The organism is Vibrio cincinnatiensis DSM 19608 (assembly GCF_900167345.1).
Classification (GTDB): Bacteria; Pseudomonadota; Gammaproteobacteria; order Enterobacterales; family Vibrionaceae; genus Vibrio; species Vibrio cincinnatiensis.
Map to the genome: position 1 here is coordinate 1 of NZ_FUXB01000002.1, position 230,686 is coordinate 230,686.

The window sequence follows — 230,686 nt, forward strand, 5'->3', positions numbered from 1 at the left end:
ACCCATTTCAGTTCGGATGGTGGCCCAGTTTTCATCGCCTTCTTGGTTCATCAGCGCGTTAAGACGGGCTTCTACCGCTTTCACTTGTTCTGCGATAGCTTGGTCATTCCAACCTTTGAACGCTTCAGCACGTTGTACGGCATGCTCACCCGCCACCCGGCCAAAGACCACAAATTCTGCCAATGAGTTTGACCCTAAACGGTTGGCTCCGTGCAAGCCCACAGACGCACACTCACCCACAGCAAAAAGACCCTGAATGCGAGTTTCACATTGACCATTGGTTTCAATACCGCCCATGGTGTAATGCACGGTTGGGCGAATTGGGATCGGCTCTTTGGCAGGATCAACGTTGACATAAGCTTTCGCCAGTTCACAGATGAACGGCAGACGCTCTTGCAGATACTCTTCGCCGAGATGGCGTAGATCAAGGTGTACCACATCACCCAGTGGGTGTTTGATGGTGTTGCCTTTTTGCTGTTCATGCCAGAAAGCTTGTGACACTTTGTCTCGTGGGCCAAGTTCCATGTATTTGTTTTTGGGCTGGCCAACCGGAGTTTCTGGCCCCATGCCATAATCTTGTAGGTAGCGGTAACCGTTTTTGTTAACGATGATGCCGCCTTCCCCCCGACAACCTTCAGTCATCAAGATGCCAGTACCGGGTAGACCGGTGGGGTGATATTGGACAAATTCCATATCACGCAGTGGTACACCATGACGATAAGCCATTGCCATACCATCGCCTGTTACGATACCACCGTTGGTATTACAGTGATAAACACGCCCCGCACCACCAGTTGCAAGCACCACTGATTTAGCTTTGATCGTGACCAGTTCACCTTCTGCCATATGAATAGCGATAAGGCCTTGAACTTCACCTTCTACCACCAATAAGTCCACCACAAAGTACTCATCAAAACGGTTGATTTGTGGGTACTTCATTGAAGTTTGGAATAGAGTATGCAGCATATGGAAGCCGGTTTTATCGGCAGCAAACCAAGTCCGCTCGACTTTCATGCCACCAAACCGGCGCACGTTGACTTCCCCGTTGTCTTTACGACTCCAAGGGCAGCCCCATTGCTCCATTTGGATCATTTCACGTGTTGAATTCGCAACGAAATATTCTACGACATCCTGTTCACACAACCAGTCACCACCACCAACGGTATCGTTGAAGTGGTTATCTAAGCTGTCTTCTTCCTTGATAACTGCTGCGGAGCCACCTTCGGCAGCGACCGTATGAGAACGCATTGGGTAAACTTTGGAAATAAGCGCGACTTCCAAGTTTGGGTTTGCTTCAGCCGCTGCAATAGCAGTACGAAGACCAGCGCCACCAGCGCCGATGACTGCGATATCTGTGGTAATAACTTTCACAATTACCCTCCAGTAGTAATGAAAAATAAAAATGGTGTACTCCACAAAAGAAGCACACACGAATAGTAGATTTTATTATTGAACACTATTTTTAGAATGTAGAAACACCAGTGTTGGTCGGAAAACTTAAGCCAATCACAGACTCAATATCCGGATTCCAAAAAGCCTGTTCTACCACCGCCGCAAGCTCCGAACGATTCAATGGTAAAAAGCTTTCTGCCAATCCTTCTTCTATCGCCTGTGTTGCCACAGCAATAGCAATCGCTTTAGAAACCGCTAATGTTGACTCAATAGCAGGTAATACCTCATCTTCTGAACATTGATCACAATGAAAATTCGTTAATGCCTCTACGGCCTTTAATAGCATAGCGTCAGAAACCGCTTTAGCATTCACCACTTTTGCCCCTAAACCAATACCTGGGAAAACGTATACATTGTTGCATTGCGAAATAATCTTGCTCCGCTCTCCTGTCTGAATAGGGCTAAATGGACTACCCGTCGCAACAATGGCGTCATGACCAATCCAATCAACCACCTGTTGTGGTGTTACTTCACACGCAGTTACAGGGTTAGATAAAGGCATAATGATAGGCGTGGCCGTAAACTTGGCCATACTCTTAATTATCAACTCATTAAACAACCCAGCCACCCCTGTTACCCCAACCAATACATCCGGTTGATAATGAGCAATCGCCTCCTGAAGAGTTAAGCATGTCACTTCATTTGGACGCTCTGACGCAGGACGCGCTAAACCTTGGTGAACGTCACTTAGATGAGGGAAATCATCAAAAATGACACCGTCTCGATCAACAAGAAAGACGCCATTTCCATCCGTAAAATCAAAGCAACCATTGATCAAGTTAGCGATTCCACATCCAGCCGATCCCCCTCCGACAATAAAAACACGTGAAGTCGCTGGATTTTTCCCCGCTTTCAATAACGCTCGTTTGATTGTCGCGGCACACACTGTCGCAGTGCCTTGAATATCATCATTAAAACAGCGATAAGTATGACGATATTTTGTCAATAATGGGTATGCATGGTTATTACTGAAATCTTCAAATTGAATAATCGCTTGTGGCCAACGAGCCGATAATGCTTGCATAATCTCATCAAGATAAGCATAGAAGGCTTCATCATGAACGCGATCTTGTTTATCGCCTAAATATTGAGGATCTTGTTTCAGCTCTGGGTTATTCGTGCCCACGTCAATGCAGACAGGAAGAGTTCGTTCTGGTGGAATGCCTCCAACAGCGGTATAAAGGGAAAGCTTACCGATAGAAATCCCCATACCGCCAATACCCAAATCCCCCAATCCCAACACACGAGAACCATCCGTCACCACTATGACATCAATATCATCGGGCATGGTATTCACTACTGCGCTGACCGACTCCCCAGATCGATAAGAGAAATAAAGACCACGCGGCGCAAAATTTAAGTAGCTGTACTTCATACAGGCGTCCCCTACCGAAGGGGTGTAAATATAAGGTAGGCTATCTTTGATATTGTGACGAATATAATGATAGAACAAACTCTCATTTTGATCTTGAGCGTGACGCAACATCAAATACTTCGATAAATTACTGCTCGCCAACTCTAAGGAGAAACGAATTTGTGTTGTTAAATTCGCCAGTTTATTCATCGGTAAATCCATAGAAGCATAATGAGGTTGGAGCAACTGTGCATGTGTCATAACAAACCTCTATTTCAATAACTCAATAATGAAAGTAGCAAGAATCAGCATAAAAGCACCGCCAATACGGGAGGAGATTTGAGCAAAAGGCATCAATTCCATACGTTTACTGGCCGCCAATACTGCCACATCACCCGTTCCTCCCATATTTGCCATGCACAACCCAGCGGTAATAGAAGCCTCAATCGGATAAAATCCCATCAATCGACCAACAATCGCCGTCCCTACAATCGCACCCACTACCGTGGCTAAAACCATCAAGAAATAAATAAGATCTAAAGAGGCAATTATCTGATCAAGGTCAGTATAAGCAACACCGATCCCGACAAGGAGTGCAGGGGTTAGATTATCGACAACAAATTTGTACCAGCCATGAGCCGCTTTCTCTAACTCTCGAGGGATCAATCCCATCACTTTGACAAAGGCAACAAACAAGATCATAAGAGCGTAGGTATGCATGTTGATAATGTCGCTAAGCATACTCCCCACGAAATACATGGTGATCGCTAATAGAGCCCCAATACCTAATACATTAATTGAGATCGGTTGCTCTTTCTCTGCCACTTCTGGTTTAGCTTTTGCTCTTCCCGCTCGCATCAGTTGGCCATTGCCCGATAAAGAAGGATAGAGATTTCCGAGTTTGTTCAGTAACCCTGCCATCACGATCGCTATCGCATTACCAATCGCAAGTGCGGGAACCATTTTTGAGAGTAAAGTTTCTGCTGACATGCCGGAGTTTCCAGACATAATTTCAACTAGAGGAACAGCCCCTGCCCCCATACCACCGCCCATAATGGGCAATGCGATCAACATCACCGATTCGACAAAACCGCTACCTAATAAAGATCCAATAATTCCGGCGAATAAAAAGGCACACAGTACACCACCTAAAATGACGGGAATGTATTTTAATGCTGCACGTTTCAGTATCTCTGTATCCATCCCTAGTATGGAGCCTGTCACTAAGCTCGCAATGAAGAAGGAAAGAAACCCCCCTCCTTTAACAAAGGTAATGATAGAGTCGGTTGTTTCATGAGGGATGAGGCTACTGTGGAAAAGATAAGAAGAACCAAAAATGATCACAATAGCTCCACCACCAAAGAACTGATTAATGATGGGCGTTTTATCACCGATGATATTGAGGATGTAGCCGATGACCACCATCACACCAATAGCTCCGATAATACCAGTCGGTATTTTATTTTGAATTGTCGAAAAAATGATAACAATGGCAGACAACGCAAATATGATGTTTATCATGCGTCGATCTTTTTCTGAAGTCACGTTATTGGTCAACATATTCCACCTTTTTTGTAGGGTTATTAAAATTATGCCTACACTCTATCAATTATCAAAAAGGGGAATGTTGAGTGCTTGTTTAATGTAACTATCTTTATCTTTTGTAACTTTTGTTCATCTGTTTTTTTGCAAAGAACATCAAAGAAAACAAGCGTTGAAGATAACAAGCTCAAAGAATCGGTCATGCCTCTATAAAGGCTGAAAGCACAAAGCCCGCACTTGTGCGGGCTTTGTATTGGTTCAATTTGAACAAATTTGGTGCGTCTGAGTGGACTCGAACCACCGACCCCCGCCATGTCAAGGCGATACTCTAACCAGCTGAGCTACAGACGCAAATTTTATGATTCTCATTGGTGCGTCCGAGTGGACTCGAACCACCGACCCCCGCCATGTCAAGGCGATACTCTAACCAGCTGAGCTACGGACGCATCACTTGAGAACGAGGAGGATATTAGCGATTGATTTTCCCCAGTGCAAGTCTATTTTCTATGTTTTTGAACTGATTGGCTTTTACATCAGCAAATTGGTGTTTTTTTACCCGCCCACTTTGTTAAACTACATAAAAAAAACAAAATAGAAACATTGATAAAACATACAGAAAAAGAGAGGTATCGAGGCTTGTCACACTACGTGCAACATAACTAATTAGAACTACCTCTCCTTTTGTGACTTAGATTCAAAAATAATATTGATTGCTGAAATCAAATAAGTACTATAGCGCATATGGATTAGGAAATATGCAATCGAGCCGTTAGAACATGGATGCAAAGTTGTTTGACAATTCGCATACGTTAAGAACGTCAGTTTTAACAGGATTAAGCCTGTTTTTGACGGCTATTGCACTTTTTTTTGCCACACTCAATATCACCTACCATCAGGCCTACCTACTCGCAGCTTTAGAGCTTATCTTTGCTTTCCACTCTGCTTATATATATCGACTCACCAAAAAAGACCGGCATTCTTTTCGCCATATTCAAGGTTATGTCTATTTTTTAGTGGGTATTATCATTGTGAGCACGTATCTACAGCCTATTGGTAATGGCGTTTTTTTATGGTGTTTATTTTGCCCTATCTTGCTATATGTCTTACTGGGCTTAAAACAAGGCCAATTAATGACGGGGGTCGTACTCATTATCCAAGTTATCAGCATTTTTCATCAATCATCGCCTCAGGCAGGTTATAATGTTTGGACAACATTGACGAATCTCATTGCCTGCTACAGCGGGATATGGATTATTGCTCATACCTATGAGTTTAATCGCAACAAAATTGAGAATGCCCTAACGTATTTGGCATCAAGAGACTCACTCACTGGTGCTCATAATCGCTTATCTCTGAACTCGGCTTTCCAGCACTTTACACATAACAAGGATGCCAGTTCTTCACTGTGCCTATTAATTTTGGATTTAGACTATTTTAAACAAATTAACGATGAATTCGGTCATGATGCTGGTGATAAGGTATTAATGGAGACCAGTCACTTATTGGCCAATATCGTAGGTGACAACAATGTCTACCGTATTGGTGGAGAAGAATTCTGTATCACTTTGTTCGATCACTCATTGAGTCAAGCAGAACATATTGGTGAACGATTACGTAATATTATGGCTAACCACCTATTTTCACATCATAACAAACGAATACAACTCACCCTGAGCGTTGGGATCTGTGAATATCGAGATGGTGATAAGCTGAATGAATTAATAAAACTCGCCGATTTAGAACTCTATCGAGCGAAGAAGAATGGTCGAAACCAAGTTCGAATTTGCCAAACATCAGAAACGACCGAATATCGCTCCTCTCAGGTAGACACCTTTTAATTCGTCATATCCTGAGGTGGCTCTTCAGCCTCATACACGACATTGTAATTCTCAGTATAAGTACAGTGAGGTTGGCGACTACAGGTAAAAAAACGTCGTCCTTTAAATTCACCTTGGCTTGCTACTTTTATCACCATTGGGCTACCACAGCGTTTGCAAAAACGAATTTCCTTATCCGTTTCAATCAAATCAATATGGGCAGCAAGTAGCCGACGCAATTTCCCAACTTGATAGCTGTATTTCATATTTGCCCCAATTAAGGGGATGTTGGCAGATTGGCAAACATGCAGTAAGAGCTTCTGTCTCTCCACTTTATTTTTTGCTAGTGGCTTCCCATCATCAAGTTCGATAATGACTCTAGGCTCCAAAGTTCGAGCATCACAAACGATAAAGTTAAAATAATTTTTGGCAATTCGCTGATAAGCGGCAAACTGGTTTTTCTTTTTTAGCCTTCCTGGAGCAATAACATTCGACATATTGACCTTGGCTAACACGACACCATGCTCACCCACTGCCGATTTTAACGCATGATAAAATGTGCTTTCAGAGGCACTCAATAATGCCCCTTTTTTTTTATAAGAATACTCTTTGCTACTCTCTTGACGGATAACGTATTTCTGAATAACAACAAAGAAAATAACCAATAGTGCAACAATAATAAATATGTTTGTCATAGTACCTATTTGAGGCTTGAGGCTAAATTTGATTAAAAAATATAGCTATCCATCATACTGACTAACTTGCCAATTTCAGGTTTTGTAATCGTATCATTAGCACCGAGTGATAATGCTTTAGCACGGTTGTCATCACTCATCAAAGAAGAAAACATTACAATAGGCGTTTCATTGTATGCTTCGTTTTCACGAAGACGTTTAACCAAATGCATCCCATCCATTCGAGGCATTTCAACATCCGTAACGAGAGCATTGACTAACTCACTGACAGGCAACTTCTCTTCATTGGCTATACGTTGAATGTCCATTAATTTTTCATAGGCTTCACCACCGTCTTTACAAGCAATGACATTATACCCAGCAGAACTCAAGGTATCTTGAATAAGGCTTCGTATAAAAGCGGAGTCATCCACAACCATCACCGTTTTCGCGTTCCGCTTGGCAAGCATTTTCTGATTCAAGTCAATCGAGCGATCGACTTTAACATCATACTTTTCCATACTTAATTCAGGATTAATGTCTGCAATGATCTTTTCAAAATCCAAAATCATGATCAATTTTTTTTCTTTTCTCACCACAGCAACAACGCAGTCCTGCTCCCCAGACTCAAGAAACTGACTCGGTGACTCAACATCATTCCATGAAATACGGTGAATACGACTGATGCTATCAATCAAGAAACCATTCGTCATACGGTTAAAGTCCGTCACAATCACATATTTATTATCAACACCGTTACGAGTCGGCACACCTAGCCATCCGGCAAGATCCACCAAAGGAGTCAAAATGTCGCGTGAAGAGAAAACACCGATCATATGAGGCTGCGCATTGGGGTAATCGGTAGTATCTGGAACCCGGATCACTTCTCGAACTTTGGCCACATTAATACCGTAGTAGCAAGTTTTAGTCTCACCATTTGGCAATAATTTCTCCAAATGAAACTCAATAATTTCGAGTTCGTTAGTGCCGCTTTCTAATAAAATAGTACTGCTTGGGTTACTCATAATGCTCACATCTTTAAGGCAAGTCGACGATATTGTTCAATTTTCCTAGTATACACCTAAGTTCCGGTAAAGATAATCAACTCAGCAAGACATACTCTCGATTTTGTTAGGCATCACTGATATTTCAGCATTCAAATGACCAAGCAGGCTTATTCATACAAAAAAGAAAAAAGCAAGGTTAACATTCGCATCAACACTCAACTCCTCCTAACTTTTCACGGGTGAAAAAGTGAAAAACCATTATAAATCATCATTTTTAACGCAATGATTTAAAAAGATAAAATGGATAAAAACAAGAAAAATATAATGATAAATTTATCAACTAAGACTCTCACATTCTTACACTTAAAACCTTGAACTTGATCACATTAAGATCCGCTTATTTTTTGCTCAATCATGCAGTTGCCTATATACTGTATGGAGCAGTGAGGAGTAAACCGTTATTGCCATTCTACCATCGACTACAATAACTAACTTGGTAGGGCATCCACTCTCTACATCGTCAGGAGGAAAGTAGCAATGGAAAAAGATGCTTTAGGTATATGCCTTTCACGAGACATGCTAAACGAGCATCTCCTTTCAACGTTTACTCATGTCCGGGCCTATGAAATAGAAACTGAAGATGACGAACACTTGCGGGTCTTACTGGCATTCCCACAAATGTCAGGTAAAGATGTATTAACTACGATGCAAGGAACAAAAAAACTCATATGGCGTGCAGATTTTTTATGCCCCCACTATTCTCATAATATCCATATATAAACAATTGCTGATTCGTATTGTCGAATCAGCAATTGTGCTTTTGTTACAACAAAAAACTACTCAGTTCAATCAAAACTCTATAATATAGAGCATTAACTCTAAACCAGATTCTGAACGGAAACATGAAGCCAAAATCACTGACTCTTTTGATGTGCTCATTGCTGGGTACTTCATCGGTATCCGCTGCGCCCATTTCGTTCCAGCAAGCTTGGGATATTTTGCAGCACAGTAACCATTCATTAGCGGCTGAACGCGCTAATGTTGAACACTATCAATACATGCAAGATTCAACCTTTAACTTGAATTTACCTTCCGTTACGATCAGTGCAAACTACATGCGCTTAGATCAAGATGTCACACTGTCCTTAAAACAAATTGCTGAGAGTAGTGGTACCAATCTAGCCGCTCTGACACAAACACCACTCGGTTCTCTAACGTCCACCATGACCGAGCGCGATATCTTTAGTTCTTCCATTCGAGCCGTCTGGCCCATTTTTACGGGTGGCCGTATTACCGCTGCGCAAACCGCTGCTGAAGGAAAAAAAGAAGAAGCACAGAGCCAACTTGCAATGGTAACTCAAGCTCGGTATGAAGATTTGGCTAAGTATTACTACAGTGTGGTATTAGCGAAAGAGGTTCTTAATACCCGAATTGCGGTTGAACAAGGCCTAACCCAGCACCGAAATAATGCGCTAAAACTTGAGCAGCAAGGTCAAATTGCTCTCGTCGAGCGCTTACAGGCCGAAGCATCACTAGACAAAGCCACGATAGAGCGCAAAAAAGCAGAAAAAGATCTCGATATTGCCCAAAGTGCATTAACTCAGATACTCAGCCAAGATCAATCCGTTGAACCCAGTGGTCAGCTTTTTATCAACCAAAGCTTACCGCCACTGTCTGCCTTTGTTGAACAGACATTATCCACCTATCCAGGCTTAGATTTACTCTCGGCTAAAGAGAAGCAAGCCAATAGTTTAATCAAAGCAGAAAAAGGGAAATATTACCCAGAAGTCTATGCATTTGGTAACTACAGCCTATACGATGATGATTCTCTGGTTAGTCAAATGAAACCAGATTGGATGGTCGGTGTTGGCGTCAGCATTCCCCTAATCGAAAATACAGGGCGAAGTCATCAAGTAAAAGCGGCAAACAGTACGGTTTCACAAGTGCGTTTTTTACGCGCTCAAGCAAAGCAAGATCTCACCGTTTTAGTTGAAAAAACCTATAAAGAAGCTGAACAAGCTCTCGAAGAAGTTCAAGGCTTAGATTCCAGCTTAACACTGGCACAAGAAAACCTTCTTCTGCGCCAAAAAGCGTTTAACCAGGGCCTAGCCACCTCTTTAGATGTGGTTGACGCGGAACTCTATTTAGCCAGTATTCGCACTCAACAAGCGGTCGCTGGGTTTAACTACCTTATTTCTCTGAGTAAACTTTTAGCGCTCTCTAGCGAGATGAACACATTCTCCCAATATAAACAGATGGCTATCCCTCTGACTATGCACTTTACTCAAGACCTTACTTCACAAAAGGAACCATCATGAAAGCGGTAAAATCGTCTCTTCTTACTGTCACTGCCATTGCGGCCGTCACTTGGGTCGGCTACAGCTTTTATCAGGCTTATCAACCAAAACCTGTTCGTCTTCAAGGGCAAATAGAGTCTCAGCAATACAGTATTTCATCAAAAGTACCGGGACGTATTGATCAGGTATTTGTACGTAAAGGTGACGAGATAGCAAAAGGACAACTTATCTTTACTCTACATAGCCCAGAAATTGAAGCTAAACTTGATCAAGCTTTAGCAAGCCAAAAAGCGGCTGGCGCTTTAGCGCAAGAAGCAGAAAAGGGGTCTCGTAATCAACAAATTCATGCCGCCCGAGATCAATGGCTGACGGCGAAAGCGGCTGCCGACCTTGCACAAAAAACCTACTTACGGGTGAATAACTTATATAAAGAAGGGGTGGTTTCTGAGCAAAAACGTGATGAAGCAAGCACCCAATGGCAAGCCGCAAAACATAGTGAGAGTGCGGCTTTTCAAATGTATGAGATGGCGAAAGAAGGCGCTCGAGAAGAAACCATTCTGGCGGCTTTAGAAAAAGAAAGAATGGCGGCTGGGGCAGTTGCGGAAGTGGAAGCTTATGCCGCTGATACGCGTATCGAAAGCTGGTTTAATGGCGAAGTTTCACAAGTGCTCATGCATGGAGGGGAATTAGCACCACAAGGTTTCCCCGTTGTCACCGTAATTGATCGCAACGACTCTTGGGCGGTCTTCAATGTTCGAGAAGATCTATTACAACATTTTGAAAAAGGACGGACATTTAACGCTTTTCTTCCGGCATTAAATCAGTCTATTGAGTTCACAGTCACCCACATTGCTGCAATGGGAGATTTTGCAACTTGGCGCTCAACCGATGCATCACAAGGGTTTGACTTGAGAACCTTTGAAGTCGAGGCTCGCCCAACACAACCAGTAGAAGGGCTGAGAATGGGAATGACTGTTGCCGTTGAGCTATAACTATGCGTAATTCCTTACCATCACAATGGCAACTATTACGCCATGACCACTGGTTATTATCTTGCTTAACTTGGGTTCCTATCCTACTCGGAGCCTTGTTATGGTGGATTTTCTCTCAAGGTGTATTACAAAATTTACCCATCGGAGTTGTTGACCTATCACACAGTCAACTCTCTCGGCAATTAACCCGTGATTTAGAGGCAACCTCGACTCTTTCTGTCACTCGTCAATACCAAAGTATTGAAGAAGCAAAAAAAGATTTAGTGACTAGTCAGATTTATGCCTACGTGATTATTCCCTCTCAATTCGATAAGGAGATATATCGGGGAGAGAAGCCCAAAGTGACCACTTTTTATAACAGCCAGTACATTTTGGTTGGCCGTTTGATTAATTCCGCAATTTTGCAAGCACAAGGGACACTGAATGCCCAGCTAGAAGGGATAAAGACTTTAGCTCATGGAAATCAAACGTCACTCAGTGCCATGGGGCAAGCGGTTCCCGTTCGAACTCAGATGACACCGCTATTTAATAAAAATAATCACTACACTCAGTTTTTAGTTTCCGCCGCGGTACCTGCAGTTTGGCAAATTTTAATCGTGGTGACGACCATTATGATTTTAAGTGCAAATTATCGAGAATATGGATTAACCCATTGGCTTGGTGAACGACCACTTCGACATTTAGCCTCAACCCTTACTCCATATTCGGTTATTTTCCTACTCCAAGGGGTCATTTTTCTTGTCTGTTTTTATCGACTCATGCAATGGCCTATGCATGGCAGTCTATTCGTGATCATTTTTGCTCAAATTATCACTGTAGTGGCATGTATCATTATGGGTGCCCTATTCTATTTTCTTACCCTAGATCCGGCTCGAGCAATGAGTTTTGCTGGGGCCTTTACCGCTCCCAGTTTTGCCTTTATGGGCGTTACCTTTCCGGCCTCAGATATGAATAATCTCGCGTTGATCTGGCGCAGTCTACTGCCAATTAGCCACTATATCGAAGTGCAACTGACCCAGGTTAACTATGGGCTGTACGCCAGTGAATCTTTGCAGCACTTAATTCCCATGATGGGCTACAGTATTCCGCTATTACTCACCCTTGCCTTGATCCGTAAACATCAAACTAAAGAAGTACAATCAAGGGGGAATCATGACCTTGTTTGAATTATTTAAAACTGAGCTGAAAGCTTTACTGACAAACCCTGTAGTCATGCTTACCATGGTCGGTGGGGTGGTCTTCTACTCTTTTCTTTATCCGCTACCGTATAGCCAGCAAACTCCACGAGAGTTACCCATTACCGTTGTGAACCTGGATAAAAGCCAAACCAGTTATCAATTAGAACGTATGGTGGATGCGACACCACAAGTTCAGGTAGTTCAACGTGATCACTCGATTGAAGAAGCTAAACAAGCCTTTCTTCAAGGTAAAGTCAGCGGAATTTTAGTCATTCCTGAACACTTCTACAAAGATTTGCTACTCGGGAAAAGTCCGACACTCGCTTATGCTGGTTACGCCGCTTATTTTCTGGTTTATGGCACAATTGTAGAAGGATTGGCTCAAGCGGGAGGGACTCTGGCCGCCAAAGCAAAAATCTCTCGCTTAATTGTAGAAGGAGAACCACTGAATATTGCTCTTGAGCACTCTTCTTCGCTACAGTCTAACCAAAAGCCCACCTTTAATCCACGCATGGGCTATATAGACTATGTTGTCCCAGCCGTATTTGTTCTTATCTTACAACAAACACTGGCAATGGCTTCTGGCTTGATGGTGGGAACACAAAAGCAAGGAAATGGTTACTGGAGCCGAGTCTCTCCTCTGCGTTTAATTTTAATTCGAAGCTTTATCTTTACGGCTTGTTACTATTTGTTAAGTATGTATTACTTTGGCGCTAGCTTTAGCCGCTTGGGGATCAATACATTAGCCAACCCAATTGATCTTCTTTTGTTACTGCTGCCTTTTTTACTCAGTGCCTGTTTTGTGGGCATTTGGCTTGGGGCGTTAACCCCAAGGCGAGAATTGGTTACAATGCTTGTGCTGCTAAGTTCTTTACCCCTTGCGTTTTCTGCTGGTTTTATCTGGCCACTTGAAGCACTTCCTACCCCCATCGCTTGGTTTGCCAACCTATTTCCAAGCACTCCCGGCATTCAAGGTTTTCTCGCTCTTAACCAAATGGGAGCAGAATGGCAACAAATTACGCCTCAATGGACACTACTCTGGCTTCAAAGCTTGGGATGGGGATTGTTAGCTTGGTGGCAGTTTAAACGAACAGGCAAAGGAGCACTCGCCCACCGAGACTAATTTAAACGATGAAGATATTTTGTTGTCGACTTTCTTAAACAGTTAGGCTATAAGTCTAGAAGTATAGACGTCCAAGTATAAAGCTTAGGGAGAAAGCTGTGCCAATTAAGATTCCCGATCAATTACCAGCCACCGATGTATTGCGTAAAGAGAATATCTTTATCATGGCTGAGTCTCGCGCTTCAACACAAGAAATTCGACCATTAAAAGTCCTGCTCTTGAATCTTATGCCCAAGAAGATCGAGACGGAAACACAATTTTTGCGCCTATTGTCTAACTCTCCACTCCAAGTGGATATTGAACTGCTTCGTATTGATGATCGCCCAAGTAAAAATACGCCCGAGGAGCACCTCAATGCCTTCTATCGCCAATTTGATATGGTTCAGCACCGTAACTTTGATGGATTGATCATTACAGGGGCTCCTTTGGGGCTTGTACAGTTTAAAGATGTTGCTTATTGGGAGCATTTACAACACATCATGACGTGGGCAAAAGATCATGTCACCTCTACCCTCTATGTCTGTTGGGCCGCTCAAGCTGCCCTGAAATTGCTTTATAACCTGCCAAAACAGACACGGGATGAAAAACTGTCTGGTGTTTATCATCACGATATCCATCAACCGTTTCATCCACTACTACGTGGGTTTGATGATACATTTCTTGCTCCACATTCTCGCTATGCGGATTTTGAGGCAGACTACTTAGCGCAACATACTAATTTAGATCTTCTTGCAACCTCTGAAGTTGCGGGTGTCTACCTCGCCTCAACCAAAGATAAGCGCCATGTCTTTGTGACAGGGCACCCAGAATACGATGCTCACACACTTCATCAAGAATACATTCGAGATTTAGCCGAAGGGCAACAACCTCCCATTCCTGTTAATTATTATCCTAACGATAATCCAGATAATAAACCAAGAGCAAGTTGGCGTAGCCATGGGCATTTGCTGTTCTCTAACTGGCTCAACTACTGCGTTTACCAGCAAACCCCTTATGATCTTGAACACTTTAGTGAAGATAGATTCACTAAAGACGATTAGCCCTGTCTCTCGTATCCAAAGGGGCAATATCCCCTTTGGATACACTAAGATTGCCAACTCACTCGCATTGTTTTTCCCCCATCATTCTCGGCTGGCCTGATTTATCTATCATGCTGCCTATACCAAGATTCGGCTTGAGTACCGTTCGGGAGGAACATAATGAAATATGTGTTGGCACTGGGTCTATCATTAGGCTTAACAGGCTGCATTACCATCACTGAAAATGAGCAAGCGGAATCGATAAGCAACCCTATAGAGATAGCAGAGTCACGAATTGAGCTTGGGCTGGGTTACTTAGAAAATGGAAATAGAGTAAAAGCCCGTCAGAATTTACAAATCGCTATACAACATGCGCCGCGCTACTATCGAGCTCAACTGTCCATGGCCCATTACCTAGAAACGGTGGGTGAACATAAAGCAGCAAACGAATTCTATCAAAACGCTCTACGTGATAATCCACGGAATGGAAATGTACTTAATAATTATGGGACTTTTTTATGTAAACAAGGAGAGTACGCAAAGGCCGACCAATTTTTTATGCGTGCAGTAAAGCAGCCTTATTATTACTTGATCCCCGCTAGCTACGAAAATGCTGCATTTTGTGCTTTAAAAGCAAATGATCACACAAAAGCTAAAGATTATTTTAAACGGGTACTGGATCATGATCCCACTCGAGTTAACTCACTTCTTCAACTTGCCAAGCTGCAAATGGATGATAATGAGCTCACACAAGCACGTATTCATTTAATGAAACTGCATCAGCAATATGGATATCAAAGAGCTTCATTGCAGCTCTTAATGGAATTAGAACAACGTGCAGGCAATCGTGCCTTAGAGAAAAAATATCAGTCGTTATTAGACAATTTCTCTTGAGGTTATTTTTTGATATTGGTGGGCCGGCCATCTTTACCGCCTTTACGATCACGGTAATGAGTACGACGGCGACGTTTAATGTTTTTGGAACGTTGGATTCTCATATACTCTCGGTAGGCAATCCGAATAAACAGAACTAATCCAACCAACACTAATAAACTAAACACAGACATAAAAGGCTTACAAAGCCACTCAGGCTGGCATGGTAGATAAAAATCAAAGTCCATATCCCCCCCTTATCTCATGTTGACTATGCATCTCCTCTAATAACTGTATCGGCTAAAGCCTCTTGACCTTTAGATTAGAAACTGCCACATGACCCAATCGCATAGAAAGATAACATGGCTGTTATGCCAACTTCACACCAACAAAATAAGATTAAAGTTGCATATCAAGCCTTGTTGTAATTTAGCGCTAGTATATATGAAAACACCGTTAAAATCTGCAATTACTGGAGTGAAGTGATAACTATTTCAACTCAAGGACCATCATGTACAAACGAGCATCCAATTCTAACTGGTGATAATTCGGTTCCATGTGGCAGCACAATTGATAAAAAGCCTTGTTATGATCTTTTTCACGTAGATGAGCCAGTTCATGGACAACCAACATTCGTAGTAAGGGTTCCGGAGCCTCTTTAAAAACAGTGGCAATTCGAATCTCATTTTTTGTCTTAATTTTACTTCCATGCACACGGGAAACATAGCTGTGTAGACCTAACGCATTATTAATGAGATGAATTTTTCCGTCATACACGACTTTACTGATCGGGGGTGTTTTCTTCATATAGTGGTTTTTAATCGACATGGTATAAGCAAACAACGCTTTTTCACTTTGAATATCATGCCGTTGGGGATAGCGCTGCTCAAACCACGTAACTAACTGGTCTTTCGCAATTAGTTGCTCAACCTGTTTAATAATAGATTCAGGATACCCTTGAATATATTTCAATAGAGACTGCATAACCCCACCTCATGCCCACGCCCTTTTGGATTGATGCGTTTGGCTAAGTTGAATAAAGCGCTTAGTCTAGCGGAAAGCGAAAAACGATTCACCGCAGATTGCATCCCTAGGGTTCAAACGCTAAACTTTGCTCTTTTCTATCATCGAGTTTGACTATGAAACGTGTTGTTCTTTACGTAAAAGATAAATGCCCCCACTGCAAAAATGCCCAACAATACTTAGATGCGAAGGGAATAAAATACCGCTTATGTAACGCAAAAATGGAGCGAGGCCGAAAAGAACTGGATGCTTTAGGGGCTCGCAGTGTTCCGGTGCTGAAAATTGCCGATCGGTTGATGATAGGGTGGAACGCCAGTAACTTTGAACGTATCTACCACAGCAAAGGCTAAGTTAAACATACTGTTTCACAAACTCGATAAACGTTCTGTCAGCATTAGAAAGGTAAGCATCTTTACGCCATGCCAGCGCAAGATCGAGCCACACCGGAGGATGAAAAGGAATCGCCCTGACTTCAGGTTCATTATCTGTCACTAATTCAAGCAAGGCGGTAATCGCATATTCATGCTTAACAATGCTGAGAATCATAGGTAATAGATTGGTTTCAAAAGAAATATTCGCTGTATGCTGATATTTTTTACAGACATGATCAATAAATTCACGATGGAAATATCCCGGTTTAAACATCACTAATTCATGCGAAAAAAATTGCTGAAAATCAATCACACTCTGTTCTGCCAACTCATGCTTAGGGCCCACCACCGCGACCATTTGGGAAGAAAGTAACGGATCAACCTCTAAATCATCCGGCACATCCTGATTTAAAATCACCCCAATATCCAACTCACCAGACAATAACATTTTTCGAATCGATTGAGTTCCCGCATCAATCACCGTCATCTTCAGTTGTGGAAAATGGCTTTTAAACGCCATCACAATTTGAGGGAAAAAATAGCTTCCCATCATACTCGGAGCACCGAGACGAACTTCCCCTTTGACCAAACCTTTTAATTCATCTATTGCTAATTGTGCATCTTCTATTTGCTGATAAATTCGCTTGGCATGTTCTAGTAATACTTGACCTTCATGGGTCAAGGTGACTTTGCGATCATCTCGCTTAAAAAGCGTTACACCTAGCTGTTGCTCAAACTTCTTAATGGAAATGCTAAGTGCTGGTTGTGCAATATGCAGTTGCTGTGCTGCATGAGTAAAATTTTGCCACTCTGCGACAGCCAAAAAATGTTTTAAATGACGCGTTTCCATCCAGTATAAGCCATATATATCACAACCATATTTTTAATATATTTCATTAATTAGAAGAAGGCTGTTACTTTGATCACATCAACCGCTACGCTCAACTTGGGTGAATCTCTATGATTGAATTACACAGCCCACAATATCGCCAAGTCACCTTCGCTTTAGCGTTTGGCTCCTTTCTGGTTTTCTGTAATTTATACCTTTTTCAGCCGATGCTGCCCTATCTAGCACAACATTTCGTGGTGTCCGAAACGCACATTAACTGGTTATTCGCCGCATCAACCCTTGCCCTCTCGGTCAGCTTAGTGCCTTGGGCAATCAGTTCTGAATCTATCGGTCGCCGCCAAGTCATGCTATTGGGGTTATTTGCTATGCCATTGATTGGGCTACTGATGCTGATCAGCGCTCACTTATGGGTTCTGGTCTTAACCCGAGCACTAATGGGGATTGCATTAGCGGCATTTGCTTCAGTTGCGGTGGCTTATATGGTAGAAGAACTCTCCCCCCAAGCGTTTAACAAAGCCATTGGTGGTTATATTGCGGCAAACTCTCTTGGTGGAATCAGTGGACGAATTGCAGGAGGGCTGCTTACCGATGCATTAGGCTGGCAATCGGCCGTTATCGCTATGGCGCTATTTACTTTATGTGGCGCGGTGCTTGTTTTCATCCTCCTCCCAAAACAGCAGCATTTTACACCTCAAAGAGGGAGATTTTTTCATCATAACAAAGCCATGATTCGGCATTTAACCAATCGAACCCTTTGGCTAGCCATGCTCATTGGGGCCACCAATTTCGCGCTATTTGTGAACCTTTATTCAGTCATGGGGTTTCGCTTAGTTGCAAAACCGTACTCTCTTCCTATTGGTTTAGCCTCTTTCATTTTCCTCTGTTACTTAGCGGGAACGCTCAGCTCTAAACTAACCAGTCATTGGACACAGCGGTTTGATCCCGTGCTCGGCATGGCGGTGGGAGGCATATTCAGCATGCTTGGAATGTGGGTGGCTAACGTTGAATCTATTCTATTTATGTTACTAGGGTTAAGCTTGATAAGCTTTGGGGCTTTCTTCACTCATACACTGGCCTACGCGTGGGTAAGCCAGAAGGCAACACAGGCAAAAGCGACGGCAACAGCACTGTATCTCGTTCACTACTATGTGGGTGGCAGTTTAGGTGGGTTCTATCTGCTCTATTGCTGGCAGCATGGTGGCTGGAAAATGGTGACGCTTGGCGGCTCAATTATCTATGGTGTACTCTTTAGCTTATGTTGGACGCTCAGCCATCAGCATATCCGCTCACAAGAAACACCGTCTTCTTCAACTTATAAATCCGTCCATTAACATGCTAGAATCACACTCTAGACAAATAATAAACGCAGCCCCAATGAACTCAACGACCAACCAACAAACCATCACTCAAAAAGTTAATCAATGGCTGAACGATGTCGTGATTGGGCTAAACCTTTGCCCTTTCGCAGCCAAAGCACAACGCAATAAGCAAATCAAAATTCACGTCAGCCAAGCGCAAAGCGAAGAGGCTCTTTTGCAAGATATTTTGGATCAACTCCTTGAGCTCGATACCAAAGAACCCGAAGAGTTAGAAACGACGTTGGTCGTTGTTCCTCACTTACTGGCCGATTTTACTGACTACAACTTTTACATTGATTGGGTTGAAGCTCTGATCCGCCAACAAGATTGGGAAGGTATTTTCCAAGTAGCCACCTTTCACCCAGACTACTGTTTTGCTGGTACACAACCTGACGATGATGAGAACCTCACCAACCGTTCGCCTTATCCTATTTTTCACCTTATCCGCGAAGAAAGTATGGAAAAAGTGCTCAAGCATTATCCAAACCCGGAGTTGATTCCGGACATCAACATTAAGCGGGTTTGTCAGCTCACCGATGAGCAACGCAAAGCACTATTCCCCTTTTTATTTCGCTAAAATCTCAGGGGCAAACCGTAGATAGCGTCATAAATCTTAATGGGATTTACCCCCTGAAAATGCTACCCTACCCGCGTCATTCTTAGTGAGAGAATAAAATGAGCAAATTAACGGCAGATGTGCAAGCTAACCTAGACCTTTTTATCAACGAGTCGAAAGAAAACCAATTAGTTTGGGGACTACGTAACGAAGAAGGGTGGCTCTCTTGTGAATCAACAGAATTTGAAGACAGCGAAGTAATGCCTTTCTGGTCCAGCAAAGAAGATGCCCAACTGCATAATGTAGAAGAGTGGGCCGATTTCGAAGTGTTAGAAATTCCACTCGATATTTTTGTTGAAGACTGGCTGATCACCTTAGCTGAAGATGGTGTTTTAGTGGGTACCAACTGGAATGCTAACCTTGAAGGTAAAGAAATGGAGCCAGCGGAACTGGCTAAACTCTACCTATAGCTCAAAATGCCATCGGCAGAACTTCTGAACCTTTATGTCGTCATTCTCATTCACAGTACACATGCCGATTAGGAATGACGTCTCTCAGCTTTCTTCTTCCATGGCTGCTTTCTAAATGTAACCATAACAATGCTTGCTTATCCTCCTCATCCATAACGGCAAGCTTGTTCGAGTATTTTTTTATTTTACGATATGGATTAGAACATGCACTTATCTAAGCTGACTCAAGAGATTTATCACCACCTTTATCACGACATTAGTGAGTTTCGCAGTACCTTTGATCTTCCTGTGGCCGACCCCGCCAGCTTAGATGCACAGGCAGATACGTTACATACTTCTTTAGCGATTGAAGAGCTGACTGAACTGGCTGAAGCTGGTGATAAAGTCGAACAAGCCGATGCGATTGTAGACAGTGTATACGTTTTGATGGGACGCCTCGTTCACCTTGGTCATAAGCAGGTGAATGATAATATTGCCATCAGTTATCTTATTGATTTACTTCTTAATGTCGCCACTAATCGTAGTATCGATTTTCTTCCATGTTGGGATGAAGTACACCGTTCAAACATGAGCAAGGTGTGCCGTAGTGAACAAGAATTTGCTGACACGGTCGAATTCTATGCCAAACAAGGCATTAAGCTGATAGGAGTTCCAAAAGGCGATTATATTATCGCCAAATGTGCTGAAGATGTGGTAATGGAAGGGAAAACCATTCGCCAAGGTAAAGTACTGAAATCCGTTTACTACCGCCCTGCTGATTTAGTCTCACTCATACAATAATCCGCGGATATATCCTCGGGTTTTCGCTAAAAAAATATCCCAAGACGGTAGATTACTGCTTGGGATATAAACCTCAAGACGGGCTAAGTTAGGCAGCGATAACACCGCCGTCTTCACGGGTGATCATCATAATCGTTGACCGTGGTTTGCTATTCGCACCAGCCGGAAAGTGAGAAGGAGCCCCCTCTTCCCCCGGGTGTTGAACACCCACAAACATCGTTTTGTGATCCGGAGAAAAGGCTAATCCTGTGATTTCACAGGCAACGGGGCCAGTTAAGAAACGTTTTATCTCACCCGTAATTGGGTCACCACACAGCATCTGGTTGTTCCCTTGCCCAGCAAAATCTCCTTGATTGGAGTAGTTGCCATCGGTTTGAATCCATAACCTTCCCGCTTGATCAAAACCAATGCCATCTGGGCTATTAAACATGTTTTCAGCGGATATGTTTTCGCTTCCCGCATACAAAGTACCTTTATGAACCGTTGGGTTACCCGCTAACAGATAGAGATCCCAAGCAAAGTATTCGCCACGATGATCGCCATGTGCTGGCATCCAGCGAACAATCTGACCATAATGGTTTTTTGCTCGTGGGTTAGGCCCTCCGACCGGCTGGCCTTCTGTGCCTCGATTTCGATTATTAGTTAATGTACAAAATACGTGTTTATCATCTGGATGAATGGCCACCCATTCCGGTCTATCCATGGTTGTAGCACCAACCTGTGTTGCTGCGCGCCGAGCAAAAATCAATACTTCCGCTTGATCGTTAAAACCATTTTCGGGAGTTAACCCATTTTTTCCCCAAGTCAGTTCAATCCAACGCCCGATACCTTTAAGTGCATCCTCTTCCATTTCAAATTGAGCCACATACAAGGTGCCTTGCTCAAGAAGTTGGCGGTTGGTGGCATCATTGCCCGGCTGATAACGATCTTTAGAGACGAACTTATAGAGATGCTCCCCTCGCTCATCATCCCCTAAATACACAACCACATGCCCATCTTTATTGATCGTTAATGCTGCATTCTCATGTTTAAAACGCCCCAGTGCCGTTCGTTTCAGTGGCGTTGATTGTGGATTATGTGGATCAATTTCAACGACCCATCCAAAACGATTTGCCTCGTTGGGGTGTTGGTTGATATCAAAACGTTCATCATGTTTATGCCATTGATAGCGGCCGGAAGAAGCAGAAAGGCCATAACGTTTTTGGTCTGCATTCAGTTCTGCTTTTTTATCACTGCCAAAGAAATCATTAAAATTTTCTTCACAAGTGAGATAGGTTCCCCATGGTGTCTGACCATTAGCACAGTTATTAAACGTGCCCAACACGTTGGTTCCAGAAGCATCGGCAGCCGTTTTTAATAACGAATGTCCAGCGGCAGGGCCCGTCATTAACATCGATGTATAAGCCGTAATTCGTCGGTTTCGAGTACCTTGGCGATCCACCGCCCACTGCCCTTTATTTTTAACAATCTCAAATAACGTCACCCCAACTGCGGCTTGTGCTTTGCGCACATCATCAGCCGTCATCGATTTTCCTTGATGAGCAAACAAATATTCATAATTGGTGTATTCATTATTGACCGCTAACACCGCACGTTCATCACTGATAGGGAAAAAGCTCATTCCATCGGTATTATCACCAAATTGCTGAGCTTGCGCCTGAGAGGCCTGCTTGCCACTAGCATCAAACTCTGGCGCATGAGCAAAAATAGGGTCCCCCCAGGAAATCAAAGGGGTCGCCATATAGCCTTTAGGTACAATGACACGGTCTTCAGTAGACGCGGGAATCGCTTCAAACTTAAGGAGCGATGAAGATGAGGAGGCGGCGACGGCACTCGCCACCGGATTCATCGCCAAAAAAGCACCAGCGCTCGTTGCCGCACTACCGGCTAAAAAATGACGTCTCGATAGACGCGCCTCGATCATTTCACTAAATTGCGATGCTTGTTCTTCACATTTGTACATGAGCGGCTTCCTTTACTTTATGGTTATAAATTTAATGTATGACGACTATAAATATCGCCAAAACCATAACCGCTAAAAATGACGAAGCAATGAACCTTATGCTGCCATTTTATGACGCTCTCGTCTATTTAGGGAATAAAGAACCGCCTATAAAAATGGCCGCATCAAGAGGAGGCGGCCATCGTATTGACTCAAGCGAGTCGTTAGTCTTGTACGGCTAAACTCTCGCCGTGTTGATTCATCTCTTTTGCCAATAATAAATACATTGCAGGAACGACAAATAAAGTAAATAAAGTACCGATTGTCATACCACTGGCAATCACCAGCCCCATTGCATATCGAGAGCCTGCACCAGCACCGGTTGCAATAAGAAGCGGAATCATAGCGAGTACCGTTGCTGCCGTGGTCATTAAAATGGGTCGCAAGCGAATAGCCGTTGCTTGTTCAACGGCATCTCGTTTACTTCTGCCTTCCATTTGTAGTTGGTTAGCAAACTCAACGATTAAGATACCGTGCTTAGCAATCAACCCGACCAAGGTTAACAATCCAACTTGCGTATAGATATTGATACTAGTGAACCCTAAACTGGTAAAGATCAAAGCCCCACACACACTCATCGGCACGGTGACCATGATAATAATGGCATTTTTGAATGACTCAAACTGCGCAGCAAGAATCAAGAAAATCACAATCAGAGCAAAGAAGAAGGTCACCACTAACTGCTGCCCTTCACTTTTATACTGACGAGACTGCCCTGCATAGTCGACACTAAACCCAGCAGGCAATGTCTCTGCTGCAATCGTATCTAAAATCCCTAACGCCTCACCTAAAGGAACGCCAGGGCGAGGAACACCGGAAATTTTTACTGCATTCAACTGCTGGAAACCACGTAAAGCTTGAGGTTGCACCGATTCAGTTAAGGTAACGAGTGCAGAAAGTGGCACCAGTTCACCTTGGTTATTTCTGGTGTAATAGTTAGTCAGTTGATCTGGGTTTAAACGCTCTTTACGCTCAACTTGAGGGATCACTCGGTAAGAGCGGTTATCGAGTGAAAAGCGTCCAGTATCAGCACCTGATAATAAGCTCCCTAAATCTGCCGCAATTTGCTGCATGGAAACACCCATTAATGCCGCTTTCTCACGATCAACCTCTACCGTTTGACGCGGACGATTAATTTTTAAATCACTGTCGACAAAAATAAACCGTCCACTGGCCATCGCTCGTCCCAAGATCTCCTGCACCACTTCTTGTAATGCTTCAAAAGGTTGAGTTGAACCAATAATAAATTCAACGGGTGTACCGCCCCCCGGAGAAGGTAGCGAAGGTGGAACTAAAGCAAAGCTATTCAATGCAGGCTGCTGCGCGAGGAAAGGTTGAATATTATTTTCCAACACAGCCTGAGTATCCCTATCTCTTCGCTCCCATGGTGCGAGTACAATCCCTGCGATAGCAGAGTTAGTTCCACCCATCCCATTAATAATAAAGACATTCTCCACTTCTTCGACATCATCGACTAAACGGTTCAGCTCACCCGTAGCCTGACTTAAAGCATCTAATGTATGGTAACTGTCACTTTCAAGAATAGAGAAAACGAATCCTTGGTCTTCGGCAGGTTCTAACTCCGATGGGCTAGTCACAAACAAGAAATAGCAAGAGACAAGAACAATCGCTCCAAACGTCAATACCACGCTTTTACTATCTAATAAGCTATGTAACGTTCTTTGGTAAGCGTGATGAAGGCGATCAAACTGTTTATCCAGCCACTGCTCCAAAGATTTCTCTTTTTGTTTGCCACTATTATGAGGTTTTAGAATATAGGCACACATCACAGGTGAAAGCGTTAAAGCAACCACACCAGAAAGAATAACTGAAGCGGCTAATGTAAAGGCAAACTCCACAAATAGAACACCTGTTAGCCCTCCCACGAACCCAATCGGTAAGAATACGGCGACCAAAGTCGTTGACATAGTAATGATTGGCCAAGCAAGTTCACGAGCGCCTTGAATAGCGGCTTCAGTACGACTCTTCCCCTCTTCAATATGCCGGTGAATGTTTTCCAACATAATAATGGCATCATCCACCACCACTCCGATGGCCAATACCATAGCAAGCAGCGTTAGTAGGTTGATAGAAAAACCCAACAGCCACATTAAGAAAAAGGTTCCAACTAAAGAAACCGGAATCGCCACCGCAGGAATAATGACGGAACGAATAGAGCCAAGAAAGGCATAAATGACCAGTACCACAATCGCCAGAGCCAAAACGATAGAGATCACGACTTCATCAATCGCATTCTCAATGTATTCGGTAGAGTCATAAGCAATATAGGCAGACAAACCTTGTGGAAGCTGAGGAATAATATCTCGATCCCACACTTGACGAACCAATTCGATAACATCGAGAGCATTCGCGTCAGGAGAAACTTCTACCCCAATAAACGTAGCCGCTAATCCATTGAAACTAACCGAACTTTCATAACTTTCAGCACCAAGCTCAACATCCGCCACATCTTCCAAACGGATAACGCTACGGCCATCACTGCCAATGACTAACTGTTTGAACCCATCAACATCTCGCAGATCGGTCGCGGCAGTTAAGTCTATGGCAACCATTTGACCTTTCGTTCTGCCCAAGGCTGCCAACACATTATTATTGTTTAGCGCTGCCGCAACATCACTACCAGTAATACCATAGGCTGCCATTTTGACGGAATCGAGCCAAATACGCATCGCAAAGGTGCGAGCCCCTAGAATTTCAGCCCGCTGAACCCCGGGCAATGTCGATAATTGCGGTTCGACCACACGGACTAAGTAATCGGTGATCTGGTTATCTCCCAGTACCTCCGAGTAGAAAGCCAAATACATTGCGGCCACACTCTCACCCACTTGTAAGGTCACCACGGGTTCACGTGCATTTTCAGGCAACTCAGAGCGAACCTTATTGACCTGCGCGGCAATCTGCGTCAAGGCTTCATTTGGATCATAATCCAGCCGCAAATACGCTTCAATCGTACTATTGCCCGCAACAGAAGTGGAGACAAGGTAGTCTATCCCCTCGGCAGCGGCAATTTCTCGCTCTAACGGGGTGGTAATAAACCCCTGAATCAAATCCGCATCAGCGCCAACGTACGTTGTGCTGACATTGATCACCGCATTCTTTATCTCGGGGAATTGACGAACATTCATATCCATAATGGCTCGCAAGCCCAGTAAGATAATGAACAAACTCACCACCGAAGAGAGAATCGGTTTTTGAATAAACTTATCAGTAAAACGCATGAAAACTCCTACTGATTATTGGGTAACGGAGCAATATCCGAACTTGGCTGAACTTGATCATTATCGCTAATGATAATCTGTGATCCGTTACGTAATTTAAGCAAACCCGAGGTCACAACACGCTCACCCACTTCCAACCCTTTTTCGATCACAATGAGATCACCACGACGCTCACCTGTTTGCACAAAGCGTTGCTGAACCTGCAAACGATCATCTTGCTGTTCAATGACAAAAACCGAATTACCATAAGGGTTAAATTGAATAGCCGTTTGTGGCACTAAGCTCACTGTCTTAGGTTCCCCTGTATTCAGTTGTACTCTGGCAAACATTCCAGGACGTAAGGCTAAATCCTGATTCTCTAACGTGGCTTGAACTTCAATACTTCGGCTCGCTTCCCGTATCGAAGGTGCGATTGCTGTAATCGGTCCGACAAATGTGTGGTTAGGCACAGAATCCACCCTAACTTGAATTTCCTCTCCTAACTGAACATTCGGTAATTGCTGTTCTGGTAAAGTAAAGTTGAGGTAAATTGGCGCAAAAGATTGCAATGATACCACCGTCGTTCCCGGCGATAGCAGTTGGCCTAAGCTGACTTGTCGAATGCCTGCTACCCCATCAAAAGGAGCACGAATTGTTTTTTGGGCAATACGAGCTTTCTGACTTTCTACCGCTGCGGCGGCTTGCTTTGCTTCACTTTCACGTAGGCGTAGCTCAGACTCCGATACATTCTTTTCTCGATATAGACGTTGATAGCGAGTCAGTTCTAGCTTAGCCAGATCTTCCACCGCTTGTAGGCGTTTGAGCTCTGCTTTATCGACCGTATCATCTAATGTAACCAGTAATGTACCTTTTTGGATACGGGTACCATTTTCAAAATAGATACCATTAATAATCCCACTGGCTTCGGTGGTGAGGTCGGTACTATGAATCGCAGCAAAACTACCAATCGCACTGACAAACGGTTGCCATTGATCAGTGGTCACTTCACTTGCCGTCACAGTCACCGGAGGAATCGGCATATTATCGAAAAATTGATTCATAAAATGGTTGCCGATGGCTTTGTAGGCAAAAATACCTCCAAAAATCAGCGTACTGACGATTAACATCAGGATCATGCGTTTTAACATGAAAACTCCTTGCTGGTTGATCCTAAAAGAGAAAAATAAAAACTAACGAAAAGCGGTGATCTTCTCTAACTCCGCTTTTAACTCAGTCACTTTGTTTAAAATTATCTTATCTTCCACTGGCAACAATGGTTGCCACTCCATCCCATTCAATAGCATAGTAATATTTCGATAAAGCAGCATGGGATCAGGAACAACAGCGAACGCTTCTAAAAGCCCATGAGCATTCACTAAAGCATGATATCCCTGACACTGAGCCCAAGGCGCAAGCGAAAGATCCATTGGGGAATAACCATGATTGGGTAAATCACCACGGATTAACGCCTCTTGAGTTATTTGGCTCACAAGATCCCCAATGGGTTTACAGCAGTCAAAAATTTTCTGCTTCTGATGCTGTGATACATTCTCCCAGACCGCTTCGGTAAACACATACTGCTCTAACTTAGCATGCTGAGGGTTATGCTGCTGCAATAACCGATCAGCAATGACAATCGTGAGCATTTTATCTCTTCCGTTAATGGGTATTGAGGCTATCTTTTCAAAAACTTCCATTCGCCAAGCCGCCTGCTCTCCGACAATACCCGCCAGCAAGTCTTCTCTTGAACTAAAGTGTTGATATAAGGTGCCTGTTGCATATTGGCATTGCTTTGCTAGCTTTGCCATATGCAAATTTAAAAACCCGTGCCGCTCTATCATTTCACTCGCAGCTTGTAAAAAGAGATGCTCTCTCTCTTGTCGCTCTCGGCGCTTTCTCTCAGAAGTCGTCATAATGATTACGGTTGTGAATGTGAGATAAATTATGAACACGATTCAAAAAATGATCAATCGTCATAATTCACAATTAACCAACAAAATGTTGCAAGATGTGTATTAAGAAGAAAAAAGAGAGGAGAATGGAAACTAAAGAACATGGGATAAAAAAAAGCCACCTCAAGAGCAAGGTGGCAAATGAGACTATAAAAGCCTAACAAGAACGAGAATGTATCAATAGAAGTAATGCGATTGCTGTGCCAATATATTTGAAAATAAATAACTCATTGATTTTTAATTAAATACTACATATTTATTTTCAAACAATTCATCAAACTGCCCAACAAACGGGCTTAATGCACCAAAATCAGTCAAACAGAAGGTAGAGACGACCATGCCAGTCTACCCGCTTCACTGAAGTTTGAAAAACGTCCGCAAGATTATCTTCGGTCAAAACATGGAGAGCGGGACCAAAGGTATGCATGATACCTTTATCAAGCAATAACACTTGATCGGCATGATGAAGAGAACGGTTTAAATCGTGGTTAGCCATCATCACTGTAATACCTTGATTCGCTATCTGCTGAATCAGAGCATAGAGTAATTGTTCCTGAGCAATATCGAGCGGAGCTGCCGGTTCATCGAGAATCAACAACTGACCATCAGGATTAAGCGTTGGCCAAATCTGTAAACAACTACCCGCAAGGCGTACACGCTGCCATTCTCCACCAGATAAAGAATGGATGGTGCGATGAAGTTTGTCACTTAAATTGAGCAAGCTACAGATGTCATTCAGCGCAACCGCCACCGCTGGGTCTTGATAATGTTTACCTTGGGGAAGAGATAGAGCGAGGTATTGAAACACATCTAAATTAAAAGCGGGTCTATCACTTTGTGACAGATAAGCTCGTCGTTGTGTCAGCTCTGAGAGAGAAAGCTGCGAGATAGCGGTGTGGTTAAGCATGACCTCCCCTTGGCTTTCAAGCACTCCAGCCACGGCAGCCAATAACGTACTTTTTCCACTGCCGTTAGGGCCAACCACATGCAAAATTTCGCCTTTTTTGCATTGAAAAGAGAGAGGAAGTAAGCGTGTCCCAACCTGTAAACTATTAATTTGAATCATGGTTTTTTATCAGCATCCAGATAAAAATCGGTGCGCCTAACGTGGTAGTGACAACGCCGAGTGGCAATTCGGCTCCCTCTAAGATCAGACGAGCCACAATATCAGAAAAAACCAGTAATAAAGCTCCACCAATCGCTGCAAGGGGAAGCAGCATTCGATTTTCACTGCCTAAAAGTAACCGTAAAAAATGCGGAACCACTAGGCCAACAAAACCTATCACCCCACCAAGCGCTACACTCACTCCCACTAAAATAGCCACAGCAAGAATCAGCTTCCAGCGTAAATTTAAGACATCAACACCTAGCTGCTTGGCATGCCCCTCTCCTAACATCAGCTTATCTAGCTTAGCCCCTTGAAACATTAGCCACACCATCACTGGTAATGCGAAAAGCGATAAACTGTGCTGATACCAACTAACACCGCTGACGCTGCCCATAAGCCAATACATTAACTGCCTTAAATTTAAGTTGTTACTAAAATAAAAGGCCCAAGTCACCACAGCACTAGACAAAATACCAAGCGCGACACCAACCAGTAATAGACGGGTCGTACTTAAACGCATGGTTTTTGCAAATAGAACGAGTAATAAAGTAAACAACAAGCAACCCGTGACGGCGGCAATCATAAATATTGGTGGCGTTGCCAAGATAGGGAAAAAGAAAAGTACCACAACCATGGCGACACTGGCGCCGCCAGAAATGCCCAAAATACCCGGTTCTGCTAACACATTACCCAGTAAGACTTGTAAAGTCGCTCCGGATAGCGCTAATGCACTACCTATCAAGATAACAGCCAATAGACGCGGCAATCTTAATTCAAAAACGATCTGTTGCTCTAAAGGGGAATGGGAAGCCCATGGCCAAATCCAAACCTCACCCACAATGGTATAAACAGCACTACTGAGTAATAAGGCGCAAAGCATCAGCCATAAAGCATGATGCCAGCGACGCTGTTTCTGTTGGATGAGCTGACTAAATTGCATTGGAAGATCAAAGGCTTTGATGAGAATGGGTTAACCTTACCGTCATCACCGGTCAAGCTCAAGAGATTTACTTAGTCGTAAACTAATTGATCCTCTTCATAGCGAGTATCTACTTTACACACCATCAAGGCGGCCCGCTGACCAATGGCAACATGGCGATTAGGAAAGACAACGGCTTCCCCTTCATTCTTCGCCATTAACGGCTTATCTCCATCGTGTCCAAACACTTCCCCATGCATAAAGGCCGTAAAATTCTCAACGTCTTCGCCAAAACGAAAATCAAAATCATCATGCATACGCACAATGGTTCGACTCACTCGATAAATAACGGGATTTTTTGGTAAATGTTCAGGCGTTTCCCTTGAAACAAGGTCTCGCAGGGCAAGATCAAAAGCAACCAGCCGAGAAAGATCGTTCTCCCCCAACCGAGCCGTTTGTCCCAACTCGATAGTCATGGCTTGCGCAGCAAAATGCTCTGCACTGAACCAACTAAACGTACTCGATGGGGCATTAGCAAGCATCACTGCATCAATATGTGCTTGTTCAATAAATTGCATCAATGCTCGGCTACGCACTGGGTGGCGAGTTTTAGGACTGACGGCAAAAGAATAGTGTTTAGATTGACGAATCGCGCAGTGTAAGTCTAAATGCCAGCGTAGCGTTGGAGCCGTTCCCGCATAGAAATCCGTCACGGTTTTCTTTAAGTGTTTAGCGATAACGTATTCTTGCGTATGAGAATGCGGCTTATCATCGAACAGGCGGTTAAGGTTATCTTCAATAAAGCGGGTATGTTTTTGCATCGCTTCTGGGTGAGCAAAAATAAATAAACAACGTTCTTTAACCGTTTGAAAACCGCTTAGAATATCTTCTAGCAACTTATCCACCAGTTCCATCGGAGCCGTTTCATCGCCATGGATCCCACAGGAAATAATAATGTGTTTTGTTTGTGTATTGCTCTGTGCGGGCACAACTTCAACCAAACCACGTTCATGTAGCTTAACGGTTACTCCTAAATCTGTGGTGACCTCACCACATAGCACTGGCTGCTCAAGATCAAGACTGTCGAAAAGAAAAGATTGGCGAAATAGTGACTTCGTCATGCGCTACTCCTTTATTGCACAGCGGTATGGTAAAGAATTGTTCAGCCAAATTATGTTGGGAGGATCGCACTTATCAAGACAAACGCTCTTTATTCATGGATTTATGAACAATAAACACGGTCGGTTCAACAGCGCGAATTCTACCATTAACTTCCACTAATACTCTATAACTACCTTTTAGCCATTATGAATGCTCAATGGTAATGGAACACCAATATTGTTAACCATTACCTGCGGAGGCTCCGTCGGGTAAATCGTTAACTGAGTCATTGATTGATTGGCAATCGAGAGCGAGGAATACCAAAGTGGATTTTGCCAATCGAGCTGTAAAATATCAGCCAACAATAGGCGAATGGTTCCACCATGCAAGATCATCAAACAATCTTTATCACACTGATGCAACCAACGGTGCCAAGCGTTACTCACTCGCTGATAGGCCTCGAATAGCGGCTCTGCTCCGGGCAAAGGATGATTGACTGGATCTTGCCAAAACGCCTCTAATCGAGGCCATTGAAGAGATAATTCATCAAAGGTTTGTCCATCAAACTCTCCAAAGTCAAGCTCTTGAAATGCTGGCTCAACGATCACCTCCAACTCTGGCCGCAACGCTTTCAGCCGCACCGATAAATCAGCGCAGCGGCGCAGCGGCGAAGTCACGACCGTCGAGAATGAGAAGGCGTTGAGTTGCTCTGCAATAACTTGCTGCGTTTTATCCGCTACAGCGACGTCCGTTCGCCCATTCAAAGCAGCGGGCCCTATCGTTTTTCCGTGGCGAAGCAGGTAGAGAGAAATCATCCGTTATTATCCTTCAATATGAGAGGCAATCCTGCACAAATAAAAACCACTCGCTGAGCAACTTTCGCCATGGCTTGATTCATCCAACCGGCGTAGTCCACAAATAAACGTGAGACTTCCCCTAGTGGTACAATGCCCATTCCCACTTCATTAGAGACGAGTACAATTCGTGCTTTACTGCACTTGAGCACCGCCAGTAATTGATCTAACTGCTGCTCTATCTGTTTCTTGTTGAGTACCTGCCCATCATTATAAATCACATTGTTAAGCCATAAGGTCAGGCAATCAACCAGCACAATATCATGCTCACTAAACTGGGTGAATAATTGCGCCAAAGCGAGAGGTTCTTCATGTTCTAGCCAACCTTGACCACGTTGCTGCTGATGATGCGCGATACGTGCTTGCATCTCCAAATCACAGGCGGTTGCCGTTGCCACATAATGAAGTTGAGAGGATGGATACTCTGCAAGCCACAACTGAGCTTGCTGCTCTGCATAATGGGATTTGCCACTTCTTGCTCCACCTAAGATCAATTGAATAGCCACGGTACACTTCCTAACACTTGAATACCTTGCTGCCAATAAGCGATCAACAATAGATAAATCGCCAACTCCATAATCTGCTGCGCCGCGCCTAAGCAATCGCCAGTAAATCCACCCAACCGATTGATTAACCAAGCCTTAAAGCTCACTCGGAACAGCCCAGTAAGCAAAAGTAACCCAACCATCACTTCCACGCTAAACCAGAATAGAGGAAGCACTCCAGTAATCAATAAAATAGCTAATTCATGTCGACTTTGCTGACGAGCAAGCGGTTTACTTTTACTACTATCAGGATCACTGACATAAGGTAGATCATAAATAAAACTCGCCGCAACGGCTCGGCTTAAGGTGTAACCCAGTAACCAAACAGGCACTAACGACATCCAAGAGTCCAAGGAAGAGAGAAACAAATATTTCCCCAACAATGCCATGATTAATGCTGTCGCACCATAAGTCCCAATGCGGCTATCTTTCATGATGAGTAGCCGGCGCTCAATGGTCATTCCACCACCAATGCCATCCGTCATATCAGTTAACCCATCTTCATGAAAAGCGCCCGTCAATAATAAGCTCAATATCATGGTTAAGAACAGGCTAATATGGCTTGGCAATAGCCAACTTAATACTGTAAAACTCAAAGCACATAGGCTGCCGAGTAATAGCCCCACCAAAGCAAAATATCGCCCCGCTTGATTCATTCGATCAGCACTGTAAGGCAAAGATTTCGGCACAGGCAAACGGGAAAAGAAGCTGAGCGCTAATAAAAAGAGCTGCCACTGATATTGCACACGGGACAACATTACACGGTCACTCCGGCTTGTTCAAAGCTAGCCATCGTATTGTAAAACTCTGCAGCGGCGCGAATAAGTGGCACCGCCAATACCGCCCCCGTTCCTTCCCCTAATCGCAACCCTAAATCCAGCAAGGGTTTCGCCTCAAGCAGTTGTAGCACCGCTTGATGTCCAGACTCATGAGAGCGATGAGCAAAAATCATGTAATCTCGGCAATCAGGGTTAAGTAAGGTAGCGACATACGCGGCCACCGTTGCAATAAACCCGTCGACAATCACTGGGGTATTGTGCTGAGCAGCAGCCAAAAAGCCACCGACCATTTGCACAATCTCAAATCCCCCCAGTTCGGCTAACACTTGCTTAGGATCGGATTTAGGATCGGATTTAGGATCGCAAATTGTTTCTTGGCAACGTAACACGGCTTGATGAATAAGCATTTGTTTTTTCTGAAACTGCTCCGGTGATATTCCCGTTCCCATCCCTACACAGGTTTCACTCGGAAGGCCTGATAACGCGGCCAGCAGTGCCGCTGCACTGCTGGTATTGGCAATGCCCATTTCGCCAAACATAACCAAGTTGGAGCCAGAATGAATCACCTTCATCACTAACTGCTGACCATATTCTAGCCCTTGCTCAACTTGTTGACGCGTCATTGCGGCTTGTTGAACAAAATTGTGGGTTCTTTCGCCTAAGCGCTGTACCACCAAGTGAGAATGAGCGGTTTCAATGGGTAGCAAAATGCCACAATCCACCACCATTATCTGCACATCATTCGCTCGACAAAAACAGTTAATTGCTGCACCACCCGAGAGAAAATTCATCACCATTTGGTGAGTGACAACACTCGGCGCAATACTGACCCCTTCATCCGCAATTCCATGGTCACCAGCAAAAACAACCACGCTCGGACAATTTAACGTGATGGATTCTGCCACTTGGGTTTGTCCTTGGCTCTGAATTAACGCTAACTGATACGCAAGGGATTCCAGCTCACCCAATGCCCCTAAGGGCTTGGTTTTTTGATCAATACGCTGAGTGATCTGATGATGAAATGAAAGATCTAACTGTTTGAAAAGGTAAGACATTGCTAATCCATTGGCTGATAAAAACCCGTGAGAGCAGTCTACTCGTTATCCTCTAATGATGCCACGCTTTGTCCATCACAATCTTCATTGAACAAATACGCGTGGACTTGCATTCATGCTATGCTCTTACTTTCATCGGTTCAGTGGCTTGGAAAAGAAGATGCCTTCATCAATTCACAACCCCATCGTTATCGTGGCTGGAGCTTCCGGTTTGGTGGGTTCCTGCGTTATGCAACACTTACTGGCCCAACCATCGATCCAGAGCGTCTATTCACTCACTCGACGAGCTTCTGGCTTTCCTCACCCCAAATTAACCGAATGGATTGACGCGCAACTGAACATTACACAGTGGGACGATAGCCAACCTCGCCCAACTTATGGGGTGATCGCTTTAGGTACTACCCTCAAACAAGCCGGTTCAAAACAAGCATTAGAAAAAATCGATTTTGATTTAGTCTGCCAAGTCGCTAAAACCATGAAGATGCTCGGTGTGATCCGACTAGCCGTCGTGTCCAGTTATGGCGCCAATCCCACATCTCGCTCACACTATCTGCGTTGTAAAGGTCGAATGGAAGAAGCGATCCGTCGGCAAGGGTTTGAACATGTCACCTTTGTACGCCCAGGGCCTCTGAAAGGTCAGCGAAAAACACTAAGGCTGAACGAAATTTGGCTACAACGCGTCATGGCTATCGGACGTTTTTTCTTATGGGGTCGGCTCAAAAACCTAATTCCAATCGACGCGGATAGCGTTGCTCAAGCTATGTTGTATCAATTGTTTGACTATTCCGATCAACGTGTCTCCATTTTACACTCACAAGACATTCATCAAATGTTGAAGAAATATCAATAAATCGAATAATCCACCAGCAGAATGTCGCATAGATAAACAAATCGTTTAGTTAGATAACCATTTGTTCTAAATCATACTGTTTTTTTCTTTTTCATATAAATCTTGAAGCGGTATCCTGCCTTCGTTTTCCATTCTTTACTCTTATCCCATTTTAAGGATGTTTATTATGTCAGTTACAGCTATCGCTATGCTTGCGGTATTTGCCGGCATTTTGCTGTTCCTGTTCAGCCAGCAGAAAAAAGCGTATTCCCTTTCTCGTATTGTATTGTTGGGCCTTGTGCTTGGTAGTGTATTCGGATTGGCTCTACAGCTTATCTTTGGTGAGAACAGCCCAGTCATCAGTCAAGTCCTCTCTTGGATTGCTATCGTCGGTAGCGGCTATGTGGGGCTACTAAAAATGGTCATTATGCCATTAGTCCTTGTTTCCATGATTTCTGCTGTCGTAAAACTAGAGAACAGCGGTTCACTGGGCAAAATCTCAGGGCTGACCATCTCGATTCTATTGATCACTACCGCGATTGCCGCTTTGATTGGTATTTTAGTCACTCAAGCCTTTGGCTTAAGTGCAGCAGGCCTGACGGAAGGAAGCCGAGAAGTCGCTCGTATGACTCAATTAGAGTCTCGTGCCGCGACAGTGGCTGATTTAACGATCCCACAGATGCTGTTGAGCTTTATTCCAACCAACCCGTTTGCAGACCTAACGGGAGCACGCTCATCATCCATTATTGCGGTCGTGATTTTCGGTGTACTCATGGGTATCGCAGCTCGTAAAGTGATGATCGAAAAAGAACAATTTGAAGCGCCGATTCGTCAATTTGTTGATGCGCTGCAATCGATTGTGATGCGTTTAGTAAAAATGATCATCGCTCTGACGCCTTACGGCATTGCCGCACTGATGGCTAAAGTCGTTGCTACCTCCAGCGCAAGCGATATTTTGAATCTGCTCGGTTTCATCGTCGCCTCTTACATTGCGATTGGCCTAATGTTTGTTGTGCATGGAATATTGGTTTCTTTTGTGGGCGTTAACCCTAAAACCTACTTCCAAAAAATTTGGCCCGTATTAACTTTCGCATTCACGTCACGTAGCTCTGCGGCCACGATCCCATTGAATGTTGAAGCACAGATTACGAAATTGAATGTACCACCCGCCATCGCCAACCTTTCGGCCTCGTTTGGGGCAACCATTGGTCAAAATGGGTGTGCGGGAATTTATCCGGCTATGCTTGCTGTGATGGTTGCGCCAACGATGGGAATTAACCCACTCGATATTCATTTTGTGCTCTCCTTAATTGCGATGATCACAATCAGCTCATTTGGTATTGCCGGTATTGGTGGTGGCGCTACATTTGCCGCGCTGATTGTGCTGCCTGCAATGGGATTACCCGTTACTATTGCAGCCCTGTTAATTTCGATAGAACCTTTGATTGACATGGCACGCACCGCATTGAACGTTTCGGGTTCTATGACGGCAGGAACCATAACTAGCCGTCTAATGAAACAAGTTCATGAGCCAGAAGCCGAACAACAACAAGCTTAAGCTCGTTTAATGGTTTATCCTCTGTTAGCCGACCTTAATTGGGTCGGCTTTTTCTTTCTCTAAACTTATGCTTTATCACCCAGTCCAATCATTGCCATGTCTTGAGTGGAATGTTCTAATACTCGTCACTTCCTCTTTGTTACTGGGTTAATCACACATGCAACAGCACCAGCCAACTTTCTTCTTTTTCGATTATGAGACGTGGGGAACGAATCCAGCGAAAGATCGACCCAGCCAGTTTGCCGGTGTCCGTACTGATATGGATTTCAATATTATCGGTGAGCCGTTAGTGATTTACTGTCAATTACCTTGTGATTATCTACCGGGGCCGGAGGCTGCGTTAATCACCAAAATTACACCACAAAAGGTAATGGAGGAAGGGCTACCTGAGCCTGAATTTATTGCTCGAATTCACGCAGAACTCGCCACCCCCAATACAACTAGCCTAGGTTATAACAGCATTCGTTTTGATGATGAGGTGACGCGCTATACCTGTTATCGCAACTTTCTTGACCCTTATGCGTGGAGTTGGCAAAACGGTAACTCTCGCTGGGATCTATTAGATGTAATGCGGGCCTGCCACGCACTACGTCCGGAAGGGATCCACTGGCCAGAAAATAACGATGGGTTTACCAGCTTTAAATTAGAAGACCTATCAAAAAGAAACGGCATTGAACATGAAAATGCCCACGATGCAATGGCCGATGTCATCGCTACTATTGAACTTGCAAAAAAAATCAAAGCCGCCCAACCTAAGCTTTTCGATTATTTTTTATCAATGCGCCATAAACGCAAGCTGATCGACCTGGTCGATATTGTCAATATGACACCGTTAATGCATGTTTCTGGCATGTTGGGTCGAGAATGCCAATACACCAGTTGGGTTGTTCCAGTGGCGTGGCATCCTACCAACCAGAATGCTGTTATTGTGGTCGATTTAGCCAAAGATCCTGAGCCGTTGTTAACGCTCTCTGCCGAGCAGTTGCATCAACGTCTTTACACCAAACGTGAGGAATTGGCTGAAGATGAATTACCAGTGCCCATCAAATTGGTACATCTCAATAAGTGTCCGATTTTAGCGCCTGCAAAAACCTTAACCGCAGACAATGCCGCCGTGATCGGGATTGACCGTGAACAATGCTTAGCGAATCTCGCCTTACTTCGTCAGCATCCAGAAATTCGAGAAAAATTAGTTGCCCTATTTGCGATTGAACGAGAGTTTCCCGCCACAGCTGATGTCGATAGCCAACTGTATGATGGATTCTTTTCCCCGTCCGACAAAGCCGGTATGGAAATTATACGCTCAAGCCATCCTGAATTACTCGGCAGCTTAGATATTCAATTTAGTGACCCAAGAATAGCTCCACTGCTCTTTCGATATCGCGCTCGTCATTATCCTTGGACACTGAATGACACAGAGCAACGTCGCTGGGCTAATCACTGTCGAGATTATTTTGAAACATGCCTACCCAGCTATATGCTTAATTTAGAAAACTTAGTGCAAGAGCACCAAAGTGATGAGAAAAAAATGGCCATACTCAAATCTGTTTATCGCTATGTAGAATCTTTAGCTTGCTAGCACGCTTTTATTACTTGTGAAAAATTAACCATGAATACGCTTACTCTTCGCCTCAAAACCGCGGCTCAATATTTGGTTTCTATGGGGTTAATCTTTCTCTGCCTTTGGGCTGGGATCACCATACAGCATTGGCTGGGAATCGCTATTCCCGGCAGTATTATCGGCTTATTACTCCTCTTCGCCTTATTAGTGAGTGGGCTCGTACCCGTTGAATGGGTAAGACCCAGTGCCCATCTTTTCATCCGCTACATGATCTTACTGTTTGTCCCCATCAGCGTTGGACTCATGGTTCACTTCGATATGTTGCTCAATAATCTGTGGCCAATCCTCGCCAGTGCCATTGGTGGCACCGTTCTGGTTTTGGTTTCACTCGGCTTCGTATTGGATCGACTACTTAAAAAAGGAGAAAAATAATGTGGTTACTCGTCACATTAGTGGTCTTTTTCTTTGCTCGCTGGGTTGCACAAAAAGGTCGAACCCCTTTGGTTAACCCACTGTTGATCTGTATCGCTATTTTAATCCCTACCTTAATCTACCTTCAGGTACCGTTTGATACCTACTACGCCGATAATCATTGGATAAGCGATCTCCTACAGCCTGCTGTCGTCGCACTTGCCTACCCACTGTATGAACAGCTCCCCCAAATTCGCTCTAACTGGCGCATCATCATGTTAGCCTGTGGTATAGGCAGTATTATGTCCATGCTTACAGCCAGTTTTATCGCATTATCGATGCAGGCAGACACATCATTAGTCGCCGCCTTGATGGGAAAGTCAGTCACCACTCCCATTGCGATGGAAGTTGCCAATAACCTAGGGGGGGAACCTGCGATTGCAGCCATTCTTGTTCTGCTGGTCGGCCTCTTTGGTGCCATCATGGCCTACCCTATTTACAACTTACTCAACATTACCCACCCTATCGCAAGAGGCCTAACGACAGGAACAGTTTCTCACGCACTGGGAACAGCAACTTGTGCTGAAAAAGATGCACGAGATGCGGCGTTTAGCTCACTCGCTCTTGTCGTTTGCGGCATTATTACCTCTATTCTGGCTCCTACCCTGTTTGCATTAAGTGTGTGGCTTATTTATGGATAAGCCACACCTGCTCACCTAAGGATACCGATTGCGCTAGGTGTGACATCACTCTAATTATGAAACATTTGAATTCATTACATACTCAGTCGTGATATAGATCTCAGTAAGTGCCGTTTAATTCACTAAAATGAAGTTCAATAAACGGATAAGGATAAATTATGAATCGCCGTATTGAACAAGCCTTAACACAGTTACCAGTGGCGGTGAGTGAATACCTTTCACCCATCGTGCTCACTGACGAATATGATGCAACCTTGTCAGTTGAACAGTTTAACCAATTACTTTCTCTTTCGAAGTTAGCTGATGCTGAATTAAGAGTCGCTTTGTTGCCACTTGCTGCGGCCTATGCTTATGTCCCTATTTCTCAGTTTTATGTCGGTGCTATTGCGCGAGGTGTTAGTGGCCGACTCTACTTTGGGGCGAATATGGAATTCTCTGGCGTGCAGCTCGGTCAAACGATTCACGCAGAACAAGCCGCCATTAGTCATGCCTGGATGAAAGGTGAACAAGGCATTACGGACATTACCGTTAACTACAGCCCATGTGGACACTGCCGTCAGTTTATGAATGAATTGACAACCTCACAAACGTTGACCATTCAACTTCCCAAGCGCGAAGGGAAATCACTGCAGTATTATCTCCCTGAATCGTTTGGCCCGAGAGATCTCGGTATTACCACTGGCCTCATGTCAAAGACCGATCATGGATTATTTACCGACGTCCAAGAGCCGTTATTGCAAACTGCTATGCAAGCCCTTAATCGTAGCCATGCGCCTTACACGAATAACTTAAGTGGGGTAGCACTGCGCACGGCTTCAGGTCGAGAGTTTCGTGGGGCTTATGCTGAAAATGCGGCATTTAACCCAAGCCTTCCACCACTACAAGTGGCGCTGATCCAACTGCGAATGGCAAAAGAATCGTTTGAATTGATTCGTGATGCGGCTTTAATTGAAATGTCACAAGGCACCATCAGTCACTTAGCTGATACTCAAGCCACACTAGAAGCGATCAATCCAGATATACCTCTATCGTATTTATCGCTTTAATCTTCACAATCTTAACATTCAAGAGCCTTGCTAAATAGCGATATTTCAAGGCTCATTGGTTACTGGGCAAAGCCATCAAGCAACTTAGTAGAGCGTAAATTTTTCAAAGGCTTGCTCTTCAGTCATCGGTTTATAAAAATAATAGCCTTGAATTTCATCAATATTCCATACCGTTAATTTTCTAAGCTGTGATGCGGTTTCAACCCCTTCTGCCACCGTGGTCATTCCTAGTTCTTTCGACATATGGATAATATTTCGGATAAGGCTTTTGGCTTTAGGATTGCTTTCTAAACCATCAATATAGGATTTATCCAGTTTCACAATATCCAATGGAAAGTTACAGAGTGAACTAAACGAAGAATACCCCGTACCAAAATCATCCAAAGCGAGTTGAACCCCTAATGCTTTAATGGTTTCCATTCGGTGAATAATATCTTCTTCCGCCCCTAGTAAAATACTTTCCGTCAACTCAAGGACCAACTGCCCAGGGAGTAATTGATAAGTCTCGATCGCTTTGTGTAACGTTTCCACCAAACTATTATGGTGAAAATGAGGGCTAGAAATATTGACATGAATACTTAAGTGAGAAGAGAGCGTTTTATCCGCGTGTTGAATTTGCTGAATAAAGTGGCAAGCTTTCTCCAATATTTGCTCGCCTAATTCCACAATCAGTTTTCTCTGTTCGGCAAGAGGAATAAAAACCGCCGGAGAGATCATCCCTAATGTTGGATGAGTCCAACGAGCTAAGGCTTCAAAACCAACCAGTTGACCAGATTCAGCTTTCACTATCGGTTGATAATGCGCCGTAAATTCCCCATTTTTTAAAGCCGCAACAATATCTCGGTTTAACACTAATAGCTCTTGAGTTCGCTCAAGATGCTGAGCATGAACCAGAGTCACGGACGAGCTCGTTCCGCTTTCATGTGTCACAGCATATAACCCCGTATGGGATAAATTTTCGAAATTCTCAAAATCAATGGAGGAAGGTAATAATGCCGATTTTAAACCAATATCACATTCGATATCTTCTAACACGATTTTCTGACGATACTCCATTAATATCCGATTACCTTCACGCTCTAAATGAGAAGCAGCAGCCTCCCCCCAAATCATAAACTCCTGTTCACTGATTCGGCCTATCTCCATAGCGGGAAAATGGCGTTTCAAGGTTGCCGCTACATGCTGGACAACTCGGTCATAATAATCGTGCCCATACACGTCATCGATTTCTTTTAAACGTGATGCATATAAATACAGCACATTAAATGAAGCCTCTACCTGCTGAATGCGTTGATTAACTCGTTGCATCAAGGTCTGCCGATTCAATAAACCAGAAACGGGATCACAGTGTTTTAAAGTTTCAATTAATTCAGCCTGTTGCTTTTGCTCACTGATATCTTTCACAGAAAGCATAATGGATGAATTTTCACCATCATTTAGCAACGCGGCTTCAACAGAGCAGGCAATCTCTGAACCATCATGTCGCTTCATTGTGGTTTCAAAATGATATTGCCCTTGGTTAATCGAATGATACAGTTGCTCTGTACCACACTGAGTATGTTTACAGCCGCAAATCATGCTCAGTGGCTGACCGATAAGTTGATCGCGTTGAAAACCCAGTAACATCAACACCGTTGGGCTCACATCCACAATGATACGGTCGGTCAATAAAATCATCCCAACGGTACGGCTATGATACAAAACATCAAATTTTTGTAAGGTTTCCTGCAGCTTTTCCTCTGTTTGGGAAGAAGAATGCGCTAGGCTTCGAACCCATTGGGTGATTCGATCAAACTCATCTGTGTGTCTATTTTTTTCTGGTGCCTTTACCGACCCTAATAAATTTTGCATTCCTTGTTCAAAGTAGCTAAAGCGTCGGCTTACCGTGACCCAAAAAATACCATACATGATAATCGTAATGACACTCGTCACCACAAGCATCGATATAATGAGTAAAACAAAAACGCTTTTCGCTCGTTGATAATAGGTTCTAGACTCTATGGTTTTCAAAACCGCAATGGTTTTATTATGGGCATCCGTAAGAAGTGTATGGTGAATCATATATTGATCCGATCGCTCAATGGATGAGTGATCATGCCCAGCTTGCTCTGATAATGACCAGAAGGAAAGGTTTTGATCGTCGGTTAACAGTTGATTATCCGCAATTAAAATACCTTCATAACGAGACGGGAAACGGTCGGTTAGATTTTGCCCCCATAACATCCACCCTACAGCTTCACTCGTCCCATCGCTATCTCTCACAGCCGTCAGGCTAACCGCCCACAGTTGCTGCTCACTACGCACTAAGCTCGCCGTACTGGTTTTTTGAGTATCGACCTGCTTATCCATTTGTTGCAAATAATCAGCGATCACCTCGGTTTGTAGTAACCTCTCCGCTTGTTGCTGGGCGGTATCATTATTGCGAGCAAAGCTCAGCATAACCTCGTGGTTTGGACGAATATAAGCAACAAGATCGACATCCAGAGTGTCTAGGCTTCCTTCTGTTAAGTTTCGCTCAGCATAACCAGGATCTCTATCGGTCAACAACATGTAACTTTCGTCCCAATACCCCCAATCATAAGAGGCCTCTTCCTGCCTTTGGACAATCGCATCAATGACGGATAGCGCCTGGTGGCTGGCTCTGTGCACCTCAATGTTCTCTAATTCATAAAGGCTATAGAGAAAAAAATACCGGGTAAGAAATAAGCAGCTTAGTACAACACTGATTAGCCCAACCACAAAAAGTAACGCTGTTTTCATTTCTAAGTTAATGGTTCTCAGCATCGCTATGGACTCATTTATTTTATTGTTCTAACTAAAATACTAGTTGTTAACTTCAAGAAATAAAATGATTTTGTTCATATATGGATCAAGCAAATAAAGTATTGTTCACTTTATTGTTCACTTTATAGTCACATTGAGGAAAAGAAGGAGAGAGTAAGCGAGTGATGCTCTCTTAGCACCGATGCTCTACACAAGGAATCTTGTCGCCTGCAAATTTTCATTCTAAACATGTGATGAAGCGTTAGTGTAGGTTCAACCCTAAAAGCAAACGTTTTCTTTTTTTTACCTTTCCAGTATCATTGCGGCTGTTTTCGCTCTCGGTACAGTGAAGTCTTTGTGCTATTAACCCTCATCGTAGAGACTTCACGCTATATACACGACTAATAAGGATTCTTTATGTTGGGGACCGCAACTCTCAATAGTTCAACTCGCGTTCTTTTACTAGGCTCTGGAGAGCTAGGAAAAGAAGTCGCTATTGAATGCCAACGCTTAGGTTTAGAAGTGATTGCTTGCGATCGCTATGCCAATGCCCCTGCAATGCAGGTTGCTCATCGTAGCCATGTATTCGATATGCTCAACCCCCAAGCATTGCAACAAATTGTTGAGTTAGAAAAACCGCATTATATTGTCCCTGAGGTAGAAGCGATTGCCACAGCGAAGTTACTTGAATTGGAAGCTCAAGGTGTAACCGTTGTTCCTACGGCGAACGCAACATGTTTAACGATGAATCGAGAAGGGATTCGCCGCCTTGCTGCTGAACAACTTTCTCTGCCAACCTCGCCTTATCAATTTGCAGACAACTACGCGGAATTTGTCTCTGCAGTAGAACAAGTCGGGCTTCCTTGCGTGTGTAAACCCGTGATGAGTTCATCCGGTAAAGGGCAAAGCATCCTTAAACAGGCTGAAGATATTGAATCTGCATGGCAGTATGCACAAGAAGGTGGACGCAGTGGTGCAGGTCGCGTCATTGTGGAAGGGTTTGTTGATTTTGATTACGAAATCACACTCCTGACTGTTCGAGCGGTTGATGGGGTACATTTCTGCGCGCCTATCGGGCACCGTCAAGAAGAAGGTGATTACCGTGAATCTTGGCAGCCTCAAGTTATGTCGGAAAACGCCTTAAAAGCTGCTGAATATGTCGCAGAAGAGATAGTGAATGCTCTTGGTGGTTACGGTATTTTTGGTGTTGAACTGTTTATCAAAGGCGATCAGGTTATCTTTAATGAAGTCTCCCCTCGCCCACATGATACCGGAATGGTGACACTCGTTTCACAAGATCTTTCTGAATTTGCACTGCATGTACGTGCCTTTCTAGGCTTGCCTGTCGGGAAAATTACTCAATATGGCCCATCCGCGTCTGCCGCGCTGCTGGGTCAAGGAACCTCAACTGATGTGAAGTTTTCAGGACTCGATGATGCATTGAGTATTCCCACCGCTCAACTTCGCTTGTTTGCTAAACCAGATATTGATGGTCGCCGCCGCTTAGGTGTTGCTCTGACTCGTGGTAAAGATACAACACAAGCGACCAAACGCGCCATAGAAAGCGTAAAATCAGTCAAGATCCATTATTAATAAACGATTTTTATACCCAAGTCTTTATATTGACTTGGGTATTTTTTAAACCTTAGAGTTCATCCATTCGTTCAATCAACCAGACCTCTTCTGCAAAGCGGCTGAGCCCTTTCTTGGCACGTTTCGGATGCTGTGCACCCACCTCGTCTCGATGCAGTTTTTTAATAGAAAGCCCAGCAAATAATCGACAAACCACTTCTTCAGAAAGGCTAAACGGTGGCCCATTCAGCTCAGTTTGCTCATAATCAAGGGTCACTAATAAAATTCGCCCACCAGGGTTTAGTAAAGCAAGTAGCCGTTTGACATAGTCATGCCACCTAGTTTCCGGTAACGCAACCAGTGCAGCACGATCATAAATAATATCCACAGGTTGAAGAGGCGCGGTAAAAATGTCTCCCGTATACAAGCAGAGTTCATCAAACTGATAAGAGGTATGGTGAGTCGATAACTCCGTCACCAGTGGTGTATAAAAATGTTCAGCAAAGAAAGCACGAACGGCTATCGAGCTGAGTTCAACACCTTGAACATCATCATGACGCTCAGCCAGCCAAACTAAATCTTCACTTTTACCACATAAAGGCAGTAACACTTTATCATGCCGCTGAGGTTTTGTGGCTGACCAATACTCCATCAGTAATGGATTCACCTCCATTAAGTGAAACCCAATTTGATTCGCCGCCCATTTATTATGCCAAAATTCGAAATCGTCCATCACAACGCTTTAGCTAGGAAAAGGGCTTAGCATACTCAATTGTGGCCAATTACGATAGCAACGTGTGCCCTCACATTTTGTTACATTCATTAAGGGAACGGATTTCATTTTTACGCTTCTAATTGTTGTGACCCATCACTCACTCTAAAGAAATGGAGGAAAGATAGCGTTGAGTTTTCTTTCTTTGACCCAATACTCTAAGTAACTGCTTTTGTTGGATTAGGATTCTTCTAGGTTCTACTTTTGATCTAAACCACATCAGTTAAGGAGAGTGAATGAGTCTATTGCTGAGAACCACGGCACTCATGCTACTAACGCTAAGCCGAGCGCCAGCCTTTGCCGCAGCCATTCCGGTCATCAATTCATCCTCACAAGAACCACAAGGAGAGTATCAAAACCAGATTAACGCCCAGCGGTTTAAACACAGCTTAAGTGGTTTGTATGGTATTCAAACGACTCACCATACTATGATCCAACCTTACAGTGATTTTGATGTGCTCTATAGTAAGGCACACCAAGCTCAGCATGAACTCGAAACCTTGTGCAAAAGTACCGCAATGTTGACTTCAACTCAGGCGCACTTTTCTGGTGTAAAATCGCACCAAAGAGCCAAAGAGAAAGTGGCATTGGAACTTGACGGACAAGCAGAGCGTATTACCGACCTTGCCCGGGCAACCATGATTGCGGATGATGTTCCAAGTTTAGTTGAAGCGTATGAAGCATTGGGCCGTGAAGCGACCATTGTGAAAGTAAAAAACCGCTTTAAATCGCCTGCACCATCGGGTTACCGAGATCTCAACGTGTTAGTCGAATTACCTAAGACCAAAATCATTGCGGAAGTACAATTTCATTTAAAAGCAATAGCGAATGTAAAAAGCGGCCCTGAACATACCCTATATGAGCAGATCCAACAAATTGAGCGTCAAGCAAGCCAAGAGCAACGCTCTCTCAATATTTGGGAAACCGCACAAATTAAACGGTTACGAACAGAGTCGTTCAGTCTATATCAGCAAGCTTGGTTACCATATATCACAACCAATATCCAAGCCGCATAACGCATATCTCTATGGGAAAATCGCTATCCTAGCGATAGCGCTTTAAGCCGATAGATGCAAACAAAAAGGCCACGTTAATTCGTGGCCTTATCAATCTTAGTTTTCGACTCTAAGGTTCTCAACTCGGGCTTTTAGTTTTTGCCCTGGGCGGAACGTGACGACACGACGAGCAGAAATGGGAATATCCTCTCCCGTTTTTGGGTTTCGACCTGGTCGTTCATTCTTTTCACGTAGGTCAAAATTACCAAAACCGGATAGTTTAACCTGTTCACCGCTTTCTAATGCTTTACGAATTTCTTCAAAAAACACTTCAACCGTATCCTTGGCATCCCGTTTACTAAATCCTAGATTCTCGAACAGGTTTTCAGCCAAATCGGCTTTTGTAAGCGCCATAAAACTTCCCTCAAAGCTAGGTTTAACCTTGCTACTTCAAGCAGCACCAAAGCAATTTTTGCTTAGCCAATCAAAGACATATCGGCTTTAAACAAAAGTGTATGTCAAGCTTATGATTTTCGCCAACTTTTTTATTTCTCTAAATAATTAAAGCATATTCAACAAGTTGGGGGTTTATTATTAATATAATTAAAAAAACAAAATAAAAAAACAAAAAACAACAATTTTCAGAATTTTAATATGAATATGAACGTTTACTGTTATTTTTATCTAAATGTAAAAGTTTTGCTTTCCTTTTCTTTATCACAAGAAAATCTACAAATAAGCAGAAAAATCATAAAGTTGCTGAAAATGATTGTATACCTAAAGTTAGAGGAAGTCACTGAAAGCACGAATATGAATAAAAAAAAGAGCAAGGAAAAAACCTTGCTCTTTTCATCATGAATCAACCACTCTCTGTCTCTGTAAGTGATTAATCTCGCAGTGTTGCAGAGAATTGTTCCACAACGGCTTTAACAATGTTTTCTACTGCAGCAGCAATATCGGCCTCTTCCAAAGTACGCTCGGAAGATTGAAGTGTTAATGCAATAGCCAAGCTCTTCTTCCCTTCTGCAACCCCTTTGCCAACATAAACGTCAAAAAGTTTTGCTTCTTTCAGTAATTCTCCACCCGCCACTCGGCATGCATCAACAATATCACCAGAAGCGATCGTTTGATCAACAACCACAGCAATATCACGACGATTTGATGGGAATTTAGAAAGAGCCACGGCTTCTGGAATGACTTTACTGTTGATCGCTGACCATTCGATTTCAAACACGATGGTGCGGCCATTCAGACCAAATTTACGCTCAAGCTCTGGGTGAACCGTACCGATCACACCGATTTCTTTGCCATCTAACATGATCGCGGCAGACTGGCCTGGGTGCAGCGCTGGGTGTTTTGCCGCAGCGAAGCGGTATGCTTTGCCGTTTGCAGTCAGTTCCAGAATCGCTTCCACGTCGCCTTTCAGGTCAAAGAAATCAACGGTTGCTGTCTCGATATTCCAATGTTCTTCACTACGAGTACCCGAAATAACACCCGCTAACATTGACTCTTGACGCATGCCGTTTTCAGCTGCTTGATCCGGAATGAAACGCAGACCTTGTTCGAACAGGCGAACGCGTGGTTGCTGACGTTTTTGGTTATGAACCACAGTGTTCAACAGACCTTGAATCAAGCTTAAACGCATGGCAGACATGTCTGCTGAGATTGGGTTTGGCAGAATCAAAGGCTCAACATCTGGCACGATCAGTTTTTGCTGCTCTGGCTCAACGAAGCTGTATGTGATGGCTTCGTGGTAACCACGATCCACCAGCAGATCACGAACGCGTTTCAGAGGCAGGTTCGCTTCTTTGTGCAAGTTCATGTTCAGCGCCGCCGCTGGAGCTTGGTTGGGAATGTTGTCATAACCGTAGATGCGACCCACCTCTTCCACCAAATCCTGCTCGATTGCGATGTCAAAACGCCAAGTTGGCGCTGTCGCCATCCAGCCTTCTGTTGTGGTTTCAACACTCATACCCAAACGTTGCAAAATTTCAACCACGTCCGCATCCGCAATATGGTGGCCTAGTAGGTTGTCCAGTTTAGTGCGGCGCAGTGCCACCGTATTTGGTTTTGGTAGATCCGCGTCAGATTCAGCCGCAACCACTGGCGCAACTTCGCCACCACAGATATCAATCAGAAGCTGAGTTGCACGTTCCATCGCCGTAAATTGCAGTGCATAGTCCACACCACGCTCATAGCGCATTGAAGAATCCGTGTGCAGACCATAGCTGCGTGCGCGGCCACGGATATGATCCGGAGCGAAGAAGGCACATTCTAGCAGCACATCTTTGGTTTCACTGTTCACACCTGAGTGTTCACCACCAAAGATACCCGCAATCGCCAGCGCTTTGTTGTGATCGGCAATGATTAGCGTATCGGCATTCAGTTCTGCTTCACTGCCATCCAGCAGCGTCAATTTCTCGCCTTGCTCAGCCAGACGCACCACGATACCACCTTCGATCTTCGCTAGATCAAATGCGTGCATTGGCTGACCTTGCTCAAGCATCACGTAGTTAGTGATGTCGACGATTGGGTCGATGGAACGAATGCCACAACGGCGCAGTTTTTCTTGCATCCACAATGGCGTTTGCGCTTGAACGTTCACGTTCTTCACAATGCGACCAAGGTAGCGAGGACACGCCGCTGGCGCTTTCACTTCAATCGAAATGTTCGCATCAATCGTGGGTGCAACGGGTGAAACGGCAGGCTCCACCACATCTGCGCGGTTCAACACGCCGACTTCACGAGCCATACCACGAAGGCTGAAACAGTCTGCGCGGTTTGATGTCAGGTCGACATCGATAGTGACATCATCCAAAGTCAGGAACTCACGGAAATCCGTACCGATAACGGCGTCATCCGCCAGTTCCATGATACCGTTGGATTCAACATCAATCCCCAGTTCAGAGAAAGAACAGAGCATGCCGTGTGAAGGCTGGCCACGTAGCTTCGCTTTCTTGATTTTAAAATCGCCTGGCAGAACCGCGCCAACCGTCGCAACCGCGACTTTTAGGCCCTGACGGCAGTTTGGTGCGCCGCACACGATGTCGAGCAGTTCTTCTTCGCCCACATCTACTTTCGTCACGCGCAGTTTGTCGGCATCTGGGTGCTGACCACATTCCACAACATGGCCCACTTTCACGCCAGTAAACGTACCCGCGACAGGAAGAACGTCGTCAACTTCCAGACCAGCCATTGTAATTTGGTGAGTAAGCTCGTCCGTGGTAACCGCTGGGTTAACCCACTCACGAAGCCAAGATTCGCTGAATTTCATTGTGATTAAACCTCTGGATTACTTGAACTGTTTTAGGAAGCGAAGATCGTTTTCGAAGAATGCACGCAGGTCGTTCACACCGTAACGAAGCATAGTCAGACGCTCTACGCCCATACCGAATGCGAAACCAGAGTATTTTTCAGGATCAATACCCACACTGCGCAGTACATTTGGATGCACCATACCGCAGCCCAGTACTTCCAACCATTTGCCGTTTTTACCTTTTACGTCCACTTCGGCTGAAGGCTCTGTGAATGGGAAGTAAGATGGACGGAAACGCACTTCCAGATCTTCTTCGAAGAAGTTGCATAGGAAGTCGTGCAGAATGCCTTTCAGCTGCGCAAAGTTGACGTTTTCGTCTACCAACATGCCTTCCACTTGGTGGAACATTGGCGTGTGTGTCTGGTCGTAATCGTTACGGTAAACTCGGCCTGGTGCAATGAAACGTAGTGGTGGCTGTTTTTCTTCCATAGTACGAATCTGTACGCCTGACGTGTGAGTACGCAACATTAACTTTGGATTGAAGAAGAAGGTATCGTGATCAGTACGTGCTGGGTGATCATCTGCGATATTTAAAGCATCGAAGTTATGGAAATCGTCTTCGATCTCAGGACCAGACTCAACGGTAAAGCCCAGTTCACCAAAGAAGCTTTCAATACGCTCGATAGTGCGGGTTACAGGGTGTAAACCTCCGTTTTCGATACGACGTCCAGGCAAAGTGACATCCATCGTTTCTGCCGCCAACTTCGCTTCAAGCTCTGCACGTTGTAGGTTGTCTTTACGTGCAGCAATGGCTTTTTGTACCGTCTCTTTCGCAACGTTAATTTCTTGGCCCGCCGTGCGGCGCTCTTCGGGGGGTAATTTACCTAGACTTTGCAGTTGAGCGGTTAACTCACCTTTTTTGCCCAGATACTGAACACGCACTTCGTCCAGTGCAACCAACGACTCGGCAGCGTCAATCGCTACAGTCGCGTTAGCAATAATCTGTTGTAGATGTTGCATTGTTTCCTCGTCTGCTGATGAGCAGTGTCCTTAAGGAGCCCGTAAAGGGAATAAGGGATTCTTAGTTTTTAAGTAGCTGTACATAGTAACGAAAGCCGCTGTCAAAGCCAAATTGAAATCGCGCTCAAAGGGACTTTTACGCAAATGAAAAACAGTTTGTTTTCACCTTAATAACAATTTTATCCATCCCTTTCTTACTCACACTCTTTTGAATTTCGCTTTAGCTTCACGTTATTTGAAATGAGTGAAGTTGGGCTTGTGCATGTTCACCATAACGAGGACTAACGACTTACCTGCAACGCTAAGCTGTTTGGGTATATACTGGCAAACACTTTCAATACTCCCCATTTTTCAAACACGGTAGAGGTGGTAAATGAAAATAGAGATTTTCCCTATCAGCAGCGAATTTGATCAGCCGCTGGCTAATATTATAAAAACGGTCGGTGCCGAGTTTGGTGCCATTGGTGAGGGATTCGGTCCTTCCGATGCGGAAGTGAATAATATGAGCCGATACTACCAGCCAGAAAATAAAAGTGGCTACTGGATTGCAACATTGAATGGTCAGCTAATGGGTGGTGGTGGCATTGCTCCTTTCAACGGTAGCCATTCACTGTGTGAGTTGAAAAAGCTGTTCTTACTACCCGAGAGTCGTGGGTACGGTATTGGCAAAGCGATCGTGGAACAATGCCTTTCTTTTGCACAACAACAAGGTTTCACACAATGCTACTTAGACACACTCTCAACGATGGAAAGTGCCATCCATCTTTATCAAACCCTCGGCTTTACCCTTCTTTCTGAGCCGATGCTCGGCACAGAACATAATGGCTGTGATGTATGGATGATCAAAACATTCTAATTTAACCGTGCTGGTCTGAGCCTTGCTGATCTAAAAGTTCTGGTGCGAAATGGAAAAAGCCTCGATATTCATCGAGGCTTTTAGTGTTGGAGCGACACACGAGGTTCGAACTCGTGACCTCAACCTTGGCAAGGTTGCGCTCTACCAACTGAGCTAGTGTCGCATTCAAGATGATTGTTCATCTCTACTTTAATGAATGGTGCCCCGGGCCGGACTTGAACCGGCACGACTCGAAAGTCGAGGGATTTTAAATCCCTTGTGTCTACCAATTTCACCACCAGGGCACACAAATTTATTTTGATGCTTCTTACATCTCAGTACCGCTTTCGCCATACTGTTTATTCTGGAGCGACACACGAGGTTCGAACTCGTGACCTCAACCTTGGCAAGGTTGCGCTCTACCAACTGAGCTAGTGTCGCAATGGAGGCGCGTCCCGGAGTCGAACCGAGGTCCACGGATTTGCAATCCGCTGCATGGCCACTCTGCCAACGCGCCGTCAAAACTCAAACCGCTTGCTTATCTATCGCGTTGCTCTTGAGTACGGGATGCATTCTACGGATTCGATGCAATGAGTCAACAGAATTTTTTTGCTTTTTAAATCGTTTGACTACTTTACATTCAAAAATGATCTCTTTGCTCAAATTTCTAGCAAAAACTGTCTATTTTTCCTCAAGATAACAAACTGAAGTTAGCATTTATAAAAAATCCGCTACTCATTTCTCAGTAGCGGATTGGACATTTATTCATGAAAATCGGCTAAGTGACACTTTTCAGTCTGACTTAGCCTGACTTTTATGCTCGCTCAATAATATTATTGAGCGTCTGACTTGGGCGCATTAACGCTGAGACTTTCTCAAAAACAGGTGCGTAGTAACCACCCAGATCACCCGGTTTGCCCTGTGCTTCGTTGAGTTCTTGAATGATCTGCGCTTCTTGCTCGCTCAGTTGTTTGGCAATCGGTGCAAACTCAGCCGCCAATTCTGCATCTTGGGTTTGCTCTGCCAATGCTTCAGCCCAATAAGTGGCAAGGTAATAATGACTACCACGGTTATCGAGTTCACCAACTTTACGTGACGGTGACTTGTTGTTATCTAAAAATTTCCCGGTCGCTTTATCCAGCGCATCGGCTAAGACTTGAGCTTTGGAATTTCCCGAAACCGCACTTAGGTGCTCTAATGAAGCCGCCAATGCTAAAAACTCCCCTAACGAATCCCAACGTAAGTGATTCTCTTTTTGGACTTGCTGAACATGTTTCGGCGCTGAACCACCCGCCCCTGTTTCAAACAAGCCACCCCCATTCATTAATGGAACGATAGAAAGCATTTTCGCCGACGTGCCCAATTCAAGGATGGGAAAGAGATCTGTCAGGTAATCACGTAATACGTTCCCGGTGACAGAAATCGTATCTTTGCCTTCTTTCATGCGAGCCAAGGTGTACAACGTAGCCTCAACAGGAGAGAGGATCTGTATTTCTAATCCCGTTGTATCGTATTCGGGTAAATACTGATTCACTTTTTTAATCAATTCAGCATCGTGAGCACGATCGCTATCTAGCCAGAAAATAGCAGGGACACCCGTTGCACGAGCTCGGTTAACCGCCAATTTCACCCAATCTTGGATCGGTGCATCTTTCACCTGGCACATACGGAAGATATCCCCCGCTTCTACCGATTGTTCTAAGAGTATATTTCCGGCGCTATCAATAATGCGTACCACACCATCGGCATCCATAATGAAGGTTTTATCATGTGAACCGTATTCTTCTGCTTTTTGTGCCATTAACCCGACGTTTGGCACACTGCCCATCGTGGTTGGGTCAAAGGCACCATTTTCTCGGCAGAAATCAATAACGGCTTGATAAACCCCTGAGTAGCAACGGTCTGGAATCATCGCCTTGGTATCTTTTTGTTTACCATCTGGCCCCCACATCTGACCCGATGAGCGGATCATCGCCGGCATTGAAGCATCCACAATGATGTCACTAGGTACATGAAGGTTAGTAATTCCGCGATCAGAATCTACCATCGCTAACGCAGGCTGTGTCGCATAGACTGCTTGAATGGCAGACTCGATCTCTTCACGTTGAGCTTCCGGTAGTGTTTGAATTTTCGCATACACATCACCAAGGCCATTATTAACATCTACCCCTAACTGCTCAAACAGCGCTCCATATTTTTCAAATACGTCTTGGTAATACACCTTAACCGCATAACCAAAAATCACCGGGTCAGAAACTTTCATCATGGTAGCTTTCATGTGTAAAGAAAGCAGTACATCTTGTTTTTTGGCTTCCGCAATTTCTTTTTCAAAGAATTCAATCAGTGCTTTTTTACTCATTACACTACTGTCGATGATTTCTTTATCTAACAAAGCAAATGGTTTTTTCAGTACTTTATTTGCACCGTCGAGCCCCAAAAATTCAATCGAAATTTCTGTTGCCCCCTTCATGGTTAAAGACTGTTCGGTTCCAAAGAAATCTTTCTCTTCCATGCTGGCGACATGTGATTTGGACGCTTTTGACCACGCTCCCATAGAATGCGGATTTTTCTTCGCATAATTTTTAACCGACGTAGGTGCTCGACGGTCAGAGTTTCCTTCGCGTAAAACGGGGTTAACCGCGCTGCCCTTAATCTTATCGTAAGTAGCTTTTATCGCTTCTTGTTCATAAGTGCTTGGTTCGGCAGGGTAATCAGGAATCGCAAATCCTTTCTCTTGTAACTCTTTAATCGCCGCTTTGAGCTGAGGAATCGAGGCAGAAATGTTTGGTAATTTGATGATGTTTGCTTCAGGAGCTTGAGCTAATTCCCCTAATTCTGTCAGTGCATCTCCGACTTTTTGTTCTTCTTTCAGATGTTCAGGGAAGTTGGCAAGAATACGTCCAGCTAACGAAATATCACGCGTTTCCACGTTGATGCCTGACGAAGCCGTAAATGATTGAATAATTGGCAGTAGTGAATAAGTGGCCAATGCCGGTGCTTCATCAGTAATAGTATAAATAATGGTAGGTTTATCTGTAGGCATGAACTTTCCCTATTGTTCTAGCAGCACTATGGGATGATATAGCACTGTGTGAATGTCCGTATACAAGTCGGTACAACATCCCCAATACTTGTATACGATTGTCTCACTCTTTCTAATCCCGGTTCTTACCAGCCAGTGGTGTTCGACTTAGTCCGTGAGTGAAGATCGTTATAATTAAACAAAACCAAGATAATAGTCTATCATCTTATCCAACAATCCTGTTTTCGGGCGCGCAAATGATAGCTCAAATAGGAAAATTATAAAACAATCAAACACAAACCATTCACATTTTTGCAAGGTGGTTAACATGTCTTCCCGCTCACGCAGCGCGTTCCGCTCCGCTTCATCCTCACAAAGCCCTTCTCATTTAAAACAACAAAAACACTCTGGTTCTGTACGCTCAGGGGCTTCTCACCGCTCAAAATCTCATCAAAGAAAAACCTCATCGGTCAAAAAAACACCCACTTCCCCCGAGCATCGTAAGGTCATTATTTTCAATAAACCGTATGATACGTTGAGCCAATTTACTGATGGACAAGGTCGGAAAACGCTCGCAGATTTTATCCCGATTAAAGAGATATATGCGGCTGGAAGGCTGGATAGAGACAGTGAAGGATTAATGATTCTTACCAATGATGGTATTTTGCAAGCAAGGCTCACTCAACCTACCTCTAAATCACCCAAAACCTATTGGGTTCAAGTCGAAGGTAACCCAACCGAAGATGATCTCGATAAATTAAGGCTAGGAGTGGAATTGAAAGATGGCCCAACACTCCCAGCACAAGTTGAACGAATCGAGGAGCCAAACGTCTGGCAACGAACTCCACCCGTTCGTTTTCGTGCCAATATACCCACCACTTGGCTAGCCATCACTATTATTGAAGGACGAAACCGTCAAGTAAGGCGAATGACGGCGCATATTGGTTATCCCACTTTACGCCTCATTCGCTATTCCATGGGAAACACAACCCTTGGTGAGCTACAACCAGGACAGTGGAAAGAAATTACCATGTAACCATATAACGATAATGCCCCATCGCTGGGGCATTATCGTTATTGATGGCGCTCTTTGAGTTTGTCTATCACATCACTCATCGATAGCCCTTGATCTTGTAATAAGACCAGTAAGTGATAGATAAGATCCGCTGACTCACAAATCAATTCCGCCTTATCGCCCGACGTCGCCGCAAGCGCGACTTCAACCCCTTCTTCACCCACTTTCTGCGAAATGCGCTTGGTGCCACGCGCATAAAGGCTAGCGGTATAAGAGGACTCTGGATCGGCACTCTTGCGGGCAGCCAATAACTGTTCAAGTTGATGAAGCCAGACCCATTGTGATTCCTCTTGTTCATCGCCATCCCAGCAGGTGGTTGTCCCGGTATGACAAGTGGGACCAATCGGGTTAACTTTGACTAATAAGGTGTCTTGATCACAATCCAAGGCGATATTTTTCAGTTGTAAAATATGTCCAGACGTTTCGCCTTTGGTCCATAACCGCTGTTTTGAGCGTGAATAAAAGGTCACTTGTTCCGTTTCCAACGTCTTTGCCAACGCTTGCTGATTCATATACCCCATCATCAATACTTGGCTTGAGGTGAAGTCTTGAATAATCGCCGGGATAAGACCGTCAACCTTTTCCCAATTGATTCGGTCTGAGATCGCCATTGGGCTTTGCGTAGTTCGGCTCATCGTCTTACCTCGATTTGTTGTTGTTTTAAATACTGCTTCAGTTCACCGATATTAATAATCTGTTTATGGAAGACAGAGGCTGCCAGCGCACCATCCACATGGGTTAACTTAAAAGCGTCAGCAAAGTGTTCCATCGCCCCCGCGCCACCAGAAGCGATCAATGGAACTTGGCATACGGCTCGAATCATCTTCAATTGTTCAAGGTCATATCCATTACGGACCCCGTCTTGGTTCATCATGTTAAGGACAATTTCACCCGCTCCCCGTTTTTGTACCTCTTGAACCCAATCTTGAGTTTGCCACTGTGTCGCTTTTGTCCGCGTTTCATCCCCGGTAAATTGATAAACTTGGTATTTACCCGTTTCTTTATCAAAATAGGAATCGATCCCTACGACAATACATTGCACACCAAATTTATCCGCGAGATCGGTGATCAATTGAGGGTTGGCTAATGCTGGCGAATTAATGGACACTTTATCTGCACCAAACTCTAAAATACGCGCAGCATCGTCTGCCGATTTGATCCCACCCGCGACACAGAAAGGAATGTCGATCACTTCGGCTACCCGTGATACCCAGCTTTTATCGACGACTCGACCATCACTGGATGCGGTAATATCGTAAAAAACCAGCTCATCTGCGCCTTCTTCTGCATAGCGTTTAGCCAACGGTACGATATCACCTATGATTTCATGATTACGAAACTGAACACCTTTAACGACTTGACCATCACGAACGTCTAGACAAGGAATTATTCGCTTTGCCAGCATGAGAACGCCTCCTGTGCGGTAAACTTACCCTCTAATAGTGCTCGACCAACAATAACACCGGCGACTCCACTACCTTTCAACGCTTCAATATCTGCTAAACTGCCGATACCACCAGAAGACTGGAATTGAATTTGTGGATACTGCTGGCATAAATCAACATACAACGCCACATTAGAGCCTGTCAGCGTTCCATCACGAGAAATGTCGGTACACAAAACATGCTGTAGACCCACCGTGAGGTAATCATCCAATAACGCTTCGATGGTTACCCCAGAGTCTTCTTGCCAACCAGAAATAGCGACTTTACGTGAGCCATCACGATCAATATTGATATCCAATGCAAGAACAATTTTCTCCGCTCCGTATTTTGCCATCCAACCTTTGACTAATTCAGGTTGTTTGACCGCAGTTGAACCAACCACGACACGCTGAGCACCGGCGTTGAGTAAATCAATCACATCTTGTTCACTACGCACGCCACCGCCAATTTGAATATTTGCTGGCGTGCTGGCCAATAGGGTTGCAATCAACGTTAACTGACGAGCTGAGGTGTCTTTTGCACCCGTGAGATCCACTAAATGAAGCCAGTTGGCACCAGCTTGGTGATAAAGGTTGAATTGTTCAGCGGGATCAACTTTATATTCGGTCACTTGCCCATAATCCCCCTGATAAAGGCGAACAACCTGACCATCGATTAAATCTAATGCGGGAATAATCATCATTTATCCTTAATGGCCGTTTGGCCTTCTCGGCCCAACGGCTGTCCTTAAAGTTTCAAAAAATTGTCAATTAACTTTGAGCCAGCTTTTGATGAGCGCTCTGGATGAAATTGAACACCATAGTAGTTGCCATGTTGAATTGCCGCACTAAAAGGCTGACCATATTGACACTCTGCAATGGTGTAGTCGCCAACCGGCATCGCAAAACTGTGCACAAAATAGAAGTATGCGTCTTCTTCAATACCTGCAAATAACGGGTGACCAGACGTTGCAGACACCGTATTCCAACCCATATGGGGTAAAGGCAGGCCTTGTGTTTGCATTCGACGGACTTCACCACCAACGAGCCCCAAGCACTCAACCGTTTCTTGGGCTTTTTGTCCCTTCTCTTCTGATAGCTTGCCCATCAGTTGCATGCCAAGGCAAATGCCTAGCAGCGGCTTTTCTACCTGTTTGACTAACTCAATTAAATGGCGCTGCGCCAAGTTATGCATCGCCTCACTGGCGGTTCCTACTCCGGGCAAGAATAGTTTATCTGCGGCTAATACGACCGCTGGATCTTTCGATATCGTGACGGGGTAACCTAAACGCTCGACCGCAAATTTGACAGAAGAGATATTGGCACACCCAGTATCAATAATGACGATCTGTTGAGTCATCACAGCACTCCTTTACTGCTTGGCAATTCATTCCCTTGTACCTGAAGAGCTTGGCGAAGTGTGCGGCCAAAAGCTTTAAATAAACTTTCAATCATGTGGTGATCGTTATCACCCGCCGTAGAAAGATGTAAGGTGCACGCTAAGGTATCCGTCAGAGAACGGAAGAAGTGATAAACCATCTCCGTTGAAAAATCGCCGACTTGTGGACGACTAAACTCGGCTGAAAATTTTAAATAGGGGCGGCCGGATAAATCTAATGCACACTGTGCTAAACATTCATCCATCGGCAGTGTAAAGCCAAAACGGCCAATGCCTCGTTTATCCCCAAGCGCTTCTCTCAATGCCTGTCCAAGAGCCAATGCAGTATCTTCTACGGTGTGGTGATCATCAATATGCAGGTCACCTTTGACCGTTAATCTCAATTGAAAACCGCCATGGGTAGCAATTTGATCTAACATGTGGTCAAAAAAGCCCAGCCCCGTTTCAATGTGATTACCACCACTTTGATCAAGATTTACCGCAACCTGAATATCGGTTTCTTTCGTTTTTCTTACCACTTCAGCTTTGCGCTCTTGGATGGTCAAAGTTCTGACAATTTCAGGCCAACCCATGGTTTTAGGATCGTATTGGATACCTCGAATCGCCATATTTTCAGCCAATTGTAAATCGGTAATACGGTCACCAATCACCGCAGAGTGTTTAAAATCCACTTTGCCACTGTGCAGATATTCTTTGACGAGCCCAAGCTTAGGTTTTCGACATGAGCAATTTTCTTTTTCAAAATGCGGACAAATTAATACATCATCAAACATAACGCCCTGAGATTGGAAAATTTCCATCATCATGGTGTGGGGCGCATCAAAATCTTCTTGAGGGTAGCTTTTTGTTCCTAACCCGTCTTGGTTAGTCACCATAACCAAACGATAACCCGCCTCTTGTAAGGTCAAAAGGCTCGGAATCACATAGGGCTCTAGCTTCAGCTTATCTAAACGATCCACCTGAAAATCAATCGGTGGCTCAACAATTAACGTACCGTCACGGTCAATAAAGAGAATTTTTTGTTGCATGCTCACGAGAATATCCTTTTCTTTTTGATGCAAGCGTATACGCTTGCATCCTATTTATTGATAATAATTGCGAATAAAAGCGACGGTCTTTTCACACTCTTCACGGTTGCCAACCGAAATACGAACACAATGCTCAATCGGTGAATTACGTAAAATAATTCCGTGTTCCCAAGCGGCTTTAAACAAGGCATCACCATCAGGAAATTGGACGAGTAGATAATTTCCCCACCCTTCAAAAACCGTGATTCCCTCGATCATCTGTAAACCCACTTGTAAGTAAGCGCGATTCGCATTGAGATCCAAGACTTGAAATTTAGCACGTGCTAGCCCAGCTTCTGAAAGTGCTTGCGTTGCGATTTCAGCCACAGGGACAGGAACGGGATAAGGGGCAATAACCTTGAGTAATACATCGATAATCGAAGCATTAGCTAACGTGAAACCGCAACGTAAACCTGCCAAAGCAAACGCTTTTGACAAGGTACGTAAAATGGCTAAATTAGGGTAATCTTCCAGCAGATCCACCGTTGATGCTTCAGGACAAAAATCGATGTAGGCTTCATCCATCACGACAATGGCGCAATCTTTGGTCATCTCGAGTAGAGCAATAATATCTTCACGTTTAACTAGGTTGCCCGTTGGGTTATTTGGACTACAAACAAACACTAGCTTAACGTTATCAAGGCTGGCTTCAATGGTTGCTAAGTCTAACTGCCAATCCGTCGTCAGGGGAACCGTTTTACGCTCAACCCCAAATGTTTCCGCACTAATCGCATACATTCCATAAGTCGGTGGACAATATAGAATGGCATCTTCGTTAGGCTCACAAAAAGCACGAATCAGTAATTCAATCCCTTCATCCGCCCCACGAGAGGTTAATACTTGCTGTGGGCTTACCCCTGCGTAATCTGCATAGGCTTGAATCAAAGCTTTAGGCTGACAATCGCTATAGCGGTTAAGACGAGCAAAATCGGTTTTATATTCATTATCGAACGGTGACTCATTGGCATTAAGCCATACATCACCACAGCCCCCAATACGACGAGCTGAAAGATAAGGCGTTAATGCCTGTACCTGTTTACGAGCCAATTTTTCCATGATGATTACGCCTTTTGTAACTTATCAATACGAATAGTGACTGCACGTCTGTGTGCATCTAAACCTTCTGCATTCGCCATCGCCACCACGGTGGGAGCTAAAGCTTTCAAACCGTCAGCACTAAGTTCTTGAACTGTCATGCGCTTGCTGAAATCAGCCAACCCTAAACTTGAATAAGTGCGGGTATAGCCGTAGGTTGGCAACACGTGGTTAGTACCTGAAGCATAGTCACCGACTGATTCAGGAGACCAAGCACCGAGGAAAATAGACCCGGCATTATCTAATAGTGGCACGAGCTCACGAGGGTTTTTCGTCTGTACAATCAGGTGCTCTGGCCCATAATAATTCGATATCGCAACGGCTTGAGTGATCGATTCAGCAATAATAATCAAGCTTGATGCTAACGCTTTTTGAGCAATATCCGCTCGAGATAGGGTTTTCAATTGGCGCTGAACCGCATCAGTGACTCGATCCGCGATGATCGGTGATGGCGTTACTAACACCACTTGAGAATCTGGACCATGTTCTGCTTGGCTGAGCAGATCGGCAGCAATAAATTCTGCATCAGCCGTTTCATCTGCAATGACCAACACTTCAGACGGGCCAGCCGGCATATCAATAGCAGCACCTTGGAAATCATTACTGACTTGGCGTTTTGCTTCGGTGACATACGCATTACCCGGACCAAAGATTTTATCTACTTTAGCCACTGTTTCTGTACCATAAGCCATCGCAGCAATCGCTTGACCGCCACCCACATTGTAAACTTCATCAATATTACATAGCTTCGCCACATACAGAATTTCATCAGCAATAGGTGGAGGTGAACAAAGTACCACTTTGCGACAACCGGCTATTTGGGCTGGGACACCGAGCATCAAGACTGTTGAAGGTAGTGGTGCGCTTCCACCAGGAATATACAACCCTACCTTATTGATAGCCCGAGTGACTTGCTCACAAACCACGCCTGGCATGGTTTCCACTTTTATAGGCTGAGGCTTTTGCGCTTTATGGAACTTAACAATATTACTATACGCTTGCTCAAGCGCTTGTTTCATCTCTTGTGAAAGCCGCCCACACGCGGCATCAATTTCAGCCTGTGGTACACGGATTGACTCAGGCTTTACACGGTCAAATTTCTCGGTCAACGCCATCAAAGCGGCATCACCTTCCGCTCGAACCTGAGCAATTACTGCTTTGACTGCAGCGGTAATATTTGCACCTTCAGTAATCGCAGGACGCTCTAACACCGATTCTTGTTGAGTTTCACTCAACGATTGCCAAACTACGGTTCTCATGATGACTACTCCATCATTTTTTCAATAGGAAGAACAAGAATGGAGCTCGCTCCGAGTGCTTTCAGCTGTTCCATGGTTTCCCAGAATAGATTTTCTGAGCTGACTAAATGTACCGCTACTTTACTTTTGTCTGCGGAAAGAGGTAACACCGTCGGGTCTTCTGCTCCCGGCAACAACGCTGTAATTTGTGGTAATTGTTCAACTGGAGCATGCAGCATGATGTATTTTGATTCTTTGGCTTGTTGAACGCCGTGCATACGGGTAAGCAGTTTATCGATCAGTGCTGACTTATCTGCTGTAAAATCACCCGAACGTTGAATTAGCATGGCTTTGGACTGGAAAATGACTTCCACTTCTTTTAAACCATTCGCTTCTAACGTCGCTCCTGTGGAAACTAAATCCGCAATCGCGTCAGCAAGCCCAGCACGTGGGGCTACTTCAACAGAACCGGTCAGCATACAGGTACTAAAATCAATGCCTTGTTCATCCATATAAGCTTTAAGCAATTGAGGATAAGTCGTTGCAATGCGCTTACCTTTAAGATCTTGAGGCCCGCTATAGGCTTCATCTTTATCCATCGCAATCGAAAGGCGGCATCCACCAAAATCCATACGACGCAACCCAACAAACTGGCTAGGTTGGTTGAGCGCTCGGCGATCCAATCGAGTCTCTTCGAGTACGTTTTCTCCCACAAAGCCTAAATCAACGACGCCGTCCATAATCAAGCCAGGAATATCATCATCACGAACGAGTAATAGATCAATTGGCATATTGAGTGAATGAACAACCAAGCTTTCACCCATAATATTGAATTTTACTCCACACTTTTTCAGCAGTTCCTGACATTCTTGGCTCAGGCGACCTTTTTTCTGAATGGCGATTCTTAGGCGTTGTGTTTGCATGACATGATTCCTTTGCAATTTATTGAATTTTATAAAATCAAATAGTAAAAAACCCTCGAGAGTTTGGTCTCCCGAGGGTTTAAAATCTAAATACACTTTTGATTTAACCGCCGGGAGAATCCTGCCTCCCGGGTATGCGTACATCTCCCGAAAGACTGACTAGGGATGATGGTGATGATGAATATTCATTACAAAACTACGCATACTTAATTTCTTTACACTGGTTAGCTCGACTGTTTTCAACACTAACTAAGCTTGAACTTTTTTGCAACTGCAATTTGAGGGTTTTTCAACTTAATAGCGAAAATAGTTAACCCAACCTTGAGTAAGGTTGGGTTAAAAGACAATTATTGCGCGGATTCTACAACCATTTTCGCCTTGGAAAGCCAAGATAAAACTACGCACACGAGTACAAACGCAACGCTAGCCGCAGCGAATGCAGCAAAGAGTGATGCTGTCATACCCAGTACGATAAAGCCAACCGTTGATACCCCCGCCACAGAAAGTGAATAAGGCAATTGAGTCGCAACATGGTCAATATGGTTACAACGAGCCCCAGTTGAAGATAAAATGGTGGTATCAGAAATGGGTGAACAATGATCGCCAAAAACAGAACCCGCTAATACCGCACTTAGCATTGGTAACATCAATGCTAGATCTGTCGCCCCAGCCATGTCACCGGCAATCGGTAACATGATACCAAATGTTCCCCATGATGTTCCTGTTGAAAATGCCATAATACCTGACAACAGAAACAAAATAACCGGTAACCAATGTGGGTTGATATTACCTTGCACCAGTGAAGACAAATACGCACCCGTTTTCATGTCTCCAATCACAGAGCCAATGGTCCACGCAAAAATCAAAATTAGGATAGCGCCGAACATAGAACGGGCACCAATCCACATGGTGCTAAGAATATCTCCAACGGGTAAGGCTTGCCTAATCACAGTGAAAAGAGCCGCCAATAAACCCACGAATCCACCATAGATTAATGAGGTTCCAACATCTGTATTTTCAAATGCGCCCAAAACATTAAAGGCCACACCATCGGAGGCTAGAGCCTGACCTCCGGTATACAACATGGCACCAATAGTCGCCACAATCAGCAAAACAATAGGCAAAACTAAATCTAACACTTTGCCATGTGCACTTTCAGGAATATCTAACTCTTCATTAAGCTCATGAGCTTCTTGACTATCATTTTCAGTATCTTGATCGAAGCCACGACCTTGTGATGCCTGAATTTCATGGCGGCGCATTGGGCCGACATCCATTTGAAACCACACCACGGCAAACACCATTAAGAGTGCAAAAATGGCATAGAAATTCATCGGCACTAACCGTAAGTAAGCACCTAGAGGCGAATAGTCACCAATACCATGAGTCACCAAAATACCACCAATAATAGTCATGATATAAGCACCCCAACTAGAGGCAGGCATCACAACGCACATTGGTGCAGCGGTCGAATCTAAAATATACGCTAACTTAGCTCGAGAGACATAAAATCGGTCCGTCACCGGGCGAGAAATAGAACCTACGGCTAAACTGTTGAAGTAATCATCCACAAAGATAAACACGCCAAGAAATGCCGCTAAAAGTTTAGAGCCTCGTTTACTTTTGACTCGAACTTGTGCCCATTCAGCAAAAGCACGCGTACCGCCGGAAAGCGTCAAAATTGCCGTCATCATTCCCAGTAACAGGAGAAAGCCAACGATACTCATATTCCAAGTATTTAAGCTCCCCTCTTTAACAAATACACTTGCGACTTGAGAACCTACATAGCGAACCGCTCCTGAGAGGGAAAAATCGACTAATAAAAGTGCACCAAGAACAATCCCCACCCCCAGCGAAAGTAAAACTCGACGAGTCACAATAGCTAAAGTCAGCGCTATCAGTGGAGGAAGTACAGACAAAGGAGAGGAAGCAAAATCAATTACATTCATGATCTTCAAAAACCAGTAATAAATGGCGAGAGATCTACTGCAGATAAACGGTATTTTCATGAACACCGCTTATTGTTGAATTAGCGAAAGGGAAGTGAGCACTTCACCCAACCCTACAGTAGCGCTCCATAGTTTAACAACGGTATACCAAGCAATCGTACCTGCGTTGGTATGCAGACTATGGCAGTGTTGCCCCTATTCGCTGACAACCCCAGCGAGCCGTTTTGATCGACGACCCACTTCGGCGATAAAGCCTTTCACCATGATTCATTGGTATCACCCCAATCATGATTACTTTTCAATACCGCACCTCTACATCGAGACTCTATTGTGAGCGACTAAATAAGTAAACTCGACATTATTTATAAATCTCGCATTAGGTGCCGGTCATTGTACTTATCAGAACTATCAATGCAACCTATCCTACCGGTTAATTGTCGAGTATTTATTCTTCAATAACATAAACGAATGCAGGCAACATGACCGTTGTTAGAGTTATCTCATCAGAAACGGGGATAAAACAATAACCAGAAACCATCAACCAGAAAGACTCCCTTATCATATCGCTATGCAATGGATCTCATTGAAGTAAATATATTACGTAAAATAAAGGTACTTACTCGATTATTTATACCACACCGTCACAATGGGGGCGTTTTCACAAAATATTATTATTAACCTCACTTACACTTGATTATATTTTGACTTAATATTTTACTATTAATGTAAAATCAATATTGCCAGAATAAATTACTGGGTTTAATATTGGAGTTGTAAATAAATTCACCTCACAGGAAACCGAAATGTCGGAAATTACTAAAACGTTATTAAATATTCGTAGCCTACGTGCCTATGCTCGTGATCTCACTCTAGAGCAACTTGAAGAAGCACTCGATAAATTAACAATCGTAGTGCAAGAACGTAAAGAAATTGAAGAGCAAGAAAAAGCAGCGCTAGCAGAGCAAGAAGCGAAACTGGCTGCCATTGCAGAACAAATTGCCAAAGATGGCATTGATGTTGAAGCTCTTATTTCCGCTCTTGCCGGTGAAACAAAAACCAAAGCAAAAAAAGGCAAAGCTAAACGCGCCCCTCGTCCAGCAAAATACAAATATATGGACAATGGTGTAGAGAAAACGTGGACAGGCCAAGGCCGTACTCCTTCAGCGATCCAACAAGCTTTAGATGAAGGTAAATCTCTCGAAGATTTCGCTCTTTAATTTCATCGAAAATGATAAATATAAAAAGGCTCATTTTGAGCCTTTTTCATTTATTACTTCACCGTTTTGTTATCGTTCCCAATATGCCTCTTCTAAGCTATCTTCCCGTTCCGGCAAACCACGTGATAAACGCGGTGAATGTTGAACCAGCACTTCATAACTTGCACGATTGGAATATTTGCATACTTGAGAAAAGGAAGAATAAGTCAAGAACTGGTGCTGATGTTTACTTGAATTAGGCACGTTTTCCTTATGGTATTTATTCGCTGCCATGTCATGCAGTAATGCTGATAGCGCCGCATCACCCGCCCCATTGGTATTTTTAATTTTTTCAGGGCCGCCCATATAAGGGGCAATATGAGAATAAACACGAATGGGATGTTCACACCCTTGACGGCTAGCAGGGCGACTAAATTCATAACGATTAAACTCAGCAATAGAACCCGGTAATAGGGGTAATGTCGTTTCCCGCTTTGCTGAGTCTTCAGTATACCCTGCCATAAACAATCCAACCGGGCCTGCGGTACATAGCACTAAATCAACCCAATCAAGAGCTTTATCAGAGGCGGCTAAAGGGTCTTGCTCCCCAGTTAATGCCCATGCTTCATCTTCATTCATGGCCACAACGGAAACATGGTCACGTAAAAAGGTTTGCCAGAATACAGGATCATCTTGAATTACAAATTTCGTCCCTAACGTTAATACGACCGGGACATGGTACTGCTTAGCGTATTCAATCGCCCGCATCGTGGCTTCAGGCATCGGATCCCCTGGCTTGCAACGCACAAGATAGGCGGTAATCACTAGCGCTGAAGCATTTTGAAAAATCTTTTCTGGAATACTTTCCGGACTTAATTGATTCATTTGCCCTTCACTGATGGCAAATGTTCGCTCCCCATCTTCCGTAATAAGCGCAAAACAGCGACCAATAGCACCATTGACACCTTGTAAATAATTAAGATCCACTCGGCTAGAGGTGTTACATAAATAACGATAACCATAACTGCCAATTTTAATATCTTGGCTCATCACCCCTAATAAGGTTGAACGATCATCAGCCAAGACTGAGTAGTTATGGAGGGTATTACCTACGGTTCCGCCTGCATACTCACTACAAATTAATCGGTTATTTTTCAGTTCCTGATAAAGCGCTTCTGCTGCTTCATCGTCAATCACTAATGAATGTCCCTTACTTAGCCCATAGCGTTCTATCAACTCAGACTCTACTTTCGCTTCAATATCGACTAAGGTTTGGTCAATACCAATAATATGAGTACGGGACATCTTCTTATTTTCTTGAGCCTGAATGACTAGAGGATCACGGGCATGAACAGGAAAATAATGTTTTGATTTACGTTGACCAGGAAATTTCATAACGATGGTTCGGCATAGGAATAAAAGATGCGCGATTCTAACTCGCCCCACTATAAAACAGCAACTGACGTAAAAAACGCAAACGATTTCGGCAAAGAGTTTTTTATTTATTATTCATCTTTTAAATGGCTCATGCGTTCCACAGTGCTTATTGCCACCATAAAAGCCCGGATCATATGCATCAACACCTCTATCCTCACCACACAAATAAGTGTGATTGCGGTCTCGGATCTGTCCTCAAAAAAATCTTTCTGTTAGAATCCACCCCCAAGTTCATTAAGTGGTATTGAGTTATGTCAGAAGCTCACCGTACAAATAGTCAAAAGAAAGTTATTGTCGGCATGTCAGGTGGTGTCGATTCCTCCGTTTCCGCGTATCTATTACAGCAGCAAGGCTATCAAGTTGAAGGCCTGTTCATGAAAAACTGGGAAGAGGATGATAACGAAGAATATTGTACCGCAGCAGAAGATTTAGCCGATGCGCAAGCCGTTTGTGACAAATTAGGCATTCATTTACACACCATTAATTTTGCTGCTGAATATTGGGACAATGTGTTTGAATATTTCCTGGCTGAATATAAAGCCGGACGAACCCCCAACCCCGATATTCTGTGTAATAAAGAGATCAAGTTTAAAGCATTTCTGGAATTTGCAGACGAAGTGCTTGATGCCGACTACATTGCTATGGGCCACTATGTTCGCCGCACCTTTCCAGAGGCAGGTGAAAAGCCACAAATGCTGCGAGGCCTTGATAGCAATAAAGATCAAAGCTACTTCTTGTATACGCTTAGCCATGAACAGGTTGCCCGCAGTTTATTTCCGGTAGGAGAGCTGGAAAAACCTGAGGTTCGCCGAATTGCAGAAGAACAAGGCCTAGTCACGGCGAAGAAAAAGGATTCAACCGGTATCTGTTTTATTGGTGAGCGTAAATTTACGGACTTCTTATCTCGCTATTTACCTGCACAACCCGGCAAAATTGAAACGCCAGATGGAAAAGTCATCGGTGAACATCAAGGGTTGATGTACCATACTCTCGGCCAACGCAAAGGATTACATATTGGCGGCTTAAAAGAGGGAACCGAACAACCTTGGTATGTCGCAGAGAAAGATCTGAAGCGAAATGTACTGATTGCGGTTCAAGGCGCTGATCATCCATTGCTAAAATCTCACGGATTATTCGCATCCCAATTACATTGGGTTGATCGCAAGCCAATTACAGAAGCGATCCGTTGCACAGTGAAAACGCGTTACCGCCAATCGGATATTGCTTGTACGCTTATCCCTATCGATGACAACAACATCAAAGTAATGTTCGATGAGCCACAAATTGCCGTAACTCCGGGACAGTCTGCGGTGTTTTATCAGGGTGAGGTTTGCCTTGGCGGTGGTATTATTGAACAGCGAATCTCATAATCAATTTTAGGAGTATTTACGTGGCTGACAATCATTATGATCGCACTATCGCCTTTGCGGGTATCTGCCAAGCGGTGACGTTGGTTCAACAAGTGGCAAAAAATGGTCACTGTGATTCCAACGCGTTTGCCACTTCACTTCAAGCTATATTAAAAACCAATCCAAACAGTACGTTGGATGTGTTTGGAAATGAGGCCAATTTAAAAATTGGCCTTGAAAGTTTAGTCAATGGCATTGATAGCACTCCAGCTGGAAATGAAATGACCCGCTATATTATTAGTTTGATGGCCTTAGAACGTAAACTAAGTAGCCGTCGGGATGCCATGGCTCAGCTTGGTGATCGCCTACAAACCTTAGAGCGCCAACTGGCTCATTTTGATCTCCTTGATGACACGATGATCAGTAACCTTGCCAGCGTCTATCTGGATGTGATTAGCCCTATTGGACCTCGTATTCAAGTTGCAGGTACTCCAGCCGTATTACAACAAACGACCAATCAGCATAAAGTGAGAGCATTATTACTTTCAGGTATTCGCTGTGCGGTGCTCTGGCGTCAGGTTGGTGGCCGACGCCGACATTTGATTTTTGGTCGTAAAAACATGATCGAGCAAGCTCAATTGCTGCTAGCACGACTCTAAATGATCGACTTCACTCACTTTCACCTTTAACTCAAACTCCAGGAGAAGAACATGGAACTGTCAGCATTGACTGCTGTTTCACCGGTAGATGGCCGATACGGAAGTAAAACGATTGCGTTACGTAGTATCTTCAGTGAATATGGTCTCCTAAAGTACCGAACTATCGTTGAAATTCGTTGGCTACAGAAGCTGGCTGCTACTGCCGCAATTACTGAGGTCCCACAACTCAGTGCACAAGCGAATCAATTTCTTGATCAGTTGGCAGAAAATTTTAACGAACAAGACGCACAACGTATCAAAGAGATCGAACGCACCACAAACCATGATGTTAAAGCCGTTGAGTATTTCTTAAAAGAGAAAGTGGCTGAAGTTCCTGAACTTCATTCCATTAATGAGTTCATTCATTTTGCTTGCACATCAGAAGACATCAACAACACCTCTCATGCCCTAATGCTTAGAGAAGCGCGTGATACGGTTATCCTCCCAGAAATCCGCAATATCATTGATGCGATTCGAGCATTGGCCGAAGAATATCGTGATATTCCACTACTTTCTCGCACCCATGGTCAACCCGCTTCACCCTCTACCATGGGTAAAGAAATGGCGAACGTGGCTTACCGTATGGAACGTCAATATAAGCAAATCGCCAACATTGAAATTTTAGCGAAAATCAATGGTGCGGTGGGTAACTACAACGCTCACCTTTCTGCTTACCCTGAGGTAGATTGGCACAAATTCAGTGAAGAGTTTATTTGTGAGTCATTAGGGGTAACATGGAACCCTTATACGACTCAGATTGAGCCTCATGACTATATTGCTGAGTTATTTGATGCAATTGCTCGTTTTAATACCATTCTTATCGACTTTGACCGTGATATTTGGGGTTACATCGCACTAGGCCACTTTAAACAAAGAACCATCGAGGGAGAGATCGGATCTTCCACCATGCCACATAAAGTTAACCCGATTGATTTTGAAAACTCAGAAGGTAACTTAGGTTTAGCAAATGCCATTTTCACTCACCTTGCGCAAAAACTGCCGATTTCTCGCTGGCAACGTGACCTGACTGACTCAACCGTTCTACGCAATTTAGGAGTCGGTGTGGGTTATGCTGTGATTGCCTATTCTTCGACCTTAAAAGGGATCAGCAAGTTAGAAGTCAATCGTGATGCACTATTAGCTGAATTAGATAAAAACTGGGAAGTTCTTGCCGAACCAGTTCAAACGGTGATGCGCCGCTATGGCATTGAAAAACCCTATGAAAAACTCAAAGAGTTGACTCGTGGAAAACGCGTAGACGGTGAAGCTATGCGTCAATTCATTGATGGGCTCGCATTACCACAAGAAGAGAAAGATCGACTGAAAAAAATGACGCCAGCCAGCTATATTGGCTATGCTATCGAGCTTACCGATCAACTCTAACTGATTGCAGTGATAGAATTAAAGGGCCGAATGGCCCTTTTTTATGTGTCAAATTACAGGATTTACTGCGTTGAAACCAAACTAGAACAAAGCTGGCCCGATTTAAAATTATGCCTGACGCAGAGCTTCGATACGCTTATCCAAGGGTGGATGACTCATTAGCAATTCGGTAATGGTACGTTTTCCATTGATACCAAATGCCATCATGGAGCCTTCTAGTTGAGGTTCATGGCTCATTTTTAACCGTTCTAATGCCGCAATCATTTTATGCTTTCCTACCAATTGAGCAGCACCGGCATCCGCGTGGTATTCTCGATGACGGCTGTACCACATAGTAATAAAGCTAGCCAGAAAACCAAACACTAATTCAAGCACCATAGAAACCGCAAAATAAACCATCATATTATTGCCTTGTCCTTCATCTGAATTACGCGAAGAAATGATATTAGCAATAAAACGAGAAAGGAAAATCACAAAGGTATTCACCACCCCTTGCATTAACGTCATGGTAACCATATCACCATTAGCAATGTGGCTGACTTCATGAGCTAATACTGCTTCCGCTTCATCTCGGGTCATATTATGTAAAAGCCCAGTAGAAACCGCGACTAACGAATCATCACGTTTTGCTCCTGTCGCAAACGCATTCATATCAGGAGCATCATAGATAGCCACTGTTGGCATACCGATACCCGCTTGATCAGCTTGACGACGAACGGTTTGTAGTAACCAATGCTCCAATTCGTTGCGAGGGCTTTCTATAACTCTACCTCCGACCGAACGTAACGCCATACTCTTTGACATCAGAAGTGAGATGAATGCACCACCAAAACCAAATATGGCAGCCATCACTAATAGACCAGACAAACTACCCGGTTGCATACCTGTTACGGCATAAACAATATTCAAAACAACACTAAGAACCAGCACAACGGCTAAGTTGGTTGCCAAGAATAATAATACTCGCTTCATTACTTCTCTCCGAATAGACTTTTTATTTAATGGGTACTGAATCAACACACCTTCAGATAAAGGTATTTTAATACATAATGTCATCCATTGAATATTCAAGGCTAACGGATAAATTGCAACATTTAATGTCTACTAACACTCACTGCTCCGAGCAGTGGCTCTTTATACTTTAGTCTTATTGAGGCTTGAGATGAAAGAGACTACATTGCTAGAAGTTAAAAGAACGTTAATTCTCAGCAAAGGAAACGATCATGGCTGAAGCAAGTAACTACCAAATGGCAATTGACTTACTGCGTTGTCATCTGGGTTTAAGTGAAGAAGAAGCAAAGCAACAGTTAGGATTAAGCACAGAGCAGACAATTCCTTCTCAAATCGTGAATACTCCACACGCTTTAGTCGGCTTATCTCAAGAAAAGTAGCAAAAGAAAGAAAGAAAGAAAGAAAGAAAGAAAGAAAGAAAGGCTGCACCCCGTGCAGCCTTTCTCTTTTCAACTCAAAAAACAACCTATGATGTCTTCTCAAGTAAAGGAGAGAGATCAATATACTTTCCTAATTCACGGTGCTTCACACTTGGCATATAAGGAATTTCACCCAATTTAGGGGCTTCAATACGTGCTTCAAGTAATGAAATAATATCGGCATAATGTTCTGTACCTGGGTTGATACGATTAGCGACCCACCCCACTAGATTCAGCCCATCCGCTTTGATGGATTCCGCCGTTAATAGCGCATGACTTAAACAGCCTAATTTGATCCCAACGACTAAAACCACGGGTAGTTGTTCTTGTTGAACCCAACTTGAAAGGCTCTCAGTATCAGAAATGGGTACCCGCCAACCACCTGCTCCTTCCACTAATACCACATCTGCTTGCGTTTTTAATTTCGTCAATTTTTCACTCAATACAGAATAATCAATCACTTGATGTTCATGTTTTGCCGCGATATGTGGTGAAGTCGGCAATGCTAGCGCATAAGGATTAATATCCTCATAAGGCATTTTTTCTGTTGCAGCCTGCAATAAGTGCAGTGCATCATCATTGCGTAAACCCTGCTCTGTTTTTTCACATCCTGCTGAAACTGGCTTATAGCCAATGGTCGACAATCCTTTTTCCGCACAAGCCTGAAGAATGGCCTTTGAAACCACTGTTTTGCCCACATCGGTATCCGTACCTGCAATAAATAATGCCTTTATCATCGATGTAAAACCCCTAAACAAACCTGATATGTTGCAGGTAGAAGACCTTGATGGTTACGAAACAATTGATATGCCTGCTCTACCTGAGCGAGCGTATGGCGGCGCGTTAACCCTTGTGCTCGACCTGGAACATGATTCGCACCAATCCCTTTCAAGTCTCTCATTAAAGAAAAAGCAGTCTCATACCATACGGTTATTGAAGGTAAGTCTAAGTGAATTTTTTGATAACCAGCTTGCGCTAACGCAATTTTTACCTGATTGATCGTCATGAAGCGATTGACGTGTTGATATGAATCAACTTTTAGCCACGACTGTTGCAGCTCAATCAGTGAGCCCTCTAATAAGGTGGATAGGTAAGCTTGCCCACCGGGCTTTAGCACTCGATAAATCTCTGTCAATGGGCTCGCTAAGTTGTCACACCACTGTAAAGCGAGGCTCGAAAATACCGCATCAAATTCAGCAGAAGAGAAAGGCAGCGCTTCGCCATCGGCTTGTAAATAACGCATACGTTCATGACCACAGCGTTGGTGCGCTTGCTGCAACATGGCTAAAGAGAGATCCACACACACCACGTTCGCCCCTCTGGCTTGCAAGACTTGAGAGCAATAACCGGTTCCACACCCCAGATCAAGAATGCGCCATCCATCCAATTTCTGAGGGAGTTTATCCAGTAATTGCAGCCCCACATCCCGTTGAAACGCCGCATGCTGATCATAACGAGCCGCCGCTTTACTAAACGCTTGCGCAATGGCCGTTTTATCATTTTGCTCAGAAAGCACGGTAGTTATCGCAGGTATCATTCGTGTCTCTCCAAGGTATCGATTAAGGCTTGGGTCATCTTTTTTACTTGTTGAACGGAATGGTTGGCCGTCAAGGTTATACGCAATCTTGCATAGCCTTGAGCCACCGTAGGCGGGCGAATAGCACTCAACCAAATGCCACTTTTGCGCAATTGATGTGCCACAGTCATGGCACGCTGACTCTCCCCCAATATAAAAGGCTTAATCGGAGTTTGACTAGCTACAAATCCAGCGACTTGATGCAACGCCTCCTCATAAGTGGCGGAAAGCTCGGCCAATTTATCACGTCGCCAAGCTTGTTGTTGAATCATACTGACTGCATGAGTAATCGCATGAGCTTGTGCTGGTGGCATGGCGGTTGAATACACATGGTGTCGAGCAAATTGGGTTAAGTAATCCCCGACTTCATCACGACAAAGAATCGCCGCACCGGATAAACCAAAGGCTTTACCAAACGTCACCACTAAAATATCAGGCCAGATACCAGCGTACTCACAACTGCCTCGCCCATGCTGCCCCAAGACACCGACACCATGCGCATCATCAACCATCAACCAAGCACGCTGGTTTATCTGCTGATAAATCTCAGCCAGTGGCGCGCAATCCCCATCCATACTGAAAACGCCCTCTGTCACCACTAAGCATGCCGCCGATTTCGGTAATAACTGACTTAGATGCTGCACATCATTGTGTTTAAAGCGTTTCATTGTTGCCGGAGACAGCAGCCCCGCTTCCATCAGCGATGCGTGGTTAAGTTTGTCTTGCAGGAGTAAGTCACCTTTGGCTAACAAGGTGAACAGTAACGCTTGATTGGCACTAAAACCCGAACCAAATAAAATGGCTCGGGAATAGCCAAGCCAATCACACAGCGTTTTCTCAAGCCGCTCATGTGCGACAGAAAACCCGGTAACCAAAGGAGAAGCGCCACTCCCTGCACCATATAAACTCAAACCTTGCTGCCAAGCTTGGATCAAGTTTTTATCCGTTGCCAATCCTAAATAATCGTTACTGGAAAAGTTAAGGAACGCTTGCTCATTAAACTGGAGGTGAGGTTGGTTGCCACCTTGTAGCGGTTGCAATTGACGCGTACCATTTTGCTGTTTTCGATCCAACAACGCCTGCTGAATACGAGAGTTAAACGGTGGCATCATAAAAAAGATCATCGGCAGTAGGACGAGCAGCCACACGTTCAACAACTTGATCGAGCAACTCGTTCTCGGTTACTTCATCGGGTTTTTGTGCGATGTGCTGACGATTGATCCCCAATTTGTTAAACAGCAGCCTATCACTATCTTCCGCTGGATTTGGCGTAGTCAATAGCTTACAGCCATAGAAAATAGAGTTAGCTCCAGCCATAAAACAGAGCGCTTGCATCTGCTCGTTCATTTTCTCTCGCCCAGCCGATAACCGTACTGCGGATTTCGGCATCATGATGCGTGCTACGGCAATTAAGCGCACAAAGTCAAACGGTTCTACCTCCTCAGCCGTTTCCAATGGTGTACCTTGCACTTTCACTAACATATTAATTGGCACACTTTCCGGTTGAGTGGGTAAATTAGCTAATTCCACCAATAATCCAGCACGATCATGGGTACTTTCGCCCATACCTATAATGCCGCCAGAGCAGATCTTCATTCCTGCCTCTCGCACGTGGGACAAGGTGTCTAACCGATCTTGATAGGTCCGCGTGGTAATAATATTGCCGTAAAATTCTGGTGACGTGTCTAAGTTATGGTTGTAATAATCTAGCCCTGCACTCGCCAACTCGTTGGCTTGCTCAGGCGTTAACATGCCAAGAGTCATACAGGTTTCTAACCCCATCTCTTTCACGCCTGCTATCATCTCTTTCAATAACGGCATATCACGCGCTTTCGGATTCTTCCATGCAGCCCCCATACAAAAACGGGTTGAACCAGCCTGCTTCGCTTTTTGTGCCGCATCTAAGACACGTTCCACTTCCATCAAGCGTTCTTTATCTACATCAGTACGATAATGCGCACTTTGCGGGCAATATTTGCAATCTTCTGGGCAAGCGCCCGTTTTGATTGAAAGCAAGGTACTAACTTGTACATGGTTATGCGGGTGGTAATGACGGTGAATGTGCTGCGCTTCAAACAGCAAATCCATAAATGGTTTTTCCAGCAGTGATCTCACTTCAGTCACTGTCCAGTTATGACGTACTTCCACGGGTAATCCTTAACAGATGATCAGATTTTGTTGGTTTTATGCTTGGCTAGTCTACTGAGCCGCGCTAGACTGTCAACACAAAGAAACACAACCAGTTTACATCTGGTTATAAAACAAACAAATCAAGCTTGGCATTTTTATGGATCTCACGTTCGACCGCCAGCATATCTGGCATCCTTACACTTCAACACTGACACCTCTGACCTGTTATCCCGTTAGCCATGCACAAGGGGTTCATCTCTATTTAGACGATGACACACCATTGATTGATGGCATGTCTTCATGGTGGGCAGCGATTCATGGCTATAACCACCCCGAACTCACTCAAGCCGCCCACCGACAATTGGATAAAATGGCACATGTGATGTTTGGTGGGATCACGCATCAACCTGCAATTGAGGTCTGCCAACGTTTACTAAAACTATCCCCTCCAAATTTACAGCACATTTTTCTCGCAGATTCCGGCTCTGTTGCCGTCGAAGTAAGCCTTAAAATGGCGCTGCAATATTGGCAAGCGAAAGGGGAACCTCGCGCAAAATTTCTCACGCTACGCCACGGTTATCATGGCGATACTTTTGCCGCCATGTCGGTCACCGATCCAGAGAATTCAATGCACCGCCTATATAAAGGATTTCTCCCCGAACATCTTTTTGCTGATTCACCACAAATCGGTTTTTGGCAAAACTGGCAAGAGCATGATATCGACGATTTTCGCAGCAAACTGATCGAACATCACAAGCAGATTGCGGCCGTGATCTTAGAGCCAATTGTGCAAGGGGCGGGCGGGATGCGAATTTATCATCCTGAGTTTTTACGCCAAGTTCGAGCGCTATGTGATGAATATGGCGTACTGCTGATCCTCGATGAAATCGCCACTGGGTTTGGCCGCACAGGAAAACTGTTTGCCTGCCAACATGCAGATGTTGAACCCGATATTATGTGTGTGGGAAAAGCCCTGACGGGTGGCTATATGACGCTGGCCGCAACCTTAACCAGTAAGCAAGTCGCGGATACGGTCTGCAGTGGTGAAGCGCAGTGTTTTATGCATGGCCCAACCTTTATGGGCAATCCTCTGGCTTGCGCTGTTGCAGCTGCCAGCTTAGCGCTGATTGAACAAGGCAGTTGGCAAACCCAAGTTGCGCAGATCGAAGCGCAATTTGCAGCCCGATTACCCACCTTTCATGCTTACCCTAACGTCAAAGACACCCGCTGGCTCGGCGCTATCGGAGTTATCGAGACCCAACGCCCCGTCAATATGGAAGTCATTCAAGCCCTATTCGTTAAATTAGGGGTATGGATTCGCCCCTTCGGGCGCTTAATTTATTTGATGCCACCCTACATCAGTGCGCCTGAACATATTGCGGCATTACTAGACGCGGTAGCCGTTGCATTACAAACCCCAGACTGTTTTCAATCCATAGATCAATAAATATCCCCCCGCCATTCCCTTGTGATATGGCGGGGGGCTTTCTCCTCTCGTGTTCCGTACTGAATATCTCTTATGCCGATAAGGCATTGACCACTTCATTCGTCACCAAATAAACTCTCCCCTGCTCGATGACCACTGTCCAGCGGCAGATCTCAATATCCGGCTCTTCTAAGCACTGCCCCGTTAACAGGTTAAAATGCTGTTTATACATGGGAGAAGCGACACAAGGGACTCCTTGTACATCCCCCACAATACCGCGGCTTAATACATAAGCTTTACTGATTGGGTCCCAATTTTGTACCGCATACACTTGTGGCTGACACTCGGGCAGATAAAAGAGCGCCACTTGCTGATCGCCAATCAATGCTGCACAGCCTTGGTATGGGATAAGTTCGTCCAGATAACAAATCGGTTCCATTATGATATCTCCCCTTGCTCGGCCGGAATTCGTTGCTCTCGCAACCGTTGATAATTGAGCGCCATACTGCCTTGCTGATGATTGATAAATGGGCGGAATTTCCGCAGTTTCTGCTCAGATTCCAATGTACTTTTCCATTCACATTGGTAGGTATCAACAACATGCTGCATCTGAGCTTCTAACTGTTCACACACCCCTAATGAATCCTCAATAATGACTTGCTTAAGGTAACGGACGCCCCCTTCCAAATTGTCTAGCCAAACTGAAGTCCGCTGTAGCCTATCAGCAGTGCGAACGTAAAACATCAAGACTCGATCAATCAGGACCACCAATTCATCTTTGCTCAAATCCACAGCAAATAAATCACCATGCCGTGGTCGCATCCCCCCGTTGCCACATACATACAAATTCCAGCCTTTTTCTGTGGCAATAACGCCAATATCTTTGCTCTGCGCTTCCGCGCATTCTCGCGTACAACCAGATACGGCAAATTTTAATTTATGAGGGGCACGCAAACCTTTGTAGCGATGTTCAAGTTCAATCGCTAAACCAACCGAGTCATCCACACCATAGCGACACCAAGTTGAACCTACACATGATTTCACGGTGCGCAGGGACTTTCCGTAAGCATGTCCGGTTTCAAACCCAGCATTAATCAAGGTTTGCCAAATCTCGGGTAACTGTTCCATTTGCGCACCAAACAGATCCACACGTTGCCCTCCGGTGATCTTGGTGTATAGGTCATAACGCTTAGCAACCTCTCCCAGCACGATCAGTTTATCTGGCGTAATTTCACCCCCAGCGACGCGTGGAACGACTGAATAAGAACCATCTTTTTGTAGATTCGCCATAAAAGCATCGTTCGAATCTTGCAACGCGCTAAGATCAGGCTGCATGATATGTTCATTCCATAATGAAGCGAATACAGAAGCAGCGGTCGGTTTACAAATGTCACACCCTAGCCCTTGCCCGTGTTTATCCAGCAGTGTTGCAAAGTCTTTAATCTGCTCAACCTGACAAAGATGGAACAGCTCTTGGCGTGAATAAGCAAAGTGTTCACATAGATGGTGGTTGACCTCCATGCCCATCGTGACCAATTCTGCATCCAATACCGACTTCACCATGCCGCTGCAACCGCCGCATCCTGTTCCCGCCTTGGTGACTGCTTTGAGCTCAGCTAACTCGGTCGCTCCCGCATGAATCGCCGCCACTAACGCTCCTTTAGTGACATTGTGACAGGAACAAATCACACTGCTGTCTGCCATCTCACCACGAAGTAATGAACTATCAAACAAGAGATGAGCCGGATGCTCGGGTAACCGTGTTTGATTTAAATAGGCTTGTAAAAGAGCATCGTAATCACTGCTATCACCGACTAAAATCGCGCCCAGTAGCCGAGTAGCGCTTTCATCGACCACCAATTTTTTATACGTCCCTTGATTGGTATCTTGCAACACCAGTTCTTTCGCTCCTTCACTCTGCATCTGAGCATCACCAATCGAGGCGACGTCCACCCCTAACAGTTTGAGCTTGGTACTCATGTCAGCACCACTAAAGGCATGGCTTTTGCCTAACAGATGGTCAGCCACCACTCGCGCCATCGCATAACCGGGAGCCACTAAGCCAAAGATCTTTTGCTGCCATAAAGCGCATTCACCAATGGCATAAATATGCTTATCACTGGTTAAACATTGGTCAGAAATAACAATCCCACCACGCTCACCAATCTCTAACCCTGCTTGACGCGCCAATGTATCTTGCGGGCGAATCCCCGCAGAAAAAACAATCACATCAACTTCCAGAGCAGGAGCATCTTTAAAGACCATCCGGTGTTTGGCACTTTCCCCGTCAATAATCTTTTCGGTTACGGTGGAGGTATGCACCTTAAGACCTAAGTGTTCAATCTTACTTTTTAATAACGCACCACCGCCATCATCTAGCTGAACAGGCATTAAACGCGGGGCAAATTCCACCACATGTGTCTCTAAACCCAGCAAACGTAGAGCATTCGCGGCTTCAAGTCCCAGTAATCCCCCTCCGATCACCGCACCACTTTTTGCGCCCTGACAAGCCAACCGAATTGCAGATAAATCTTCTAATGTGCGATAGACAAAGATGTTGTCTCGCTCACGACCAGGCACTGGTGGAACAAAAGGATAAGAACCGGTTGCCAGTATTAAACGGTCATAGCCTAGAACTTCATCTTCATCCAAAATCAGTTTTTTTTGCGCTCGGTTAATCTCAGTGACCTGGCAGCCCAAGATCAGGTTAATACCCTGTTTTCGATACCACTCTTCACTGCTCAGCATTAAGTCGTCATGTGACTTTCCGCTGAATAGGGAGGAAAGCTGAACTCGGTCATAAGCAATAAAGCGCTCTTCGCCAATCACCGTAATCCGCTTTTCCAAATGGGCTTGTTTTTCCACTAATTGAGCAACCAAGTGGTGCCCGACCATGCCGTTTCCGACAATGACAATCTGTTCCATCATCTTATGATTCCTTATGCTCTTTTGGCGATGGTATTCACCGGAAGACGGTGCGGCTCTGAATGGCTCTGTTTTTCATACAAAAAACGCAGCACAGACTGACGATATTTTTGATAGGTCATATCATCGGCTAATTGCACTCGATCACGCGGACGTGGCAAATCAATGCTGAGCACTTCACCAATGGTGGCCGCTGGGCCATTCGTCATCATGACTATCTTGTCTGAAAGCAGCACCGCTTCATCCACATCGTGGGTGATCATAATGACGGTATTGTTCAGATCGGCTTGGATTGCCATCAACGCATCTTGCAAACGGGCCCGCGTCAATGCATCCAATGCACCAAACGGCTCATCCATCAGCAAGACTTTGGGGCGCAAAGCTAAGGCTCGGGCAATTCCCACCCGTTGTTTCATTCCTCCCGATATTTCATCGGGTTTCTTATCGGCAGCATGGGAAAGTTGAATCAAGGCTAAATAGTGATCGACTTGCTCTCTGACCCAATGTTTACTTTGCCCTTGAGCAACTTGTTTTACCGCCAGCTCCACATTTTGATACACGGTTAACCACGGTAGCAACGAGTGGTTTTGAAATACCACGGCCCGCTCAGGTCCGGGGCCTGAAACTTCTCGTCCTTCTAAGATCACTCCGCCATCGGTTGGGGTATGTAACCCCGCCACTAAATTGAGTACCGTCGATTTCCCACAGCCAGAGTGGCCAATCAGCGAAATAAACTCCCCTTTTTGGATCGGTAAATTGACATTTTTGAGCGCCACAAACTCACCTTGTGGAGTGGGGAAACGCATCCCTAATTGGGTGAGATCTAATATTGGTTTTGACATTCTGTCCTCCTTAACGCAACGCTTGTTGTTTGTTCCACGACAAGCGTTTTTGCAACGCCAACATGCCACGGTCGAGTAATAGCCCAATGAAACCAATCGTGATCACCGCGACCATAATGCGGCCTAGCGAAGCTGAACTGCCATTTTGAAACTCATCCCAGACAAACTTGCCTAACCCCGGATTTTGCGCCAGCATCTCAGCCGCAATAAGCACCATCCAAGCAATTCCGAGCGATAAACGTAACCCTGTAAAAATCATAGGAACGGCCGAAGGTAAAACGATGGTACGAATATGTTTCCACCACGATAAACGCAACACTTTACTGACATTGATTAAATCCTTGTCGACACTGGTAACCCCAACCGCCGTGTTAATCAATGTTGGCCAAAGGCTACACAGAGCAACCGTGATCAATGAATTGACAAAAGATTTGGCAAAGAGCGGATCATCACTGACATAAGTGGCACTGACCACCATAGTGACAATGGGTAACCAAGCGAGAGGCGAAACGGGTTTAAGTAATTGAATAATGGGATTAACAGCTTGATATAACCCTTGATTCAACCCTAAGACAATGCCCATTGGAATGGCAATAAAAGAGGCCAAAGCAAACCCCGCACCCACAGTGAACAAGCTTGTCCCTATTTGATCAAAAAAAGTGGCTTTGCCAATGTAGGGACGAATTCTCACTTCAGCACTAGGATCTTCTGCTAACCTAGCGGCATTGCGCACTTCTTGACGTTCAATAAACGCTTGTGCACGCTCCCTTTGCTGAGTGTGTTCTTGTACAAGATAAGTAAACTGGGTAAAAGTTTCGGCTGGCCCTGGCAATGTACCCAATGAGGTTTGGACTTGTTTAGCCGCTAAATGCCACCCCATGAGAAAGACACACAGACCAATGAATGGCAATAATACCATTTTACTTCGATTAACCACTTGAGCCCGGCTCGGGATCAGTGAAATGACATTACTCGACATAGCAAACTCCTTGAGCTATTTCTTAACTTTCCTTAACAAGATGGCTGGGTGTTCTTGATATACGCCCTAAGCGATCATTTATACCTTGTCATTACCTTTAAGCCCGATCACGAGCTTTTCTAGATATTGATTAGGCTGGCGACCGTCATATTCAATTTGGTCAATAAAATCAGAGTGTGGGGCACGAAAACCCTCTTCTTGGCTAAAATCAGGAAAGGCTTCTGGCCCCAAATGCCCCTCTGCAATTAAGGCTTGAGCCGCTTGTTGATAGATATCTGGCCGATACACTTGCTTGGCCACTTGTCGATACCATTCATCAGACTGAGCTTGTGGGATCTGCCCCCAACGGCGCATTTGAGTCAGTGTCCATATCGCGTCACTGTAATAGGGGTACGTGGCGTGATGACGGAAGAAAACGTTGAAATCAGGAACTTCCCGAACCTCACCACGCTCATACTCAAAGGTTCCCAGCATAGAATTGGCGATGACCTCTTCATCTGCACCAACATAGTGACTTCTGGCTAATATTTTTACGGCTTCTTGGCGGTTAGCATTCTGATTGTCATCCAACCAGTGAGCGGCTCGGATTAACGCTTTCACTAACCGAAGATGTGTATTGGGATTTTGCTCTGCCCACGACTTAGAGACCCCAAAGACCTTCTCTGGATTATTTTTCCAAATCTCATAGTCGGTGATAACGGGTACACCAATGCCTTTAAATACGGCTTGCTGATTCCAGGGTTCCCCCACGCTGTAGCCTTTGATGGTTCCCGCTTCCATCGTAGCCGTCATCTGTGGTGGTGGAGTCACACTTAAAATAACATCAGCGTTAATGCGGCCACTGTTATCACCCGCAAGAGGCGCATAAAATCCCGGATGAATCCCCCCTGCGGCGAGCCAATAACGCAGTTCATAGTTGTGCGTTGAAACAGGGAATACCATCCCCATATTGAATGCCTTCCCCTCATGGTGATACTGATCAACCACCGGTTTTAATGCACTGGCACTAACTGGGCGAAGCGTCTGCCCGTGTTCATCTGTCTTCAAGTAAGGCTTCATCTGTTGCCAAACATCATTGACAACCGTAATGGCATTACCATTTAAATCCATACTAAAGGCGGTAATAATATCGGCTTGAGTCCCGATACCTATGGTCGCACCTAGCGGTTGTCCGGCCAGCATATGTGCTCCATCCAATTCACCATCAATCACTCTATCGAGTAGAACTTTCCAATTGGCTTGCGCTTCTAGCGTGACATATAGGCCTTCATCTTCAAAAAAGCCCTTTTCATACGCAATCGCTAGCGGAGCCATATCCGTTAATTTAATGAACCCTAATCTCAAATCCTCCTTCTCTGGTTTCCCAACACTGGCGGTCACTGCCGTTGTCACCCAACATGCACTTAATGCAAAAATCCCTATCCATTGCTTTACAAATTGCATCGCAATACTCCCTTGCTGTCCTGAAAAATAATCAATAAAAAAGGTGCTACCGCTTTAATAAGCGATGGCACCTTTGCCAACCGTTCACCACCACCGTCGATGATGTCCCGCTGTATTTCCATTGTATTCTCGTTAATATAATTCAATTAACATGCCATTATTTATTAACCTTAAAAATCATAAAGTTAAAAACAAAAACCTCACAATCTATTCATTTGGTGCTATATAGGTGTGCAAGCTGCACCAATCATAAGAAAACCACATACCCACAAAGTATTAGTTTGCATCAAGAAGATGAATGACATTCTTCGCTACTTGGCTTATCGATAAACTAGACTGCATTGCACTGCTGCGTAAAAGACGATACGCTTTTTCTTCATCAAGACCATGAAAACGCATGAGTAACCCCTTGGCTTTCTCTACCCATTTTCTCTCTTGCAACTGCTCAGTTAATTGTTCTAGCTCTTTATCTACCTTGCTCTGCTTCTCTCGTATTCTCCGAGCATAATCCAACCAAGGTTTTAGCTCTAATACGGAGTCAAAAGGGAGAAGAACGAAGTCATAGCTTTCAGGTAATCGTTGAATATCAGCCTCTTGCATTTTTTGTAATAGAATTAACAGCGACCGCTGCTGTATGCGACATAAGTCAACCACCGCTCTTAACTCTGCACAAAATTGACGCCAAGAAACAAGCACTTGAGCCGTTGGTTCTTTTTCTAACAACGTAGGTAGCTGACCTAATTGGCAAACAAGAATTTGATCGTAATGCGGTGCCAGTTTGGTACTTAACACCGCTTGATCGTGGACATTGTCACAACACACAATAATGGAGAGAGAAGTAGAAAGAAGCGCCATAAACATTCCTTGTTTTATTCATATACGATCAATGAATTAGCAAGGAATAAGCCATAGTAAAATAAAACAAAAAACACCTTAAATAACATTGTGTTAAATATAAAAACTTTTACTTTTATACCTCTTTATGGTTAGTGAAAACAATGCAGCTAAAGATAGCAATCTAGGCAGATAATGAACCTTGCCAATATCGATAGGCCGTGGCTATGGCTAACTCACGATCACGGGTTTGGGTAAACAACACCGCAGCCATGGTCGCAACAATCGTATTCGCCATCAAAATCCAATCCGCTTGCGGCGTACCAAGTGGGCAATGCGTGGGCAATGGGATATCTGAAATAAATTGCTCTGGCCAGTAGTAGGACTCAACCCCATCAGGATGGCTAAGCCAGACTGTCTGGCTAACTTTAGGGTTATATTCTGACTCCCCCGACTGACCTTTAAAAGAGATCACTGCATGAGCTGTTTTACCGATATGATGCTCAACTTCTGCGTGTAATTGCTGAAATCCGGGATGGAAGCTGCCCCGGAGTCCCACCTTGCCACCACCGGGGTTGAGTGCTCGAACAACGGTATTGATCGGTGTTCTTAATCCATAACGTTTTTTCCAGTTCAACATCACTTCGGCTTGAGGGGCAAAAGCACGCAAAGGTAAGTAAGCAATACTATCGGTTTGTAAAAGCCTTTGTGCATGCTCAGCGTGGGTAGCAAGTGGGATCTGACAGGCAGTAAGATACTGCTCAGCATGTTCACGCTCACTCATAGGTTCGTGATAGCCGTGTAATAAGACTTTATGGCCATTATCGGCCAGTATTTTGGCCGCCCGAATATGCCAAGGTTTGCCCGCAGATGCACGTTTCCCTGCGTAGCAAGGCCAATCAATATCCGCACCAATCTCTGGCATACGCGATTGGAAAGCTTTCACAAAACCTGCAATTTCAGCATTCGTTTCATTTTGTACTCGTATCAGCATCAGCAGCATTGCCATCTGATCATCACCGACCTCTCCTGAAAGATAGGCCTCCATTACCTGTTCGGCTTGTTCAAAGGTCAGTGGTTTGCGTCCTCGCTCACCCCGTCCGACAGTGCGTATACACTCCAAAATAATACTCATGCTATCCTCTTCAATCAGCGAAAACGGTCTGTAACTCAGCCACTCGCGCAGTTTGCAACAGTTGGGACCGAAGTTTTACCACGTCTCCCATAATGATTAAAGCAGGGCTTAGTCCTTGCTGCTGATGTGCCATGTCCGCCAACTCCACTAATTCAAAGGTAATCACGGTTTGCTTGGTAGAACAACCATGACCAATGATCGCCACAGGCGTGGCGGGGCTTAATCCCGCCTGTATCAATCCTTGCTCTATTGATGCCGCCTTTTCAAGCCCCATATAAAACACCAGCGTTTGCCCGCTTGCCACTAACCCAGCCCAAGCGGGTAACGCCCCGGTCACGACTTGTCCTGTTATAAAGGTTACACTCCGGGAAACTTGGCGATGTGTCAGAGGAATGAAGCTACTTGCCGCACAGCCAATCGCCGCTGTGATACCGGGGATCACTTGATAGGGGATATGATGCTTGACCAATTCCAGCGCTTCTTCCCCCCCTCGGCCAAAAATAAATGGGTCGCCTCCTTTCAGACGTACCACATTTTTTCCAGCCTGAGCATACTTGACTAACAGTGCACAAATAGTTTCCTGCTTCATACTCGGCTGGCCACAACGTTTTCCCACATACACTTGCTCAGCCTTAGGGTTAGCAAGCGCCAAAATCTCTTTCCCCACGAGTCGGTCATACACTAATACCTGCGCCTTTTGCAGAGCTTTCAATGCTTTTAGCGTTAACAGATCTGGATCATTTGGCCCCGCGCCCACCAACGAAACATAACCTTGAGGCTTTGCTTCTGCCTTTTTTATCTCCTGAGGATTTCCCACCCATTCGCAAGACTTACTGATAACCGTAGGTGATGATTCCAAAAAAAGGGATTGATTCATGATTTCACTCCTACGTTTTTATCCATGGTTAGGTTTTCATGTTCATTGAGTAGTTGACGAATTTCGGGCACACATGATCCACAATTGGTGCCACATTTTAAGCGCTGTTGCAGATGATTAAGAGACACACATCCCTCTTGTTCTATCGCTTGATGGATTTGTTGATCCGTAATTCGAAAACAGCTACAGATTAAACGACTGGTTTGCTGGCCTTGCGCTAAAGTGAGTACTGAGCTTAATTGAAGTGGCTGCCCAATCAGTGCCACCATCATCGTGTAATCTTGTGTAATGGGCTGGGGTGATACCAGCACGATTCCCGTCACTTTCATCGCGCTTTCGTTAGCCGATGAACGACCAATAATCATCATCCATCCTTGGGGTAGATCCCAACGCAGTACTTGTTCCCCAGCATTCACCACAAACTGTGCTTTACTCAGTTCAGTTAAGGAGGCAAAACGCGAAACACCACAATCTTGTTCTTGTTGATAGCTTTGGTAATCACACTCTGGTAACGTTCGCCGATCCCCGACATAAAGCCCATAGCTGTACATCTGCGCAGCAGCAAGATGGACTAGTGCAGACTTAAAGGCGGGCTGCCCAGAAATGGGATCGCACTGCTGGCCAATGGCTCGATTCACTTGTGACTGCTCGCTGTAGCGACCTGCCCAATGCATCGACATAAACAGTTGCTTACCTTTTAATCCCTCATCGAGCGCCACTTTCGCAAATAAACATGATGCTTGATCCTCGCCCCGCAACGCTGCGATTTCACCCGCTTGCAGACCCAACGATTCGGCCGCAATCGGATTCATATAGAGAGTTGGCTCAATTTCCCCTGCCGCTAACTTTGCCACATGGCCGGTGCGAGTCATGGTATGCCACTGATCCCGTTGGCGTCCGCTGTTTAACCACCAGTGACCTTGCATTAACAAAGGAGCGGGAGTCGATACAAAGTGTGCCCGACCAGAAGGCGTGGAAAACTGACCATGTTGAAAAGGTCTCGCCACATCAATAGGCCATTGAGTGGGCTGCCAGTTGGCGTATTCTTCATCACTTATGTCAGTAAACATGGATAAATCCAATAAATAAGGAGAAGACTGATTAATTGCTGTTAAACCTGCATAGTCACGAAACAGATCCGCCTCATTGCGGTAATCAAACCCATTTTTGATATGAAGACGCTGGCACAATTTTTCCCCCACTTGGCTGATGGCCCACCAATCCGGTTTCGCTTCTCCAGGAGCGGGTAAAAAAGCTCGTTGACGTGATAATCGCCGTTCTGAGTTCGTCACCATCCCCTGTTTCTCTCCCCACCCCGCCGCAGGCAGTAATACATCCGCATAAGCCGCAACATCACTGTCAGCACTGATATCAGAGACGATCACACAGTCGCACTTCGTTAACGCTCGACGAATATGATCGCTCTCCGGCATCGAAATGACGGGATTGGTAGCCATGATCCACAGCACTTTCACCTCGCCTCTTTCAACGGCTTGAAATAATTCGACGGCTTTCAGGCCGGGTTTGGCTGCAATGGTCGGTGATTGCCAGTACTCTTGAACTAAGGTCAGTGACTCGGCATCAAAACCTCGGTGTACCGCGAGTTGATTCGCTAGCCCACCGACTTCTCTTCCCCCCATCGCATTGGGCTGACCCGTTAATGAAAATGGTCCACTGCCCGCTTTGCCTATTTTCCCACTCGCCAAGTGTACGTTGATAATGGCATTGCCTTTATCCACCCCAGACTCCGACTGATTCACCCCTTGGCAGAAAAGAGTTAATGCTGAAGGGCTACGACAGAACCAATGGTAAAAGGTCTCTAAAGCGGCTTGGTCAATGTCTAGCTCTTGTGCAATTTGCTTAACTTGATAGCGCTCTAAACCTAGTTCAGCCTCTACTTGTTCAAAGCCTTGAGTATGCGCCGAAATATAGGCGTCATCTAAAGCATGGTTATCCATGAGATAACGCAATAAGCCATTAAATAACAGCACATCTCCATCATTATTAATGGCGAGATGCAAGTCAGCTTGTTCTGCCGTAATGGTTTTACGGGGATCAATCACCACTAATTTAAGATGGGGGTTATCCTCACGTGCTTGCTGAATACGGCGGAATAAAACCGGATGAGTCCACGCGCTATTGGCTCCCACTAGCACTAATAGATCGGTATAAGCAATATCGTCATAGTTAACTGGCACGACATCTTCACCAAAAGCCCGAATGTGCGCCGCCACCGCAGAAGACATGCATAACCGCGAGTTGGTATCAATATTGGCGCTGCCTACATAGCCTTTCATAAACTTGTTGGCAGCGTAATAATCTTCCGTAAGAATTTGACCAGAGACATACATTGCCACAGAATCAGGGCCATACTGCTGAATGGCTTGGTAGAATTGCTCTGCAACATAATCCGTTGCTTGCAACCAACTCACTTCATCACCCGCAATTCTGGGATACAGTAAGCGTGACGGCATCTGTAAACTTTCCCCTAATGCTGCCCCTTTGACACATAATGCACCGTAGTTCGCGGGATGCTGACTATCGCCAACTATCTGGTTATGGTGAATAGCCACGCCGCATCCAACACCGCAATAGGGACACGTGGTATTAATTTTCGTTTGAGTCATCATCACTTCCTTGTGCTCGGGCAAATAAAAAAGCGCCTTACTTCTAAGAAGTAAGGCGCCTTTGCCTAGGGTATAACTTGGACGAGTTATTGTTACCGCTTAATTAGAGCAAGTGGCATACCAACTTATTCAACATTATAAATCAATATGTTATAGACACCCAGCAAGAGAACTTGCACCATACAGGTGCAATTCGCCCCAAAATAGCAATGCGGCACACATAAAAAACCGACCCATAAAGCGTCGGTTTCAAGCCAGTTTGAAAAGATTAACCGATGTGGGTTAAACCATTCATATATTTCTGTAGTACCACAGGGATCTCAATACGACCATCCGCTTGTTGGTAGTTTTCCAAAATCGCCACCATGGTACGGCCTACCGCCAAACCAGAACCGTTTAATGTATGCACCAATTCGGGTTTCTTTTCCCCTTTACGGCGAAAACGAGCTTGCATACGACGGGCTTGGAAATCCCACATGTTGGAACATGATGAAATTTCACGGTAGGTTTTTTGCGCCGGAACCCACACTTCTAAGTCATAGGTTTTACGTGCACCAAAGCCCATATCACCCGTACACAGCACCACTTTACGATAAGGCAGTTCAAGCAGTTGTAATACTTTCTCAGCATGACCGGTTAACTCTTCTAACGCCGCCATTGACTCTTCTGGTTTAGTGATCTGTACCAATTCTACTTTGTCAAACTGGTGCATACGGATCAAACCACGCGTGTCACGGCCATAAGAGCCCGCTTCAGAACGGAAACAAGGCGTATGTGCGGTCATTTTCAAAGGAAGCTCTGCTTCGTCAAGGATCACATCGCGCACCAAGTTCGTGACGGGCACTTCTGCGGTTGGAATCAATGACAAACGCCGTGGCTCTTCATCACTCACCTTTTCTGCCAATGGTTCAGTATGAAACAGATCTTGACCAAACTTTGGTAGCTGCCCCGTTCCAAACAAGGTATCCGCGTTAACGAGATAAGGCACATACAACTCTGTATAACCGTGTTGCTCGGTGTGCAAATCCAGCATAAATTGAGCAATAGCACGGTGTAGGCGAGCAAACTGACCTTTCATCACAACAAAGCGAGCACCGGTGATTTTCGTTGCACTTGCAAAATCTAAACCATCACCCATCTCACCCAAATCAACATGATCTTTAACCGTAAAGTCATACTCTTTCGGTGTCCCCCAACGTGAAACTTCCACGTTATCGTCTTCATCTTTCCCTTCAGGAACCGATTCGTCAGGAAGGTTAGGTACACTTTGAGTGATCGCATCTAACTGCGCTTGAACTTTGTCTAATTCAACTTTTTTGGCATCCAAATCATCGCCTAGCGAACCAATCTGTTGCTTGATTGCGTCTGCGCCCTCTTTATCGCCTTTCGACATCAGTTGGCCAATTTGCTTGGAGATGGAATTACGCGTGGACTGTAAATTTTCAACTTCTACTTGAATCGATTTACGTTGCTCTTCAAGTGTGCGGATAGTTTCGACGTCCAGCTTAAAGCCACGACGTGCTAATTGTGCAGCTGTCTCATCCAGCTCAGTGCGAAGTAATTTAGAATCCAGCATTGCTAATCCTATGCTTTTAATGTTGTGAAGAAACGTATGTGCTTGCTTTTTAAGCAAAGCCAGACGTATTGAAAGTTAGTGTGTCAAAGATAACGAAAAGCCACTACTTTTCATAGCGCTTTTGTGGGCTTTTTGCGTCTAACGCCGCCAGATACTCGAGTTTTTCAGAAATTTTGGTTTCTAAGCCTCGATTGGTCGGCTGATAATAACGCTTACCAACCATTTCCGGCGGAAGATAACACTCCCCAGCAGCATAGGCACCCACTTCATCATGGGCGTAACGATATTCGGCTCCATAGCCTAACTCTTTCATCAAACGGGTAGGTGCATTACGCAGATGCACAGGCACTTCATATTCAGGCAGGTTTTGTACATCATTCAGTGCTTGTTTCCACGCCGTATACACGGCATTACTTTTCGGCGCACAAGCAAGATAGACAGCGGCCTGAGCGATAGCTCGCTCACCTTCGGCGGGCCCAACCCGCATAAAACAGTCCCACGCGGAAAGTGCAACTTGCATGGCTCGTGGATCCGCATTACCGACATCTTCTGAGGCAATGGCTAATAACCGACGAGCAATATACAAAGGATCGCAACCAGCGGAAATCATCCTCGCCATCCAGTACAACGCTGCATCAGGGTTAGAACCTCGTATCGATTTATGAAAAGCGGAGATTAAGTCGTACCAGAGATCGCCTTTATTATCAAAACGGGCCACCTTTTCACCCGCCACTTCTGCCAGTAAGCTTAAGGTGATCTGCTTATAACCTTGCGCATCACTTTCAGCCATGTCATACAAAAGTTCTAAGTAGTTTAGAGACATCCGAGCATCACCGTTCACCAGCTCTGCCAACCGCTCTAATACTTGGTCATGAAACGTCGCGGGCGTTTTTCCAAGACCTCGCTCTGCATCATGAACCGCTTGATTCAGCGCCTGAAGAATTTCTTGCTCACTGAGCGAGGTCAATTTGTAGACTCGCGCCCGTGATAATAAGGCGTTATTAAGCTCAAATGATGGGTTTTCAGTTGTCGCACCAATAAAGGTCACGGTTCCGTCTTCAATGTGCGGTAAAAAGGCATCTTGCTGGGATTTATTGAAGCGATGCACTTCGTCCACAAATAAAATGGTTCTCCGCCCTGCACGTTGATTTTCTCTCGCTTTATCAATGGCCGCTCGGATCTCTTTCACCCCAGAAGTGACAGCAGAAACCCGTTCAACTTCTGCATTAGCATAATTAGCGGCCACCTCAGCTAAAGTTGTTTTCCCTGTTCCTGGCGGCCCCCATAAAATCATGGAATGGATATGACCCGCTTGCAAGGCTCGGCGCAGCGGTTTATCAGGCCCAAGAATATGCTGTTGACCAATATATTGCTCAACCGTTTGAGGCCTCATACGTGCAGCAAGGGGACGAAAATCCTCGTCCCCTGAAAAATCTAAACTGTAATTACTCACAATCACTCATTGTTCATGACATTAACGTTGGTCATCAACCTCAACCCCATCTGGGATGGTAAATTGAAACTGACGGCTTGGCGGTGTTTGTAGCTTCACATTGTGAAAGGTAAATCGGCTTTGTTGCCCATCTTGCTCAATCACGTTGAACCCTTTTACCATACCTTGATTATTAATCGTAATTTGAAAATAGCCTTGGTTGGATTCAAAAGAAATCGGCGTTAAGGTAAATACATCGCCTTCTTGTTCAACCTGATAAGCATCCCAATCACTGGCCTGATTCCGAGTCAGTAGCACAAAAGGCGTTTGCTCTGTTGCCTGTTGTTGATCATAAATGGTCACTTGTTCAATAAACGGGCTGTAGTACCAGAGCGATAGCCCATCAGAAACCAACAAGTTTTCATCCGGTGCGGTGGTTTCCCAACGAAACAAGCCGGGACGAGCGATATCCACCACCCCTTCACCATCCATCACAATTTCCCCATCAGGGCTAACCACTTGTTGGTTAAATTGCCCACTAAACCCATCGGTTAACGCTAGACGCTCACTTAACGTCTCTTTCGGGGTAGCGAAGACGGAAAAACTACAAAAAAACAATGCAACCCATTTTTTCATTCTAATGTGACTCCTGAAACCTTAATTAGCAAGGTTATAACGGTTTTCTATCCCTACTATGTCAACCTTCGGTAGAAAAAGTTCTACTGCCCACAGCACTGTTTGAACTTTTTACCACTCTCACAAGGACAAGGGTCATTGCGTCCAACCGATTTATAAGGATTCACATGCTGCGCTTTAGCTCCGACCATCTGTTCATCTGCGGCCAGCGCAACTTCATGTACCATGAGGTCGAGCTGATCAATCATATGACTCAAGGTGGGTAATGAATCATACCCAGCGGCTTTCATTGCTTCATGTGTTTGCTCTTCGTCAATAGCAAGCATTAAAGTGGTTAACAGCGCCTGTAACATGCGGTATGACCCATCAGAAACGGGAGCCGATGCCCATTGCGCTTCAATTTGTGGCCATAAGGTCATGAACCCTTCTGCAAAATCGGCCAGCCCTTCTTCTCTACTCTGCGCCTGCGTTTGTAATAAGTGCAATAAACCGTATTCATTACTTTTCAGCTTTTGGTATTGTGCATGGATCTGTTGCGTAATAATGGGTTCTAGTTCATCAGCCTGATCGGGAAAAAGCTCTGAAAGCCAAGATTTTGGATCCAGAGGCTGAACTGTAAAATTGGCGGCCAACACCATACCTTCAATAAAAAGAGGAGACTCACTCACCTCTAGCTGTGACAAGTTTACTAAGGGATAGATCATACGATTTTCTGTGTTGCACTAAGAATGGCGACAGTATAAACGTAAAGCCGATAAAGTTGCAGCCCATGATTACCTGTCATTGAAGAGAGAGGGAGAAAAGAGGATGACTCAAATAGCAACTCCCTCTACAATCTCGCCTCTTTATTGTTAGCGACCACACTTTTTATTATGCGCGTTATTTTAGGCCCGATGGAGGGCGTCCTTGATCACTTGATGCGGCAGATGCTCACTGAAATCAACGATTATGATTTTTGTGTCACTGAATTTGTTCGAGTGATTAATCAAGTGTTACCGGATCATCTGTTCTATCGTCTGTGCCCAGAGCTAAAACAGGCTTCTTGTACTCCATCTGGCACACCGGTCAAAGTCCAATTATTAGGTCAAGAGCCCGTATGGATGGCTGAAAATGCGCTGCGGGCAGCAGAACTGGGAGCAAGTGGCATTGATCTCAACTTTGGTTGTCCTGCCAAAACGGTCAATAGAAGTAAGGGTGGTGCGGCCTTATTAGAGCACCCAGAACTCATTTATCAAGTCGTTAAAGCTTGCCGAGATGCCGTTCCTCGCCACTTAGCTGTCAGTGCTAAAATCCGACTAGGTTGGGAAAACCCAAATGATTGCTTTGAGATTGTGGATGCGATTACTCAGGCAGGAGCCGATGAATTAACCGTTCATGCGCGCACCAAAGCGGGTGGCTACAAAGCGAGTGAAATTCAGTGGGAATATATTGATAAAATTCGTCAGACCAGCCCCATTCCACTGATTGCTAATGGTGAGATCTGGAACCACGCAGATGGACAAGCTTGTATAGCCACCACTGGGATTGATTCTTTGATGGTCTGTCGCGGAGCGCTGAATATTCCTAATTTAGGGAATATGCTGAAATACGACCACCCGCCCATGCCATGGCACCAAGTGCTTGATCTCTTACTCAAGTATTCCGCTTATGAAGTTCGGGGAGATAAACGGAAATATTACCCGAATCGAGTCAAGCAGTGGTTTGCTTATTTACGCCATGCCTATCCGCAAGCAGCGGATCTCTTCCGTGAAATTCGCACTTTCACAGAAGTAGATCCCATTGTCTCTCATTTTCAGCACTATCGTGAAAAATTAGCTGACTAAAAAACCAACTTGTCTTTGCCAGAGGTTTTGGCTACGTAGAGTTTTTCATCCGCCGCCTTGAAGAGTTTATTAAAATCATCGCCCTCTTCACGGCGGACAATGTGGACACCGCCGGAGACAGTAAACCCTTGGTCGATTAGCCGTGTTGAATCTTGAACAATCGCATCTTTGACTCGATACATCACATTCTCAATGATCGGTTCTTCAGAAGCGGTAACATACAGCACAAATTCTTCCCCACCAAAACGGGCAACAGCATCCGTATCCCGTAAATGTGATTCGATCTGCTCACCGATGTAGCGAATCACCTGATCACCAACATCATGGCCAAAGCTATCGTTAATAGATTTGAAATTATCAATATCCAACACGGCAATGGCTAAATATTGATTGTGCTGTTTACCTTGTAAAAATTCTTCCATTCCACGACGGTTAAGTAGACCTGTCATCGGATCTCGAGCCGCTAAATCCGCATAGTAGGTTTTTTCAACGCGGATATTGAGGAAAAACATACCAATTACCGACATAAAATAAGCCAGCAAAACAGCGTATAAACTCGTTTGCCTATCATAAAAAAAATGTCGAGCCTCAGCTATCCAATCCCAGTGGTAATAAACTCGGTGGTTAAATTGAGCATACCCAACATTTAAGACTTTAGGCCGATACTGATAAGACGCTAACGGTTTATCTTTGTCTATTTTCTCGACACTAATTTTTCCGACCAAGCGTGTAGTTTTCTCCGTCAGCTTATCTACCCCAACATCAATGGCAACCACTCCCTGAAATTGCTTTTGATGGAAAATGGGAGCCGCTAATGTAAAAGTATTACTTTTTGAGAGTAATCCCATTTGATTACTGGGACCTGTAACCGTCACCAAATCGGGCTGTTCCAGCGCTAGATGCCAAAATGGTCTTAATTTTAAGGTTACCAGATTACTTTTCGTTAATTCTTTCACCATCACATCTGGCGAGGAAATAACATACCCACCATCAGCGATATAGTGTACGCCGACAATATATTCATCGAGATCATTGAGAAAAGAGACAATCGGGGCAAGAGACATTTTACGAGTCATCCGTAAATACGCAGGATGAGATTCGTCACATAGCTCCGCTTCCCCCACCATCATGTAACTCACTTCGATTGGGAATGTGGCATGGCTCTTAATATCGGTAGGGGCTAATGATATTTTTGGCCACATTTTACATAAACCATCGAACACCTCATGCTGAAACCCCAACAAAGAGGCTGGTGTCGACTCAAAATAATTTGTAAAGCTGTAGTCCAGCGCTACCATCATCTTAACAGCATGGCCAAGCTGTCGTTCTATCCTAGTATATTCTTCGTCAATATCCGTGTTGACGACTTTTAAATAGGAATACGCTACAGAAGCTAACAGCATTAAAGCAATAGCTAATGGCAGCAAAATGATTTTTGCGTGCTCACGCTTTTTCATTGGATTCTTTATGTCCTAAAACAGACCAATAACCTAATCCATACAGATATATTCAAAACTTAACAAAACTGAAGGTGGTTATAGGCTGAGGTGATTAGATTCATCTACAGAGTGATTAGAACCATCTGTAGAATCAATTAATTATGCCAAATCACAAGCCATTATCTCTAACGAAATTGACTTACATTAGACAAGTTTAACCAAATCCTGACAGAAAGCACGGACAAAAAACCCTTTATGGATAAACCTAAAGGGTTTTTCTCTATTAATGAGGGGAAGAGGGTGACTAGTTAAGCAATAAACTGTCGTCGCTTAGCTCTTCTCCACGGACTTTCGAAAACATCTCTAACAAGTCTGGAACTTGCATGGTTGCACGTGACTCACCCGCGACATCCAGAACGATTTCGCCTTGGTGGAGCATCACGGTTCGATCGCCACACGCCAGTGCATCTTTCATTGAATGCGTCACCATCATTACGGTTAAATTAAACTCTGCAACAATTTTTTTGGTGAGATCGATAATGAACGCCGCCATTCTCGGGTCTAACGCCGCAGTATGTTCATCCAGCAACAGTAACTTACTATCAGACAACGTTGCCATCACTAAGCTAACCGCTTGGCGCTGCCCACCCGACAGCAAACCAATGCTATCACTCAAACGGTCTTCCAACCCTAAACCTAAAATGCTGATCCGCTCTTGAAATAATTTGCGTCTCTGGCTCGATAACGCGTATTTCCACCCTCTTCGTTTGCCACGCATATAAGCCAGTGCCATATTTTCTTCAATCGTCAAAGCACCACAAGTACCGGCTAATGGATCTTGAAAAACACGAGCGCACAGTGACGCTCGCTTATCAACACGCTGCCGAGTCACATCTCGATCATCAATCAAAACCCGACCACCAATCATCGGTGTTTCTCCTGTCACCGCCCCAAGCAATGTCGATTTTCCGGCACCATTGGATCCAATGACCGTAAGAAACTGATGCTCTGGTACTGTGAGGGAGATCCCCTTCAGAGCCTGATTTTCTAAAATCGTACCAGGATTAAATGTAACTTGAATATCTTCCAAATGGATCATAATGATTCTCCTGACCGATTTTTCACCTCTTTCGTTTTCAAAATGGATAGTCGAGTTTTTTTCGAATTTCGTTTCAAACGAGGCATCACTAATGCCACCGCAACCAAAACGGCCGTCACTAAGTTAAGGTCTGAAGCTTGCAAGCCAAACATTCCCGAGCTAAGTGCAAAGGCAACCGCAAGCCGATAAAGAACCGAACCGATAATCACTGCAACCACAGCAACCCAGATTTTTTTCCCCGGAATTAACGTTTGCCCAAGAATCACAGCAGCCAGACCCACCACAATGGTTCCCACCCCTGACGTAACATCAGCAAAGCTGTTGGTTTGAGCAAACAAAGCCCCCGCAAACCCCACAAATCCATTCGATAAAGCCAAGCAGAAATAAGTATAAAATGCCGTACTGGCACCTTGAGCGGCAACCATACGTGCATTCACTCCCGTCGCTCGCAGCCCAAGACCGAAATCACTATTAAGTAAACGGATCACCAAAATAGCCGCAATCAAAACTAATACGGCTACAACCAACGGGCGGACTAACATAGGATCACCCAAGGTTTCGAATGGCGTTAGAATCGTTTCTTCTCCCAACAAAGCCATATTGGGTCGCCCCATGATTCGGATATTGATGGAAAAAGCAGCGATCATCGTCAGGATTGAAGCAAGCAGGTTCATGATACCGCAACGGATCGTTAAAAAAGCAGTCACCCACCCTGTTGCTGCGCCTGCAATGATCGCTAACCCTGTTGCCAACCACGGATTAATTCCAGCAACAATCGCGGTTGCCGCTACTGCCGCTCCCATCGGAAAACTGCCATCGACCGTTAAATCAGGAAAATCAAGAACCCGGAAAGTCAAGTAAATACCCAGTGCGACTAATCCGTAAATTAGGCCAATTTCTAATGCCCCAAAAAATGCAAAAGCAGACATAACCACTCCCTTTCTGCTTAAATGCTGGGCATACTTGCCCAGCGTAGAAATATTTTTATTTGATACTCGTTGCTCGATCTAAAACGGTATGAGGAATCGCTATCCCTAATTTTTCAGCTGCCGTTTTATTAATCACCAAATCGGATCCTTGAGCAATTTTAACATCTAAAGAACCCGGCTTCGCTCCTTCAAGGATACTGACCACATACTCAGCCGTTTGTAGCCCAATCTGGTAATAATCAAAACCTAAGCTTGCAATAGCACCACGATCTACGTATGAAGTTGCAGCACCGAATACCGGTGTTTTAGCCTGATTTGCTGCCACAATCATTCCTTCAATAGCACTGGCTACCGTATTGTCAATCAAAGCGTAAATAATATCTGACTTTGCGGAAATGGCTTGTGTGGCAGATTGAACATCTGCACTTCGTAACGCTGTTGCTTCAACCAATTGCAAACCATGTTCTTTAACAGACGATTTTAGTAATGTCATCAAGCTCATTGAGTTTGCTTCACCAGGGTTGTAAACCACGCCAATAGTTTTTACATCCGGCAATAATTCTTTGATTAGCTCTACATGTTGATTTATAGGGGAAAGATCAGAAAGCCCGGTCACATTTCGCCCAGGTTGCTCCATTTGATTGACTAATTTTGCCCCAACCGGATCCGTCACCGCAGTAAAGACCACTGGAATAGAGCGCGTCGCTGAGACTAAGGCTTGAGCGGAAGGGGTCGCAATACCAACTAAAACATCTGGATTTTGTCCAACAAACTGGCGGGCAATTTGTACCGCAATGGCTGGATTACCTTGTGCCGTTTTAAAATCAAATGTCAGATTTTTTCCTTCTTCATACCCTTTTGCCGCTAATCCATCGAACAACCCTTGGCGAGTCGCATCTAGTGCTGGATGTTCAACAATTTGGGAGACCGCGACTTTAACTGTCTTGGCCATGAGTGAATGAGAAGAGAATAGTGCAGCTCCGGCTAGAACGGCGGTAGCTATAACTTTGCCTGCTTTCATCTTAACTCCTTGATTCAAAGCATTTTATTATTAATGTTGTGTTTATATTTGTTTTTATTGTGCACAGAGCGTGCAACTAACAACATTATTACCAGCAAGTTAACGCAAAGGGAAGCTTGGCTTAACACAGAAATAACAAAAAGAAGATGAAAATGTGGTAGGAAAAATAAAATCAGCGAACATTCTCTCTTTTATAAGAAAAGAAAGAAGAGCAGGAAAACATAAAAACAAGCCGTGAAAGTTTACAGCACGACTCATGACAGATATTAGAACCAACGTTCTAATACGGTTTTATCGAGCTGGCGAAAAGCTCGATTCAAAACCAGTGCTAACTCTTTATAGCGAGGTTTAGACTTCATCGGTTCAAGAGCAAATCCAGTTTCAAGGATCTTCTGATGCAACTCTCGATACCATCCCGCCAATGAAGGGGGCAATTGAGTATTGGCCCGATTACCTAACCACCAAATCCCCTGCAAGGGTAAGCTAATGGCAAATATGGCCATCACCACCGTTTGTGGCATGGCTTGCATATTCTGAAAGCTCATTTGTGTTAACACACTGATCGCCGCAATCGCAGGCATCACTTTAATGCCAAAACGGGTCGCCTTAATGATGCGGCCTTCAGGAAACAATAAGTTAAGCTCTTTTCGCATCGGCCAAGTGTCCATATACTTTTGGCCATCCTTTAAACTATGAATAATACCGGCTCGATTGCTCATACTCGTTCCCCTCTCCGTTTCACGACACGGCTTTGCCAACGTTTACTAAAAAATAGTTGAACAATTCAACAAATGAAGTAAAAAATTGACGAAAACTAATATCGCTTCAAATTTTTTTTGTTATATTGAGCCATTATCGCTATCCTTTGCGCACGCTCAATCTTATTGTTGCTGTTATTTACAATTTAGGCAACCGTGAGACCCAGAAAAGCATACAAAGGAACATTGATGAGGCCGTTCTTGTCTCAGCTTTTTAATAGGGATATTCGCTGTTTTGTTGACCAAGATTAGTTCTCACTTTTACCGAGTTCGGCTATTCTTGTGATTAAATTTTATCCTAACCGATCATTACAGGTAGTTATACATGTCTAAGCTAGTTTTAGTTTTAAACTGCGGTAGTTCTTCTTTAAAGTTCGCGGTTGTTGATGCAGAAAATGGTACAGAGCATCTCTCCGGTCTTGCAGAATGCCTGCACCTTCCTGAAGCACGCATCAAGTGGAAACTTGATGGTAAACACGAAGCACAACTTGGAAACGGTGCCGCTCACGAAGAAGCGCTTGCATTTATGGTTGAAACCATTCTTGCCTCTAAGCCAGAACTAGCTGAAAACCTTGCAGCTATTGGTCACCGTGTTGTGCATGGAGGCGAACAGTTCACTCAATCTGTGCTTATTGATGATGCGGTTGTTAAAGGAATTGAAGACGCAGCGACCTTTGCACCACTGCATAACCCAGCACACATCATTGGTATTCAGGCAGCGAAAAAAGCGTTCCCTAACTTAAAAAATGTGGCCGTATTTGATACTGCATTCCACCAAACGATGCCAGAGCAAGCTTATCTGTATGCCCTGCCATACCATCTCTATAAAGAACATGGTATTCGTCGTTATGGTATGCACGGGACTTCTCACCTATTTATCGCTCGTGAAGCCGCTGAACGTTTAGGTAAGCCCGTTAATGAATTGAATATCATCAACTGTCACTTAGGTAATGGCGCATCTGTATGTGCGATTAAAAATGGTCAGTCGGTTGATACCTCTATGGGTTTAACCCCACTAGAAGGTTTAGTAATGGGAACTCGTTGTGGCGAGATAGACCCAGCGATTATTTTCCACCTACATGATGCACTCGGCTATTCTGTTGACCAAATCAACACCATGTTAACGAAAGAATCTGGCCTACTTGGTTTAACCCAAGTCACTTCTGACTGCCGTTTTGTTGAAGACAACTACGGCCAAAAAGAAGAAGCTACACGTGCGATGGATGTTTTCTGTCACCGTCTAGCAAAATACGTGGCAGGCTACACAGCAAGCCTTGATGGCCGTTTAGACGCCATCGTCTTTACTGGTGGTATCGGTGAAAACTCAGCTCCCATTCGTGAAATGGTGCTAAACCGTCTTGCTATTTTTGGTATTGAAGTTGATAGCGAAGCCAACCTTAAAGCTCGTTTTGGTGGTGAAGGTGTCATCACTACAGCTAACAGCCGCATTCCTGCAATGGTAATTTCAACGAATGAAGAGTTGGTTATTGCAGAAGATACTGCTCGTTTGGCCAATATCTAATTCATTATCTGGCTGACTTTACGGTCAGCCGGATTTTTTTAGGGGCTCAAGACCTATTCTTCATGGAATACGGCGTTGGGCTTTGTTCCTTTCAATCTAAAACCCCTTTAGATTGCAATCAATAGTGTTGAGGTACTTTACGAATGTCCCGTACTATTATGCTTGTTCCCATCAGTGCTGGTGTTGGTTTAACCAGCGTCAGCATGGGACTCCTTCGTGCCATGGAGCGCAAAGGTGTAAGTGTTTCTTTTTATAAACCCATTTCACAACCACGTAGCGGTGGCGATCAGCCTGATCTCACCTCCAGCATCATCAGTCATAATAGTGATATGAAAATTGGCGAACCAATGCCAATGTCTACCGCTGAAGCCTTGATCGGTGGCGAAAAAATGGATGTTCTACTGGAAACGGTCGTAGAACGTTACAACCAAATCATTGTTGATTCTGATGTCACCTTGGTTGAAGGTTTGGTGCCTACCCGTAAGCACCCATTTGCAAACCAAGTTAACGCAGAGATTGCAAAAACATTGGGTGCAGAAATCGTCTTTGTCGCTACGCCAGGAACCAATAATCCAACTCAGCTCAAAGAGCGTATTGAAGTTGCCTGCTCAAACTTTGGCGGAACAAAAAATAAAAACATCTCTGGTGTGGTGATCAATAAATTGAACGCCCCTGTTGATGATGCGGGCCGTACTCGCCCTGATTTGTCTGAAATCTTTGATGATGCTGATAGCGCAAAACAAGCAAACCTCGAAGTGATGCAGATCTTCAACAGCAGCCCAATTCGCGTATTAGGTTGTGTGCCTTGGAATGTTGACCTGATAGCAACCCGCGCTATCGATATGGCAAAACACCTAAAAGCAGAAGTGATTAATGAAGGCGATATCAATACTCGTCGCATTAAAAGCATTACTTTCTGCGCCCGCTCTATCCCACACATGATTGAGCATTTTAAACCCGGTTCACTGCTCGTCACTTCCGCTGACCGCCCTGACGTTATCGTCGCTGCGGCTCTTGCTGCCATGAATGGTGTAGAAATTGGCGCAGTCCTGCTAACTGGCGGTTACGATATGCCCAATGAAATCGTTAACCTGTGCAAACCTGCGTTTGATACTGGTTTGCCGATTTTTAAAGCACAAGGTAACACTTGGCAGACATCTCTAAACTTACAAAGCTTTAGCCTTGAAGTTCCCGCAGATGATAAAGAACGTATCGAATTTGTCAGTGAACATGTGGCAAGCCACATCGATGGTCCTTGGATTGACAGTTTGACTGAGGGTACTCAAGCCACTCGTCGCCTAAGCCCACCAGCATTTCGTTACCAACTGACTGAATTTGCTCGTCGTGCTAATAAGCGAATCGTACTGCCTGAAGGTGATGAGCCTCGTACCGTGAAAGCGGCGGCTATCTGTGCGGAACGTGGCATTGCTCGTTGTGTGTTGCTAGGTAACCCAGACGAAATCAAACGTGTTGCAGCGTTACAAGGTGTAGAATTAGGTGCTGGTGTTGAAATCATTGATGCCGATGCCGTACGTGAAAACTATGTCGCACGTTTAGTTGAGCTTCGTGGTGCCAAAGGCATGACCGAAGTTGTGGCGCGTGAAAAATTAGAAGACTCCGTTTTCTTAGGCACTATGATGTTGGAAGCAGATGAAGTCGATGGTCTGGTTTCTGGTGCGGTTCATACCACAGCCAACACCATTGTACCCCCTTTCCAAATCATCAAAACTGCGCCTAATGCGTCTATCGTTTCTTCTGTATTCTTTATGCTTCTGCCGGATCAAGTACTGGTATATGGTGACTGTGCCATCAACCCAGATCCCACCGCAGAGCAGTTGGCGGAAATTGCGATTCAATCCGCTGATTCAGCAGCAGCCTTTGGTATTGAACCTCGTGTTGCGATGATCTCCTACTCTACTGGGACTTCCGGTAAAGGGGCTGATGTTGATAAAGTGCGTGAAGCAACACGTATTGCACAAGAAAAGCGCCCAGATCTGATCATTGATGGCCCACTGCAATACGATGCGGCTATCATGGAAAATGTTGCTGCGTCTAAAGCACCTGATTCGCCTGTTGCGGGTAAAGCCACCGTGTTTGTTTTCCCAGACTTAAATACAGGTAACACCACTTACAAAGCGGTACAACGTTCAGCCGATCTAGTTTCTATCGGCCCAATGCTGCAAGGTATGCGCAAACCCGTCAACGATTTGTCTCGCGGCGCGTTAGTGGATGACATTGTCTACACCATCGCTCTGACTGCGATTCAAGCCGATCAAGATCAGAAATAAAACGTTCGCTTTTTTAAAAGCGAACCCAAAAGTAAAAGCCCTCGATTAAAATCGAGGGCTTTTTTATCCTTTCTCAACTAAGAGAATCACGCCCATGTTCCGATTCTAAATCCAAATCAGGCCCAACAGGCACCACTTGGGTTGGGTTAATCGTGGTATGGCTAAAATAGTAATGGCGTTTGATATGATAAAAATCCGTCGTTTCTTTAATTCCCGGTGTTTGATAAAGCTCTTTCAGATAACCATTTAAATTCGGGTAATCCGCAATTCGCTTCTTATTACACTTAAAGTGACCCACATATACCGCATCAAAACGAATCAAGGTAGTAAAGAGTCGCCAATCCGCTTCGGTCAAAATCTGTCCAGCCAAATAACGGTGCGTCGCTAAATGTTGGTCGACTTTATCCAGTGCTGCGAACAAAGATTCATACGCCTCTTCATAAGCTTCTTGCGTGGTTGCAAACCCACAGCGATAAACCCCATTGTTAATATTTGGGTAAATAAAATCGTTCCATTCATCCACCACTCTGCGCAATTCTTCTGGGTAATAGTCCACATGATTGCCCGTCAACTCATTAAATGCTGAGTTAAACATACGAATAATTTCTGAAGATTCATTACTCACAATGGTTTGTGTTTTTTTATCCCATAGAACGGGAACAGTCACACGCCCAGTATAATCGGGTTTGGCCTGAGTATAGACTTGATGCAGTTTACTGTGGCCAAATAACGGCTCAGGAATACCAAATTGCCACCCTTGACTTAACATATCAGGGCACACCACCGTCACATCAATATGCTCTTTAAGCTGCTTCAATTCGCGGAAAATCAAGGTTCGATGTGCCCAAGGGCAAGCTAAAGAGACATACAAGTGGTAACGCCCAGACTCAGGGCTAAACGTCGCATCCGGTTTATTGACGATCCAATCACGAAATCCCGCATCTTCACGCACAAATTCTCCACCCGTACTTTTCGTGTCATACCACACATCGTGCCACACACCCTCAACTAACTTCCCCATGATTCACCTCACGTTCATTGTTCTACTGTATTGGTTACCATTATAGGCATGGCCCCATACGATAGAACCGGAGGAAATTGGCTTAGTTGTTCGAAATTTTTGAAGCATGTGAATAAAAAGAGCCACGCTTCACCAGAGAGAGTCGGTGTGCGTGGCTAAATAAAGAAAACATCATTCTTATTAGTTTTTAGTAGATATCGACTCGACGGTTTTGAGCACGACCTTGCACCGTCTCATTACTCATGAGCGGTTTTCTTTCTCCATAAGAAATCACTTCTGCAGAAATAGAATGGCTCGCCTGCTGCTGCAAATACGCCATCACTGATTGAGCACGACGTAGGCCTAACGAAAAGTTGTACTCATCACTGCCAATATTATCCGTATGCCCTTCTACTTTTAGGTTTTGATCATGCTGTAAACGTTCAACAATTCTCGATAAAAGATAGCGTGAAGCATCTGTCAACTCTGAACGGTCAAAAGAGAAATAAACTCTCGCCAAAAGATCGTCATCTTGAGTGGCTGAAGTCTTAGCGTGACTCAGTAAATATTCCACACATGTCCCTTGAACACCAGCGCGCCGCATCTGCTGTTCCACGAAGGCCAAACTCGCAGGATAACGATCTTGCTCTTCAATTTGAGAAAAAGCGCCTTGATTAAGATGAACTCGGCGTCCTTCTGCAACTTGGACTTGCTGTTCAAAAGCCAAATCAGGGTGATTGCAGTAATAGTACAAAGCATTTTGCTTTGGTTGCTCCGTGGAAGCCACCCAAGGGCTGACCGCCAATAACAATGCCAGACATAAAGTGTTTACAGTTATTTTCATTATGGGAATTCCTTTACTGAACAAGGCAAGTAAGCCGATAAAAAACCACTTAAAGAATAACGTGGTGTGACTCGCTCTAAGCCAAACATAATCTCATCGTGCTAAATGCCCTATTTCTTCAGTGATCAGTTCTAAAATTTTGTTGATGATGTCATTTTGATTTTCTGCTTTAAAAACATTTTCTTGTCCAACACAGCTCCCCATTTCTGGATACTTTTCTAATTCATAATCAAAACCCACCGCGGCTAATCTTGCATTAACTACGTTTCCATCTGCAGATGTTTTTGAATTTAATGCGGTATGAATCGTTGAGCATAAATTGGCGTTAATTAATTTATTGGTGGTAGAGCGATAGGAATCTTGCCCATCCGATAAAATGATAATCAGTTGCCTTGGATTCTCACCTTGATGATAAGCTATTTGTGCACCACGGATTAACCCAGCATACGAAGAGGTTCCACTTCCTGAGTTTCTTGGAATTGAAAAATTGGATGAAAAAATACGATCTGTAATTGACTCCATATCTTCAGTTAAAAGAATATCTTCAAAATAGGAAACATTAGTCACTCTATTTGAACTTATTGCTTGGTGTGCAATAGAATCCAGAGTAAAGATGTCTCTTACCGTAGCCGTTTCATTAATGAGACCACTATTTTTTCCTGGATAATAAGAATCACACTTCACTTCTTTTAGATAAGAGGAGTGGGATGAATTCGCACTTCCTCTACAAATTAAATGATCTCGAAAAGCCCGAGTATTACCAGACCTTTGTATCGTATAGAAGTCAAAGCCAACAATCGCTAGTCTATTTTTATTCGACTCATCTTTTGTATAGCCATTAAACAGTTCTAATTCATGCGCTATAACTTTTATAATATCTTTTAAATCAAGAAACTTTCTTTTCGAACCCCCATCCCAAAAATCATACATAGATGCTGAAAAATCTGCCACCAATATAACATCCACAGTCTCAGAGTGATATTTCCGAGTGATAGATCCATCAGAAACCTGATAACTTTCACCAAAACCAATAATGGACTCATTACCGGGAAACCAAGTGGGTTGAGTAATACTTGCGGTGACACGATATTCAAAAAATCGCCGTTCTTGATTTCGACAATTTGAATTATCCTCACAATTTAACTTCGTGATAGAAATATCTTTATCTTTCACCGTCGCTAATGGGAAATAATATTGAACATAGCTTTTGGCTAACGTTTTATCATCAGAGCCTTGCCCAGCAACCGCAAGGCTCGCCACCTCTACGGCTTCAAGTAAACGGGCTTTATCTTGTATTGCTCTCGCACCATCAGTCCCTAACGCAAAGACACCAAACAAAATGGGAATAAAAAGAGCAAATAAAATTGCTGCATGGCCAGACTGCTTTTGAATACGGTGAATCATGACTACCTCCCCATTGTTATCGAACGGCTAGAAACTCGGGAAAAATCGCGGCCGATTAACTCTCCAAACCAGCTATCCGTGTCATAACAAAGCGTCACTTGATATAGCGTTGCATGCCGACCAAAAGTGGTGACAAAATCGAGTGAGGCATCAGGGCTTTGGCTTTCACAGTCAATTCCCCGGCGATAAGGCAAAACAACATTAACGCCATTACGCACAATATCTAATTGAAAACCAAATTTCTTATCATCAAAGTTCCCCGTCGTTCGGTGTAATGAGCGGCGTACAATGTCATAAATAGTATTAACTTCTGTTTCCTCAACCGAAAAATTATCGGCTCCGGCTAATTCGGTTCTTTCTTTAATAATGCTCACCGCAGAATAGGACATACGATCTAACTTTCCTTTATAAGCTAGCTTTACCACAATATCTGCACTGAATACTAATAATAGAGCAAAAAATACCCCAACGATGGAAAATTCCACGGTAAAATTACCCCATTGATTAATGAGTGAACGTTTCACGTTGATACTCCTGAATCACAATAACTTCACGGGCAAATAGCGTTTCACGGCTTAAAAAGAAACTAAAAATAGGCTGATAATCATAACTAATATGGTAAACCGCTATCGCCATGTCTTTAGGGTCATTACAGTTAAAAGCCTCTTCCCCTTCTCCTAAACAGCGAGTTTCATAGTTATGTAAATCATCTAAGTGTTTAACAAATTGGACTCTCGCTTTGAATTTATTCGCATCCACAACATAATGCCATAGGCTATTTTCTTCATTAAGCAACTGATTAAATTCCGTGACATAATTAATGCCATCGGTTTTTTTAGCTTCTCTTGCTGCTTTTGCAATAGCGAGATCCCCCAAGCTGGAAACGTAAGAAATAAAACTCATCTCAACCCAAGCCATACACATCAACCAAAAAGCAAAAAATCCGCCCACAAACTCTATGGTTGCGATCCCTTTCTTGGGCAAGAGTGCGTAGTTTTTCATTCTTTATCTCCCCATTGCTGGGAGTGAACCGCATCAATCGGCTCATTAAGTGCCACATTTGACTTATTTTCTAATAAGATCGGAGAATCATTTTTTGCTGAAATTTGAAAGTTAGTGGCTAAATTTAAGCTACGTAATGATTGATATAATAGGATAATGTCTTCTTCACTATATTGACCCGCATAAAAAGCCAGTAAATGGTTTAAACTCCCCACTTTAGCCATGATAATAGCCAAATTTGCTTTAACCTGATCATCCGCTTCTCCATTTAAATATATGGGCAATAAACGTGCAGCCGCGCTAGTATAATCTTCTTCTAACATATCGATTAATGCCAAATTGTTTTTAATCGTCATATCATCAAACATTAATACCCTTGCTTGCGTAAATAAGTCTCTGGATTGAATAAAATCCCCTTGCTGAGCACGAATGATTCCAAGTAGATTAATGACTTTAGCATCGGTTGGATTCTTTTCTCGCGCCATCGCTAAGGAATGTTCAGCCGCTTCAATTTTCCCTAAACGAAAGAGCGCAACACCTTGTAGATAAAAGGCTTGATCGGTTGTTTGATCACGATTCATTAATGGGGTCAAGGTAAATAAAGCCGATTCGGCGTCTTGATAATTTAAGTAGGCTTCCGTGAGCTTTAACCGAGTTTCACTTTCTTCACGCTTTTGTAACTGACTTTTATAAAAATCAATCAACGCGGGATAATTTGAAGTTTTTTTATAAACTTGCTCTTGATCAACCAAACTTAATTCTATCTCTCTACTCGCAGATTTTGTTTGATTTCCGGAGGTGGAAACACAACCAGAAACCGTGATGACGAAGAGAAAAAGTAATATTATTTTATGCATTGACCATCATCCTCATTATCCCCGGTGCCGCAATTAAAATCACAATCGGCACCATGATAAAAATAATCAATGGGATCGACATCTTCGCCGCCAATTTCCCAATTTTTTCTTCAATTTGTAACATTTGTACTTCACGAATGTCTGCTGATAATGTTGTTAATACACTGTATATAGAACTACCGTATTGCAAACTTTGCTTTAATGTCATGACGAAACTACGCATCTCATTAGAGGGAACCCGTTGGTAAAGTTCGTCAAGCGCTTGCTCTAAGCCCACTAAGCGTGCTCTGTCATCGGTTTTTACCAGCAAATAACTAATATCTTTATCAAACCCTTTCATCTCTTTTGCTAAGTAGCTAATGGATGATTCTATCGTCATCCCGGTTTGAACACATACCGCCATCAAATCTAATAAATAAGGTAATTTGGCAGAAATTTTGTAACTCAGTTGCTTTGAACGTATGGCTAAATAACTGTCTGGCAGAATTAAGCTGATCACCAACCAAATCGCCACAGCAATAAACAGACTGTTACCAGACCAATGAAAACGTAGCGACAAGGCGTAACAAACAAAGCATCCCAATAGCAATACCGTATATTTTATCGGCATAAAATAGGTCGCCAGTTTCGGGTTGTAAAACCCTGCAGCTAAAAACTTTTGTTGTACTTGCTGTTTATCAGAAGAAAAAAAACTATTGAGCAAGCGAGACAGTTGCTCAAGCCATGTTGACCTGACTTTTTCCTGTTCATGATGGTGAAAGTCTTGCCATAGTTGTTTCTTTCGTTCACGACGCAACGAAGCAATCAGTAATAAGGCACCAATGGCAATGGCGATAATCGAAAATAGACTACCGAGTGAGGCTTCCAACCAAGGGAATATTTTATCGAACACTCTTCATCAACCCCCATACAATGGCAATACCGATCGCCTCACTGATCAACACATAGTAGAGAATGGGGCGTCCACCGGGATCAAACATGACAAACTCATAGTTTTCCGGGCTGAGGTATTGCAAAATAAACAAGAAGAAGAAAGGTATGGCTGCCACAATTTTGGCTGAAGTTCGCGCTTCTGAAGTGAGTGCATATTTTTTCTTCTCAATAGCACGAGCATTAAAAAGTAGCCGGTTTAAGCGTAAAATAATTTCTTTAAGTTGCCCTCCTCGCTGCATATTGGCGCGTAGCGTAATAACGAAGAAGTGGAAAGAAGGATAAGGAAACCGCAAGCAGGCTTTTCGAAAAACATCATCGGGTGACTCACCTAACTGCAAGCGCTTGCCCATAATTTTAAATTCTTTACCCACTTCATTATTGAGCGTATTACCGACATACATGATGGCATGAGTAATACTCTCTCCTGCGGAAACGGCGCTACTGAGCATGTTGAGCGCATCAGGAAAATTTTCTTCAAACTGGTTTTGTTCACGCTTTCTTAGCCAAAGGTAAGCAAATAAAAGCCCAGCGAGAACAGTGATCACCACGACCAACCAGACGGAACCACGGACAAAACGCTGGTTAAATTCTATTCCTAAAAAAATCAGCACACAGAGGTAACTCACGACTTTAACAATGGCAAGATGACCGAGTTGCTTATTGAGGTTACTCCAAGCCTGCGTGGCTCTATCTTTCCAAGACCTATCAGAAAGTGATTTAATATCAATCGCTTGTTGCTCAGATGTCATGGAGTCAACATACACAGTTCGAGAGAACTGATCCAAGTAATCATAACGTTCGCTCTTACGTTTACGTTGAGCAAGCAGAAGTAAAATTACGCCAACGAAGATAAGCAGTATGGCTATCATGCTCGCTTCTCCCCGACTTCACGAAAGGCTTTAGTCAAGTTCTCTTCTAACCCGAAAAAACGCGCCTTTTCGTACAGAACCGATCGTTGCATTAAGCCTGAAGTAATAAAGCTGCCGTTCACTTTACCGTTTTCGCTTTGTCTAAGATTCGGTTGAAAACGGAAAATTTCTTCCAGTACTACGTTCGAACCTTCTAGCCCTACCACCTCTGTAATGCTCATGACTTTACGGCTACCATCATGAAGGCGATTAATTTGGATGATGAGGTCGACCGCACTCACTATGGTGCGGCGAATGGCTTCCAACGGTAAACTGCTGGTTGCCATCATTACCATAGACTCCACTCGAGCCAAAGCATCTCGTGGCGTATTCGCGTGAAGTGTCGACATGGAACCATCATGCCCCGTATTCATGGCTTGTAGCATTTCAAACGCTTCTGCGCCTCGACACTCACCCACAATGATTCTATCCGGCCGCATCCGCAGCGAGTTGATCACTAAGTCTCGCTGGTTGACGAGCCCTGTGTTTTCTATGCCCGCGGTACGCGTTTCCAAACGCACGACATGTGGCTGCTGTAAACGTAATTCCGCCGCATCTTCAATGGTAATAATGCGTTCATTCTCGGAAATAAACTGGGATAACGCATTCAGCATGGTGGTTTTTCCCGACCCTGTTCCTCCTGAAATTAAAATATTTAACCGGCATCGAGCGGCAACCATGAGCACTTGCGCCATTTCTGGGCTCATGGCTCCAAATTCACAGAGTTTGGTTAAGTCGATGCTCTGTTTTTTAAACTTACGAATCGAGATAGCCGTTCCATCAATGGCTATCGGTGGAATGACGATGTTAACCCGGCTTCCGTCTTGTAAACGAGCATCACAGGTTGGGGATGATTCGTCCACTCGTCGACCAACACGGGCTGCAATCCGTTTGGCAATATCTAATAATTGCCTTTCATCAATAAAATCTATGTGGGCTTTTTCAACCAGACCGCCTCGCTCAATAAAGATGTTTTCATGACCGTTGATCATGATATCGCTAATGGATTCATCATCCATCAAGGTTTGCAAAGGGCCTAACCCGACCAACTCATCCACCAAGTTTTTCACAAACTCTTGGCGAATGACTTTAGGCACGGTTAACCGTTCACGCTCAATCAACAACTCAATCGCTCCATTGAGTTGTTTGGCCAGTTGATCTTTGGTCATCTGTGCGATAGCTTCGGGCTCCAACGCATCAAAAATTTGCTTGCGCAGTCCCACATAAATCGCTTTTGCGCCTATCATGATTTTTTCAACCATTGCTGGATGTGTTGCAAGAAGCTTCCCTTCGCTTGAACAAGCGTTTCACCTAGTAATAGTGAGGTCAGTTGTTTCAGTGGCTCAGCCGCTTTCAACTTGGACGCGACCACGCGTTTGTCTTCCAAAATCGTGGCATTAATCGCGTCACAATAGGGGATCTCAATATCGATCGGTTGCTTAAGAATTGTTTCCGCTTCCTGCTTCCCAGCCGTTGCTAACTTGTTGGCAACGGTATGGTTAAGTACGGTAATTAAGCGCAATGCAGGGTTACTATTAAGTTTATGCACTCGCTCTTTCAACCGAGCGGCTTCACGGACAGAAGAAACGGTTGGGTCAATCACCAGCACAACCATATCAGCATGAGCAAGAAATTTATCTGCCTCCAAGCTAAAGCCTACCGAAGAAGAAAGGTCTTCTAAAATAAAATTAACCTCCTCTGAAAGCTGATCGACAACCACATTGGAATAGTCCAACAAAGATAAGGTATCGAGCTGTTCTGAAGCGAGGGCCAGCATGGACAACATCGGATTTTGTTTATGCAATAGGCTTTGCGCAGATGCGCTGTCCAATGATGAGGCCAGTGAACCTTTTTGGATTTTCCGTTTTTCTAATTTACGAATGCCCATCAAGATATCTAAGTTGCCGCCATGGTAGTTTTGCTCGACCACTAGACAAGAGGTTTTACGAGCTGAACTGAGCTGATGCGCGACTTCAGCGGTAATAAAACTGGTGCCTACGCCACCTTTACTGCCAAGAATACTGATGTATTTGGCCCGACGTTTTTTACCAGGTCCTCGGTGGCTACTGCGCTGCCGATTATCATAAACACTACGCACAAAATCGATGAATTCTTGTTTACTGACGGGCCAAAACACATAGTAGAAACCCATCGCTTTTAAGTTACGAATGGTAGAGATAGCGTCTTCACTACCCACCACTATCACGGAGGCATGGTTAGGGAGCAAGTGGCTAATTCGCTCTGCATCCGTGCTCACATCTTTACTGTTATTTAGCTCAACAATCACGATCTCGATGTCAGATTGACGAACATGATCAGCGATTTGGTCATCTTGGTTTCTCGCCATTGCAGGAGGAACAATGCCTTCAAATCGAAAGGCTTCCTGCACGAGCTCTTGGCACTCAGCCGTCTGATAAAACAGTACCGAAGTGATTTTTTGCTGCTCTATGCTTTCGGTTTGCTGTTTTTTACTAAGTAGATCCACTAAATCAAACATACTTTAGCTACTCCCCACGCTGAATTTGGTTTGCTGGCTGTAACATGTTGTGGGGATTCACCATTGACTGCCAACGCAGACTTTCTGTAAAACACCCGCTGCCTTCTTGACCAAAACGGCTCACTTGAGCATATGGACAGATGGGAACAACCACGTGATGAGATAAAATCTCCATCTGAAAATCAAAATGTTGACCAAACCCTGCGGGGAGTTTTTCCATTCGTACATGTTCAGGAGCCACACCTAATGTCCGTAGTTTCTGCATCGTATTTTCTGCAAAACGTTCACCATGTGAGGTACTCCAATACAAAACAATTTGCTGTGTCACGAGCACGGAATGCTGTTCACGTAGAAATTCCTCTAATCGAGTTTGTGCTTTCGCTTGCTGCTGGCGGTCGGTTTGTAAAGCCAACGTGGCATACACAGGGTACACATCGATGGCTGGACCCGGTTGATCAGCTCGACCAGAACTACACCCCATCAGTGCGACTAAAATCCCAAGCATCACGATTGTTTTTTTCATTGCTTAAACCCTCCCGTAGCGAGAATTTGCTGGCTCAATTGCTGTTCTACTCGGCTTTTTTCCGGATCTAGAGCAAAGAAACGCTCTAACGTTGAGGTTCGTTGCATACTCGGTAGCTGAATGCTTGATGGTTGAATGGGTTGAACTAAATTCACCGTCGCAATGATCACCAGCTCGGTTCGGTTACGGCTCGTTTCAGTATGACGAAATAAAGCCCCTAAGATTGGAATATCACCAATGAAAGGAATTTTCCTGAGTAGTTCACTCTCTTCTTTATTAAGCAGCCCCCCAAGAACAAAGCTCTGTCCATCACCTAATTCCACCGTAGTTCTTGCTCGACGAGTTTTTAAGGCGGGTAAGTTATAAGTATCATTCGAATATTGAGTATCCAATGAACTGACTTCTGGCATTAATGAAAGGCGGATCTTGTCGTCACGTAGCACTTTCGCCATCATCTCTAATCGAACACCAAACTCTTTATAAAGAACGTTAGTACCGCCGTCCACGATAGTCACAACTGGCAACTCTCCCCCCACCAGAAAGCTGGCGGTTTCTCCGGAAATAACCGATAAATTCGGTTCGGCTAACACTTGTCCAACGGTATCATCTCCAATAGCGCTGATCAGCGTCAGGATGTCGCTGCTGCTAAATTGCCTTAGCGGATTGACAAAAATTCCACTATTTTGCCCACTACTCCCAAGCTGAATACCAAATTTTTCCATGAAAGATTGAGAGACTTCAGCAATCGATAACTTCACATTCACCTGTTTGGTGCTCGCTACTTCAATATTATTCACCACCCCTTCAAAGCGACGACGTTGCATGAATTCCATCTTATAAGTGTTGTTATCTCCCAGCTTCCATTCCACATCCGTATCTAAGGAGTTTTTCCCTAACAATTCTCCCACTAATAAATTAATCTCATCTCGTTCTTTTTCCGTCGCCACCGTGCCGCTTAACACCACTTGTTCCCCCAAGTTGTAGACCGTGACTTCCGAATGAGGGTACTTCATTTGAATTTGCTGCTGAATGTGCACCATACTTTTATTCACAATCAAACGTCGGCTGGCTAACGTTCGACTGTTTTCTCCAAAAACGATGAGATTGGCATTACCCATTTGTTTGCCAAAGACCACAACCGTACGTCTGTCAATGACTTGATAGTCCGCAACATTAGGGTCAGAAATAAAAACCGATTGGATTTCACTCTCCACTCTTAAGGTCTGCGCATCCCCTTCCGCTAAATTCATCATGCGCTGTGCATTTGCGGGTAAGCTCAATATCCCAAGTAGGAATAAAAGTAATAAAGAAAAATTGCGATGAATCATAATCGGTTCCTTAGCGTACCGTAGCCTTATTGGCTCGATATTCATGTATGGCTTTGTAATCGGTCAGCACATCACCTGCATTGGCAGACAGTTCACTTGCTTTCTGGTTACCCGTAGAAAGATGAATTTCTAATTGCGCAATATGTCGAGCAATGGTCAAGGTTGCGACCTGTTTACGATTCAACTCTAAAATAACACTCGCCTGAGAGTGAGAGAGTTCATTGCGTCCTTTTCCTTCACTGCTCTGCGATTGATTCACTTGCAACACCTTGACTCCCATTAATACAGGGGTGAGTGAAACCGTTTCAAAACTGCGCACCGTTTCATCGTTAGCCAAATTTTGTTTCAAAGAAGCGAGCGCTAAAATATCGACCAAAGAACCGGGTTGAATCACACCACCGATGATTGACTCTTCTTTGACTTGAATAGGAAAAGGCACATGATCTGGCGTTAATATCAAGTCGATATAACCGGATTGGTTGGGAACTAGCAGCAATTCAGGCCAAACAACGGCCCCTTTCTCTAATCGCTGAGTTATTCGCATCTCTGGTGTAAAGTTAATCGTGATATTTTGGTTTACCCCCAAAGCAAGCGCTTGTGACTCATCGATAGCGTGTAACTCTAAATCCAATCGAGTAATGGGTTGACCTTTTTCTAATGGATGACGAGCAAGCCATACTTGCCACTGCTTAGCAGGCAAAGGTTTTGGCTCTACGACTGGCATAGATTGAGCAGGAGGAGAGCTGGCTGGGGCAAATAATCCATAGCCACCAGCGGCTATCGCAAGGAGAGCCAGTGCGATTAAAAGCTTGGAATTCATTTCACCGTCCCAAGTGAGAGAAATTATAAAGAGGAGAGATAAATGGCAAAACCGCCAACTAAACTAATGGGAACTCCGTAAGGAATGCCTTTCTGGCGTACTGCCCTTAAATCGGTACAAAGACCATAAAGCAAGTAACCGATTGCCATTATTCCACCCACCACAGTAATACCAACTAAGGTTAGCGGCAGATAATCCGGATGAATACCTAAACTGAGGACTGCCAAAAGTTTGGTATCTCCCGCAGCCAATAGTTGAAAATAAAACAACACTAAACCAATTAATAAAATAACCAAGGTATAGGGTAGAACGGACCAATTAGGCTGGATAAACCAGCCTAATAAAATAACTACAGCTAATATTATCAACAGGTAATTATTGATTACTCGTTTGGAAATATCACTAACGACAACCAAAACTATCAAAAGCCATATTATCACTATTAATGAGCTCAAATTATTACCTATATAAGTAATCAGCCTCAGTCTACGGTGTTTCTAACGAGTTCAAGTTCTTATCAATAATTCCGAAGGCGTTTTCTAAAGTATCCTTAAAAGCACCATCCTTAAATACTGCAATGACAATAGCCGAGATAGCTACACCAATAATCGCATATTCAATCGCGGTAACACCGCGTTGATCTTGAGCGAAAGAGTCCAACAGTAAGCGAGATTTAACATATAGTTTTGTCAACATGGAATTTTCCTTTTTTTATCATATAAACGAAATTTTGGAGCAATATCACCAAATTTCATTCCACTGCAGTTACTTTAGCATTCACGATTTATATGTCCATTGAAGACATGATCAAAATTGTGGATTTAAATATACAATCTCAACCATGAGACGAAACCGAGTATTAACTCTAATTTAACTTACAATTAGCTCTATATGACCAATACATAATGAGACTAAAATCACATTTATAATAATGCCATTACACTCGTTACATTAGGTAACGATGAGAAAAATTTACCGATAACCGACTAAAAAATAAGAAGGATTTTAGAAAAGAAGTGAAATTAATACGAATAACAAGGGAGAACATGACGATTCATGTTGCCCCTACCCTATATGGCTAGGGGCACAAAAGGTGACTTATCTATCACAAATTAACGTGTAAACAAGAAACCGAGTGTTGATCGCTGCCTTGGATACTTGGCCGAGTTTGCGCACAAGCGTCACTCGCTTGCGGGCAACGGGTACGAAAAACACAACCTGAAGGCGGGTTAATCGGCGAGGGTAAATCCCCTTCCAACATTTGAATGGTTTTACTGCGTTCAATTTTAGGATCAGGGATGGGCACGGCTGACATTAATGCTTTGGTATAAGGGTGCAGAGGGTTAGCAAATAGCTCTTTTGCAACCCCTAATTCCACCGCATTGCCTAAGTACATCACCAAGACACGATCAGAAATATGCTTAACCACGGAGAGATCGTGAGCAATAAAGACCAAAGATAACCCTAACTCTTTTTGCAGTTCTTTTAATAAATTCACCACCTGAGCTTGAATGGACACATCCAATGCAGAGACGGGTTCATCACAAATGATCATTTTAGGGTTTAAAATCAACGCTCGGGCTATTCCAATCCGTTGACACTGCCCGCCTGAGAATTCGTGCGGATAGCGATTGATCACATTAGGCAATAAGCCGACTTTGGCCATCATTTCCTTCACACGATCTTTAACGTCTTGCTTAGATAATTCAGGATAAAAGGTCTGCAATGGCTCTGCAATAATATCCCCGACCGTCATCCGTGGGTTAAGTGAAGCGAGCGGGTCTTGAAAGATCATCTGAATATCTTTGCGGGTATTACGACGCTTCACCGCATTCAAACGCGTCAGATCTTGTCCCAGCCAAACGACCTGCCCCTCTGTGGCTTCCACCAAACCGATGATCGCTCGAGCAAACGTCGATTTACCACAGCCTGACTCGCCCACCACGCCTAAGGTTTCCCCTTCATATAAACGAACGTTCACCCCATCAACGGCTTTTAAGGTCGCCGGCTTGCTCCAAGGCCAAGCAGACTTAGCGGCGATAGAAAAATGAACTTTTAACTCTTTAACTTCTAACAAAAGCGATTTTTCATTATTCATTTGGTCCAAGCCTCCCAATCAGAAAAACAGGCACGCTGACGCCCATCTGCAAATGGCGTTAGGATCGGCGCTTCACGCAGACACCGATCCATCACTCGATGACAACGTTCTTGATACGGGCAGCCCGGAGGTAGACGAAGTAAATTGGGTGGGTTACCCGGAATGGTGGGTAACACCTCCCCTTCGGTATCTAAACGAGGAATAGCCTTGAGCAATCCTTCGGCATAAGGGTGGCTGGGTCGATAAAAAATATCCTCAACAGAGCCATACTCCATCGTTCTTCCTGCATACATCACTAGCACTTTGTCACAAGAACCTGCCACCACCCCCAAATCATGGGTAATCATAATAATGGCAGTGTTGAACTCTTTTTTCAGCTCATTGAGCAAGTCCATAATCTGTGCCTGAACGGTCACATCCAAAGCCGTGGTTGGCTCATCGGCAATCAATAATTTCGGGCGACAAAGCAGTGCCATCGCAATCATCACTCGCTGGCGCATACCACCAGAAAATTCATGTGGGTACATGGTAATCCGTTTACGTGCTTCGGGTATTTTCACCGCCTCCAGCATACGAACGGATTCTTCAAATGCTTGCGCTTTACTCATTCCCTTATGCAGCATCAAAACTTCCATCAATTGGTCACTCACCTTCATATAAGGGTTCAGTGAGGTCATTGGGTCTTGAAATATCATGGCAATTTGCTCAGCGCGGACTTTGTTCAGCTCTCGCTCAGGCAAGTTAAGAATCTCTTTCCCTTCAAATTTAGCACTGCCTGAGATTCGACCATTCTTTGCAAGCAGTCCCATAATGGCAAAAACGGTCTGCGATTTGCCAGAACCGGATTCGCCCACAATACCCAACGTTTCTCCTTGCTTCAGAGAAAAGTTCAAATCATTAACTGCGGTGACGGTGCCATCTTGAGTGGCAAACTCAACCCGCAGATCTTTGACATCTAATAAACTCATTATTCTTTCCTTACCCTTTGATTCCTTTGGGGTTATCTGTCTTTCGGGTCCAGCGCGTCACGTAAACCATCACCCACATAGTTAAAGCAAAAAAGGGTGACAATCATAAACGCCGCAGGAAAAGCCAGTTGCCAAATAGCGATTTCCATGGTTTGTGCACCTTCTTGTAATAACGCGCCCCAACTGGTCATCGGCTCTTGCACCCCAAGCCCAAGGAAAGAGAGGAAAGATTCGGTCAAAATCATACTGGGGATCAGCAAGGTTGAATAAACCGCTACAATCCCTAATACGTTCGGCACAATGTGACGAGTGATGATCCGCCATTGACTCACCCCACACACATGCGCCGCTTCGATGAATTCTTTGCTACGCAAGCTCAATGTCTGACCACGAACAATACGCGCCATATCCAGCCACGCAATGGCACCAATCGCCACAAAAATCAAAATAATGTTACGACCAAAGAAGGTCACCAATACGATGACTAAAAACATAAAGGGGACGGCATAAAGAATTTCCAAGATACGCATCATCACCCGATCAACTTTGCCACCAATAAAGCCCGACGTAGCACCATACAAAGTACCAATCAACACCGCGACAAATGCTCCCATCACACCGACCATCAATGATATTCTCCCCCCCACTAAGGTTCGAACGTAGATGTCGCGCCCAAGGCTGTCAGTACCAAACCAGTGTTCAGCATTAGGGGCCACATGCATGGCATACCAATCGGTGTCATCAAAAGCATAAGGGGCCATCATAGGTAAAATAATCACCGCCAAAATCATCAATGATAAAATAACCAAACTCACCATTGCGGCTTTGTTGCGCATAAACCGATAACGCGCATCCTGCCATAAGCTGCGGCCTTCTATTTCTAAATTCTCAGAAAATTTTTCAATCGCCGCGACATTGTCTCTTTTTGTTAACATAGCTCTACTTCCCTGTCGTTTAATAGCGAATTTTGGGGTCAATCATGGCGAGTAAAATGTCCACAATGGCGTTGAACAAAATAAACAGGAAGCCAATTAAAATCGTCACGCCCATCACCAATGAATAATCTCGGTTAAATGCCGCATTAACGAAAAGTTTACCGATACCCGGTAAGCCAAAAATGGTTTCGATCACCACCGACCCCGTAATAATGCCGACAAATGCGGGCCCCATATAAGAAACCACTGGCAATAGAGCTGGCTTCAAGGCGTGTTTGATCACGATGTAACGGTAGCTCAACCCTTTGGCTCGCGCAGTACGAATGAAATTACTGTTGAGTGTCTCAATCATTGAACCGCGAGTGATCCGCGCAAAGGTGGCAACATACAAAAGTGACATCCCTATAACGGGAAGCACTAAGTATTTCGCGCTACCATCCATCCAGCCACCCGCAGGAAATAAATTCCAGTGAAGGGAGAAAAGATAAATCAAGGCTGGTGCTAGGACAAACGAAGGCATAACCACCCCTAACATGGCGGTGGACATAATGGTGTAGTCAACCCAAGTATTATGCTTTAAGGCGGCGATGGTGCCGACACTCACTCCCATAATGAGGGTAAAAATAAACGCAACCACCCCTACTTTTGCCGAAACAGGCAAAGCCACCGCAATCAACTCATTCACTGAATAGTCTAGGTATTTAAAAGAAGGGCCAAAATCTCCTTGTAAAACATTCATCAGGTAAGTGGTGTATTGTTCAAACACCGGTTTATCTAAGCCATATTTGGCCTCAATGTTGGCCATCACTTCCGGTGGAAGTGAACGCTCACTTGAAAACGGATTTCCCGGAGCAAAGCGCATAAGAAAGAAAGATATCGTGATCAATACCAACATGGTTGGAATCGCTTCAAATATCCTTTTTGCGATGAATTTAAACATAAACTCACTCTTTCAGTCTGTGACAATTGAAAACAAGAAGACGCTGTATGCGCAAGCACATACAGTGTCTAAATCGTTATTTCGAGGTAAACACCCGAACCTACTGAGCTTTAATATAAAGATCTTTCGTGTAGATTTTTTCTTCTGGGTTATTGGACGGGAAGCCGCCGACTTTAGGAGAAAGTAACCGCGATTTTACGTATTGATAAATAGGCGCGATTGGCATTTCTTTGGCTATTAATGCTTCTGCCTGAGCATAATACGCTTGCCGTTCAGACTCAGAAGTCGAGGTTAAAGCTTTCATAATAATGGCGTCATAATCGGTATTGCCCCAATGCTGACCACCCGTGGTATTATTGCTCATCATCAGAGTTAAGAATGAAGAAGCTTCATTATAGTCACCACACCAACCCGCACGAGCCACTTCAAAATTACCTTGATCTTTTGATGACAGGTAGGTTTTCCACTCTTGGTTTTCAAGCGTCACATCAAGCCCAAGTGTTTTCTTCCACATAGAACCAAGCGCCACCGCAATTTTCTTATGGTTTTCAGATGTGTTGTACAATAGGCTGAATTTTAAAGGGTTACCCTTTCCATACCCCGCCTCTTTGAGCAGGCGCGCCGCTTCGGCGTCCCGTTCTTTCTGGCTCATTTTGCCATAAGCAGGGAATTCTGGATGAAAACCAGCGGTAATTTCAGGGGTTAAGAAATATGCAGGTTTCTCACCCTGTGCCATGATGGCATCGGTCACAATGTTACGGTCGATAGCATAAGAAATGGCTTTACGAACACGCACATCATCAAACGGCTTTTTCTTGGTATTGAATGAATAATAGTAAGTACACAAGTTACCCACAACGGAAACAGATTCAGGATACTCTTTTTTCAAACGTCGGAAGTGCTCAATCGGCAACTCATAGGTAATATCAATTTCACCCGCTAAGAAGCGGTTCATCTCTGCCACTTGGTTTTCAATCGGAAGGAAAGTAACTTTGTTGATGACGGTATGCGCATTATCCCAATACTGCTCATTACGCGTCAAAACTAAACGTTCGTTGACCACCCAGCGATCGACCACATACGCACCGTTTCCAACAAAGTGTTCGGGTTTGGTCCAGTTATCACCGTATGCTTCAATGGTTTTCTGGTGAACTGGCTTCATGGTGGTGTGCCCAGTCATCATCACGAAATAGGGAACCGCGGTTTCCAGTTCCACCACTAAGGTATGGTCATCCAGCGCTTTCACGGCGAGTTCACTTTTCTCTTTTTTACCCTCGACAATCTCTTTGGCATTTTTAATCTTGGTGTATTCCATATACCAAGCATAAGGAGAAGCGGTCGCAGGATCGAGAGCCCGTTGCCAGCTATACACAAAATCTTGCGCAGTGACCGGATCGCCATTGGACCATCTGGCATCTGCTCGCAAATGGAAGGTATAGGTTTGGTTATCGGTGGTTTCCCAAGATTCAGCAACACCAGGAATGGTATTACCGTCCGCATCTTGATTCACAAGCCCTTCCAACAAATCACGAATAACATGTGATTCAGGAACACCCTGAGATTTGTGCGGGTCAATGGTAGCCACTTCGGTCCCATTGCCTCTCACTATTTCTTGTTTCTCTGCTAATTTTATTCCGGCGGGAACATTCGCCGCGAAAGAGGTAAAAGAAGTGGTCGCCACTGCTAAGCTTGCACCCAGCAGCAAGGTTTTTGTGATGTTATTCTTATTCATCGTAGAAAACTCCAAGTTTTTATCTTGCATCCATGACTTCCTTATTGGGTTTCCAGAACGGCTAGAATAAGGTCATAGACCACGCCCAATAAAGAACCTGGCACATTAGCAATCATTGAAGTAAGTTACCAATAAAATGTAGCTTCAGCAGATGATATACTTAATCTACATCAATAATCAGCGCATCACTTCAGTCGAAATTGAGTTAACCATGATCATCAAAATCTGCTCAATCTCGTGATAGCCTCAATGCCATAATGTCTAGCAACGCCTAAAGTTATAGAATCTTATGCTAGAAATTGATCGAAAAATTAACATTTAAAATAGAGCGAGTCGAACTAAATGTAATAATCGACTCTTTAATAGAGTCAATTTGTGAAGGCAATCGCTACCTTGCACCAAAGCGAGACGGATGCCCCACTTTGCTTCATACAAAAATCGAATTAAAAATTAATCGGACATAACCAAAGCGCCTATATCAATACATAACTTCTCAAACAATATTGAAGCGCGGCGGTACTTTGGTTCCAATCACAGGCACTACAGATTGGAACCATTTCAGAGGAAGAGAGAAAAAGGAGCCGCGTTTTACGCGATAGCACGAGTCAGAACTTCCAAAATTTGTGGTCGAAAAATAAAAAAGACCGCGCCTAATAAACAAAGCCCTGCCCAGACAAAATCCATTCGGAACGGTTCTTTCATATAGATCAACGCAAAGGGCACAAAAACCGACAAAGTAATCACTTCTTGTAAAATTTTAAGCTGGCCTAAATTCAGCACCGTATAGCCAATTCGGTTAGCAGGCACCTGAAATAGATATTCAAACAGGGCGATCCCCCAACTGAGCAATGCAGCGATAAGCCACGGTTTATGCCCAAGTTCACGTAAATGCGCATACCAAGCAAACGTCATAAAGACATTACTGATCAAAAGAAGCCCTATGGTAACCAACATAGGAGGAAGAGCGAACATAATGAAAACTCCAGTCAAAGAGAAATAAGTGAAGCACAAAACGCGTGCAGTGTGCGCTGAAGCCTCACATTCGTCAATCGACTGTCGTAATTTTTACCAAACTGGGAACGATACCGAAAAATAGTGTAAAAGGCTCTCAATTTTATTAATTTATCTTTCGCCGATCACAATTTAGCAAGCCAAAGAATAGACCCGTTATCGAAAGACTTCCCAAGATTTTTCCAACCACTACACTAAAGAAAATTATTGTGGGAGACAGTCAATGAGTAAAGTATGGGTCACAGGCGACGCGGTTGTCGATCTTATTCCTGATGGTGAGCAACACTATTTAAAATGCCCCGGCGGCGCACCCGCTAACGTTGCCGTTGCGATTGCTCGGTTAGGCGGACAGAGTGCTTTCTTTGGTCGAGTTGGGAACGATCCTCTTGGTCGATTTATGCAGCAGACACTAACCAATGAAGGTGTGGATAGCGCATATTTGCTGTTGGATGATCAACAGCGCACCTCTACCGTGGTGGTAGATTTAGATGACACCGGTGAACGCAGTTTTACGTTTATGGTAAAACCCAGTGCCGATCAGTTCTTACAGCCCGATGATATTCCTGAATTTCATCCCGGTGAATGGCTACACGTTTGCTCAATTGCACTCGCCAATGAACCCAGCCGTAGCTCAACCTTTGCAGCGATGGATCGCATCAAACAAGCAGGGGGATACGTCAGTTTTGACCCTAATTTACGTGAAGAGGTCTGGCAAAATCCGTCAGAACTCATTGATGTGGTCATGCTGGCCGTGACCAAAGCAGATGTGGTGAAATTTTCAGAAGAAGAGCTCACGCTTCTCACCCAGACAGAGACGATTGATGAAGGTCTCAATGCGCTAAAAGCGCTGAACATTCCTCTTGTCGTGATTACTCAAGGGGCAAAAGGCGCATTAGTTGTCACGGGTGAACACCCGCAATTAGTCACAGGAAAAGTGGTTAAGCCTGTCGATACCACTGGTGCTGGTGATGCTTTTGTTGGAGGATTATTGTATCAACTTTCCTCCAGCAATCCGTGGCACCAAAATTTGGAAGAGGCGATTTTATGGGCGCACGGCTGCGGCGCATTAGCCACGACACAAAAAGGGGCGATGACCGCTTTGCCAACCCAGCAAGCCCTGCTTGATTTCATTCGTTAACTGTCTATTCCTCCTCTTTCTTGTTAGCGAACTTTCTTGTCAATAGAAGGTTCGCTTTTTGACGTTGAAATAGTGTGATCAAACACAATGCATCCGATCACAAAATGATATTTTTGTGTGATTACGCTTAAATTTCCCACAACTTTCAGGGATCGTTCCCTAAATATCCGATACAGTAACATCGAACTAAAGATCACGTAGTTCTCATTTTCCATCGCTGCACTAGGCATGAAATGAGCAAATTTGGTCTCGTTTTCTACGCTAATTCAATGATTAAATTGGGAACGTTTGCAAACTCTTGATTTATCATCCAACTCATGTGGAGAAAAAGCACAATGAAAGCGAAAACACTAGCACTAGCGATTGCCTCAACCCTACTCCCAACGTCTGCTGTATGGGCAAACAGTGATATTTCTGCGTTGGAAGCTCGAATTAATGAGCTAGAATCACGCCTCACCGTCACAGAGCAAACCGCTGAACAAGCCGTCAATACCGCCTCTCAATTCGAGTTTCATGGCTATGCGCGAGCAGGACTGTTAACCAATGATGACCTTAACGGCGCAACAGGAACAGGGCCTTATATGACCGCAGCGGGCAGTTTAGGAGCCCCCATTGGCCGTTTAGGTCTGGAAGCCGATAAATATTTAGAAGCCAACCTTATCCATAATCGCGTATTGGATGATGGCTCTAAAGCACGCTTTCATATCATGTTGGCCGATAGTGTAGAAACCAATAATGAGTGGACGGCGGATGACAGCCAGTTAAACGTACGCCAAGTCTATGCGGAGCTGTCTAATTTAACCTCTTTTAGTGGTGCATTTGAAAATGCTACGGTTTGGGCTGGTAAGCGTTTTGACCGTGATAACTTTGATATTCATTTCTTTGATTCCGATATTGTCTTCCTTTCGGGTACCGGAGCTGGGGTCTATGATGTTCAACTTGCCGATAACTGGAAAGCCAACTTCTCTCTCTATGGGCGAGATTTTGGAGAGATTGATAGCTCCAACACCAACATCGAAAACTACATAGCGACCATGAATAACCGATTCGGTCCTTTCCAAGTGATGATCAGCGGTATGGTTGCCGCAGATAATGAAGATCAAGCGGTAGCCGCCGAGTCAGCCACAAAACGGGCAGAAAACGGGGTACATGCGTTATTTGCTTATCATGGCGGTGATTTCTTTGGCTTTAATGAGGGTTCATCTTCAACGGGGTTACTGGCTGGTCAAGGACTTGGAGCCGAATTAAAAGGCATTGGCTCTAATGGGAATTTAAACGATGATGCTAAAGCACTTCGTCTCTTTAGTTATGGGGTTACCCGCTTTGCTGAGAATTGGCGCTTTGCTCCTGCGTTCATGGCGGAATATAGCCGAGATCGCATTAAGAAGGATGATAAATTCAAGTGGGCTTCACTTAACGTACGCTTAGCTCAAGAATTGACAGAAAACTTTGAGATGGTGTACGAAGGGTCATATCAATATATGGACTTAGATAATAGTGTTGAACAAGCCAGTGGCAGCTTTTACAAAGCAACCTTAGCGCCAACCTTAAAGTTATCGACCGCATCAGGCTTCTTTGACCGTCCAGAGCTACGCTTTGCTGTCAGCTACGTGGATTGGAGCCGTGATTTAGATAACTACGCCGTTAGCCTTGCCAATGATGCCAGCACAATGGGTAAAGGTGGTGAAACGGTGTTTGCTCTACAGATGGAAACGTGGTTTTAATAGCTCAAGACTTTGAGCATGACAAAAGCCCCTCACAGAATGTGAGGGGCTTTTATATTAGAAAGGTTATTTTAGGTTCACATTAGCAAGGGGCAAACCCACCATTCATTGCACTTAATTGTGCAAATTCTGCGGTAACTTCAGCGCCAATCAACGAAATACGGGTAGCATCCGTCGCCGTGAAAACACGCCCTGTCATCACCTGTTCACCTTGGTTAATAAAGATTTCTAATGAGGAGTGATCAGCTAAAATCTGTAAATGGACTTCTTCTGACTCTAAAGCGAGTTCACGGACTGTATCTCCTTGGCGAATCTCGGTTTGGCTACGGTCAAAACGAAGCACCTTGCTGTCAGCATCAAAGGACAACACCACTTTATGCTGCGCATTTTCCATTAAATGTAACTCACCGCCCAACGGTAGGTTCAGTATCAATTCGAAGCTTTTCGTCGCCACATCAACCCCTAGTTCATTTAATGTCAGGGTTTGAACGTTTCTCCGTAACAGCTCAAGCTCAGCAACAGGGCGTTGAATGACTTTTCCTTGCTGCCAGCTCAGCTCGCGCAATGCTGTAAATTGGTGTATCCAGCCATTGTCACAGCTTGGGTGATCTATCTCATCAGGGAGCCCCATCCAGCCGCAGAGCACACGTCGTCCATCAGGAGTTTGAGCCGTTTGTGGGGCGTAAAAATCAAACCCTGCATCCAACTGCCAACCTTGTAGAAAATGAAAGTGCCCTTGTTCATCCTGCTCTACAGTAAAAATTCGGTTTTGGTGCTCAATGGTATGATGGGGATTTTCAGAGCGAATCCCTTGAGGTCCAAAAACAATGAAGGCTTGCCCTTCGAGTTCAAACCAATCCGGACATTCCCACATATACCCATAAGGGGCTAATTCTTCACCGTATAATCGGTCAAATTGCCAATCTTGTAAGTTGGAAGAATGGTAAACCGCCAAGCGCCCCTGTAACGTCTCGGTCTGCGCACCAAGTAACATATGCCAACGCCCTTGTTGATACACCACTTTAGGATCACGTATATGCTCTGTCACACCGGGCGGTAAAGTACGGATCACTGGGCCTAATTTTTCAAAAGTCCCCTCTTTAGTTGCTCTGGCAACACATTGCATGGTTTGTCGCTGACGATCATGACCTAAGCGTGTATTCCCCGTGTAAAACAGCCAAAGATCCTCGCCATCACTGACAGCATGGCCAGAAAAAACGCCATGGCTATCAAACCAATCCGATGGCGTCAGAGCAATCGACTGCCATTGCCAGTGAATCAAATCTTGGCTTTTAAGCAGTACCCAGTATTTATCTTTATGTTCACAAGCAAAGGGATGCCATTGATAAAACAGGTAATATTCCCCTTGGTGGCAAATAAACCCATTCGGGTCATTCAATAAACCTTGTGGTGGAGAAATATGCCATTGAGGGCGATAGGGACAGGCAATAGGCTGAAGATGAGCCGACGCCTGTTCACGTTGCTGCTCTGCTATCTGGCGGCCAGTCGCCGCTAAATGCTCATCCGTGATGGTTTCATCACGTACCATCGAAAGTTGCCATTCACCTAGAACCGACTCAGTAACAATGTGATCGGGCAAGGTTTTCACTCGCTGAGCATCATGCACAGCAACAGTGATCCGCCCTTTTGGAGCGAGAATACGTAGAATATTGGTGATACCACCGGCGAGGTCAATCAACAAATCAAGAGACATATGCTTACCTAACTATTAAATTCGGGAACGTTCCAAAAGTATAAAACATCACTTGCGTAGGCAAGTTTTTCCGTCGTATAACCAAGTATAGGATAGTTGAATGTGAAGCAGAGCACAGAAACCCCTCTTTGATTGTCAGGATATTTCGCTATCCTGACAACAATGCGAGTGGATGCGACTCATCAACAAGTTTGGCGATCAATGTTTTGGAAAGTTAGCACCACTTTGCTCATCTCTAACCCTTGCCCAGCAATACGCTCCAACAGCATTTTCGCTGCATTTTCTCCTGCTTTATCAAAGGCATAATTAAAGGTAGATAAGCTTGGTGTGCTCACATAGGCCAACTCATCGTTCCCAACCCCTAACACTTTCACTTGCTGACCCACGGCAATCCCCTGCTCTTGTAGTGCTTTAATCGCCCCTACCGCTAGCCGATCCGTCGCACAAAATAGCCCATCCAAGTGTGGATAAGCGGCGATCTGCTGCTTAGCTAAGCGATAACCCGACTCAATCGAAAAGTCGCCCCGCACATGAAACAGTAACTCTTGTTGATGCTGAATCAGTGATTGTTCAAGGCCCTGAGAACGTAAAACATCCACCGCCACATCATCACTTTGTACCCCAATAAAACCGATATTTTGACAACCAGCAGCCACTAAACGGTTACCCGCCTCAAAACCGACGCGTTGATCATCATGAACGACACTAGGAATATTATAGAGCGAACCATCTTGACCAATTAAGACAACGGGCACCGGAGACTGTTGAATCGCTTTGATCAAAGCCGTATCAAGGTGGGTTGCATAAAACACAATACCCTCGACACGTTTTTGATTAAAGATTTGAATATATTCGAGTTCCTTGGCATGCACTTGATGAGTATTGGCCAGTAAAACATGCTTACCTGCTTGTTCAAAAATCGCGGTTAATCCATCCACCCCCTGCGCAGTGGCGTGGGAAGAAACACGAGGCACAATCACTCCGATTAAATTGGTTTTTTGTGATTTCAGATCTTTCGCCACCTGATTGACAACATAACCACAATCAGCAACTGCCTTTAATACTTTGATTTTTGTGGATTCTTTGACGCCATACTCATCATTGATAACCCGAGAGACCGTGGATTTAGACACCCCGGCTAAACGGGCAACATCATATAAACTTGCCATTACGACTCTTTTCCATCATCAGTTTGGGATTGATTGCAAAATTACTCGATACGCATTTTGCTGATAGCGTGATTCTACCCTTGTTTTATGTATTTTCACTTAAGCTTTTGGCGATCATCTTCACATATTCTTGGATTTCATTTTGACCATTGCGGATTTATTGACAAGAATTAATCTTGCAAACGTTCCCAGAAATACAATTAGCAAAACGAAAGACTATCATACAGACAAGTAACAAGAACCGGGGTGAGTTATGGACTATCCAGTCATAGCAAAACAACTTATGGAGCACTTGGGTGGTAAAGAAAACATCCAAGCGCTAGCACACTGTGCAACTCGATTACGTCTCGCGGTCAAAGATGAATCACTGATTAATGAACAGATGATTGAAGAACTTGATGGCGTAAAAGGTCAATTTAAAGTCGCAGGTCAATACCAAATTATTTTTGGTTCAGGCATTGTTAACCAAGTCTATGCTGAAATGGCTAAGCTAACAGGCCTTGCTGAAATGTCCACCAATGATGTGGCTTCAGCGGGAGCGCAAAAACAAAATATAGTCCAACGTGCAGTCAAAGGGTTATCGGATATTTTCGTTCCCATTATTCCTGCGATTGTCGCCGGTGGTTTACTGATGGGGCTATATAACGTCCTGACGGCTACGGGGTTATTTATCGATGGCAAATCATTAATCGATGCCAATCCTGGCTTGGCTGATCTAGCCAGCATGATCAACACCTTTGCTAACGCCCCCTTTGTTTATTTGCCCGTTCTGTTGGCTTTCTCTGCTTCACGAAAATTTGGGGGTAACCCATTCCTTGGTGCAGCTCTCGGGATGCTGATGGTACACCCCGACTTACTCAATGGTTGGGGATTCGGTAGTGCTTCCGTTTCTGGTGACATTCCAGTTTGGAACATCCTTGGCTTAGAAATTCAAAAGGTTGGCTATCAAGGCTCCGTCTTACCTGTTCTGGTTGCGACTTTTATTCTTGCTAAAGTTGAAAATGGCTTACGCCGGATTGTTCCTTCCGTGTTAGATAACCTATTAACACCGATGCTAGCGATTTTTATCACCGGCTTCCTGACCTTTACCATTGTTGGGCCAGTAACACGTGATGTCGGCTTCCTACTGGGTGATGGCCTAAACTGGTTATATGAATCGGCTGGCTTCATCGGTGGTGCGCTCTTCGGCTTTATCTATGCTCCCTTTGTTATCACGGGTATGCACCACAGCTTTATCGCTATTGAAACGCAGTTGTTGGCAGACATCGCCATCACGGGTGGAACATTCATTTTCCCGATAGCGGCTATGTCCAACGTCGCTCAAGGTGCCGCCGCTCTTGCCGTCGGTTTAACGACCAAAGAAGTGAAAATGAAAGGGATTGCCATTCCTTCCGGTGTTACCGCTCTATTAGGAATTACTGAACCTGCGATGTTTGGGGTCAACTTAAAACTTCGTTATCCTTTTATTGCTGCGATTTGTGGTGCCGCGATTGCCAGTGCCTTTATCACCCTATTCACCGTTAAAGCACACGCACTAGGCGCCGCCGGATTACCAGGTATTATCTCTATCAGCCCAGATAAAATTGGTTACTACGTAGTGGGTATGATCATCGCGTTTATCGCTTCTTTTGGTCTTACTCTACTGCTTGGTATGCGAGCCAAAGCCAAACTGGGTGCTCAAGCCAACGCGTAATACGTCCCCCTATAGCGTTTACGCCTTACCCGCTCAAAAGAGCGGGTATTTTTATGGCTTCAAAAAATGAATAGTGACATCTCGCCCATGTAAATATTTCACCGTTTCACACCGCCAGTGATACTGCTTAATAATTCGGTTAGTGAGTTCTAATCCGAGGCCAAACCCTAAATCTTCTGTTTTCTTGGGGCGGCTATCTTCTCGATTTGAAATCAAAACCTGAGCGCCCTCTTGGCGAATCACCACCTTTCCACATTGGGTATGCTGATATGCATTTCTAATTAAATTACTCAGTACAATTCGGTATAACGTTGCAGGAAGCCGATAGGATTGATGATGTATATTCACCTCTAGCTGCACTTTTTTATTATCAAGCAAATAGCTAAGTTCTTGGCAGATCTGTTCAATTGAGCTTCCTAAGTCAACCTCCACCAGAGGGAGTTCTGTTTCTTTTCCTCGGTTGAGCCACAATAAAGTTTCACACAGATCGCTCATTGTTACGCCAGCGCGTAAAATACGTTCCAATACTTGTTGACGCTTTTCTGGTGAACTTTGTTTTTCAAGCAGTTTCATCAATAATTCGCTATTACTACGAACAACGGCTATCGGTGTTCGTAATTCATGACTTGCATGAGCGAGGAATTTTTGTTCTCGACGAAGCGCACTATCAACTGAAACGAGACTGTTTTTGACCACCTCAGCTAAGCGATTCAGTTCGTTATAATGAAAATCAGGCGCAGGGATCACTAACTGTTCAGGCGTTAATTGTTTTGCCCAAAGTGCTAGCCGCTCGACAGGTTTTGCCACTCGTTGTACTAAAAAATACATACACAAACCAAATAAACCAATACCAAGCACGGCATAACTAACCAGTTTAACAAAATGGGGAATTTCTCCCCGAGGCCGATTTTGTATCAGTTCAGGACGTTGAACATCATCCAACACACGATAAATGTAGAGGGGATCGCCAGCCGTTTGATCATAACGCATTAAAAACACAGCACGCTCAGGTGCTGAAAACCAATGCTGATTTTCGATATATTTCGTAAATTGCATGGGTTGTTCTAATGGTTCAAATAACGCGGCAATGTCTGATGGAATGGCTTGCCAATGATGAGCAACGTGAAACCCCATCATCATTTCTGGTTTTTGTCCCGTTAATGCGACCTCTCGACCAATATCCATCATCATCATCCGCATTCCACCATCCAATCCCTGCTCAAAATAGTTTGCCGCTAAATGGGAGAAGCTGACAACCGTGATGCTGGCCATTGCCATCATCACACAGATAAGGAAAATCTTCAGGCTACGGCGTAGTTTCATCGTTATCCTGCTGTTGGATACTGAACCCAAACCCTGGCACCGTCTGAACCATCGCAGGCCATCCCTCTTGGTCTATCTGCTTACGTAGATTAAACATATGCACTTTTAGGCTGTTACTGTCTGGCTGTGCTTCTCCCCAGATCATCTGAATGATTTTTTCCCGAGTGACGACAGACGGATATTCTCGCATCAATAATTCCAAAATTTTTATCGAGATAGGTGAGAGCTTCAACTCTTGCCCATAACGGCGAGCTTTACGCAGCGATAAATCGAGTTCGAGTTCACCAATCCGCAGTTTTGTAGCCTGTCCACTCCGCCGTTTAGACAACACCAACATGCGCACCATGAGCTCTTGCATAGCAAACGGTTTTACTAAGTAATCATCGGCTCCGTGGTGAAAACCTTGCAGCTTATCATCCAAAGTATCACGCGCTGTCAGCATCAAAACTGGTGTTTCAATGCCTTGTTCACGAATACGTCGACACACGTCTAAACCTGCAATTTTCGGTAAGTTGAGATCCAGAATAATCACGTCGTATTGATAAGACGTGATCAGGTTATAACCCACTAGACCATCGGCAGCAAAATCGCACTCTATCCCTTCCAATTGCATATAGTCGATCAGCGCCGTCGCAAGATCGAGGTCATCTTCAACCAATAAAACCTTTAGCATGATGCTTTACCTATCACTTTGCACGTAACGTTTTTTACTATACCCACGACTCCCTTCTGTATTTCATACTGAATATAGAGTAACACGGGTATTAACAGTAAAGTAATCATCGTAGCGAACATAATGCCATACCCTAGTGAAGCCGCCGCAGGTTTTAAAAACTGTGCTTGCATTGATGTTTCGCTCAGCAGAGGAATCAAACCTGCAAATGTGGTAATGGATGTCAAAAGAATTGCACGTAGCCGGCTATTACACGCTTCAATAATGGTATCCAATATGGGTTTCCCTTCTTCTTGTAAACCGTTATAACGGCTGACCAACAACAAGCTATCATTCACCACCACACCGCTTAAAGCTAAAATACCAAACATAGACAAAATGCTTAAGGTCAACCCATTCACCCAATGGCCTAAAATCGCGCCGACAATACCAAAGGGAATGGCCATCATAATCAGTAGGGGCTGAATGTAAGAGCGCAACGGTATCGCTAGTAAGGCATAAATGGCGATCATCGCAGCCACAAACATCAATTCCATCGATTGCATGGTTTCCGCTTGTTGCTCAGCTTCTCCGGCAAAATCAACCCGCAAATGAGGGTACTCTTTCTGCCACTGTGCCAAAAATTGTTGCTTAACTTGATTGACAACTTGGCTGGGTGACAACATGGCTTTATCCACAACGGCACTCACATACACCGCTCGTTGATTGTTAATTCGAGTAATGGCTGACGCTTGGTAATCAGAATCAATCATTGCAACCGAACTGAGGGGGATAACCGTGCCGTCACTGCTACGAATATTCGCATTCATGATATCTGCTAAGGTTTGACGTTCTTGTTCTGGATAACGAACACTCACCGTGACTTCATCTTGTTTACGCTGAAATTTTTGGACTTCTCCCCCCCCAAAAGAATGCAGGACTTGATCAGCCAGCTGTGCCGTCGTTAACCCCAAAGCTCGTCCTTGTTCGGTTAATGTAAAGCGATACTGTGGTACTCCGGGGCTTAAGTTGTCATCAATACCGCTGATTCCCGGTAAAGCTTGCAGATAAGCTTTCACCGCCTTTCCCGCAGCCGTCACCTGTTCAGCATCGCTGGCTTTTAACTCAATTTTAAAGTTATCAACCATATCCATGCTGGCCAATACTTTGAGTTTTTTAGTGCCTTCCAGCAGGCCTATCTGCTCATTCCATATTTTTGTAAACTGATTGGTGTCGTACCCCGGAGAGTCAATGAAGGCGACCGTAACACTGCCTTCGGTATCGGATGAAGCCAATACCTGTAGGCTGGAAATACTGCTTTGTTCAGTAGGTAATCCCAGCTGAGCACGAAGATGGGTATCAGCCCTTTTCGCTGCCTGTTCAATCACTAATAAATTTCGATGAGTTTGTCCAAAGCTGGCATCGTCTAACATCGTGATATCTGCCGAAGCGATATCACGAGGAATATCGGGAAAGAAAGCCATTTTAACCGTTCCAGACATAGGCAATGTCGCAATCACGATCAGTAGGCTAAGAAATAGCAATAATGTTGCGTAACGAAATCGTAAACACAGTTTAATAACGGGCGTGTACACCTGATAATTCAAAAAATTCAATATTGAATCTGCGCTACGCTGAACTCGACTCCAACCACCTTTTGTTGCATTGCGATGAGTATTTAGGTGAGCAAGATGAGACGGTAAAATCAGTTTTGATTCCACCATGGAAAGCAATAAACAGACCGTCACAACCGCAGCAAACTGAGCAAAAATTTGCCCAAGCCCACCTGTCACATTGGATAACGCCATAAATGCAGCAACGGTAGTCAGCACACCAAACACGGTAGGTATTGCGACTTTCATGGCCCCTTTAATCGAGTTATCTAGGCTGTCACCCTCGTTACGCCGAGTGTCATAAATGCTTTCGCCTACCACCACCGCATCATCAACAACAATCCCGAGTGCCATAATAAAACCAAAAGTCGTCATCTCATTGATGGTGAGGTTGGCAAACGAACCTGTCATGAAAAATAGTGAGCCAAAAAAGACAAACGGTAAGCCCGCAGCAACCCAAAAAGCCACTCGAACGTTTAAAAACAGCGCCAGAACAAAAAAGACAAGAATGATGCCTGATATAGCATTTTTCACCAGTAAACTGAGGCGATCATTAATCATCTGGCTTTGATCGTACCAAGTCTCTAAGAAAACCTCTTCTGGCAATAAGTGTTGATCTCGCCATTGCTGGACGACTGATTTTGCTTGCTCAGCAATCAGAGTGACATCACCATACTCGTCCATCACGATTTCAATCGACATGCCATTTTGTTGGTTATAACGAGATAATGTGAAGGTGTCTTCATCAAATGTTTCTCGAACAACGGCTATCTCACCCAGTTTAAGTGTTGTACCTTGTGAAGTATTAATAAGAGGTATTTGAGCAAATTCTTCCGCCTCATACCTCTGGTTTGCCACTTTCAGGCGAACCGCTTTATCAGGATGACGCAAACTGGTCGTAAGAGGTGTCGATGACTCCGCATTCACCTTATCTTCAACGTCAGACAAACTTAGGTTATAACTTTGTAAAGTGGCTTCATCAATATCGATAGAAATAACCGGATCAGCGCTCGCTTTGATTTCTAAATCTCGAATGGCAGGTTGTTGCAAAAGATCGGTTTTTAACTCTTGTGCTAACGACTGCAAAGTCGCTCTATCCACGCTACCATAGAGCTGAACCCAAATGGCGTGATCTTGCATACGATCTTTTTCAATGATCGGTTTTTCTGCATCAGTGGGGAAATTATTGATCCCATCCACTTTTGTTTTAATGTCTGAGAGTAACGTGTTGAGATTGTAATCACTGGTTTTCTCAATAGTGACCGTACTGCCGCCAGCGTTAGAGGTAGAGGTAATCCGTTTTATTCCCGGAACGCTTTCCAATGCCTCTTCAATTTTAATCGCAACCCCCTCTTCCGCTTGCTTGGGGTCGCCGCTGTTATAGGTGACTGAAACCGTCACTCGATCTGGTTCCATACTCGGGAAGGCTTCTCGACGTAACTGGCTGAGTGACAAAACGCCCATCACGATCACCGATAGAAGTAATAAATTGGCCGCCACTGAATTTCGAGCAAACCAAGCAATAATACCCGATGGAGGAGGTGTCATACTCATAATGCTACCTCACTGATCACTTGCACCAAAGTACCGACTTGGTAACTGCTCAATGGGCGCTGAACAATTTGTACGCTTTCATGGGTAAAGGCTTTAACATACACAAAACCACCCGATTCAAACTGTTTCTCTGCTAGGATACTGGCCAATTTGCCTTGGCTATCGATGTACCAGATTTCCCCTTGCTGAGAAATGGCTGACTGAGGCAATTTCCAACTCTGTTCGAGGGGAGTTCCATCCACAATGGCGGTCACAAAGGTTCCTGGATATAACGGAGGTTCGATATCCAAAGGTTGAGCAACGGTTACAACCAATGCACGTTGGCGAGTATTACTGTCAAGGTGTTGCTCAACACGAGTTACATAACCGTTCCATGCCATTTGTCGATAACGCAACTCTACAGACCAGCTCTGTGGGTGACGAGCCAGCTCGGTATTGCTTCGTATCGGTAAATTCAACCATTGCGCTTCTGAAAGTGGAATAACGACTTCGACCACATCGGTACTGTATAAAGTGGCGACTTGTCCACCTTCTTGCAGATAACTACCAAGTTGAATGTCTCGGCTCACAACTAATCCGTCAAAGGGTGCATAGATCACGGTGTTTTTCAGATCATACTGAGCTTTTGCTAACACTTTCTGTGCATTCGTTAAAGCGGCTTTTGCTTGATCCCGCTGCGGTTGACGAAGGACCAATGGTGAATCAGGCTCCCCAGATAACCCCGACCGCTGCCACTCAAGTTTTGCTTGTTCCCCTTGACGCTCTTCTTCCAATAAGTTTAAGGTGGCCGTTGCTAATTCAGACTGAGCTTCACTCACCGCTTGCTGATATTTTGTTTGATCTAAAGTGGCCAGTACCTCACCTTTTTTTACCCGCTGACCACTTTCAAGGCCCGGCCCTAATGTCAACACTCGTCCAGAGACCTCAGCGGTAATATTAAGTGCATAACGAGGTTTTGCTTCACCATACCCTTGAACTTGTGCTGAATAGTGCCCTATGTTTACGTCGATAACGGAAACGGCAACGACGGGATCATGCTCAGGTTGAACCGTATCATGAAGCAACCCGCTCTCTTTGGGCTCATTCATTTGGGACAGTTGACTATGAGTGTAAGCCATCACTCCCAAAAAAATGGCACATGCCAGTAAAGTGGTTCCGAAAGTGACCTTATTGATCCTCATTTTTAACTCCTAATCCCAATGCTAATCCCAAATCAATCCGGTTACTTAATCGGTTATAAGTGACTTGAGCGAGTTTGATTTCGATATCGTAGGTTTGTTGCTGTATGGTGAGTAGTTCAAGAATGTCTACTAACCCTTTGCGATATTTATCCAGATAATTAGCGCTGCTGCGTTGTGCGCTGTCTAGGGCTAACCTCAAATGCTGTTGCTGACGCTCCAACGCCTGTTCCTGACCAAGAGCGCTTTCTACTTCATTCACTGCCGTCAATAAGGTTTCCTGATAAGCCCAAAAGACCTGTTCTGTCGTTAAGGCTTCCATCTCTGCTTCCGCTTTAAGTTTTCCACCTTGAAACAGCGGTGCTGTTAACTGGCCTAAAATGCTCCATAAAGGGCTAGTCAGTAAGCTATCGCTTAAGTGGTGATCGCTGTCACTCAATGCCGCACTAAAACTCAGGCTGGGCAACATGGCTTTATATGCCACTTGAGTGGTGTATTGTTGTGCTTCAATGTTGGCATAAGCGGCAATAAGATCAGGCCGACGAGCCAGATCTTGCTCTGGCAAATGAGCCAACGAAAGCAATACCGTGGGAAATTGAGCAGGAATAATAAGAGGGTCTTGGCTTCCTAACTGCCCTAATAGGGTAGTTAAATCTCGGCGAGCTGACGCTAATGTTTCTTGATATTCAGCTAATGTCGCTCGAGTAGACTCCATATTGGTTAGTGCGCTATCTCGGTCTTCTAGCCCACCTAAACCTTGACGATAGCGTTCTGTCACCACCTTTTCATTACGTTGCAAAAGTTCTAACCGCTGCGTTTCGATATGAACTTGCTGCTGGTAAAGGTTAATCATGAGCCATTGCCGCATAATGCTTGCCGCTAAGGTGTCTTTTGTGGCTTGGTAGTCCGCAGCACGGCTACGCAAGTTGGCGCTAGCCGCTGCTTTACCGTCTGCGATTTTTTGCCAAATATCCAATTCCCAGCTTACACTCAACTCCGTGTTGTATTGAGAATGGCTGTGCTCTTCTTTCTCTCCACTTAAGGTCAACTCTGCACTGGGTAGTTGATCTGCGGCGATCTGTTGTTTTTGTGCATAAGCAATTTTAAGCGCTAATGCCGTTTGCTGTAGGCTAGGGTTATGTTCCAAAGCACGATCAATCCATTGCTTTAATTCAGGAATATCAATTAATTCCGTAATCGAAACCATATCAATAGCAGGCTCAGTATCAATAACAGACCAAGCCGTAAGTTGCTCAAGGGATTCAGAAACTCGCGCTTGATACGTTTGCTGAGAATGGGTGGCGCAGCCGATTAACCCCGTAATCAATAAACTCACGGCGGATAACCTTAGCCAATGCGATGACATCATAGTGGTGTACTCCTGTTGATGAACCTTAGCGTAAATAAACAGGGGTTAAGAGAGGGTTAACTTAAGAAAAATAACGCCCAGAAATTCTGGGCGTTCATATTCGAGAAAATCAGAAAACTGACGGTGAGATTAGAATTGATAACCCACTTTTAGCTCAATACTCCGCTCTGCGCCATACCAGCAATTTACGTTGTTGTAACAGCTGTAATACTCTTTATTGAACAAGTTGTTAGCCATTACATCCACGCTGGCACCTTGTAAATTATCGCTCAATTGGCCCAGATCGTACCCTAAAGAGAGGTCAACCACCGTGTAGCTAGGCACTTTACCTTGCGTGTTGGTGGCATCCATAAACATCTCCCCGACATAACGAGTCCCCGCGCTGATGCGGCTACCACTCAGCACACCTTGCTCTTGATGATAAGTGCTCCATAAAGTGGCGCTATGTTTCGGCACATAAATGGGGGTTGTCCCTTCTAGCCCATTCGCGCTATCTTTGCTGACTTCAACATCCGCATACGTATAACCTGCGGCGATATCCCAATTGGGTAAAATCCACCAACGCGCTTGTAATTCTACCCCTTGAGAACGCACTTTCCCCACTTGGATATCATCTTGATAATTCGCAGAAGCGGGGTCAGTCACGACCACGTTTTTCTTCTCGATCCGATACAGTGAAGCGGTGGCCTGCTGACTCATATCGGCGGATTGGTATTTCACCCCAACTTCTGTCTGCTCTCCCACTTCGGGTTTAAATGGCTGGTCAAACTTACTATCTTTGCCTGCAACCGGTGAAAAACTGGTCGCAAAATTGATAAAAGGGGCAAACCCAGAATCAAATTGATATAAAGCACCGACTCGATACGACACCTCATGATGATTCGCTTTGGTGGTGGTCAAGGCATCCACATACTGGCTACGGCTTTCATAGTGGTCATAACGAGCCCCAGCAATCCATACCCATCGGTTCCAGCGGGCTTGATCCTGAAAGTAAGCCCCTAACTGTTTAATAGAAATGTTATTTTTAGCTAAATAAACTTGGCTCAGGCTACTGGAGTCCAGCAGGTTATTATTGGGATTGAAAAGATTAAATTGATAAAAACCGGCATTGGTCGTGGCATATTCTTTATATTCTGAATCTCCTTTTAACCGCTGGTAGTCAAGGCCAAACAAGAGGTTATGCTCAACACTTCCCCACGGGATCACCCCTGATAGTTGGTTATCGATCACAAGGCCGGTGTAGTCTTCATCGGTGCTATAGATATGACGAGATAACTCACCGCTGGTTTCATTAAAACCACTGGCGAGGTGATAGGTATTTTTCTGCGTTAAAGAAGCATCGGTATAACGCAAGTTTTGCAGAACACGCCATTGTTCGGTCAACTGATGCTGTACTTTATAGCCTAACATCAGCACTTCTCGCTCAAATTGACTCCAATTGACATCCCCCGCATGAGTCGAGGGGGAGGTAGAACCATTAGCATTGCTCGTAACCATTCCTGAGGCGGGCAGCGCTGAGTTCATTCCCATCGCTGGATCGTTTTGGTAATAGAGGTTGAGGTTTAACAAGGTGTTATCATTAATCTGCCAATCCAACGACGGGGCAATAAGGTAACGCTCCTCTTCTGTGCCATCAACCTGACCGTCCTGCTTACGGGCTTTAGCAATGATGCGATAAGCCGCTTGCCCCTCTTTGATTGCCCCCGTGGTATCCAACGTGACTTGTTTTAAGTGACGAGATCCGGTTGAAGCCGTCACTTCCGTATGACGCGTTTTTTGTGGCGATTTGGCGATCACATTGACCATGCCACCCGGCGGCATTGAGCCATACAGTACCGAAGTCGGCCCCTTAAATATTTCTACCTGTTGCATGGCAATCGGGTCAATCTGAGGCTGTAAGTTCCAACCTTTCAAATACTGCAACAGCAACCCATCGTAATAACTCTGGTCAACTTGAAAGCCTCGGATATAGTAATTATCGTACATGGTAACCGCACCGCCTTTGGTTTCAGTCACCACTCCCGGAGCATAACGCAGCGCTTGCCCTAAAGAAGTTACTCCACGCTGTTCTAATTCAATACCATCAAGCACGGTAATGCCTTGCGGTGTTTCCTCCGGCTCAAGGACGGTTTTGGTCGCGGTATTACGATAGGTTTGACCTAAAATGGTGACGGTTTCTAATTCTGCCGAGACCGCTTCTTGAGCAAAAGCGGCTGGCGTAATAAAACAGGCCAGCATGGCCAACGCGATCGGCGAATAAGAGATTGGTTTGTTAAATTCCATGATATTTCAACTACCCTGCTTTTCTTATATGAGAATAACTATCATTTTTATTCTATGGTAATAAACATGGAGAAAGTTAACAATTTGGAGCATCTTCCTATCGCTAAACTACTTCTATCGGTAGCCAATATTCCATTTCTGCCCCAGCATGATCAGCACGATATCCAATGGGGTAGCGTTCTAACTCAATCCCATCAACACCGCGGTACGACGAATGGGGTAACCAATGAAAAATAAACCATTCCAGCGTATTAGCGAGGTGAATCACTGGGCCTTTGTGTTTCACGACCGCATAAGTTTGGGCAGGAATAATAAGCTGTTCAGCCCCCTCCAAAGGGTGCAACGTGCCCGCTAAATAAGGTAAAACATGCCCACTCAATTTGGTTCCAGTCACATCAATCACGCCCACTAAGGCTTGCTGGTGAACGCTTGAGAATGACTGATAGAACTGCTGCCATAATTGAGGCACTCGATAGGAAAAATCGGGCGTTTCAGAAAAGAGCCCTTGTATTGTCCCACTCACCCCATAAACGGCGAATGAATCGGCTGACTCGACTTTGACTTCAATGAGCTGTGATCTGTTTTCATTCACGGATGAGCCATCGCTTCGATGAAAAGGCTTACGCAGCCCGATACGACGCCCTTGCTTTCGGTAATCTCTCGGACTCACGCCAAAATGCTGTTTAAATGCTCGGCTAAAGCTGATTTCGGAATTAAATCCTAAACTCACCGCAATATCGATCACGCGGCTTGAGTCTGCCAGTAAGGTTTCCGCTGCGGTACTGAGTTTGAGTTCTCGAACGTAGTTCGCCACCGTTAACCCTGTTTTACTTTGGAACACACGTTGCAGTTGCCAGCGAGACCAACAGCTCTGCTGGGCTAACTCATCTAATGTCAGCGGTTGATCTAAATGATTATGGATGTAATCCAATAACTTACAGATACGTTCAAAAGAAATTGAAGGAATATTCATTGAGCCACCACCTCATCATAAGGCTATAGTCTCGCATAACTGCTATTGTAATGAGAAGTGTTATCAATATTGTTATCAAAAAAGACGGTGATCAATAAGGGTCTATTAAGCACTGACCACCGCCAAAAAAATGATGAATGTAGGGTTGAATGACTAATGTACAGCGGAAGTATCCACCGCGTACTTCGGTTTAGGAGCAAACCAGATCATGCATGCAGCGACGGCAAAAATAACCGCAATCATCAAAAACAACTGGTTGGTCGCCACCATGACACTCTGGTTTTGTAAGGTCCAATCCATCGCTGATCGCGCTTGCTCGGTACTCATTCCTGCATTTTGCATCGCTTGGCTCGCCACGCCCACTTTATCGGTTAAGCCAGATAATTCAGCGTGAACATAGCGAGATTCTCGCTCCCAAAAAGTATTGATCATAGAGGTAGCAAAAGCGCCAGATAAAGTACGAATAAAGTTCATCAACCCCGCTGCCGATTCCATTTCATGCATTCTGACGCTGCCTAGCGCAATCGCAGTCAATGGAACAAAAAATAGCGGCATCCCGATACCTTGGAAAAACATCGGCCAGCTAATTTGCGAAAACGTCATGTCTACGGTGCCAAAACTACGCATAAAGGTCCAAAAGCCCAGCCACATTACCCCAGCAAAAACAAAAGGCCGAGGATCGTATTTCGATGATAAGTTAGCAATAATGGGGGCGAGGAAGACGGCCAATATTCCCATGGTCGCCGTGGCATACCCAGAAATCGTCGCGGTGTAACCCATATAGATTTGCAACCACAATGGCGTTAACACAGAAATACTAAAGAAAGCACCAAAGGCCAGTGACAACGTCACCATGCTCATACTATAACCGCGATGCCGAAAGACCTTGAGATCCACCACAGGGTTACGTTCTGTCAACTCCCAAATCAGAAATGCCACAAAACCAATCGCCGCAATCACAGCTAATGTGACAATCCGTGATGATTCAAACCAGTCGTGATCTTTACCTTCGTCCAGCATCAGTTGCAAAGCTGCCACCCACACCACTAATAATAAAAGTCCGACTTTATCAATTTTAGAACGAACGGTTTTGGTCTCAAATTTTTGTAACAACGTCCAGCAGATCAAGGCAGCCCCTATCGCAAGCGGCATTTTTACAATAAAGATGTATGGCCAACTGAACTGATCACACAATATCCCACCTAAAATGGGCCCCATTATCGGTGCAATCAACGTGGTCATACTCCAAATACCGATGGCAACATGCCCCTTATTTTTCGGGAAAATTCGCATCATTAAAGTTTGTGACAGCGGCATTAATGGCCCACCAGAAAACCCCAGAAAGATCCGAAACATGACTAATGTACTCATGCTGTTTGCCATTCCACATAACAGTGAAAAAACACCAAACAACAGAAAACAAGTCACAAACACTCGAATAGACCCAAAACGTGAAGCTAGCCACCCCGTCAATGGTACGGATATCGCCTCGGCAACCGCATAAGAAGTGATGACATAGGTTCCTTGACTCGTTGATGTACCTAAGCTTCCGGCAATGGTAGAAACGGAAACATTGGCAATGGTGGTATCTAAAATAGCCAGAAAGTTCGCCATTGCCAGACACAAGGCCCCCACAAACAGTGCCCCACCTGACAAAGGTTTGATCTCATGGTCAGCAGCGTGACTCATCCTCTCACCTTAACCTTGTTCTGCTAATTGGGTTGCCCGATATTGCACTAACGTTTGTGCGTTAATTTCAGCGGCGGTATCAATAGTGACAATCATTGAAAGCCCCACCTGCAAGGGATGGCTCTGTAACTCTTTCGGATCCAATTCAATTCGTACGGGCAAACGCTGCACTACCTTAATCCAGTTACCGGTCGCATTTTGTGCCGGAATCATAGAAAATGCCGAACCTGTCCCGCCCGAAAAACCCGCAACCACCCCGTGGTAAGTCACGTCATCGCCATACAAATCTGCGGTTAATGTGACTGGCTGACCTATTTTCACCTCACGCAGTTCCACCTCTTTGAAATTGGCATCAACATAAATCTGGTTAATAGGCACTATGGTCATTAATGGCATTCCCACTTGAACCCGACGCCCAACCTGAACCTGACGCTTAGCCACCACCCCGCTGATTGGGGCTCGGATAATAGTACGCTCAAGATCAATTTCCGCTTGTTCAAAACGAGCTTTCGCTAGCAAGACTTCAGGGTTATTTTCTACTGTAGTGTTATCGGTTAACGCGGCATTGGCTTTTTGCGAACCGATACTCGACAGCCTCGTTGCTTTTGCTTGCGCCATTGCCGCTTGAGCGGCTTGCAGATTCGCTAGCGCTTGATTATACCCAGTTTGTGCATTGCTCAGCTCTTCCCCCGATACCGACCCCGAGCGCACAAGCTCTTCACGACGAGTTAAGTCTATTTTCGCTCGTTCGAAGTCTGCTTGTGCTGCGCTTAGCAGAGCTTTTGCCCGTTGTTCATTGGCGTTTTGCGCTTCCACCAAAGCGGTGAGTCCTTCATCATTGGCTAAGTAGCTGCGAACACGACGCTTCGCCAGCGCTAAATCGGCTTCAGCTTGACTCAGAGCCAAACGAGCATCGGTATCATCAATGTGTACCAATACGTCACCTTGATTCACATATTGAGTATCAACCACATTAACACGAGCAATAATGCCACTAACCGCAGGTGTCACTTCAGCGATTTCAGCCGCGGTATACGCATTATCGGTTGAAACAAAACGTGAACCAATGAAGTACCAATAAACACCATAACCGCCACCTGCAATAATGATCGCTAATGAAAGCAGCAGGAATCCTTTTTTACGAGCTTGTGAAGCCCGGTGAGTATCAAAATGTTCTGTTGTTTGTTCAGACGAATTCATAAGAAAAACCTTTTAAAACCAAATCAAGAATGAGAGGGCGAAAACCCACCGCCTAAAGCATGAATAAGTGCAAGATCTAAGCTAAACGCACGAGACTGAAGGTTAACCAACGCCCGCTGGTTATTGAGTAACGTCTCCTCGGCGACCAAAACATCAAGGTAAGTCGCTAGCCCCCCTTGGTAACGATTGTTGGCAATATGGTGAGCGCGCTCAGCTTGTATGACGGCTTGTTGCGTTTTTGCAATCCGCTCATCCAACGCCTGAGTACTGGTCAACACATCCGCAACGTCATGCAAAGCTTGATTTAACGTAGCGTTATATAAGCTGACCGACTCTTGATAACGGGCTTGAGCAGAAGTGAGTTGCCCTTCCAATCGACCGCCCGTAAAGAGGGGTAAATAGATGGCCGGACCAATGCCGCCTGCATCATTACCACTGTTAAACACATTATCGAGACCAAAAGCTTGATAACCGATGAATGCGGAAAAGCTCACATCGGGATAAAACATGGCTTGTGCGATCCCCACCCGCTCAGCCGCCGCCTCAGCCCGCCAGCGCGCAGCAACAATATCGGCTCTATGCCCTAACAGGCCAATACTGGCGTCTGCTGGCAAACCAAAACGAGCGTCGAGCGTAACGGTTGGAGCATAAATCGTTCGTGCGCGATCCGGCCCTTGCCCAACTAAAGCGGCCAGCGCATTTTTTTGTAATTCAATCGACTCATTTAATGCCAAAAGTTCAGCATCAACACTGGCAGCAATCGATTTGGCTTGGCTAACCGCCCCCAGAGTTTCAAGCCCGTTGTCGTAGCGTTTTTGCAATAACTCAACCGTTTTCTCTCTCACCCCTAAAGCCGCTGCTACCGTGGTTTGGTTAGCATAGAGACGAGCCAGTTCTGCATAGGCATTAGCAATGGATGTCGCTAACATCAAACGAGCAGAAACGCTTTCAACCTCTGCGGCAGCCAACTCTGAGGTTGCCGCCGCAATCGACGCTCGGTTCTTACCCCAAAAGTCAAAGTCATATTGAAAATTAAGCGTGAGTGAACCGTAATCATTCCAACCATGAGGTGGTGAATACGATTGGTACTGATAACTGACTTTACTTTCGCTTGCAGAAGCCGCCAACCCAACATCCAACGAACGAGCTGCCCCTGCTTGCTCGGCAATGCCTCGGGCATTGTCTAACCGTGCCTTCGCCATTTGCAACGTGGGGGAATACTCAAAGGCTTCCCTTATTAATTGATTAAGCTGTGTATCTTGATAGCGTTCCCACCAAGCATCCGTCGGCCATTCTATGCTGGCATGATCAGTAAACGTTTGTTCGGTATTCCACTCTTGTGCGGACTTCATCTTGGCCAAGTCTTGATCACGATCTGGACTTGCGCAGCCAAAAAGCAGTGCCGTACTGAGAAGACTCATCGAAAAATAAGGAACAGATTGGCTCTGCATCGGCTTTATTGGAGTATTGAGTTTCACATTTGATAACCTTATAACTGAACTGTACGGTACAGTTATACTCTTGACAGAAATGGATCGTCAAGAGAAAATTATGGAAATTTTTCAGTTGGGATTGAGGCGCGAATGCGAGTAAAAAGTGAAGAAAAAAGGCAAGCTATTTTAGAGGTTGCAAAAGATTCTTTTACACAACAAGGCTTTGAACAGACATCTATGTCACACATTGCCAAAATGCTAGGCGGTTCAAAAGCGACGCTCTATAACTACTTTAGCTCTAAGGAAGAGATTTTTTCTGCGGTCATGGCCTCTTCAGCCACCGAACAGATCGCTAATGCCTTCTTATCTCTAGATAAAAATCGTGATATTGCCACTTCTTTGGAAGAATTTGGCGCAAATTTTCTCAACTCGATTCTCGGTGTTGAAGCCATGGCAATTTATCGCATGGCGATCCATGAAGCAGAACGCTCTTCTGTTGGACGACATTTTTATGAGCAAGGGCCAAAGAAAGGCTGGACGCACGTCAGCGAGTATATTGCTGCACAAATTGATAAAGGAATGCTAAAGCCCTGCGACCCTTGGGTTGCCGCCATGCAATTTAAAGCTCTTCTGTCTGCGGAATACATTGAACCGTTTGCCTTAGGGGCCATAGACAAACCCACTCAAGCACAAATTAATACCACCGTTCACCGAGCCGTCACTATCTTTCTTACCCTTTATTCTCCACAATAACCCCTCTTTTATTGATACAAAAACAGGTTGGTGAATACGGGCCACCCCGTACTCTATGAGATAATAAAGCTGGAGCCAGCACTTTGACCCTGTGCCTCCAGCGCCGAACACGCCCTATTGCCAACCTTACTTTCTCATTCACACATGAAATAGTTCACAAGCGATTCAATAACAAAAAATACTGGACATGATAACGATTCTCATGTTGAAATAATGTTATGTTATAACATCTAGAGTTTTACTAATGAAAAAAACGTTATTCTTGCTTGCTGTTATCGCCATTGCCGTGGTGTTTTTTTGGAAACCCAGCGCATCGGACAAACCCTCTCTTTTATCCGTTTCTGGTCCGTTTGAGTTCAGTAGCCAAGATCTGTCAAAAGATGGTTTTCTTTTTTCTCGCTTACAGGTCGTTGAAGCATTAATCGGTATTAATGACCAAGCACAACCTTACCCGCTTTTAGCACAAAGCTGGCAACAGAGTGAAGATGGATTACGCTGGGTTTTCGAAATTCGCCCCAATGTCGTGTTTCATGATGGTCAGCCGCTCACGGCCCAAGCTGTCGTTCGCTCACTCAGCCGAGCCGTCAATAAACCGGGAGTAATTCGTCAAGTCCCGATTGAGTCGATTACCGCAGAAAATGAGGCACTGGTGATCACCCTACAGCGCCCTTATCGGCCATTGCTTTCCGTTCTCGCTCACTATTCCACCGCGATCATTTCGCCATCGTCTTATCATGAAAATGGGCACGTCAATCGCTTACAAGGCACCGGACCTTACAAAATTGATCAATTACAAGCACCACATAAGGCGCAAGTCATGCGTTTTGACCGTTACTGGGGAACACCAGCGGCCATTGAGAAAGTGGAGTACTTAACGGGGCATCGTTCCGAAAGCCGAGCGCTGCTCGCGCAAACGGGGCAAGCGGATATCGTCTATACATTAGATCCTATCAGCATCCCAGCCCTTCAGCAGGCCAAAAATGTCCAGTTACACATTGAGTCAATGCCACGAACAGTGCTGATTAAAGTCAATAATGCTCACCCATTTCTCAGTCATAAATCAGTACGTCAAGCCCTTAGCTTCGCTTTGGATCGTCAAGGTATGGCAGAATCCGTACTCCGTTTGCCACAATCCCATGCTTACCAACTTTTTTCTCCCGCTTTAGGCTCTTGGCATCTGCCCACTTTATCGGGAGAACAACGCCAGTTAGAAAAAGCGCAACAATTATTAACCGACCAAGGCTGGCAAAAAAACGCGCAAGGCTTTCTGGAAAAATCGGGGGAAGTTTTCCGCGTTCAGTTACTGACTTATGCCGATAGACCAGAGCTTCCTCTCCTCGCAACGGCAATCCAAGCACAATGGCGAGAGTTGGGTATTGATGTTCAAATTTCGATTGATAATTCCAGTGCCATTCCTGCCAAGCATCATGATAATTCATTAGAACTGGCACTTATTGCCCGCAATTTCGGTACACTTGCTGACCCCCTACCTTTACTAATGGAAGATTTTGCTACCGAAAAAGGATCCGATTGGGGGCCCATGCACTGGTCATCCGATCTCTTCTCACAACAGCTTGATCAGCTAGTCACTGAATCCGACCCAGAGAAATATGAACAATTGGCTCAGCAAGCCGCTCATATCCTTGCTGATGAAATGCCTCTTATTCCTGTGACTTATTACCAACAAATTATCGCGGTAAATCGTCAAATTCATGGCTTCTCTTTTGACCCTTTTGAGATTAACTACCGTCTGTCGGAGATGAAGTTCCATGACTAAACTCTTGCTCTCTCGGTTGTACCAAGCACTTTTTGTCGCTTGGTCAGTGGGCACCTTGACGTTTATTTTGATGAGAATGATCCCCGGCGATATCGCCTACCGCATTGCAGCAGGTCGCTATGGTTATGACTATGTCAATGAACAAGCCGCCTTAGCGGTGCGAGCGGAACTTGGGCTTGATCGTTCAGGTGTTGAGCTTTATCTCAGTTGGCTATGGGATTTGTTGCATTTTAATTTGGGGCATTCTCTCGTCAGTGGCGAACCGATTGTTGATGCCCTATCTCATCAGCTTGGCCATTCATTGCTTCTTGCGGGTGCAGCAACGTTACTTTCTCTATGCCTTGCTATTCCACTTGGGATCTACTGTGGAAGAAGAGTTAACCAGTGGAGCGATCACCTTGCGCTCTTTGGTTCCATCATTGTTAGGGCTCAGCCAGTCTTTCTGATTGGGTTGGTACTGATCTTGATTTTCTCTTTACACCTGAACTTACTGCCCGTAGCGGGGTTTGGCCGACTAGAACACGTGATTCTTCCTGCATGCGCATTGGCATGTAGCCTTGCCGCTATGTCTAATCGAATGATCCGTAATGCCACCCACCAAGTGATTCATTCCTCCTATTTTCAGTTTGCACGTCTTAAGGGGCTAACCGAATCGCAGGCATTTCAGCGACATGCACATAAAAATATTGCTTTGCCCGTCATTGCTTTCGTTGGCATTCAAGCAGCCGGCTTGGTAGAAGGAATCGTCATGATTGAATCCTTATTTTCCTGGCCCGGTATTGGTCATGCCCTTTCTCACGCTATCTTCCAACGTGATATTCCGATGATCCAAGGTGCGGCATTGATCATGGGGTTACTGTTTGTGTTCATCAATACCTTGGTTGATGTGGCCCAGTATTACCTAGATCCAAGACAACGATTTGCAAAACAGGAGTCACACGCATGAGTGGCCTTATTCATTTATCTCGAACCCAATGGGTGGGATTGAGTATTTTATTCGTTCTCGTCACGCTCACCGCTATCGAGTGGCTTTTTTATCAGGGTGATCCGGCCCAACAATCATTATCTCAAGCGTTTGCATTACCGTCTTGGCAAGAACCGTTCGGGCGAGATCACTATGGCCGCAGTAACTACGCTCGGCTCAGTAGTGCAATTATGACCTCGCTCAGTATGGCGCTGTTCAGTGTTCTCACCTCTGCCTCATTAGGGCTACTCGCAGGGGTGGTGGCAGCATGGAAAGGGGGCTGGTGGGATAAAAGCTTGTCGTGGTTGGTCAACCTACTTTTGGCTATGCCGGGGCTCATTTTGGTTCTTCTTTTTGGTGCCATGCTACCGGGCTCATTTATGATCCTCTATTTTGCTATCTCTTTAATTTTATGGGTAGAGTATTTTCGAGTGGTGCGTAGCCGAACCCTAACCTTGCTGCGCTCTCCCGAAATCGAAGCCGCCCGACTTTACGGATTCAGTTCGTGGTATCAATTTAAACGCCACTTGTGGCCAACACTGCGTACCGATCTCTTTACCTTAGGTTGCTTTGGGGCTGGAAATGCCATCTTGGCGCTTGCCTCCATTGGTTTTTTATATGTAGGCCTTAAGCCACCCGCCGCAGAACTAGGGCTCATGATGGTTGAGTTATTTCGTTATTATCATCAAGCCCCATGGGTACTGCTTCAGCCTATCGCGGTCGTCTTTCTGTTAGTCATGAGTTTTCATCTATTAGCTCGAGGTAAACACGCATGAACACTTTATTACGCGTAGAGCAGTTAGCGATCTATAGCCAAGAACAGTGTTTGGTTGACCCCGTTTCCTTCCATCTGGCTTCTGGTGAAGCGGTCACCATTTTAGGAGAAACGGGCTCAGGGAAAAGCCTTCTTGCCAATGCGATAATTGGAACGTTACCCAATGAGTTAACCTTGCAAGGAAATATCACGCTATTTGGAAAAAATCAGAACTCCCGCTCTCAGGCAGAGCGTCAAGCACTCTGGGGAAAGAAAATCTCGATTCTCCCTCAAGAACCTTGGTACGCCTTAAGCCCATTAATGAACATAGGTGAGCAAGTCCGTGAAGTTCATACGTTAGTTAATCACAATGCCGCTCAGGCGAATGAAAAAACGCAGGCAGCCTTTAATCAGGTTGAACTTAGCCAAGACCAAGGGAAATACCCCCATCAGATCTCTGGAGGCATGGCACAGCGGGTAGCCTATCTTTGCGCCACTCAAGCAGGAGGCGAACTGTTGATCGCTGATGAACCAACCAAAGGGCTAGACAGCAGTCGAAGAGATCAGATTATTGAACAGCTCCTCACCCATAAGCAGCGAGGGGCCGTACTCACCATTACTCATGATGTTGAAGTCGCTGACCGCTTAGGAGGAGAGATCATTGTCATGAGAAAAGGGGTTATCCAAGAGCGAGGGCCAGCAGAACAAGTGCTTAAACACCCTCAATCAGACTACACCAAAGCCCTTATTGCTGCTGATCCCCATTTTTGGGAAAAACGTTCTAAACCTCAAATAGGTGAACCACTACTGACGGTTCATCAGTTAACCAAAGGGTTTGCAAAGAGAACACTATTTCGAGATCTTAATTTCACATTAGCCAGTGGTGAAGTTCTTGGCATCAGCGGTGACAGCGGTTGTGGCAAATCAACCTTGGCCGATCTCTTGCTTGGGTTACAATCCCCTTGCTCTGGCGGCATCACGTTTCACCAGAAAATCAAGGTCGCTGAGGCGCTGAAGCTGTATCAAGACCCTCCCAGTGCGTTGGCGAAACATTGCACATTGCAAACGCTATTGAACGATCTTGAACAACGACATGCGATTGATAAGCAGGCGATCCCTATCTTAATGGCAAAACTCAACTTATCACCGGATTTATTGCTGCGTCAGACAACCCAAATCTCGGGAGGGGAATTACAGCGCTTTGCTATTTTACGGGCTTTATTAATGAAGCCTAAGCTACTGATTGCCGATGAACCCACCTCTCGTCTTGACCCCGTTACCGCAGCAAACACATTGGAATTGATGCTGGATTTAACACAACAGATAGGCTGCGCGTTAGTCCTCATTAGCCATGATAAAGCAGCATTAGAGAAGCGCTGTCATAAGGTGGTTCAACTCTAGTTGTTTCACTTAAATTATTTGTTAGTATAGGCCGTTATAGTCGGGGAGCCTTTGAGCTGAGATCGCACAGCGAGACCCGTTGAACCTGATTCAGTTAACACTGACGTAGGGAACTATCGCGGACCATTTACGCCGCCAACGCAATCACGGCACAGTACAATGCCAGTAGCGAGTTCCTCTTCGTCACATTTGGAGCCCGTTATGCCAACCACCTCTCTTTCTTCCCCTCCGATTGTATTAACCATTGCTGGCTCAGACAGCGGCGGCGGCGCGGGAATTCAAGCGGATATCAAAACCATCTCAGCGACTGGCAGTTATGCTTGCAGTGCCATTACGGCGATAACCTCGCAAAATACGCTCGGTGTTTCGGCCATTTTGCCCATTCCGATTAAGCATATTGAAAGTCAATTAGATGCGATATTTTGTGATTTAAATGTGGCGGCGGTGAAAATCGGCATGTTAGCCGATAGCCAGATTATTCACGCAGTGGCGGATAAACTGCGTCAATATCACCCCCCATTCGTTGTCTTAGATCCCGTTATGGTCGCAACCAGTGGTGATGTATTACTGCAAAATGAAGCGATTAACCACCTTAAACAGTATCTTTTCCCTCTTGCTACTGTCATCACCCCAAACTTACCGGAAGCGGCGGTGTTAACGGGCGTTCCTTTACCAAAGCATGAATCTGAATTGAGTCAGTTAGTGGATGCACTCCAGCAATTAGCCTGTCAGGCGGCACTGCTTAAAGGTGGCCATTTTACTCAATCCCCTCACAGTAATGACTGGCTTATCACCAAACAGCAGGTTCACTGTTTTTCTGCCGATAGAATTCAAACAAGCAACACCCATGGCACAGGTTGTACCCTCTCCTCTGCCATTACCTCTTACCTTGCGCAAGGTCAGCCACTTGAACAAGCCATCCACAGCGCGAAACACTATATTTCCCAAGCGCTATTTTATGCTGATCAATTACATGTGGGTCAGGGGCATGGGCCCGTTCACCACTTTTATGAAGCGAATCCAACCCCTCTATCTTCTATTCCATCTATACTAGAGAAGAAGAAGCGTTAACCTCTCTAGTCATTCAATTTTTTTGAACAAGCACGACAAGTTCCTCCGCTTTTTCAATCACACACAAAGCCGTAAAGTAACAACCAAGCAATGAGGAACACCTTCTCAAATTTCAAATAGTTTAAAGCACTTGGGTTGACCAAGTTAAAGGAGCAAAAAATGATTGAAGTAAGAAAAGCAGAACAACGTGGTCGTGCGAACTTTGGCTGGTTAGATAGCAAACACACCTTTTCCTTTGGTAGTTACTACGACCCACAACATATGGGCTTTTCAGAATTACGGGTGATCAACGATGATATCGTGACCCCCAGCGCAGGTTTTGAAACACACGGTCACCGTGATATGGAGATCATCAGCTATGTTTTAGAAGGCACCATCGCCCATAAAGACAGTGCGGGTAACATCAAAACGCTACCGGCGGGTGAGTTTCAATTAATGTCAGCAGGGCGCGGTATTTACCACAGTGAGTTTAACGCTTCAGACAGTGAACCCCTGCGCTTTTTGCAGATTTGGATTCAACCGAATGTTCAAGGCGGCGAACCGGGGTATCAACAAAAAGATTTTGGGAAACACGTGGGCTTAACCCCCATTGTGAGCCCTACTGGTGAACAAGGCACACTACACATTAAACAAGATGCCTCACTACATCAGTTGATTTTAGAGCCCAATACGTCGCTGACTTATGAAGTGACCTCTGGCCGACGGGTGTACATCCACCAAGTCCACAGCCAGTTAAATGTAAATGGAACTCTGCTCTCCCCCGGAGATGGCGCAAAAATCAGCGCAGAATCCAGTCTAGAACTGCGCAACGATTCAGATCTCCCCGTCACCGCGTTGGTCTTTGACCTACCCTAGTCAACCTTGAGATAAAGCGCCCCAGAAATGGGGCGTTACCACATTAATTCAGATATTGCACAATCCCCGTTTCACCTCCACAAACACTTCGTTTAAACGTATGCATAAACGGAACTTAGCTTTGGCAAAAAGGCAATTTTTTGCGTTTTGATCACATCCTTGTTATTAAATGGTATAACAGGCTAACGCTTTTCAGCCATTCTTGATATATCGCAAGACATGACGGCCTTAAGCCCGTTAATTATGACCTTCTCGTACCGAGCGCCTTTCCTACTCGTTCGGTTTTCTCCAGTAATTTTTAGCAAGGAATTTTTATGTCTGACATTGCAACCAGTATTGATGCGATTCAACCTATGGCTGACGCCACTTCTGGCTCCATTTGGGGTTATGTTGTAGGAGGAATCGTTTTGGTTCTTGCTGCGGGTTATTTTGGATTCAAAAAAATCAATCAACCCGCCTTTGTGATTAAACAGATGCGTAAACGCAATCGAAAAGAGATGCAAAAACAAGGGATGGAAAGCACCGAAGCCTTAGCGGATTTGGATCACCTTCTCGATGCGGTTCAACAATACGCCACTGATAACGGTATGACTGGAACCGCAATGGTTCAACTGCTCGCCCCTCTCAATGATAAAGCCAAAGTAAATTCTGCCGCAGGTTTCTACCATGCGATGGCTTATATTGCGAAAAGCATTAATCAACCCCAGTTGGTCAAAAGCTTACAAAGTAAGTCAAAACAAGTAAAATCCAGCTCTCCACTGATGGCTGGGTTACTAAAACGCGCCGGCGTATGATCAAATAACCTGTCTCAATCAAAAAAATTTGACCTTCCCCCAAGGGGAAGCTTTATACTTGGGACAGGTTTTTAGGATGGTTTACTATGCACTCAACGTTTTTTCGCATCACATGGATATGGGTAATGCTGTCGGCGTTGCTTATTTCTAGTTTTGCTTCGAGTGCCCCATCCCATTCTACTCTGCATGACCACCATGCACCGCCCATGGCGCAAACTCACTGTGCAGAAAGTAGTCACCTTACCCACTCACAAACTCCAATGCACCATGCGCCGTCAGATACCGAAGATTGCCGATCGTTAGCAAACGATAATTGCTGTCCCTCCATGTGCATAAATGTGCCGATTCTTCTTAATCAACGGGTTCTTTCCGCAACCGACGTCCCTTTGACACATTATCAAATTACCCTAGTCTCTGGTGAGGTTATTCACCATACTCAAACCTTGTTTCGCCCTCCAATAGCGTAATCCATCACGATTTCACCTTTGTTATCGCGTTCTGTCTCTTAACAACAGAACTCTATTTTGCTGCGCTTTACGCGCTCAATTATGGATTACATCATGAAGCTAAAACCCTGCATGCTTGCACTGCTTATTAGTGCATCGGCTTGGAATTCGCTACCTGCCTATGCTCAATCAACCGAGCAGGTAAATACAGCGTCTTCAGCCCATTTCATCACCTTATCGCAACTGATAGAGGTCGCCTTAAATCACGATGCTCAGCGCCAACAGTTCTATGCTCAGGCACAAGCCACTCGAGAAATGGGCATCGCCAGTGCGACCCTCATGGATCCAAAACTAAGAATGGGCGTCACCGGTTTACCCGTTGATAACTTTGCCTTAGACCAAGATCCCATGACCAACCTTTCCATCGGCCTAATGCAGCAATTTGAGCGAGGAAATACCCTCAACTTACAGCAGGAAAAAGCCAGCCAACAAGCCGATGGCATTGAACTGCAAATTGCGGCTCGTGAACGAGAAGTCATCAATCGCCTCACCCAACTCTGGCTTGAACTGGGCTACCAGCAACATGCGGAGCGGCTTTTATTAGCAAACCAAAAGCTGATGAAAGAATTAGAAGGTGTGATTCGCACCAACTATTCTATCGGAAAAAACGAAGCTCAAGACTTACTCAATGCCCAACTGCTTGTCAGCCAATTAGATGAGAAACAGCAAGCAAACCAACAGATACAGCAACGTATTGTGTCACAAATGTCTGAATGGCTGGGTAGTGAATGGTTACTCAAGTCAGCCGCTTTTCAAGCGACCAATCAACTGGATTGGCAAGTATTGGATCAGCAGCTCAGCACAGTTTCATCTCATCAATATTTCTCGTTACTCGCACAGCATCCAATGGTGAGAATCGCAGAAGCGAACATCGCTGTTAGCCAAACTCAGGTTAAGTTAGCAGAGCAATCTTATGCGCCTCAATTTGGTATCGAAGTGATGTATGCCTACCGACAAGCGAACAATATGAAAGGAGAACCCGCGTCCGATCTCATTAGTGCCTATCTCACGATGGATATTCCACTCTTTACGGGTAACCGTCAGGACCGAAGCCATGCAGCAGCTCAATATCAAGTGGGGGCAGCTCAGTCACAAAAAGATTTATTGCTTATGCAGATGAATGCCCAAGTCAATGCCTTGCTGGTAGACAAAACCTCGCTAGAACAGCGCCTAACACATTATCAAACCATGCTTAAACAGGCACGTTCTCGAACTCGTGCCGTTGAACGAGGCTACCAGAATAGTACCGCTCAATTTAATGATGTGATTAGTGCAACGCGAGATGAACTCGCCCTTGAACTAGAGCAGCAGCGCTTACTAACAGACTTAAATCAGACCAAGAGTCAGCTTGCCATGCTACTAGGCGGTTTCCGCTATACGGTGGGTAAACCAACTCTCCCCACTATTCATACTCACCGCTTTTGAGTAAAGGAGTACAATGATGAAAACATTACCCATTGCCGCCATCACTTTATTGATTGGAACCCTACTAGGTTTTAGTGCCAGTCACTATCTCATCGGTAACGAGAGGATGATGACTCATGATCATTCATCCTCCCAAAACAGCAAAGAACCGCTTTATTGGGTTGCTCCTATGGATCCAAACTATAGACGAGACAGACCGGGTAAATCCCCAATGGGGATGGATCTCATTCCTGTGTATGCCGAAGAGGCTTCTCCAACACGTGACCAACCGGGCACCGTCCACATCGATCCTGCGGTTGAAAATAATCTGGGGGTCAAAACCGCCAACGTCGAATTCTCCAAACTCTCTCCTCGTATCGAAACCGTCGGCTACATTGCCTTCGACGAAAGCCAGTTGTGGCAAACAAACGTGCGCGTGTCTGGCTGGGTCGAAAAACTCTATATCAATGCGGTCGGAGAAAAAGTCAATAAAGGTGACGTGCTGTTTACGCTCTACTCTCCTGAATTGATTAAAGCGCAAGAAGAACTGCTCAATGCAAAACGTACCGGCCGAGATGGGTTGATTCAAGGAGCAACAGAACGGCTGATTTCGCTGGGTGTCGATCGAGACCAAATTCGACAGTTAATTCGCCGAGGCAAAGCCTCTCAAACTATTGAAATAAAAGCGCTGGCTAATGGGGTGATCGCCAGCCTGAATATACGTGAAGGCGGCTTTCTCTCTCCCGCTCAAGCGGTGATCAGCGCTGGACCTTTAGAAGAAGTTTGGGTGGAGGCGGAAGTGTTTGAACGACAAGCCCATTGGATAAGCAAAGGCAGCCAAGCGACGATGACCTTAGATTCTCTACCGGGTAGGGAGTGGCAAGGGGAAGTGGATTATGTCTACCCGATTCTCGATCCGAAAACACGTACCCTACGTATGCGGCTCAAATTCACCAACCCCAATGGTGAGTTGAAACCCAATATGTTCGCTAACCTAACGCTGCAACCCATCAGTGATTCCAAGGTCCTGACGGTTCCGAAATCGGCCGTCATTCGCTCAGGTGGCATGACACGCGTGGTGCTTGCACAAGGGCAAGGAAAATATCGTTCGGTACGCATTAAAACCGGCCAAGAAGCGGGCGATAAAATTGAAATTTTACAAGGGTTAACCCTGCAAGATCGCATCGTCACGTCGGCGCATTTTATGCTCGATTCAGAATCGAGCCAACGTGCTGACCTCTCTCGTATTCACGGCATTGAGGCACCAGCACAAACGGTTTGGGCTAAAGGTGAAATCACCGACATCATGCTCAGCCACCAAATGTTAACGCTCGTCCATCAACCGATCCCTGAGTGGAACTGGCCGGGAATGACGATGAATTTCACCGTGGCACAAGGGGTCGATCTACACGGATTAAGTCAAGGGCAAGCGATTGAGTTTGAGATGGAAAAAACGCCCTCCGACCAATATCAAATCATTGCCATCAAAGCCGATGACCGTGTTGTCGCGGGTGAAGTGTGGATTAAAGGCGATATCTCTATGCTGATGGCCGATTTTGGCATGGTCACCTTGTCACACCTAGCTGTTCCTGAATGGAATTGGGAAGCTGGTGAGCTCAATTTTTCCGTGGGCGACGAGATCAACCTTTCCGATTTTAAACAAGGAGAGAAGGTACAATTTCTCGTTGCCAGAAACGGTTCTGACTACGTTCTGAAACAGCTCAAAGAACAAGGAGAACAGCTATGATTAGCGCCATTATCCGCTGGTCGATCAACAACCGCTTTTTGGTGTTAATCGCCACGTTATTTCTTGTTTTAGGGGGCTTATATAGCGTTAAAAATACGCCCGTGGATGCCCTCCCCGATCTCTCAGATGTGCAAGTCATCATCAAAACCAGTTACCCCGGGCAAGCACCGCAAGTGGTGGAAGATCAAGTCACCTATCCATTAACCACCGCCATGCTGGCCGTTCCGGGTGCAGAAACGGTTCGCGGTTATTCGTTTTTTGGTGATTCTTACGTCTACATTATTTTTAATGATCACACTGATATGTATTGGGCACGTTCGCGGGTGTTGGAATACCTCAGCCAAGTCGCCCCAAAACTGCCACCCAGTGCAAAACCAACGCTTGGCCCTGATGCTACAGGGGTCGGTTGGATTTACAGTTATGTGCTGCAAGATAAAACAGGCCAGCACGATCTGGCTCAGTTAAGAAGCCTGCAAGACTGGTTCTTAAAATATGAGCTACAAACCGTCGCAGGAGTCTCCGAAGTCGCCACCGTCGGCGGTATGGTTAAGCAATATCAGGTCCAGATTGATCCCGCCAAATTACGGGCCTATAACTTGACCCTACAACAGGTCAACATGGCGATTCAAAATGGTAACCAAGAAAGCGGAGCTTCGGTGATAGAAGTGGCCGAAGCGGAACATATGGTACGCACAACCGGTTACCTTACCAGCATTGAAGATATCCAATCACTGCCATTAAAAGTTACGGAGCGAGGCACACCTTTACTTCTCGGAGAGATTGCCGACATCAATATCGGGCCACAAATGCGGCGCGGCATTTCGGAACTGAACGGTGAAGGCGAAGCGGTAGGTGGTGTTATCGTGATGCGCTTTGGTGAAAATGCCAGTCAGGTCATTGATAATGTCAAAGCTAAACTCGCCACATTACAAAACAGCTTACCCGAAGGGGTTGAGATTGTGACCACTTACGATCGTTCGACTCTCATTAATGCAGCGGTAGATAATTTATGGCAGAAGCTGACTGAAGAGTTTATCGTGGTAGCGATAGTCTGTGCCTTATTTCTTTTCCATATCCGCTCCTCCTTAGTGATTGTCCTCAGTTTACCCGTTGGTATCTTGAGCGCTTTCATCGTAATGCATTGGCAAGGTATTAACGCCAACATCATGTCACTTGGCGGAATTGCCATTGCGATTGGCGCGATGGTAGATGGCGCTATTGTGATGATAGAAAATGTTCATAAACATATTGAGCGGACACCTTTAACCGATAAAAATCGCTGGCAGGTAATAGGTAAAGCCGCAGAAGAAGTCGGGGCTCCCCTCTTTTTCTCGCTGCTTATCATCACGTTAAGCTTTGTCCCTGTTTTTGCGCTCCAAGGGCAAGAGGGAAAAATGTTTTCTCCTCTCGCGTTCACCAAAACCTATGCTATGGCCGCAGCCGCTGGGCTTGCCATTACTTTAGTACCTGTACTCATGGGGTATTTTATTCGAGGAAAGGTACAACCTGAGCATAAAAACCCGCTCAATCGAGGGATTATCGCTCTCTATCGCCCTTTACTCAATCTAAGCCTACGCTATCCAAAATCCATCATTGTCTTGGCTTTAGCGCTCATGGCATCGGCTTACTACCCAACCCGCCAGCTTGGTAGCGAATTCATCCCACCTTTAGATGAGGGGGACTTGATGTATATGCCAACCACGTATCCGGGAATTTCTATCGGTAAGGCTCGAGAGTTATTGCAACAAACCAATAAACTCATCAAAACGGTACCGGAAGTCGAAACGGTTTGGGGGAAAATAGGCCGAGCCGATACCGCGACAGATCCCGCTCCCCTGACGATGATTGAAAGTGTGATTCAATTAAAACCGAAAGATCAATGGCGTGATGGGGTTACCAGCGAATCACTGCGTAGAGAATTTAATGAATTAGTGCAATTCCCCGGTTTAACCAATGCTTGGGTCATGCCGATCAAAACACGTATCGACATGTTGGCGACCGGAATAAAAACACCAATAGGCATCAAAATCGCTGGGCCAGATCTTCAGGTCATTGAAAAAATTGGGGCGGAACTTGAACCTTTACTTCAACAGATCTCCGGTACCGCTTCTGTCTATGCTGAACGTGTTGCTGGCGGACGTTACGTAACCATTGACATAAAACGACGGGCCGCTGCTCGTTACGGCCTAAACATTAACGATATTCAGCAGGTGGTTTCAACCGCGGTGGGAGGCATGAATGTCGGCGAAACCATTGAAGGGTTAGAACGCTACCCAATTAACGTTCGCTACCCACAAGACTACCGTGATTCGGTTGTCAAACTGCAAAACCTCCCCCTTGTTACACCCAATGGGGCCCGTATTGCACTGGCTGATGTTGCAGATATCCGTTATGAGGATGGTCCACCGATGATCAAAACCGAAAATGCTCGCCCGAACGGCTGGGTATTTGTCGATATTGATGGACGAGATCTCGGCTCTTACGTTCAAGAAGCGCAGCAAGTCGTAGCACAACAACTGCTATTGCCTACAGGGTATTCATTAGCATGGTCTGGACAATATGAATATATGGAACGAGCTAAAGCGCGGCTAAGTATTGTTATACCCATCACGCTGGCCATCATTATGCTGCTGCTCTACTTCAGTTTCCGCCGTTTAGGCGAAGTTCTGATCATCATGGGAACGCTTCCTCTTGCCATGGTAGGAGGGCTCTGGTTGATGCACTACCTCGGTTATAACTTCTCAATTGCGGTTGGCGTAGGCTTTATTGCGCTAGCGGGGGTGGCCGTGGAAATTGGGGTGATCATGCTGGTGTATCTCAATCAAGCTTGGCATGACCGAAAACGGCAGGTCGAAGAAGTTGGCCAGCCTCTTCAGTCTCACGATCTCACCGAAGCCATTAACCAAGGTGCAGGTCTGCGTGTTCGACCAATAATGATGACGGTACTGACTGTTATTATCGGCTTAATTCCCATTATGTATGGAGACGGAGCCGGTTCAGAAGTGATGCAACGTATCGCCGCCCCGATGATTGGAGGGATGGCATCAGCACTACTACTCACACTATTAGTGCTACCCGCAACCTTTAAGTTATGGAAAAACAAAGAACTCTCTCAACGCTAACGGGATTAACGATTATCCCAATAGGACAAACATAAAAGGACATGATATGAAAACTATTTTATTAACTATCACGTTGGCACTCAGTGCCAATACCGCTTACGCGGCAAAAACAGAGCACACACACCAAGCTCACGGTAAGGCTTCCCATCACTCAATGGAGCATAACAACATCAAAATGGATCACTCAAAGATGGCAGGAATGACAGAGATGTCTGAAGTGGGTATGCCAGCAAAAGGGGCCAAGCCCGATAAAGTCGTTCATGTCATATTAAGTGATGACAGAAAGATCACGTTTAAAAGAGAGGTCACCATCGAGCCCAATGATGTTGTTCAATTTGTGATAATGAATACCGGAAAGATTGCTCATGAGTTTGCGATTGGTTCAGTCAAAGAGCAGTTGGAGCATCGCAAAATGATGCGCACCATGACCATGCTCCACGATCACGACTCAGGCCGATCCGTCACGGTTGCTCCCGGTAAAGCCAAGCAATTACTCTGGCATTTTCATGGTGAACGAAAAGTCGAACTGGCCTGTAATCTCCCCGGTCACGCAGAAGCAGGCATGGTAAAACACATTCAGCTCTAATTGAAAAAACGCAGGGAGCCTAAAACTGGCTCCCTTTTCTGCTTCAACAACATAACTACAACTGCCAAACAATTTTCAGATTATAAATACCACCAGAATGCCTATCACGATCACGCATGGGTTCAGCATATTCTAAAGCAATATTCACATTGTTACTGAACCCCATTTCTGAACCTATCGCAAAAGAGGCAATATCATCATGAGACAAAATAGAAGGGGAAATATCATCAACATAAGCATAATCAACAACCAGATAAGGGTTAAAATGATATTCTCTTAATTGCAGTTTTTTCATCACTTTGACTTCTGCCCCCACCCCTCGATCCCCTTTCAATTCACCTTCTTTATAACCTCGGCCATAATAAAAGCCACCATAGCTGGGTTGCTGGCTCGAAACCAAACGATCCTGACTGTATATGGCATTCGCTTTAAAAGACATTACCCAGCGGGTATTGGTTTCATAAGAGCCATAAAGGTTCGCTTCATAAAAGAAAAAACCTTCGTCATAGCGGTCAGGGCGATTAATTTCAGATTGATAGTCAAACCAAGGTGTAATACTGGTATTTACCCCCAAATTCGTAAAAAAAATCATGGACTCTTTGATTTTATAATAATCAATATAAAGATTAGCCAAACCATAATGGATCTTTTCATTTAATGAACCTAATGAATGAAAATCATATTTCCGTGACTCTTTCTCGTATAAAACGCTAGATTTCAAAAGCAGCTGTTGATCTTGCCGAATCAGCATAGGATAAGAGAGTGTCAAGCTGATACTTTTCCGATTAAGGTGATGGCTGTAATCTATTTCTCCATGATTAAGTGCCAGTGTTTCTCTGTTTTCATCTGAGAAATAATCCGCCATCAACCTCGTTTTCAAACCATTCCTCTGCCAATCACTCTGTATGGCCACAGAATAGTATTCCGCATTATCTTGACGTTCTAACGGCACCAACCCTGATACGGTAAACGTATCGACATAACCCAGAGCCGGACGAGTATGTAGCCCTACCGACATATTTTTATCCGCATTTTTCTGAGAAGAAAAGCCAATAAAAGGTTCAAATATCTGCCTGTTTTTGACCTCAGCTCGAATACTGGTTGCACCTGACAAGGTTTTGGGCCGCGGTAAAGCAATAGAGAAACGGTAGCCCGGAATCTGATTAAGAAGATAAACCGCTCTATCTAAACGCGTTTGAGTCAACGGACGCTCATTAGTTAAAGGTTCAAGAATATGCGCGACCCTTTCCTTGAGTGATGGATGATCGGCAATAATTTCTGTTCTTGCGATATACCCTTCAACTAAGGTGATAGTGAGCTTTCCATCCACAAAATGATTTCTCTGGATAGTTGCATAAGATAAGGCAAATCCTTGTTCTTGATATAACTGGTTCACTCGCACTAATGCATTCTTTAATAAATGCTCTGAATAAGGTTGATGAATAAGAAAATCCACCACTTTGGCTAAATCTGTTAATTCAACGGCTCCCCCACCAAGAAAATGGATGGATGATATTATGCTAAAATCCTTTTCTGCTGATATATCCAAAGGTATAGGTTCGATATCAGCTTGTGAATAAATCTGCTGTTCATAAACCTCCTTTCCCTTCGGTTTGACGATCAAAGGTGGCTCATTGGCTCGGCTCATAAGTGGAAACGTGAACAGAGCAAATAAGAGCCAAACGATCAAGTGGTTTTTTATCATACAGAGCGCCTCTCTGAACCCTCTCGGGTTCAGAATAAAGTGATATATCACAGCAAACCATTACTCTAAAAGCGGTTTAATCCGTTTACTTTTTAATGAATTTAATAATGCCCCTTTATTCTCCGCTTCTGAGATCACGGAAAGCGTATTATTGGGAATCATTTCCGCTATTTTCACATCCTCTAAGAGTTTATTTTGTGTCACACTAGAAACCCTATCCACCAAGTCACTTAATCGCTGTGATTTTTCATTCAGTAGCTTATCAATGGAAATGAGCGATTCAGGAAGCCCGAGTGACTCTCTATCAATGATCGAGGTGCCATTGACCACGTCATCCAATTTCGGGCCAAAGTTAAGCATATCGCCTAAACTCTGTGCAACAATAGCCACATCCCCTTCCAGTAACGCCTCAACTTCAACCGTGATGTTCGGCGTTCCTTCTGCCCAAGGAGAAAGTTCATCCACATTGACTTGATCAAAAATCCCCGTATCTAACCCCAACTCTGACAGGCGATCTTTACCACTTTGTTCAAGCAATAGCGCTGTGATGCCATTTTCTCCAACAAATACCGTCCCTAAATCTTGTGCTACGCCTTGAGTATCCATCAATAATGCTTTGGTTCCAGCCCCCAAAGCATCCCCAGAGACATAAACAAATTTTGGCAGTTGTGTTTTTGCACTACCCAGATCTTCAAACAAGATCAACGCATTTCCTTTCAAATCAATCATGTCATTAGCTTGAATGACTACCGGGGCCGTCATCGCAGAAAGGTGCTCAGACAAACCATAGAGGCCACCCGATTCAGATGTATGCAGAGTCAGCCATTCACCAAGGCTTTCCACTTCGCCCCCTAAGCTGGACACCGTTTCCCCGGTATAGGTGAGCAGCCCTGTATGGTTATTCAACTGCACAAAGATAGGTAAAGCGTCCAGTTGTTGGATGGCCGACCCAGCAGAAACAACGGTCGTACCCACTCCGGTTGAAGCTTCAGAAACGCCCTGTAACGTCGTGGTTAAATAAGTCTCATCGAGTGCGAGTTGCTGGTTTACAATAGGAACCCCTTCACCGAGTGTGGAGACCACAGCCCCGAGATTCACTAAAATTTCGCCGGAACCTGTAGTGATGCTATCCAAATTCTCGGTTAACTGGCTCTGGGAAATCACCGCTCCAGATTCGGTAATGATATTTTTTGATGCCTGAGTCCCTACTTGGTCATCATCATTAGGCTCAGACACGTCTTCCCCTTCTGTATTATTACTGGCTATTGTGCTTGTTCCTGCACAACCAACAAATAACAGGGGAAAACACAATAACATTGCTAAAAAACGCATAGAAACGATCATGATCTTTCTCCTCTGGCTTGTCGATTAAAAAGGAGAAATAGCGACACACTCTGAAATTATTGGTCAACGCATGCCAATAAAACCATCGATAGCTCACCTAACCTAATTAATGACAACCCATTACTGATTAATACTCAGTTTTTAGTTTTTCATTTAAAGCTAAAACCATTAAAATAAATATGGCCTTATTTAAAAGGATTTTAACAATGATGCAGATTAAATATCTAAGCCAAGTTCTATAAAAAATCCAGTTTATAACTCTATTTATTACACAAAATTAAATGGCTATTTTCTAACTCATTCACTTAACACAAGTTATTATTTTACCTTTGCGATAAAACCGAATTAACCACACAAAAAATCAGTGTTTTACTTCTACTAGTTTCATTTCAACATGTGATATAGATCGCATAAAAAAAACCTTTACTCGATAAAAACTGTCTAGTCTTAAATTTGAACCAAGTGCACAAAAATGATCAAAAAAGGGAACTTTTCTCTGGGTGATCATCAGCACACAGTCAAAAGGAATAAACAACGTGAGGGCTAAATTATGTTTATTATCAAACAACTAATAATAAAAACATGGTGTAAAGGTTATGCATTCCTTTACGACAACAAAGGGGCTTCCGGTATTGAATACGCCATCATCGCCACCATTGCCGCGATTGCGATTGCTCTCTTTGCGACAGGTACTGACAATATTGCCGATCGTATTGAAGGGATTCTAAATACCGTTAAAGATGCCTTACCTACATCTGCCTAATAATATGATGAAGGAACACTCCAGTTGTCCTTATTTTTTATTGGGCTGCTGTTAGTCGCAAGCTTTTACGATATAAAAACCATGAGGGTTCCTAACCTACTCAGTTTTACTCTCATGTTATTGCCTTTAATTTCTTACGTTTTTTATTCTGAAGTGAATATTAACTTTGACATGAATGCAATACTCGTAACTCTGCTGCTCACAGTACCCGGTTATTTAAAAGGGAGTTTCGGGGCGGCGGATATAAAAATATTGCTGGGTATATCGTGTATTCTCTCATTATTAGATATGCTGATTTTTCTTAGTGTTTGCTTTATAGTATTTAGTATTTATAGCCCTCTCTTTTTTAATAAAAGACAGGAAGCCCCTTTTGTTCCTTCTCTGTTTTTCACCTATGGTGTATATGGTTTTATTACCCTGTAATAGGAGTAGATATGCTTCGCTTACGAATTTATCACAATGGATTCCATAACAAGCAAGCCGGATCTGTCGCAATAGAAACCGTTTTTTTATTGCCTATTATCCTTATTTTGCTTTTTGCCATTATCCACTACTCCATGATTTTTTTTGCTGCCAGCTTATTTAACCATGCGGCAAAAGAAGGCATAAGACATGCTGTCTCTTATGTGGATGAAGAGTGCTATTTTTCCTCAGCGGGCTGTCAGGATGAAACCTTATTAGTTCAAATTAAACCCGTAGTACAAACCCATGCACTACAAATTATCAAAGGATTTGCCAGTGAAACATCCGGTGATGAATGGACTCTGTTTGGCGTCACGTTGCCCGATAAAGAAGAGCTGATCACATTGACCACAATTGAAGGGGGTGGCTGCTGTAAGGTCATCATTAATTTGCCTAACTATCATTCCACCCCCTTTTTACCGCTAAACATTATTGATGGGCTCATTCCCGGAGAGGGATCGGTTTTTCCCAACCAAATCATGGCATCAGCAGTATTGAAACTGAATTAGGAACACAACATGGACAGTCATATTAATAAAACTCAGTGGCTAAAAATTACCGCCGTGACCCTCTTTATTCTGGCTTTAATGTTTGCGGTATTAGGGTATTTAAGCCATTCCAATGCATCCGTTGGACAGGAAAATGAAGTTGAGCGTCCACTCTATCAAGGTTGGAAATTTAACCAGTCGCTTCCTGCCGGGCAGTTAATCACCAGAGACCATTTGGTACCTTTTGCTACGCTACAAGCCAATCCACAGATGCTTTCTTCGCCTGAAATGGCCATAGGAAAACGCCTGACGCGTTCCGTTACTCAAGAAACATTACTCACCAAAAACTTACTCGCTGAAGTACACCCCATTATGGGGGAATTACCTGCAAATTATCGAGCCATCGCCATCCGGGCTAATGAAGTCATGACCGTCGGGGGGTATCTACAACCCGGTGATCGGGTGGATATTATGCTGCTACTAAAACCCAATAAAGAGTCTGGGTTACACACGACGGCCAGAAGAATTGCCAGCCATGTTTTGGTTCTCGCGGTGGGCGAACAGATCACAAATACAAAAGGAACTCACCGAGAAGCCAATGCTAAGTCGGTTGTACTCTCCATCCACGAAAGTATCGCTCCGCTTATTCTTTTAGCCGATAGCGCAGGAGAATTAAGACTTGCGGCAGTTGGTAACCAAGAAAGAATGCTGACTGAAAGCACCATCGCATCACCGGTTGAACCAACCGTCACCACATTTTCGGCTACCCATATTTCAGATTCAACCTTATCCAAACATACCGCTGACCCACTACATTCACACTATACGGTGGATCTAAAACGCTTCCAGTCCCCCTCTTCCAAACCTAGCCCAACCAAGGCGGTTAAAACGGCTCGTTACCGAGAGCCTGCGAGCTACATTGAAATTATTCAAGGCAGTGAACGTTCAATGGTTAAGACTAAAAACGAGTGGAGCAAACAATGAAAATAAAACCGATTTCAACCTTATTCATTGCGCTCTTTCTTGTGCTATCAATGAAAAGCTATGCAAATCAAACACTCTCCTTAACCCAAGGAATGCAAGATCACTTCGTAGCTACCGATGCGGCGATTATTCGAGCCGCCATCGCTGACCCAAGCGTCGTGACCTTGGATGTGATTGATAGTTCGACTTTATTATTAACTGGACATGCGATTGGTAAAACCTCTCTTTTGGTCTGGAAAAAAGATCAAACCTACCCCAGTAAACATACCATTGAGGTTCAACCCAATACGGTTCGTCAGTCTGGGATACAGGTTCAAACCGATATTAAAGTCGTCGAAATCAGTAAATCCGCATTAAAAGAAGCCGGATTTTTCTTTGGTAAAAGTGGTTCCAACACCACCATTGGCATTGGATCATCTAGAGCCTTAACCGGAGGCAACTTTGCGGGCGGATTGGTCAGTAATAATCATTTCTCGCCTCTCTCAGAGGCTTTTAACGTGATCATTGGTGATGCCTCCAGAGGCATACTCAGCTCAATCAGTGCGCTTAATGCCAATGGGTTTGCTTATACCTTAGCCGAACCGAGTTTAGTCACTATGTCGGGTCATACGGCAACTTTCCTTGCAGGGGGCGAATTTCCGTATCCTAAAAGTTCAAAAGATGGCGAAATCAGTATTGAATTTAAAGAGTTCGGTGTCCGGCTCAACCTATCACCAACTGTCTTACATGATGATCGCATTATGCTTAAAGTTGCCCCTGAAGTCAGCGAACTCAACTACCACAATGGGGTGAGTAGTGGAGGCGTTATTGTTCCCGGGTTGAGTGTTCGTCGAACGGATACCACCGTACAACTCGGTGACGGTGAAAGCTTTGTGATCAGTGGCTTAATTAGCAGCAGTACGATGAAAAATTCCGACCGCTTCCCCGGGTTAGGTGACATTCCTATTCTGGGCGCTTTTTTCAGTTCTAACCGCTTAGAAAAAAACGATAAAGAACTCATGATGGTGGTCACACCACACCTTGTAAAGCCACTGGCTAAAGAGGCCAAACTTCCTCCGCTACCAGGAGAGATCTACCGTCAGTACCAACCTGATTTTATTGGTTTGGTGTTCTTACAAAGTGAACCCGAAGATTTACCCAGCGGAATCGGTTTTTCAAACTAAGCGTAAGGATGGCTCTATGCAAGGAATCAATTGGTTTAACTCTTTAGGACAAACGACATACACCCCATTAGATCTCGAACTTAAAGCTCGTTTACACAAGTATGTGCTTGAGCGGATGGAAGACGATGGCATTCTTTTTGATGTCTCTGTTTCCGAGAAGAAGAATATTTTACTGCCCATTACCTCCTACATTCAGCAATACATTGAAGATCAAGCGTTAGATCTCACCTTCCCTATGGATGAGTTGGCCCGGGAATTATTAGATGAAATGGTCGGCTATGGCCCTATCGAAAATTTGCTCAGAGACCCCAGTATTGATGACATTTTGATCAATGGTCCCAAACATGTTTTTGTGGAAAGAAATGGCATGCTAGAGCAAGTCAATCATCACTTTCTTAATGATGAGCATGTCATTCGTGTGATCCGCCGTATGATTTCTCCGCTAGGCAGGAGAATTGATGAATCAAACCCCATGGTTGATGCTCGCTTACCTGATGGAAGCCGAATTAATGCCATTATTCCACCACTGGCACTCGATGGGGCATGTTTATCCGTTAGGAAATTTAAACAAGATATTTTAACAGCCGAGTTTTTGTTGCGAAACGGCAGCCTTTCAGAAGAGATGCTGTCCTTTTTGCAACGCAGTGTTAAAGCACGCTGTAATATTTTAATCAGTGGCGCAACGGGGTCAGGTAAAACGACTTTACTCAATGTACTCAGCCAATACATTAATAGCCATGAACGTGTAGTGACGATTGAAGATGCCGCTGAATTACAACTCCGCAACGATCATGTTGTCCGGCTGGAAACTCGCCCTCCCAATTCGGAAGGCTGCGGTGAAGTCACCGCTAGAGAACTGCTTAAGAACGCGTTAAGAATGCGCCCTGACCGTATTATTTTGGGGGAAAGCCGAGGAGGTGAAGTACTCGATATGCTCCAAGCCATGAATACTGGACACCTAGGTTCCATGAGTACCTTACACGCCAATTCCCCCAGTGATGCCTTAATTCGGTTAGAAATGATGGTCACCCTGGCTGGGTTTCGTTCCAGTGAAACCTTCATTCGTAAAGTTGTCGCTTCTGCTATTGATATGATTGTACAAGTGAGTCGGTTAGCCAATGGGAAACGGGTCATCACAGAAATTGTTGAAGTTTCTGATGTAAAAACCACCAATATCACCACCAAAACCTTATATCGCTACTACCCAGCCGACCATCACTTTGAACAAACAGCAAGCCCGTCTCAGTTACTGTCTACGCAACTGGAGGTGGCAAAATGAGTGCGCTCTATCTACTCATCGCTTTGATTACCATTGGAATGAGTGGCGTTTGTTTCTATTTAGCCCAAAAGATCGACATAGATGACGTGGTGGTTGAAAACATGCCCTCTCAGAAACGCGCTGCACAAAAACACGTCCATTCTATGGTTACAATGGAGCGTTTGCAGCAGTTAGGGTTTAGTCGCTCACCACTGAAAAACATCACCTTGCTTGGCTTAATACTCACCATCAGCCTGTTTTTTGCACAGTCATTGGGTTGGATGGGTTTAATACTCTCTTTGATGACGGGCCTTTTTATGACATTTGCTATTGCTCAATGGCGACGGAGCAATATTAAATTACGAGTGATCCAGCAACTACCCTCATTCGTCGATCAAGTCAATCGACGCATCAAAGTTGGGTTAAGTGTCAACCAAGCGATTGAACAATCGTCTAAAACAACAACCGCGCCACTCAAAACCATCTTAGCGCGGGTGGCGCATCGACGAGCCCTTGGCATTGAGCTGCAAGATGCTTTCCATAAAGAAAGTGTGATCACAGGAGTCTCTGCCTTTCGTTTGCTTGGCTCTATCTTCAATATCAATACTCGCTATGGTGGCAGCATTAATGAGTCATTAGATAGCTTAGTTAAGTTACTGCGCCAACAAGATCTCAGCCGTCGAGAACTCAAATCCATTACTGGAGAAACTCGAATTACCGCTTGGGTGATCGGCAGCGCCCCCATCATTGTTAGCGCCTATATGATGATGCAAAACCCTGAATTGCTGCTCAACATGTGGGACTCCCCAGAAGGACAAAATGCCTTGGTCCTTGGCATTACCATGCAATGCTTAGGGGTCATTTTGATTTGGCGAATGTTTCGAACCTTATAAGGATATGCAGAATGTTCAATGTACATGTCTGGTTGTCGCTGGCTTGTTTTCTTCTATCGGTGATCTTCTATGCGCTAGCTCGCCAAGAAGTTCGCCAGCTTTCTGCTCAAAGCAAACCCCAACGTGAAGTATTACTTCAGCATACTCAGCAATGGTGGAATCACTCCAAACAAAATCACCACAAAAACCTTTCCAATATCATTATTGCGATGCGCCAAGCTGGCTATATTAGCAACCGCCAGCAGATCCTGTGTCTATTAAAAGTGCTGGTGGTTTGGGGAAGCCTTGTCCTGATATTTTCAGGGCAACAACTGCTCACTTCCGATTCAATGCTTAAAACCATTTTGTATTGCTTGCTGTTCATCACTTTTGGTTTTTGGGCCTCCATTCGCTGGTTTCGAATCCAAGCACAAAAACGCGCCAGAATCATTGATGAGGAAATGCTCATCACCATTCATTTAATGTCCATTCTTTGGCAAGTGGGGCTTTCTTTAGAAAGTATGCTGCGTGCTTATCATCAAGAGGCCAAAGATCTAACCCCTGAAATTTGTAAAGAAATTTCACTGATTTTGGCTCGTATTGATGCCGGACAAAATCGAGAATGGGTCTTTCGAGATATGGCTACCTTAAGTTTATCCATTGGTTTTCAAGATTTATTAACCATGCTTTCTCAAGCAGCAGATACGGGGGGAGAGCTGAAAAAATCGTTCCAATCATTATCTGAATTGATCTACGAACGAAAACGGGTCGCTCTGCAAGAAAAAGTGACCAAAATGTCCGGAAAAATCTCTGTCACGATGATGGTGCTGATGTTTCCAGCCCTATTCATTATCTTAGGTGGCCCCGCCGCCTTAGCACTAATGAAAGCTTTTGGAGGTTAAATGAAGTCTATTCTACCTTGTTTTCTGATCATGTTAATCACGGCATGTAGCCAAACCCCCACGACCGTCGCGCAAAGTGTGGGGGCTTGTGGAGAGGAGTTTTCTCCAACAACGGGGCTACAATTTTCAGCGGCCCAACAAGCTTTTGAGAGCCAGCAGTACTTTTCAGCTCTCGCGTTATTACAAGAAATAAGAGGAGACTACATCACGAAAGATTCTCTTGAGGCCGACGCTTATTTAAAGACTCAGCAATGGGATAAAGCGCAGCAAATCTACATCATGCTGTTAACGACGTGCTTAAAAGGAAAAGCCGCCCATGGTTTAGGGTTGATCGCCAGTTATAAAAGCCAATATCCAGAAGCCTACCAATGGCTCAGCTTAGCGGTCTCCATTGAGCCGTCACAGTCAAACATTCGTAATGATTACGGCTTCATTCTGCTCTTAACCGGTAATAATGATGAGGCAAGGAATGAATTTCTTACGGCATTGGAGCTTAACCCGCGAAATCAGGTCGCGGCCAAAAACTTGTGGATGCTACTACACCGAACGGAGCGCCAGCAAGCGGCATCGAGCCTTCAACAACGCTTTTCATGGTCAGAGCAAGAACATCAAAAACTGGCCAATGCAGCCAATAACTTTACCCCTTTAAGTATTGCGGAGATGGAAAAATGGAAAAGACGTTAATATTACTGCTCCTGATTGCGCCTTGGTCATTGAGCCAAGCGGCACAGCCAAAAACCGCGGCTAAAGTTTCACAACCAGATCAATCAGAAACACGCCTTTGGCTTGAGTTGCAAAGAAAAAACACCTCAGCCACTGCGTATGATGACCAACTTTCTGCCGAAGCAGCTAAAGCGACGCAAGCCAGAATGGTCAAAAGCTTTACTCACGAGATTCCAGAGAAATTTATCAAAAATAAATTTGGTGAATAATGATGAAACGGTACACCCAAGATGGGGCTATTACGCTTTGGTTAGCAGCTGCCCTCATGAGTTTGGTCCTATTTAGCGCAGCCGCGCTTGATTTAGCGCGGTTGACCTTTCAGCGTCAACAATTGCAATCTGTTGCGGATATGGCCGCCATGAAAATCATGCAGAACAATCCTCACTTTCTCGCGCTGCAGCAAAAAGCCTCAATGGAAGCTGAACTGCTGGCTGAATTTCAACCTGAAATTGACGATATCCGCATTGCTTTGGGGCGAGCCCGCATTGTCAATAATCACTGGACCATCGATACCAGTGAAACGCCTGAACATGGCTATTCAGCCGCGAAAGTGGTCGTTTATAAAACCGTTCCACAAAGCATGATTGCCAGTGGGCTCTTTAATAACCAAACCATGACCTTAACCGCCGAAGCCGCTACCCATAAAAATGGTTTTCTACGCTTTGCAATGGGATCTTATTTGGCTCAGATGTCACTCCAAAAACCGCAAGAAAATGACGATGAAGCAGACGGTGAAGCTGAGCGCCTCAATAAGCTCTTTTATATTCTATTAGGTACGGATCTCGGCCTTACCGTAGCCAGCTACCAAGGGTTAGCTCAAAGTACCATTCGGGTGGGGTCTGTGTTAACGGAGCTTGCACTCAATCTAGGGTTAGGTAGCCCGCAAGAAGTATTAGAAACCCAAATATCCCTAAGGGATATCTTAACGACTTACCTCAATGTGCTCAGTCATGAAGAAGCCGACTCAGAGGGGTTGAATCAACTCCTCAATAAATTGGCACTGGTACAAACCGTTCCTAATATCACCTTAGGTGACATCCTTACCCTATCAAAAACCAATACAGATGGGGCGGCCCTCAGTACCTCTCTTAATGCTTTAGATCTCATCACCTCAACCATTTACGCATCAAATGCTCAACATTTTGTTGAGATTCCGGAGGCAGAGATTGATATTACAGGTGTTTCCAAGATTACGGTGAAGACCAATATTATCTCTCCCCCCAGCTATAGGCTTGCCACACTACCGGTTATTTCTGGGCATGAACCCGAGGTAAAAAATGCTCAAGTTGAGTTGGAATTATCGGCTGACCTTGATCTACTCGATCACCTCACCGCTCTCACCTCATTGGTTGGTTTACAGGTGGATGCCTCTCCAATCACTATGAGGGTTAAGACTTCAGAAGCGAAGGCAACATTGATGGAGATTACCACTCAGCAAGACCATTTTTCTGCCGACTTTATGGTACATAGTTCGTTAGCCTCTGTGGTCGTGGAGCCGATTATAGTTGATATACGCCTCCTTTCCCTCATCAACTTAACCGCCACTCTAGAAGTTGAGGTCATCAATGAAGATCCTGAACCCCACTTGGTCACGCTCGCATTTACCAATCATATTGACTCTGCCTCCTATTCCCACATCACCAGAGATAATACTTTTGATACCCATATTGATATTAGATTGGCAGGCTTTGGCACCTTACCGGGAGTGAGTGAGACACTTAGCAGTGTGGTGGGAGAGGCTCTCTCGACTATTTTGTCAGAGATCATCACCCCCCAATTAGAAGTATTAGGAATTTACCTTGGTGGTGCGGATATTTGGGTTGAGTCGATCAATACCTCTTCAACGGGGTTGATCATGTAGTCAGGTCATACACTTTCTGCATTTATCCTGATCAAGCGCTAACCATTGCTCAAAAGCTTTGCAAACTTGCTCACATTTTTCGCTCTTCCTTCACCTCTACGCCCTAAATTGATGAATAAGGGAGGAGTTAAACATCGCTCGGTTTCCCTACTCTAGTCATGACTTCATTTAGTAATGGTTAGGTTTCCGATGATGTATGCAGACCATAAACCCAAACGTAAACAGACCGTCTATCAAGTCTTCACTCGCCTATTTGGTAATACCAATAACGCCAATATTCCTTGGGGAAGCCAAGAACAAAACGGGGTGGGGAAATTCAGTGATTTTACCCCACGAGCACTACAAGCGATTGCCGAACTGGGAGTGAGCCATATCTGGTACACGGGTGTGCATCATCACGCTTTGGTGGCCGATTATCGTCAATTCGGTATAACGTCTGATCACCCAAGTATTGTCAAAGGTCGAGCAGGTTCCCCTTATGCGGTGAAAGATTACTACTCCGTTAACCCAGATTTAGCGGATGATCCTTCTCAACGTAATCAAGAGTTTTTCGATTTGATTCAACGCACCCACCAAGCGGGAATGAAAGTGATCATTGATATCGTTCCGAACCATGTTGCGCGCCACTACCAAGGCTTAAATAACCCGGATGGTGTGTGTGATTTTGGCGCAAAAGACGATACTCGCGTTGAATATGCGCGGGATAACAATTTTTATTACCTGCCAAAGAAAGCTTTTCAACTGCCAGACTTACCCAGTGAACGTCAACCACTGGGTGGCGAAGATCATCCTGATTTGGCTCAGCCTTATCGTGAATATCCCGCGAAATGGACAGGCAATGGTTCACGCCAAGCACAACCTGATGCTGAAGATTGGTATGAAACCGTTAAAATTAACTATGGAATAACCCCAGAGGGAGAGAAGGACTTTCCTCTCCTGCCTGAGCGTTACCGTTGGCTCTCTTATCACGATCATTTTGCGTTTTGGCAAGATAAATCCGTGCCTGATTCATGGCTTAAATTTCGAGATATTGCACGGTATTGGCTCCATCAAGGGGTGGATGGTTTTCGTTATGATATGGCAGAAATGGTGCCCATAGAATTTTGGAGTTTTATGAATTCAGCCATTAAACATGAAAATCCTGATGCCTTCTTAATGGCTGAAGTCTATCAACCCTCACTCTATCGTGATTATATTCAACTTGGGAAAATGGACTATCTGTACGACAAAGTCGATTTATACGATGGTTTGAAAGCGATTATGCAAGGCTCCGCCTCAACCGAAATCATTGGGGCACTTGAATATCAAATGCGTGATATTGAGCATCACATGCTGCATTTTTTAGAAAACCATGATGAGCAACGGATCGCCTCTCCCGAGTTTGTTGGTGATGGCGATAAAGCGCGACCCGCAATGCTCATTTCAGCCTGTTTATCCAGCGCGCCCACGTTGATCTATTTCGGCCAAGAAGTCGGAGAGCCAGCAGCAGAACAAGCTGGATACGGGCAACCCTCTCGCACCTCTATTTTTGATTACATTGGTGTACCCGAGCACCAAAAGTGGATGAATGGAGGCAAGTTTGATGGTGAGCAGTTAAATCACCAACAACGCGCTCTACGCCAATTCTATTGCCAATTAATGAACTTGGTCCAAGACAGCCCAGCATTAATGGGCGACTATCACGACTTATACGCAGAAAATTGGCCTAACTTTGCCAAAAATAAGGATACGCTGTTTGCTTTTGCCCGCTCTAATTCTGAACAAAAACTGATTATTGCTGCCAATTTCAGTGCTCACCACACTCAAACCGTCAAACTGCAATTACCGCACAGCCTTGTTCAGCACTGGCAATTAACGCAGGGTCAACACACCGCATTCGATCATCTGAATCAGCGCCTTTTGACACTCAACGTCTGCAAGCAAGAAGCGTATTTGATGCTCGATTTCACGCCGCTCTCAACGCATTTTATTGAATTGCACTGAGCTCACTCTTATATAGGAGATTGGATAATGAACATCCCTTTTCTTTTTCACGGCCAAACCGACCATTGGGTAACGCGCAAAGATAACCAATTAACGCTCACGCTGGCAGTGGATTCAACCTTCCCATCGACCAAGATACTGGTTCGCCATGAGCCAGATAACGAAGAAGTGTTAGTTGAAATGCGCAAAGTTGGGAAAACCGACCGACTGGATTACTGGCAAGCCCGTATTCCGCTTAACCAAGACCGTCCTGTGACGCATTATCTATTCAAAGTTTTATACCCCAAAGGTCAATGGTGGTTAGATGCCCGATCAATATCAGCCCGTATGCCGGGGCGAGATTACCACTTCAAATATAATGCGCAGCATCAGCCACCAGAATGGGTCTACAAACAAGTCTTTTATCAAATATTTCCAGATCGCTTCGCTAATGGTGACCCAGACATCAGTGTGAAAAACGGTGAATATGCCCTTAATGGGGGTAAAAAACCGGTTACCGTCAAAACATGGGGAGCGCCCGTCGATACCCATCAAGGAAATGGGGCGAGTGAATTTTATGGGGGCGATTTATATGGTGTGGAAGCCAAGCTCGACTATCTGCAAACACTGGGAATCACGGCACTCTATCTTAACCCTATATTCCATGCGCCCAGTAACCATAAGTATGACTGTATGGATTACTATACCATCGACCCACATTTGGGCAGCAATGAGCACTTTGCTCAGTTATGTCAAAACTTACACCAGCGTGACATGAAAGTGATTCTTGATGCGGTATTTAACCATACCTCCACCGAGCATCCGTGGTTTAATCTGCAAGGCTGGCATCCACAGTGCGGAGCCTATCAATCGGTAGACTCTCCTTATCGAGACTATTATTTCTTTAATGGTGATGGTCAGGAGTATATCGGTTGGAAAGGCATTGCTAGCTTACCGGTACTGAATTTTCAACATCCTGAAGTTAAAGCCACGATTTATCAGGCAGAAGATGCCGTTATCAAGTATTGGTTAAAGCCGCCTTATCAAATTGATGGGTGGCGGTTTGATGTCATTCACATGCTTGGCGAAGGCGAAGGGGCCAAAAATAATGCCCACTATGTTAAAGCGTTTCGAGAAGCAGCCAAACAGGTCAACCCTGAATCTTATGTCCTAGGTGAACACTTCTTTGAAGCCACTCAATGGTTACAAGGTGATCAAGAAGATGGCGCCATGAACTATTACGGGTTTGCTCACCCCTTACGCGCTTTACTCACCAAACTTGATATCGCGTTTGATCCCATCGATATTCACGTACCACAATTTCTTGACTGGCTCATGGAGGCAAGAGCAAAAATACCGTGGGCTAATCAATTGGCTCAGCTTAATCAGCTCGATAGCCATGATACCGCACGCTTTCTTGAATTAGTCTCAGGCGATCAAGCCTTATTCAAAATCGCCAGTACCCTACTCTTTACCTACGTGGGAACCCCTTGTCTTTACTATGGAACCGAAGTGGGATTAAGAGGCAGCCATGATCCTGATAACCGCCGTTGCATGCCTTGGGAGAGAGTGGAAACATCCCCTTACTTTGCTTTTTTCCAACAATTGATTGCCCTAAGAAAAGAGTCCACCGCTCTACAAAAAGGCGATTTTTATCTCCTATATCAAGCTTCTGATTGCTTTGTTTTTGCGCGGCAATATGCCAAACAAGCCGTAATTGTTGGAATAAATTTAGGTGAACAATGCGAAGTAACCTTACCCTTATGGCAACTCGGTTTATCGCAAGGGGCTTTCCATCACTATAACCGGCCACAAAGTTATGAGTATCAGCAAGGGGAGATGAAGGTCAATATTCCGGCTCGTCACAGTACCGTACTCATCGAACATGAGTAAGCTTTCAGGCCAGCGTATTGGCTGGCCTGAAAACCTGCCCCAAATTCACCAACCATAAGCTTCTTGTTACATAAAGTCGTTCAAAACAAATCGACAACGTATGCAACTAAACTCAATGTCAGTCAAAACATCAGAAAAACTTAGAATTACCAGAAAAACCTGACAAGCCATTTCTGTTTCTTTCGGTCAGAATCACACTTTCCTCACACTTTCCCTGTGTTATTCCTCCCTATATCACCCCGATGAGTTGATGTAGTCGGAGCCATGAGAAACAAAAATGAAGTTAAAATATCAAGCTTATATTCTTTCCGGGATAATTTTATCGGCCATGATGACCTTAACCATCAGCGGTTTTGTCATCAGCAACATGGATAATAATGTTCGCGTTAAAGAACACTTTCAAAGTGCTTACCAAATACTGACGGAAGTCGAACGTATGGAGCAAGATGGCACGCTTTCTCGTGAAGAAGCTCAAGCACTTGCAACCCGTGTTATGCGCGCCAATGTGTATCGCAATAATGAATATGTTTATGTGGTTAATGACAAGATGCAGATCATGGCTGCACCACTAGACCCTCAATTACATGACACCAACTTTAATGATCTTAAAGACGTCAACGGTAAAGGTTTAGGCCAAGTCGTACAGGAATCACTCAGTAACTCAGGTAATAGACTGGTTGAGTATTCATGGCAACAATCAACAGGCAGTTCTTCTGAAACAAAACACTCTATCGCCCAAAAGACCCCGCTGTGGGGATGGATTGTGGGCACAGGAGTGAGTGCCAGTGACACCAGTTTTGTCTCTAATTCACAAACGTCGCTCACCATTAGCCTTGTATTAGCGTGCATCATTCTGCCGCTATTGGTCTATGCAACCAAAAATATACTGACACAGATCGGTGGCGATCCATCAGAGGTTCAAGACATTATCCAACAAATTTCAGCGGGTAATTTGCATCATCATTTTGCAACCCTCGCACCGCAAAAGAGCATTCTTCGATCCGTACAAGAAATGAGCATATCGTTAGCGCAGTTGATTGAAAACCTTGATGCCTCCATGGCGAAGCTACGACTTGATCTTGAAAGTACAGAAGCAAGATCAATGACGATTGCCAACCTGACAGATGAGCAACAACTGTCTACAACTATGATTGCTGCGGCCATGACAGAAATGGTCGCGTCCTCCACTCAAGTGGCAGCGTTGACAAAAGAAACCGTGGAAAAAACGACCGAAGCGGATCAACAAAGCCAACAAACCAAAGTGATTATTCATAACACGGTAACGAATATCAAAGGGCTCTCTTCACAATTACAACGAGCAAGTCATGCTCTTTCTACGCTGGATTCTGATGTTAATAATATCGTCGGCATTCTAGAAGTGATTGGAGACATTACTGAGCAAACCAACCTATTAGCCCTCAACGCCGCCATAGAGGCCGCCAGAGCAGGCGAACAAGGCCGAGGGTTTGCGGTGGTCGCCGATGAGGTTCGCAGCCTTGCAGGGCGAACGCAATCCAGTACCAGAAAAATTCAAGAAACCATTGAAAAGTTACAAGAAGGCTCAAAAAATGCGATTCAAACCATGCAGATCTGTGCTCAAACCAGTACAGAAACGGTGATGGAATCAGAACATGCCTCTACCGCGTTAGAAGAAGTGGTGCTCGCGCTAGAAAGCATTTCATCGATGAACCTACAAATTGCCGAGGCCGCTGAAGAACAAACGCAAGTGAGTAATGATATTTCACAGCAGCTTAACCAAATTGAAGAGCATGGCACTAATTTAGGCCATACCGTACTAGAAAGTCACGCCAGCGTTCAATCACTCTCGGTTTTGGGTGCTGAAGTTGAAACTTGGATAAGTAAGTTTACGGTCAACAAATAAGACGTCATTAAGGGTTATTGCTGTTGTATTAGTCAGCATAAAGATAAGGGCTTCCCAGATTTTGGGGAGCCCTTAATCATTTTCATCGGTTTTGCTGTTGCGGTTATGTTCATATTTAAAGAAGCAAAAATAAAAATGATGATTACCGATATGGTTATTGGCAATGCTTCATACTGAGAGAAACTCACTTTCAAAGGGAAGTTCAAGATAACCCGCCGCGTCGAGTAATTCTTTCGTATAAGGATCTTGAACATGCTTTAAATTGCGCATCTCTTCCACTCTCTCAATCACCTGTCCATCTTTGAAGAACATTAGACGATCACACAAAAAACTTGCAACGGCAATATCGTGAGTAATGAAAAGATATGAGATATTACGCTCTTGTTTAAGCTTTTGTAGCAAGTTCAGAATTTGTACCTGGACGGATACATCCAGAGAGCTCACCGCCTCATCAAGTAGAATAAATTTGGGGTTGGGTGCAACCGCCCTAGCAATGCACACTCTTTGTAGCTGCCCACCACTTAAATGATACGGATAACGATCCAGCATGTCTGCTGTCAACCCCACTTCATTGAGTAGCTTGACTAACAAAGCTTCACGCTCCGATTGAGTCAACTTATCGCGGATCAATGGTTCACTGATGATCTCTCGAACCGTAAGCCTTGGATTAACCGAGGTATTGTAATCCTGAAAAACCACGCTAAGAGCCTGATGTGTGGGTAAACTTGCCATCGATTCCCCAAATATCACTTCCCCACTATCTGCAGATTCCAACCCTAAAATGACTTTTCCAAGCGTGCTTTTACCACTACCAGACTCTCCGACAACCCCCACGCATTCACCTTCGTTCACGGTAATCGACACGCCATTCAGTACCTGTTGATACTTTGAGAACAGCCAACTGTCATCACTCTTAAAAGCCTTAGTGATATTTTTTACCTCAATCAACATTCTGTTTGCTCCATCACGGATTTAAAACGATGAATTAATGCCATTCGAGTCTCGGTTAAATAACGGGTGTGTTCACTTTCTGGTTGAGTGAACACTTGTCTCGTTGCCCCAAATTCCACCATTTTCCCCTGACTCATCACCATCACGTTATCCGCAATATGAGAAATCAAGCTCAAATCATGGCTAACAAAAATTAAACTTGTCCCAAATTTTTCACGCACCAGTTGCAGTTCTTTGATCACCTCTCGTTGAGATATGTAATCAATAGCCGTTGTCGGTTCATCGGCAATAATCAGTTTAGGTTTAAGTACTAATGCTAATGCCACCATAATTCGTTGCAGCATTCCCCCACTTAACTCATGTGGATATTTCGTCAACAAATACGAGGCCGATTTCAAATTCACTCGCTTAAGCACGTCACAAAATAATGCCTTCGCTTCTTTGCTATGAATCCGCTTATGCTGCTTGATCGTTTCAATCGCTTGATTACCAATCGTAAAAAGTGGGTTGAATGCCGTCATTGGACTTTGCATGATCATGGATATCTGTTCGCCTCGTATTTGACGGCGTTGATTTTTCGACATGGAGAGTAAACACTTCCCGTCAAAAACCACCTCACCAGAAGCGAAGAAATCTTCACTCAGCAGTCCATGAATGGCTTTACAGGTCAAGCTTTTACCACTGCCAGACTCACCCAAAATACCTAAGCATTGGTCTTCTTTGAGTGTGAAACTAACATCAGAAACCAGAGGTTGATGCTTCAAGTTACTCAATGTGACGGCGAGATTTCTCACTGCTAACATTCTTTTTGCCCCGTTCTAGGATCGAAAACATCTCGTAAAGAATCCCCCAGCAAATTACAGCATGCCACCACCACCATAATGGCAATACCGGGGATCAACATTTGCTCAGGATTTGAAAACAACACTTCTTTAGCATCACTGAGCATCGCTCCCCACTCGGCCGTCGGAGCTTGGACGCCTAACCCTAAAAAAGAAAGCGTCGAAATACTCAAAATAATCCAGCCAAAATCTAATGTCGCCAGAATGATCACTTCAGAAGCAATATTGGGAGCAAGGTGCTTACGAAAGATAAAACGCTGGGAGGTCTTCACTGTACGGGAATACATAATGTAGTTTTGGTGATTAAACGTGATAACAGAACTACGAACGATACGTACATACCAAGCAATTTTAGCAATAAAGTTCGCTACAATAATGTTGCCCATACCCGGCCCCATGATTCCCACGATACTCAATACAATAATTTCATATGGGAATGACAACATGACCTCACAACCACGCATGATTAAGGAATCGACTTTTCCGCGAACATAACCGGAAATCGCACCAATCAAGCCACCCACCACAGCGGTGATTAGCATGGTTAGCAATGAATAATGAAATGTCGTTCGAATACCAAACAATAAACGAGAATAAAGACAACGACCAAGATGATCCGTACCCAGTGGGTACTCCTTTGACATCGGCATCAGAGAATTAATCACATCTGCAAGGTTGGGATCATGGGGGGCAAGATAAGGAGCAAAAACGCCCATCAAGCCAACGACAGCAAGAAGAAATAGGCAGATAACAACCGTTTTATTGGAAAGTAGCCGATGAATCATGAATGCTTCCCTTTTGATTTAAGGCGCGGGTCAACAACCGTATGTAAAATATCAATCACTAAGTTAGAAAGGACGAACAAGCTGCCCATGACTAAAATATAAGCCTGAATAATCGGGTAATCTCGGTTGAATATGGCTGACAAAGCGAGCCGCCCTAGCCCAGGTATCGCAAAGATACTTTCAATCACCACCGTGCCTGCAATTAATCGAACGATCCCAATACCTAATGCGGTCATTGAGGTTTGTAGGGAGTTTTTCAATAAATGCTTCCACACCACGCGAGTTTCAGAAATGCCTCGCGCTCGAGCATAAATCACATAATTATCATTCATAGACTCTAACATCGAATTACGAATCAAGCGGATATACGTCGCCACATACGCCATACATAAGGTTACCGATGGCAAAATGAAATGACGAAAAGTCGATGCTCCACTACTGGGTAACCAGTACATATAAATGGAGAAAAACCAAATTAAAATAAAAGCCAGCCAAAAGTTGGGCATCGCTGTACTCGCAAAAATGAACAGGCGCACCACACGATCAAACCAATGGTCTTTGTGCACGGCGCTCAGCACACCAATGGGAATACTGACACAGATAAGAAAAACCAAAGATAAACTCGCCAATTTCAATGTATAAGGAAAACTGCGAGCTAACTCATCAAAAACGCTTCGATTCGTATTGGTGTACGACACACCAAAGTCACCTTGTAATGATGCGCCTAACCAATGACCATAACGGACTAAAAACGGACGATCCAACCCAAGTTTTTGACGAATTTCTTCTATCGCTTCAGGGCTTGGGGTTGTGTCATTCACACGCAGTGCTACTTCAGCAGGATCGGCAGGAATGATATTGACTAAGGCAAAAGCGATAAAAGAGACAAAAAATAGTGTCACCATTGCACTCAATAGCCGCTGAATAATGTATTTCGCCATGCAGATACATTCTCAAAAAACAGTAAATAAAAAGACTGACACGTAAGGTCAATGTCAGTCGTCATACGATTAAAAGATGGCAGATGAAAAAGTGTTCACCGAACCGACATACGCTGAAATGGGATTTCGAACTGAGAAGGGTTAAATCCCACATGTTGAACACGTCGGTTAAAGATCGCCCGATTTTGCTCGTAAGTAATTGGAATATAAATTGCCTGTTCATGTAGCGTTTTTAGAACATAGGTGTAATGTGCTTGACGCTCTGCTTCATCGATCGCTTCAAGCGCAGCCAAAATATGGTTATCGATTGCTGCTTTTTCAGGCATTCCCTGTTGAGCCGCATAATCACCATAAACCGGCTTACGCATTCCCCCTAAGAAAGATTGAGGATCGTAAGGCGTTCCCCAAGAGATGTTAAATGACAAATCAAAATCACCTTGTTTCAGACGATCACGGTGAGCTTGCTCTTCTTCCCCCACCAAGTTCATTTTCAATCCCACTTTCGACCATTCGCTTTGTAAATATTGTGCAATGGTGCGTTCAACCACTTTATCACTGTCATAAGAAAGCGTAATTTCAAAAGGCTTACCATTTAACTGACGAATTTGTCCTTCTTTTTTCCACCCAGCTTCATCCAGTAATTTTTCCGCTAAAGCAACATCATAGTGATAGGGAGCCAATTCAATATTGGCATAAGGTACATTCTTCGCTAACAACGTATCCGCGGGTTTTTCTAGGCCAAGCATAATACGGTCGGCAATTATCGCTTTATTTGTTAAGTGGCTCAGTGCTTGACGTACACGTGTATCATTAAGATTTTCACTTTTCGAATTTAAGATCAACATGCGGGTAGAGACAGGCTCAGAAAGCGCAGTAGCAAAACGTTTATCTTTTTCAAACTGTTGATACGCCTGAGCCGAGACCAACTGCAACCCATAGACCATGTCAATTTCACCATTACGAAGAGAAAGTAAGCGTGATTGATTATCAGGAATAACTTTAGCTACGATTTTTTCAATTTGAGGCTTCTCACCCCAGTAATGATCATTACGCTCAAATATTGCACGTTGGTCGATAACATTATCCGTTAATACATAGCTGCCAGTGCCCACATAACACAGGGTTCCATTTTTAGTCGTGCCCTCTTTAAAACATTTCGGCGAAAGAAAACGAAACGGGCGAGTCACACCTAATTCAACAAGAAAGGGATAGTAGGATTGAGCAAACTCCACTTCAACCGTATGGGAATCCAGCACCCGAACACTCTGTTTTCCCGAATTTTCTACCTCGACCATAAGACGAATGGATTCAAGCCATGTATGACGATTTGCGTTATCGAGTAATGAATCGAAATTGGCTTTAACAACATGGGCATCAAATGGAGTGCCATCAGAAAAAGTTACATCATCACGCAGTGTAAAGGTATACACTTTCCCCTCTTTCGAGGTTGTCCAACTCGTTGCGAGCCAAGGCTCAAGAACCCCATTCTCACCAAGATGAATAAGCCCTTCAAAAATAAGATTTTGTGCAAAAATTTCGCCGCCATAAAGGTGCGGGTTAAGGTCCCTAATATCACGGTAGTTAGCGAACGTAAGTATATTCTCATTCGCAAAGGTATTTTGAAGCGGAAGAACCGCAGAGACGGCCATGAGAAGAGCAGCGGTCAACGTTTTAGACGACATAGATAAACCTTCTATCAATAAACAATTCATTCATACATCGAAAAAATATAACACTAAAGTTCATGCTATTTATTTACCTAGATCAAAGAATTTGAATGATAATGAAAATAATTCTCATATACAAGATGCATATTTTGCTCAGGAAAACGTTAAATAGGGGCGAGATGGCTCACTCTGATTGAGCCTGAACATTGAAACGCCCTTTTTGAGGGGCTTCAATGTTCAGCACAGAAACGTCCGCTAGCGATTCACTAAAAAGAACCGATCATTTTTTAGACTGGCGAAAGGATTTGATAATTGAACGAATTTGTACAAATACGACCAAGAAGAAAAATGAGGCCAATACCATAGAGACCGGACGTTCAACGAATGCAAGTAGATGACCATCCGACTTAATCATTGAAGAGAGTAAATTTTTCTCCAACATCGGACCAAGTATCATGCCCAGAATAATAGGAGAAATCGGGTATTCTGCCCGTTGTAATAAATACCCCACCACACCCATACTCAACATGACAACAATCGATGAAAGTGAGTTGTCAATAGCAAATGACCCGACTGTACTGAAAATAATAATAATCGGATATAGAATGGCTTTATCAATAAAAATAATTCGTTTAATAAAATTGACAACGATGGTCGCCAAAGGGATAAGCATCAAGTTAGCAATAAAAAACAAGATGAATACGGCATATAACTTTTCTGGTTGAAATAGAAATAGCGTCGGCCCGGGATTCATATCCTTCATATAGAGTACACCAATAATGATAGCCGCGGCCGAATCCCCAGGAATACCAAAGACTAAAGAAGGAATCCAACTTCCGGCCAAACTGGCATTATTGCTTGATGAGGAATCAATAATCGCCTCTTCTGAACCTTTTCCATATTTTTCCGGTGTCTTAGAAAATTTTTGAGACAAGGCGTAAGAAATCCAAGCCGCAATATCTGCGCCTGCTCCCGGTAACGCTCCGATAAGCGTACCTAAAATACTACTGCGACCGATATTAAATTTGTATCGCCATAGTGTTCTCGGAACCCCTTTAAATAAATTAAAGCTCGATTGCGTTGGGATCACATCTTGTTTTCTGGTCGTGATCTTACCTGCATAATATTCAATAGCACCCGATATGGCGAATAAACCAATCATTGCCGGAATAAAGCTGATTCCCTGCAACATACTCACCTGACCAAAAGTAAAACGCGGTACACCTGTAATTTGATCGTAACCAATGCAAGCCAGTAGCAAACCTAAACAGAGTGTCACCATCCCTTTTAAAGGGTACTTCCCCACCACTAACGTTGCACAGGTCAACCCCAGTAAAGAGAGCCAAGTATATTCATAGGAACTGAACTTCAATGCAAATCTCGCTAAAACAGGAGCCGCGAGCATAAGAATTAAGGCACCAATAAGGCCACCAATCACTGAACTGGTTAAACCAATTCCTAATACACGGTTTAATTTACCTTGCTTAACAAGCTCATTGGAATCCGCCACATACGCTGCCGAAGCAGGTGTCCCTGGAATTCTCAGCAAAGCTCCGGGAATATCTCCAGCATAGATGGATGAGGCACCAATAGAGATCATAAGAGCAAGCGCTGGAATGGGGTCCATAAAAAAGGTAAATGGAACCATAAGCGCAATCGCCATTGTGGCCGTTAAACCGGGAATAGAACCCACAACCAACCCAAAAAGACCAGCGGCAGTCACGGCTAAAATGGCATTTAAGTCAATATATTGTAACGCTTCTACTAAAACAGACATCATCAGCTCCTATCACCACATACCATCAGGTAAGGCCACCATGAGAATATGGCCGAAGATATAATAAATAATCCCTGAGGCTAAAACGGAGTACACGACATTCATAAAAACAGATTTAGGGTTGCGTAAACTCATTAAGCTAAATAGTAATATTCCCGCACAGATTAAAAATCCCAGATATGAAATGAATATTATGAATAATCCAATTGATACGATAATAAGTAATACAGCAAATATTTCTAGCTGACTAAATGCCAAGTTTTCTCGTTTTTGACGAAGATGAACGATGCCATCCAACACGGTGAACACCAGTAAAAATGCACTAAGAATCGTTGGCATATAACCAGCACCATAGGCACTCACTCCACCATACTGACTAAGACTTGTCACTAGGATAAGTAGAGAGAAAGTTCCAATAATAAATTGGGAGAGAGGTAAGAAACGCATAATATACCTACTTGCTCTAGAAGATGAATATTCATGACCGATCGCCATGGACTAAAAAAGTAGAGAGAAGACAAAAACACTTGTCTTCTCTTATTTCTCTAATTTTTTAATTTATCGATGAGTTTTCCATATTTTTCATCTTCAGATTTCATAAAGTCACCCAACTCATTACCAAATAATGGATACACTTCAAAACCTTGTTTAGTCGCAAAACTTTGCAATTTTCCTTCCTCAAACACTTTTTGCATCGTAGCAATTAATTTATCTTGAATGTCTTTAGGAATTCCCGCAGGTGCAACTAAAGTATTCCAAGTAGCAAAACTGTATTCATAGGGAGTTACTTGTTGGAATACGGGAATATCTTTGTAAAGACCCACGTTCGTTTCAGCCATTGTGGCTAAGTTTTTAACCATACCGGCTTCAACCATGCTTTTTGCTTCACCCGGTGAAGAAGTTGTAAAATCAATCCCACCTGAGACTAATTCCATTAATGCCGAACTTGAACCTTCAGAAGGAACATAAGTGACTGAATTGGCGGGAACCCCCATTGCATCTAACATCCCGATTAGATTTAAATGCCAACCGGAATTCAAACCACTCCCTGACGCTTTCAGTTTTCTAGGATTATTTTTTATGTAGTCGGTCAGTTGATTAACATCTTCAAACTGAGAGTTTCTTGCCACTTGAATTCCTCCTAAATTCACAGCAAGGCGTGTAATGGGGGTGTAATTCTCATAGCTTAATCCTGTCATCCCTTGATGGCGCATCATCGCAATTTCAACCGTTGCTACACCCAATGTGTAACCGTCAGCTTTTGCTTTTGCCATGGCATCATGGCCAACAACACCAGCACCACCAGTGCGGTTAATGACGTTAACATTAACCCCCAATTGCGCTTGAAGACCTTCAGCAACAAGACGCGCAACCGTATCCGTATTACCTCCCGCACCCCATGGCACAATGATTTGGATTGGTTTTTCAGGCCAAGCGGCCATTGCGCTAGTTGAGGCAATCAACGCGGTAGTAATGAGACTTAATTGTAGGGGACGTTTCATGTTAGAACTCCTGTAGTTTTTATTCGTTCAGGTAAAAGAACTTTAATCCAATCTTTTAATCTGTTGACGATGCCATTGCGCAGACGCGGCGATTTGCTCAAGGATCACGCTTAATCCCCAGAACTTCTCTAGTACATCTTCATCTGTCACACGGCTATGCGTGGATTTAAAAGTACCGAGGCGTTGATGGAATACTTTGGCATTTTTGGGGTAACCTAAAGTCTCTGTTACCGCACTTAATGAGAGGAACCACGAAAGCTGCTGGGCATATTCCGGTGCTTCGGACGCATGATGGTATAACCAGTTATAGAGATCAGGGTGAAAGTTGGTGAACACACCACTGAACCCTTTTGAACCCTTTTGCATTGCTTCATAAGCAATCGCAGCATTGGCATTAATAATGCTAAATGGTGAGCCTTCGACTAACTGCACTCGGCGAGTAACGGTTTCAAGATCGCAGCTGACATCCTTTAAAACGACAAAGCGACCAGAATGAGCACAAAACTGTATTTCTTCATCGGTCAGTAGGCGACGGTAAGGGGCGGGGCATTCATACAAACCTAACGGCATGTCAGCGGGAAGCGCCTCCATCAGCGTATTAAGATGACGAAGAAAAACCGCCGTTCCCTCGTTATGAGGATCCAGACGATTTGAGACAAGAACTAAAGCATCAACCCCCGTCTTAGCCATTGCATTCAATTCAATAATTTGGTCTTCAATCGTTGGTGATATATGGCCTGAAGAGATAACAGGGATACGACCTGCTGTATAGTCAACCACAAATTGAGAGAGAGAAACCCGTTCCTCTAACGATAGAAACAACATCTCACTTGATTGACAAACGGCAAATAAAGCGTCAGCTCCATTATCGATATACCAATCAATGAGGTTTTCTAACCCTTTATAGTCAATTTCATTCTTCTCGGTAAAGGGAGTGAGCATTACCGGAATAATTCCTTCAATCGTTTTCATTGTCTTTGTCCTAAATAAATATGGGGTCTTTTGGCTAAACCATCACTATCGATACTGGCTGCTGAAGCATACGCGCCTCCACTAGTGTTTTATTGGGCATATTCGCCGCCCCTTCTCTCTCTACCGCAAGAGAAGCAAAAGCGGAGGCATAAAGCGCTGACTGAGTCATATTTTGTCCTTTTGCTAGAGAAGCCGCTAACGCTCCATTGAAAGCATCACCGGCCCCCGTGGTATCAACAGCAACAGCATTGTAAGAAGGGATATGAAAAAATTGAGAACCCTCAAATAAAAGCGCCCCTTGTTTACCCATAGTAATAATGACGCTCTGGGCACCTTTTTGATGAATAATCTGAGCCGCCTGTTTTGCCGATTCAACATCGGTGACTTCAACACCAGAAATTTGTGATGCTTCTGTTTCATTGGGAGTCAGTAAATAGACATAAGGAATAAACCTATCCACATCAGGCGAATAAGGAGCCGGATTTAAAATAACTTTAACATTCAAACCCTTCGCTAATTTTATGACCCCCTCAATCGCTTCAAAGTTATTTTCCATTTGAACTAGCAGTACGTTAGATTCCGTCAAATACGGTATCAGTTCGGCCACTTCTTCATTCGTCACCCACTGATTAGCACCAGGGCAAATAGCGATAAAGTTTTCACCAACCTCATTCACATAGATAACCGCACTCCCGGTTGTCGTTTCATCGGTCTCATAGATTGAAAAAGATTCCATTCCACTAGAATCCAAATGTTTTTTTGCAAATTGATTGAAATGGTCTTTTCCCACTTTGGTGGCAAAATGGACACGAGCCCCCGCAGAATGAGCAGCCAGCGCTTGATTTGCACCTTTCCCCCCTGGACCTAATGTGGTTTCTTTGGCAACCAGTGTTTCGCCATTTTTGGGAAAACGCGCAACTTTAGCGACAATATCGACGTTGAATGAACCAAACACACAGACTTTCCCAACCGCATCCTTGGCACTTCTTATATAGCTATCCATGACATGCGCCCGGTGGTGTGTTTGTATTAAATGACTAATATCCAAATGTTTATCTTGTAATAATTCATTCTGCATAAGATGTCTTTTCAAAGAAGCTCCCCCATGATGACGCACCACCAACCCGTCACACTGAAGTTGCGACAAATCGGTGCGGATCGTTTCTTTTGTTACCTCTAACTGTGAAGCAAGAAAGCTCACACTGGCTTGTCCTTGGTGACGTAACAACCGAATTATTTTCTCCTGACGCTGTTCTTTGTACATAATTCACCCATCCTTATGCTTACGTTGATTCTAATTGCATCCTTGTGGAATGGTGGGATGATATTCAAACAAAAAACAACCAAACAAAAATAAACAAAAAAACACCCCTTCGATTTCAAAAAGTGTGAGCAAGGTTATCTTCAGGATGATGAACCCGTGGCCCCGATAGCAAACTTTGCTCCCGATTATATGTTCCACATTTCTGCGTTATCTAAGGCAATTAGCCCTGCTATGCGTTGTGGTTACTTAAAAATATCAAGCAGCCAGATCGGTTTGCTATGGAAGCAAAAAATCGTGGTGTCATAGTGACAGGTGGTCGTTACTTCTGCGCAAATAATGAAAGTACAGCCCATGTCAGATTGTCTTTAATGTCCATTGGGAATGAGGCTCGATTGAGAGATGGCTTGAATCAGCTCCAACGATTATTGGATTCAGACATTAATAGCTTTTTTCCGTACTAAAAAATCGAACTCATGATTTTAAAGTGGTTAAGATAGGGTGGATTTGGTAAGCCACCCTGAGTAGTACAACCTTCTAAAACTCGCAAACGGATACACTTTTTTGGGGTTACTGATAGTTTTCGAAGATGGACAACGTACATAACTTGCCCATTAATAGGGTAAAAACAACTGAATTAAGTTTAGGCGGTGTTTTTGGGGGGGGAATTATATGTTTTGGAAGACGTTTTATGCTTTCAGCGGAAAAATATTGGGTGGAAGCCCCAGCCACATCCCGGCACACACGTCATTCGCTGTGGCTGCTTCCTTCCGGACCTGACCAAGTTCACGAACTAGTGTTGCGGGAGGACCAGAGCCTCCATAGAGCACTTTAACGTTACCGCTAAAGAGTGCGTGGATTATCAAGCATCCTTAGCGCTATTGCAACCCTAAATCCTTAGAAAATCACGGTTCCTACTTTAACTGACCAGCAATTAATCAATGGGAGCCCTAACTCAGAGAACAACGTAAGATACGTGTAATTAACCAGCATCATAATACTTGTTCCTCAATACTTTTAATTAAGTAATCCGTCATCCAAGCGGTTGCGAGTAAGCATAGCCAAACGACAAAGACCGCATTCGGAACATCTATGGCCGGAGAAACCACTACTACCATAAAAGCAATAGCAGGAAGCGTCCAGCAAAGTAGCTTTGCCCAATTAAAACGAGGAATTTTTACCAAATTACTGACCATGGCCAAAAGACCAGTAATGCATAAAGCAAGAAGAACGGCAAATGTCGCTTGCGCTATCCACAGAGGAACAAGTAGAGCCAGTGCCCACCAGTTTCGATGTGAAGAGACTTTCCAACTATTTGCAGCCCACCATATGGCCATTACGGAAAGCAGTTGAATCACGGTGATGCTGGGGGTTCCATCTAACTTATCTGCCGATTGTGTGACCATAATTCCGACCTGTAAGGTCAGTAAAATGAGCCCACAAACAACGACAACACCGATATTGCTGGAACGAGAAAAAGCCACCATCATAAGCGGAAACAAGACCCACATACTGACAGAGAGTGAGGCTGGCTGGTATGCGAGTGTCATACCATAGATAGCCATCGCCACTAGGAGGACGATACCCGCAATCCCATTGCGAGGAAAAATCCACAACGCTGGAATAATCAGGGCAATAAACGGAAGTTCATCCGCCCTGAGCCCGATTGTCTGACCGCAAACCATCGCCAAAAGCATTGTGATCATAAATTGAAAGATGGACAATACCATACCCGCTCCTTATACCTATCCGTGGTAACCATTGAACTAGGGCTTTATGAGTATGGACCAGTTTTCACAACAAATCTTTGCGATCATTCACCAAATCCCCTTTGGACAGGTAGCAACCTATGGACAAATTGCCAAAATGGCGGGTTATCCCGGATATGCACGTCATGTCGGTAAGGTGCTTGGCAAACTCCCCGAAGCAACTCGCTTACCTTGGTTTCGAGTCATCAATAGTCGGGGGGAAATTTCTTTATCAGGCCAAGATAAAGAGCGTCAACGAACACAACTGATGGCTGAAAACATCGCGGTAAGTGAAAAAGGGAAAGTTCGTTTAAAGCAGTACCAATGGCAGCCGTAAGGCCACCATTGAGGGAGAATAATTAATGACGAACGCCTACAAGATTTAAATCGACTTGGGTGGTATGCGCCGCATCAGTAATAACGCCGTAGTACATGTCGGTGATAAACAGTAGTTGCCCATCCACCTCAATACGAGCGCTCACACTATAGCGGTTTTGAGCAATAATTTTCGAAGCATCATAAGCCAGTTCAAAATCAAAAGGGACTTGCTTACCTTGCGTTTCAATACGTTGCGTTGCAATCACTTTTGCTGGCGCATCTGCTAATGATACATCTTGTAACGAAATGCTCACCACCGCTTGCTCAGGCAGGGCAATGCGCTCACGATAAGCCACCGTTCCGCTAATAGACGCCAAGGTGTTTTCTGTGTTTTCATTACTGCCGTACTGACATCCCGCTAAAACGGCACCTAATATAAGGGATGTCACCAAGAATAGGATTTTTTTCATTTTCATTCTCTTTAATTAATAGAAACTGGAAGTGTTGCTGAGTATAAATGCCGTTTCATACTGTGTCATGGTTAAGATTCAATCTTGACAACTATTTGACCTATTTCACAAAATAGTGGCTAATACATCCGTTAATCCATAACGTAAGCTTGTAAAAAAGACAGCATCAGGTGAGGTTCATGAGTAAACCATTAAGCGAATTGTTACGCCTACTTCAATTAGAAAAACTCGAAAAAGGCTTATACCGAGGGGAAAGTGAAAACCTTGGCCTACCACAAGTTTACGGGGGGCAAGTGATAGGGCAAGCATTGTCTGCGGCTCGTTATAGTGTAGATTCAGATAGAACCGTTCACTCCTTTCATAGCTATTTTCTCTATCCTGGCGACCCTGAAAAACCCATCATTTATGATGTGGAAAACCTACGCGATGGACGAAGCTTTAGCACTCGACGCGTCAAAGCCATTCAAAATGGTCGCCCTATCTTTTACCTTACCGCCTCCTACCATGTGGATGCTTCTGGCTTTGAGCACCAAAAAACGATGCCTGATGTTCCGGGGCCAGAAAACTTTGCATCAGAATCGGAATTAGCCGCGCAAATCGCTCACTTACTTCCTGAGCCTATGCGTAAAATCTTCTGTGGAGAGAAACCCATTGAGATTCGCCCAGTCACAGTGATTAACCCACTTAAACCACAAAAAGAAGAGCCGAAACAGTACTTATGGATTCGTGCAAACGGAGAGGTGCCAGATGAACAATTGATTCATCAATATTTACTGGGTTATGCCTCCGATTGGGGTTTTTTAGTCACCGCTTTGCACCCTCATGAAGTTTCGTTGATGACGCCAAAATTCCAAGTAGCGACGATTGACCATTCCATTTGGTTCCATCGCCCATTTAAAATGGATGAATGGTTACTGTATGTGATTGAAAGCCCAACCGCCAGCAGCACTCGTGGCTTAGTTCGAGGTGAGATCTATAACCAGCAAGGTGATCTAGTGGCAACCGCCGTTCAAGAAGGGGTTATGCGCTTTAAATAAAGTGTTCAAAGCGGTAATGCGGTGGTGTATTTCAAAGACTCCATCGCAAACGTCGACGTTACATTATTTAAACCATGCACCCGATTGACAAGCTTCTTATAAAACTGGTCAAAGTGTTTCATATCTTTGACCAACACTTTCATCATGTAGTCATACTCTCCAGCCATTCGATAGAACTCCATTACTTCAGGATATTCATCGACAATCTCAACAAAATGTCGATACCATTCATGGGAATGATCACTTGTTTTTACCATCACAAATGCAGTAAATAACAGGCCTAATCGTTCAGGGTTAAGTAAGGCTACCCGTTGCTGGATCACGCCAGACTCTTCCAGTTTTTTCAACCGCTTCCAGCAAGGCGTTGTCGTCAAATTGACCGCCTCTGCTAACTCATTCAGCGATAGGGTACTGTCTTTCTGTAACATGGATAACAGCTGTCGGTCGATCTTATCTAATTGCACATAACCTCCCTTTTGTAGAAAAATTTTCTATTAATCTAGCAAACAAAAGGCAATTTAACCAAGTTTTTCTCCGAAACATGGGGTTAAATGATACGTATAACGTCATTCATCATTTACGGGTAATGAAGAGTTTACCGTCGTTCAGATAACAGGAAGAAACCATGTGTACCGATCATCAATGGATTAACAGTGCGATTCGTAAAATAGAAGCTGATTTTCAACGTTCTGCAGACACGCATTTGATTAAACTCGATCTTCCCAGTGTTTCAGGTATCGATCTCTACCTTAAAGATGAGAGTACTCATCCAACAGGGTCTCTCAAACATCGCTTGGCTCGTTCACTCTTTCTGTATGCAATTTGTAATGGTTGGGTTGGCCCCAATACACCCATTATTGAATCCTCATCAGGAAGCACCGCGGTTTCTGAAGCTTACTTTGCCCGTTTACTTGGTTTACCGTTTATTGCAGTCATGCCTAAATGTACCGCCCGCAAGAAAATCGAGCAGATCGAGTTTTATGGTGGGAAAGCCCATTTGGTTGAAAGAACGGATCAGATCTATGCAGAATCGTCTCGTCTTGCTCAAGAATTGAATGGCCATTATATGGATCAATTTACTTATGCAGAACGAGCTACCGACTGGCGTGGCAACAGTAATATTGCCGACAGCATCTTTAAACAAATGCAAAAGGAAGAACACTCCATCCCAACTTGGATCGTCATGAGCCCAGGAACAGGTGGAACCTCTGCAACGATTGGCCGATTTATTCGCTATCAGCAACACAACACCCAGCTGTGTGTGGTTGACCCAGAAAATTCGGTGTTTTTTGATTATTACCAAACACGCAATCACGCCCTAACCTTAGCGTGTGGTAGCAAAATTGAAGGCATTGGTCGCCCACGTGTCGAGCCGAGTTTTATTCCAAATGTGATCGATGATATGCGAGTGGTTCCAGATGCTGCGAGCATTGCAACCATTCATTGGTTAGAGCGTATCTTAGGAAGAAAGGCGGGCGCTTCCACAGGAACCAACCTGTATGGCGCGTTACAGTTAGCCAGTGAAATGAAACAAAAGGGAGAACGTGGTTCCATTGTCACTTTACTCTGTGATAGCGGCGAACGTTACCTCGACACCTATTACAATCCAGAATGGTTAGCCACCAATATTGCGGATTTATCCCCTTATCTTGCTAAATTAGAAACATTCCAATCTTGCGGTGTTCTCGACTGATCCCTCTTTCTTTTCAAATGGTCAGAGATATAACGCCTCTCTGACCATCCGTATCAAAAATATGACGTCCATTTGACCCTCCTGACATAAATCTGCTCAATAATAACAGCGTCATCAACCACTTCAGTTTGGACAAGGGAAGAACACCATGAAAAAGACATTTTTTGCGCTTAGCGCACTCACATTCATTCTAGCGGGCTGCGATAGTGCCGAACAAACAACGGCCACAGTTGAGCCATCGACGGTTCACTCCCAAACCGCCTCCAACACAGAAGCCATCATCAATGAGACCTTTACGTCAGAACATACCGCATATAACAGCCTAGACTGGCAAGGGACTTATCAAGGTGTCCTTCCTTGTGCTGATTGCGCTGGAATAGAATATACCCTCACGCTTAATGATGATCTGACCTACATACTAACCCAAGTGTATCAAGGTAAAGAAGATACCAAAGCGTTAACAAGTGAAGGGAAATTTCACTGGGAGAAAAATGGCAGTGTGATCACGTTAGAAGATGAATCTGACACGCCTAATCAATATTTTGTGGGGGAGAATATCCTGATGAAGCTGGATATTAACGGTGAAAAAATCACCGGTGATTTAGCATCACTGTATAACCTTAAAAAACAATAGCCCGCATAACACAGCACCCCAAGCAGGTTGAGCTTGGAGTGCTGTTATGAGCTACACCGTTCTGTTCTGCCGAGCCTCAAAAGCCGCTAATTGCTCTGGTGTGGCCGGCAATTGATGGTTTGTTTTCCACTCATCATAAGTCATGCCATAGATACGTTCACGAGCATCATCAAGGGGCAACGCGATACCAAGATTTTCAGCTTCCGCTTGATACCATTTGCAAAAGCAGTTGCGACAAAACCCAGCCAAGATCATCAGATCAATATTCTGCACTTCTTTATTATTGTCTAAATGCGCTAATAAACGGCGAAAGACCGCAGCATCGATTTTATCTTGCTGATCTTGAGTCAAATTAAGGTGGTTAAACGCTGTCATGAGACTTTCCTTTCTTTGTTAATCATTTTATGTCATCGCTCATCTTAATCACTTACCACAAGATAGCAAAACGCCCAAGACCAGCTTGGGCGATTTACACAATGATAAGATGACAATCTAACCTTGAATACCAACGATAAGCCATGGTGCATTTGGCACTCTCAGATCGCGCTCTAAATGCCAGACATCTTCGATATCTTCTTCAATCTGTTCCCCTGAATCACGATAACGACCACTAAACTGCAAACTTAATTGAGCTTTGCTCGCATCATAATCAGCACGCACGATTTCTGCATCCACGTACATCACCTCTGTTTGAGGCTCACTTTCTAATTTTGCTCGCTCCGCTTTTAAGTCATCAAACAAACTCGCAGAGACATATTCTTGAATGGTTTCAAGCTGATTATGATTCCATGCCCCTTGCAAAATACGATAGTGCTCACGAGCGCCATTAATAAACGCAACTTTATCAAAACCCGATGGGTAGTTATGAGGAACATCACTGTGCATTTGCGAACCAAAGCCACCCGTATTGTCTGCCTGCTCAAAATTGTGAACATTGGGCTGACGATGAACGCCACTATATGCAGGTTGCTGGTGATTCATCGAGCCTTGTTTGGCACCAAGCAAACCCCGCATTAATTTGAAAATAACAAAAGCAATTAACCCGATGATTAAAATATCCATAAACTGGATACCTTCAAAGGCCCCTCCAAAGAAAGCCGCCAATAATCCTCCAGCTAACAACCCGCCAAGCATACCGCCCATTAAGCCTTTCTTACTCGACGTTGCTGCTGTGGTTTTCGTGGTATCTTGTTGTCTTAATGTATTAGTATTTTGATTTTTTTGCGCAGGAGCCGTTTTAAAACTTTTCCCAAATGACTTACCACCACCAAATTTTTTTGCGTCAGCAGTAGGTACGACTATCACCGATATCATCAGTAAAGCCATGAAAGAGAATAGACGTTTCATATTTATCCTTAGAGAGCACGATTCATCGCCAGATAGGCTTTGCTATACGCCGCCATCATATCTGCTTCAACTAGCCAAGCAAACCATTTGACTTTATTGACATGTATCAGAATATTGCAGCCTGATTAAGTTGACGCTCTATCATGGGCTGTTTAGAATATCGAACATTGTTCATTTTTTTATTCCGCGAATTTAGCAACCCACTATGGCCCGACGCAACGATCATACTCGAGAAGAGCTGGTCTCTTTAACGCTAAAAGCAGCAAAAGAGTTTTTAGATAAGCATTCTTATCACGAATTGAGCTTACGAAAAATCGCCACAATGATTGGCTATGTTCCAAGTACACTGGTTAATGTTTTTGGTAACTATAACCTACTGCTGTTACATGTTGTCGCTCAAACTCTCGACGAATTAGCTTATGAAGCTCAGTTGGTCGTTAGCCAGTGCCAGGAACCACAGAAGGCTCTACATCAGTTAGCTATTTGTTACCACGATTTTGCACAAAAAAACCCTTATCGGTGGCAACTCATTTTTGAACACAACATGAATGGGGAAACCTTGCCTGAATGGCAAGCTGAACGCATTGATAATATGACCAGCATGTTAGAAGAACTACTGCACATTATCGCTCCCCATCGAACTCACAGTGACGTTATACGCACCAGTCGAGTGCTCTGGGCAGGGGTACATGGAATAACCTTGCTTAGTGTTGACGATAAATTTTTTGCCAAAGAGCCTATCGATGGTAAAGCCTTGATCGACGATCTTCTCACACAGTATTTGTCTAATTGGTAACATTAAGGAACGCGAATGCCGCATTCACAGTCATCGTTGTTGACTCAGCAGCGTTTTCTTCCCTACTTCATTACCCAATTTTTTGGGGCATTCAACGATAATATTTTTAAAAATGTTTTGCTGTTGTTTGTTGCGTTTGCGAGCGCCGACTCACTCACTATTTCCAGCCATCTTTTTATCAATCTTGCCGCGGGTTTATTCATTCTCCCCTTCTTCCTATTTTCAGCATCAGCGGGAGTGTTAGCGGATAAATATGAAAAATCATGGTTCATCCGTCGTGTGAAACTGTTTGAAATTGGCATAATGTGCATTGGTGCTGTGGGGTTTGTTACTCAGAACTACGCCTTATTACTACTTATGCTGTTTCTCATGGGAACCCAATCGGCATTTTTTGGACCGGTCAAGTATGCCCTATTACCTCAACAGCTCAAGACTAATGAACTTGTCGCAGGTAATGCTTTAGTCGAAACCGGAACCTTTTTAGCGATTCTGTTAGGAACACTCGGTGCCGGAGTTATTGCCTCCGCAGAAAAGGCCCCCATGATAGCAGCAGGGGCTGTCATATTATTTGCCATCTTGGGGTACATCTCTAGCCGTTTTATTCCCATTGCTCCGGCGAGCAATCCTCAACTTATTTTTAAATGGCAACCTATAAAGCAAACGAAAAAAACAATCGCTATCGCAAAACGTGATCGCACGATTTTCCAAGCCATGATGGCGATCAGCTGGTTCTGGTTTTTAGGTGCAACTTACCTCACCCAATTCCCTAATTTTACTAAGTTATTTTTAAATGGGGGTGAAAGTGCTGTATCGTTCCTTCTTGCCTTATTTTCCGTAGGAATCGCCGTCGGCTCATTAGCCTGTGACAAACTCTCTAACCATCGTATTGAAATCGGCCTGGTTCCTTTAGGCAGCTTTGGGATCAGCCTATTTGGCTATTTCATGGCGAGCAGTATTCCCACTGACTTACCTCAATTTACCCATTTTACTGATTTTATTAGCCATTCAGAGCTTTGGCCTCTGTTTGCTTCTTTATTGCTGCTTGGAATATCGGGGGGAATTTTTATCGTGCCTCTATATGCCTTAATGCAGCAACGCGCTAAAACCACCGAACGTGCACAAGTCATTGCTGCACTCAACATTTACAATGCATTATTTATGGTTGGCAGTGCTCTGCTGGGTATCATCTGCTTAACGCTGCTTTCCCTCAGCATTCCACAGCTTTTTATCTTACTGGCAGTGCTGAACTTTTTGGTGGCCACTTACTTATTTTTGCAGGTCCCCATTTTCGTTGTTCGTCTACTCGTCTGGGCGCTAACACATACGATTTATCGCGTAAAACACAAACATCTTTACCATCTGCCAGAACATGGGGGAGCCTTGATTGTTTGCAATCACGTCAGCTATATGGATGCGTTGCTACTCAGTGCGGTTTGTCCAAGGTTAATTCGGTTTGTGATGGAAGAAGATTATGCCAACGTACCAATTTTAAGACGCTTTTTAAGCAGAGCGGGTGTCATTCCTATTTGTGCTAATAAACGCAGTTCGATTCGCCGCGCTTTTGCCGAGGTTGAACAAGCGCTACAAGAGGGGCACTTGGTGTGCATTTTCCCTGAAGGGCGCTTAACCACAGATGGTGAGATGAACCCATTTATGCGGGGAATGGATGTCATATTGAAACGCAGCCCCGTTCCTGTCATTCCAATGGCGATCAAAGGATTATGGGGCAGTTTCTTTAGTCGCTATCAAGGTCGAGCTTGTCGTGGCCTCCCCCGTAAATTATGGTCTCGAATTGAAATTGAAGCCGGAGAAGCAGTACCCAGCGGCCAAGCATCAACTGAGTTAATGCAGCAACGGGTCGCTCAGTTACGTGGCGGTTGGAAATAACCCATTATACGAGGGTGACTGATCGCACTATCACTGTGCATCGTGTTTTATTTAAGAATAACGTACTGTGGATATTGCTCAGTAAGCCAATGTTTAAGTGCTTGGCGCGACACTTTTATCCCGCTTGAAGTCAATACTTCAGGCATTGATAAGTAATGAATCGGCCATTTGAATTTTTCAAGCCTAGATTCACACCATGCATTTCCCTCTTCAATCGAAAAGGGCTGTTCGCTTTGTACAATGGCGACGGGGCGTGCACCAAAGGTCTCATCCATAACGGGAATGATGAACGCTTGTTGGATCACTGGGTGGCGATTCAGCACCGCCTCAATTTCTTCGCAGTGGATATTTTCCCCTCCAGAGATAAACTGGTTATCCGCTCGACCGATGATAACCAACTCATTGTCTTGCCAATAACCTAAATCTTTACTATCAAACCACCCCTGAATATCTTTTAGCGGGCTTAACTCACCTTGGTGATAATAACCACTCGCCAAAGTATCACCACCAATATAGATACGATTGTCGATAAGTTTTATCTTGCGGCCATCCAACACATGGCCTGCACTGGAGGTGTTGTCTACCCGTTTCGCAGTAACGGTTGAAGCAGCCTCCGTCATACCGTAACCAAGCCAAACATCAATCCCCCGCTCTGCCGCTTGGCAAGCTAAGGTATGAGGAACGTGACCCCCTCCTAATAATACATGGGTAAGAGTAAGTCGCTGCTCACTATCTAGTAGGCGTTTCAGTTGAGTGGCAACGAAGGAAGCATGGCTCACACCTTTGACATCTTCTGCTAAATTACCGTTCCCCATTTTTAAACAGGCACCAGAGTGTAGCCAACGATAAACAATCGCTAATCCTGACACATGATATAGCGGTAGGCTAAGTAACCAAGTATCTTGCTGAGTAAAGTGAAACTCACGTAACAGACCTTGTGCTGACGCAAAATGTTGCCTATGCGTATGTGCAACCACTTTAGGATCACCTGTCGAGCCTGAAGTGAAAATCAATGTGGCTAGCTGATCTGCATGGTAGAACAATTGGCCGCTTGGTGTTTTTAAAGCAGACTCTGTACTCGTTGTCACAAGCTGTGTTTTCGGACGCTGTTGCAATAATACTGAACTCGTTAGCCCTGCCGAAGGAGCAAGCCACACCCATGCTTGGCCCGAACCATATAACGAGGTCAGTTTCTTGTGTAGTTGAGTTAACGGCTGAGGCATCGTCAATGCACAGCGTATCCCTTTTTGCATGGCAGCAAGCAGCCAGAACAACGTCTCTGGGTGATTTTTCCCAACTAAGGTTAATACGCTACCTTGAGTCATTCCAGCTCGTTGTAACGATTCGGCATAGTGATTCACAATACAAGTCAGCTGCAACCACGTTAGCCGATGATCGCCCAGCCACAAAGCAATTCGTTCAGGATGGTGTTGCTGCCAAGGTGTCATGCTGATGCCGATTGCCAAACCAGTGTTTGTTGTTCCAACGGCTGAACGGGCAAATTGCATCCTGGCCACGCCACTTCTAGCTGCGCCTTAAATAGGCCTATGGTATCTAATCCCGGAATTTCATTGGGTAAGTAGGCATGAGCCAAACGGGCTAATTGTGTCAAACCTAGGCTCGATTCAATGCTTGAACTGATCAAGGCTTGTATGCCCAAAGCCCGCGCTTTTTCAATTAGGTTAATACAACGCTGCACCGAACCTATTAACGTGGGCTTGATAATAATGGTTTTTACCCCAGTTAAGTCTTCAAGTTTAAAATCATCGCGGCGTACTGCCTGTTGTAGCGTTTCATCCCACGCAATCGCAATGCCTGTATCAATGGCAAACGAAAGGCTGTCACTTGGGGTGTGACACGGCTCTTCTAAAAAGGCTATCCGCCCGCGTAACGAGGGAGCGATATATTGAGCAAACTTCGCAGCTTTTTCTTTACTCCAAGCACGGTTGGCATCCAATCGTAAATAGAGATCAGGCATAGACTCTAAAAAGAGGTTCACCAGCATCCCATCGCGGATCGGCTCATAAAGGCCAACTTTAACTTTCGCTACTTTTTGGCCCGGCATGGCATTGAGCTGAGGAATTAACTCATCTGGGTCTCCGGTGCAAAGCGGCGCAGCCTGATATTGCCCTGTTTCCGGCAAGCCTTTCGAGAGCTCCAGTTCCGCCATTGAAAAGCCAAAAGCCACCGATGGGAAAAGACGATCCAAACAGAGAGCTTCGCCCTGTACCCATAACGCGAGCTGCTCTTTTGCTAACGCTCCAGCGTCTTCAAGTGACTCAAGGCTAAACCCAACTAAAGGGGCGATTTCGCCACGTCCAATTTGACCGTTTTCATGCAATTCAACGATAAACCCAACCCGTTCTGTTAACTTTTCATCACGGAGAATCACTCCACTATCCATGGGTAATCGATATTGATACAGTTTTGCGCTACGCGTCATCCGTTAATTTTCCTTTGCATTCAATGGGGGATCACCGCTATGTATGGTTAGCGGTGATGTTCAACCAGCCTCTGCTCGTTATGGATTACGAGGGAATTTATTAAAGTCCGGACGACGCTTCTCGTTAAAAGCGTTACGACCTTCTTGCCCTTCTTCTGTCATATAAAACAGCATAGTGGCATTGCCCGCCAATTCCTGTAAACCTGCTTGACCGTCACAATCCGCATTCAATGCAGCTTTCAAGCAACGCAATGCCATTGGGCTATGTTGCAACACTTCACGGCACCAACGGACGGTTTCTTTTTCCAAATCAGCGATAGGAACAACCGTATTGACCAATCCCATCTCTAACGCCTCTTTCGCATCATAGAAACGGCATAGGAACCAAATTTCACGCGCTTTTTTCTGGCCCACGATACGTGCCATATAAGAAGCCCCCCAGCCACCATCAAATGAGCCCACTTTAGGACCCGTTTGTCCAAATTGTGCATTTTCTGCCGCAATGGTTAAGTCACACATCATATGTAAGACATGACCACCACCGACCGCCCAACCCGCGACAGAAGCAATAACGGGTTTCGGGCAGGTGCGAATTTGACGCTGAAAATCCAGCACATTGAGGTGATGAGTCCCCGTATCATCTTGGTAACCGCCGTAATTACCTCGAATTTTCTGGTCACCACCAGAGCAGAAAGCATCTTCACCTAAGCCGGTCAAAATAATCACGCCAACACCTTCGTCATAACGCGCATCTGCCAGCGCATGAATCATTTCTTTCACCGTTTGGGGACGAAAAGCATTACGGACTTGAGGGCGAGCGATGGTAATTTTAGCTATCCCATCTGGAGATTTGTGGTAATAAATATCTTGATAAGTATCGGTACAATCGTGCCAGACCACTGGCGCATAAAGTTCTTGTTCTGAAATGCCTACTGTTTTAGCCATGGTGATTTCCATTGTTGTTGCCACCTACGCCAACTGAAGACGTAGGTAGAAGTTTTTTTAATTTCTGAGCAAACGCATCCGGTTGTTCATGATGCACATTGTGCCCAGCATGGTCGATTAGACTGTAGAACAACCCACTTTGCTCAGCGAGTTGCCGAAATTTTTGATCATTTTGCCCACACACATAATGAACAGGGAAAGGCAATCTCATCAGTTGAGGAAGCAAATAGGGCTGCGTTGCCAATGAAGTTGCTAGCAGCATCATTGCGATCCGGTGCCCAAGGTTACCACTTCGCAATCGAATCAAAGTTTGTCTTTGCTCATGATTGAGTGAAGAAAATACCGGTTGCTGATACCAATCGGCTAATACCTGAGCAATAGGCTCGGATATAAACCGCTTCGCCCATTGTTGATCATGCTGCCAACGGGCTTTTTTTTCCGCATCATTGGGTAGCCCAAAATTCCCACCCTCAATCACTAATCCTTGAATATTCAACCCATCAAACCATCCTTCGACACTGCCAATCATTGCAATGCGCCCACCCAGTGAGTACCCCACCAACCAGATGGGCGTTGTTGCCTCATAATGAGCGAGAATCGTCTGCTTAATAAGTTGACAGCACACAGCAAAATCATCACACGTCACGGCTTGGCTCTGCCCATGACCGGGTAAGTCAATAGCCAGCCAAGCTTCATCTCTCAACCGAGAGAAGACAGGTTGCCAATCCTCACTGCTACCGAGTAAACCATGCAAGAAAACCAATACTGGCTTAGCCGGTAAAAGAGAATCGAAAGAGGAAGCGCGACTATAGAGCATAAATTTGTGATAAGAGCTGCTGAATATGTGTGGCGGCTTGTTGCGATGGCGTGACAACTTCAACCAGTAATGTACCGCGCCCCTTAATCAAATGCTCATCAACGGCCGCTTGATATGCTGCCAAGGTTTCTGGCTTTTGATACGTTAACCCAAACTGCTTAGCAGCACATTCAAATTGTAAACCGTGCGGCATTTGATAAAGCGCTTCTCGTTGCTGAGCTGGCACGGGTAACAGGTCAAAAATCGCCCCACCATCATTGTTAATGACCACGATAACCAAAGGTTGTGGCGTTTCTCTAACAAGGGCTAAGGAGTTTAAATCGTACAGTAATGAGGTGTCTCCCATTAGCATTAACATGGGTTTTTCGAATGCCCGTTGCACTCCTGCCGCCGTCGCTACTAAACCATCAATGCCTGAAGCGCCACGATTAGAGAAAACCTCTCTTGGTGAGAGAGTGCTAAACATATCCGCAAGACGCACAATCAAACTATTACCAAGGAAAAGAGGAATAGCCTTTCCTCGTTCCCCCAAATCAACCGCTAACGCCACTTCACTGAGCACTTGATTGGAAAGGGGTAACTGAGCCAGTTGAGCAATACTTTGTGCATAATGTTTAAGTTCATCAGCCCAGCCAGCATAAGTCTGTTTGAGTACAGGCAGCTTACTGAGCTGCATGTTAACCCAACTTGGGATATCACAAACCCAATGCTGCTGTGCTAGATGCGCCTGATTGTTACGTGCCGCTTGCCAAGAGAGATACGCATAATCACATCGACCCGTAGAAACTTGCTGCTCAAGCCAATGATTAAGCCGTTTAGATACAATGCGTGAACCAAACTGAACGACTTGTTCACATTCACTCAATACGGCCCGAGCAGTACTATTTTGCAGCCACAAATCGTAGTGTGCCCATTCACTATTCACCCCAGATTGTGGGTCACACAAAACTGGCCAACCTAACTGTTTCGCAAAATAGAGGGCGGCCTGCGCCTCATGCAGCCGGACAGAACCAATAAGTACGACCCCTTTTTTATTCAGTAATCCATTATCGATAGGTGCAACCGAAGTGTTAGGATAATGACGTTGTGTATAGCGCTCATCGCCCTCTCGCCAACGTTCTATACTCTTTAGATAATCGGCATAAAACTGCCGATCATTGCTGGAATAAAGAGGCTCAGGGAAAGGACAGTTAATGTGAATCGTTCCGCCTAACTGAGTTTGCTGGCTTAATGCATCATCGATGGTTGTTAATAACCAATTGAGTGATAAACCGATATTGGGGCTCGGTAACGCAATAGATTGAGTCACATGGTGTGCATAGATGTCTGGCTGATAAATTGCCTGATTCGCACCACATCCAACTAAATCCACCGGACGGTCAGCCGTCAGTACAATCAGTGGCTCCCCGGTGAGTTTTGATTCAGCAATCGCTGGCAATAAATTCGCCACCGCGGTTCCCGAAGTCACGATTACAGCCACCGGTTTCTGGCTAGCTTTGGCTAAACCCAGCGCAAGAAAACCTAACCCACGCTCGTCAAAATGAGTATGAATGTTAAGTTTACTATTGGCAGCGGCTTCCAATGTGAGTGGCGTTGAACGCGACCCTGGGGCAATGCACACTTCGCTCACCCCAAAGCGAGTCAGTTCTTCTAATAAGGTTTGTGACCAAATTCGATTCAGTAAAGCTTGATCTTGATTCATGAGGCGAGACCTAACGGTAAAGAGTCCGTAATTAAACTGAGTAAGGTCGACATTTTTTTATCCAATTCTTGCCATTCATGTTCAGCAATAGAGCCGGGGACAATGCCGGCTCCCGCAAATAATTGCACTTCATCATCGACAACAAGCGCACTACGGATAGCAACACAAAACTCCGCTTTTTGCTGACTAAAATACCCCATTGAACCAGCATACCAACCACGAGCAAAAGGTTCATGCTGCGTAATAAAATCAAGCGCCGCTTGGCGAGGCAATCCTGCGACTGCCGCTGTTGGCTGTAATGCGCGAAGTAACTGCACCCCATTCACCCCAGGCTTTAGCTGCGCATGAATACACCGCTTCAAATGCTGTACTTTACGTAACCGAACTAAATGTGCCTCTGGCTCCACAGAGACTTGCTCTGAGTACGGAGTTAAACGTTCAATAATGTCATCAACCACAAACTGATTTTCATTGAGGTTTTTACTGTCATGAGTTAACCAATCCGCTAACTGTTCATCTTGCGAAGTATCACTCCCCCGACCAATGGTGCCAGCCAAGGCTTCGGTTTGCAGCTCCAGCCCTTGCCGATAATAAAGCCGCTCCGGTGTTGAGCCCATAAAGCTATGCTGACGGTCTAAAGCCAGTAAGAAGTGAAAACTATGATGATTTTCTAAATAGCTGGCTTTAAGTAACTGAGAGGCGCGGATCGGCTGATTCAGCGTTATTCGCGTTTGTCTTGCCAACACAACTTTTTGAAACGCATGGTTGTGAATACCATCCAGAACTTGATGCACTAAGTTTGTCCAATCCGAGAGATTCGGGGAATGGGTGACTTGCAATACTTCATTATGTAGAGAAGCAAGCGGTACAACCTCGTGCTGTAATTGACGTAGCGTTGCCAGTGTTCGCTGTCTATCTTGATTCACATTTGCCGCTATCGACCAACGATCATCAAAACGTATCAGCTCGACTTGTGGTAAGAAAAAAAATGACGACATGCAGCGACGATTTTTCTTGGTTTGCCCATCAAATGAACGACCTCCCCAAATACGTTGTTGCTCACCGACAATCGCATAAGCTGGCGCGGGATCAGAAAACGTATACAGTTGTCCAAGCGCGACCACCTCTTCACGAGTGTCTCGAGACTGCCAATAAAATTTAGGGAATACCGGCTGGGCTTCAAGCCAATCGATAAACGCGAATGGTGGCTTCACTGCCAACTCTTGGGTGAAACGAACGTCGTTATCCCTCGCGTCGTTTATTTGCTCTATCAACCGAGCAATGGCTTGATAAAAATGAGACAAAGCGACCTCGTCTAGTATGAGATTCGATTTAACAGTGGCTACTCTATTGAGAGTACCCGTTGAAATCAAGGTTACTGCCCTTCTTTTGTGGCTTTTGTATTTAAACAATGAAAAGTGTTCAAGCCACCTAGGGCGATTTTACGCCTTAAAATCTACTGCTGTTTCTAAGTGTGGCGAACCCCCGTTGCTTCGCGGCTTTTCTCTTCGAAGATTCAGTGTTTTAACGCTAGATTTATATTCTAAAAAAAGGCAATCTGGTGTAGTTTAATAAAAAGTTTCAATTATTTTCAGGAACATTGCAATGCAAAATATCGGGATGTCATCAAAACTCGATAATGTCTGCTATGACATTCGAGGACCAGTACTTAAACATGCTAAGCGCATGGAAGAAGAAGGGCATAAAATACTAAAGCTCAACATTGGCAACCCAGCCCCTTTTGGTTTCGATGCCCCTGATGAAATTTTAGTTGATGTCATTCGAAACCTTCCCACTTCACAAGGTTATTGTGACTCTAAAGGGATCTATTCTGCTCGTAAAGCGGTTGTTCAATATTACCAAAAACGTGGCATTCGCAGCCTAGACGTGGAAGATGTCTATATTGGGAATGGAGCGTCAGAGCTCATCGTCATGTCGATGCAAGCTCTGCTTAACAACGGCGACGAAATGCTCGTACCTGCGCCCGATTATCCACTCTGGACCGCCGCAGTTGCGCTTTCTGGTGGAACGGCGGTTCATTACCTCTGTGATGAACAAGCAGACTGGTATCCTGATATTGATGATATTAAAAAGAAAATTACGCCAAAAACTCGAGGAATTGTTCTGATCAACCCGAACAACCCAACAGGCGCAGTCTATAGCCGTGATTTTCTGTTAGAAATCATTGAAATTGCACGTCAGCATAAATTAATGATTTTTGCTGATGAGATTTACGACAAAGTTTTATACGATGGAGCAACCCATACTTCAGTTGCAACGCTCACCGAAGATGTGTTAGTCGTCACCTTTAATGGCTTGTCCAAAGCTTATCGGGTGTGTGGTTTCCGTGGCGGTTGGATGTTTTTAACTGGGCCGAAACACCTCGCACAAGGTTATATCGCGGGTTTAGAGATGCTTGCCTCCATGCGTTTATGCGCAAACGTACCGATGCAACATGCTATTCAAACGGCATTAGGGGGTTATCAAAGTATCAATGAGCTGATCTTACCCGGAGGCCGTTTACTTGAGCAGCGCGATAGAGCTTGGGAACTGATCAACCAAGTTCCAGGGGTCTCTTGTGTCAAGCCCAAAGGGGCCATGTATCTATTTCCCAAAATTGACACAAAAAAATACAACATCAAAGATGACCAAAAGATGATTCTAGATTTTCTCATTCAAGAGAAAGTGTTACTGGTACAAGGTACTGGGTTTAACTGGCCAAAACCAGACCACTTTAGGATTGTCACCCTGCCCCATGTTGAAGACTTAGAAATTGCTATCGGTCGGTTTGAACGTTTCTTGGCGACTTATCGCCAATAACACTTTCGACACTCAAACGATGATCCGTTAGGCTTAACAGGCTCTCTTTTGCATCCGCACAGAGAGCCTGTTTGTTATTGTTTAATCCGCAAGGAAGAGTACGCGCTATGAAAGAGAGTCATTTTTTTGCTCATCTCGCCCGAATGAAGTTAATCCAACGCTGGCCATTAATGCGCTCCGTTTCCAAAGAGAATGTTTCTGAACACAGCTTACAAGTTGCCTTTGTCGCTCATGCACTGGCGGTCATTAAAAATAAGAAATTTGGTGGGACACTCAACCCTGAACGTATTGCTCTGTTGGCCATGTATCACGATAGTAGTGAAGTTTTAACGGGCGACTTACCGACCCCTGTCAAATATTTCAACCCAGAAATTGCAAAAGAGTATAAGAAAATTGAAGCTGGTGCCGAACAACGCCTACTGGAGATGTTACCAGAAGAGTTTCAACCCGATTTTGAGCCCTTTCTACTGACCACCTCAGCCCACCCAGAAGATGCTGCCATAGTAAAACAAGCCGATAGTCTATGCGCTTACTTAAAGTGTCTAGAAGAACTGAGCGCTGGCAACCATGAATACGCCTTAGCCAAAAAACGGCTTGATATCACATTAAAAGAGCGACATACCCCAGAAATGGCTTATTTTCTGGAGACTTTCGCACCAAGCTTTGAATTAACACTGGACGAGATTAGCTAACTCACTGTACGTTTTATAAAAATAGGTTTCATATGGGAGTTGGGTATGCAAATAGCAATAAATCCTGAATGGCAAGAGCGCAATAATGATGAGCATAAGATCCGGCGAAATGATCACCGTAGCCCTTATCAACGAGATCGAGCTCGTATTCTCCATTCTGCCGCCTTTCGTCGGTTACAAGCAAAAACCCAAGTCCATGGTACTAATTTAAATGATTTTCATCGGACACGTTTAACTCACTCCCTTGAAGCTGCGCAGATCGGCACTGGCATTGTTGCTCAACTCAGACTTAAACAACCCGAATTTTCTGACTTATTGCCTTCCGACAGTTTGATCGATGCTTTGTGCCTTGCACATGATATTGGCCATCCACCTTATGGGCATGGTGGCGAAATTGCTCTGAACTATATGATGCGGGAACAAGGCGGGTTTGAGGGCAATGCTCAAACCTTTCGTATCGTCACAACACTAGAACCGTACACTGAACATCATGGAATGAATCTCTCTCGACGCACCTTACTGGGGTTACTTAAATACCCGGCACTACTCAGTCAAACTTGTGCGGAGAAACGACCTGAATCCGTTCCTCACCAGCGACAACTAAAAGCAAGAGACTGGACCCCAGCTAAAGGCATTTACGATTGTGACAAAGCTTGTTTAGCATGGGTGCTCGCCCCCCTCAGTCAACAAGACAGGCAACAACTAGGGCAAATGCGGCCTATTTCCTCGGCCCCTTACCAGCATAAAAAGACACGTTTTAAATCATTAGATTGCTCCATTATGGAGCTGGCGGATGATATCGCCTACGGCGTTCATGACTTGGAAGATGCCATTGTGCTTGGTATGGTCAATCAAACTCAGTGGCAACAAGCAGCAGAAGCTCAGCTCATGCACAGCGGAGATGCTTGGTTTGCCGAGCACACTAAAACCGTGACCAAAATGTTATTCTCCGGTCAGCATCATGTGCGTAAAGATGCCATTGGTGGGCTTGTTAATGCGTTACTCACTAGCATCAGCGTTAAGCCTGTTGACGTCGCTTTTGAGAATGATTTACTGGCTTTTAACGCCTATTTACAACCTAACATGGCGAATGCGTTAGAGGTTCTAAAATCATTTGTCAGCCAATATGTGATTCAAGTCCCTCAAGTCCAACGTTTTGAATATAAAGGGCAGCAGTTAATCATGGATCTTTTTGAAGCATTAGCCGCTGACCCTGAACGATTACTGCCGCAAGCGACCCGAGAGAAGTGGCAAATGGCAGAACAACATTCCGGAGGCGGTATGCGGGTGATCTGTGATTATATCGCTGCGATGACCGATGCCTATGCACAGCGTCTGCACCAACAACTTTTTTCAGCTCACAGCCTTTATTGATGCATCATTGCCGTTCGATGTTATCGATAAAACGATCGCCGTTGTCACAACGTTGACTTACCATTGGAATAGTGCCTTTCGAAAACCCCCTTTGGCATCTGTTGGATTTGATAGTCAATCATGGCTTCAAATGCGTTCAGCAATGGCGAAAAATCTTGTTTAGGTTGCCAAAGTTGCAGTAAATGAAACCCAGCTTCAACCGTAGATAACGCATTATCATTCGGCGCTTTGCGAATGCGATAATTGCCTTTTAATGTTTCCGGTAAATGTAGACAAGGTAAAGAGTGTAGCTGAGTATTGATTTGCCACATCTTAAACACTTTTTTCCACGTTCCATCGAGCAAAATAACTCGAATTTTTTGATAGCTCGAATCGACCTCAGCTGAGATGCAAGTAGAGTGCTCACTGGGGTACAACACCTGATGCACCACATCCGGCTCTGCCAATAACTGATTTAATGGCGCATGATCACGAAAATCCTCGCCCACCCACAAGCGACAATTAGCAAGCGATAAATTCAAAATACGCGCGGTTCCCATCGGACGATGTTCTTCAGTTGGATGTTGAAGAATGATAAGCTCCACAGCAGATGTTAGCGGTACGATTTCCGCACAGATACAAGCTTTATGCGCTTTTCCACATTGAGAACAATAACGAGACATATTGTGAATCTTTACCTATTGTTGTGTTTAGTCAGTTTACTCTGCTTCGGTTTACAATTTGAGCCGCTCAGTAGTGTCAGTGCTTGGCACCTAAGTGCTATTCAACAAGGACAATGGTGGCGCATCCTAACAGGAAACTTTACCCATACCAACTTTGCCCACCTTATGATGAACCTTGCTGGGTTGTGGGCCATTGCTTTTTTATTTAGACCGACACCTAAATTACTACTGATGGCTCTGCTTCTTCTCAGTGGTTGGGTAGGGGTGGGAGTCTACTTTACTGACATAACTCTATACGTAGGCCTGTCTGGAACATTGCACGGATTGTTTGCACTCTTTGCCACTCAAGAATGGCTCTATGGTCGAAAAAATAGCCGCTGGCTGGTTTTCGGTATTATAGCAAAAGTCGCATGGGAACAACGTGTTGGCGCATCTCTCGGTACAGAAATGTGGATCGAGGCTCGCGTTGCCACAGAAGCACATTTGATTGGGCTACTTGGTGGGCTGCTCTTTGCACTCTTAGAAAGAGAATACACATTACAAACAAAGCGCCCTCACTAGGCGCTTTGTCAACAAAAGATTAGACGACTGGACGCTGACCTCGAGCGATCAACTTAAGCAATACGGAGTCTGCGGCCTCCCCAGCAACACCCACCAATTTATCGGCCAGTTTTTTCTTTTGTACATAGCGAATCGAAAGCACGGTTTTATCTTTACAAGCCTTCACAATCAAATCATCTGACGTTGAAATCTCATCGACTAAACCTAAATTTTTTGCTTGAGTACCAAACCAGTGCTCCCCGGTCGCCACTTTCTCTAGCTCTAACGCAGGGCGGTGATCACGAATAAACTGTTTAAACAATTCATGCGTTTCTTCAAGCTCTTGTTTGAATTTATCTCGTGCTTTCTCGGTATTTTCACCGAACATGGTTAACGTCCGTTTATACTCACCCGCCGTCAATTGCTCAAACTCAATATCATTTTTCTTAAGCAATTTATGAAAATTAGGTAATTGCGCAATAACACCTATTGAACCTACAATCGCAAACGGCGCTGAAACAATTTTATCCGCAATACACGCCATCATATACCCGCCACTGGCTGCCACTTTATCTACAGCAATCGTCAAAGGTAATTCAGCCGCTTTCAAACGATCCAGCTGAGAAGAAGCCAACCCATAGCCATGCACCATACCGCCCCCCGTTTCTAAGCGAAGCAGAACCTCATCTCCTGCTTGGGCCACCGCTAAAATTGCCGTCACTTCTTCTCGTAGTGAAGCCACTTCTTTCGCATCAATACTGCCATGAAAGTCGAGCACAAACAGATGAGGGTCACGCTTTTCGATTAACTCTCCCCCTTTAATCGATTTTTTCAATGCTTTCTCACGCGACTTTTGCTGCTCTTTTTCACTTTTCTTCTCCGCTTTATGGCGGGCTTTTAAAAAGCTGTCATCATGCAGATAAGACTCTAACTGCTCAACGGTTTCTTTATGCTGATCGGTTAAGTTAGTGATAACCAACTCTCCCTTCACCGCGGCCTGCTTTCCTCCAACCGATTTCACAATGACTAACACCATGACGAGCGCAACCACAACGGTCACAATCTTGGCTAAAAATAAACCGTACTCTAATAAAAATTCCAATGTACTCATCCTCTTCAATGCGAATTGGTGTATTGTAACCATCTTGTCACGAAGACGAAAAGCAAATCATAACAATAAGGAAACGTAGCGTGGATTATTCTGTTTCTGTTGACACCTTAAAAAACAAAGTGATTTTAGTCACTGGTGCGGGAGATGGCATTGGCAAACAAGCCGCCCTCACCTATGCCGCTCACGGCGCAACAGTCATATTATTAGGCCGAACGGTGAAAAAACTTGAAAAGACTTATGATGAAATTGAAGCAGCAGGATACCCTCAAGCGGCGATTGTACCTTTAGATATGCTCGGTGCCACTAAGCAACACTACTTAGACATGGCCGAAACCATTGAAGGTCAATTTGGTCGATTAGATGGCGTACTGCACAGCGCTGGCCTACTCGGCGTACTTAGTCCATTTGACCAGATTGGTGAAGATACCTTTAATGAAGTGATGCAAGTGAATGTCAAAGCCCAATTTATGCTCACCCAAGCCATACTCCCTTTGTTAAAAAAGACTGAAAATGCACGCCTAGTTTTCACCAGCTCAACCGTGGGTCATAGTGGACGCGCTTTTTGGGGCACCTATGCAATCTCGAAATTTGCAACAGAAGGGATGATGCAAGTGCTTGCTGATGAATTATCGGAAACCACGATTCGGGTCAATGCCATCAATCCGGGTGCCACCCGAACCGGAATGCGGGCTAAAGCCTACCCGGCTGAAGATGTCAATCAGTTAAAAACGCCCGAAGAGATCATGCCTCTCTATCTGTATTTAATGGCACCAGAAAGCCAATCTGTACATGGCCAATGTATCGATGCTCAGCCTAAACACTAATACTGATAGGATAAAGATAATAAAAAAGCCTTGCTTTCCTGCAAGGCTTTTTTATTACGCTAAAGTGGCGCGTAACCTATCTTGAACGGCTTCCACCAGCAGATCGGGTTGAAATTTAGAAATAAATCGATCACAACCCACTTTTTGCACCATAGACTCGTTAAAACTGCCACTTAATGAAGTATTTAACGTGATATAAAGATCTGACATCCGAGGATCATTGCGCACTTCATACGTCAAACGGTAACCATCCATCTCTGGCATTTCAGCATCGGTGATTAACATTAATAGCTCTTTATTAATATCTTTACCTTCATCGCACCACGATTTAAGTAAATTCAATGCCTGCAAGCCATCCCAACATTCTATAATATTGAGTCCAAGCTGAGATAACGTTCCTTTTATCTGGCTTCTCGCTGTCGCAGAATCATCCACAATCAAAATATTTCGTCCGACCATTTCACTCAGTAGATCATGATCCAGCACTTCTTCAGAAATAGAGACGTCATAATCGATGATTTCAGCTAAGACTTTCTCAACATCAACCACTTCAACAATGTGATGTTGATCTTGCTCTTTAATATGAGTAATCGCGGTTAGGTAGTTGGAACGACCCACCGATTTAGGAGGCGGTTGAATTTCTGTCCATGCGGTATTAATAATATTACGTACCTGCCCCACCAAGAACCCCTGCACCGTACGGTTATACTCGGTAATGATCAGATTTTGTTCTTGATTCTCAAGACGAGAAGGTGGAAAACCGATCGCTTGGCGTAAATCAATCACAGGGACAGCTTCACCACGTAAAGAAGCTACACCAATAATATTTGGATGCGAACCTGGCATCTTTGTGGTCGGTGGTACTTTAATGACTTCACGAACTTTGAAAACATTAATAGCGAAGATTTGTCGACTATTCAAACTAAACAGCAACAGTTCTAGGCGGTTTTCTCCCACCAAATTGGTCCGTTGATCGACCGTGTTTAAGATACTCGACATACAAAATCCCACCAATAGAAAAGCATTATCGCTTTACAGTATATACCTAAACCGTCGTAAGGTATTTAGATACACACACAAATTTAAGTGACAAATGTAAACGCTCACAGAGAAAAAACGAAGCAAAAATTACCCTTCGACCACCTTCATCAGTAATAAACCATCGTACAACGCTTGTTTTATCAATGCAGCCCCCGGCATCGTGGCCTGTTTATAGAAACGCGATTCTAGCAATTGAAGGTCTTGATGATAAACCGGTAAACTTTGCTCCTCAATACAACGTTGGATAGCTGGGTATAGCACACTTTTCGCTTGGTTGATGACACCTCCGACCAAAACTTTCTCCGGATTAAATAAATTAATCACAATCGCAATCGCAGCCCCAAGATAACGGCCTAATTGTTCGATCACTTCAACAGCCAGTTGATCGCCTTCCGCCGCCGCTAAACAGATATCTTCAATGGTGATCTCAGGTTTCTCTGCTAGTGAGGTTTCCTCTCCTAAAGCAATGCGAATCGCCACTTGCTCTCGGATTGCTTGGGAACTGGCAACGGTTTCCAAGCAACCAATATTACCGCAATGACAACGTTTCCCTTGTGGATCAATCTGGATGTGGCCTAATTCGCCGATATTACCATGACGACCTTGTAATACCCGTCCATCGACAATAATTCCCGCCCCTAAACCATGATGGATGGAAATTAATACGGAATTATCCACATCTTGTGAGTGCCCGAATAACTTTTCTGCTAACGCCCAAGCCCGAGTATCGTTGGCAACAAAAACAGGAAGCCCCGTTGCTTTATAAATTTCCGGCCCGAGAGCCAGGTTTTCAACATTGTAATGTGGCATCTGTAGCACAATGCCCTGCTCTGAGTTAACCAGCCCAGGTAAAGTAATAGCAATACTGGTTACACGATCCAACTGAGCGGAATAGGTTTGAAAAAACTCTTCAATTTCAAATAATAGCCGAGCCAATACATCATCTTGATCCATTTCATGAATATCGATTTTGGTGTCAATCAACACCTCACCACCCAACTCATGCAAGGCAATTGTGAGGTAGCCTCGCCCAAGGCGCATGGATAAAAACTGCCAACCTTCATTATTGGTTTGCAATCCGACCGCAGGACGACCACGACTGATCGCTTCTTGCACTGTCGTTTCATGGATCAGATGAGCATCGATCAACTCACGAGTAATTTTCGTAATACTCGCGGGGGCTAACTGACTCTCTTTTGATAAATCGATACGAGAGATCGGACCTTTTTGATCAATGAGTTTATATACACGGCCAGCATTGACCTGTTTGATATGATCAATATGGCCTGGTTGAGCCATGTACATGGTGCACTCCAAAATTCAACAACCTGTCAATTTTTTTACTTTGCGAACTAATTGTGAAGCGCTTTGGTGAATAGCCGTGACAAGCATCACGCATATAGATAGAAGTTTGTGTTTTTAGTCAAAGAGTGCGCAATAAGATCCCATCAATATGACTAATAAAGATCTTTTTTTCCTAAAAAAATTAATAGGTTTTCTCTTTATTTTCTGTATGTAACACATCAAAGCCTCTTCATTCTAATGCTTGAGATTCAACTATACTTACTTCAATACCATACCGTTTACTGGAGATACTGATGAGTCCCGTCTTAAGAAAAACAAAAATTGTCGCCACATTAGGACCTTCTACGGATAAAGGAGAGGTATTAGAAACACTGATTCATTGTGGCGTGAATGTAGTACGAATGAATTTTTCACATGGAAATGCCGAAGATCATCGAACACGAGCGAATAAAGTCCGTGAAATTGCAAAAAAATTAGGAAAAAATGTAGCGATATTAGGCGATTTACAAGGTCCAAAAATACGGATCTCTACCTTTAAATACGGAAAAATTCTTTTAAATGAGGGTGATCTTTTTATTCTGGATGCTCAACTTGAACCCAACGAAGGCTCAGAAAGTGTGGTCGGCATTGATTATAAAACCCTACCAAATGATGTAAAAAGTGGCGATATACTGCTCCTTGATGATGGACGAGTTCAGCTGCAAGTTACGGAGGTTAAAGAAAGCCAAGTTTTTACTCGAGTACTGATTGGTGGCCCTTTATCAAACAATAAAGGAATCAATAAAAAAGGAGGCGGTCTCTCAGCCGAAGCTCTGACCGAAAAAGATAAACGAGATATTTTGCTGGCGGCTGAAATTGGCGTCGATTATTTAGCGGTCTCTTTTCCTCGTAATAGCCAAGATATGGATTATGCACGAAAACTGGCCCGAGAAGCGGGGCTACAGGCCCGTTTAGTCGCTAAAGTTGAGCGAGCGGAAACGGTCTCTTGTGATGAAAATATCGATGATATTATTCGCGCTTCTGATGTCATTATGGTTGCTCGAGGTGATCTCGGTGTTGAAATTGGCGATCCTGAACTCATCGCGGTTCAGAAGAAATTAATTTACCGAGCAAAAGCCTTAAATAGAGTGGTTATTACCGCGACACAAATGATGGAGTCGATGATAACCAACCCGATGCCAACTCGAGCCGAAGTCATGGATGTAGCAAATGCGGTCTTAGATGGCACAGATGCGGTGATGCTTTCAGGGGAAACCGCCGCAGGGAAATACCCAATAGAGACAGTCAAAGCCATGGCCGATGTTTGTATTGGGGCAGAAAAAATGATTGAAGCCAACCAGCAAAACTATCGAATCGATCGTGCGTTTCAAACAGAAGAGGAAGCCATCGCCATGGCTACCATCTATACCGCCAACCACCTTGAAGGTGTCGCAGCCATGGTCACGCTCACTGAATCAGGCCGAACGGCATTAATGACCTCTCGACTCAATTCTCTCTTGCCCATTTTTGCAATGTCGCGGAATGATAGTGCGCTAAATCGCTGTGCTTTATACCGTGGCGTCATCCCTTTTTCTTTTGATAGTAACCATACGGAAGGGATGATAGTGGCACAATCGGCATTACAGGCACTAAAAGAGCAAGGCCTTCTCGAATTTGGTGATTTAGTCATTATCACTCAAGGAGACATTATGGATGTCGAAGGTACGACCAATTGTATGCGTATCATTCCAGTGCTGTGATAAACATGCTGTCAATCAAAAAATAGGGAAGGTGTTGAGCAAACGGTTTGCCGTTGTTCAGCGTCTTCTTTTGCCGCTAAAAAAATCTCAATAAATTCATAGCCAGCCTGTAGTCCTAACTCATAGTCATGCAATAAATCATCATGACGGCTCAGCAATGAACTAGACTTCAGTGGTTTACTAGGCACGATTTGTACAATAAAGACATCGTCTGGCGGTGAATGTAAAAAATCACTGGTCAAAGCATAAGTCTGGTAGTGAACCATCAACATGTCTGCCAGCCCCGAATCAAACTTATTACCTAATAAGTGACTCAACCGATAAATATTATCCGCACCAAACAGCCAACGCCCACCATTTAAAACTTCTAGATGTGGATGATCTTGTTTCAACTGCTGGGACTTAACTATCTGCTGCTGAAGAAAGCCTTTCCAATCCTGTTTCCAATTCAATAGCGTATTTTGCCAATGGGTCTGAATGGAATTAAACGACTCTCTCAACCACGGAACTTGCCCCCCACTAGGGACATTTTTCAGTACATTTTGCTGACTCTCTTCATCCAGTGTTTCTGTCCTGATCACCGTGATAAAACGTGCCTCTTGTCGCCATGCCTCTTGCACCGGAATCGAAGCGGAAACACCACCATCAATATAATTCCGCCCCCCTAATGACACATTGTTCTTATATAACCCAGGAATGGCACACGTTGCTGTCAAAATTTCTCGCCAGTCATTCCCCAGCATGGGGAAATAAGCATCTTTTAAAGAAATGAGATCCGTCACTGCTGCGAAAGCTTTTCGGGTGCCAAGTGTTGAACGCCCCATGTCTAAATCTAAGCGATAGGGATAATGACAAATTTTGTCTAGCGCCCAATCTAAATTAAGCGGCTGTTTACGGCGAATATAACTAAACAGATGAAAGAATTGTGGATCGGTGGTCAATTCAAGAATAAAAGCTTTACCTAAGCCATGCTGACGGCAAAGATAAGCACACAAATTAAGCGCACCCGCAGACGTGCCATAGAATTCATGAAATGGATCAAAATTGGATAAGATAAAGGCATCTAAAACACCTGCGGTAAAGATCCCTCTTTGTCCTCCCCCTTGAGTAACTAACGTATTCTTGCCTGTAACAAATTTTGAGAGTCGATGAAGATCGACCCTCTTTTCTAGATCAGAAATGGTACCACTGTTCACCATAGGCGAACCCTTCTTGATGATTAATAAGCAATCGCAATGACTCCGTACCCAATTAAGATAACAAAGACGGTTGCTGTAATCACTAAAGCATACTTAAGATCGCGTTCCATAAACACCTCCTTTTTAGTCTATACCCAAATAACTTTCCACCGCGTAGAGGGACGATACCGAAATCCTCTTAAGATAACGTCAATAACAAAATTGAAACCCAAAAGGTGACGGATAGCTCTACCACAAAAAGTTATCATAGGATAACTAACTAATAACATTTGATTGATACTTATACAATCATTGTGGTTTTTATAGCGACAAATATGAAGTTGTTATCACACTAATCAAGAGATAACTCAGCCACTCTTTTTCTGAGGTGGGCAAAAATAAAGCCACCAAAGCAATATCATCGATAATAAAGCCAGTCTATTGGAGCCATTCTCTGATGCCTGTCTATTTTTTAGTCACATCTTCTATGAATCTATACAGTTTTATTCGTTAGCTATTATGCTCAGACCAGTTAATCCATTCATTAAGTTCGATAAATCACAAATATATAACTATATTTATCTCAATTATTCTTTTTTTAACCTATTCAAGAAGCATAAAGTGATGTTTACATTCTATTGCTATCTCCAACATATAACTGTAGTCTCTTAACCAATGCGAAGCTGATTATTTCAGACAACGCAAACACACATCGATATATTTAGAGTAATATTCTGAGTTCTTGGTACTCTGGAGAGAGATAAACCTAGGTTTAACTCAACAATGGAAGATGAAACAATAACTTAACAACTAGACCAGATTCAAATCTGGCTAATTGGCCAGGGATAGAAGGCCTGCTATACGTCCCAGATGCATTTAAGCTGAGGAACCGCTCGCTTCTATTCACTATCTGTCTTCTATGAATACACCAGTTTATTAGGAAGCTTCATACCTCAGGGAAGTGATAAGGAGTTAATGATGAAGCGAGAACAATGGGGGTCCCGAGCAGGGTTTATATTAGCTGCGGTCGGTTCGGCGATTGGATTAGGGAATATCTGGCGTTTCCCCTATATGGCCTATGAAAACGGAGGCGGTGCATTTTTCATCCCTTACTTATTTGCTATGTTAACGGCAGGGATCCCTTTTATGATCCTCGAATTTAGTATGGGACAAAAAAATCGCGGCTCAGCACCCACAACCTTAGCGAAGATTCATTCGAAATTTGAATGGCTTGGTTGGTTTCAAGTGGGTATCGCAGCGGTTATTGGCGTCTACTATGTGGCCGTCATTGGTTGGGCCATTTCTTATTTTGGTATGTCTTTCACACAAAGTTGGGGGGCTGACACCAATACGTTCTTCTTTAGTGAATACCTCAATCTTGGTGATAACTCTCCAACACAGCTTGGCTCTATTCAATGGAAGATAGCCCTTGCAATGGCCATCGCTTGGGCGATTACTTATGCAGCGATTGTTGGTGGCGTTAAATCAGGGATCGAACGTGCATCGAGAATTATGATGCCTATCCTATTTATTATGGTTCTACTGCTGATTGCTCGGATGATTTTCTTACCAGGCGCATTAGATGGTGTGAACTATATGTTCGAGCCCGATTTCAGTAAAATCTGGGATGTAAAAGTATGGGCTGCCGCTTATGGGCAAATCTTCTTTACCCTAAGTATTGGTTTTGCCATTATGCTGGCCTATTCAAGTTATCTTCCTGAAAAATCAGACATTACCAACAATGCGTTTATGACGGTACTGATTAACTGTGGGTTTTCTATCTTGGCTGGTATCATGATTTTCTCAGTATTGGGATACATGGCACAAGAGCAAGGAAAACCGCTAACAGAAGTGGTTTCTGCTGGGGTAGGATTAGCCTTCGTGACATTGCCTGCGGCCATTAATCTATTACCGATCCCTTATATTTTAGGCCCTCTGTTTTTCTTAGCACTGGTTGTCGCTGGCTTAAGCTCTCACATTTCTATTCTTGAAGCGGTAACCTCAGCGATTATTGACAAACTGGGCTGGAGCCGTAAAAAAGCGGCAAATATTGTCATTGGTTCAGGATTTGTGATTTCAATGGCTTTTGCAACCAATGGCGGCTTATTATTACTTGATTTAGTCGATCATTTTGCCAATAACGTGGGCATTATGACAAGCTGTCTCGTAGAGTTAATCTTAATGACATGGCTAATGAAAGTTTCGGATGCTCGTAAATACGTTAACTCTATTTCCGATTTTTCGGTGGGCATATGGTTTGATATCTGCCTACGTTTTGTTTCCCCTGTGGTTCTGGCAATTATCGTCGCCACCAAGCTCAGAGCACTATTCACGGAAGGCTATGGAGGTTACGACCTTACTCTAGGATGGGCAATGATCCTTCTCTTACTCGTTATTGGCGTCATGATTAACTTAATCAATCGTAAGGAAGCATACTAATGACAACAAGTGCAATTATCATGATGATCATCGGTCTAGGAATAACTTGGGGCGGTGCAATCATTTGTATTAAAAAAGCGATGGCAAAACAGGCATAATCGTCGTTTTTATCAAAAAAAGTCAGCCATTATCTTATGGCTGACTTTTTTAAAACCGATAGATTGCCCCCACTGCGCCGCCAAGTTGTAACTCCGTGCCAGAATACATATTTAATTCCGGATGTACTTGCCCATAAAGATTAAAATTGGCATTTACTGGCCAATCAATACCAAGCGGTACACGTACCCCAAAATCATCATCCCATTCAGCCCACACCCCAACGCCAACATACCAATCAAAGGGAATATCTGCCCGATCAAAGCTTCCTCGCTTTGCAAGATAATCAAATGCCGCACCATCATTTCCGACAATAAATCGATATTGATCATTGGCTTCTAGCACGACACTAAGTTGCTGATCCATCGCCATCCCGGCTTTAACATTGAGCTCCGATTGAGCATAAGCATAACCGGAAATACCGAGTATCAATGTAACTATCCCTACTTTCTTCATCAATTCTTATCCTATCTTACAATGGCTATGTACAGGCACATCATATTAGTCACACAAATATTGCACCTAGTAAAGAATACCAGCACTTTATCGAAAGACTTTAAAAACGATGTCAATACCGGGTAAAGGAAAGCCAAATCTCATGTAGGTTTTACATTGAGTAAAGCCCCTTCACCACCAAGCAAAGTGTTTACATTCCCTAAAAGAAGTGAAATGAACATAATAAAACTAGAGGTATATAAAAAGGAGGCCGAAGCCTCCTTATTTATAGGGGAAAGAAAAGTAAGAATTAACCGTGGTTACGGATCCATTCATCCATTTCTGTTTTTAGGTTATCAGACTTAGTACCAAAGATAGCTTGTACACCGCCAGAAACAACCACAACACCAGCTGCACCAAGTTGTTTTAGTTTCGCTTGATCAACCGCTTCTGTCTTAGCAACAGAAACGCGTAGACGAGTAATACATGCATCTAAGTTAGTGATATTTTCTTTACCGCCGAAAGCTGCCACTAATTCACCCGCTAATTCTGAGCCAGTAGACGCGCTTGCATCAGCAGATTCATCTTCACGACCCGGTGTTTTTAGATCTAAAGAACGAATGACAAAAGTAAACACAACATAGTAAAGCACTGCGTAGGCAATACCTAGGCCAACAAGCAGTAACATATTCTCAGCACGTGGTGATTGAACAACAAAGTCAATAAAACCGTTTGAGAATGTATGACCGTGTACCACACCTAGAGCGTTGGTTAGCACATAAGCTAGGCCAGCTAATACCGCGTGAACAGCATACAGTACAGGAGCAATGAATAGGAATGAGAACTCAATAGGTTCAGTAATCCCCGTTAAGAACGAAGTCAATGCCGCAGACGCCATGATACCCATGATTTTTGCACGGTTTTCTGGCTTCGCACAATGTGCAATAGCAAAAGCCGCAGCAGGAAGACCGAACATCTTAAATAGGTAACCACCAGCAAGTTGACCAAAACCATTACCAGCCGCACGAGACGCATCGTTTGCCGTCAGGAAGCACGTCATGATGCCGCGAGCAGGCTCACCTGAGTTAGTCACACATGAACCCGCTTCATAGAAGAAAGGTACGTTCCAAATGTGGTGTAAGCCAAATGGGATTAATGAACGTTCAACAATACCGTAAATACCGAATGCCGTTACTGGGTTCTGGTTCGCTGCCCAATCAGAGAAAGCAGCAATCGCATTACCAACAGGAGGCCAAATGAACGAAAGAACAAGACCTAAAGCAATAGAGAGGAAACCAGTGATGATAGGTACTGCACGTTTACCTGCAAAGAAGCCTAAATATTCTGGTAGTTGGATTTTATAGAAACGGTTAAATGACCAAGCCGCTACACCACCCGCTAAAATACCGCCAAGTACGCCGGTTTCAATACCATCGACGCCCATTACATCGGCCATCACTTTCAGTGTGGCGACCATAATACCATAGCCAACGATAGCAGAAAGACCCGATACCCCATCGTTATTGGTAAAACCTAATGCCACACCAACAGCAAATAGCAGAGCCATTTGGCCGAAAACTGAACCACCGGCTTGTTCCATTAGATGAGAAACCACCTCTGGCAACCAACTAAAGTTAGCTGCCCCCACACCAAGCAAAATACCTGCAACAGGTAAAACTGACACTGGAAGCATCAGAGCCTTACCTACTTTTTGCAGGTTAGCAAAAGCGTTTTTAAACATGTTTATGCTCCTGATTAAGTTATTAGAATTTTTTGGGTTCTAACGGCACACCCCCGTAGCCTAAATGTTAGCACCCAATGAAAATGTAACCACAAATGTATTATATTTTCCGCCTCTAAATATATCTTGATGCCCCTCAAACTTTCTAGTTAGTTAAGAAATTTAGTTTCAAAGTAATAGACAGATCACAAACCATTTCATGGTTTTAGCAGCAGACAACATAATATAACCACATGATTTATAATAAAAAAATATTACCTTCAATTAATTTCGATAAGTAAATAAAATAAATGTCATTGTTATTTTTAGTAACAAAATTACATTTTTCGCATTACTGCTTCAAAAAACAACAGATTCAGTAAACAAGTCTAAAAATAGAACAAAACATAAGAATTCACACACAAAAACCGATTTACACCGCTTTATTAGCCACTTTTTTGATTTCTATCGCAAAAAAAGATCTTGGAAATTTTTACTGGTTTTTTCAGCAACCTCATGTAGTGCAACTCCTTTCAACTGGGCGATATAAGCTGCCACCTCAACCACATAGGCGGGTTGATTCTCTTTTCCCCGATGCGGTACGGGCGCTAAATATGGAGAATCCGTTTCAATCAGCAGCCGATCAAGAGGTAACTGTTTAACCACTTCTTTCAGTTCCGTTGCTTGACGAAAGGTTACAATTCCAGAAATTGAGATATAAAAACCCAACTCCATAGCCGCTTCAGCAAAAGGGAGATCTTCAGTAAAACAGTGAATTACCCCACCACATCGCTCAGCACGCTCCTGCCTAAGTATAGACAAGGTATCTGATCGTGCATGCCGTGTGTGGATGATTAAAGGCTTATTAAGTTCTACCGCAACCTCAATATGCTGAGAAAATCTCAATTTCTGTAAATCTGCCGTTTCTGGCTGATAGTGGTAATCCAACCCGGTTTCCCCAATAGCCACCACTTTTGAATGATTAGCATAGCTACGAAAACGGTCGAGTTCAAAATCACTCAGTACATCAAGAGGATGAACGCCACAAGACGCATAGACTTGCTCATAGGGTTCAATCATTTCTAACATAGAAGGAAAAGAATCTAGGGTGACACCAACCGAGAGAAACTGCTTAACCTTTGCTTGCTCAGCTTTAGCAATCACATCATCGATGCTTTCATGGCACTCTTGATAATTGAGTTTATCGAGATGGCAGTGTGAATCTACAAACATGAATCCTCATTAAATTTTAATAGCCAATCGGTGATTAACAACTCAGCATTCAAGCCACTAAATAAACGTAGCTGTTCTATCAGCTTAACCAAGCTCTCTGCCTGTTGCTGTAAAAGTGCCAAAGAAATCGTAGTGGAAACGCTCTGACTGCCCGGTGTGAAATAAGAATCCATGATTCCAAAAGTGACTTTTTGGGCATCGGTTAGTAAAAACCAGATCCACTTTAAATACGTTAATGGTTTAGCACTAAGCCATTGACTACAAGCAAGTAAAGACGATAGATCGCCTTGTAAGGCTGATAAAAATAGCGTTTCAATCTCGAGGTAATGCTTAATATCACCAGACGCCATTGCCTCTTTCGTCACCAATGGGGAATGACTACAGATATGGGCAGCATAATCAGGGATGGGATCTCGACATTCCAATGCTAACCACTCATTTACCACTTGGGGTGTTGGCTCCGGAACTACAATCTTCTGACATCGGCTGACTATCGTAGAAAGCAACTGGTTTATGTTCACTGTCAATAAAACAAAAATACATTTTTCCGCAGGTTCTTCGAGCGTTTTTAATAATGCGTTTGCCGCTGATTCATTCATCGCTTCTGCAGGCTCAATGACAATTAGCCGAAATCCAGATAACTGAGAAGACTCCTGCGCTAAACGGTTTGCATAACGAATTTGATCAACGGTAATATTTTTTCCTGCTTTCTCTGGGCGAATAAGATGGTAATCAGGATGGCTTTCGGAGCGCATCAGTTCACACCCATGACAAAAGCCACAAGGTTCACTCGAGTCATGGGTGCACATTAAAGCTTGAGCAAATCGCTCAACCAGTTGAAAACTACCACATCCCTCAGGAGCAGAGATCAACGTTGCAGAGGCAAAACGAGCATGATCGAGCTGCGTTTTCCAGCCTATCCAAGCGGGCGTTAACCAAGGATAAAGTGAATTCATTACTGACCTTGACACGTTATTAGCCACTGATTGAGAGATCGTTGAATATCATGACTCACGGCTTCAAGTGGCTGCTGAGCATTAATAATAACTATCGACTCATCACTATTGGCTAATTCTAGATAGCGCGCTCTCGTGCGTTCAAAAAAGCTGATGTCCATTTTTTCAATCCGATCAAGCTCTCCTCGTCCACGAGCGCGCTCGAGTCCAACCTTAGGGTCGATATCTAAATATAGAGTAAAATCTGGGCCGAAGTCAGCTAAAGCAATCTGCTTAAGCTGAGACATCGTTTGATGATCAATTTGTCTTCCACCACCTTGGTATGCCTGAGAAGAGAGATCATGTCGGTCACCGACCACCCAGTGCCCACTTTCTAAAGCGGGTTTAATGACATTTTCAACTAATTGAACCCGCGCCGCATACATGAGCAAAACTTCGGTAATATCATGAAGCACTTCATTTGAATGATCTTCTTTCACTAAGGCACGCATCTTTTCGGCTAGCACCGTTCCTCCTGGTTCACGCGTTTGAGTGACCAGTGAAATACCGTGTTCATGCAATGTATTAATGACAACTTGAATAGCGGTACTTTTCCCCGCCCCTTCAAGCCCTTCTACTACGATAAATTTTGTTTTCATTGTTGGTTTCTAAGCTGTCTTAAATAGGCGCGTACTGCGCGATTGTGTTCAGTCAATGTCTTAGAAAAGACATGATCCCCCCGTCCACTTGCCACAAAATACAGATAATCACTTTGCTCTGGATTGATCGCAGCATAAATAGAGGCTTCACCCGCCATCGCAATAGGAGTTGGAGGTAAGCCATTGATAACATAAGTATTATATGGGGTTGCTTCCCGTAGATCGGCCTTACGAATACGCCCGTCATACCGTTCTCCCATCCCATAAATCACGGTAGGATCCGTTTGTAAACGCATACGCTTATTGAGCCGATTGATAAAAACTGAAGCGACGCGCTTTCTTTCTGAATCAATCGCCGTCTCTTTCTCAATAATTGAAGCCAAAATCAACACTTCATAAGGAGAAGCCAATGGTAAATCAGGTTGACGCTGATCCCACGCCTTAGTGAGTGTTTGTTGGAGTTTACGATGAGCACGTTTCAGAATGTCGACATCGAGTTCACCTTTGGTAAAATGATACGTTTCGGCAAGAAATAACCCTTCCAACTTCTGATTATCAACCCCTATTTTTTGAGCGATTTCAGACTCAGAAAGTGTATTGATGGTTTGGCGTAACTCTGGAGTACTGGCTAAAATTTCACGCCAATCATTAAAACGACTGCCTTCGACAAAAGTGATTGAAAACTGAAATTCTCGGCCGGAAATAAAAAGAGCGAGCGCTTTTTTCAATGACATCCCCGGAGTAAGTTGGTAAGTACCAGCTTTTACTTGTGTCAGTTCAGGATGTAAACGGCGAAGCAATTTTGTAGCGAAATGTTCTTGAATATAACCATTATTGACGAGTAAAGATAAAGTTCCATTTAAACTCGCTCCACTTTGAATAGTGATCAGTTGCGATTCATGGATAGATAAGTTTTGATCTAGATAATTATCCACCTGCTTGACTATATAGACGTAGCAGGAAAGCGTGAATAGTAACAGTATAAGTAGTATGGCCAATAACTTTTTAATCACGAATCAAATATCTCCTGAAAAAACCGCGCATAAGTACCAATAGTATAAGATTGAGAGGCAATATTGATGATAGGGGCCACTTCTAACAATGCGTTAGAAATAAACACTTCATCTGCCTGATAAAGCAGCTCAAGGGGAAAATTCCCGACATTTACCGTTAAACCCAACGTACTAGCCGATTGTAAAATAATACGCCGAGCAACACCTTCAACCCCTGCATTCTGTAAATTGGGAGTATATAAGGTATTGCCTTTTACCCAAAAGAGATTCGCCATTGTTGTTTCTACAACACAATCATGAAGATCAAGACAAACTCCATCAGGGTAGCCAACCCGATCCATTTCACCTTTGAGCAAAATTTGTTCTAAACGGTTATTGTGTTTATGTCCGGCAAGTAGTGGATTAATACCAAGCTTTTGGGTACACACTCCAAGCGACAAACCAGATATTCGCCATTGTCTATAGTGTTCAGGGTATTCAAAGGGATGAAGCGTCACATTCGCTTGAAGATGTTGAGTTGGACTATACCCTCGCCCACCGCAACCTCGACTCACATGCAGTTTCACTCCAGCTTTATCGTCTTGTGCAATGATATCCTTTAGCGCATCGTAGATCGGTTTCCAATCCGGAGGAATAATCCCTAGGTGTTCAAGGCAAGCCTCCATCCGTTCACGATGATAGTGCCAGTGTTGAATATGACCATATTTAGTAAGGATCGTTGTAAAACAACCATCACCATATTGAAAAGAACGATCAGCAATACTGACTGAATCCACGACCTGTCCATTATGCCAATACATATTCGATTCCCTGAAAAAAACAAACGGCCTAATGCTAAGCACTAAGCCGTTGAAACACAAGCCATGTTAATGACAGAATTAAATGCGTTTAAAAATCAGTGACCCGTTGGTGCCACCAAAACCAAACGAATTACAGATCGCATATTCCATATCAGATACGGTACGTGCGGTATGAGGTACTAAGTCTATCTCTAATCCTTCTTCTGGATTATCAAGGTTAATCGTCGGTGGAACGATCTGATCAACCAAAGACATAATAGTAATAATCGCTTCAACAGATCCCGCAGCCCCCAATAGGTGACCAGTCATAGATTTGGTTGAAGAAACGAGCACTTGCTTAGCCCCTTCTTCGCCCAATGCTCGCTTGATACCTTTGATTTCTGCAACATCACCAGCAGGAGTTGAGGTTCCATGGGCATTAACATAACCAATTTGTGTACCTGTAACTCCAGCATCACGCATAGCTGCTTCCATCGCCAAAGCGCCACCTGAACCGTCTTCGCTTGGAGAGGTCATGTGATAGGCATCGCCTGACATACCAAAACCAACCACTTCAGCATAAATCTTAGCGCCACGAGCTTTTGCTTGCTCATACTCTTCAAGTACGATCACACCAGCCCCGTCACCTAAAACAAAACCATCACGATCTTTGTCCCAAGGGCGTGAAGCCTTTTGGGGAGCATCGTTACGAGTTGATAACGCTTTTGCCGCACCGAAACCTGCCATACCAAGAGGCGTTGAGGCTTTCTCGGAACCACCGGCAACCATAGCATCCGCATCGCCATAAGCGATCATGCGCGCTGCATGGCCAATATTATGCAATCCAGTGGTGCAAGCCGTAGAAATGGCAATATTGGGACCACGTAAACCACGCATGATAGAAAGGTTACCCGCCACCATATTCACGATGGTTGATGGAACAAAAAATGGGCTGACTTTACGTGGGCCTTTCTCAATTAAAGCTTGATGACCCGATTCGATCAGGTCCAGACCACCGATACCAGAACCGATAGCCACACCGATGCGGTGAGCATTTTCTGGAGTGATTTCTAAACCTGAATCGTCTAATGCTTGAATACCCGTAGCAATACCATATTGGATGAAGAGATCCATTTTACGGGCATCTTTCTTAGACATGTACTCTTCGCAGTTAAAACCTTTAACTAAACCTGCGAAACGAGTTGAGAAATTTGTAGTATCAAAGTGCTCAATATTAACAATACCACTTTGACCAGCTAGCAGGGCTTTCCAAGAAGATTCTACTGTGTTGCCCACTGGTGACAACATACCCATGCCAGTGACAACGACACGACGCTTGGACACGATCTTATTCTCCGGAATTGAAAAATTCTATGAGAGGATATAGAAGAATGAGAAAAACTCAGGCGGCCAGAGGGCCGCCTGGGGAGAACATTACTGAGCGTTGCTGGTTACGTAATCGATCG

At 44.3% G+C, this 230,686-nt stretch carries 205 protein-coding genes, 6 tRNA genes, 1 other RNA gene, 2 riboswitches and 1 other annotated feature (1 of these 215 cut by a window edge); of the genes, 76 read left to right on the top strand and 136 right to left on the bottom strand.

Annotation, left to right across the window (positions count from 1 at the left end):
- The 5 genes from frdA to B5D54_RS01570 form a co-directional block, all read right to left on the bottom strand.
- The coding region (frdA, locus tag B5D54_RS01550; RefSeq protein WP_078924726.1) for a fumarate reductase (quinol) flavoprotein subunit at positions 1-1,371 on the bottom strand (1,371 nt) is incomplete at its 3' end.
- A gap of 91 nt (positions 1,372-1,462) precedes the next feature.
- Positions 1,463-3,067, bottom strand: a complete 1,605-nt coding sequence (gene maeA, locus B5D54_RS01555) for an oxaloacetate-decarboxylating malate dehydrogenase (protein ID WP_078924727.1) — start codon at positions 3,065-3,067, stop codon at positions 1,463-1,465.
- Between the two features lie 9 nt (positions 3,068-3,076).
- Positions 3,077-4,366 (bottom strand): 2-hydroxycarboxylate transporter family protein, encoded by a 1,290-nt coding sequence (locus B5D54_RS01560; protein ID WP_078924728.1) that lies wholly within the window; start codon positions 4,364-4,366, stop codon positions 3,077-3,079.
- 256 nt (positions 4,367-4,622) lie between these two features.
- A tRNA-Val gene (locus B5D54_RS01565) sits at positions 4,623-4,699 on the bottom strand.
- Between the two features lie 18 nt (positions 4,700-4,717).
- Positions 4,718-4,794: transfer RNA gene (locus B5D54_RS01570), tRNA-Val, on the bottom strand.
- A gap of 330 nt (positions 4,795-5,124) precedes the next feature.
- Between B5D54_RS01570 and B5D54_RS01575 the strand changes: the two genes are divergently transcribed.
- Positions 5,125-6,186 (top strand): GGDEF domain-containing protein, encoded by a 1,062-nt coding sequence (locus B5D54_RS01575; protein WP_078924730.1) that lies wholly within the window; start codon positions 5,125-5,127, stop codon positions 6,184-6,186.
- Here B5D54_RS01575 and B5D54_RS01580 read toward each other — a convergent pair.
- The gene (locus B5D54_RS01580; RefSeq protein WP_078924732.1) at positions 6,183-6,860 is read right to left on the bottom strand and encodes a DUF2726 domain-containing protein; all 678 of its coding nucleotides are present in this window, start codon (positions 6,858-6,860) and stop codon (positions 6,183-6,185) included. The two genes, B5D54_RS01575 and B5D54_RS01580, sit on opposite strands and share 4 nt — an antisense overlap.
- Positions 6,861-6,892: 32 nt before the next feature.
- Positions 6,893-7,864: a chemotaxis protein CheV gene (locus B5D54_RS01585; protein ID WP_078924734.1), complete on the bottom strand. Its 972-nt coding sequence runs from the start codon at positions 7,862-7,864 to the stop codon at positions 6,893-6,895.
- A gap of 519 nt (positions 7,865-8,383) precedes the next feature.
- On the opposite strand from B5D54_RS01585, the gene B5D54_RS01590 reads away from it, so the two are divergent.
- The 7 genes from B5D54_RS01590 to pilW all read left to right on the top strand — a co-directional run bounded on the left by B5D54_RS01590 (position 8,384) and on the right by pilW (position 15,349).
- Complete coding sequence (locus B5D54_RS01590; RefSeq protein ID WP_078924735.1) at positions 8,384-8,626, top strand: hypothetical protein; 243 nt, start codon at positions 8,384-8,386, stop codon at positions 8,624-8,626.
- Positions 8,627-8,748: 122 nt separating this feature from the next.
- On the top strand, positions 8,749-10,164 hold the full coding sequence (locus B5D54_RS01595) for a TolC family protein (RefSeq protein WP_078924736.1): 1,416 nt from the start codon (positions 8,749-8,751) through the stop codon (positions 10,162-10,164).
- A complete protein-coding gene (locus B5D54_RS01600) occupies positions 10,161-11,135 on the top strand; it encodes an HlyD family secretion protein (protein WP_078924737.1) in 975 nt (324 codons plus the stop codon). The genes B5D54_RS01595 and B5D54_RS01600 overlap by 4 nt, the downstream gene beginning before the upstream one ends.
- A gap of 2 nt (positions 11,136-11,137) precedes the next feature.
- Positions 11,138-12,301 (top strand): ABC transporter permease, encoded by a 1,164-nt coding sequence (locus B5D54_RS01605; RefSeq protein WP_078924739.1) that lies wholly within the window; start codon positions 11,138-11,140, stop codon positions 12,299-12,301.
- The gene (locus B5D54_RS01610; protein ID WP_078924740.1) at positions 12,288-13,436 is read left to right on the top strand and encodes an ABC transporter permease; all 1,149 of its coding nucleotides are present in this window, start codon (positions 12,288-12,290) and stop codon (positions 13,434-13,436) included. The genes B5D54_RS01605 and B5D54_RS01610 overlap by 14 nt, the downstream gene beginning before the upstream one ends.
- A gap of 98 nt (positions 13,437-13,534) precedes the next feature.
- Entirely contained in the window at positions 13,535-14,476 is a 942-nt protein-coding gene (metA, locus tag B5D54_RS01615; protein ID WP_078924742.1) for a homoserine O-acetyltransferase MetA, read from the top strand.
- A 159-nt stretch (positions 14,477-14,635) separates the two neighbouring features.
- On the top strand, positions 14,636-15,349 hold the full coding sequence (gene pilW / locus B5D54_RS01620) for a type IV pilus biogenesis/stability protein PilW (RefSeq protein ID WP_078924743.1): 714 nt from the start codon (positions 14,636-14,638) through the stop codon (positions 15,347-15,349).
- Positions 15,350-15,351: 2 nt separating this feature from the next.
- On the opposite strand, the gene B5D54_RS01625 is transcribed toward pilW, so the two are convergent.
- Positions 15,352-15,576 carry a hypothetical protein gene (locus B5D54_RS01625; protein ID WP_078924744.1) on the bottom strand — a complete coding sequence of 75 codons (225 nt, stop codon included), beginning with the start codon at positions 15,574-15,576 and terminating at the stop codon, positions 15,352-15,354.
- 241 nt (positions 15,577-15,817) lie between these two features.
- The gene (locus B5D54_RS01630) at positions 15,818-16,312 is read right to left on the bottom strand and encodes a M48 metallopeptidase family protein (RefSeq protein ID WP_078924746.1); all 495 of its coding nucleotides are present in this window, start codon (positions 16,310-16,312) and stop codon (positions 15,818-15,820) included.
- Positions 16,313-16,467: 155 nt separating this feature from the next.
- On the opposite strand from B5D54_RS01630, the gene B5D54_RS01635 reads away from it, so the two are divergent.
- Positions 16,468-16,701: a glutaredoxin family protein gene (locus B5D54_RS01635; RefSeq protein ID WP_078924747.1), complete on the top strand. Its 234-nt coding sequence runs from the start codon at positions 16,468-16,470 to the stop codon at positions 16,699-16,701.
- A 1-nt stretch (position 16,702) separates the two neighbouring features.
- On the opposite strand, the gene B5D54_RS01640 is transcribed toward B5D54_RS01635, so the two are convergent.
- Positions 16,703-17,572 (bottom strand): LysR family transcriptional regulator, encoded by an 870-nt coding sequence (locus B5D54_RS01640; RefSeq protein ID WP_078924749.1) that lies wholly within the window; start codon positions 17,570-17,572, stop codon positions 16,703-16,705.
- Between the two features lie 110 nt (positions 17,573-17,682).
- Here B5D54_RS01640 and B5D54_RS01645 point away from each other — a divergent pair, with 110 nt between their 5' ends.
- The 4 genes from B5D54_RS01645 to B5D54_RS01660 all read left to right on the top strand — a co-directional run bounded on the left by B5D54_RS01645 (position 17,683) and on the right by B5D54_RS01660 (position 20,736).
- Positions 17,683-18,903: an MFS transporter gene (locus tag B5D54_RS01645; RefSeq protein ID WP_078924750.1), complete on the top strand. Its 1,221-nt coding sequence runs from the start codon at positions 17,683-17,685 to the stop codon at positions 18,901-18,903.
- A gap of 43 nt (positions 18,904-18,946) precedes the next feature.
- On the top strand, positions 18,947-19,507 hold the full coding sequence (locus B5D54_RS01650) for a DUF1415 domain-containing protein (protein ID WP_078924751.1): 561 nt from the start codon (positions 18,947-18,949) through the stop codon (positions 19,505-19,507).
- 98 nt (positions 19,508-19,605) lie between these two features.
- The gene (locus B5D54_RS01655; RefSeq protein WP_078924753.1) at positions 19,606-19,956 is read left to right on the top strand and encodes a DUF2750 domain-containing protein; all 351 of its coding nucleotides are present in this window, start codon (positions 19,606-19,608) and stop codon (positions 19,954-19,956) included.
- 204 nt (positions 19,957-20,160) lie between these two features.
- A complete protein-coding gene (locus B5D54_RS01660; RefSeq protein ID WP_078924754.1) occupies positions 20,161-20,736 on the top strand; it encodes a nucleoside triphosphate pyrophosphohydrolase family protein in 576 nt (191 codons plus the stop codon).
- An 88-nt stretch (positions 20,737-20,824) separates the two neighbouring features.
- Here the strand turns inward: B5D54_RS01660 and B5D54_RS01665 are convergent, their stop codons facing one another.
- The 11 genes from B5D54_RS01665 to cobT all read right to left on the bottom strand — a co-directional run bounded on the left by B5D54_RS01665 (position 20,825) and on the right by cobT (position 34,269).
- On the bottom strand, positions 20,825-22,699 hold the full coding sequence (locus tag B5D54_RS01665) for a PhoX family protein (protein ID WP_078924756.1): 1,875 nt from the start codon (positions 22,697-22,699) through the stop codon (positions 20,825-20,827).
- A gap of 203 nt (positions 22,700-22,902) precedes the next feature.
- On the bottom strand, positions 22,903-25,977 hold the full coding sequence (locus tag B5D54_RS01675; protein ID WP_078924758.1) for an efflux RND transporter permease subunit: 3,075 nt from the start codon (positions 25,975-25,977) through the stop codon (positions 22,903-22,905).
- Positions 25,978-25,985: 8 nt separating this feature from the next.
- Positions 25,986-27,104 carry an efflux RND transporter periplasmic adaptor subunit gene (locus B5D54_RS01680; protein WP_078924759.1) on the bottom strand — a complete coding sequence of 373 codons (1,119 nt, stop codon included), beginning with the start codon at positions 27,102-27,104 and terminating at the stop codon, positions 25,986-25,988.
- Between the two features lie 42 nt (positions 27,105-27,146).
- On the bottom strand, positions 27,147-27,869 hold the full coding sequence (locus tag B5D54_RS01685) for a TetR/AcrR family transcriptional regulator (protein ID WP_078924760.1): 723 nt from the start codon (positions 27,867-27,869) through the stop codon (positions 27,147-27,149).
- 349 nt (positions 27,870-28,218) lie between these two features.
- Complete coding sequence (btuD, locus tag B5D54_RS01690) at positions 28,219-28,974, bottom strand: vitamin B12 ABC transporter ATP-binding protein BtuD (protein WP_078924761.1); 756 nt, start codon at positions 28,972-28,974, stop codon at positions 28,219-28,221.
- Positions 28,961-29,956, bottom strand: a complete 996-nt coding sequence (gene btuC, locus B5D54_RS01695) for a vitamin B12 ABC transporter permease BtuC (RefSeq protein ID WP_078924762.1) — start codon at positions 29,954-29,956, stop codon at positions 28,961-28,963. The genes btuD and btuC overlap by 14 nt, the downstream gene beginning before the upstream one ends.
- A 71-nt stretch (positions 29,957-30,027) precedes the next feature.
- Positions 30,028-31,056: a succinylglutamate desuccinylase gene (locus tag B5D54_RS01700; protein WP_078924763.1), complete on the bottom strand. Its 1,029-nt coding sequence runs from the start codon at positions 31,054-31,056 to the stop codon at positions 30,028-30,030.
- A 177-nt stretch (positions 31,057-31,233) separates the two neighbouring features.
- Complete coding sequence (locus B5D54_RS01705; protein WP_078924764.1) at positions 31,234-31,851, bottom strand: histidine phosphatase family protein; 618 nt, start codon at positions 31,849-31,851, stop codon at positions 31,234-31,236.
- Positions 31,848-32,396, bottom strand: a complete 549-nt coding sequence (cobU, locus tag B5D54_RS01710; protein ID WP_078924765.1) for a bifunctional adenosylcobinamide kinase/adenosylcobinamide-phosphate guanylyltransferase — start codon at positions 32,394-32,396, stop codon at positions 31,848-31,850. The genes B5D54_RS01705 and cobU overlap by 4 nt, the downstream gene beginning before the upstream one ends.
- Positions 32,381-33,193, bottom strand: coding sequence for an adenosylcobinamide-GDP ribazoletransferase (locus tag B5D54_RS01715; RefSeq protein ID WP_078924766.1), 813 nt, complete (start codon positions 33,191-33,193; stop codon positions 32,381-32,383). The genes cobU and B5D54_RS01715 overlap by 16 nt, the downstream gene beginning before the upstream one ends.
- On the bottom strand, positions 33,193-34,269 hold the full coding sequence (gene cobT / locus B5D54_RS01720; RefSeq protein WP_078924767.1) for a nicotinate-nucleotide--dimethylbenzimidazole phosphoribosyltransferase: 1,077 nt from the start codon (positions 34,267-34,269) through the stop codon (positions 33,193-33,195). Before cobT ends, B5D54_RS01715 begins: the two co-directional genes overlap by 1 nt.
- Positions 34,270-34,429: 160 nt before the next feature.
- On the opposite strand from cobT, the gene B5D54_RS01725 reads away from it, so the two are divergent.
- The 6 genes from B5D54_RS01725 (at position 34,430) to cdd (ending at position 40,375) form a co-directional block, all read left to right on the top strand.
- Positions 34,430-35,119 carry an NAD(P)H-binding protein gene (locus B5D54_RS01725; protein ID WP_078924768.1) on the top strand — a complete coding sequence of 230 codons (690 nt, stop codon included), beginning with the start codon at positions 34,430-34,432 and terminating at the stop codon, positions 35,117-35,119.
- Between the two features lie 166 nt (positions 35,120-35,285).
- Positions 35,286-36,656, top strand: coding sequence for an L-cystine transporter (locus B5D54_RS01730; RefSeq protein ID WP_078924769.1), 1,371 nt, complete (start codon positions 35,286-35,288; stop codon positions 36,654-36,656).
- A gap of 157 nt (positions 36,657-36,813) precedes the next feature.
- Positions 36,814-38,235 carry an exodeoxyribonuclease I gene (gene sbcB / locus B5D54_RS01735; RefSeq protein ID WP_078924770.1) on the top strand — a complete coding sequence of 474 codons (1,422 nt, stop codon included), beginning with the start codon at positions 36,814-36,816 and terminating at the stop codon, positions 38,233-38,235.
- A 30-nt stretch (positions 38,236-38,265) separates the two neighbouring features.
- The gene (locus tag B5D54_RS01740) at positions 38,266-38,649 is read left to right on the top strand and encodes a CidA/LrgA family protein (protein ID WP_115173989.1); all 384 of its coding nucleotides are present in this window, start codon (positions 38,266-38,268) and stop codon (positions 38,647-38,649) included.
- Positions 38,649-39,329: an LrgB family protein gene (locus tag B5D54_RS01745; protein ID WP_078924771.1), complete on the top strand. Its 681-nt coding sequence runs from the start codon at positions 38,649-38,651 to the stop codon at positions 39,327-39,329. The genes B5D54_RS01740 and B5D54_RS01745 overlap by 1 nt, the downstream gene beginning before the upstream one ends.
- Positions 39,330-39,487: 158 nt before the next feature.
- Positions 39,488-40,375 carry a cytidine deaminase gene (gene cdd / locus B5D54_RS01750; RefSeq protein ID WP_078924772.1) on the top strand — a complete coding sequence of 296 codons (888 nt, stop codon included), beginning with the start codon at positions 39,488-39,490 and terminating at the stop codon, positions 40,373-40,375.
- Positions 40,376-40,459: 84 nt separating this feature from the next.
- Here cdd and B5D54_RS01755 read toward each other — a convergent pair whose 3' ends face one another.
- The gene (locus B5D54_RS01755; RefSeq protein ID WP_115173988.1) at positions 40,460-43,159 is read right to left on the bottom strand and encodes an EAL domain-containing protein; all 2,700 of its coding nucleotides are present in this window, start codon (positions 43,157-43,159) and stop codon (positions 40,460-40,462) included.
- Positions 43,160-43,555: 396 nt separating this feature from the next.
- On the opposite strand from B5D54_RS01755, the gene purT reads away from it, so the two are divergent.
- Complete coding sequence (purT, locus tag B5D54_RS01760; protein WP_078924774.1) at positions 43,556-44,731, top strand: formate-dependent phosphoribosylglycinamide formyltransferase; 1,176 nt, start codon at positions 43,556-43,558, stop codon at positions 44,729-44,731.
- Between the two features lie 52 nt (positions 44,732-44,783).
- Here purT and B5D54_RS01765 read toward each other — a convergent pair whose 3' ends face one another.
- Entirely contained in the window at positions 44,784-45,443 is a 660-nt protein-coding gene (locus tag B5D54_RS01765; protein WP_078924775.1) for a thiopurine S-methyltransferase, read from the bottom strand.
- Positions 45,444-45,718: 275 nt separating this feature from the next.
- On the opposite strand from B5D54_RS01765, the gene B5D54_RS01770 reads away from it, so the two are divergent.
- The gene (locus tag B5D54_RS01770; protein WP_078924776.1) at positions 45,719-46,498 is read left to right on the top strand and encodes a nucleotidyltransferase family protein; all 780 of its coding nucleotides are present in this window, start codon (positions 45,719-45,721) and stop codon (positions 46,496-46,498) included.
- A 96-nt stretch (positions 46,499-46,594) separates the two neighbouring features.
- Here B5D54_RS01770 and ihfA read toward each other — a convergent pair whose 3' ends face one another.
- The 3 genes from ihfA to pheS all read right to left on the bottom strand — a co-directional run bounded on the left by ihfA (position 46,595) and on the right by pheS (position 50,753).
- A complete protein-coding gene (ihfA, locus tag B5D54_RS01775) occupies positions 46,595-46,891 on the bottom strand; it encodes an integration host factor subunit alpha (protein WP_078924777.1) in 297 nt (98 codons plus the stop codon).
- A 472-nt stretch (positions 46,892-47,363) separates the two neighbouring features.
- Positions 47,364-49,751, bottom strand: a complete 2,388-nt coding sequence (pheT, locus tag B5D54_RS01785) for a phenylalanine--tRNA ligase subunit beta (RefSeq protein ID WP_078924779.1) — start codon at positions 49,749-49,751, stop codon at positions 47,364-47,366.
- A gap of 18 nt (positions 49,752-49,769) precedes the next feature.
- On the bottom strand, positions 49,770-50,753 hold the full coding sequence (gene pheS / locus B5D54_RS01790; protein ID WP_078924780.1) for a phenylalanine--tRNA ligase subunit alpha: 984 nt from the start codon (positions 50,751-50,753) through the stop codon (positions 49,770-49,772).
- Positions 50,754-51,126: 373 nt separating this feature from the next.
- On the opposite strand from pheS, the gene B5D54_RS01795 reads away from it, so the two are divergent.
- A complete protein-coding gene (locus B5D54_RS01795) occupies positions 51,127-51,609 on the top strand; it encodes a GNAT family N-acetyltransferase (protein WP_078924781.1) in 483 nt (160 codons plus the stop codon).
- Between the two features lie 87 nt (positions 51,610-51,696).
- Here the strand turns inward: B5D54_RS01795 and B5D54_RS01800 are convergent.
- The 5 genes from B5D54_RS01800 to B5D54_RS01820 all read right to left on the bottom strand — a co-directional run bounded on the left by B5D54_RS01800 (position 51,697) and on the right by B5D54_RS01820 (position 54,631).
- Positions 51,697-51,772 (bottom strand) — tRNA-Gly (locus tag B5D54_RS01800).
- Between the two features lie 34 nt (positions 51,773-51,806).
- Positions 51,807-51,893, bottom strand: a tRNA-Leu gene (locus tag B5D54_RS01805).
- A 60-nt stretch (positions 51,894-51,953) separates the two neighbouring features.
- Positions 51,954-52,029, bottom strand: a tRNA-Gly gene (locus B5D54_RS01810).
- Positions 52,030-52,031: 2 nt separating this feature from the next.
- A tRNA-Cys gene (locus B5D54_RS01815) sits at positions 52,032-52,105 on the bottom strand.
- Positions 52,106-52,402: 297 nt separating this feature from the next.
- Positions 52,403-54,631 (bottom strand): NADP-dependent isocitrate dehydrogenase, encoded by a 2,229-nt coding sequence (locus B5D54_RS01820; protein WP_078924782.1) that lies wholly within the window; start codon positions 54,629-54,631, stop codon positions 52,403-52,405.
- 307 nt (positions 54,632-54,938) lie between these two features.
- Here B5D54_RS01820 and B5D54_RS01825 point away from each other — a divergent pair, with 307 nt between their 5' ends.
- Positions 54,939-55,646 carry a pseudouridine synthase gene (locus B5D54_RS01825; RefSeq protein ID WP_172459876.1) on the top strand — a complete coding sequence of 236 codons (708 nt, stop codon included), beginning with the start codon at positions 54,939-54,941 and terminating at the stop codon, positions 55,644-55,646.
- Between the two features lie 38 nt (positions 55,647-55,684).
- On the opposite strand, the gene hisIE is transcribed toward B5D54_RS01825, so the two are convergent.
- The 9 genes from hisIE to B5D54_RS01870 form a co-directional block, all read right to left on the bottom strand.
- On the bottom strand, positions 55,685-56,320 hold the full coding sequence (gene hisIE / locus B5D54_RS01830) for a bifunctional phosphoribosyl-AMP cyclohydrolase/phosphoribosyl-ATP diphosphatase HisIE (RefSeq protein ID WP_078924784.1): 636 nt from the start codon (positions 56,318-56,320) through the stop codon (positions 55,685-55,687).
- Positions 56,317-57,090, bottom strand: a complete 774-nt coding sequence (gene hisF, locus B5D54_RS01835) for an imidazole glycerol phosphate synthase subunit HisF (protein ID WP_078924785.1) — start codon at positions 57,088-57,090, stop codon at positions 56,317-56,319. Before hisF ends, hisIE begins: the two co-directional genes overlap by 4 nt.
- Positions 57,072-57,809 carry a 1-(5-phosphoribosyl)-5-[(5-phosphoribosylamino)methylideneamino]imidazole-4-carboxamide isomerase gene (gene hisA, locus B5D54_RS01840; RefSeq protein WP_078924786.1) on the bottom strand — a complete coding sequence of 246 codons (738 nt, stop codon included), beginning with the start codon at positions 57,807-57,809 and terminating at the stop codon, positions 57,072-57,074. The genes hisF and hisA overlap by 19 nt, the downstream gene beginning before the upstream one ends.
- A 47-nt stretch (positions 57,810-57,856) precedes the next feature.
- The gene (hisH, locus tag B5D54_RS01845) at positions 57,857-58,468 is read right to left on the bottom strand and encodes an imidazole glycerol phosphate synthase subunit HisH (RefSeq protein ID WP_078924787.1); all 612 of its coding nucleotides are present in this window, start codon (positions 58,466-58,468) and stop codon (positions 57,857-57,859) included.
- Positions 58,468-59,541 (bottom strand): bifunctional histidinol-phosphatase/imidazoleglycerol-phosphate dehydratase HisB, encoded by a 1,074-nt coding sequence (hisB, locus tag B5D54_RS01850; protein WP_078924788.1) that lies wholly within the window; start codon positions 59,539-59,541, stop codon positions 58,468-58,470. Before hisB ends, hisH begins: the two co-directional genes overlap by 1 nt.
- Before the next feature lie 48 nt (positions 59,542-59,589).
- The gene (gene hisC, locus B5D54_RS01855) at positions 59,590-60,630 is read right to left on the bottom strand and encodes a histidinol-phosphate transaminase (RefSeq protein ID WP_078924789.1); all 1,041 of its coding nucleotides are present in this window, start codon (positions 60,628-60,630) and stop codon (positions 59,590-59,592) included.
- 5 nt (positions 60,631-60,635) lie between these two features.
- Positions 60,636-61,928, bottom strand: coding sequence for a histidinol dehydrogenase (gene hisD / locus B5D54_RS01860; protein WP_078924790.1), 1,293 nt, complete (start codon positions 61,926-61,928; stop codon positions 60,636-60,638).
- A gap of 5 nt (positions 61,929-61,933) precedes the next feature.
- Positions 61,934-62,830 carry an ATP phosphoribosyltransferase gene (hisG, locus tag B5D54_RS01865; RefSeq protein WP_078924791.1) on the bottom strand — a complete coding sequence of 299 codons (897 nt, stop codon included), beginning with the start codon at positions 62,828-62,830 and terminating at the stop codon, positions 61,934-61,936.
- 43 nt (positions 62,831-62,873) lie between these two features.
- Positions 62,874-63,011: a sequence feature (His leader region), on the bottom strand.
- Positions 63,012-63,177: 166 nt separating this feature from the next.
- The gene (locus B5D54_RS01870) at positions 63,178-64,779 is read right to left on the bottom strand and encodes a Na+/H+ antiporter NhaC family protein (RefSeq protein ID WP_078924792.1); all 1,602 of its coding nucleotides are present in this window, start codon (positions 64,777-64,779) and stop codon (positions 63,178-63,180) included.
- 111 nt (positions 64,780-64,890) lie between these two features.
- Positions 64,891-65,102: riboswitch (Lysine riboswitch) on the bottom strand.
- 480 nt (positions 65,103-65,582) lie between these two features.
- On the opposite strand from B5D54_RS01870, the gene B5D54_RS01875 reads away from it, so the two are divergent.
- Positions 65,583-65,996: an H-NS family histone-like protein gene (locus B5D54_RS01875; RefSeq protein ID WP_078924793.1), complete on the top strand. Its 414-nt coding sequence runs from the start codon at positions 65,583-65,585 to the stop codon at positions 65,994-65,996.
- Between the two features lie 69 nt (positions 65,997-66,065).
- Here B5D54_RS01875 and B5D54_RS01880 read toward each other — a convergent pair whose 3' ends face one another.
- Positions 66,066-67,370 carry an inosine/guanosine kinase gene (locus B5D54_RS01880; protein ID WP_078924794.1) on the bottom strand — a complete coding sequence of 435 codons (1,305 nt, stop codon included), beginning with the start codon at positions 67,368-67,370 and terminating at the stop codon, positions 66,066-66,068.
- A 293-nt stretch (positions 67,371-67,663) separates the two neighbouring features.
- Between B5D54_RS01880 and mnmA the strand changes: the two genes are divergently transcribed.
- From mnmA to purB, 3 genes are read left to right on the top strand one after another with little or no spacing between them, the layout of a single operon-like run.
- Positions 67,664-68,782: a tRNA 2-thiouridine(34) synthase MnmA gene (mnmA, locus tag B5D54_RS01885; protein ID WP_078924795.1), complete on the top strand. Its 1,119-nt coding sequence runs from the start codon at positions 67,664-67,666 to the stop codon at positions 68,780-68,782.
- Positions 68,783-68,802: 20 nt separating this feature from the next.
- On the top strand, positions 68,803-69,420 hold the full coding sequence (hflD, locus tag B5D54_RS01890; RefSeq protein WP_078924796.1) for a high frequency lysogenization protein HflD: 618 nt from the start codon (positions 68,803-68,805) through the stop codon (positions 69,418-69,420).
- 51 nt (positions 69,421-69,471) lie between these two features.
- A complete protein-coding gene (gene purB / locus B5D54_RS01895; protein ID WP_078924797.1) occupies positions 69,472-70,842 on the top strand; it encodes an adenylosuccinate lyase in 1,371 nt (456 codons plus the stop codon).
- A gap of 108 nt (positions 70,843-70,950) precedes the next feature.
- Here the strand turns inward: purB and htpX are convergent, their stop codons facing one another.
- Positions 70,951-71,814, bottom strand: coding sequence for a protease HtpX (gene htpX, locus B5D54_RS01900; protein WP_078924798.1), 864 nt, complete (start codon positions 71,812-71,814; stop codon positions 70,951-70,953).
- A 251-nt stretch (positions 71,815-72,065) separates the two neighbouring features.
- On the opposite strand from htpX, the gene B5D54_RS17190 reads away from it, so the two are divergent.
- A complete protein-coding gene (locus B5D54_RS17190; protein WP_167514885.1) occupies positions 72,066-72,233 on the top strand; it encodes a hypothetical protein in 168 nt (55 codons plus the stop codon).
- Positions 72,234-72,319: 86 nt separating this feature from the next.
- Here the strand turns inward: B5D54_RS17190 and bioD are convergent, their stop codons facing one another.
- The 4 genes from bioD to bioB are packed head-to-tail and all read right to left on the bottom strand — an operon-like array spanning position 72,320 to position 75,996.
- Positions 72,320-73,009: a dethiobiotin synthase gene (bioD, locus tag B5D54_RS01905; RefSeq protein ID WP_078924799.1), complete on the bottom strand. Its 690-nt coding sequence runs from the start codon at positions 73,007-73,009 to the stop codon at positions 72,320-72,322.
- Positions 73,006-73,809, bottom strand: coding sequence for a malonyl-ACP O-methyltransferase BioC (bioC, locus tag B5D54_RS01910; RefSeq protein WP_078924800.1), 804 nt, complete (start codon positions 73,807-73,809; stop codon positions 73,006-73,008). Before bioC ends, bioD begins: the two co-directional genes overlap by 4 nt.
- Complete coding sequence (gene bioF, locus B5D54_RS01915) at positions 73,806-74,957, bottom strand: 8-amino-7-oxononanoate synthase (RefSeq protein ID WP_078924981.1); 1,152 nt, start codon at positions 74,955-74,957, stop codon at positions 73,806-73,808. The genes bioC and bioF overlap by 4 nt, the downstream gene beginning before the upstream one ends.
- Complete coding sequence (gene bioB, locus B5D54_RS01920; protein ID WP_078924801.1) at positions 74,944-75,996, bottom strand: biotin synthase BioB; 1,053 nt, start codon at positions 75,994-75,996, stop codon at positions 74,944-74,946. Before bioB ends, bioF begins: the two co-directional genes overlap by 14 nt.
- A gap of 139 nt (positions 75,997-76,135) precedes the next feature.
- On the opposite strand from bioB, the gene bioA reads away from it, so the two are divergent.
- Positions 76,136-77,425, top strand: a complete 1,290-nt coding sequence (gene bioA / locus B5D54_RS01925; RefSeq protein ID WP_078924802.1) for an adenosylmethionine--8-amino-7-oxononanoate transaminase — start codon at positions 76,136-76,138, stop codon at positions 77,423-77,425.
- A 70-nt stretch (positions 77,426-77,495) separates the two neighbouring features.
- Here the strand turns inward: bioA and nirD are convergent, their stop codons facing one another.
- The 13 genes from nirD to B5D54_RS01990 all read right to left on the bottom strand — a co-directional run bounded on the left by nirD (position 77,496) and on the right by B5D54_RS01990 (position 93,414).
- A complete protein-coding gene (gene nirD / locus B5D54_RS01930; RefSeq protein WP_078924803.1) occupies positions 77,496-77,843 on the bottom strand; it encodes a nitrite reductase small subunit NirD in 348 nt (115 codons plus the stop codon).
- A complete protein-coding gene (gene nirB, locus B5D54_RS01935; RefSeq protein WP_078924982.1) occupies positions 77,843-80,329 on the bottom strand; it encodes a nitrite reductase large subunit NirB in 2,487 nt (828 codons plus the stop codon). The genes nirD and nirB overlap by 1 nt, the downstream gene beginning before the upstream one ends.
- A 14-nt stretch (positions 80,330-80,343) precedes the next feature.
- Positions 80,344-81,171: an ABC transporter ATP-binding protein gene (locus tag B5D54_RS01940; protein ID WP_078924804.1), complete on the bottom strand. Its 828-nt coding sequence runs from the start codon at positions 81,169-81,171 to the stop codon at positions 80,344-80,346.
- Between the two features lie 10 nt (positions 81,172-81,181).
- The gene (locus B5D54_RS01945; RefSeq protein ID WP_078924805.1) at positions 81,182-82,150 is read right to left on the bottom strand and encodes an ABC transporter permease; all 969 of its coding nucleotides are present in this window, start codon (positions 82,148-82,150) and stop codon (positions 81,182-81,184) included.
- 78 nt (positions 82,151-82,228) lie between these two features.
- Positions 82,229-83,593, bottom strand: coding sequence for a CmpA/NrtA family ABC transporter substrate-binding protein (locus B5D54_RS01950; RefSeq protein ID WP_078924806.1), 1,365 nt, complete (start codon positions 83,591-83,593; stop codon positions 82,229-82,231).
- A gap of 276 nt (positions 83,594-83,869) precedes the next feature.
- Positions 83,870-84,448, bottom strand: a complete 579-nt coding sequence (locus tag B5D54_RS01955) for an ANTAR domain-containing response regulator (RefSeq protein ID WP_078924807.1) — start codon at positions 84,446-84,448, stop codon at positions 83,870-83,872.
- A gap of 163 nt (positions 84,449-84,611) precedes the next feature.
- Positions 84,612-85,562, bottom strand: coding sequence for a glycosyl transferase family protein (locus B5D54_RS01960; RefSeq protein WP_078924808.1), 951 nt, complete (start codon positions 85,560-85,562; stop codon positions 84,612-84,614).
- A gap of 10 nt (positions 85,563-85,572) precedes the next feature.
- Positions 85,573-86,439, bottom strand: a complete 867-nt coding sequence (cobA, locus tag B5D54_RS01965; RefSeq protein WP_078924809.1) for a uroporphyrinogen-III C-methyltransferase — start codon at positions 86,437-86,439, stop codon at positions 85,573-85,575.
- On the bottom strand, positions 86,436-89,066 hold the full coding sequence (locus B5D54_RS01970) for a nitrate reductase (RefSeq protein ID WP_078924810.1): 2,631 nt from the start codon (positions 89,064-89,066) through the stop codon (positions 86,436-86,438). Before B5D54_RS01970 ends, cobA begins: the two co-directional genes overlap by 4 nt.
- Positions 89,067-89,334: 268 nt before the next feature.
- Positions 89,335-90,642 (bottom strand): serine--tRNA ligase, encoded by a 1,308-nt coding sequence (serS, locus tag B5D54_RS01975; RefSeq protein ID WP_078924811.1) that lies wholly within the window; start codon positions 90,640-90,642, stop codon positions 89,335-89,337.
- A gap of 103 nt (positions 90,643-90,745) precedes the next feature.
- The gene (locus B5D54_RS01980; protein ID WP_078924812.1) at positions 90,746-92,095 is read right to left on the bottom strand and encodes a replication-associated recombination protein A; all 1,350 of its coding nucleotides are present in this window, start codon (positions 92,093-92,095) and stop codon (positions 90,746-90,748) included.
- 21 nt (positions 92,096-92,116) lie between these two features.
- Positions 92,117-92,710 (bottom strand): outer membrane lipoprotein periplasmic chaperone LolA, encoded by a 594-nt coding sequence (lolA, locus tag B5D54_RS01985; RefSeq protein ID WP_078924813.1) that lies wholly within the window; start codon positions 92,708-92,710, stop codon positions 92,117-92,119.
- An 83-nt stretch (positions 92,711-92,793) separates the two neighbouring features.
- On the bottom strand, positions 92,794-93,414 hold the full coding sequence (locus B5D54_RS01990; RefSeq protein WP_078924814.1) for a YecA/YgfB family protein: 621 nt from the start codon (positions 93,412-93,414) through the stop codon (positions 92,794-92,796).
- A 168-nt stretch (positions 93,415-93,582) separates the two neighbouring features.
- Here B5D54_RS01990 and dusC point away from each other — a divergent pair, with 168 nt between their 5' ends.
- On the top strand, positions 93,583-94,533 hold the full coding sequence (gene dusC, locus B5D54_RS01995; protein WP_078924815.1) for a tRNA dihydrouridine(16) synthase DusC: 951 nt from the start codon (positions 93,583-93,585) through the stop codon (positions 94,531-94,533).
- On the opposite strand, the gene B5D54_RS02000 is transcribed toward dusC, so the two are convergent.
- The 5 genes from B5D54_RS02000 to yfbV form a co-directional block, all read right to left on the bottom strand.
- Positions 94,530-95,990 (bottom strand): sensor domain-containing diguanylate cyclase, encoded by a 1,461-nt coding sequence (locus B5D54_RS02000; RefSeq protein ID WP_078924816.1) that lies wholly within the window; start codon positions 95,988-95,990, stop codon positions 94,530-94,532. The genes dusC and B5D54_RS02000 overlap by 4 nt on opposite strands.
- Positions 95,991-96,276: 286 nt before the next feature.
- The gene (locus B5D54_RS02005) at positions 96,277-97,071 is read right to left on the bottom strand and encodes an ABC transporter ATP-binding protein (RefSeq protein ID WP_078924817.1); all 795 of its coding nucleotides are present in this window, start codon (positions 97,069-97,071) and stop codon (positions 96,277-96,279) included.
- Positions 97,068-98,000 (bottom strand): ABC transporter permease, encoded by a 933-nt coding sequence (locus B5D54_RS02010; RefSeq protein ID WP_078924818.1) that lies wholly within the window; start codon positions 97,998-98,000, stop codon positions 97,068-97,070. Before B5D54_RS02010 ends, B5D54_RS02005 begins: the two co-directional genes overlap by 4 nt.
- Positions 98,001-98,055: 55 nt before the next feature.
- Positions 98,056-99,021: an ABC transporter substrate-binding protein gene (locus B5D54_RS02015; RefSeq protein ID WP_078924819.1), complete on the bottom strand. Its 966-nt coding sequence runs from the start codon at positions 99,019-99,021 to the stop codon at positions 98,056-98,058.
- 266 nt (positions 99,022-99,287) lie between these two features.
- The gene (gene yfbV / locus B5D54_RS02020; RefSeq protein ID WP_078924820.1) at positions 99,288-99,740 is read right to left on the bottom strand and encodes a terminus macrodomain insulation protein YfbV; all 453 of its coding nucleotides are present in this window, start codon (positions 99,738-99,740) and stop codon (positions 99,288-99,290) included.
- A gap of 364 nt (positions 99,741-100,104) precedes the next feature.
- Between yfbV and B5D54_RS02025 the strand changes: the two genes are divergently transcribed.
- Together B5D54_RS02025 and pta are read left to right on the top strand one after the other, a co-directional pair.
- Entirely contained in the window at positions 100,105-101,301 is a 1,197-nt protein-coding gene (locus B5D54_RS02025; protein WP_078924821.1) for an acetate kinase, read from the top strand.
- A gap of 143 nt (positions 101,302-101,444) precedes the next feature.
- A complete protein-coding gene (gene pta / locus B5D54_RS02030; protein WP_078924822.1) occupies positions 101,445-103,589 on the top strand; it encodes a phosphate acetyltransferase in 2,145 nt (714 codons plus the stop codon).
- A gap of 73 nt (positions 103,590-103,662) precedes the next feature.
- On the opposite strand, the gene B5D54_RS02035 is transcribed toward pta, so the two are convergent.
- The 21 genes from B5D54_RS02035 to B5D54_RS02135 form a co-directional block, all read right to left on the bottom strand.
- Positions 103,663-104,610, bottom strand: coding sequence for a glutathione S-transferase family protein (locus tag B5D54_RS02035; RefSeq protein WP_078924823.1), 948 nt, complete (start codon positions 104,608-104,610; stop codon positions 103,663-103,665).
- Positions 104,611-104,797: 187 nt separating this feature from the next.
- Positions 104,798-105,433: an OmpA family protein gene (locus tag B5D54_RS02040; protein WP_078924824.1), complete on the bottom strand. Its 636-nt coding sequence runs from the start codon at positions 105,431-105,433 to the stop codon at positions 104,798-104,800.
- 93 nt (positions 105,434-105,526) lie between these two features.
- A complete protein-coding gene (locus B5D54_RS02045; RefSeq protein ID WP_078924825.1) occupies positions 105,527-106,837 on the bottom strand; it encodes a TadE/TadG family type IV pilus assembly protein in 1,311 nt (436 codons plus the stop codon).
- 2 nt (positions 106,838-106,839) lie between these two features.
- Entirely contained in the window at positions 106,840-107,361 is a 522-nt protein-coding gene (gene tadF, locus B5D54_RS02050; protein WP_158142133.1) for a tight adherence pilus pseudopilin TadF, read from the bottom strand.
- Positions 107,342-107,839, bottom strand: a complete 498-nt coding sequence (locus B5D54_RS02055; RefSeq protein ID WP_078924827.1) for a TadE family protein — start codon at positions 107,837-107,839, stop codon at positions 107,342-107,344. The genes tadF and B5D54_RS02055 overlap by 20 nt, the downstream gene beginning before the upstream one ends.
- Complete coding sequence (locus B5D54_RS02060) at positions 107,836-108,696, bottom strand: tetratricopeptide repeat protein (protein ID WP_078924828.1); 861 nt, start codon at positions 108,694-108,696, stop codon at positions 107,836-107,838. Before B5D54_RS02060 ends, B5D54_RS02055 begins: the two co-directional genes overlap by 4 nt.
- Positions 108,689-109,588 (bottom strand): type II secretion system F family protein, encoded by a 900-nt coding sequence (locus B5D54_RS02065; RefSeq protein ID WP_238096814.1) that lies wholly within the window; start codon positions 109,586-109,588, stop codon positions 108,689-108,691. Before B5D54_RS02065 ends, B5D54_RS02060 begins: the two co-directional genes overlap by 8 nt.
- Positions 109,578-110,498 carry a type II secretion system F family protein gene (locus B5D54_RS02070; RefSeq protein ID WP_078924829.1) on the bottom strand — a complete coding sequence of 307 codons (921 nt, stop codon included), beginning with the start codon at positions 110,496-110,498 and terminating at the stop codon, positions 109,578-109,580. Before B5D54_RS02070 ends, B5D54_RS02065 begins: the two co-directional genes overlap by 11 nt.
- A complete protein-coding gene (locus B5D54_RS02075; protein ID WP_078924984.1) occupies positions 110,495-111,784 on the bottom strand; it encodes a TadA family conjugal transfer-associated ATPase in 1,290 nt (429 codons plus the stop codon). Before B5D54_RS02075 ends, B5D54_RS02070 begins: the two co-directional genes overlap by 4 nt.
- Positions 111,781-113,034: a CpaE/TadZ family protein gene (locus B5D54_RS02080; RefSeq protein ID WP_078924830.1), complete on the bottom strand. Its 1,254-nt coding sequence runs from the start codon at positions 113,032-113,034 to the stop codon at positions 111,781-111,783. Before B5D54_RS02080 ends, B5D54_RS02075 begins: the two co-directional genes overlap by 4 nt.
- Before the next feature lie 7 nt (positions 113,035-113,041).
- Entirely contained in the window at positions 113,042-113,557 is a 516-nt protein-coding gene (locus B5D54_RS02085; protein ID WP_078924831.1) for a hypothetical protein, read from the bottom strand.
- Positions 113,554-114,885 carry a type II and III secretion system protein family protein gene (locus tag B5D54_RS02090; protein WP_078924832.1) on the bottom strand — a complete coding sequence of 444 codons (1,332 nt, stop codon included), beginning with the start codon at positions 114,883-114,885 and terminating at the stop codon, positions 113,554-113,556. The genes B5D54_RS02085 and B5D54_RS02090 overlap by 4 nt, the downstream gene beginning before the upstream one ends.
- A 10-nt stretch (positions 114,886-114,895) precedes the next feature.
- Positions 114,896-115,705: a Flp pilus assembly protein CpaB gene (gene cpaB, locus B5D54_RS02095; RefSeq protein ID WP_078924833.1), complete on the bottom strand. Its 810-nt coding sequence runs from the start codon at positions 115,703-115,705 to the stop codon at positions 114,896-114,898.
- 23 nt (positions 115,706-115,728) lie between these two features.
- Positions 115,729-116,160: a prepilin peptidase gene (locus B5D54_RS02100; RefSeq protein ID WP_158142134.1), complete on the bottom strand. Its 432-nt coding sequence runs from the start codon at positions 116,158-116,160 to the stop codon at positions 115,729-115,731.
- 31 nt (positions 116,161-116,191) lie between these two features.
- The gene (locus B5D54_RS02105; protein ID WP_078924835.1) at positions 116,192-116,401 is read right to left on the bottom strand and encodes a Flp family type IVb pilin; all 210 of its coding nucleotides are present in this window, start codon (positions 116,399-116,401) and stop codon (positions 116,192-116,194) included.
- A gap of 409 nt (positions 116,402-116,810) precedes the next feature.
- Complete coding sequence (gene oppF, locus B5D54_RS02110) at positions 116,811-117,803, bottom strand: murein tripeptide/oligopeptide ABC transporter ATP binding protein OppF (protein ID WP_078924836.1); 993 nt, start codon at positions 117,801-117,803, stop codon at positions 116,811-116,813.
- Positions 117,800-118,771 (bottom strand): ABC transporter ATP-binding protein, encoded by a 972-nt coding sequence (locus B5D54_RS02115; protein WP_242004492.1) that lies wholly within the window; start codon positions 118,769-118,771, stop codon positions 117,800-117,802. Before B5D54_RS02115 ends, oppF begins: the two co-directional genes overlap by 4 nt.
- A gap of 32 nt (positions 118,772-118,803) precedes the next feature.
- The gene (gene oppC, locus B5D54_RS02120) at positions 118,804-119,706 is read right to left on the bottom strand and encodes an oligopeptide ABC transporter permease OppC (protein WP_078924838.1); all 903 of its coding nucleotides are present in this window, start codon (positions 119,704-119,706) and stop codon (positions 118,804-118,806) included.
- 19 nt (positions 119,707-119,725) lie between these two features.
- Positions 119,726-120,646 carry an oligopeptide ABC transporter permease OppB gene (oppB, locus tag B5D54_RS02125; protein WP_078924839.1) on the bottom strand — a complete coding sequence of 307 codons (921 nt, stop codon included), beginning with the start codon at positions 120,644-120,646 and terminating at the stop codon, positions 119,726-119,728.
- Between the two features lie 100 nt (positions 120,647-120,746).
- Positions 120,747-122,378, bottom strand: a complete 1,632-nt coding sequence (locus B5D54_RS02130; RefSeq protein ID WP_078924985.1) for an ABC transporter substrate-binding protein — start codon at positions 122,376-122,378, stop codon at positions 120,747-120,749.
- A 588-nt stretch (positions 122,379-122,966) separates the two neighbouring features.
- The gene (locus B5D54_RS02135) at positions 122,967-123,350 is read right to left on the bottom strand and encodes a DMT family protein (protein ID WP_078924840.1); all 384 of its coding nucleotides are present in this window, start codon (positions 123,348-123,350) and stop codon (positions 122,967-122,969) included.
- Positions 123,351-123,612: 262 nt separating this feature from the next.
- Between B5D54_RS02135 and cscK the strand changes: the two genes are divergently transcribed.
- On the top strand, positions 123,613-124,527 hold the full coding sequence (gene cscK / locus B5D54_RS02140) for a fructokinase (protein WP_078924841.1): 915 nt from the start codon (positions 123,613-123,615) through the stop codon (positions 124,525-124,527).
- A gap of 335 nt (positions 124,528-124,862) precedes the next feature.
- Positions 124,863-126,251, top strand: coding sequence for a carbohydrate porin (locus B5D54_RS02145; protein ID WP_078924842.1), 1,389 nt, complete (start codon positions 124,863-124,865; stop codon positions 126,249-126,251).
- An 82-nt stretch (positions 126,252-126,333) separates the two neighbouring features.
- On the opposite strand, the gene B5D54_RS02150 is transcribed toward B5D54_RS02145, so the two are convergent.
- The gene (locus tag B5D54_RS02150; protein ID WP_078924843.1) at positions 126,334-127,965 is read right to left on the bottom strand and encodes a glycoside hydrolase family 32 protein; all 1,632 of its coding nucleotides are present in this window, start codon (positions 127,963-127,965) and stop codon (positions 126,334-126,336) included.
- A 182-nt stretch (positions 127,966-128,147) separates the two neighbouring features.
- Positions 128,148-129,134: a LacI family DNA-binding transcriptional regulator gene (locus tag B5D54_RS02155; protein ID WP_078924844.1), complete on the bottom strand. Its 987-nt coding sequence runs from the start codon at positions 129,132-129,134 to the stop codon at positions 128,148-128,150.
- Between the two features lie 253 nt (positions 129,135-129,387).
- Between B5D54_RS02155 and B5D54_RS02160 the strand changes: the two genes are divergently transcribed.
- The gene (locus tag B5D54_RS02160; protein ID WP_078924845.1) at positions 129,388-130,827 is read left to right on the top strand and encodes a sucrose-specific PTS transporter subunit IIBC; all 1,440 of its coding nucleotides are present in this window, start codon (positions 129,388-129,390) and stop codon (positions 130,825-130,827) included.
- A gap of 51 nt (positions 130,828-130,878) precedes the next feature.
- Here the strand turns inward: B5D54_RS02160 and B5D54_RS02165 are convergent, their stop codons facing one another.
- From B5D54_RS02165 to B5D54_RS02210, 10 genes are all read right to left on the bottom strand, one after another.
- Positions 130,879-132,150 (bottom strand): sensor histidine kinase, encoded by a 1,272-nt coding sequence (locus tag B5D54_RS02165; RefSeq protein ID WP_078924846.1) that lies wholly within the window; start codon positions 132,148-132,150, stop codon positions 130,879-130,881.
- Positions 132,134-132,823, bottom strand: coding sequence for a response regulator transcription factor (locus B5D54_RS02170; protein ID WP_078924847.1), 690 nt, complete (start codon positions 132,821-132,823; stop codon positions 132,134-132,136). The genes B5D54_RS02165 and B5D54_RS02170 overlap by 17 nt, the downstream gene beginning before the upstream one ends.
- Entirely contained in the window at positions 132,817-135,969 is a 3,153-nt protein-coding gene (locus tag B5D54_RS02175) for an efflux RND transporter permease subunit (protein ID WP_078924848.1), read from the bottom strand. The genes B5D54_RS02170 and B5D54_RS02175 overlap by 7 nt, the downstream gene beginning before the upstream one ends.
- Complete coding sequence (locus B5D54_RS02180; protein ID WP_078924849.1) at positions 135,966-137,150, bottom strand: efflux RND transporter periplasmic adaptor subunit; 1,185 nt, start codon at positions 137,148-137,150, stop codon at positions 135,966-135,968. Before B5D54_RS02180 ends, B5D54_RS02175 begins: the two co-directional genes overlap by 4 nt.
- Positions 137,137-138,516 (bottom strand): TolC family protein, encoded by a 1,380-nt coding sequence (locus B5D54_RS02185; protein ID WP_078924850.1) that lies wholly within the window; start codon positions 138,514-138,516, stop codon positions 137,137-137,139. Before B5D54_RS02185 ends, B5D54_RS02180 begins: the two co-directional genes overlap by 14 nt.
- A gap of 129 nt (positions 138,517-138,645) precedes the next feature.
- Positions 138,646-140,799: a TonB-dependent siderophore receptor gene (locus tag B5D54_RS02190; RefSeq protein ID WP_078924851.1), complete on the bottom strand. Its 2,154-nt coding sequence runs from the start codon at positions 140,797-140,799 to the stop codon at positions 138,646-138,648.
- Between the two features lie 103 nt (positions 140,800-140,902).
- On the bottom strand, positions 140,903-141,772 hold the full coding sequence (locus B5D54_RS02195; protein ID WP_078924852.1) for an AraC family transcriptional regulator: 870 nt from the start codon (positions 141,770-141,772) through the stop codon (positions 140,903-140,905).
- A 153-nt stretch (positions 141,773-141,925) separates the two neighbouring features.
- Positions 141,926-143,461: a multidrug efflux MFS transporter permease subunit VceB gene (vceB, locus tag B5D54_RS02200; RefSeq protein WP_078924853.1), complete on the bottom strand. Its 1,536-nt coding sequence runs from the start codon at positions 143,459-143,461 to the stop codon at positions 141,926-141,928.
- Positions 143,462-143,470: 9 nt separating this feature from the next.
- Positions 143,471-144,661: an HlyD family secretion protein gene (locus tag B5D54_RS02205; protein ID WP_078924854.1), complete on the bottom strand. Its 1,191-nt coding sequence runs from the start codon at positions 144,659-144,661 to the stop codon at positions 143,471-143,473.
- A 23-nt stretch (positions 144,662-144,684) separates the two neighbouring features.
- On the bottom strand, positions 144,685-146,112 hold the full coding sequence (locus B5D54_RS02210) for an efflux transporter outer membrane subunit (protein WP_078924855.1): 1,428 nt from the start codon (positions 146,110-146,112) through the stop codon (positions 144,685-144,687).
- Between the two features lie 132 nt (positions 146,113-146,244).
- Here B5D54_RS02210 and B5D54_RS02215 point away from each other — a divergent pair, with 132 nt between their 5' ends.
- From B5D54_RS02215 to copI, 13 genes are all read left to right on the top strand, one after another.
- Positions 146,245-146,847 (top strand): TetR/AcrR family transcriptional regulator, encoded by a 603-nt coding sequence (locus B5D54_RS02215; protein WP_078924856.1) that lies wholly within the window; start codon positions 146,245-146,247, stop codon positions 146,845-146,847.
- 244 nt (positions 146,848-147,091) lie between these two features.
- Positions 147,092-148,624: an ABC transporter substrate-binding protein gene (locus B5D54_RS02220; protein ID WP_078924857.1), complete on the top strand. Its 1,533-nt coding sequence runs from the start codon at positions 147,092-147,094 to the stop codon at positions 148,622-148,624.
- Positions 148,617-149,570, top strand: a complete 954-nt coding sequence (locus B5D54_RS02225) for an ABC transporter permease (protein ID WP_078924858.1) — start codon at positions 148,617-148,619, stop codon at positions 149,568-149,570. The genes B5D54_RS02220 and B5D54_RS02225 overlap by 8 nt, the downstream gene beginning before the upstream one ends.
- Positions 149,567-150,364, top strand: a complete 798-nt coding sequence (locus B5D54_RS02230; protein ID WP_078924859.1) for an ABC transporter permease — start codon at positions 149,567-149,569, stop codon at positions 150,362-150,364. The genes B5D54_RS02225 and B5D54_RS02230 overlap by 4 nt, the downstream gene beginning before the upstream one ends.
- The gene (locus B5D54_RS02235; protein WP_078924860.1) at positions 150,361-151,743 is read left to right on the top strand and encodes an ABC transporter ATP-binding protein; all 1,383 of its coding nucleotides are present in this window, start codon (positions 150,361-150,363) and stop codon (positions 151,741-151,743) included. Before B5D54_RS02230 ends, B5D54_RS02235 begins: the two co-directional genes overlap by 4 nt.
- Before the next feature lie 31 nt (positions 151,744-151,774).
- Positions 151,775-151,872: riboswitch (TPP riboswitch) on the top strand.
- 30 nt (positions 151,873-151,902) lie between these two features.
- Positions 151,903-152,814, top strand: coding sequence for a bifunctional hydroxymethylpyrimidine kinase/phosphomethylpyrimidine kinase (gene thiD / locus B5D54_RS02240; RefSeq protein ID WP_420883054.1), 912 nt, complete (start codon positions 151,903-151,905; stop codon positions 152,812-152,814).
- 159 nt (positions 152,815-152,973) lie between these two features.
- A complete protein-coding gene (locus B5D54_RS02245) occupies positions 152,974-153,669 on the top strand; it encodes a pirin family protein (RefSeq protein WP_078924862.1) in 696 nt (231 codons plus the stop codon).
- 314 nt (positions 153,670-153,983) lie between these two features.
- On the top strand, positions 153,984-154,463 hold the full coding sequence (locus B5D54_RS02250; protein ID WP_078924863.1) for a hypothetical protein: 480 nt from the start codon (positions 153,984-153,986) through the stop codon (positions 154,461-154,463).
- A gap of 86 nt (positions 154,464-154,549) precedes the next feature.
- Positions 154,550-154,930 carry a hypothetical protein gene (locus B5D54_RS16855; protein ID WP_139364765.1) on the top strand — a complete coding sequence of 127 codons (381 nt, stop codon included), beginning with the start codon at positions 154,550-154,552 and terminating at the stop codon, positions 154,928-154,930.
- Between the two features lie 93 nt (positions 154,931-155,023).
- A complete protein-coding gene (locus B5D54_RS02255; protein ID WP_078924864.1) occupies positions 155,024-156,394 on the top strand; it encodes a TolC family protein in 1,371 nt (456 codons plus the stop codon).
- A 16-nt stretch (positions 156,395-156,410) separates the two neighbouring features.
- Positions 156,411-158,120: an efflux RND transporter periplasmic adaptor subunit gene (locus B5D54_RS02260; RefSeq protein WP_078924865.1), complete on the top strand. Its 1,710-nt coding sequence runs from the start codon at positions 156,411-156,413 to the stop codon at positions 158,118-158,120.
- Positions 158,117-161,242 carry an efflux RND transporter permease subunit gene (locus B5D54_RS02265; RefSeq protein WP_078924866.1) on the top strand — a complete coding sequence of 1,042 codons (3,126 nt, stop codon included), beginning with the start codon at positions 158,117-158,119 and terminating at the stop codon, positions 161,240-161,242. The genes B5D54_RS02260 and B5D54_RS02265 overlap by 4 nt, the downstream gene beginning before the upstream one ends.
- 46 nt (positions 161,243-161,288) lie before the next feature.
- Entirely contained in the window at positions 161,289-161,828 is a 540-nt protein-coding gene (copI, locus tag B5D54_RS02270; protein ID WP_078924867.1) for a copper-resistant cuproprotein CopI, read from the top strand.
- 55 nt (positions 161,829-161,883) lie between these two features.
- Here copI and B5D54_RS02275 read toward each other — a convergent pair whose 3' ends face one another.
- Entirely contained in the window at positions 161,884-163,533 is a 1,650-nt protein-coding gene (locus tag B5D54_RS02275) for a POTRA domain-containing protein (protein WP_078924868.1), read from the bottom strand.
- A 60-nt stretch (positions 163,534-163,593) separates the two neighbouring features.
- Positions 163,594-164,877, bottom strand: a complete 1,284-nt coding sequence (locus B5D54_RS02280) for a collagen-like triple helix repeat-containing protein (RefSeq protein WP_078924869.1) — start codon at positions 164,875-164,877, stop codon at positions 163,594-163,596.
- A 550-nt stretch (positions 164,878-165,427) separates the two neighbouring features.
- Between B5D54_RS02280 and B5D54_RS02285 the strand changes: the two genes are divergently transcribed.
- The 14 genes from B5D54_RS02285 (at position 165,428) to B5D54_RS02350 (ending at position 180,090) form a co-directional block, all read left to right on the top strand.
- Positions 165,428-165,640 (top strand): Flp family type IVb pilin, encoded by a 213-nt coding sequence (locus tag B5D54_RS02285; RefSeq protein WP_078924870.1) that lies wholly within the window; start codon positions 165,428-165,430, stop codon positions 165,638-165,640.
- Positions 165,641-165,664: 24 nt separating this feature from the next.
- The gene (locus B5D54_RS17465; RefSeq protein WP_078924871.1) at positions 165,665-166,063 is read left to right on the top strand and encodes a prepilin peptidase; all 399 of its coding nucleotides are present in this window, start codon (positions 165,665-165,667) and stop codon (positions 166,061-166,063) included.
- Between the two features lie 11 nt (positions 166,064-166,074).
- Positions 166,075-166,611: a TadE/TadG family type IV pilus assembly protein gene (locus tag B5D54_RS02295; protein ID WP_078924872.1), complete on the top strand. Its 537-nt coding sequence runs from the start codon at positions 166,075-166,077 to the stop codon at positions 166,609-166,611.
- A 9-nt stretch (positions 166,612-166,620) separates the two neighbouring features.
- Entirely contained in the window at positions 166,621-167,574 is a 954-nt protein-coding gene (gene cpaB / locus B5D54_RS02300; RefSeq protein ID WP_078924873.1) for a Flp pilus assembly protein CpaB, read from the top strand.
- Positions 167,571-168,737, top strand: coding sequence for a type II and III secretion system protein family protein (locus tag B5D54_RS02305; protein WP_078924874.1), 1,167 nt, complete (start codon positions 167,571-167,573; stop codon positions 168,735-168,737). Before cpaB (B5D54_RS02300) ends, B5D54_RS02305 begins: the two co-directional genes overlap by 4 nt.
- A 16-nt stretch (positions 168,738-168,753) precedes the next feature.
- Complete coding sequence (locus B5D54_RS02310) at positions 168,754-170,016, top strand: TadA family conjugal transfer-associated ATPase (protein ID WP_078924875.1); 1,263 nt, start codon at positions 168,754-168,756, stop codon at positions 170,014-170,016.
- Entirely contained in the window at positions 170,013-170,888 is an 876-nt protein-coding gene (locus B5D54_RS02315; protein WP_078924876.1) for a type II secretion system F family protein, read from the top strand. The genes B5D54_RS02310 and B5D54_RS02315 overlap by 4 nt, the downstream gene beginning before the upstream one ends.
- An 11-nt stretch (positions 170,889-170,899) precedes the next feature.
- The gene (locus B5D54_RS02320; protein ID WP_078924877.1) at positions 170,900-171,769 is read left to right on the top strand and encodes a type II secretion system F family protein; all 870 of its coding nucleotides are present in this window, start codon (positions 170,900-170,902) and stop codon (positions 171,767-171,769) included.
- Entirely contained in the window at positions 171,770-172,453 is a 684-nt protein-coding gene (locus B5D54_RS02325; RefSeq protein WP_238843277.1) for a tetratricopeptide repeat protein, read from the top strand.
- Complete coding sequence (locus B5D54_RS02330) at positions 172,438-172,701, top strand: DUF3613 domain-containing protein (protein ID WP_078924878.1); 264 nt, start codon at positions 172,438-172,440, stop codon at positions 172,699-172,701. Before B5D54_RS02325 ends, B5D54_RS02330 begins: the two co-directional genes overlap by 16 nt.
- Positions 172,701-174,353, top strand: a complete 1,653-nt coding sequence (locus tag B5D54_RS02335; protein WP_078924879.1) for a Tad domain-containing protein — start codon at positions 172,701-172,703, stop codon at positions 174,351-174,353. The genes B5D54_RS02330 and B5D54_RS02335 overlap by 1 nt, the downstream gene beginning before the upstream one ends.
- A gap of 189 nt (positions 174,354-174,542) precedes the next feature.
- The gene (locus B5D54_RS02340) at positions 174,543-176,336 is read left to right on the top strand and encodes an alpha-amylase family protein (protein ID WP_242004494.1); all 1,794 of its coding nucleotides are present in this window, start codon (positions 174,543-174,545) and stop codon (positions 176,334-176,336) included.
- 27 nt (positions 176,337-176,363) lie between these two features.
- Positions 176,364-178,208, top strand: coding sequence for a maltodextrin glucosidase (gene malZ / locus B5D54_RS02345; protein ID WP_078924881.1), 1,845 nt, complete (start codon positions 176,364-176,366; stop codon positions 178,206-178,208).
- A 277-nt stretch (positions 178,209-178,485) separates the two neighbouring features.
- Positions 178,486-180,090 (top strand): methyl-accepting chemotaxis protein, encoded by a 1,605-nt coding sequence (locus tag B5D54_RS02350; protein ID WP_078924882.1) that lies wholly within the window; start codon positions 178,486-178,488, stop codon positions 180,088-180,090.
- Between the two features lie 168 nt (positions 180,091-180,258).
- Here B5D54_RS02350 and B5D54_RS02355 read toward each other — a convergent pair whose 3' ends face one another.
- From B5D54_RS02355 to B5D54_RS02415, 12 genes are all read right to left on the bottom strand, one after another.
- Positions 180,259-181,041: an ABC transporter ATP-binding protein gene (locus B5D54_RS02355; protein WP_078924883.1), complete on the bottom strand. Its 783-nt coding sequence runs from the start codon at positions 181,039-181,041 to the stop codon at positions 180,259-180,261.
- The gene (locus B5D54_RS02360; RefSeq protein ID WP_078924884.1) at positions 181,035-181,844 is read right to left on the bottom strand and encodes an ABC transporter ATP-binding protein; all 810 of its coding nucleotides are present in this window, start codon (positions 181,842-181,844) and stop codon (positions 181,035-181,037) included. The genes B5D54_RS02355 and B5D54_RS02360 overlap by 7 nt, the downstream gene beginning before the upstream one ends.
- Entirely contained in the window at positions 181,838-182,668 is an 831-nt protein-coding gene (gene opp1C / locus B5D54_RS02365; RefSeq protein ID WP_078924885.1) for a nickel/cobalt ABC transporter permease, read from the bottom strand. The genes B5D54_RS02360 and opp1C overlap by 7 nt, the downstream gene beginning before the upstream one ends.
- A complete protein-coding gene (gene opp1B, locus B5D54_RS02370; protein WP_078924886.1) occupies positions 182,665-183,609 on the bottom strand; it encodes a nickel/cobalt ABC transporter permease in 945 nt (314 codons plus the stop codon). The genes opp1C and opp1B overlap by 4 nt, the downstream gene beginning before the upstream one ends.
- A 95-nt stretch (positions 183,610-183,704) precedes the next feature.
- Positions 183,705-185,291, bottom strand: a complete 1,587-nt coding sequence (gene nikA / locus B5D54_RS02375) for a nickel ABC transporter substrate-binding protein (protein WP_078924887.1) — start codon at positions 185,289-185,291, stop codon at positions 183,705-183,707.
- 265 nt (positions 185,292-185,556) lie between these two features.
- Positions 185,557-187,056 carry a tripartite tricarboxylate transporter permease gene (locus tag B5D54_RS02380; protein ID WP_199251524.1) on the bottom strand — a complete coding sequence of 500 codons (1,500 nt, stop codon included), beginning with the start codon at positions 187,054-187,056 and terminating at the stop codon, positions 185,557-185,559.
- A gap of 9 nt (positions 187,057-187,065) precedes the next feature.
- Entirely contained in the window at positions 187,066-187,500 is a 435-nt protein-coding gene (locus B5D54_RS02385) for a tripartite tricarboxylate transporter TctB family protein (RefSeq protein ID WP_158117264.1), read from the bottom strand.
- 98 nt (positions 187,501-187,598) lie between these two features.
- Positions 187,599-188,555: a tripartite tricarboxylate transporter substrate binding protein gene (locus B5D54_RS02390; RefSeq protein ID WP_078924890.1), complete on the bottom strand. Its 957-nt coding sequence runs from the start codon at positions 188,553-188,555 to the stop codon at positions 187,599-187,601.
- 42 nt (positions 188,556-188,597) lie between these two features.
- Positions 188,598-189,527: a dihydrodipicolinate synthase family protein gene (locus B5D54_RS02395; protein WP_078924891.1), complete on the bottom strand. Its 930-nt coding sequence runs from the start codon at positions 189,525-189,527 to the stop codon at positions 188,598-188,600.
- Between the two features lie 34 nt (positions 189,528-189,561).
- Positions 189,562-190,791, bottom strand: coding sequence for a ribokinase (gene rbsK, locus B5D54_RS02400; protein ID WP_078924892.1), 1,230 nt, complete (start codon positions 190,789-190,791; stop codon positions 189,562-189,564).
- Positions 190,792-191,507: 716 nt separating this feature from the next.
- An RNA gene (ffs, locus tag B5D54_RS02410) (signal recognition particle sRNA small type) lies at positions 191,508-191,604 on the bottom strand.
- Between the two features lie 176 nt (positions 191,605-191,780).
- Positions 191,781-192,518: a VP0952 family biofilm-associated protein gene (locus B5D54_RS02415; protein WP_078924893.1), complete on the bottom strand. Its 738-nt coding sequence runs from the start codon at positions 192,516-192,518 to the stop codon at positions 191,781-191,783.
- 52 nt (positions 192,519-192,570) lie between these two features.
- Between B5D54_RS02415 and B5D54_RS02420 the strand changes: the two genes are divergently transcribed.
- Positions 192,571-192,873, top strand: a complete 303-nt coding sequence (locus tag B5D54_RS02420; RefSeq protein WP_078924987.1) for an MGMT family protein — start codon at positions 192,571-192,573, stop codon at positions 192,871-192,873.
- Positions 192,874-192,895: 22 nt separating this feature from the next.
- Here the strand turns inward: B5D54_RS02420 and B5D54_RS02425 are convergent, their stop codons facing one another.
- Positions 192,896-193,324: a YbaY family lipoprotein gene (locus tag B5D54_RS02425; protein WP_078924894.1), complete on the bottom strand. Its 429-nt coding sequence runs from the start codon at positions 193,322-193,324 to the stop codon at positions 192,896-192,898.
- 179 nt (positions 193,325-193,503) lie between these two features.
- Between B5D54_RS02425 and tesB the strand changes: the two genes are divergently transcribed.
- Entirely contained in the window at positions 193,504-194,361 is an 858-nt protein-coding gene (gene tesB, locus B5D54_RS02430) for an acyl-CoA thioesterase II (RefSeq protein ID WP_078924895.1), read from the top strand.
- 5 nt (positions 194,362-194,366) lie between these two features.
- Here the strand turns inward: tesB and B5D54_RS02435 are convergent, their stop codons facing one another.
- Positions 194,367-194,825, bottom strand: coding sequence for an Lrp/AsnC family transcriptional regulator (locus tag B5D54_RS02435; protein WP_078924896.1), 459 nt, complete (start codon positions 194,823-194,825; stop codon positions 194,367-194,369).
- A 161-nt stretch (positions 194,826-194,986) separates the two neighbouring features.
- Between B5D54_RS02435 and B5D54_RS02440 the strand changes: the two genes are divergently transcribed.
- Positions 194,987-196,054, top strand: a complete 1,068-nt coding sequence (locus B5D54_RS02440) for a PLP-dependent cysteine synthase family protein (protein WP_078924897.1) — start codon at positions 194,987-194,989, stop codon at positions 196,052-196,054.
- Positions 196,055-196,202: 148 nt separating this feature from the next.
- Positions 196,203-196,688: a copper resistance protein NlpE gene (locus B5D54_RS02445; protein ID WP_078924898.1), complete on the top strand. Its 486-nt coding sequence runs from the start codon at positions 196,203-196,205 to the stop codon at positions 196,686-196,688.
- A gap of 51 nt (positions 196,689-196,739) precedes the next feature.
- Here B5D54_RS02445 and B5D54_RS02450 read toward each other — a convergent pair whose 3' ends face one another.
- Together B5D54_RS02450 and B5D54_RS02455 are read right to left on the bottom strand one after the other, a co-directional pair.
- Positions 196,740-197,063 (bottom strand): DUF1244 domain-containing protein, encoded by a 324-nt coding sequence (locus B5D54_RS02450; protein ID WP_078924899.1) that lies wholly within the window; start codon positions 197,061-197,063, stop codon positions 196,740-196,742.
- A gap of 117 nt (positions 197,064-197,180) precedes the next feature.
- Positions 197,181-198,035, bottom strand: coding sequence for a Tim44 domain-containing protein (locus tag B5D54_RS02455; protein ID WP_078924900.1), 855 nt, complete (start codon positions 198,033-198,035; stop codon positions 197,181-197,183).
- Between the two features lie 205 nt (positions 198,036-198,240).
- Between B5D54_RS02455 and B5D54_RS02460 the strand changes: the two genes are divergently transcribed.
- Together B5D54_RS02460 and B5D54_RS02465 are read left to right on the top strand one after the other, a co-directional pair.
- On the top strand, positions 198,241-198,831 hold the full coding sequence (locus B5D54_RS02460; RefSeq protein WP_078924901.1) for a TetR/AcrR family transcriptional regulator: 591 nt from the start codon (positions 198,241-198,243) through the stop codon (positions 198,829-198,831).
- 15 nt (positions 198,832-198,846) lie between these two features.
- Positions 198,847-200,718 carry an MFS transporter gene (locus B5D54_RS02465; RefSeq protein WP_078924902.1) on the top strand — a complete coding sequence of 624 codons (1,872 nt, stop codon included), beginning with the start codon at positions 198,847-198,849 and terminating at the stop codon, positions 200,716-200,718.
- Positions 200,719-200,765: 47 nt separating this feature from the next.
- Here the strand turns inward: B5D54_RS02465 and menE are convergent, their stop codons facing one another.
- The 6 genes from menE to B5D54_RS02495 form a co-directional block, all read right to left on the bottom strand.
- Positions 200,766-202,166: an o-succinylbenzoate--CoA ligase gene (menE, locus tag B5D54_RS02470; RefSeq protein ID WP_078924903.1), complete on the bottom strand. Its 1,401-nt coding sequence runs from the start codon at positions 202,164-202,166 to the stop codon at positions 200,766-200,768.
- The gene (gene menC, locus B5D54_RS02475; RefSeq protein ID WP_078924904.1) at positions 202,163-203,161 is read right to left on the bottom strand and encodes an o-succinylbenzoate synthase; all 999 of its coding nucleotides are present in this window, start codon (positions 203,159-203,161) and stop codon (positions 202,163-202,165) included. The genes menE and menC overlap by 4 nt, the downstream gene beginning before the upstream one ends.
- A gap of 78 nt (positions 203,162-203,239) precedes the next feature.
- Positions 203,240-204,106, bottom strand: a complete 867-nt coding sequence (gene menB, locus B5D54_RS02480; RefSeq protein WP_078924905.1) for a 1,4-dihydroxy-2-naphthoyl-CoA synthase — start codon at positions 204,104-204,106, stop codon at positions 203,240-203,242.
- Complete coding sequence (menH, locus tag B5D54_RS02485; protein ID WP_078924906.1) at positions 204,099-204,923, bottom strand: 2-succinyl-6-hydroxy-2,4-cyclohexadiene-1-carboxylate synthase; 825 nt, start codon at positions 204,921-204,923, stop codon at positions 204,099-204,101. The genes menB and menH overlap by 8 nt, the downstream gene beginning before the upstream one ends.
- On the bottom strand, positions 204,913-206,625 hold the full coding sequence (gene menD, locus B5D54_RS02490) for a 2-succinyl-5-enolpyruvyl-6-hydroxy-3-cyclohexene-1-carboxylic-acid synthase (RefSeq protein ID WP_078924907.1): 1,713 nt from the start codon (positions 206,623-206,625) through the stop codon (positions 204,913-204,915). The genes menH and menD overlap by 11 nt, the downstream gene beginning before the upstream one ends.
- Positions 206,622-207,929, bottom strand: a complete 1,308-nt coding sequence (locus B5D54_RS02495; protein ID WP_078924908.1) for an isochorismate synthase — start codon at positions 207,927-207,929, stop codon at positions 206,622-206,624. The genes menD and B5D54_RS02495 overlap by 4 nt, the downstream gene beginning before the upstream one ends.
- A 301-nt stretch (positions 207,930-208,230) precedes the next feature.
- Between B5D54_RS02495 and B5D54_RS02500 the strand changes: the two genes are divergently transcribed.
- The 3 genes from B5D54_RS02500 (at position 208,231) to B5D54_RS02510 (ending at position 211,511) form a co-directional block, all read left to right on the top strand.
- Positions 208,231-209,445 carry a pyridoxal phosphate-dependent aminotransferase gene (locus B5D54_RS02500; protein ID WP_078924909.1) on the top strand — a complete coding sequence of 405 codons (1,215 nt, stop codon included), beginning with the start codon at positions 208,231-208,233 and terminating at the stop codon, positions 209,443-209,445.
- 107 nt (positions 209,446-209,552) lie between these two features.
- Positions 209,553-210,137 (top strand): 5'-deoxynucleotidase, encoded by a 585-nt coding sequence (yfbR, locus tag B5D54_RS02505; protein WP_078924910.1) that lies wholly within the window; start codon positions 209,553-209,555, stop codon positions 210,135-210,137.
- Positions 210,138-210,182: 45 nt separating this feature from the next.
- On the top strand, positions 210,183-211,511 hold the full coding sequence (locus tag B5D54_RS02510; RefSeq protein WP_078924911.1) for an anti-phage deoxyguanosine triphosphatase: 1,329 nt from the start codon (positions 210,183-210,185) through the stop codon (positions 211,509-211,511).
- Between the two features lie 44 nt (positions 211,512-211,555).
- Here B5D54_RS02510 and B5D54_RS02515 read toward each other — a convergent pair whose 3' ends face one another.
- Positions 211,556-212,173, bottom strand: coding sequence for a tRNA-uridine aminocarboxypropyltransferase (locus tag B5D54_RS02515; RefSeq protein WP_078924912.1), 618 nt, complete (start codon positions 212,171-212,173; stop codon positions 211,556-211,558).
- A gap of 3 nt (positions 212,174-212,176) precedes the next feature.
- Here B5D54_RS02515 and rrtA point away from each other — a divergent pair, with 3 nt between their 5' ends.
- Complete coding sequence (gene rrtA, locus B5D54_RS02520) at positions 212,177-212,734, top strand: rhombosortase (protein ID WP_078924913.1); 558 nt, start codon at positions 212,177-212,179, stop codon at positions 212,732-212,734.
- 19 nt (positions 212,735-212,753) lie between these two features.
- Here the strand turns inward: rrtA and sohB are convergent, their stop codons facing one another.
- On the bottom strand, positions 212,754-213,815 hold the full coding sequence (sohB, locus tag B5D54_RS02525; RefSeq protein ID WP_115174054.1) for a protease SohB: 1,062 nt from the start codon (positions 213,813-213,815) through the stop codon (positions 212,754-212,756).
- Positions 213,816-213,904: 89 nt separating this feature from the next.
- Between sohB and B5D54_RS02530 the strand changes: the two genes are divergently transcribed.
- Complete coding sequence (locus tag B5D54_RS02530; protein WP_078924915.1) at positions 213,905-214,648, top strand: YciK family oxidoreductase; 744 nt, start codon at positions 213,905-213,907, stop codon at positions 214,646-214,648.
- Positions 214,649-214,702: 54 nt separating this feature from the next.
- Here B5D54_RS02530 and B5D54_RS02535 read toward each other — a convergent pair whose 3' ends face one another.
- On the bottom strand, positions 214,703-215,647 hold the full coding sequence (locus B5D54_RS02535; RefSeq protein ID WP_078924916.1) for a chemotaxis protein CheV: 945 nt from the start codon (positions 215,645-215,647) through the stop codon (positions 214,703-214,705).
- Positions 215,648-215,776: 129 nt separating this feature from the next.
- Positions 215,777-216,994, bottom strand: coding sequence for a sugar metabolism global transcriptional regulator Mlc (mlc, locus tag B5D54_RS02540; RefSeq protein WP_078924917.1), 1,218 nt, complete (start codon positions 216,992-216,994; stop codon positions 215,777-215,779).
- Positions 216,995-217,287: 293 nt separating this feature from the next.
- On the opposite strand from mlc, the gene pyk reads away from it, so the two are divergent.
- Positions 217,288-218,733 carry a pyruvate kinase gene (pyk, locus tag B5D54_RS02545; RefSeq protein ID WP_078924918.1) on the top strand — a complete coding sequence of 482 codons (1,446 nt, stop codon included), beginning with the start codon at positions 217,288-217,290 and terminating at the stop codon, positions 218,731-218,733.
- 11 nt (positions 218,734-218,744) lie between these two features.
- Here pyk and B5D54_RS02550 read toward each other — a convergent pair whose 3' ends face one another.
- The gene (locus B5D54_RS02550; protein WP_078924919.1) at positions 218,745-219,932 is read right to left on the bottom strand and encodes a patatin-like phospholipase family protein; all 1,188 of its coding nucleotides are present in this window, start codon (positions 219,930-219,932) and stop codon (positions 218,745-218,747) included.
- A gap of 20 nt (positions 219,933-219,952) precedes the next feature.
- The gene (cydH, locus tag B5D54_RS16860) at positions 219,953-220,042 is read right to left on the bottom strand and encodes a cytochrome bd-I oxidase subunit CydH (protein WP_115173980.1); all 90 of its coding nucleotides are present in this window, start codon (positions 220,040-220,042) and stop codon (positions 219,953-219,955) included.
- A gap of 847 nt (positions 220,043-220,889) precedes the next feature.
- Between cydH and B5D54_RS02555 the strand changes: the two genes are divergently transcribed.
- Together B5D54_RS02555 and B5D54_RS16865 are read left to right on the top strand one after the other, a co-directional pair.
- Positions 220,890-222,350 carry a sodium-dependent transporter gene (locus B5D54_RS02555; RefSeq protein WP_078924920.1) on the top strand — a complete coding sequence of 487 codons (1,461 nt, stop codon included), beginning with the start codon at positions 220,890-220,892 and terminating at the stop codon, positions 222,348-222,350.
- Positions 222,350-222,448 carry a MetS family NSS transporter small subunit gene (locus tag B5D54_RS16865; protein ID WP_115173979.1) on the top strand — a complete coding sequence of 33 codons (99 nt, stop codon included), beginning with the start codon at positions 222,350-222,352 and terminating at the stop codon, positions 222,446-222,448. The genes B5D54_RS02555 and B5D54_RS16865 overlap by 1 nt, the downstream gene beginning before the upstream one ends.
- 49 nt (positions 222,449-222,497) lie before the next feature.
- Here B5D54_RS16865 and B5D54_RS02560 read toward each other — a convergent pair whose 3' ends face one another.
- The 9 genes from B5D54_RS02560 to acpP form a co-directional block, all read right to left on the bottom strand.
- On the bottom strand, positions 222,498-222,902 hold the full coding sequence (locus tag B5D54_RS02560; RefSeq protein ID WP_078924921.1) for a hypothetical protein: 405 nt from the start codon (positions 222,900-222,902) through the stop codon (positions 222,498-222,500).
- A 289-nt stretch (positions 222,903-223,191) separates the two neighbouring features.
- On the bottom strand, positions 223,192-224,622 hold the full coding sequence (gene ptsG / locus B5D54_RS02565; protein WP_078924922.1) for a PTS glucose transporter subunit IIBC: 1,431 nt from the start codon (positions 224,620-224,622) through the stop codon (positions 223,192-223,194).
- Between the two features lie 444 nt (positions 224,623-225,066).
- On the bottom strand, positions 225,067-225,834 hold the full coding sequence (locus B5D54_RS02570) for a TatD family hydrolase (RefSeq protein WP_078924923.1): 768 nt from the start codon (positions 225,832-225,834) through the stop codon (positions 225,067-225,069).
- Positions 225,825-226,790 carry a DNA polymerase III subunit delta' gene (holB, locus tag B5D54_RS02575; RefSeq protein ID WP_078924924.1) on the bottom strand — a complete coding sequence of 322 codons (966 nt, stop codon included), beginning with the start codon at positions 226,788-226,790 and terminating at the stop codon, positions 225,825-225,827. The genes B5D54_RS02570 and holB overlap by 10 nt, the downstream gene beginning before the upstream one ends.
- Positions 226,790-227,428, bottom strand: coding sequence for a dTMP kinase (gene tmk / locus B5D54_RS02580; protein ID WP_078924925.1), 639 nt, complete (start codon positions 227,426-227,428; stop codon positions 226,790-226,792). The genes holB and tmk overlap by 1 nt, the downstream gene beginning before the upstream one ends.
- A complete protein-coding gene (mltG, locus tag B5D54_RS02585) occupies positions 227,425-228,441 on the bottom strand; it encodes an endolytic transglycosylase MltG (RefSeq protein ID WP_078924926.1) in 1,017 nt (338 codons plus the stop codon). The genes tmk and mltG overlap by 4 nt, the downstream gene beginning before the upstream one ends.
- Positions 228,438-229,241 carry an aminodeoxychorismate lyase gene (pabC, locus tag B5D54_RS02590; protein WP_078924927.1) on the bottom strand — a complete coding sequence of 268 codons (804 nt, stop codon included), beginning with the start codon at positions 229,239-229,241 and terminating at the stop codon, positions 228,438-228,440. The genes mltG and pabC overlap by 4 nt, the downstream gene beginning before the upstream one ends.
- Before the next feature lie 78 nt (positions 229,242-229,319).
- On the bottom strand, positions 229,320-230,564 hold the full coding sequence (fabF, locus tag B5D54_RS02595) for a beta-ketoacyl-ACP synthase II (RefSeq protein ID WP_078924928.1): 1,245 nt from the start codon (positions 230,562-230,564) through the stop codon (positions 229,320-229,322).
- Between the two features lie 90 nt (positions 230,565-230,654).
- Positions 230,655-230,686, bottom strand: the end of a protein-coding gene (gene acpP / locus B5D54_RS02600; RefSeq protein WP_000065130.1) for an acyl carrier protein. It continues 205 nt past the right edge of the window; 32 of the gene's 237 nt are visible here — the last part of the coding sequence; the start codon falls outside the window, past its right edge; the stop codon is at positions 230,655-230,657.

Excerpts from the sequence above, each read along its gene's own strand:
- B5D54_RS02055 (WP_078924827.1), bottom strand. The coding sequence starts at position 107,839 with ATGAAAAACTACGCACTCTTGCCCAAGAAAGGGATCGCAACCATAGAG.
- B5D54_RS02330 (WP_078924878.1), top strand. The coding sequence starts at position 172,438 with ATGGAAAAGACGTTAATATTACTGCTCCTGATTGCGCCTTGGTCATTG.
- cobT (WP_078924767.1), bottom strand. The coding sequence starts at position 34,269 with ATGTCTTACCTTTTCAAACAGTTAGATCTTTCATTTCATCATCAGATC.
- B5D54_RS02060 (WP_078924828.1), bottom strand. The coding sequence starts at position 108,696 with ATGCATAAAATAATATTACTTTTTCTCTTCGTCATCACGGTTTCTGGT.
- B5D54_RS02160 (WP_078924845.1), top strand. The coding sequence starts at position 129,388 with ATGGACTATCCAGTCATAGCAAAACAACTTATGGAGCACTTGGGTGGT.
- vceB (WP_078924853.1), bottom strand. The coding sequence starts at position 143,461 with ATGAGTCACGCTGCTGACCATGAGATCAAACCTTTGTCAGGTGGGGCA.
- malZ (WP_078924881.1), top strand. The coding sequence starts at position 176,364 with ATGAACATCCCTTTTCTTTTTCACGGCCAAACCGACCATTGGGTAACG.
- B5D54_RS02195 (WP_078924852.1), bottom strand. The coding sequence starts at position 141,772 with ATGAATATTCCTTCAATTTCTTTTGAACGTATCTGTAAGTTATTGGAT.
- B5D54_RS02465 (WP_078924902.1), top strand. The coding sequence starts at position 198,847 with ATGCCGCATTCACAGTCATCGTTGTTGACTCAGCAGCGTTTTCTTCCC.
- tesB (WP_078924895.1), top strand. The coding sequence starts at position 193,504 with ATGAGTAAACCATTAAGCGAATTGTTACGCCTACTTCAATTAGAAAAA.
- menC (WP_078924904.1), bottom strand. The coding sequence starts at position 203,161 with ATGACGCGTAGCGCAAAACTGTATCAATATCGATTACCCATGGATAGT.
- yfbV (WP_078924820.1), bottom strand. The coding sequence starts at position 99,740 with ATGAGCAATCGAGCCGGTATTATTCATAGTTTAAAGGATGGCCAAAAG.
- B5D54_RS01880 (WP_078924794.1), bottom strand. The coding sequence starts at position 67,370 with ATGAAATTTCCTGGTCAACGTAAATCAAAACATTATTTTCCTGTTCAT.
- B5D54_RS01655 (WP_078924753.1), top strand. The coding sequence starts at position 19,606 with ATGAGCAAATTAACGGCAGATGTGCAAGCTAACCTAGACCTTTTTATC.
- B5D54_RS01585 (WP_078924734.1), bottom strand. The coding sequence starts at position 7,864 with ATGAGTAACCCAAGCAGTACTATTTTATTAGAAAGCGGCACTAACGAA.
- ihfA (WP_078924777.1), bottom strand. The coding sequence starts at position 46,891 with ATGGCGCTTACAAAAGCCGATTTGGCTGAAAACCTGTTCGAGAATCTA.
- B5D54_RS02130 (WP_078924985.1), bottom strand. The coding sequence starts at position 122,378 with ATGAATAAGAATAACATCACAAAAACCTTGCTGCTGGGTGCAAGCTTA.
- B5D54_RS02325 (WP_238843277.1), top strand. The coding sequence starts at position 171,770 with ATGAAGTCTATTCTACCTTGTTTTCTGATCATGTTAATCACGGCATGT.
- B5D54_RS01740 (WP_115173989.1), top strand. The coding sequence starts at position 38,266 with ATGAATACGCTTACTCTTCGCCTCAAAACCGCGGCTCAATATTTGGTT.
- B5D54_RS02225 (WP_078924858.1), top strand. The coding sequence starts at position 148,617 with ATGACTAAACTCTTGCTCTCTCGGTTGTACCAAGCACTTTTTGTCGCT.
- B5D54_RS02395 (WP_078924891.1), bottom strand. The coding sequence starts at position 189,527 with ATGAAAACGATTGAAGGAATTATTCCGGTAATGCTCACTCCCTTTACC.
- B5D54_RS02230 (WP_078924859.1), top strand. The coding sequence starts at position 149,567 with ATGAGTGGCCTTATTCATTTATCTCGAACCCAATGGGTGGGATTGAGT.
- B5D54_RS02515 (WP_078924912.1), bottom strand. The coding sequence starts at position 212,173 with ATGTCTCGTTATTGTTCTCAATGTGGAAAAGCGCATAAAGCTTGTATC.
- B5D54_RS01990 (WP_078924814.1), bottom strand. The coding sequence starts at position 93,414 with ATGATCTATCCCTTAGTAAACTTGTCACAGCTAGAGGTGAGTGAGTCT.
- B5D54_RS02320 (WP_078924877.1), top strand. The coding sequence starts at position 170,900 with ATGTTCAATGTACATGTCTGGTTGTCGCTGGCTTGTTTTCTTCTATCG.
- B5D54_RS02550 (WP_078924919.1), bottom strand. The coding sequence starts at position 219,932 with ATGGTGAACAGTGGTACCATTTCTGATCTAGAAAAGAGGGTCGATCTT.
- B5D54_RS01960 (WP_078924808.1), bottom strand. The coding sequence starts at position 85,562 with ATGAGTATTATTTTGGAGTGTATACGCACTGTCGGACGGGGTGAGCGA.
- B5D54_RS02275 (WP_078924868.1), bottom strand. The coding sequence starts at position 163,533 with ATGATAAAAAACCACTTGATCGTTTGGCTCTTATTTGCTCTGTTCACG.
- lolA (WP_078924813.1), bottom strand. The coding sequence starts at position 92,710 with ATGAAAAAATGGGTTGCATTGTTTTTTTGTAGTTTTTCCGTCTTCGCT.
- B5D54_RS02180 (WP_078924849.1), bottom strand. The coding sequence starts at position 137,150 with ATGAGGATCAATAAGGTCACTTTCGGAACCACTTTACTGGCATGTGCC.
- hisC (WP_078924789.1), bottom strand. The coding sequence starts at position 60,630 with ATGGAAAAATTGGCTCGTAAACAGGTACAGGCATTAACGCCTTATCTT.
- B5D54_RS02460 (WP_078924901.1), top strand. The coding sequence starts at position 198,241 with ATGGCCCGACGCAACGATCATACTCGAGAAGAGCTGGTCTCTTTAACG.
- nirB (WP_078924982.1), bottom strand. The coding sequence starts at position 80,329 with ATGGAACAGATTGTCATTGTCGGAAACGGCATGGTCGGGCACCACTTG.
- sbcB (WP_078924770.1), top strand. The coding sequence starts at position 36,814 with ATGCAACAGCACCAGCCAACTTTCTTCTTTTTCGATTATGAGACGTGG.
- B5D54_RS01770 (WP_078924776.1), top strand. The coding sequence starts at position 45,719 with ATGAGTCTATTGCTGAGAACCACGGCACTCATGCTACTAACGCTAAGC.
- yfbR (WP_078924910.1), top strand. The coding sequence starts at position 209,553 with ATGAAAGAGAGTCATTTTTTTGCTCATCTCGCCCGAATGAAGTTAATC.
- B5D54_RS02500 (WP_078924909.1), top strand. The coding sequence starts at position 208,231 with ATGCAAAATATCGGGATGTCATCAAAACTCGATAATGTCTGCTATGAC.
- B5D54_RS01660 (WP_078924754.1), top strand. The coding sequence starts at position 20,161 with ATGCACTTATCTAAGCTGACTCAAGAGATTTATCACCACCTTTATCAC.
- B5D54_RS16855 (WP_139364765.1), top strand. The coding sequence starts at position 154,550 with ATGCACTCAACGTTTTTTCGCATCACATGGATATGGGTAATGCTGTCG.
- B5D54_RS02445 (WP_078924898.1), top strand. The coding sequence starts at position 196,203 with ATGAAAAAGACATTTTTTGCGCTTAGCGCACTCACATTCATTCTAGCG.
- B5D54_RS02010 (WP_078924818.1), bottom strand. The coding sequence starts at position 98,000 with ATGTCTGCTTTTGCATTTTTTGGGGCATTAGAAATTGGCCTAATTTAC.
- B5D54_RS01730 (WP_078924769.1), top strand. The coding sequence starts at position 35,286 with ATGTCAGTTACAGCTATCGCTATGCTTGCGGTATTTGCCGGCATTTTG.
- B5D54_RS01715 (WP_078924766.1), bottom strand. The coding sequence starts at position 33,193 with ATGTTGTCCCGTGTGCAATATCAGTGGCAGCTCTTTTTATTAGCGCTC.
- cobA (WP_078924809.1), bottom strand. The coding sequence starts at position 86,439 with ATGAATCAATCCCTTTTTTTGGAATCATCACCTACGGTTATCAGTAAG.
- B5D54_RS02245 (WP_078924862.1), top strand. The coding sequence starts at position 152,974 with ATGATTGAAGTAAGAAAAGCAGAACAACGTGGTCGTGCGAACTTTGGC.
- B5D54_RS01625 (WP_078924744.1), bottom strand. The coding sequence starts at position 15,576 with ATGGACTTTGATTTTTATCTACCATGCCAGCCTGAGTGGCTTTGTAAG.
- B5D54_RS02075 (WP_078924984.1), bottom strand. The coding sequence starts at position 111,784 with ATGATAGGCGCAAAAGCGATTTATGTGGGACTGCGCAAGCAAATTTTT.
- hisIE (WP_078924784.1), bottom strand. The coding sequence starts at position 56,320 with ATGAGCCGAACTACGCAAAGCCCAATGGCGATCTCAGACCGAATCAAT.
- ptsG (WP_078924922.1), bottom strand. The coding sequence starts at position 224,622 with ATGTTTAAAAACGCTTTTGCTAACCTGCAAAAAGTAGGTAAGGCTCTG.
- htpX (WP_078924798.1), bottom strand. The coding sequence starts at position 71,814 with ATGAAGCGAGTATTATTATTCTTGGCAACCAACTTAGCCGTTGTGCTG.
- B5D54_RS01950 (WP_078924806.1), bottom strand. The coding sequence starts at position 83,593 with ATGCAATTTGTAAAGCAATGGATAGGGATTTTTGCATTAAGTGCATGT.
- B5D54_RS01755 (WP_115173988.1), bottom strand. The coding sequence starts at position 43,159 with ATGCTGAGAACCATTAACTTAGAAATGAAAACAGCGTTACTTTTTGTG.
- B5D54_RS02045 (WP_078924825.1), bottom strand. The coding sequence starts at position 106,837 with ATGATTCACCGTATTCAAAAGCAGTCTGGCCATGCAGCAATTTTATTT.
- B5D54_RS02420 (WP_078924987.1), top strand. The coding sequence starts at position 192,571 with ATGGACCAGTTTTCACAACAAATCTTTGCGATCATTCACCAAATCCCC.
- cscK (WP_078924841.1), top strand. The coding sequence starts at position 123,613 with ATGAGTAAAGTATGGGTCACAGGCGACGCGGTTGTCGATCTTATTCCT.
- B5D54_RS01595 (WP_078924736.1), top strand. The coding sequence starts at position 8,749 with ATGAAGCCAAAATCACTGACTCTTTTGATGTGCTCATTGCTGGGTACT.
- B5D54_RS02080 (WP_078924830.1), bottom strand. The coding sequence starts at position 113,034 with ATGTTTGATTTAGTGGATCTACTTAGTAAAAAACAGCAAACCGAAAGC.
- B5D54_RS01590 (WP_078924735.1), top strand. The coding sequence starts at position 8,384 with ATGGAAAAAGATGCTTTAGGTATATGCCTTTCACGAGACATGCTAAAC.
- B5D54_RS01945 (WP_078924805.1), bottom strand. The coding sequence starts at position 82,150 with ATGTCGAGTAATGTCATTTCACTGATCCCGAGCCGGGCTCAAGTGGTT.
- thiD (WP_420883054.1), top strand. The coding sequence starts at position 151,903 with ATGCCAGTAGCGAGTTCCTCTTCGTCACATTTGGAGCCCGTTATGCCA.
- B5D54_RS02235 (WP_078924860.1), top strand. The coding sequence starts at position 150,361 with ATGAACACTTTATTACGCGTAGAGCAGTTAGCGATCTATAGCCAAGAA.
- B5D54_RS02175 (WP_078924848.1), bottom strand. The coding sequence starts at position 135,969 with ATGAGTATGACACCTCCTCCATCGGGTATTATTGCTTGGTTTGCTCGA.
- B5D54_RS02005 (WP_078924817.1), bottom strand. The coding sequence starts at position 97,071 with ATGATCCATTTGGAAGATATTCAAGTTACATTTAATCCTGGTACGATT.
- B5D54_RS16865 (WP_115173979.1), top strand. The coding sequence starts at position 222,350 with ATGACAACAAGTGCAATTATCATGATGATCATCGGTCTAGGAATAACT.
- B5D54_RS02000 (WP_078924816.1), bottom strand. The coding sequence starts at position 95,990 with ATGAAAAAGCGTGAGCACGCAAAAATCATTTTGCTGCCATTAGCTATT.
- B5D54_RS01640 (WP_078924749.1), bottom strand. The coding sequence starts at position 17,572 with ATGGAAACGCGTCATTTAAAACATTTTTTGGCTGTCGCAGAGTGGCAA.
- B5D54_RS02250 (WP_078924863.1), top strand. The coding sequence starts at position 153,984 with ATGTCTGACATTGCAACCAGTATTGATGCGATTCAACCTATGGCTGAC.
- nirD (WP_078924803.1), bottom strand. The coding sequence starts at position 77,843 with ATGGAACCGATTTGTTATCTGGACGAACTTATCCCATACCAAGGCTGT.
- B5D54_RS02070 (WP_078924829.1), bottom strand. The coding sequence starts at position 110,498 with ATGATAGCCATACTGCTTATCTTCGTTGGCGTAATTTTACTTCTGCTT.
- btuD (WP_078924761.1), bottom strand. The coding sequence starts at position 28,974 with ATGATTCAAATTAATAGTTTACAGGTTGGGACACGCTTACTTCCTCTC.
- B5D54_RS01970 (WP_078924810.1), bottom strand. The coding sequence starts at position 89,066 with ATGACTCAAACGAAAATTAATACCACGTGTCCCTATTGCGGTGTTGGA.
- B5D54_RS02165 (WP_078924846.1), bottom strand. The coding sequence starts at position 132,150 with ATGAAACTACGCCGTAGCCTGAAGATTTTCCTTATCTGTGTGATGATG.
- B5D54_RS02335 (WP_078924879.1), top strand. The coding sequence starts at position 172,701 with ATGATGAAACGGTACACCCAAGATGGGGCTATTACGCTTTGGTTAGCA.
- B5D54_RS01605 (WP_078924739.1), top strand. The coding sequence starts at position 11,138 with ATGCGTAATTCCTTACCATCACAATGGCAACTATTACGCCATGACCAC.
- menD (WP_078924907.1), bottom strand. The coding sequence starts at position 206,625 with ATGAATCAAGATCAAGCTTTACTGAATCGAATTTGGTCACAAACCTTA.
- B5D54_RS01650 (WP_078924751.1), top strand. The coding sequence starts at position 18,947 with ATGAACTCAACGACCAACCAACAAACCATCACTCAAAAAGTTAATCAA.
- B5D54_RS02440 (WP_078924897.1), top strand. The coding sequence starts at position 194,987 with ATGTGTACCGATCATCAATGGATTAACAGTGCGATTCGTAAAATAGAA.
- pyk (WP_078924918.1), top strand. The coding sequence starts at position 217,288 with ATGAGTCCCGTCTTAAGAAAAACAAAAATTGTCGCCACATTAGGACCT.
- B5D54_RS02040 (WP_078924824.1), bottom strand. The coding sequence starts at position 105,433 with ATGAAAATAACTGTAAACACTTTATGTCTGGCATTGTTATTGGCGGTC.
- B5D54_RS02220 (WP_078924857.1), top strand. The coding sequence starts at position 147,092 with ATGAAAAAAACGTTATTCTTGCTTGCTGTTATCGCCATTGCCGTGGTG.
- B5D54_RS02190 (WP_078924851.1), bottom strand. The coding sequence starts at position 140,799 with ATGGAATTTAACAAACCAATCTCTTATTCGCCGATCGCGTTGGCCATG.
- B5D54_RS02455 (WP_078924900.1), bottom strand. The coding sequence starts at position 198,035 with ATGAAACGTCTATTCTCTTTCATGGCTTTACTGATGATATCGGTGATA.
- B5D54_RS02255 (WP_078924864.1), top strand. The coding sequence starts at position 155,024 with ATGAAGCTAAAACCCTGCATGCTTGCACTGCTTATTAGTGCATCGGCT.
- B5D54_RS02090 (WP_078924832.1), bottom strand. The coding sequence starts at position 114,885 with ATGATTCATCGCAATTTTTCTTTATTACTTTTATTCCTACTTGGGATA.
- B5D54_RS01645 (WP_078924750.1), top strand. The coding sequence starts at position 17,683 with ATGATTGAATTACACAGCCCACAATATCGCCAAGTCACCTTCGCTTTA.
- B5D54_RS01580 (WP_078924732.1), bottom strand. The coding sequence starts at position 6,860 with ATGACAAACATATTTATTATTGTTGCACTATTGGTTATTTTCTTTGTT.
- hisA (WP_078924786.1), bottom strand. The coding sequence starts at position 57,809 with ATGATTATTCCCGCATTAGATTTAATCGATGGTCAGGTTGTTCGCCTT.
- oppF (WP_078924836.1), bottom strand. The coding sequence starts at position 117,803 with ATGAATAATGAAAAATCGCTTTTGTTAGAAGTTAAAGAGTTAAAAGTT.
- B5D54_RS01635 (WP_078924747.1), top strand. The coding sequence starts at position 16,468 with ATGAAACGTGTTGTTCTTTACGTAAAAGATAAATGCCCCCACTGCAAA.
- B5D54_RS02115 (WP_242004492.1), bottom strand. The coding sequence starts at position 118,771 with ATGAGTTTATTAGATGTCAAAGATCTGCGGGTTGAGTTTGCCACTCAA.
- bioA (WP_078924802.1), top strand. The coding sequence starts at position 76,136 with ATGGATCTCACGTTCGACCGCCAGCATATCTGGCATCCTTACACTTCA.
- B5D54_RS02360 (WP_078924884.1), bottom strand. The coding sequence starts at position 181,844 with ATGTTAGCAGTGAGAAATCTCGCCGTCACATTGAGTAACTTGAAGCAT.
- B5D54_RS01820 (WP_078924782.1), bottom strand. The coding sequence starts at position 54,631 with ATGCCTACAGATAAACCTACCATTATTTATACTATTACTGATGAAGCA.
- B5D54_RS02185 (WP_078924850.1), bottom strand. The coding sequence starts at position 138,516 with ATGATGTCATCGCATTGGCTAAGGTTATCCGCCGTGAGTTTATTGATT.
- B5D54_RS02425 (WP_078924894.1), bottom strand. The coding sequence starts at position 193,324 with ATGAAAAAAATCCTATTCTTGGTGACATCCCTTATATTAGGTGCCGTT.
- B5D54_RS17190 (WP_167514885.1), top strand. The coding sequence starts at position 72,066 with ATGGCTGAAGCAAGTAACTACCAAATGGCAATTGACTTACTGCGTTGT.
- holB (WP_078924924.1), bottom strand. The coding sequence starts at position 226,790 with ATGAATTCACTTTATCCTTGGTTAACGCCCGCTTGGATAGGCTGGAAA.
- B5D54_RS01600 (WP_078924737.1), top strand. The coding sequence starts at position 10,161 with ATGAAAGCGGTAAAATCGTCTCTTCTTACTGTCACTGCCATTGCGGCC.
- hisF (WP_078924785.1), bottom strand. The coding sequence starts at position 57,090 with ATGCTGGCAAAGCGAATAATTCCTTGTCTAGACGTTCGTGATGGTCAA.
- B5D54_RS02560 (WP_078924921.1), bottom strand. The coding sequence starts at position 222,902 with ATGAAGAAAGTAGGGATAGTTACATTGATACTCGGTATTTCCGGTTAT.
- cdd (WP_078924772.1), top strand. The coding sequence starts at position 39,488 with ATGAATCGCCGTATTGAACAAGCCTTAACACAGTTACCAGTGGCGGTG.
- B5D54_RS01825 (WP_172459876.1), top strand. The coding sequence starts at position 54,939 with ATGTCTTCCCGCTCACGCAGCGCGTTCCGCTCCGCTTCATCCTCACAA.
- B5D54_RS02260 (WP_078924865.1), top strand. The coding sequence starts at position 156,411 with ATGAAAACATTACCCATTGCCGCCATCACTTTATTGATTGGAACCCTA.
- pilW (WP_078924743.1), top strand. The coding sequence starts at position 14,636 with ATGAAATATGTGTTGGCACTGGGTCTATCATTAGGCTTAACAGGCTGC.
- btuC (WP_078924762.1), bottom strand. The coding sequence starts at position 29,956 with ATGCAATTTAGTCAGCTCATCCAACAGAAACAGCGTCGCTGGCATCAT.
- copI (WP_078924867.1), top strand. The coding sequence starts at position 161,289 with ATGAAAACTATTTTATTAACTATCACGTTGGCACTCAGTGCCAATACC.
- B5D54_RS02170 (WP_078924847.1), bottom strand. The coding sequence starts at position 132,823 with ATGCTAAAGGTTTTATTGGTTGAAGATGACCTCGATCTTGCGACGGCG.
- B5D54_RS02380 (WP_199251524.1), bottom strand. The coding sequence starts at position 187,056 with ATGATGTCTGTTTTAGTAGAAGCGTTACAATATATTGACTTAAATGCC.
- B5D54_RS02150 (WP_078924843.1), bottom strand. The coding sequence starts at position 127,965 with ATGTCTCTTGATTTGTTGATTGACCTCGCCGGTGGTATCACCAATATT.
- B5D54_RS01610 (WP_078924740.1), top strand. The coding sequence starts at position 12,288 with ATGACCTTGTTTGAATTATTTAAAACTGAGCTGAAAGCTTTACTGACA.
- oppC (WP_078924838.1), bottom strand. The coding sequence starts at position 119,706 with ATGTTAACAAAAAGAGACAATGTCGCGGCGATTGAAAAATTTTCTGAG.
- serS (WP_078924811.1), bottom strand. The coding sequence starts at position 90,642 with ATGCTGGATTCTAAATTACTTCGCACTGAGCTGGATGAGACAGCTGCA.
- B5D54_RS02105 (WP_078924835.1), bottom strand. The coding sequence starts at position 116,401 with ATGTTGACAAAACTATATGTTAAATCTCGCTTACTGTTGGACTCTTTC.
- hisG (WP_078924791.1), bottom strand. The coding sequence starts at position 62,830 with ATGCAAACACAACGCCTAAGAATCGCCATTCAGAAAAAAGGTCGCCTG.
- B5D54_RS02205 (WP_078924854.1), bottom strand. The coding sequence starts at position 144,661 with ATGAATTCGTCTGAACAAACAACAGAACATTTTGATACTCACCGGGCT.
- B5D54_RS02535 (WP_078924916.1), bottom strand. The coding sequence starts at position 215,647 with ATGTCGAGTATCTTAAACACGGTCGATCAACGGACCAATTTGGTGGGA.
- pheS (WP_078924780.1), bottom strand. The coding sequence starts at position 50,753 with ATGCAACATCTACAACAGATTATTGCTAACGCGACTGTAGCGATTGAC.
- B5D54_RS01955 (WP_078924807.1), bottom strand. The coding sequence starts at position 84,448 with ATGGCGCTTCTTTCTACTTCTCTCTCCATTATTGTGTGTTGTGACAAT.
- pheT (WP_078924779.1), bottom strand. The coding sequence starts at position 49,751 with ATGAAATTCAGCGAATCTTGGCTTCGTGAGTGGGTTAACCCAGCGGTT.
- B5D54_RS01560 (WP_078924728.1), bottom strand. The coding sequence starts at position 4,366 with ATGTTGACCAATAACGTGACTTCAGAAAAAGATCGACGCATGATAAAC.
- B5D54_RS02315 (WP_078924876.1), top strand. The coding sequence starts at position 170,013 with ATGAGTGCGCTCTATCTACTCATCGCTTTGATTACCATTGGAATGAGT.
- B5D54_RS01870 (WP_078924792.1), bottom strand. The coding sequence starts at position 64,779 with ATGAATGTAATTGATTTTGCTTCCTCTCCTTTGTCTGTACTTCCTCCA.
- B5D54_RS01705 (WP_078924764.1), bottom strand. The coding sequence starts at position 31,851 with ATGATTTCTCTCTACCTGCTTCGCCACGGAAAAACGATAGGGCCCGCT.
- cpaB (WP_078924873.1), top strand. The coding sequence starts at position 166,621 with ATGGACAGTCATATTAATAAAACTCAGTGGCTAAAAATTACCGCCGTG.
- B5D54_RS02555 (WP_078924920.1), top strand. The coding sequence starts at position 220,890 with ATGAAGCGAGAACAATGGGGGTCCCGAGCAGGGTTTATATTAGCTGCG.
- hisD (WP_078924790.1), bottom strand. The coding sequence starts at position 61,928 with ATGAGAACCGTAGTTTGGCAATCGTTGAGTGAAACTCAACAAGAATCG.
- bioC (WP_078924800.1), bottom strand. The coding sequence starts at position 73,809 with ATGATACCTGCGATAACTACCGTGCTTTCTGAGCAAAATGATAAAACG.
- pta (WP_078924822.1), top strand. The coding sequence starts at position 101,445 with ATGTCCCGTACTATTATGCTTGTTCCCATCAGTGCTGGTGTTGGTTTA.
- mlc (WP_078924917.1), bottom strand. The coding sequence starts at position 216,994 with ATGTACATGGCTCAACCAGGCCATATTGATCATATCAAACAGGTCAAT.
- dusC (WP_078924815.1), top strand. The coding sequence starts at position 93,583 with ATGCGCGTTATTTTAGGCCCGATGGAGGGCGTCCTTGATCACTTGATG.
- B5D54_RS01725 (WP_078924768.1), top strand. The coding sequence starts at position 34,430 with ATGCCTTCATCAATTCACAACCCCATCGTTATCGTGGCTGGAGCTTCC.
- menE (WP_078924903.1), bottom strand. The coding sequence starts at position 202,166 with ATGACACCTTGGCAGCAACACCATCCTGAACGAATTGCTTTGTGGCTG.
- cpaB (WP_078924833.1), bottom strand. The coding sequence starts at position 115,705 with ATGAATTCCAAGCTTTTAATCGCACTGGCTCTCCTTGCGATAGCCGCT.
- bioF (WP_078924981.1), bottom strand. The coding sequence starts at position 74,957 with ATGCCACCGTTTAACTCTCGTATTCAGCAGGCGTTGTTGGATCGAAAA.
- B5D54_RS02025 (WP_078924821.1), top strand. The coding sequence starts at position 100,105 with ATGTCTAAGCTAGTTTTAGTTTTAAACTGCGGTAGTTCTTCTTTAAAG.
- B5D54_RS02145 (WP_078924842.1), top strand. The coding sequence starts at position 124,863 with ATGAAAGCGAAAACACTAGCACTAGCGATTGCCTCAACCCTACTCCCA.
- B5D54_RS02355 (WP_078924883.1), bottom strand. The coding sequence starts at position 181,041 with ATGTTGATTGAGGTAAAAAATATCACTAAGGCTTTTAAGAGTGATGAC.
- B5D54_RS02015 (WP_078924819.1), bottom strand. The coding sequence starts at position 99,021 with ATGAAAGCAGGCAAAGTTATAGCTACCGCCGTTCTAGCCGGAGCTGCA.
- hisH (WP_078924787.1), bottom strand. The coding sequence starts at position 58,468 with ATGACTCAACAGATCGTCATTATTGATACTGGGTGTGCCAATATCTCT.
- bioD (WP_078924799.1), bottom strand. The coding sequence starts at position 73,009 with ATGATAAAGGCATTATTTATTGCAGGTACGGATACCGATGTGGGCAAA.
- cydH (WP_115173980.1), bottom strand. The coding sequence starts at position 220,042 with ATGGAACGCGATCTTAAGTATGCTTTAGTGATTACAGCAACCGTCTTT.
- B5D54_RS02570 (WP_078924923.1), bottom strand. The coding sequence starts at position 225,834 with ATGTTTGTAGATTCACACTGCCATCTCGATAAACTCAATTATCAAGAG.
- B5D54_RS02390 (WP_078924890.1), bottom strand. The coding sequence starts at position 188,555 with ATGAAACGTCCCCTACAATTAAGTCTCATTACTACCGCGTTGATTGCC.
- nikA (WP_078924887.1), bottom strand. The coding sequence starts at position 185,291 with ATGTCGTCTAAAACGTTGACCGCTGCTCTTCTCATGGCCGTCTCTGCG.
- B5D54_RS01675 (WP_078924758.1), bottom strand. The coding sequence starts at position 25,977 with ATGCGTTTTACTGATAAGTTTATTCAAAAACCGATTCTCTCTTCGGTG.
- B5D54_RS02295 (WP_078924872.1), top strand. The coding sequence starts at position 166,075 with ATGCTTCGCTTACGAATTTATCACAATGGATTCCATAACAAGCAAGCC.
- B5D54_RS02450 (WP_078924899.1), bottom strand. The coding sequence starts at position 197,063 with ATGACAGCGTTTAACCACCTTAATTTGACTCAAGATCAGCAAGATAAA.
- B5D54_RS02510 (WP_078924911.1), top strand. The coding sequence starts at position 210,183 with ATGCAAATAGCAATAAATCCTGAATGGCAAGAGCGCAATAATGATGAG.
- B5D54_RS02280 (WP_078924869.1), bottom strand. The coding sequence starts at position 164,877 with ATGATCGTTTCTATGCGTTTTTTAGCAATGTTATTGTGTTTTCCCCTG.
- menB (WP_078924905.1), bottom strand. The coding sequence starts at position 204,106 with ATGGCTAAAACAGTAGGCATTTCAGAACAAGAACTTTATGCGCCAGTG.
- opp1C (WP_078924885.1), bottom strand. The coding sequence starts at position 182,668 with ATGATTCATCGGCTACTTTCCAATAAAACGGTTGTTATCTGCCTATTT.
- B5D54_RS02340 (WP_242004494.1), top strand. The coding sequence starts at position 174,543 with ATGATGTATGCAGACCATAAACCCAAACGTAAACAGACCGTCTATCAA.
- purT (WP_078924774.1), top strand. The coding sequence starts at position 43,556 with ATGTTGGGGACCGCAACTCTCAATAGTTCAACTCGCGTTCTTTTACTA.
- B5D54_RS01575 (WP_078924730.1), top strand. The coding sequence starts at position 5,125 with ATGGATGCAAAGTTGTTTGACAATTCGCATACGTTAAGAACGTCAGTT.
- B5D54_RS01685 (WP_078924760.1), bottom strand. The coding sequence starts at position 27,869 with ATGACGACTTCTGAGAGAAAGCGCCGAGAGCGACAAGAGAGAGAGCAT.
- B5D54_RS02265 (WP_078924866.1), top strand. The coding sequence starts at position 158,117 with ATGATTAGCGCCATTATCCGCTGGTCGATCAACAACCGCTTTTTGGTG.
- B5D54_RS02135 (WP_078924840.1), bottom strand. The coding sequence starts at position 123,350 with ATGTTCGCTCTTCCTCCTATGTTGGTTACCATAGGGCTTCTTTTGATC.
- B5D54_RS02035 (WP_078924823.1), bottom strand. The coding sequence starts at position 104,610 with ATGGGGAAGTTAGTTGAGGGTGTGTGGCACGATGTGTGGTATGACACG.
- B5D54_RS02215 (WP_078924856.1), top strand. The coding sequence starts at position 146,245 with ATGCGAGTAAAAAGTGAAGAAAAAAGGCAAGCTATTTTAGAGGTTGCA.
- B5D54_RS02385 (WP_158117264.1), bottom strand. The coding sequence starts at position 187,500 with ATGCGTTTCTTACCTCTCTCCCAATTTATTATTGGAACTTTCTCTCTA.
- opp1B (WP_078924886.1), bottom strand. The coding sequence starts at position 183,609 with ATGGCGAAATACATTATTCAGCGGCTATTGAGTGCAATGGTGACACTA.
- B5D54_RS01875 (WP_078924793.1), top strand. The coding sequence starts at position 65,583 with ATGTCGGAAATTACTAAAACGTTATTAAATATTCGTAGCCTACGTGCC.
- B5D54_RS01665 (WP_078924756.1), bottom strand. The coding sequence starts at position 22,699 with ATGTACAAATGTGAAGAACAAGCATCGCAATTTAGTGAAATGATCGAG.
- B5D54_RS02415 (WP_078924893.1), bottom strand. The coding sequence starts at position 192,518 with ATGGTATTGTCCATCTTTCAATTTATGATCACAATGCTTTTGGCGATG.
- B5D54_RS02305 (WP_078924874.1), top strand. The coding sequence starts at position 167,571 with ATGAAAATAAAACCGATTTCAACCTTATTCATTGCGCTCTTTCTTGTG.
- B5D54_RS02310 (WP_078924875.1), top strand. The coding sequence starts at position 168,754 with ATGCAAGGAATCAATTGGTTTAACTCTTTAGGACAAACGACATACACC.
- B5D54_RS01795 (WP_078924781.1), top strand. The coding sequence starts at position 51,127 with ATGAAAATAGAGATTTTCCCTATCAGCAGCGAATTTGATCAGCCGCTG.
- B5D54_RS01765 (WP_078924775.1), bottom strand. The coding sequence starts at position 45,443 with ATGGACGATTTCGAATTTTGGCATAATAAATGGGCGGCGAATCAAATT.
- menH (WP_078924906.1), bottom strand. The coding sequence starts at position 204,923 with ATGCTCTATAGTCGCGCTTCCTCTTTCGATTCTCTTTTACCGGCTAAG.
- rbsK (WP_078924892.1), bottom strand. The coding sequence starts at position 190,791 with ATGTACAAAGAACAGCGTCAGGAGAAAATAATTCGGTTGTTACGTCAC.
- B5D54_RS01630 (WP_078924746.1), bottom strand. The coding sequence starts at position 16,312 with ATGCAGTCTCTATTGAAATATATTCAAGGGTATCCTGAATCTATTATT.
- mnmA (WP_078924795.1), top strand. The coding sequence starts at position 67,664 with ATGTCAGAAGCTCACCGTACAAATAGTCAAAAGAAAGTTATTGTCGGC.
- B5D54_RS01745 (WP_078924771.1), top strand. The coding sequence starts at position 38,649 with ATGTGGTTACTCGTCACATTAGTGGTCTTTTTCTTTGCTCGCTGGGTT.
- B5D54_RS02085 (WP_078924831.1), bottom strand. The coding sequence starts at position 113,557 with ATGAAAAAAACAATCGTGATGCTTGGGATTTTAGTCGCACTGATGGGG.
- maeA (WP_078924727.1), bottom strand. The coding sequence starts at position 3,067 with ATGACACATGCACAGTTGCTCCAACCTCATTATGCTTCTATGGATTTA.
- pabC (WP_078924927.1), bottom strand. The coding sequence starts at position 229,241 with ATGTATTGGCATAATGGACAGGTCGTGGATTCAGTCAGTATTGCTGAT.
- purB (WP_078924797.1), top strand. The coding sequence starts at position 69,472 with ATGGAACTGTCAGCATTGACTGCTGTTTCACCGGTAGATGGCCGATAC.
- B5D54_RS01700 (WP_078924763.1), bottom strand. The coding sequence starts at position 31,056 with ATGACGAAGTCACTATTTCGCCAATCTTTTCTTTTCGACAGTCTTGAT.
- oppB (WP_078924839.1), bottom strand. The coding sequence starts at position 120,646 with ATGTTTAAATTCATCGCAAAAAGGATATTTGAAGCGATTCCAACCATG.
- B5D54_RS02350 (WP_078924882.1), top strand. The coding sequence starts at position 178,486 with ATGAAGTTAAAATATCAAGCTTATATTCTTTCCGGGATAATTTTATCG.
- B5D54_RS02285 (WP_078924870.1), top strand. The coding sequence starts at position 165,428 with ATGTTTATTATCAAACAACTAATAATAAAAACATGGTGTAAAGGTTAT.
- B5D54_RS02210 (WP_078924855.1), bottom strand. The coding sequence starts at position 146,112 with ATGCAGAGCCAATCTGTTCCTTATTTTTCGATGAGTCTTCTCAGTACG.
- B5D54_RS01940 (WP_078924804.1), bottom strand. The coding sequence starts at position 81,171 with ATGTCAAAACCAATATTAGATCTCACCCAATTAGGGATGCGTTTCCCC.
- B5D54_RS02155 (WP_078924844.1), bottom strand. The coding sequence starts at position 129,134 with ATGGCAAGTTTATATGATGTTGCCCGTTTAGCCGGGGTGTCTAAATCC.
- B5D54_RS01680 (WP_078924759.1), bottom strand. The coding sequence starts at position 27,104 with ATGTTAAAACGCATGATCCTGATGTTAATCGTCAGTACGCTGATTTTT.
- tmk (WP_078924925.1), bottom strand. The coding sequence starts at position 227,428 with ATGAAAACAAAATTTATCGTAGTAGAAGGGCTTGAAGGGGCGGGGAAA.